The organism is Variovorax sp. LjRoot175, from assembly GCF_964253805.1.
GTDB lineage: Bacteria > Pseudomonadota > Gammaproteobacteria > Burkholderiales > Burkholderiaceae_C > Variovorax.
The window spans coordinates 4,847,716-5,070,684 of the sequence record NZ_CAXURY020000001.1 but is presented as its reverse complement, the minus strand read 5'-3'; the positions used below and the strand labels follow the sequence as shown (position 1 = coordinate 5,070,684).

The following is a 222,969-nucleotide window of genomic DNA, read 5'->3' as shown; positions in this document are numbered from 1 at the left end:
GCGTTCGAGCGTGCCCGCGTAGTGGCGGTTGAAAGCCTCGAAACCCGCTTCGGAGAACGGCGCGGGCGAACGCAGCTCGCAGGCGCACAGGGCCGCGAGCGGGCGTCCCAGCGCGGCCAGGTGGGCTGCGATCGCCTCGAAGCCCTCGGCCAGCGGCAGCGCCTCGGGAAACACCATGCGCTCGATCGCGTAGCCGGGCAGCGCAGCCACGCCGCCCGAGTACTGGAACACGCCCTTCAAATAGCGATAGCCCCCTTCGGGGAAGTCCACCAGCTCAGCTGCTGCTGCCATTCGGTTCCTCCAGATCAGCAGCCACTCTAGGCAAGGGCTGCGCCGGAGAGAAGGCCGATTCGGGCATGCGCATGTTGCCGAAATCAGAACGCCCGCCGGCCTTGCCGCCGTAGCGGCCCATGGCGGTGGCCAGCAGTTCCAGCAGCGAGCGTGCGGCCGGCGAGAGGCGCTGCGTCGGCAGGGTGACGAGGCTGGTCGCGGTCTGCGCGAAGTCGCGCTCCTTGAGCGGCACGGCGCAGAGGTCGCCGTTCGACACCTCGTGCAGCGCGGCATAGCGCGGCATCAGCGTGACCAGGTCGCCGTTGCGCACCACGCCGCGCGCCATCTCGAGCGTGTTGGTCTCGACCGCGAGCTCGAGTTCCACGCCCAGCTTGGCCGCGATGCGATCGACCAGGTGGCGGATCTGGAAGCTGCGGTCGGGCAGGGCCACGCGCTGCCCGGCGAGTTCGAGAAAAGACACCGAGCGCCGCTGCGCCAGCGGATGCGTGGGCGCGACCAGCGCGCAGAGCGGTTGTTCCAGCCGCGCATGCTCGCGAAACGGATGGCGCTCGGCCAGGTTGAAGGCCAGCGCCATGTCGATGCGGCATTCCTGCAGCGCTTCGAGCACCGCCCGCGAGCCCACCACCGAGACCTGTACTTTCACTTCCGGGTGGCGCTTCTGGTAGCGCGCCAGGTTGCAGGACAGGAAGTGCCCGACCATGCCCTCGATGCTGCCGATGCGCACCGTGCCCGAGGGCTTGCCGACCAACTCCTGCAAGGTGGCGCGCAGGGCCGTGCTTTCCTGCAGGGCCGATTCGGCATGCGCGAGCACCAGTTCGCCGGCCGGCGTCAGGGTCGTGCGGTTGGCGCGCCGGTCGAGCAGCAGGATCTTGAGCTCGGTCTCGAGGTTGGCGATCCGCCGGCTGACCGCGCTGGGTGCGATGCCGAGGATTTCGGCCGCGCGGCGCAACGATCCGGCGCGCGCCGTTTCGCGAAAGTAGAGCATCGAAGTGGACAGCATCGTGGGGGGCTTCCTGTGGGTCCTCGCGGGCAAGCAATTGGCATGCCCTCGGGCCTGCGGCGCAATGGGACAATCCTGCCATGACAAGACCTGCAGACACCCTCACCATCACTCGCCCGGACGACTGGCATCTGCACGTGCGCGACGGCGCCGCGCTCGGGGCCGTCGTGCCGCATTCGGCGCGCCAGTTCGGCCGCGCGCTGATCATGCCCAACCTGCGCCCGCCGGTGACGAGCGCCGACCAGGCCATCGCCTACCGCGATCGCATCCGCGCTGCCGTGCCCGAGGGCTTGAGCTTCGAGCCGGTCATGTCGCTCTATCTCACCGACAAGCTGCCGCCCGAGGAAATCGCACGCGCCGCCGCGGCCAGCGTGTGCGCCCTCAAACTCTACCCTGCCGGCGCCACCACCAACAGCGATGCCGGCGTGACCGACATCCGCAAGACCTACAAGACGCTGGAAGCGATGCAGAAGCACGGCCTGCTGCTGCTGGTGCACGGCGAGGTGACGGACCCCGCTGTCGACCTCTTCGACCGCGAGGCCGTGTTCATCGATCGCGTGATGATCCCGCTGCGCCGAGACTTCCCCGAGCTCAAGGTGGTGTTCGAGCACCTGACGACGAAGGAGGGCGCCCACTACGTGCGCGATGCCGGCCGCTTCACCGCCGCCACCATCACCGCCCACCATCTGCTCTACAACCGCAACGCCATCTTCACCGGCGGCATCCGGCCGCACTACTACTGCCTGCCGGTGCTCAAGCGCGAGACGCACCGCGTGGCGCTGGTCGAGGCCGCCACCAGCGGCAGCGACCGCTTCTTCCTAGGCACCGACAGCGCGCCGCATCCGGCGCACCTCAAGGAGCATGCACTGGGCTGCGCAGGCTGCTACACCGCGCTGACCGCGCTCGAGCTCTACGCCGAAGCCTTCGACAATGCCGGCGCGCTCGACAAGCTCGAAGGCTTTGCGAGCTTCCACGGCGCCGACTTCTATGGCCTGCCGCGCAACACCGACACCGTGACCCTGAAGCGCGAAAGCTGGACCGTGCCGGAAACGGTGCCTTACGGCGATGCAACCTTGAAACCCTTGCGCGGCGGCGAAACCGTGGCGTGGAGACTGACATGATCCCCACCCCGTGTGTGATGCTGCTGATCGACGCCGACAACGTCTCGTCCGACGTGATCGAGCAGGCCGTGCAGCGCACGATGGCCGAGCACGGCGCGATCCACGTGCGGCGCGCGTATTGCAATGCCGAGACCGCGTTCAAGCAGCAGGCGCTCTTCAAGCGGCTCTCGGTGCGGCCCATGGTCAACCTGTCGGCCGGCAAGAACAGCACCGACATCGCGCTCGCAGTCGATGCCATGGATCTCGCGGTGGCCGAGCGTCCCGACATCGTGGTGCTGGTGTCCTCCGATTCCGACTTCGCGCCGCTGGTGATCCGGCTGCGCGAAAAAGGCTGTCGCGTCTGCGGCATCGGGCAGCAGGGCAAGACCGGCGACGAGACCGTCGCGGTCTACGACAGCTTCATCGACCTCCAGCACCATCAATCCGAGCGGCCGGCCGTCGCCAAGCCGGCGGCCAAGCGGGCGGCGCGCGCACCGCGCCGCACCAAGGCCCCGGCACCCCCGGTGGCGCGCATGCCGGCGCTGCCCGAGGACGTGCTGCGCATCCTCGACGCCGTTCCCGAACTGGGTGCGGGCGGCAAGATCGAGCTCAACCACGCGGCCGAGCGGCTGCGCGGCGCCAAGCTGCTGGGCAAGAGCGCGAGCTCGCCCAAGCTGTTCAAGAAATACCCCGAGCTGTTCGCGCTGACGCCGGAGAAGACGCCCAACAAGGTGCAGTACGTCGGCCCGCTGCCGTCGTGAACCCCGCTTGGCCCGTCGATACGGCGCGGCCATGGCTGGCGCCCTATGCGCCGCGGGCGGCCGCCGCGGGTGCGGCGCTTGTCCAAGGCCTCGGCGTGGCAGAGGCGCTGTCGAACCAACCCGTGCCCATCGCGCTGCCGGCCGGCCCCTTGCGCTTCGTGCCCGCGCACACGGCGCCGGCCGATGAGGCCTACGAAGCCTTCATTTTCCGGACCGCGCAGGTGCCCACGCGCGACAACCTGCACGACTTCTTCAACGACCTCGTGTGGCTGCATTTCCCCCAGGCCAAGCGGCGCCTCAACGAACTGCAGGCGGGCGAGATCGCGCGCGCCGGCATCGGCGCCGAGCGCGGGCCGCTGCGCGATGCGCTCACGCTCTTCGACGAGAACGGCGCCGTGCTCGATGCGCCGCCTGCCTTGTGGGAAGCCTTGCTCGCGCGCGACTGGCAGCGGCTGTTCGTGGCCGAGCGGGCCTTGTGGCGGCAGGCGCGTCTCCTGGTCTTCGGCCATGCGCTGCTCGAAAAGCTTAGTTCGCCACGCAAGCCGATGACCGCGCATGTGCTCTGTGCGCCGGGCGCCAGCCGATCGGTCGCGATCGACGATGCGGCGATCGCAGCAGCGCTGGACGCTGCCCATCTCGCGAGCAAACCCTTCGCCCCACTGCCCGTGCTCGGCGTGCCCGGCTGGTGGGCGCCGAACGAGGCACCCGGTTTCTATGACGATACCGAAGTCTTCAGGCCACCGCGGCCGGCGGGCCGGCTTTACCCGGAGTGAGCGTGGTGGCGTGCGCTTGACGCAGAACTTTTGCTCCTATCATCACTCTGTACGCCTGAGCCACGCGGGGCTCCACAACCAAGAACAACTGCCTGCCCCGACCGTCCACCGCTTGAAACCAGGGTGGCGGCCCTCATTTGCTCGCCACGGCGAGCCATCGTCTGTACCCACGGAGAAATCAACTTGAAACGCATCCTTCTGTTCGTCCTGACCAACGTCCTGGTGGTCGCGGTGCTCGGCGTCGTCGCCAGCCTGCTTGGCGTCAACCGCTACCTCACGGCCAATGGTCTCAACCTCACAGCGTTGTTGGGCTTTGCGCTGGTCATGGGCTTCGGCGGCGCGATCATCTCGCTGCTGATCAGCAAGCCGATGGCCAAGTGGAGCGCCGGCGTGCGCATCATCAACGAGCCGCAGTCGCCCGACGAGGCCTGGATCGTGCAGACCGTGCGCAAGTTCGCCGACAAGGCCGGCATCGGCATGCCCGAGGTTGGCATCTTCGAGGGCGACCCCAATGCCTTCGCCACCGGCGCGTTCAAGAACTCCTCGCTGGTCGCGGTGTCGACGGGCCTCTTGGCCAACATGACGCGCGAAGAAGTCGAGGCCGTAATCGGCCACGAAGTGGCGCACGTGGCCAACGGCGACATGGTTACCATGACGCTGATCCAGGGCGTGATGAACACCTTCGTCGTGTTCCTTTCGCGCGTGATCGGCTATGTGGTCGACGGCTTCCTGCGCCGCGGCAGCGACAGCACCGGCCCGGGGATCGGCTACATGATCACCACGCTGGTGCTCGACATCGTGCTCGGCTTCGCCGCCGCGATCGTGGTGGCCTGGTTCTCGCGCCAGCGCGAGTTCCGCGCCGACGCCGGCGCGGCCCAGCTGATGGGCCGCAAGCAGCCGATGATGAATGCGCTCGCGCGCCTGGGCGGCCTGCAGCCCGGCGAACTGCCGAAGGCGGTCGAGGCCATGGGCATCACGGGCAGCATGGGCAAGCTCTTTGCAACGCACCCGCCGATCGAGGAGCGCATTGCTGCGCTCCAAAACGCACCGGCCTGAGCTTCAGTGCCTGCATCAAAGCCGCCTTCGGGCGGTTTTTTTTGAGCCGATCAAACACCCCGTTCGCCCTGAGCTTGTCGAAGGGCCGGCCCCGGCTTCGACAAGCTCAGCCCGAACGGTGGTGAGGGGGCTCAGGCCCGCGCAAGCACGCTGCGCGCGACCGCTTCCGCCACCTTGATCCCGTCGACGCCGGCCGAAAGAATGCCGCCCGCATAGCTCGCGCCCTCGCCGGCCGGGTAGAGGCCGCGTACGTTGAGGCTCTGGAAATCGTCGCCGCGCGTGATCCTGATCGGCGAGGAGGTGCGCGTCTCGACGCCGGTCAGCACTGCGTCGTGCAGATCGAAGCCCTGAATCTTTCGGCCGAAAGCGGGGAAGGCCTCGCGCATCGCCTCGATCGCGTAGCCGGGCAGGGCGGCGTGCAGGTCGGTCGGCGTCACGCCCGGCTTGTACGAAGGCTCGACGCTGCCGAGCGCGGTCGAGGGCTTGCCGGCGACGAAATCGCCGACCAGCTGGCCGGGCGCGCGGTAGTCGCCGCCGCCGAGCACGAAGGCATTGGATTCGAGTTCGCGCTGCAGGGCGATGCCGGCGAGCGCGTCACCGGGGAAGTCGCGCGGATCGATGCCCACCACGATGCCCGCGTTCGCATTGCGCTCGTTGCGCGAATACTGGCTCATGCCGTTGGTCACCACGCGGCCCGGCTCGCTGGTGGCGGCCACCACCGTGCCGCCCGGGCACATGCAGAAGCTGTAGACCGAGCGGCCGTTGCTCGCGTGGTGCACCAGCTTGTAGTCGGCCGCGCCCAGCAGCGGATGGCCGGCATGCCGGCCCCAGCGCGCGCGGTCGATCAGACCCTGCGGATGCTCGACGCGAAAGCCGATCGAGAAGGGCTTGGCTTCGATGTGCACGCCGCGCGCATGCAGCATCTCGAAGGTGTCGCGCGAGCTGTGGCCGAGCGCCATCACCACGTGGTCGGCGCGCAGCTCGCTGCTCTCGCCTGTGCGCTGGTCGAGCACGGTCAGTCCGCGCAGCTGCCCGTCCTCGATCAGCACATCGGTCACGCGCTGCTCGAAGCGGATCTCGCCGCCCAACGCAGTGATCTGCTCGCGCATGTTCTCGACCACCTTCACCAGCTTGAAGGTGCCGATGTGCGGATGCGCGACGTAGAGAATCTCGGGCGGCGCGCCGGCCTTGACGAACTCCTCCATCACCTTGCGGCCGAGGAAGCGCGGGTCCTTGATCTGGCTGTAGAGCTTGCCGTCCGAAAAAGTGCCGGCGCCGCCCTCGCCGAACTGCACGTTCGACTCGGGGTTCAGCACGCTCTTGCGCCACAGGCCCCAGGTGTCCTTGGTGCGCTGGCGCACGGTCTTGCCGCGCTCCAGCACGATCGGCTTGAAGCCCATCTGCGCAAGCATCAGCGCGCAGAAGATGCCGCAGGGGCCGAAGCCGACCACCACGGGGCGCAGCGGCAACCCGGCCGGCGCCTGGACCGGGGCGCGCCACACCATGTCGGGCGCAGCGCCGATGTGCGGATGTCCGGCGAACTTCGCGAGCAGCGCGGCTTCGAGCGCCGGGTCGGCGATCGTCGCGTCGACGATGTAGACCTGCAGGAGCTGCGGCTTGCGCGCATCGAAACTGCGCTTGAAGACCTTGAAGTCGGCGATCGCCGCGGCAGGCGTGCCGAGAGCGGTGGCGATGGCTTCAGGGAGTGCCGCATCGCCGTGGTCGAGCGGCAGCTTGATTTCGGAGATTCGGAGCATGGCTTTGAGGCCCGTGTCGATCGGGCAAAGGCTGTGGCCGGAACCTTGGAGTGTAATACAATCCTGTATTACAGGAGCCTGATCATGACACTGTCGATTCGATTGCCTGCGGAAGACGAGACCCTGCTGGAGCGCGCGGCGGCTGCGTTGCACATCAGCAAGTCGGAGTTCATCCGCCGCAGCATCGCTGCCTACGCGGGCAAAGTGATGCCGGTCGAGCGCGCGGCGGCAGAGATCGATGCGCTCTATATCGGCAAGGGTGGTGGCCTGCGCCGTCCTGAAAGCGTTGCCAACCTGGCCAGGCGAGCGATCCTGGAGCGGCTGCGTGAAAAGCACGGATACGCTCGCTGACACGGGTTTCCTGGTCGCGCTGTTCAACGACGGCGATACGCACCACGCGGGCGCCGTCGGCATGTTGCAGCAACTCGCCGGCCAGCGTCTCTACACGGTCTGGGAGGTGCTCACCGAGGCCGGCCACCTGCTCGACGACACGGCTTGGCTCAATCTGCTGCGCTGGGCTGCCGCCGGTCGGCTGACGGTGCTGTCGAGCGACCCTGCCGATCTTTCGGAGATCGCCGACTTCACCGAGCGCTATGCCGACGGCGGTGCGGACCTCGCCGATGTCGCGCTGGTCTTCGCGGCCGATCGCACCGGCATCTACAACGTGCTGACTGTGGATCGCAAAGACGTCGATCGCTATCGCAGCCCGCGCGGAAAGCGGCTCAAGCGGCTCTGGCTGAAGGACTGAATCAGACTTCGACATCCCGCGAATTTCGGCGACCTTCCTGTGAACGATTGCACAAGTTGCGGAACCGACTACCGATAGCCGACCAGACATTCGCGTCGCTTCAACAAAGGGAGGATGGCATGCGCCATCGACGCACGGCGCTTTGCGCCACCTTGATCCTGGCCCATGCGATGGTGTTCGCGCAACCGGCCGACACCCTGCCGGCCGATGCAAGCTCGGCGATGCCCGAGGTCGTGGCGCCATTGCCGGCAGCCGGCGAAGGCGCCTCCGCTCCGAGCGCCGACCCCATTCAGGCGACACTCCCGAAGGTCGAGTTCTCGCGCGGCAGCTACCGCGAGGGCATCGAAACGCTGCGCATCGTGCGCCGCGAAGACACGAGCCGGAACATCGCGGTGCAGGTCGGACTGAATGTGGCGCTCATCGCGCTGACCGTTGGGGCGGCGTTGAGCGCCAGGGGTTTCTCGAAGGACGACCTCGCAGGCACCGCCGTCGAAGGGCTCGACGACGAGCGCCTGCGCGACAACCCGGCGCGTGCCGAACTGCCGCAGGCGATCGGCCTGCGCCTGGCGCAGCTCTACAGGGAGCGCGCGGCCGCGGGCGAGCCTGTTCCGGAGGACGAGCAAGCGCCGGTGCGGGTGACGCCGGGCCCATGGCACCTGGTGTACGAGTCGCTGATGAACGACGACCAGCTCTTTCGCCTCAAGTGGGGTGCCGCCATCGTGCCCCGCGCCCCGCGCATGTTCCGCATGCCCAAGCGGCCCGTGCAGTGCGCCTACGAGTCTGAGCCGGCGACCCTGGCAGATTGGCAGGCCGACGATTGGAGACGCTTGCGCGACGAGCGCGTCAAGGCGCTCGATGCCTGCGATCGGCCGCTCGACGAGGGATTGAAAGACATGCTCTGAGGCTTCAAGCCGGCAGGAAGCCGTCGACCGACAGATAGCGCTCGCCGGTGTCGTAGTTGAAGCCCAGCACCACCGCGTTGGGTGCCAGTTCGGGCAGCTTCTGCGCAATCGCGGTGAGCGTGGCGCCCGAGGAAATGCCCACCAGCATGCCTTCTTCAGCCGCGCAGCGGCGCGCCATCTCGCGCGCCGGTTCGGCATCGACCTGGATCACGCCGTCGAGCAGCCCGGTGTCGAGATTCTTCGGAATGAAGCCGGCGCCGATGCCCTGGATCGGGTGCGGCGACGGCGCGCCGCCCGAGATCACGGGCGAGGCGACCGGCTCCACCGCGAACACCTTGAGCTTCGGCCATTTCTTCTTGAGCACCCGCGCGCAGCCCGTGATGTGACCGCCGGTACCCACTCCGGTGATGAGCACGTCCAGCCCATCGGGAAAGTCGGCCGCAATCTCCTCGGCAGTGGTGCGCACATGCACCTCGACGTTGGCGGGATTGTTGAACTGCTGCGGCATCCAGGCGCCGGGCGTGCCGGCGACGATCTCCTCGGCGCGCGCGATAGAGCCCTTCATGCCCTTCTCGCGCGGCGTGAGGTCGAAGCTTGCGCCGTAGGCGAGCATGAGGCGGCGGCGTTCGACCGACATGCTGTCGGGCATCACGAGGATCAGCTTGTAGCCCTTGACGGCCGCGACCATCGCGAGCCCGATGCCGGTGTTGCCCGAGGTGGGCTCGACGATGGTGCCGCCGGGCTTCAGCGCGCCGGACTTCTCGGCGTCCTCGACCATCGAGAGCGCAATGCGGTCCTTGATCGAGCCGCCGGGATTGGCGCGCTCGGACTTGATCCACACCTGCTGCGTCGCTCGGCCGAACAGGCGCTGGATGCGGATATGCGGCGTGTTGCCGATGGTCTGCAGGATGCTCTGAGCTTTCATGGGTGATTCTTTCGTGGCGCGCGAAGCGGGCTGCCATTGTCGCGATAATCCATGGTGTGAAGCGCGCCAGACCGCCGCTGGTGCAAGTCTCGAAAGAGCGCACTGGAGGAAGGTCCGGACTGCTCAGGACAGCGCAGGAGCTAACGGCTCTCCACCGCGAGGTGAGGATCAGAGCAACAGAGACGAGTCGGCCGGGGGTAACCCCGGTCGGGTGAAACGGGCAATCTCTGCGCGCAGCAACACCAAGTAGGCCAGCGTCGATGTGGTTCCGCAGAGCTGGCGGGTAGGTGGCACCGAGCCGTTTGGCGACAAACGGCCCAGAGTAATGGCGGTCACGTTGGGGGCAACCTCAACGCACAGAATCCGGCCTACAGGCGCGCTTCACACTTTTTTCGGGGTCGGCTTCTTGCGGCCGATCGCCACCAGCAGCGCGGCGACCAGCGAGAAGCCGATCAGCACGCCCACCGCATTGAGCGCGGTGCGGCCATAGCCCAGCGCACCCACGTCGATGAAGGGGTACGGATAGACCCCGGCGATCGCGCCGCGCACCAGTGCATAGACAAGATAGCCCAGCGGATAGGTCCACCAGTGCGGGATGTCGCGCCCGCGCAGGCCGTGCGCGGGCACCGCGATCCACCAGTAGACGAGAAAGAGCACCGGCATCAGGTAGTGCAGCAGCACGTCGGCCAGCCACAGCAGGCCCTGCGGATTCCAGATGTGGCGCAGCACGAAAAAGTAGACCAGGCCCACCACCGCGATGTTGGCGCCGATCGCGCTCGCCACGCCGGGCCTTCGGAAGAAGCGCCACAACGCGCCTTGCGCAACGGTTGCCGCGGCCGTCAGTGCCAGCGCGGCGAGCAGGTTGGTCAGGATGGTGAAGTAACCGAGGTACATGAAGACGCCCCAGCCGGCCGGCCTCCCGCCGGCCGTGGCCAGCCCGATCGACAGCACCAGCTGCAGCGCGAGTGCGGCCCAGCCGATGAGCGCGGCTGCGGCGGCGAACCGGCGCACGGGCGTGGGCATCAGAAGCGCTCGTTCGGCAGCAGATAGCGCCACTGGCCGGGCAGCAGGCCCGCGAGCGGCACGCGGCCGATGCGGATGCGCTTCATCGCGAGGATGCGCAGGCCCGCCTCGTCGCACAGGTGAGCGATCTGCCCCGGCCGCGGACCTTTGATCGCAAAGCGCAGGCCGGTGTGGCCTTCGGCCTGCTGGCCGATGCTGACGCGCGCCGCAGAGGCGCGTTCGAGCCGCGCCAGCACATCGGGCCCGACCGGCCCGGCCACGTCGACCATCACTTCGTTCTCGAGGATGCCCGCGTCTTCCTGCAGCTTGCGCTCGATGCGCCACTCCTGCGTGAAGACCACGAGCCCGCTGGCGCCGGTTTCGAGCGGCGTCATGCAGCGCTGGGCCGCCACGTGGCGCGGCAGGAAGCGCAGGCCCGCGCGTTCGGGCTCGTGGTGGTTGGCGGGCACCAGCAGACGGTGCGCGTTGTCGGTCGGCGTGCCGGCCGGCTTGTGCAGCAGCAGCGTGACCGGCACCACCGGCTCGGGCCGCGCGCCGGCTTCGATCTCGACCTGCTGGTGCGCGTGCACGCGCGTCTGCGGCAGCAGTGCCGGTTCGCCGTCGATGCGCACCGCGCCGTTCTCGATCAGCAGCTCTGCTTCGCGCCGCGAGCAACCGGCCATCGCGGCCACGCGCTTGGCCAGGCGGATGCCTTCGTCGCTATCGGTCATCGAGCTTGCGGCAGTTGCCGGATGCGTTCCACATGCGCGGCCAGGGAGCGCGCGGCCACCGGCCACATGCGTTCGGGCACGTCGTCGTAGGCGAGCGGCAGCCAGTCCTCGGGTGTGCCCTGCGGCAGGCGCTGCATCGCGGCGGCGATCTTGGCCTCGCGCTTCAGGCGGTGCGCCTTCAGATACGCGATGGCGGCACGCGCCTCGCCGAGCACGTAGCCGTGCGCCGGCAGGATGAAGCGCACCTCGCCCTCCGCGCAGAGCGCGTCCAGCCTGTCGAGCGAATCGAGGTACGCGTTCATGTTGCCGTCCGGCGGGTCGACCACCGTGGTGCTGCCGTTGAGCACGTGGTCGCCGGAGAACAGGAGTCCGTCCTCCTCCAGCACCAGGCACAGGTGGTTGGCCGCGTGGCCGGGCGTGTGGACGGCGCGCAGCGTGTGCGTGGTGCCGTCCGGGCCGTGCAGCACCAGGCGTTCCTGGTCCTGCAGCGTGCGGTCCGGTGCGAAGCGCGCCGAGGCGCGTGCCGTCGGCGCCGAGGGCAGGCCGAGGATGGCCGGCTTCGATGCTGCGCACAACGCCTGCAGCGGCGCCGCGCCCGGCGAGTGGTCGGCATGCGAATGGGTGCAGACGATCATGCGGATGTCGCCGCCGGTCGCGCGGTGCAGCCGCTCGATGTGGCCCGCGTCGTTCGGTCCCGGGTCGATCACGATGTAGCCGCTGGCCGCATCGCCCACGATGTAGCTGTTGGTGCCGGGCCCGGTCATCGCGCCGGGGTTCGGCGCGGTCAGGCGCTGCACGTTCTTCAAGAGCGGCACCGGCGCCTCGCTTTGCCAGTCGAGCGCATGCACGATCTGGCCGTCGGGGCAGACCAGCGCCAGTTCCCCGTAGGGCGAGTCGTGCTCCATGTAGCGCGCCTCCTGGCCGCGCAGCAGGCCGGCGCGCGGACAGCTGGTGAACAGCGGGCCTTCGCCGTCTGCACGGTGGGCGCAGGCGTCGAGCAGGGCGTCGACCGAGTCGTAGGCGGCCATGCGCTCCAGCGTGCGCACGGTCGGGAAGATCATGAGGAAGCCGCCCGCCTTGTGGCGCGCGAGCGCATCGGCCGGCCGCACCCAGCAGGGCTCGAACTGCTCGGTCTCGTCGGCCGTCGGCGTCTGGCCCTCGGGCATGCGCGCCACCAGGAAGGGCACGTCGAAGCGCTTGGGCAGGTCGCGGTCGGTGATCCAGTGCGCGAAGGTGAAGAGCTCGTCGGTCGCCAGCCGCAGTCCGCGCGCCGTGCACTGGTCGGCCAGGGCGATGGCGCTCGCGGCCGTGCTGCGGTCCATCGCCGCCACCTCTTCGGTACTCACGGGGCGGCCATCCTCGTGGCGCGCGAGCAGCACGCCGAGCTCCTCAAAGCTCTCGCGGACCGCGGCCACGGCCTGCGTGAGCTGCTGTTCGCTTTGCGTGGGCCGGCGCAAAGCGATGCGGTGCGCGGCGCGGTCGCCTTCGTCGATGCGGCCGCCGGGGAACACATAGGCGCCGGGCGCGAAGCTCGCGCTGGCGGAACGCCGCGTCATCAGGACCTCGATGCCTTCGGGCGTGTCGCGCAGGAGCAGCACGGTGGCGGCGGCGAGCGGCGGCGCCGGTTCGCGCGGGGGATGGAGTTGTTGGGTGGGGCGGACCATGGGGCGCAATTATCGAGAGGCGATCAGAGAGCTGTGCTGCATAAGCTTCGACACGGTTTCGCATGAGCCTCGCGCCACAATCGACGCTTGCTCCATCCGCTTCGAAGGACAGTCATGCCCCATTCTCTCTCCAGCCGTTCGCGCCGTCTGTTCGCTGCCGCCGGCCTCGCCCTCGGCGCCTGCGCCGCGCCCGTTGCTTTTGCCCAGGCCGACTGGCCGCAGCAACCCGTCACGCTGATCATGGGCTTCCCGGCCGGCTCGGGCGTCGACGTGGTGGCGCGCACGATCCAGGAGCCCTTGCAACAGAAGCTCGGCCAGCCGGTGGTGATCGACTACAAGTCCGGCGCCGCCGGCAACATCGCGAGCGAGTACGTGGCGCGCGCCAGGCCCGACGGCTACACGCTCGCCTTCGGCACCGCCGCCACGCACGGCAGCAATGCGGCGCTCTACAAGAAGCTGCCCTTCGACGTCGAGGCCGACTTCGTGCCCGTGGCGCCGGTGCTCGACGTCTCCAACGTGCTCACGATCAATCCCGAGGTGATCAACGTCAAGACGCTCAAGGAGTTCGTCGAACTCGTGAAGGCCAACCCCGGCAAGTACAACTATGCCTCCACCGGCAACGGCGCCGGCACCCACATGGCTTTTGCCGAACTCAACTCGCGCCTCGGCCTGCAGATGGTGCACGTGCCCTACAAGGGCGGGCCGGAGGCCATCGCTTCGGTGGTGCGCGGCGAGACCTGCTGCATCATGAACCAGGTGCAGACCGTGCTGCCGCAGTACAAGGCGGGCAAGGTGCGGCTGCTGGGCGTCACCACCGCCAAGCCGGTGGCGGCGGTGAAGGAAGTGCCGACCATTGCCGCGAGCGGCATCGCCGGCACCCAGGGCTTCGACAGCTCGATCTGGTTCGGCGTCTTCGCGCCCAAGGGCACGGATGCGCGCATCGTCGACAAGCTCAATGCCGCGATCAAGTCCGTGCTCGAACAGCCCGAGATCCGCGAGAAGTTCGAGGGCCAGGGCAACACGGTGCGCATCGAAACGCCCGCGCAGTTCAAGGCCACCGTTCACGCCAACCGCGTGAAGTGGGCCGAGGTGGCGAAGGCGGCGAACGTGAGTATCGACTGAGGAGGCGCCAGCCCCTTAGACGCATGCCGGGCTTCGGGGGGTGGATGCGACCCAGGCTCCTCCACGGCTGCGGGCGGTGTGCCCTGGGCCGACCGTTGAGGCACCGCCGAGCGGCACAGCGGCAGGCGGAAAAAGGGCCGCGCGTGTTTGAGCGAAGCGAGTTTGCGCGGACCCCGCCTGTCGCGAGCAGCGCAGGGAAGCCCGAAGGGCCGGTGACGTCGGCCGGCACAGGGCACACTGCCCGCCTCCGCGCCCCCACATCGTCAACAGAACCTATTCGCCGGCGCGCGAGCGCTTGAACTTCGCGATTTTCTCCTTCAGCTCCGTGTACTGCTCGCAGGGGAACCAGCAGAGCTTGTCGAGCGCCTTCAGGTGCTTCTCCGCGCCTTCGAGCTGGCCGACCTGCAGATAGGCCTCGCCCACGTACTCGTGCGCGTCGCGGTGGCCGGGGTTGAGCTGCAGGGCGCGCTCGTAATGCTTGAAGGAGTTGTCCATGTCGCCCAGGTGGCGATAGGCGAAGCCCAGCAGGTTCCATGCGTCGGCATTTCTGGGATCGGTCCGGAGGGCCGCCTCGAGCGGGGGCAGGGCTTCGGCCCATTGCTCGGCCTTGACGGCGGCCTGGCCGGCGCGGTAGTCGGGGTCCAGCTCCTGCTGCGACGGGCCGCCACCACCGCCACCACCGCCACCACCGCCGCCCGCGGGCCATGCGGGCAGGCTTAAACCAACAAGACAAGCCATCGTCGCCAAGATCTTCTTGCGCATGATGTGCTCCTGATGAGTGCTCCGCCGCTCTCTCTCCCGATCGAATTCGAGTCCTGCCGGCCCTGCGTGTCAAGCGAGATACGCGCGATTGACCGGCTGCGCCGGAGCCTGAAATTCGCTAGGCTTTGCTGGCGAGCGATCCCATCGAGCGCGGAGACAACGCGATGAGCCAGGGCGCACCTCTTCGTCTGCATGTGCCGGAGCCCACCGGGCGGCCGGGCCATGAGACCGATTTTTCCTACCTGCATATTTCGCGCGCCGGCCAGGTGCGGCGGCCGCCGCTGGACGCATCGCCGGCCGACACCAGCGACCTCGCCTACACGCTGGTGCGCGTGCTCGACGACGAGGGCCGTGCCGTCGGCCCGTGGGTGCCGGAGGCGGATGCAGCCTTGCTGCGCCGCGGCCTCGTCTCGATGCTGAAGACGCGCATCTTCGACGCCCGCATGCTGATCGCGCAGCGCCAGAAGAAGATCTCCTTCTACATGCAGTGCCTCGGCGAAGAGGCCATCGCCATTGGCCATGCGCTGGCGCTGCAGCAGGGCGACATGTGCTTTCCCACCTACCGCCAGCAGGGCCTGCTGCTGGCGCGCGAGGACGTGTCGATAGTGGACATGATCTGCGAACTGATGTCCAACGAGCGCGACCCGCTCAAGGGGCGGCAGTTGCCGGTGTGCTATTCGATGAAGCGCGTCGGCTTCTTCTCGATCTCGGGCAACCTGGCCACGCAGTTCATCCAGGCGGTGGGCTGGGGCATGGCCTCGGCGATCAAGGGCGACACCCAGATCGCCTCGGGATGGATCGGCGACGGCGCCACCGCCGAGTCCGACTTCCACACGGCGCTGACCTTCGCCCACGTCTACCGAGCGCCGGTGATCCTCAACGTGGTCAACAACCAGTGGGCGATCTCGACCTTCCAGGCCATCGCCGGCGGCGAGGCCACCACCTTCGCGGCGCGCGGCGTGGGTTGCGGCATCGCCTCGCTGCGCGTCGACGGCAACGACTTCCTCGCCGTGCTGGCCGCCTCGCGCTGGGCCGCGCAGCGCGCCCGCAGCAACCTCGGGCCGACGCTGATCGAGTGGGTCACCTACCGCGCCGGGGCGCATTCGACCTCGGACGATCCCTCGCGCTACCGGCCGGCCGACGACTGGGCGCACTTCCCGCTCGGCGATCCGATCGCGCGGCTGGCGCAGCACCTGACGGGCATCGGCGCCTGGTCGCAGCAGGAGCACGAGGAGACGCAGGCGAAACTGGAGGCCGAGGTCAACGCCGCGCTGAAGGAAGCCGAGCGCTACGGCTCGCTGGCCGATGGGCACCTGTTCAGCGCCGCGGCGATGTTCGAGGATGTCTACAAGGACATGCCGGAGCACCTGAAGCGGCAGCGCGAGCAGATGCAGTCCGGAGCAGCGTCATGAGCGCCATGACCATGATCCAGGCCTTGCGTTCGGCCATGGACGTGATGCTCGAGCGCGACGACAACGTCGTCATCTATGGCCAGGACGTGGGCTACTTCGGCGGCGTTTTCCGCTGCACCGAGGGCCTGCAGGCCAAGTACGGCCGCTCGCGCGTGTTCGATGCGCCGATCTCCGAAGGCGGCATCGTCGGCTCGGCCATCGGCATGGGCGCCTACGGCTTGCGCCCGGTGGTCGAGGTGCAGTTCGCCGACTACTTCTATCCGGCCTACGACCAGATCGTTTCCGAAGCGGCGCGGCTGCGCTACCGCTCGGCCGGCGACTTCAGCGCGCCGATCACCATCCGCATGCCCTGCGGCGGCGGCATCTACGGCGGCCAGACGCACAGCCAGAGCCCGGAGGCGCTGTTCACGCACGTCTGCGGCGTGCGCACGGTGATGCCCTCGAATCCGCGCGATGCCAAGGGCCTGCTGATCGCCTCGATCGAGAACGACGACCCGGTGATCTTCCTGGAGCCCAAGCGCCTCTACAACGGCCCCTTCGACGGCCACCACGACCGGCCGCTGGTGTCCTGGTCGGCCCATCCGCTGGGCGAGGTGCCCGAGGGCTACTACACGGTGCCGCTCGAATCGGCCACCGTGTTTCGCCCCGGCGCCGACCTGACGGTGATCAGCTACGGCACCATGGTCTTCGTCTCGGAGGCGGCCGCGCGCGAAGCCGGCATCGATGCCGAGATCATCGACCTGCGCAGCCTGTGGCCGCTGGACCTGGAGACCCTCGTCGCCTCGGTCAAGAAGACCGGCCGTTGCGTGATCGTGCACGAGGCCACGCGCACCAGCGGCTTCGGCGCCGAGCTGACGGCGCTGGTGCAGGAGCACTGCTTTCATCACCTCGAGGCGCCGATCGAGCGCGTGACCGGCTGGGACACGCCCTATCCGCATGCGCAGGAGTGGGCCTACTTCCCGGGCCCGGCACGCGTGGGCGCGGCCTTCCGGCGCGTCATGGAGAACTGAATGGGCACGCATGCGATCAAGGTGCCGGACATCGGCGAAGGCATCGCCGAAGTGGAACTGGTGGCATGGCGGGTCCAGCCCGGCGACACGGTGGCCGAAGACCAGGTGCTGGCCGACGTGATGACCGACAAGGCGACCGTCGAGATCCCGTCGCCGGTCGCGGGCAAGGTGCTTGCGCTCGGCGGCGAAGTGGGGCAGCAGATGGCGGTGGGTGCGGAGCTGATCCGCATCGATGTGGAGGGTGGCGACAACATCGGCGCGGCGCCGCCCACGCCCACGCCCGCGGCCACGCCTGCACCAGCACCAGCACCAGCACCAGCACCAGCACCAGCACCTGAGACCGCGCCAGCCGAACGCACGAGCCTGCCATCCACCGGCAAGCCGACTGCCTCGCCCGCGGTGCGCCATCGGGCCGCGGCGCTCGGCATCGATCTGCAGCAGGTGCCGGGCAGCGGCGTGGACGGCCGCATCCTGCACGAGGACCTCGACGCCTGGCTGGTCCGGCGGCCCGGTCCGCAGGCGGCGAGTGCGGCGCGCTACGCGCAGCAGGACGACGAGGAAGCCGTGCCCGTGACCGGCGTGCGCCGCCGCATCGCCCAGCGCATGCAGGATGCGATGCGCCGCATCCCGCACTTCACCTACGTCGAGGAGATCGACGTGACCGAACTGGAGTTGCTGCGCGCGCGGCTCAACGAACACTGGGGCCGCGAGCGGGCCCACCTGACGCTGCTGCCGCTGCTCGTGCGTGCCGTCGTGCTGGCGGTGCCGCGCTTCCCGCAGATCAATGCCCGCTTCGACGACGAGGCGGGCGTGCTCACGCGTCACGGCGCAGTGCACGTCGGCATCGCGACCCAGACCGCGGCCGGCCTCATGGTGCCGGTGCTGCGCCACGCGGAAGCGCGCGACCTGTGGTCCAGCGCGGCCGAGATCGCGCGCCTGGCCGAGGCCGCGCGCGCGGGCCGGGCCACGCGCGACGAACTGAGCGGCTCGACCATCAGCATCACCAGCCTCGGCGCCCTGGGTGGCATCGCCTCCACGCCGATCATCAACGCGCCCGAGGTGGCGATCGTCGGCGTCAACCGCATCGCGCTGCGCCCGGTGATGCAGGACGGCGCGGTGGTCGCGCGCCGGATGATGAACCTGTCTTCCTCCTTCGACCACCGCGTGGTCGACGGCCAGCTTGCGGCCGAGTTCGTGCAGGCCGTGCGGGCCTTGCTCGAATGCCCCGCCTTGCTCTTTGTCGACTAGATGCTATGAAGGACTGCCTCAGGCCAGTCCCGTTGAGCTAGAACGGGAACCCCCAGGCAGCGAACCAAAGGAGCACGGCCATGTCTGCACCCAAGACAGTCCTTCAAGGCAAGGATAGGACGAATGCGCACGATCTGTATATGAGTTTGGAGCTGAGTGACAAGCGTTGGAACCTGACCTTCGGCGACGGCATCCGCAACCCCAGTCGCAGCGCTGTGGCCGCTGGCGATTGCGCGGCCGTGCTGGAACGTATTGGCAAGGCCCGAGTGCGCTTTGGGATACCAGCCGAGGCGGCGGTTCACGCGTGCTACGAAGCAGGCCGCGATGGCTGGTGGCTGCACCGCTGGCTGCTCGAGCAAGGCATCGACAACATCGTGGTCGACTCGGCCAGCATCGAGGTCAACCGGCACGCCAAGCGCGCCAAGACCGATCGACTCGATGGTGACAAGCTGTTGGCGATGCTGCAGCGCTACCGCGCAGGCGAGACGCGCGTATGGTCGGTGCTGCGCGAACCCACGCCCCAGCAGGAAGACGAGCGCCGGCTGCACCGCGAGCTGCAGCGACTGTCGCACGAACACACCGCCCACACCAACCGCATCGGCTCGTTGCTGGTGCTGCACAACCTGCGAGTGCATTCCATCGGTGGACGGAACTGGCAGGCGTGGTGGGACAGCCACGGCGCGCAGGTACCGCCGGCGCTGCGCGGCGAGATCGAGCGCGAGTGTGTGCGGCTGATGCTGGTCAAGCAGCAGATGCGCACGCTCCAGGCGACGCAGCGCAAGGAAGTGGACGACCGTGCGCAGCCGCAGGTAGCGCAACTGGCCAAGCTGCGCTCGATCGGGGTCGCCAGCGCCTGGTTGCTGGTCAAGGAGTTGTTCGGCTGGCGACGCTTTGCGAACCGGCGCGAACTGGCAGGCTGTCTGGGGCTCGCACCCACGCCCTATGCCAGCGGCGACAGCCAGATCGAGCAAGGCATCAACAAGGCCGGCAACAAACGAGCGCGCACCTTGCTGGTGGAACTGGCGTGGAGCTGGTTGCGCTATCAGCCCGACAGCGTCTTGAGCCAGTGGTTCGCGCGTCGCTTCGGTGCAGGCGCCAAGCGTATGCGCCGCATCGGCATCGTGGCGCTGGCGCGCCGACTGGCGGTGGCGTTGTGGCGCTACCTCGAGCATGGCGAGATCCCGGCCGGCGCCACTCTCAAGCCGGTCGCGTAGAAACCGTCCGGCCCTGGCTTGGTATGACGAAGGCATCTTCATGATCACAGGTCGACGCGCCCGAAACAGGCCCGGGTCACCGCATAGGGACCGTCCTACTAGATGGGGCGCGCCGGTAACAGGGGTAAGCCCAAGCGCATTGCGCGCATGCTGCATGTGGTGCCGGATGCGCACATTCGGCACGGATAGAAGGTTGTCCGAGCCTTGGCTCGAACGCTTGTCACTCCCCCGACCTCGGATCTCGATGCACCTCCTTCCAGCGGCCACCGCACACAGGCACTTATCGCAATCAACGCCACTGATCGATGTCTGCAGCGAAAAGCCCTTGACAATTCAGTCCTCATAGAAGGGCCTGTTGCAGTGTGTGACAGCGGCGCCTGCGACTCCTAGAATGCAGCTATGAGGTCCGCCAGAACATGGTTGATGGGACTGGTCCTCCTGGCCCAAGCTGCGGCTGTGGCCAGCGCCGAAGCTGTGTCTGCCGCGGCTCCCGAGGCGCCCCGCATCGTGGTCCTGATGCAGGTCGAGGGCGCCATCGGGCCCGCTTCCGCAGACTATGTGCGCCGCGGCCTCGCGCTGGCTGCCAAGGAACAGGCGCAGCTCGCCGTGCTGCAGCTCGACACGCCGGGCGGGCTCGACGCCTCGATGCGCAACATCATCAAGGACATCCTCGCTTCGCCCGTGCCGGTGGCGACCTTCGTGGCGCCCAGCGGCGCCCGCGCCGCGAGTGCCGGCACCTACATCCTCTACGCGAGCCACATCGCAGCCATGGCACCGGCCTCCAACCTCGGCGCGGCGACGCCGGTGGCCATCGGCATGCCGACGCCGGGCCGGCCGGAGCCGAAGCCGCCGTCCTCTTCCGAGAAGGGTGCCGAGCCCGCTCCCGATGCGATGAGCGCCAAGCGGCTGGCCGATGCCTCGGCCTACATCCGCAGCCTGGCGCAGCTGCGCGGGCGCAATGCCGACTGGGCCGAGCAGGCGGTGCGCGAGTCGGTGAGCCTGTCGGCGCAGGAGGCGCTGGAGAAAAAGGTCATCACCCTGGTCGCGCGCGACGTGGCCGACCTGCTGATGCAGGTGCATGGGCGCGAAGTGAGCCTGGCGCATGGCACCGTGCGGCTGGCCACCCAGCGCGCGCAGCTGCTCGCCTTCGACGCCGATTGGCGCAGCCGGCTGCTGTCGGTGATCACCGAGCCCAGCCTGGCGCTGATCCTGCTGATGATCGGCATCTACGGCCTCCTGTTCGAGTTCTCCAACCCCGGCTTCGTGCTGCCCGGCGTGGTGGGCGCCATCTGCCTGACGCTGGCGCTGTTCGGCCTGCAGATGCTGCCGGTCAACTACGCGGGACTGGCGCTGATCCTGCTGGGTGTGGCCTTCCTCATCGCCGAGGCCTTTCTGCCGAGCTTCGGCGTGCTGGGGCTGGGCGGCATCGCGGCCTTCGCGATCGGCGCCGTGCTCCTGATCGACAGCGACGCGCCGGGCTTCGGCGTGCCGCTGTGGGTGGTGGCGGTGATCAGCGCGGTCTCGGCCCTGTTCATCCTCGCGGTCGCCGGCATGGCCGCGAAGGCGCGCCGGCGGCCGGTGAAGAGCGGCATCTCGGCCCTCGTGGGCACCACCGGCGAACTGGTCGAGTTCTCGGACGGCGAGGGCTGGGCGCAGATCCAGGGCGACTACTGGCGCGTGACCGGCGCGGGTGACCTGCATACCGGCGGACGAGTCCGGGTCAGCGGCGTGCAAGGCGTCGTGCTGCAGGTGGCCCCGGACGGCCAATGACCATGTTCTTCAATTTCAGCGTCGCGCTCATCGCGCTGCTCCTGGTGCTGGCGGTGATGCTCGCCGCGGCGTCGCTGCGCATCCTGCGCGAGTACGAGCGAGGCGTGGTGTTCCAGCTCGGCCGCTTCTGGAAGGTCAAGGGGCCGGGCCTGGTGATCCTGATCCCCGGCATCCAGCAGATGGTGCGCGTGGGCCTGCGCGTGATGGTGCTCGACATCCCGAGCCAGGACGTGATCACGCGCGACAACGTGTCGGTGAAGGTGAACGCGGTGCTCTACTTCCGCGTGATCGATGCGGAGAAAGCGATCATCCAGGTTGAGAAGTACCTCGAGGCCACCAGCCAGCTGGCGCAGACCACGCTGCGCGCCGTGCTCGGCAAGCACGAGCTCGACGACTTGCTGTCCGAGCGCGAGCGCCTCAATCTCGATATCCAGAAGATCCTCGAGGCGCAGACCGACATCTGGGGCATCAAGGTGACCAACGTCGAGATCAAGCACGTCGACCTCAACGAGAACATGGTGCGCGCCATTGCGCGGCAGGCCGAGGCCGAGCGCGAACGGCGCGCCAAGGTGATCCATGCAGAGGGCGAACTGCAGGCCTCGGTCAAGCTGGCCGAAGCGGCCGAGATTCTGGGGCGCCAGCCGCAGGCGCTGCAGTTGCGCTATCTGGAAACCCTGACCGTGATCGCCGCCGACAAGAATTCGACCATCGTGTTTCCCTTGCCGCTGGAGGTCATCGGACCCTTGCTGCAATGGATCAAGAAGAAGGCCGACGCGCCGTAGCGCCGGCGCACGGGCGACCTACAGCGTCTTGGTCAGCGTGACGATCAGTGGTTGCGCGTAAAGACTTGCGCACCCTTGCGACGCCGCTCGCGCGTGGCAAGATGCCTCGTCTTCCCTATTGCCCCGGCGCCCCGCATGCTCATCAACTGCGTTGTCTACGAAGACGGCACCAAGCTGGCCGACATTCCCGTTTCCGAAATCAGCGAGTACGCGTCGCTGCCGCGTTGCTTCGTCTGGGTGGCGCTGCGCGACGCCACGCCCGAAGAGCTGGCCGAAGTGCAGGCCGAGTTCGGTCTTCATCCGCTGTCCGTGGAAGATGCCCACAACGGCCACCAGCGGCCGAAGGTGGAGGAGTACGCCGATTCGCTCTTCGTCGTCATGCACCTGCTCGAAGCGGGTGCCGGCGAGCCCGCCACGCTCACGGTCGGCGAGCTCGACGTCTTCGTCGGGCGCAACTACGTGGTGTCGGTGCGCAACCGCAGCGATCACGGCTTCACCGAAGTGCGCGAGCGCTGCGAGCGCGAGCCCGAGCTGCTCAAGAACGGCCCGGGCTTCGTGCTCTACGCGCTGATGGATGCCGTGGTCGACCGCTACTTCCCCATCATCGATGCCTTCGAGGACGAACTCGACACCATCGAGCAGCGCATCTTCACCAAGGGCGCCGCGCGCGACAGCATCAAGCGCCTCTACGAACTGAAGCAGCGGCTGACGCTGCTCAAGCACGCGGTCGCGCCGCTGCTTGAAGGCACCGGCAAGCTGCACGGCGGCCGCGTGCCGCAGATCTGCGTTAGCACGCAGGAGTACTTCCGCGACGTGGTCGACCACCTGAGCCGCATCAACAACACCATCGACTCGATCCGCGACACCATCGGCACCGCGATCCACGTCAACCTCTCGATGGTCACCATCGAGGACGGCGAAGTGACCAAGCGCCTCGCGGCCTGGGCCGCCATCTTCGCCGTTTGCACCGCCTTCGCCGGCCTCTGGGGCATGAACTTCGAGCACATGCCCGAGCTGAAATGGCGCTACGGCTATGCGGCCGCGCTGGCGCTCATCGCGAGCCTTTGCGCCTACGTGTACTACCGCTTTCGGCGTGCGGGCTGGGTGTGAGCATGCTTCTGATCCGCCATGTGCGCCCCATGGGCGCCGCCCCTGCCGACGTGCTGGTGCAGGACGGCCGCATCGCGGCCCTCGGCCCGGCCTTGCACGCCGCAGCCGGCTGCGCGGTGGAGGAGGGCGGCGGCGCGCTCCTGCTGCCCGGCCTGGTCGAAGGCCACACGCACCTGGACAAGACGCTGTGGGGCATGGACTGGTACCACAACGAGGTCGGCACCCGGCTCATCGACAGGATCGACAACGAGCGCGCCTTTCGCCAGGCCAGCGGCCACGACGCGGCCGCGCAGTCGCTGGCATTGGCCCGGGCCTTCCTGGCGCGCGGCACGACGCGGCTGCGCACCCACGTGGACATCGACACCCAGGCAGGGCTGCGCCATCTCGAAGGCGTGCTGCAGACGCGCGACACGATGCAGGCGCTGCAGCAGATCCAGATCGTCGCCTTCCCGCAATCGGGCCTCCTGGGCCGGCCCGGCACGGCCGAGCTGCTGGACCAGGCCATCGCCCGCGGCGCCGACGTGCTTGGCGGCCTGGACCCGTGCGCGATCGACGGCGATCCGGTGCGCTCGCTCGACGCGCTCTTCGCCATCGCCGAGCGCCGCGGCTGCCCGCTCGACATCCATCTGCACGAGCCCGGTGCCATGGGCGCCTTCTCGCTCGACCTGATCCTCGCGCGCACGGCAGCGCTCGGCATGCAAGGCAAGGTCGCGATCAGCCACGGCTTCTGCCTGGGCGACCTGCCCGAGCGCGAATGCGAGGCGCTGCTGGCGCGCATGGCCGCGCTCGGCGTGGTGCTGGTCACCAGTGCGCCGCCTTCGCGCAGCGTGCCGCCGCTCATGGCCTGCCGCCGCGCCGGCGTCACCGTGCTCGGCGGCAACGACGGCATCCGCGACACCTGGACGCCCTACGGCAGCCCCGACATGCTGGAGCGCGCGATGCTGATCGGCCTGCGCTACAACCTGCGGCGCGACGACGAGATCGAGGTCGCGCTCGACTGCGTCACCCATGCGGGCGCGCGCGGCTTGCGCTTCGAAGCCTATGGCCTGGCGCCGGACTGCCGGGCCGACCTGGTGCTGGTCGATGCGCAGACCGTCGCCGAGGCGGTGGTGGCGCGGCCGGTGCGGCGGCTCGTGGTGGCGGGCGGCCGCATCGTGGCGCGCGATGGGGCGCTGCTGTCGGATGCGGTTCCCGTGTGAAGGAGCAGACGACGATGTACCAGGAAGAATTCATGCGGCGCGCCATCGCGCTCTCGGCGCAGGCGCTGCACACACCGGGCACCGAACCCTTCGGCGCCGTCGTCGTGCACGACGGCCGCGTGGTGGGTGAGGGCTTCAACCACTCGGTGGCCCATTTCGACCCGACCTCGCACGGCGAGGTGGAGGCCATCCGCGATGCCTGCCGCAATCTGCAGCGCGTGGACCTGAGCGGCTGCGAACTCTACACCTCGTGCGAGCCCTGCGCCCTGTGCGTGGCCGCCATGCGCATCGCGGGCATCGCCAGGCTCTACTACGCGGCCTCGCTTGCGCAGTCGGGCCAGGCCTTCGCCGGGCTGCCGACAGAGGCGCGCCACCCGATCGACATCGAAGACCTGCGTGCCGAGGCCGGTGCGCCGATCGAGCGGCGGACGCTGCCCGCGCAGCAGAAGATGGATCGCGAAGCGGTGCAGATCCTGGCGACCTGGGCCGCGTCGAAAAAGGCTTGAGCACCGGTGGGCGTGCGGGCCCGACGAAGCATTTGGTTGTCTTGCGCCGGAAGACGGTGTCGCGTAACGTCGTGTTACTTATTTTTGCAACATCCGCCGCTTCATGATCTCCAAACGCCGCTTGCTCCAAAGCCTCGCTGCCTCGGCCTGTGCCCCGGCCGCGTGGGCCCAACAGGCAACGTCTTCCACCGCGCCGCGCGCCGCGCGCCCCGCCGGTGCTGCTGCCCCCGGCGCCTGGCCGACCCAGCCGGTGCGCATCCTGGTCGGCTTTCCGGCCGGCGCCTCGCCCGACCTCGCGGCGCGTGCCATCGCCGAGCCGCTTTCCAAGCTGCTGGGCCAACCGGTGACGGTGGAGAACAAGCCCGGCGCCAGCGGCAACCTCGCGGCCGACCTGGTGGCCAAGGCGCAGGACGATCACACCATCGGCGCACTGATCAATGGCAACCTGACGATCGCCAAGCTGCTGAATCCCGCCACGCCCTTCGACCCCGAGAAAGACTTCGCGCCCGTGGGCCTGATCGGCACCGCGCCACTGGTGCTCGCGGTCTCGGGCGACGCCGTGGGCAAGAACGCCGCCGAGCTGCTGCTGTGGGCGCGCAACCTCGGCGACAAGGGCAAGTACGGCACGCCCGGCGTCGGCACCGTGGGCCACCTGGGCATGGAACTGCTGAAGACCCGCACCAGCATCTCGCCGCAGCACGCGCCCTTCAACGGCAATCCGCAGGTCATCGCCGCCATGCTGGCGGGACAGATCCAGATGGCGCTGCTGCCGCCGGGCCTCGCGAAGCCTCATGTGGCCTCGGGCAAGTTCAAGGCCCTCGGCGTCACTTCTCCCCTGCGCAGCCCGCTGTTCAGCGAGCTGCCCACGCTGCGCGAAGCCGACGTGCGCGGCGCCGACCTCGAGATCTGGACCGCGCTCGCGGCGCCGGCCAGCCTGCCCAAGCCGGCGGTGGCCAGGCTCAACGCGGCGCTGGGCGAGGTGCTTCGCTCCGCCGAAGTGCAGCAGCAACTGCTGAAGGCGGGCTGGCAGGCGCAGGCCGGCACGCCACAAGCGCTGGCCTACCGGATGCGCTCCGACACCTCGCAGTTGGGCGGCGTGATCCTGATGCGGGGCATTCGCTCGGAGACTTGAACTCCCCAGGCTTCGCGCACTTCGTGTCGCTACGTCAACCCCCTCACCGGGGGCAACACCGACGGCCCGGCAAAGCCGGTTCCGTGGTGTTTCTGGAACGGGCTTCGATTAAGAGCCGCTCCACTGCCCCTCAGACACTGGCGGCCTCCTCCTGTGCGGCTTACGCAGACGGCGCTCGGGCACTGACCATCCAGCAGGCGGCGGCGAAGCGAACCTCGGTTGCGTGCACATAGGGATCGAAGGCGGCGCGGACGGTGTCGATGACTTGCGCGCGCGTCCGCTCGTCCACCTCCTGAAGGATCAGGCCGACGGGACCGAGCCGGGTGAAGTAGCCGACCAACTCCTTCTCGGGCAGGGTGCAGTCGACATCGATCGGCCGGATGTCGATCTCGGCCCAGCCGCTCTCTTCCAGGATGGCTGCGACCCGATGCCGGTCTGCGAAGGAGAACTGTCCCGGCGCGCCCGGCTGGCGGGCGGGCATGTTCGGCAGCAGCGGTGCCGCCGCGCGCTCGGCCGTCGTCATGAACGGGTTCTCCGCGGCACTCCGCCAGACGATGAAGCGGAGCCTGGCGTCGTCCCGTGCGGCGCGCCGCAGGTTCGAGAAGGCCAGTACCGGGTGGTCGAAGAACATGACGCCGAAGCGCGACATGATCAGGTCGAAGCTCGCGGGCTCGAAGGCGTGGGTCTGCGCGTCGGCACGGATGAAGCTTGCCGGCGTGTCTTCCCGTTCGGCGCGTGCCCGGGCGGCGGCGATCAGTAGGTCCGAAATGTCGACGCCGATGCAGTGGCCCGTCGCGCCGAGCAGCCGCGCAACGGCGAGCGTCGTGCTGCCGGTACCGCAGCCGACGTCGAGCACCCGCTGCCCGGATCCGGCGCGGACCACTTCGACGAGCAGGTCTTCGAAGGGCTCGAGCACCTGGTCGATCACCTCCTGTGCCTCGACCCAGGCACGCCCTGCGCGGCCGTTCCAAAGCGCCGTCTGCTCGTTGTTGTCGGTCTGTTGCGTGACTTCCATGGTCGTTTTCCTTTGCTTGCCCTCGAGAGGCGGAAGCTAGACTGTGCAACTTCAAGTCGACTTGAGGTCAAGAGAATGATGCACCTGGACATCGCCGAGGTGGCGCAGCGATCCGGCGTTCCCGCGTCGACGCTGCGCTTCTATGACGAAAAGGGGCTGATCGCCTCCACCGGCAGGCGCGGCCTGCGCCGCCTGTTCGATCCCGGCGTGCTGGAGCGGCTGGCGCTGATCGCGCTGGGGCGCGCGGCCGGCTTCTCGCTCGACGAGATCGCGCTCCTGTTCACGCGCGAGGCGCAGCCGCGCATCGACCGCCAGATGCTCGCGGCCAAGGCGCAGGAGCTGGACAAGACGATCCGCAAACTGAGCGCCATGCGCGACGGCCTGCTGCACGCCGCTGCCTGCCCCGCGCCGAGCCACATGGAATGCCCCACCTTCCGTCGCATCCTGCAGGCCGCCGCGACCGGCGCTGTCGGAGCGCGAAAGAAGAGGGCTCCGCAGCCACCGGCACGCATCGCCTGATCCTGCGCAGCGCCGCGCGCCCATAAGCCGCGCTTATGTAAAAGCAACGCAAAACGGCGTTCCCTTCAGTACGGTGCGTGTCGATACTTGCCGCCAGCCACGCTGCAGCATCCCTCACAACACGTACCTGGAGACATCGCCATGCATCTTTGTTCCCGACTCGTCCTGCTCGCCGGCCTGGCAGCCGCGCTGGCCTGCGGGACTGTGTCCGCCCAGACCTGGCCCGCCAAGCCGATCCGACTGGTCGTGCCCTTCGCGGCCGGCGGCGCCAACGACCTGATGGCGCGCGCTGCGGCCGAAGGCGCATCGAAGGCGCTGGGCCAGCCCATCGTGGTCGACAACAAGCCCGGCGCCGGCGCCACGCTGGGCGCGGACATCGTCGCCAAGAGCGCGCCCGACGGCTACACCTTCCTGGTGAGCGCGGCCGGCGTGATCTCCAACAGCATGATCAAGAAGCACCTGCCCTACAAGGACAGCGACCTGGTGCCGGTCGGCATGATCGGCCTCGCGCCCTCGGTGATCCTGGTGCCGGCCGACGCGCCCTACAAGGACCTGAAGGAATTCATCGCGGCCTCCAAGACGGGCGCCGGCTTCCACTGGGCGACCGCGGGCACCGGCAGCACGCCGCATTTCGTCGAGGGCATGCTGGAGACGAAGTACGGCGCCAAGCTCGACGTGGTGCCCTACAAGAGCGGCTCGGAGTCGATCACCGCGGTGCTCGGCAAGCAGGTCGAGGCGACGTCGGAGGCCAGCATCGTCGCGCTGCCCTACCTCAAGAGCGGCAAGCTGAAGGCGCTGGCCAACACCTGGACCACGCGCATCTCGGCCTATCCGGAGCTCTCCACGGCCTCGGAGCAAGGCTTCCCGGACGTGCGCATCGCCCACTGGGCCGGCGTGCATGCGCCGCACGGCACGCCCGAGGCGGTGCTCGACAAGATGAGCGCCGCCATCGACGCGGCCATGAAGACCCCGGCCATCGCCGACAAGCTCAAGGGGATGGGCATCGAGCCGATCGGCGGCACGCGCGCCTCCTTCGTGCAGTTCGTGGATGCCGAGCGCGCGCGCCTGGGCGCGGTGGTCAAGGCCACGGGCATGAAGGACGAATGACGATGACGAAGGCCATCCATCCCGGCACGCTGTTGCGGCAAAAGGTCGAAGCCAAGCGCGGCCTGCTGGTGCCGGGCGCGGCCAACGCGCTGGCCGCGCGCGTCATCGAGGAGCTCGGTTTCGAGGCCGTGTACCTGAGCGGCGCCGGGCTCACCAACACCTTCTACGGCATCCCCGACCTGGGCTTCGTCCACCTGGGCGATCTCGCGCAGCACACGGCCGCGCTGCACGATGCGGTGAAGCTGCCCATCATCGTCGACGCCGACACCGGCTTCGGCAATGCGCTCAACGTGCAGCACACGGTGCGCACGCTGGAGCGCGCCGGCGCCAACGCGATCCAGCTGGAAGATCAGGTGAGCCCCAAGAAGTGCGGGCACTTCGAGGGCAAGGCGGTGATCGCGCAGGGCGAGATGCTCGGCAAGGTGAAGGCGGCGGTCGATGCCCGGGTGCATGCCGACTTCCTGGTGATCGCGCGCACCGACGCGGCCGCGGTCGAAGGCATCGACGCTGCGATCGCGCGCGCCGCGGCCTATGCCGAGGCCGGGGCCGACATCACCTTCGTGGAGGCGCCCGAGTCACTGGAAGCGCTGCGCCGCATTCCGCGCGAGCTGGCCTGCCCGCAGGTGGTCAACGTGGTGATCGGCGGCAAGACGCCGACGCTGGACGCGGCCGAGTTCGGCGCCATGGGCTTCGGCCTGGTGCTCTATGCCAACGCCGCGCTGCAGGGCGCGGTGCGCGGCATGACGCTGGCGCTGCAAGGCCTGCGCGAGCGCGGCCGGCTGGACGAGGCGAGCGGCCTGGTCGCCACCTTCGCCGAGCGCCAGGCGCTGGTGCGCAAGAAGGAATTCGATGAGCTCGATGCGCGCTACGCCTGAGGCGATCGCCGCGGTCGACAGCCACGCCCACGTGTTCCGGTGCGGCCTGCCGCTGGCGCCGGTGCATCGCCACGCGCCCGACTACGACGCGCTCTTGCCCGACTACCTCGCGCTGCTCGACGCGCATGCGGTCTCGCATGCGGTGCTGGTGCAGCCGAGCTTCCTGGGCACCGACAACAGCTTCCTGCTCGATGCGCTGCGCGCCTGTCCAGAGCGGCTGCGCGGCGTCGTGATCGTCGAGCCGAGCATCGGCGAGAGCGAATTGGCGGCGCTGGACCGGCAAGGCGTCTGCGGCATCCGGCTCAACCTCGTCGGGCTGCCCATTCCCGACTTCGCGCTTGCCGAATGGCAGCGCCTGTTCGAGCGTGTGCGTGCGCTCGACTGGCATGTGGAGCTGCATCGCGAATCGCACGACCTGCCGCTGGTCGGGCAGTCCATCCTCGATGCCGGCTGCAAGCTGGTGGTGGACCACTTCGGCCGGCCCGGCCCGGCGCCCGGCGACGACGAAGGCTTCGCCTGGCTGCTGCGCAGCGCTTCGACCGGGCGCGTGTGGGTCAAGCTCTCCGCGGCCTACCGCAACTGGCCCGACCAGCGCGGCAGCGCGGCACGCGCCGCTGCACAGGCCCTGCTGCAGGCGCTGGGTGCCGGCCGCCTGCTGTGGGGCAGCGACTGGCCGCACACGCAACACCAGGATCTGGCCGATTACGGATCCACCCAGGCGGCGCTGGCCGACTGGGTGCCGGATGCCGAGGCGCGCCGGCGCATCCTGGTCGACACACCCGCCGCGCTGTTCCGTTTCGCCTGAGTCATCAACAGAAAAAGGGGTGCCGGCATCGGCGCCCGAAGGAGACAACGATGTTCCATCCCTCACGCTTCGCGCGCGCCTTCATCCGTGCCGCGGGCGGCGCGACCCTGCTGCTCGCAGCCCTCGGCGCACAGGCGCAAGCCTGGCCGGCCAAGCCTGTGCGCCTGGTCGTGACCTATCCGCCGGGCGGCACGGTCGATGCGGTGGCGCGCATCATCGGACCCAAGCTCTCGGCCCGGCTCGGCCAGCCGGTGGTGATCGACAACCGCGGCGGCGCCGGCGGCGCGATCGGCGGCGACATCGTCGCCAAGAGCCCGGCCGACGGCTACACCGTGATGCTCGATGCCTCCAACCATGCGCAGAACCCGGCGCTGCGCAGCAAGATGCCCTTTGACACGCTGCGCGACTTCGCGCCGGTCTCGCTCTTGGTCAAGGTGCCCAACATCCTCGTGGTGCATCCCGGTGCGCCGATCGCGAGCATCAAGGACCTGATCGCCCAAGCCAAGGCGCGGCCGGGGGAGATCAACTACGCCTCCTCGGGCAACGGCTCCTCGCCGCACCTGGCGGCCGAGCTCTTCGATTCGATGGCCAAGACGCGCATGACGCACGTGGCCTACAAGGGCGGCGGCCCGGCGCTCACCGACGTCATGGCGGGCCAGGTGCCGGTGTTCTTCGCCAGCCTGGGTTCGGGCATGCCCTACATCCAGAGCGGCAAGCTGCGGCCGCTCGCAATCGGCGGCAAGACGCGCTCGCCGGTGCTGCCCGAGGTGCCGACCCTCGTGGAGTCGGGCCTGCCGGGCTACGAGATGTACGAGTGGAATGCGGTCTTCGTGCCGGCGGGCACGCCGGCTGCGGTGATCGCGCGGCTCTCGAAGGAGATCGCCGCCACCGTCAAGGACCCGGAGGTGCGCCAGCGGCTGGAGGCCATGGGCGCCGAGGTGATCGGCTCCGATCCGTCAGAGCTCGATGCGTTCCGCCGCGCCGAGCTCGCGAAGTGGAGCCGGCTCGCCAAGGAGAACAAGCTTCAGCTCGATTGAGGCCCCAGCATCTGCGCGAACGCATCGGCAAAGGTGGGCCGCGAGCGCGCCAGCCACATCGCCGACAGCTCGAAGGCGGGCAGGTCCGCGCCGTCGCGCACTTCGGCATAGCGCACGCCTTCATGGCGCAGCGCATGCACCGAGCGCGGCAGCAGCGACCAGCCGAGGCCTGCGGCCACGCAGGCCAGCACGGTCAGCGTGCGGTTGGCATCCTGCACCACCTGCACTTGGTGGCCGGCGCGGCGGATCGCGCCCAGCAGCTGGCTGCGCAGGGCCGGAATCTGCTGCTCGGGAAACCAGACCAGCCCATGCTGCGCGATCTCGGCCAGGGACACGCAGCCGTCGGCGGCCACCTCGTAGGCGGCGGGCAGTGCGGCCACCATCGGATCCTCGCCCAGGCGCAGCTCGTTCACCTTGGCATTGAAGGACACGGGCGGATGCAGCAGCGCGATGTCGATGCGGCCGCCCGCCAGCGCGTCGACCTGCTCGGCATTGCTCATCTCGCGCAGCACCACGTCGAGCTGCGGATGGGCGGCGCGCAGCAGGCGCAGCGCGCGCGGCAACACCTCGTAGATGGCATGGGTCACGAAGCCGACGGTGAGCCGGCCTGCGCGGCCCGCCGCCATGGCCCGGGCGCGATCGGCCGCCGCGTCGGCGTGGGCCAGGCTGGCGCGAACGTCCTCCACGATCGCGAGGCCGGCCTCGGTCAGCGTGGCGCCGCGCCGCGTGCGCGTGAAGAGCGGCGTGCCGATCTCGCGCTCGAGCCGGTTCAGCGTCTGCGTGAGCGCCGGCTGCGCGAGGCCCAATTGCTCGGCCGCGCGCGTGAGGCTGCCGGCCTCGCTGACCGCGAGGATGCAGCGCATCTGGCGGGTGTCCATCAGCTTCGCTTGTCCGGCGCGTACCAGCGGGTCGCGATCAGTTCCGGCTCATCGTGTGCCAGCAGGCGCGCCCAGTGGCGGTCGGCGTCCTCGACGAACAGGTCGCGCGCGATCGCGTGGGCCAGGCGCGTGGCACCGATCGCGAGGCCGGGGATGTCACCCGCCAGCGCGCCGTGGCTCATGGTGGCGCCCCAGTTGAACAGGCGCATGCGCGAGAGCGCCTCGGCCTCGGTGCTGCCGGCGACGCCCGTGCGGCCGCGCAGTTCGAAGCCCGCACCCAGGTAGGGGAAGCGCGCCGGCTCGGGATAGCGCTGCGCCTCCTCGGGCAGCACGTGCTGGGCCCAGGTGTCGACCAGCGGCGTGTAGCGCGCGATCTCGGGGCGGTCGAGCAGGTCGACGTCGAAGCCGGTGCCGAAGATCACGGCGTCGAAGCGTTCGCTGCCGCCGTTCGGCGTGCTGACCTCCACGCCTTCCGCATCGGGCGCCACGTCCAGCCAGGGCGTGCCGAGCAGCAGCGTGAAGGCCGCGTGCGCATCGCAGCGGCGCACGGTTTCCCAGGGCGGCGGCACCTGCTCGTCGAAGATGTAGGTGTAGACGCGCCACTTGCGCGCATCGTCCAGGCCTTCGAAGCCGCGCAGGAAGCCGTGGCTCGATGCGGCCTTGCTCTTGTTGACCTGCGGCAATTGCGGCCGGCGCGCAAACAGCACGACCTCCGCGGCGCCGGCCTCCAGCGCGCAGGCCGCGTTGTCGAAGGCCGAGGCGCCGGCGCCCAGCACGCCGATGCGCTTGCCGGCCAGCGCGGCGAAGTCGATCGCGTCGGCCGAATGGAACACCCGGCCGGCCGCGTGCGGGTCGTCGTGCCGCAAGGACGGAAAAGACGGCCAGCGCGGCGCGCCGCTGCCGTCGCGGCCCAGCGCCAGCACCAGCTGCCGCGTGCGCACGGTTTCGCGCCGGCCCTGCGGGTCCGTGAGTTCGACCGCGAGCAGCCGCCCATCGTCGCTGTGCGACACGGAGCGCAGCGCGACGCCGTTGTCCACCGGCAGGCCGACGGTGTCGCGCACCCACAGCAGGTAGTCGCGCCAGTCGATGCGGCCGATCTTGTGCAGCGCAGCCCAGCCTTCGATGCCGTGCTGCGCCTCGTACCAGGCGCGGAAAGAAAGCGATGGCAGGCCGAGCTCGGGGCCGCCGACCTGCTTGGGGCTGCGCAGCGTGAGCATGCGCGCATAGGTGCCCCATGGGCCTTCGTCGCCGCGCGCGGCGCGGTCGATCACGCGGATGTGGGTCACGCCTTCCTTGCGCAATGCGAAGGCGGCGGTCTGGCCGCACATGCCGGCGCCGGCCACCAGCACGTCGAGCACCGGCGTGTCGGCATCGGCCGATTCGGCCGGCAGCACCCAGGCGGGCGGCGGCAGGTTGATGCGCTCGAGATCGGCGCGCACTTGCGCGGCCAGCTTTTCGAGCGCCGCCGCATCGCGCGGGCTCGCGGTGAATTGCACAGGCACCGGCGGCAGGGCGTCGGAAGAGAGGTCGTCAGGCATCGCCTGAAGATAATCCAGAACATGATCGAACTCGACTGCTACTACAGCCTCTCTTCGCCCTGGGCGTATCTCGGCGGTCCGCAACTGCAGGACATCGTGCGCCGCCACCACGTGCGGCTCGTGCTCAAGCCCTACGATTTCCAGGCCGTGGTGCCGCAGACCGGCGGCATTCCGCTCAAGACGCGGCCCGAGCCGCGCCGCACCTACCATGCGCTCGAACTCGCGCGCTGGCGCGAGTACCTGGGCATGCCGCTCAACCTGGAGCCGAAGCACTATCCCAAGGGCCCGCCGGCCGATCCGAACTGGAACAAGTACCCGGGCTGGATGGTGATCGCCGCCCAGCTGCAGGGGCTCGATGCGCAGCCGCTCTCGCATGCGCTCTTGCGCGCGCTGTGGGCCGAGGAACGCGACACCTCGGATGCCGCGGTGCGCATCGCGGTCGCCGACGAGAACGGCTACGACGGCGCCGCGCTGCAGGCGCTGGAGCAGGGGCCCGAAACCCAGGCCCGCTACCGTGCCAACAGCGCCGAGGCGGTGGAGAAGGGCGTGTTCGGCGCGCCGACCTTCATCCTCGAGGGCGAGCGCTTCTGGGGGCAGGACCGGTTGGCCTTCCTCGACCGGGCGCTCGACCGGATCAGGGCTGGCCGCGGCGGATAATCCCCCGATGCGAATCCGCTTCACCAAGATGCAGGGCGCCGGCAACGACTTCGTCGTGCTGGACGAAACCCGTGGCGCGCTGGGCCTGAGTGCGGCGCAGTACCGCTTCCTGGCCGACCGCCACTTCGGCGTCGGCGCCGACCAGATCCTCACCGTGCGGCCTTCGCCGGCGGCGGGCATCGATTTCCAATACGTGATCCACAACGCCGACGGCGGCGAGGTCGAGCAGTGCGGCAACGGCGCGCGCTGCTTCATGCGCTTCGTGCGCGAGCACGGCCTCACGCCGAAGGACACGGTGCGCGTGCAGACGCTCTCGGGCGTGATCGAGCCGCACATGGGCGCCGACGGCCGCGTGACGGTCGACATGGGCGCGCCGATCTTCGAGCCCGCACGCGTGCCCTTCGACACCGCCGGCCTCGACCCGCAGCACGACGGCGCCTGGCACACCTGGCACCTGACCCTGGGCACGCACGCCGAAAGCGCCAAGGTGTCGGTGGCCGTGCTGTCGATGGGCAACCCGCATGCGGTGCAGATCGTGCCGGACGTCGAGACGGCGCCGGTGGCCACCCAGGGTCCGGCGATCGAGCACCATCCGCGCTTCCCGCAGCGCGTCAACGCCGGCTTCATGCAGGTCGTCGACCGCACGCACGTGCGCCTGCGCGTGTTCGAGCGCGGCGCCGGCGAAACGCTGGCTTGCGGCACCGGCGCCTGCGCCGCGGTGGTCGCGGGCATCCGTCTCGGCCGCCTCGACACCGGGGTCGACGTCCAGACCCGCGGCGGACTGCTCACCATCGAATGGGCCGGCGACGGCGCTCCGGTGCTGATGACCGGGCCCGCCGACACCGTGTTCGAAGGCGAAATCGAAGTGCCATGAACAAATTCAACTCCAACGCCATGAACCCGATCACCGAAGACGACATCGCCAACTACCTCTCGAACACGCCGGACTTCTTCGAACGCCATGCGCAGCTGCTGGGCCAGGTGCAGCTCACCAGCCCGCACGGCAACCGCGCGGTGAGCCTGCAGGAACGGCAGGCCGAGATGCTGCGCGAGAAGATCAAGGCGCTGGAGCACCGGGTGATGGACATGGTGCGCCATGGCACCGAGAACGTGGTCACGGCCGACCGGCTGCAGCGCTGGACGCGCGGCCTGCTGACCACGCGCGACCCGCGCGGGCTGCCGACCCAGATCGCCGAGCAGCTGCAGACGCTGTTCCTGGTGCCGCAGACCGCGATCAAGATCTGGGACTGCGACAGCAGCTACCTCAACGAGCCGTACGCGCAGTGGGTCAGCGACGACGTGAAGGCGCTGGCCACCTCGCTGACGGCGCCGTACTGCGGCCTGAACGCCGGCTTCGAAGCCGCCAACTGGCTGGCCGAGCCGCGTGCCGCGGTGTCGATCGCGCTGATTCCGCTGCGGCCCGACGCCGAAGCGCCGGCCTTCGGCCTGCTGGTGCTGGCGTCGCCCGACGCGCAGCGCTTCAATGCCGAGATGGGCACCGACTTCCTGGAGCGCATCGCCGAGCTGGCCTCGGGCGCGCTCTCGCGGCTGCGGCCTTGATCCGCGGCTTCAGGCGCGCGGTACTCGGCGCGCTGGGGGTCCTGCTGCTGGGCTATGCAGCCATCGCGATCACGATCTGGCTGCATGCGCTCGACCTGCTGGGCCATCCGCCCCAGCGCGCGGCCGATGCGGCACTGATCCTCGGCAACCGCGCGTATCGCGACGGCAAGCCCAACCCCTGCCTCACCGGCCGTGTCGACACCGGCATCGCGCTGGCGCGGGAGGGACGCGTGCGCCAGCTCGTGCTGTCCGGCGGCATCGACCGCGAGGACGGGCGCGTCGAGGCCGAGGTGATGCAGCAGCATGCGCGCGACGCCGGGTACACGGGCACGCTGCTGTTGGAGCCCGTGTCGTCGACGACGCGCGAGAACCTCTCGATGTCGCGCGCCGTGCTGCAGGCAGCCGGCGTGAAGAGCGTGATCATCGTGTCCGAGCCCTACCACCTGTGGCGCGTGGAGCGCCTGGCGCGCGCGGCCGGCTTCGACCGGATGTTCGAGCTGCAATACGCCGCGGCGCCGACCTCCTGCTGGCGCCGTTGGGGCATGCTCTTCAAGGGCGCGTTGCGCGAGCCGCTTGCCATCGTGAACAATGCCGCCAATGGATACCTCCACTGAGTCGCAGATCGCGACCCCGGCACTGGTCGAGAAGTACCTCGAGCACGTGCGCGTGGAGCGCCGGCTCGCGGCGCGTACCGTCGAGCTCTACGCCATCCATCTGAAGACGCTGGCCGAGAAGACCCAGGCGGGCGGTCTGGCGCTCGACAAGGTTCAGACCGTCCACGTGCGGCGCTGGATGGCGCAACTGCACAGCGCCGGCCGCGAAGCGCGCGGCATCGCGCTGGTGCTCTCGTGCTGGCGCGGCTTCTACCGATGGCTCGGCAACGAGGGGTTGGTGGGCGCGAACCCGGTGCAGGACGTTCATGCGCCCAAGGCAGCTCGGCCCTTGCCGAAGGCGCTGGCGGTCGACGAGGCCGTGCAGCTGGCCGACCTGCACGACGCCGATGCCGACCCCTGGGCCGAGGCGCGCGATCGCGCGATCGTCGAACTGCTCTACGGCTGCGGCCTGCGCGTCGGCGAACTGACCGGATTGGACGTGCGCGCCAGCAACATCGCGCGCGGCTGGGTCGATCTCGATGCGCAGGAAGCCAGCGTGCTCGGCAAGGGCAGCAAGCGCCGCATCGTGCCGGTGGGCGCCAAGGCGGCCGAGGCGCTTGCGGCCTGGCTCGCGGTGCGCGACGAATGCAGCGCGCTCGAGGCCGCCCGACTGCGCGATCCGGCGAACGCCGCCGCGCTATTCATCGGCCGCAACGGCCTGCGTTTCTCCCCCCATTCGGTCTGGAAGCAGCTGCGCCAGCGCAGCCTCAAGGCCGGCCTGGCCGCGCCGGTGCATCCGCACATGCTGCGCCATTCCTTTGCCAGCCACGTGCTGCAGTCCAGCAGCGACCTGCGCGCGGTGCAGGAGCTGCTGGGCCACGCCAACATCGCAACCACGCAGGTCTACACGCGGCTGGATTTCCAGCACCTGGCCAAGGCCTACGACGCGGCGCATCCGCGGGCGCACGCGCGCGACGAGGGCGCATCGGTGCGCGCCCCAAAAAGCAAGAACAAGCCATGAAACTTCTGCGTCTTCGGCCCGGCAAGGAGCGCTCGCTGCAGCGCCGCCATCCATGGGTCTTCGAATCGGCGATCGCCAAAGGCGGCGGCGATGCGGGCGAGACGGTGCGCATCGAATCGGACGAGGGCAAGTTCCTCGCCTGGGCGGCCTTCAGCCCGCATTCGAAGATTCGCGCCCGCGCCTGGAGCTTCGACGAGAAGCAGCGCATCGACGCGGCCTTTTTTGGGGCGCGTGTCGCGAGTGCGGTCGCAGCCCGGCAGCTCTTCGACCTGCAGAGCGACGGCGTGCGGCTGGTCCACGGCGAGGCCGACGGCCTGCCGGGCCTGATCGTCGACCGCTATGGCGACACGCTGGTGGCGCAGTTCCTGTCGGCCGGCGTGGAGCGCTGGAAGGAGGTGCTGGCCGATGCTTTGCTGGCTGCCACCGGTCTTGCAAAACTTTACGAACGCTCCGACGCGAGCGGCCGCGAGCGCGAGGGCCTCGCGCCGCTGACCGGCTGGCTGCGCGGCAGCGGTCCCACAGAGCTCACGATCCGCGAGCACGACTGGCAGCTCACGCTCGACATCGCGACCGGCCACAAGACCGGCTTCTACCTGGACCAGCGCGACAGCCGCCGGCGCTTTGCCGAACTGGCCCGGCATCGCCGCTTTCGCCGCGTGCTCAACTGCTTCTGCTACACCGGCGGCTTCACGGTCGCGGCGCTCGCGGGCTTGAAGGCGGCCGGCGCGGTCGAGGGCGCCGAGCTGGTGTCCATCGATTCCTCGCTGCCAGCGCTGGAGCGCGCGCGTGCGCATGTCGCCTTGAACGGCTTCGAAGGCGCGCGCACCGAGTTCCTCGATGCCGACGTCAATGCCGCGCTGCGCCGCTTCATCGAGGAGGGCCGGGTGTTCGACGCCATCGTGCTCGATCCGCCCAAGTTCGCGCCCACCGTCGCCCACGCCGAGCGCGCCGCGCGGGCCTACAAGGACATCAACCGGCTGGCGCTCAAGCTGCTGGCGCCGGGCGGCGTGCTCTTGACTTTTTCGTGCTCGGGCGGCATCGGCGCCGACCTGTTCCACAAGATCGTGGCCGGCGCCGGCATCGATGCCGGCGTCGACGGCTACATCAGCGAGCGCCTGGGCGCCGCGCCGGACCACCCGATGACCATCGAGTTCCCCGAGGGCGAGTACCTGAAGGGCCTGGTGGTGGTGCGCAAATAGCTTTTGCCCTTGCCGGAGCGCGGCCGGACCGCCGTCGCTAAACTTTCCGCCTTTCCCCGATTCCACCCCCGGAGCACTTCATGGCCCTCATTCCCGCCACCATCCTGACCGGCTTCCTCGGCGCCGGCAAGACGACCTTGCTGAAGCGCATCCTGAACGAGGCGCACGGACAGAAGATCGCGGTGATCGAGAACGAATTCGGCGAAGAGAACATCGACACCGACATCCTGGTCGCCGAGTCGAAGGAGCAGATCGTGCAGATGAGCAACGGCTGCATCTGCTGCACCATCCGCGAGGACCTGCGCGAGGCGCTGCAACTGCTGGCGGCCAAGAAGCGCAAGGGCTTGCTCGATTTCGACCGCGTGGTGATCGAGACCACCGGCCTGGCCGACCCCGGCCCGGTGGCCCAGACCTTCTTCATGGACGACGAGATCGCCGAGAGCTACCTGCTCGACTCGATCCTCACGCTGGTGGACGCCAAGCATGCGCCGCAGCAGCTCAACGACCGCCAGGAGGCGCGCCGCCAGGTCGGCTTTGCCGACCAGATCTTCATCAGCAAAAGTGACCTGGTCGCCGCCGACGAGACCGAGGCGCTGATCCACCGGCTCAAGCACATGAACCCGCGCGCGCCGCAGCAGAAGGTGCATTTCGGCGAGGTGCCGCTGAAAGACGTGTTCGATCTGCGCGGCTTCAACCTCAACGCCAAGCTGGACATCGACCCGGACTTTCTCAAGGAAGACGAGCACGAGCACCACGACCACGAACACGGCGAGGATTGCGACCACCCTTCGCATGCGAACGAGGGCCACGGCCACCACCATCACCATGACGACGACGTGAAAAGCTTCGTCTACCGCGCCGACCGGCCCTTCGACCCGGCGCGGCTGGAGGATTTCCTGGGCGCCATCGTCAACATCTACGGCCCGCGCATGCTGCGCTACAAGGGCGTGCTCCACATGCAGGGCACCGAGCGCAAGGTGATCTTCCAGGGCGTGCACCAGCTGATGGGCAGCGACCTCGGCCCGGCCTGGGGCGCGGACGAAAAACGCAACAGCCGCATGGTCTTCATCGGCATCGACCTGCCGCGCGAAATCCTGGAGCAGGGCCTGGAGCAGTGCCTGGTCTGATGATCGAGTGCGAGGCGGCCGCCGCCGGGCCGCCCCAAGGCGAGCTGCGCCTCCCCCTCGGGGGGTGGAGTTACACGCAGCGTAGCGAAGTGAAAAGCCGGGGGCCAACATTCTTTGTCTATACAATCGCGCGCCTGTTCCGGGAGCGCACCTGTCCTGTCTTTATGGGGATGTGTGACTTTCGGCATAGGACTGCGCACGTTTCTGGCCTGCTTTCGGGGGTATAACCCCGGGGTTCGCCACCGGCGAGCACCCTGACAACGTTCGTCGAAGGAGCCAGTCACCGTGAAGAAACCCGTCGCCAAAGCCAAGCCCGTGACCAAGCCGGCGGTCAAGAAGACACCGGCTGCCAAGAAGGCTGTGCCCGCGGCGAAGAAGGTTTCTCCGGTCAAGCCAGTCAAGTCTGCCGCGCCGTCGAAGGCCCCTGCCAAGAGCAAGACCACGACGGCGAGTGCAGGCGCTTCGTCAACCAAGGCGGCCGGCCCTCGTGCCACCGCACATGCTGCATCACCGACTCCCGTGAAAAAAGCGGCTGCCGCCTCCACTCCCGCCACGGCGACACCTTCCATGACCACTCCGACCACCCCCACCAATACCCCCGCCGCCACGCCTGCCCCCGCACGCGGCGGACGCGTTTCGCGGCTGTCGCAGCTGACCGTGCCCTCCATGCCCCAGTCGGTGGCCTCCACCGCGGCCAAATCGAGCTTCGTCCAGATCACGACGAACCCGCTGGTGCCGCCGCCGCCCATCGCCGTCAAGAAGGACCCGAAGCTGGCCAACAACTGGAAGAGCAAGCCGGCCCACGAACTCACCGATGCCGAGGTGATCGCGATGCCGGATTCGGAGTACATGAACGAGAAGCAGATGGCCTTCTTCCGCCTCAAGCTGCAGGAGCTCAAGCGCGGCATCCTCGAGAACGCCGGCGAGACCACCGAGCATCTGCGCGAAGACACGGTGGTCGTGCCGGACCCGGCCGACCGCGCCACCATCGAGGAAGAGCATGCGCTCGAACTGCGCACGCGCGACCGCGAGCGCAAGCTGCTCAAGAAGATCGAGCAGTCGATCCAGCGCATCGACGCCGGCGACTACGGCTACTGCGACGAAACCGGCGAGCCGATCGGTGTCGGCCGCCTGCTGGCCCGGCCGACCGCCACACTGTCTCTGGAGGCGCAACAGCGTCGTGAACTGAAGCAGAAGATGTTCGGCGACTGATCTTTCACGAAGCCGAAGGGGAGACGCTGCGCATGGCCAAGGAAGATTCCGGTCGCTTGTTGTCGAAGGTTGCGAAGTTCGTTCGCAATCCGCTCAAGGATTGGTCCGAGCTCGACGCCGAGGAGTCGTCGCAGCTCGAGAACGGCTACAGCCGCGAGATGCTCAAGGAAATGATCGAGCGGCGGCAGCGCAACGACTTCGTGCGCCGCCGTGAGTTCGACATGCTGCGCAAGTTGCGCCAGCGCGAGGCGGCCGGCGGCCGGGATGCCGCGGCCACGCCGTCCTCCTTCAACGTCAGCAGCACCTCGGGCAAGACCGAGGGCCGGGCGCTCACGCTCAAGAAGATCGACGAGATCGAAGAGCAGATGTCGCAGCAATGGTGGAAGAACCGCGGGCCTGGAGGCGCAGCCGGCCCTGACGGCGCGGCTTCCCGGAACTCCGACATGGCCGCTCAGCATGCGCGCGCCTATGCCGACACCGTACCCGGCGTGCCGCCGCCCCCCGGGGCGACCGGGCAGCAGGGCGCACGCTCCGTCTACGACGGCAGCATCGAGGAAGCCGCCATCCGCTTCGCCCACGGCGACGATGCCGGCGCCGAAGCCATCCTGTTGCAGACGCTGGCACCGGACAGCCCGAGCGCCGATCACGACGACACCTGGCTCGCCTTGCTCGACCTTTACCGGGCCACCGGCGATGCCGAGAAGTTCGCGGCCGCCGGCGTTCGCTATGCGCAGCACATGAAGCGGGCTGCGCCCGAATGGATTTCGCTGCGCGCGCTGGCGCGCAATGTCCAGGCCTCGGCGGCTGCCGATAGCGAATCGGCGCCGAGGGCGGCACCGGTCGGCGGCGCCGACTGGGCGAGCCCCGCGCGGCTGACGCGCGAAAGCCTGCTCGGCCTCACCCGTGCGCTCGCCGCGGCCGGCGCGTCGTGGAAGCTCGACTGGAATGCGCTCGACGCCATCGAAGCCGATGCCGCCGGGCCGCTGCGCGCCTTGTTTAACCACTGGGCCGATTCGGCGGTGCAACTGCGCTTTGCCGGCAGCGATCGCCTGCTGATCGTGCTCACCGAGGCCACGCCCGTCAACAACCGCCAGGTCGATGCGGTCTGGTGGCAGCTGCACATGGCCGCCTTGCGCGTCATGCACCGGGCCGACGAATTCGAACTGCTGGCGCTCAACTACTGCATCACCTACGAGGTGTCGCCGCCGCCCTGGGAAGACCCGAAGGGCGATTTCGGCGAGCTCGAAGCACAGCCGCAGGGGCCCGCACCGGAGCCGGCGTCCGGATTCGCGATCTCGGCCATCGACGACGAGCCCGGCGACGACCTGGCGCCGGCCGGACCCATCGGCCACAGCACGCTGGCGGGGGAGCTCGTGGGCGAGTCGCTCTCGACCTGGGAGCGACTCGATGCGGAGCTGGTCGGCGCACCGAACTTGTCGGTGTCGTGCGCGGCGCTGGTGCGCATCGATTTCGTGGCGGCCGGCACGCTCCTGAACTGGGTCACGGCCCGCGATGCGCGCGAACAGCGCGTGGCCTTCGTGGACGCGCACCGGCTGATCGCGGCCTTCTTCGGCGTGATCGGCATTGCCGACCACGCCGAGGTCGCAGTCAGAACGAACTAGGCCCCCGGCTTTTCACTTCGCTTCGCTGCGTGTAATTCTCCACCCCCCGAGGGGGAGGCTCGGCCGCCTTGGGGCGGCCCGGCGGCGGCCGATATAGTCTCTCAAGCTCACGAGGGCACTACGCTTATTCGGCTTGCATTCGCGCCAGCCGTCGCCATATTGCTTCGATGGAACAATTTCACGGAACCACGATCATCAGCGTGCGGCGCAAGACCCCGAACGGCGACCAGGTCGCAATCGGCGGCGACGGCCAGGTCACCCTCGGCAACATCGTCATCAAGGGCAGCGCACGCAAGGTGCGCCGGCTCTATCACGGCAAGGTGCTCGCCGGTTTTGCCGGCGCGACCGCCGATGCCTTCACCCTCTTCGAGCGTTTCGAGGCCAAGCTCGAAAAGCATCAGGGCCACCTGGCGCGCGCCGCCATCGAGCTCACCAAGGACTGGCGTACCGATCGCGTGCTGCGCCGGCTCGAGGCGATGCTGGCGGTGGCCGACGCCACCACCTCGCTGATCATCACCGGCAGCGGCGATGTGCTGGAGCCCGAGAACGGCATCATCGCGATCGGCTCCGGCGGCGCCTACGCGCAGGCCGCGGCCAAGGCGCTGGTCGACCACACCGAGATGAGCGCCGCCGACATCGTCAAGAAATCGCTCGAGATCGCGGGCGAACTCTGCATTTACACCAATATGCATCACACGGTAGAGACCCTGTGAGGCCGCTCCGAGTCCATCCATGTCCATGACCCCCCAGGAAATCGTTTCCGAACTCGACCACCACATCGTCGGCCAGCCCGACGCCAAGCGCGCGGTGGCGATCGCGCTGCGCAATCGCTGGCGCCGCCAGCAGGTCGAGGAAAAGCTGCGCGCCGAGATCACGCCCAAGAACATCCTCATGATCGGCCCCACCGGCGTGGGCAAGACCGAGATCGCGCGCCGGCTTGCGCGCCTGGCCGATGCGCCCTTCATCAAGGTCGAGGCGACCAAGTTCACCGAGGTCGGCTACGTCGGCAAGGACGTCGATTCGATCATCCGCGACTTGGCCGAAATCGCCGTCAAGCAGACGCGCGAAAGCGAGAGCGCCAAGGTGCGCATGCGCGCCGAGGACGGGGCGGAAGAGCGCATCCTCGACGTGCTGCTGCCGCCGGCGCGTTTGGCCGATGGCGCCGCCACAGACGGCAGCGGCAATGCCACGCGGCAGGCCTTCCGCAAGAAGCTGCGCGAACACCAGCTCGACGACAAGGAGATCGAGATCGACCTGGCCGAAGCGCGCGCGCCGCTCGAGATCATGGGCCCCGCCGGCATGGAGGACATGACCGAACAGCTGCGCGGCATGTTCGGCCAGCTGAGTCAGGGCCGGCGCAAGACGCGCAAGCTCAAGATCGGCGAGGCGATGCATTTGCTGATCGACGAGGAGGCCGCCAAGCTGGTCAACGAGGACGAGATCCGCACCCAGGCGATCCACAACGCCGAGCAGAACGGCATCGTCTTCATCGACGAGATCGACAAGGTCGCCACGCGCACCGAGGCGCAGGGCGCCGACGTGTCGCGCCAGGGCGTGCAGCGCGACCTGCTGCCGCTGGTCGAAGGCACGTCCGTGACCACCAAGTACGGCGTGGTGCGCACCGACCACATCCTTTTCATCGCGAGCGGTGCCTTTCACCTGAGCAAGCCGAGCGACCTGATCCCCGAATTGCAGGGCCGCTTCCCGATCCGCGTCGAGTTGCAGTCGCTCTCGGTGGCGGATTTCGAGAGCATCCTGACCCAGACCCAGGCCTCGCTGGTGAAGCAGTACCAGGCGCTGTTGGCGACCGAGGGCGTGACGCTGGAATTCGCGCCCGACAGCATCACGCGGCTGGCGAGCATCGCCTACGATGTCAACGAGCGCACCGAGAACATCGGCGCGCGGCGCCTGTCGACCGTCATGGAGCGGCTGCTCGACGAAGTGAGCTTCGACGCCACTAAGCTCGAAGGCCAGGCGATCCGCATCGATGCCGCCTACGTGGACGCACGCCTCTCGGCACTAAGTCACGACGAAGACCTCTCTCGATTCATCCTCTGATCGGCGCTTTTCACTTGTACGGTTCACGCATCACATTCATTGCGTGAGCTAAGTGCTTCATCTGCAACGAAATTCGGTGTTCTTGGAATTGCAAAAACACCGCTAAGTCGTTGATTCCATTACAAAAAATACCTGCGACGGCCCGTTGCGCGCTAAGTGTTTCCTGCTACAGTGCAAAAAAGTGCAGTTAAGTGGGAAAAAGTGTCGAGCGGTGCCTCTTTTGGGTGCGCGACGCCTCCCACCACAGGGGTTCGTGGTCGTGTTTCAAGGCGCTTCATCGCTCAGTCTGGATGCCAAGGGGCGGCTCTCCGTGCCGACCCGGCATCGTGACGTCCTGAGCGCCACCGCGGCCGGTCAGCTCACGATCACCAAGCATCCGCACGGATGCCTGATGCTGTTCCCTCGTCCCGAGTGGGAGAAATTCCGCGAGCGCATCGCCGCGCTGCCGATGTCGGCACAGTGGTGGAAGCGCGTTTTCCTGGGCAATGCGATGGACGTCGAAATGGACGGCACCGGCCGTGTGCTGATCTCGCCCGAGCTGCGCTCGGCGGCGGGGATCACGCGCGACGTTCTGTTGCTGGGCATGGGCAACAACTTCGAGCTCTGGGACAAGGCCACCTACGACGCCAAGGAGGCCGAAGCCACGCAGGGCGAGATGCCCGATGTTTTCCAGGACTTTTCGTTCTGAGGCCGGCAGTGGAACAGGCATGGACCCATACGACGGTTTTGTTGAAGGAAGCGGTGGAAGCCCTCCTTCCCGATGCGTCGCGGGCCTCCGGCACCTACGTGGATGCCACCTTCGGCCGCGGCGGCCATTCGCGCGCCATCCTCGAGAGGCTGGCGCCGGCCGGCCGGCTGATCGCGTACGACAAGGACGCGGAAGCGGTGGCCGAAGCAGCGCGCATCGAGGATGCGCGTTTTTCCATCCGGCACCAGGGTTTCAAGGACGTGGGGGAACTGCCGCCGGCGAGTGTGGCCGGCCTGCTGATGGACCTCGGCATCAGCTCCCCCCAGATCGACAACCCCGCACGGGGTTTTTCTTTTCGTTTCGACGGCCCGCTCGACATGCGCATGGACACCACGCGCGGCGAGAGCGTGGCCGAATGGCTGGCAACGGCCGAACCACAGCAGATTGCGGAGGTGATTCGTGACTATGGCGAGGAACGGTTTGCTGTTCAGATTGCAAAGGCGATTGCAGCTCGCCGACAAGAACGGGGCGCAATTTCAACCACCGCCGAGCTGGCCGAGCTCGTGGCTGGCGCGGTCAAAACCCGCGAGCCGGGCCAGAACCCTGCAACGCGCACATTTCAGGCTCTTCGGATTTTCATCAACGCCGAGCTTGAAGAGCTGCAACAGGCGCTAGAAGCGAGCCTTACCGTGCTGCAACCCCAAGGCCGGCTCGCGGTGATCAGCTTCCACTCGCTGGAAGACCGCATCGTGAAGCAGTTCATCGCCAAGCATTCGCGCGAGGTCTACGACCGCCGCGCGCCTTTTGCTGCACCGAAGGCGATGAAGCTGAAGGCTTTGGGACGCGTCAAGCCGTCGAAGGCCGAGGTGGACGGCAACCCCCGCGCGCGCAGCGCGATCCTGCGCGTCGCCGAGCGCACGGAAGCCTGAACATGGCCCGCCTCAACCTGCTCCTGCTCATGGCCGTGCTGGCCTCGGCGATCTACCTGGTGCACACGCAGTATCTGTCGCGCCAGCTGTTCACCGAGCTGCACCGCGTGCAGAACGAGGCGCGCCGGCTCGAGCTCGACCATGACCGGCTGCAGGTCGAGAAGCGCGCGCAGGCAACGCCGCTGCGCGTGGAGAAGCTGGCCAAGGAGCAGCTCAGGATGCGCACGACCACGCCGGCCATCACCCAGTACGTGCGGCAGGACGGCACCGTGATCCCGGCGGTTGCAGCGGTGCCCGCGGCTGCAGCCGCGCCAACGCCGGCCTCGCCGGCGCGTGCGGCGACGACGCGGAGGGCCACGCCATGAGTCGCCGCAGCAGCCGCAGCGTGCAATACACGACCAGCCCCTTGCTCGCGAGCAAGACGCCGGTTTGGCGCAGTAAGTTCATCGTGGCCGGCATCGCCTTCGGCTTCCTGGTGCTGGCCGGCCGCGCGGCCTACGTGCAGGTGATCGGCAACGATTTCTTCCAGCGCCAGGGCGAGGTGCGCTTCACGCGCACGCTGGAGCTGCCGGCCAACCGCGGCCGCATCCTCGATCGCAACGGGCTCTTGCTCGCCTCCAGCGTGGTGGCGCCCAGCATCTGGGCGATTCCGGAGGACATCGAGCGCGACGACCCCGAGGTCAAGGCCAAGCTCAAACAGGTCGCCAGGCTGCTGGAGATGACGCAGAAGGACTTCGACAAGAAGCTGGAGGACGAGGACAAGACCTTCGTCTGGATCAAGCGGCAGGTCGACGAGCCCATCGCCAAGCGCATCGCCGAGCTCAACATCAAGGGCATCTACCAGCGCAAGGAATACAAGCGCCAGTACCCCGAGGGCGAGGCGGCCGCGCACGTGGTGGGCTTCACCAACGTCGAGGACAACGGCCAGGAAGGCATCGAGCTCGCGTTCAACAAGGAGCTGGCCGGCAAGGCGGGCGCGCGCCGCGTCATCAAGGACCGGCTCGGCCGCGTGGTCGAGGGCGTGGGCGAGCAGATCCCGCCGGTCGACGGCCGCGACATCCAGTTGAGCGTCGACAGCAAGGTGCAGTTCTTCGCCTACCAGAAGCTGCGCGATGCGGTGACGGCCAACAAGGCCAAGGCCGGCAGCGTGGTGGTGCTCGACGCCGTCACCGGCGAGGTGCTGGCGCTGGCCAACTACCCGAGCTACGTGCCCGACAAGCGGCAGAACCTCACTGGCGAGCAGCTGCGCAACCGCGCGCTCACCGACACCTTCGAGCCCGGCTCGACGATGAAGCCGATCACGGTCGCGATGGCGCTCGAAGCCGGCCGCATCAAGCCGCAGACGCTGATCGAAACCGGCCCCGGCCGATTCAGCATCGGTGGCTTCACCATCAGCGACACCCACAACTACGGCACGCTGACGGTCGAGGGCGTGATCCAGAAGTCGAGCAACGTCGGCGCGCTCAAGATCGCGCAGAAGATGAGCCCGCACGAGATGTGGGACACCTACACGGCGCTCGGCTACGGCCAGAAGCCCCAGCTGCAGTTCCCCGGTGCGGTGACGGGGCGGCTGCGGCCCTGGAAGAGCTGGCGCCCGGTCGAGCAGGCCACCATGGCCTACGGCTACGGCCTGTCGGCCTCGCTGTTCCAGATGGCGCATTCCTACACCTCCTTCGCGCACGACGGGCAGCTCATTCCCGCGACCATCCTCAAGAGTCCCGACCCGGCGGTGGGCGTGAAGGTGTTCTCGCCGCAGAACGCGCTCGCGGTGCGCAAGATGCTGCAGATGGCGGCCGGTCCCGGCGGCACCGGCCAGCGCGCGCAGACCATCGGCTACTCGGTGGGCGGCAAGTCCGGCACCGCGCACAAGCAGGTCGGCAAGGGCTACGCGAGCAACAAGTACCGTTCTTGGTTCACCGGCATGGCACCGATCGAGAAACCGCGCATCATCGTGGCGGTGATGATCGACGAGCCGAGCGCCGGCCAGTATTTCGGCGGCCTGGTGGCAGCGCCCGTGTTCAGCGAGGTCGTGCAGCAGACGCTGCGCATGATGAACGTCCCGCCCGACATGGCAGTCAAACCGCTGGTCGTGACCAACGGCGTGGAAGAGAGCTTCTGATGCTGACGCTGCACAGTCCCCTCGAGGCCGCCGGCTGGCTCAAGGCCCGCGTGCGCGGCGTGCTGCATGCCGACAGCCGGCCGGTGGGCGCGGGCGACGGTTTCGTCGCCTGGCCCGGCGCGGCCACCGACGGCCGGCGCCATGTCGCGGCCGCGCTGGCGCAGGGCGCCGCGGCCTGCCTGGTCGAAGCCGAGGGCGTCGAGGCCTTCGGCTTCGAAGGCGAGACCATTGCGCGCTACGTCGGCCTCAAGGCCGCGACCGGGCCGATCGCGGCGGCCTATCACGACGATCCTTCGACCCGGCTCGACGTGCTTGCTGTCACCGGCACCAACGGCAAGACCTCCACCGCCTGGTGGCTGGCGCAGGCGCTCGCGGGGCGCTCGCCCTGTGCCGTGATGGGCACGCTGGGCATCGGCGTGCCGCCGGACCTGAGCTATACCGGCCTGACCACGCCCGACCCGGTGATGCTGCAGCGCGAGCTGCGCAACTACGCGGGCCGCGGCTTCGGCGCCTGCGCGATCGAGGCCTCCTCGATCGGCATCGCGGAGCGCCGGCTCGACGGCACGCGGATCGCGGTCGCGGTGTTCACCAATTTCACGCAGGACCATCTCGACTACCACGGCAGCATGGATGCCTACTGGCAGGCCAAGGCCGAGCTGTTCGGCTGGCCGGGCCTGCGCGCCGCGGTGGTCAACATCGACGACGTGCACGGCGCCAGCCTGGTCGCGAACCTGATCGAGCGCGGCGTCGGCGCACTCGACGTCTGGACCGTGTCGGCCGCCGGCGCGCCGGCCCGCCTCCGGGCGACGGAGATCGGCTACGACGCGCAGGGCCTGCAGTTCTCGGTGGTCGAGCAGGGCGTGCCGGCCGAACACCTGAAGACGCAGCTGATCGGCCAGTACAACGTCGCGAACCTGCTGGGCGTGCTGGGCACGCTGCGCGCGCTCGGGCTGTCGCTGAAGGAAGCGGTGGCGGCCTGCGCGCGGCTCGACAGCGTGCCGGGCCGCATGGAGCGCGTCGCCATCGCGGGCCAGCCGCTGGCGGTGGTCGACTACGCGCACACGCCCGACGCGCTCGACAAGGCGCTGGCTGGCCTGCGTCCGCTGGCGCGGCTGCGCGGCGGGCAGCTCTGGTGCATGTTCGGCTGCGGCGGCGACCGCGACACCGCCAAGCGGCCCATGATGGCCGCGGTGGCCGAAAAGCAGGCCGACCGCGTGGTCCTGACCAGCGACAACCCGCGCAGCGAGAAGCCCAACGCCATCATCAGCCAGATCCTCCTCGGGCTCGCGCGTCCCGAGGCAGCCCAGGTCGAGCCCGACCGCGCGAAGGCGATCCGCGAGACGCTGGCCCAGGCCGCGCCCGAAGACGTGGTGCTGCTGGCCGGGCGCGGCCACGAGGCCTGGCAGGAAATCGCCGGCGAGCGCATCGCGTTTTCCGATCGAACGCATGCGATCGAAGCCTTGACGCTAAGGAGTGGCGCATGAGCGTTCATCAGCCAGGAACACCCATGATGACGCTCGGCCAGGCACAGGCCTGGATTCCGGGCGCGCGCCTGGTCGGCGATCCCGCCACGCCCATCTCGCGCGTGCACACCGACACGCGCACGCTGGCCGCCGGCGACCTGTTCGTCGCCCTCAAGGGCGAACGCTTCGACGCCAACGACTTCCTGGCCGATGCGCGCGCGCGCGGCGCGGTCGCTGCGATCGCGCACCGCGGACTGGCGGCCGCCGGGCTGCCGGGGCTCGAGGTGCCGGACACGCTGGCTGCGCTCGGCGCCCTGGCTGCGGGCTGGCGCGCGCAGTTCGAGCTGCCGCTGGTCGCGGTCACCGGCAGCAACGGCAAGACCACCGTCACGCAGATGATTGCGTCGATCCTGCGCGCCGCCGGTGCCGAGCGCGCGCTCGCGACGGCCGGCAACTACAACAACGAGATCGGCGTGCCGCTGACGCTGCTGCGCCTGCGCGAACAGCACCAGCTCGCGGTGGTCGAGCTCGGCATGAACCACCCGGGCGAGATCGCGCGGCTGGCGGCGATCGCGCGTCCCACCATCGCGCTGGTCAACAACGCGCAGCGCGAGCACCTGGAGTTCATGGCGAGCGTCGACGCGGTGGCGCGCGAGAACGGCGCCGCGATCAGCGCGCTGCCGGACAGCGGCACCGCCGTGTTTCCCTACGGCGACGCCTTCACCTCGCTGTGGAACGAAATGGCGCACGAGGGTGCATCGCGCCGCTGCCTGACCTTCGGCGAGCGGCCCGACGCGGACATCGCGCTGGCCGGCGCCGAATGGCGGGGCGACGCCTGGCGCTTCGAGGCGCGCACGCCGCTCGGCGACATCAAGTCCACCCTGCGGATCGCCGGCCGGCACAACGTGGTCAATGCGCTCGCCGCCGTGGCCTGCTCGCTTGCCAGCGGCGTGTCGCTCGAGAAGATCGCCGAGGGGCTGGCTGCGTTCGAGCCGGTCAAGGGGCGCTCGAAGGCCACCGAGCTGCGTTTCGCGGGTCGGCACACGATCACGCTAGTCGACGACAGCTACAACGCCAACCCCGACTCGGTGCGCGCCGCGATCGATGTGTTGAGCGGCCTGCCGGGCCCGCGCCTCCTGGTGCTGGGCGACATGGGCGAGGTCGGCGACCAGGGACCGCAATTCCACGCCGAGGTCGGTGCATGGGCGAGCCAGCGCGGCATCGAAACACTTTTCGCGCTCGGCCGCGAATCGGCGCACGGCATCGCGGCCTTCAAGGCCGCCGGCGGCGCCGAGGCCCGGCATTTCGACGACATCGCGGCACTCAACGCGGCGGTCCTGGCGCAGGTGCCGCGCACGGCCAGCATGCTGGTCAAGGGCTCGCGCTTCATGCAGATGGAGCGTGTGGTGCAGGCCGTCGCGGCGGCTGCCAAAGAACAACAAGACAAGGAGGGCAGCCAATGAACCCGGCCTGCGCATCATGCTAGTGAGCCTCGCCCTGTGGCTGCAGACGCTCTCGCCGGAGTTCGGCTTCCTGCGCGTCTTCCAGTATCTGACCTTCCGCGCGCTGATGGCCGCGCTGACCGCGCTGCTGGTCGGCCTCCTGGCCGGGCCCTACGTGATCCGCCGCCTTGCCGCGCTCAAGATCGGCCAGCCGATACGCGGCTACGGCATGGAGACGCACCTGACCAAGAGCGGCACGCCAACTATGGGCGGCGTGCTGGTGCTGTTCTCGATCGCCTTCGCGACGCTGCTGTGGTTCGACCCGTCCAACCGCTTCGTCTGGATCGTGCTGTGGGTCACGCTGGGCTTCGGCGCCATCGGCTGGGTCGACGACTGGCGCAAGGTGGTGCGCAAAGATCCGGAAGGCATGCGTTCGCGCGAGAAGTACTTCTGGCAATCGGTGGTCGGGCTGGTGGCGGGCTTCTACCTGCTGTTCAGCATCTCCGAAAGCTCCAACTGGCGCGTGCTCGAGCTGTTCTACAGCTGGGTCGGCTCGGGCTTCGACCTCGACTTTCCGCCCAAGATCAACCTCCTGGTGCCCTTCTTCAAGGAAGTGAGCTACCCGCTCGGCGGCATCGGCTTCGTGATCCTGACCTATCTCGTGATCGTCGGCGCCAGCAACGCGGTGAACCTGACCGACGGGCTCGACGGCCTGGCGATCATGCCGGTGGTGATGGTCGGCTCCGCCCTGGGCGTGTTCGCCTACGTGACCGGCAGCGCGGTCTATTCCAAGTACCTGCTGTTCCCGCACATCCCGGGCTCGGGCGAACTACTGGTGTTCTGCTCGGCCATGGCCGGCGCCGGGCTCGCATTCCTCTGGTTCAACACCCATCCGGCGCAGGTCTTCATGGGCGACGTGGGCGCGCTCGCGCTGGGCGGCGCGCTCGGCACCATCGCGGTGATCGTGCGCCAGGAAATCGTGTTCTTCGTCATGGGCGGCATCTTCGTGGTCGAGGCGATCTCGGTGATGGCGCAGGTGACCTACTTCAAGTACACCAAGAAGCGCTTCGGCGAAGGCCGCCGCGTGCTCAAGATGGCGCCCTTGCACCACCACTTCGAGAAGAGCGGCTGGCGCGAGACGCAGGTCGTGGTGCGTTTCTGGATCATCACCATGCTGTTGTGCCTGGTGGGTCTTTCCACCTTGAAGCTGCGGTAGGACACATGCGGCATCTTCAAGACCAACACGTGCTGATCCTGGGCCTGGGCGCCTCGGGACTGGCGATGGCGCGCTGGTGCGCGCGCCATGGCGCCAGGCTGACCGTGGCCGACACGCGCGAGGCGCCGCCGCAGCGCGATGCGCTGCTTGCCGAGCTGCCCGAAGCGGTTTTTGTCGGCGGGCCGTTCTCGGCCGCACTGGTCGAAGGCACGTCGGTGCGCGCCGTCTATCGCTCGCCGGGCCTGTCGCCGGCTTCGATCGCGGTGGTGGTCGATGCGGCGCGCGCCATGGGCCTTCCCGTGGGCGGCGAGCTCGATCTGTTCGCGCAGGCGCTGGCGGACCTGCGCACCGTGGAAGCTGCCGACGCAGTTGATGCGCCGGTGGAAGAGGCCGAGCCGGCGCCGGTGTCGCCGCCGCAGGAGCAGGAAGCCGAATCCGCCGCTATCGAGGACGACGACGACGCCGAAGCGCCGACCCCGATCCTCGTGCCCGTCCCGCCGGCGCCCCAGGGCTACACGCCGGCGGTGCTGGCCGTGACCGGCACCAATGGCAAGACGACGGTCACCGCGCTCGCCGGCCAACTGGTGGAACGCGCCGGCAAGACGGTCGCGGTGGCCGGCAACATCGGCCCCACCTTGCTCGACACGCTGGCCGCGCACCTCGACGCCGGCACGCTGCCCGAGGTGTGGGTGCTCGAGCTCTCGAGCTTCCAGCTCGACGGCGTGCAGGGCTTCGAGCCGACCGCGGCCGCGGTGCTCAACCTGACGCAGGACCACCTCGACTGGCATGGCGACATGGCTTCTTACGCAGCGGCCAAGGCGCGTATCTTCGGCGCCAAGGGCACCATGGTGCTCAATCGCGAGGACGAGGCGGTGATGGCGATGCGGCCCGCGCCGGTGAAGCTGGCGAAGGGCCACTCGCCGCGCAGCATCGTCACGTTCGGCGCCGGCATGCCGCTGCGTCCCGGCGACTACGGGCTCGAACGGCTGAATGGAATGCCCTGGCTGGTGCGCGCGCTGGAAGCCGACGAGACGCAGAAGCGCAAGCGCGGCGCCGCGGCCGAAGAGGAAGAGATCCACATCCAGCGCCTGATGCCGGCCGATGCGCTGCGCATCCGCGGCCGGCACAACGCCCTCAACGCCCTGGCGGCGCTCGCGCTCGCCGCCGCGGCCGGCTGCCAGCTCGCGCCCATGCTCTACGGCCTGCGCGAATACCGTGGCGAGCCGCATCGGGTCGAGCCGGTCATGATCGTCGACGAGGTCGAGTATTTCGACGACAGCAAGGGCACCAACGTGGGCGCGACGGTCGCGGCCCTGATCGGGCTGGGCGAAGAGCGCCGCCTGGTCGTGATCCTCGGCGGCGAGGGCAAGGGCCAGGACTTCGCGCCGCTCGCGGAACCGGTGCGCCAGTACGTGCGCGCCGTGGTGCTGATCGGCCGCGACGCGCCGCTGATCGAGGCGGCGCTGGCATCGACCGGCGTGCCGCTGCTGCCCGCCGCCTCGCTGCCCGAGGCCGTGACGCTGGCCGCCGGCCGCGCGCATCCCGGCGATGCCGTGCTGCTGTCGCCGGCCTGCGCGAGCCTCGACATGTTCAAGGACTACGAACACCGCGCGACGGTGTTCTGCGAGGCGGTGCAGGAACTCGCCGAGGCACCGCGGGGCACCGGCGGGGAGGAGCTCGCATGAGCACGACCGCCGCAGCCACCCCCAACAAGACGAGCCGCTTCGCCGGCTGGTTCAGCCGCGCCACGAGCGGCATCGACGCGCTGCCCATGCACCTGCCGGTGCGTCTCGGCAATGCCGGGATGACGCAGACCAAGGCGGCGCCGGTGCGCGTGCTGGGCTTCGACCAGGCGCTGGTCTGGGTCACGGTCGCCTTGCTCGCCTGGGGCCTGGTGATGGTCTATTCGGCCTCCATCGCATTGCCGGACAACCCGCGCTTCGCGCGCCAGGGCTACGGCCCGGCCTTCTTCCTCACGCGCCATGCGGCCTCGGTGGTGATCGCCTTCATCGCCGCGCTCTTGGCCTTCCAGATACCGATGGCGATCTGGGAGCGCGCGGCGCCCTGGCTCTTCGTCGCCTCGCTGCTGCTGCTGGTCGCGGTGCTGATTCCGCACATTGGCATCAACGTCAACGGCGCGCGTCGCTGGCTGCCGATGGGCTTCATGCGCTTCCAGCCTTCCGAGCTGGCCAAGCTCGCGATGATCCTCTACGCCGCCAGCTACATGGTGCGCAAGATGGAAATCAAGGAGCGCTTCTTCCGCGCCGTGTTGCCGATGGGCATCGCGGTGGTGGTGGTCGGCATGCTGGTGATGGCGGAGCCCGACATGGGCGCCTTCATGGTGATCGCGGTTATCGCGATGGGCATCCTGTTCCTCGGCGGCGTCAACGCGCGCATGTTCTTCGTGATCGCCGCGCTGGTGGTCGTCGCGTTCGGCACCATCGTGGCCACCAGTCCGTGGCGGCGCGAGCGCATCTTCGCCTACCTCGATCCGTGGAGCGAAGAGCATGCGCTGGGCAAGGGCTATCAGCTGTCGCATTCGCTGATCGCGATCGGCCGCGGCGAGATCTTCGGCGTCGGCCTCGGTGGCAGCGTCGAGAAGCTGCACTGGCTGCCCGAGGCGCACACCGACTTCCTGCTCGCGGTGATCGGCGAGGAGTTCGGCCTGGTCGGCGTGCTGCTCGCGATCGGCCTCTTCCTCTGGCTCACGCGCCGCATCATGCACATCGGCCGCCAGGCGATCGCGCTCGACCGCGTGTTCTCCGGCCTCGTGGCGCAGGGCGTCGGCATCTGGATCGGCTTCCAGGCCTTCATCAACATGGGCGTGAACCTGGGGGCGCTGCCGACCAAGGGGCTGACCTTGCCGCTGATGAGCTTCGGGGGCTCGGCCATCCTGATGAACGTGGTCGCGCTCGCGATCGTGCTGCGCATCGACTATGAGAACCGGGTGCTCATGCGCGGAGGCCGCGTATGAGCAGGACGGCACTGGTCATGGCGGGCGGCACGGGCGGGCATATCTTCCCGGGACTGGCCGTGGCCGAGGCCCTGCGCGAGCGCGGCTGGCGCGTGCACTGGCTGGGCGCGCCCGGCAGCATGGAAGAAAAGCTGGTGCCGCCGCGCGGCTTCGCCTTCGAGCCGGTGCATTTCGGCGGCGTGCGCGGAAAGGGGCCGATCACGCTGTTCCTGCTGCCGATGCGCCTCTTGCGTGCGTTTTTGCAGAGCATCGCCGTCGTTCGCCGCGTCAAGCCCGATGTGGTGGTTGGCCTCGGCGGCTACATCACCTTTCCGGGCGGCATGATGAGCGTGCTGCTCAACAAGCCGCTGGTACTGCACGAGCAGAACTCGGTCGCCGGGCTCGCCAACAAGGTGCTTGCCAGCGTCGCGGACCGCGTCTTCACCGCGTTCCCGAACGTGATGAAGAAAGCCCAGTGGGTCGGCAACCCGCTGCGCGCGGCCTTCACTTCGCAGCCCGACCCGGCCACGCGCTTCGCGGGCCGCAGCGGTCCGCTCAAGCTGCTGGTCGTCGGCGGCAGCCTGGGCGCGAAGGCGCTCAACGCCGTCGTGCCGAAGGCGCTCGCGCGCATCGCACCCGAGCAGCGTCCGACGGTCACGCACCAGAGCGGCGCCAAGCAGATCGACGAGCTGCGCGCCAACTATGCGGCTGCCGGCGTCGAAGGCGAGCTCACCCCTTTCATCGAAGACACCGCAAGCGCCTATGCCGACGCCGACCTGATCGTCGCGCGCGCCGGCGCGAGCACCGTCACCGAAATCGCGGCCGTCGGCGCAGCAGCGCTGTTCGTGCCATTTCCATCCGCCGTGGACGACCACCAGACCACCAATGCGCGCTTTCTTGTCGACGCAGGCGGCGGCTGGCTCGTTCAGCAAACCGAATTGACTCCCGAATTGTTGGCCGACTTGCTACAGAAAACCGGGCGCCCTGCGCTCATGGAACGCGCCGTGAAGGCCAAGACGATGCAGAAAACCGAGGCGGTCAACGTGCTCGTGCAGGCCTGTGAGGAGCTTGTCAAATGAAGCACGCAATTCGTCATATCCACTTCGTCGGTATCGGCGGCTCCGGCATGAGCGGCATCGCCGAGGTGTTGTTCAACCTGGGCTACAAGATCACCGGCTCCGACCTGGCCGACAGCGCGACGCTCAAGCGGCTCGCGGGGCTGGGCATCACCACCTTCGTGGGCCACGACGCGGCGAACATCGCGGGCGCCGACGCGGTCGTGACTTCCACCGCCGTGAATGCCGACAACCCCGAGGTGGTCGCCGCGCGCGAGAAGCGCATCCCTGTCGTGCCGCGGGCGCTGATGCTGGCCGAGCTGATGCGGCTCAAGCAGGGCATCGCGATCGCCGGCACGCACGGCAAGACCACGACGACCAGCCTGGTCGCGAGCGTGCTCGCGGCGGCAGGGCTCGATCCGACCTTCGTCATCGGCGGCCGGCTCAACAGCGCGGGCGCCAATGCGCAGCTCGGCAGCGGCGACTACATCGTGGTCGAGGCCGACGAGTCGGACGCTTCTTTCCTGAACCTGCTGCCGGTGATGGCGGTGGTCACGAACATCGATGCCGACCACATGGAGACCTACGGGCACGATTTCGCGAAGCTCAAGAAGGCCTTCGTCGATTTCCTGCATCGCATGCCTTTCTATGGCACGGCGATCCTCTGCACCGACGATCCGGCGGTGCGCGAGATCGTGACCGAGGTGTCCTGCCCGGTGACCAGCTACGGCTTCAGCGAGGACGCGCAGGTGCGTGCGGTCAACGTGCGCGCGGTCGGCGCGCAGATGCACTTCACCGCGCAGCGGCGCAACGGCGTTACGCTGCCGGACCTGGACATCGTGCTGAACCTGCCCGGCGAGCACAACGTGCGCAATGCGCTGTCAGTGATCGCGGTGGCGGTCGAGCTCAACGTGCCCGACGAGGCGGTGCAGCGCGGCCTGGCCGACTTCAAGGGCGTGGGCCGGCGCTTCCAGCGCTACGGCGAGGTCAAGCTGCCGCGCGCACACGGGCCCGGCAGCTTCACGCTGATCGACGATTACGGCCACCACCCGGTCGAGATGGCGGCCACCATCGCCGCCGCGCGCGGCGCTTTCCCGGGGCGGCGCCTGGTGCTGGCTTTCCAGCCGCACCGCTTCACGCGCACGCGCGACTGCTTCGAGGATTTCGTCAAGGTCATCGGCGCGGCCGACGCGGTGCTGCTGGGCGAGGTCTATGCGGCCGGTGAAGCGCCGATCGTGGCCGCCGACGGCCGCTCGCTGGCACGCGCGCTGCGCGTGGCGGGCAAAGTGGAGCCGGTGTTCGTCGACGAGATCGCGGACATGCCGCAGGCCATCCTCGACAACGCGCGCGAGGGCGACGTGGTGATCTGCATGGGTGCGGGCTCGATCGGCGCCGTGCCCGCCAAGGTGGTCGAGCTCGGGGGCGCGGCCTCTTCCAAGAAATCGGAGCGCTTCACGCGCGAAGGGAGAGCACTGTGAACCCGCAGGACTTCGGCAAGGTGGCCGTGCTTTTCGGCGGCACGTCGGCCGAACGCGAGATTTCCATCATGTCGGGCACCGGCGTGCTGGAGGCACTGCGCTCGCGCGGCGTCGACGCCCACGCCTTCGATCCGGCCGAGCGCGAGCTGGTCGAGCTCAAGCACGAAGGCTTCGCACGCTGCTTCGTCGTGCTGCATGGCCGACACGGCGAGGACGGCACGGTGCAGGGCGCGCTGGAACTGCTCGGCATTCCCTATACCGGCTCCGGCGTGATGGCCTCGAGCGTGGCGATGGACAAGGTCATGACCAAGCGCATCTGGCAGGCCGACGGCCTGCCGACGCCGCGCTATGTGCGCCTGGCCTTCGACCAGCAGAGCCGCGAGCAGGTGCTGGCCGTGCCCGACGTGCTGGGGCTGCCGCTGATCGTGAAGCCGCCGCGCGAGGGTTCCTCCATCGGCGTGACCAAGGTCGAGGGCTACTCGCAGATGCAGGACGCCGTGACGCTGGCCGTGGGCTACGACACCGACGTGCTCTGCGAGGAGTTCATCGAGGGCGAAGAAGTCACCTGCGCCGTGCTCGGCGGCGGCCTCGGCGCCGAGGCGCTGCCGGTGGTGCGCATCGCCGCGCCCGAGGGCGCCTACGACTACCAGAACAAGTACTTCACCGACGACGTGAAGTACCACTGCCCGAGCGGCCTGTCCGAAGCGGAGGAGCAGGAGATCCGGCGCATCACGCTGGCGGCCTACCACCAGCTCGGCTGCCGCGGCTGGGGTCGCGCCGACCTGATGATCCGCGCCAGCGACCGCAAGCCCTTCCTGCTGGAGATGAACACCTCGCCCGGCATGACCACCCATTCGCTGGTGCCCATGTCGGCGCGCGCGGCCGGCATCTCCTACGAGGACCTGTGCCTGCGCGTGCTGGCATCGGCCACCCTGGACTCGAAAGCGGAGGTCTGATGGCTGCCAGCATCCCCGTGCCCTTCGACGTCAAGCTCATGAACGTGACCGCGACCCTGGTGTACGCGTTGTTCGCGCTCGTGTTGCTGGCGGCGGGCGCATGGTGGGTGCTGCGCCAGCCCTTCTTCCCGCTGGCCGGCATCAAGGTCGACGGCGAGGTCACGCACAACAACGCGGTCACGTTGCGCGCCAACGTCGCGCCGCAGCTGGCGGGCAACTTCTTCACGGTCGACCTGGCGCGCGCGCGTGTCGCCTTCGAGGCCGTACCCTGGGTGCGCAAGGCGGTGGTGCGGCGCGAGTTCCCGAACAAGCTGCGCGCCATCCTCACCGAGCATGTGCCGGTGGCGCACTGGGGCGATGAGGCGCAATCGCGCCTCATCAACGGCTTCGGCGAAGTGTTCGAGGCCAACGTGGCCGAGGTCGACGACAGCCTGCCGCGGCTGGACGGGCCGACCGAGCAGTCCGGCCAGGTGCTGGGCATGTACCGCGTGCTGCAGCCGCTGTTTGCGCCCTACGAGCTGTCGCTCGACGCGCTCACGCTGTCGAGCCGCGGCAGCTGGCGCGCGGTGCTGGACACCGGCGCCGCGATCGAACTCGGCCGCGGGCAGAGCGAGGAAGTGGCGGCGCGCACGCAGCGTTTTCTGGTCACGGTGGCGCCGGTCGCGCGGCAGTACGGGCGCACGGTCGCTTCGGTCGAGGGCGCCGACCTGCGGCACAACGAAGGCTACGCGCTGCGCTTGCGCGGTGTCACCACGGTCGTCACCGACCCCAAGAAGAAATAGGAACTGAGGAAGCTTCATGTCCAAGGAATACAAAGACCTGGTTGTCGGACTCGACATCGGCACCGCCAAGGTGATGGCGGTGGTGGCCGAAGTGCTGCCCAACGGCGAGCTCAAGCTGGCCGGGCTCGGCATTGCGCCCAGCAACGGGCTCAAGCGCGGCGTGGTGGTGAACATCGACGCCACCGTGCAGAGCATCCAGCAGGCGCTCAAGGAAGCCGAGCTGATGGCCGACTGCAAGATCAGCCGCGTCTACACCGGCATCACCGGCAGCCACATCCGCGGCATCAACTCGAGCGGCATGGTCGCGGTCAAGGACAAGGAAGTCACGCAGGCGGACGTGGCCCGCGTGGTGGAGACGGCGCGCGCGATCAACATCTCGAGCGACCAGCGCCTGCTCTTGGTGGAGCCGCAGGAGTTCGTGATCGACGGCCAGGACGTGAAGGAGCCGATCGGCATGAGCGGCATGCGTCTCGAGGCCAAGGTGCACATCGTCACCGGCGCCCAGAGCGCGGCCGAGAACATCATCAAGTGCGTGCGCCGCTGCGGCCTGGAGGTCGACCAGCTGATGCTGAACCCGCTGGCCTCCAGCCTGGCGGTGCTGACCGAGGACGAGCGCGAGCTGGGCGTGGTGCTGGTCGATATCGGCGCCGGCACCACCGACGTCGCGATCTTCACCAACGGTGCGATCCGCCACACGGCGGTGATCCCGATCGCCGGCGACCTGATCACCAGCGACATCGCGATGGCGCTGCGCACGCCGACCAAGGACGCCGAGGACATCAAGGTCGAGAACGGCTATGCCAAGCAGCTATTGGCCGATCCGGACACGCAGGTCGAGGTGCCCGGCCTGGGCGACCGCGGGCCGCGCATGCTGAGCAAGCAGGCGCTGGCCGGCGTGATCGAGCCGCGGGTGGAAGAGATCTTCTCGCTGGTGCAGCAGGTGGTGCGCGAGTCGGGCTACGAAGAGGTGCTCTCCTCGGGCGTGGTTCTGACCGGCGGCAGCGCCGTGATGCCCGGTATGGTCGAGCTCGGCGAAGACATCTTCCTGAAGCCGGTGCGGCGCGGCATCCCGAAGTATTCGAGCGCGTTGTCGGACATGGTGGCGCAGCCGCGCGCCGCGACCGTGATGGGCCTGCTCGAGGAGGCGCGCTATGCGCGGCTGCGCGGCTTCAAGGTGGCGCAGAAGAACGGCTCTGTCAAGACGGCCTTCGGACGCTTCAAGGACTTCATCGTGGGGAACTTCTGATCATGAACTTCTACCCACTTTGGTTGGCACGCGGAAGTCCTCAACGTCATTTCAACGAGCGATGGCGACGAACCGGCCCACCGCTCGATCGTTGACGGTTCCCTAGAAAAAATTCACTCATACATACACGGCAACTGCAAATATTCAAGGAGTCAGAAATGGCCATCGAAATGATCGAAATCGAAGAGTTCAACCTAGGCACGCAGATCAAGGTGATCGGCGTCGGAGGCGGCGGCGGCAATGCGGTCGCGCACATGATGGAGCGCGGCGTGCAGGGCGTTCAGTTCGTCTGCGCCAACACCGACGCGCAGGCGCTCTCGCGCAGCAACGCGCACAAGACCATCCAGCTCGGTACCAACGGGCTGGGCGCCGGCAGCAAGCCCGAGAAGGGGCGCGATGCTGCGGAAGCCGCGATCGACGACATCCGCGAAGCCATCGCTGGCGCGCACATGCTGTTCATCACGGCCGGCATGGGCGGCGGCACCGGCACCGGCGCGGCGCCGGTGATCGCGCGCGTGGCCAAGGAGATGGGCATTCTCACCGTGGGCGTGGTGACCAAGCCCTTCGACTGGGAAGGCGGCCGCCGCATGACCAACGCCGATGCCGGCCTGGCCGAGCTCGAGGCGAATGTCGATTCGCTGATCGTGGTGCTCAATGAGAAGCTGCTCGACGTGCTGGGCGAGGACGTCACGCAGGACGAGGCCTTTGCGCATGCCAACGACGTGCTCAAGAACGCGGTCGGCGGCATCTCGGAAATCATCAACGAGTACGGTGGCGTGAACGTCGACTTCGAAGACGTGCGCACCGTGATGGGCGAGCCCGGCAAGGCCATGATGGGCACCGCCGCGGCCGCCGGCCCGGACCGCGCGCGCATCGCCGCCGAACAGGCCGTGGCCTGCCCGCTGCTCGAAGGCATCGACCTCTCGGGCGCCAAGGGCGTGCTGGTGCTGGTGACGGCGTCGAAGTCCTCGTTGAAGCTCAGCGAATCGAAGCTCGCGATGAACACCATCCGTGCCTACGCTTCGCCGGACGCGCACGTGATCTACGGCGCTGCCTACGACGACAACCTGGGCGACGAGATGCGCGTGACCGTGGTCGCGACCGGCCTCTCGCGCGTGGATGCGCGCCGCCAGGCGCCGACGCTGGAAGTGATCCGCACCGGCACCGACAACATCCCGTTCAACGTGCCGACGCTCGGCGGCGCGGGCCACGGGCATGCGGGCGGCCAGCCCAACTACGACGGCATGGCGGTGCCCAGCGTGTGGCGCACCAACCGCACCATGGCCGCTGCCAAAGTGGATGCGCTGTCCTCGGGTGGGATGGATGATTTCGAGATCCCGGCCTTTCTCCGCCGCCAGGCCGATTGACCGTCCCAGATGGCAGCTATCACGGACATAGCGAGGCGCACGGCACGCCGGGCGCCTCGCCCTCCTAAAATCGCTGCCGTGCTCCAACAACGTACCCTCAAATCCATCACCCGCGCGGTCGGCGTGGGGCTGCACAGCGGGCAGCGCGTGGAACTCACGCTCAGGCCGGCGCCCATCGATGCCGGCATCGTGTTCCGCCGCGTCGACCTGCCGGAACCGGTCGAGATCGCGATGACGGCCGAGGCCGTCACCGACACGCGGCTCGCGTCCACCGTGTCGTCCAAGGGTGCCAAGGTCCAGACCGTCGAGCACCTGATGTCGGCCTGCGCGGGCCTCGGCATCGACAACCTCCTGATCGACATCACGGCCGACGAGGTGCCGATCCTCGACGGCTCGGCATCGTCCTTCGTGTTCCTGCTGCAAAGCGCGGGCATCGAGCTGCAGAAGGCGCCGCGCCGCTTCATCCGCGTCACCAAGCCGGTCGAGGTGCGCGAAGGCGAGGGGGCCGATACCAAGTGGGCGCGGCTTTCGCCCTACCACGGCTACAAGCTCAGCTTCGAGATCGACTTCGATCATCGCGTGGTCAATTCGACCGGCCAGCGCGTCGAGTTCGACCTGGGGTCGGGCTCGTACAGCCGCGACATCGCGCGCGCGCGCACCTTCGGCTTCACCAAGGAGGTCGAGTACATGCGCTCCAAGGGCCTGGCGCTCGGCGGCGGGCTCGACAACGCGATCGTGATGGACGACACCAAGGTGCTGAATGCGGGCGGACTGCGCTACGACGACGAGTTCGTCAAGCACAAGATTCTGGACGCCATGGGCGACCTCTACGTCATCGGCCGGCCGCTGCTCGCGGCCTACAGCGCGTTCCGCTCGGGCCACGCGCTCAACAACAAGCTGCTGCGCGAACTGCTCGCGCACGAAGACGCCTACGAGATCGTCACTTTCGACGACCAGAGTCGCGCGCCGGCTGGCTTCGCCGAAGTCGCGCGCGCCTGGTAGCGCGGGGCCTTCCAGGCGATGCTGCTGTTTCGCTGGGCCATCCTGCTGCTTCTGCTGGTGGCCGGCATCTCTTTCGCCTTCTTCGCCGGCACCGGGCAGCCCAAGTACAAGCGCTTCGGCTGGATCGTGCTCAAGTGGACGCTGTTCGCGGCCTTCGGCTTCTTCGCGGTGCTGATCGCGGAGCGCGTGGTTTGACGTGATATCCTTACCTTTTGGTAAGGAAGGTTAGTATGCAAACCACCCTGACATCAAAGGGCCAGATGACGCTGCCAAGTGCCGCCAGGGCGCGGCTAGGCCTGGAGGCAGGCGATCGGCTTCTGGTGACGGTGGTGGACGACGACACCATCGTTCTGAAAAGGCCGACACCAACGCCTGTCAAGGCGCTGCGGGGTCTGCTGGCGCGGCCCAAGCGGGCGCTGACCGTCGAAGAGATGGACGTTGGGGTTGCGGCCCACCTGGGCGAGAAACATCGCCCCGGCACGGCGAAGTGATCGCGCTCGATACCAACCTGTTGGTGAGGCTCCTCACCAACGACGATGCGCGGCAGGCGGCCAAAGCCGAAGCTTGGCTTCGCGATAACGCCAGCGCGCGTTCACCGGCTTACGTCGATCACGTCGTACTTTGCGAGCTGAGTTGGGTCTTGGAGCGCAGCTATGGCTACGCGCGTGATGCTGTTCACCAAGCCATGAGCGCATTGCTGAACCATGATCAACTCAAGGTCGAATCACCGGGCCTGGTTCGGCAGGCGCTTGGCCTGTACGAAGCTGGTCCGGCCGACTTTTCGGACTACCTGCTGGCCGTGCGTGCGCAGGCCGCCGGCTACGCGCCGGTGCTGACCTTCGATAAGAAGGCGGCCAAAACACCAACGCATCGGTTGCTGCGCTGACGCGCCCGAATCAGCGCGTCCGCCCCTGCCTGTACATCCCGCTGGTGCTGCGTGCGAGCACCGCGGCCTGGCCGAGCCGGGCTATCGAGCTGCCGACATGGGCGTGCGTGATCGCGATGCCGAGCGCATCGGCCGCGTCGCTGCCGGGCAGGCCGGGTAGTTGCAGCAAGCGCTTGACCATCTCCTGCACCTGCGCCTTCGCGGCCTTGCCGTGGCCCGCGACGGCCTGCTTCATCTGCAGCGCGGTGTATTCGGCGACCGACAGGTTGCTCGTCACCAGCGCCGTGAGGCAGGCGCCGCGCGCCTGCCCGAGCAGCAGGGTCGATTGCGGATTGACGTTGACGAACACGATCTCCACCGCTGCTGCATCGGGCTTGTAGCGCTCGACGACTTCGCAGATGCCGTCGAACAGCACCTTCAGCCGGGCCGGCAGCTCGCCCTGCGCGACGCGCTTGGTGCTGATGGTGCCGCTCGCGACATAGCGCAGCGTGTGGCCGTCCATGTCCACCACGCCGAAGCCGGTGGTCTGCAAGCCGGGGTCGATGCCGAGGATGCGCATGCGAGCCTTATGCGCCGAAATACCAGCGCACCGAATGGAAGAACACGGGTGCCGCGAAGCAGAGCGCATCGACGCGGTCCAGCAGGCCGTTGGCGCCCGTCACGCCGACGCCGCGTTGCCCCCAGTTGGGAATGCCGCGGTCACGCTTGAGCGCCTTCATCACGAGGTGGCCCATCGAGCCGGCGACGCAGGCGATCAGCGACACCGCGAGCGCCTGGCCGAACTTGAAGGGCGTGATGAAGGAGAACAGCGCGCCGACCAGGCTCGCGATGCCCATGCCGATCGCCCAGCTGGTCCAGTTGAAGCTGCGGCTCACGTGGGGTGCGACGGGTTCCTGCCGGAACAGCCAGTGCCCGAGCTTGCCGAGCCGGGCCTTGGCCTGTTCCTCGGGCGCCGGTGCGGAAGCATCCCCGGGCATGGTGCTGCGCCGCGAGATCAGATGCTGCGTCAGCACGCAGGTCTGGACCACGAACACCAGGAAGAACACGAGGAAGGCGCTCTTGCCCTCGTAGCCCGGAAAGGACAGCAGGAGCAGCGCCGGCACATGGCTCATGCCGTAGACGCAGACCATGATGCCCCACTGCAGCTTGGCGTTGCGTTCCAGGAAGTGGTTGGGGTCGTCGGCCAGCGCGCTCACCACGGGAATCGCGATGAACACATAGACCGGGATGAACACGGTGAAGAGGTCGAAGTGCGCGGTTGCGACCAGCCAGAACTGGATTGGCAGTACGACGAAGAAGGCCAGGATCAGGCTGCGATGGTCGCCGCGCCGCGTCGGCGACAGCGTGATGAACTCGCGCAGCGCGAAGAAAGAGATCAGCGCGAACAGCACGGTGGCGACCGTTTCGCCCAGCGCCCAGCCGATCCAGAAGATCACCACCATGACCCAGGTGGTGCGCAGCAGGGTGAGGAAGTGCAGCAGTTCGCGTTGCCAAGTCTCGTCGTGCACCGGGTTGCGGCGCTCCCTGAAGGTCAGCAGGAAGGCCACGGTGCTGACGATGACGAGCAGGCCGAAGACGATCAGGAACAGGGCCGCGACCTGGTGGTTCGGTGCGAGATGGCGCAGGTATTCGTTCATACGTAGCGCAGCGCGACGACCGCCTCGCGCGCCCGATCGAGGAATGGCCGGCGCTCTTCGCCTTCTTCGAGGCGAACCGGCTCGCCGAAAGTGACCGAACACAGAATGGGCACCGGCACGACCTCGCCCTTGGGCATCACGCGCTGCACGTTGTCGATCCAGGCCGGCACCAGCACCGCCTCTGGGAACATCTGGGCCAGCGTGAAGAGGCCCGACTTGAACTTCTGCGGCTCGCCCGTGTGGCCGCGCGTGCCCTCGGGAAAGATGATGATCGAGTCGCCGCTCTGCAGCGCCTCGATCAGGGGCTGCAGCGGCGCGAGGGCTTCGGCGCTGCCGGGCACTACCGCAGCCGCCGGTTCCGCGATCTCGGCCGCCGGCGGCGCGAGCGGCAGTTCCGTTTGCACCACCCCGTCGAACGAGGGCTCGATGCGCTCCGCGGGCCCTGGCGCCGCGGTGGGTGGCGGAACCGGCGCGCTGCCGCCGCGTTCCACGTAGATCGCGTTGAACACTTCGGTCGTGATCCAGCGCTTGAAGGGCGTCGTGGCCCAGTAGTCGCGCGCCGCGATCGGCCGCGTGATGCTGCGCAGTTCCTCGGGCAGCGCGGCCCAGATCATCACGAGGTCGAGATGGCTCTGGTGGTTGGCGAAATAGATGCGCTGCTCGGCCTTGGGCGGGCAGCCCCACCAGCGCGCCTGGGCGCCGGTGAGAAGCCGGATCGCGACCAGCAGGGCCCACCCCGTGAACTTTGCAAGCATGGCGGCGATGATACGGGCCCGAACCCCTTCACCCTGAGCTTGGCCTGTCCTGAGCTTGTCGAAGGGTCGAAGGGCTGCGCAAGGCTTCGACAGGCTCAGCCCGAACGGTTTGGGGAACTCAGGGCAGTTCCGCAGACGGCATGCGCGCCGCGATCGTGGCTGCGCGGCCCGAGAGATAGGCCGAGCCGGACCGGCGTTCGTAGAACTTGGGGCTCGGCAGCATCACCGCGAGCCGCGCCGCTTCGCCGGCGCTAAGCCGCGCGGCCGGCTTCCTGAAGTAGTGCTGTGCGGCCGCTTCGGCGCCGAACACGCCTTCGCCCCATTCCACGCTGTTGAGGTAGATCTCGAGGATGCGTTCCTTGTCGAGCAGAAGCTCCAGTGCCGTGGCCAGCACCAGCTCCTGGCCCTTGCGCAGCAGCGTGCGCTCGCCCGAGAGCAGCAGGTTCTTCGCGAGCTGCTGGGTGATGGTCGAACCGCCGCGCAGCTGGGGCGGGCGCGGTTCCTTGCCGCGTGCCCGCATCTTGGCAGCACGCCGCGCGGCGATCTGCTCGGCCTTGGCATTGCGCTGGCGTGCACGTTCGATCGCTTCCCACTCGACACCCTGGTGGTAGATGAACTGGTCGTCTTCGCTGGCGATCACCGCGCGCTTGAGCGTGTCGGAGATCTGCGTGTAGGGGACCCAGCGCTGCTTCCAGTCCCGTTCCCCATTGCTGCGCCCCTCGGAGGCGAGTTGCCAGGCCTCGGAGCGCTGGAAGGCGGTGGACTGCGGATCGATCGCCGCCATCGCGGCGATGCGCGCGATGAAAAAGACTTCGAGCGCGAAGCCCGCGACGATCAGGCACAGCGCCCAGCGAAGAAGCGCTTTCACGTCCGATCAACAATGGCGCGCAGCTCGGCCAGCACCTGCGCCGCGGGCGGCCGCACGCCGCGCCAGAGCGCAAAGGCCTCGGCCGCCTGCTCGACCAGCATGCCGAGGCCGTCGCGCGGCACGGCGCCGTGGTCGCGCGCCCAGCTCATGAAACCCGCGGCGGCCGGGCCGTACATCATGTCGACCGCCAGCGCGCCGCGCTTCAGCACGCTCGCCGCGACCGGCACTTCGCCGCCCGCCAGGCTCGAGGCCGTGGCGTTCACCACGATGTCGAAGTTGCCGGGCACCGCGTGCAGTTCCTGTGCTTCCAGCGTGACGTGGTGCGCAAGCGCGAGCGCCGCATGGCGCTGCACCAGCGTGATGGCCTTGGCCAGCGTGCGGTTGGCGACCACCACGCGGCGCGGGCCGGCTTCCAGCAGCGGGCCCAGCACGCCGGCCGCGGCACCGCCGGCGCCGAGCAGCAGCAGCTCGCTGCCGGCGAGCGACACCCCTGCATGGACCGTGATGTCGTTGACGAGGCCGGCGCCGTCGCTGTTGTCGCCGTGAATGCCGTCTTCCTCGAAGCTCAGCACATTGACGGCGCGCGCCAGCGCGGCGCGCGGACTCAGGTGCTGGGCCAGCGCCGCCGCGTCGAACTTGAAGGGCACGGTGATGTTGCAGCCGCGCGCGGTGCCGGCCGCGTCGGCGCGGAAGGCCGCTACCGCTTCATCGAAGCCGTCGATCGGCACCAGCCGGCGGCCGTAGTCCAGCGTCTGGCCGGTCAGTTCGGCAAAGCGCGCATGGATCCATGGCGATCGGCTGTGCTCGACCGGATTGCCCATCACGCAGTACAGGTCCATGCTCATTGCCTCGATGAGGAAGACACCTGGGTTTCGAGCGTCTCGTCGCGGGTGAACTTGAAGCGCGAGGGCAGCACGATCTGGTCGGTCTGCCGGCGCATCGCGTCGGTGAACTTGCCGAAATTGCCGATGCTGCGCACGATCGCCTGGGCGCGCCGGTCCAAGGCCTGGTTGCCCGAACCTTCGATGACCTCGGTGCCGAGGATCGAGCCGTCGAAGTTGACGGTCACCATCATCGTGAGCTCGCCGTACAGTTTTTTGCCGGCGAGCTCGGGGAAGTTCTCGGTGCCGCGTTGCTCGATGCGCCTGCGCAGCGCGTCGACGTAGACGGCATACGTGGCTTCGCGGGTCGCCGGGCTCAGATAGCGCTTCTTGGGCCGCGCGTTCTCTTCGTTCACGCGGCGTTCGATCTCGGCCAGCATCTTGATCAGCTGGCGGCGCTTTTCCTCGCGCGCCGCGTTCTCGCTCGGGCTGCCCTGGTTGCGCGGGTCGGGCATCGGCATGGCGGCGAGCTGCTGCTTGATCTGCGCCAAAAGCAGCATCTGCTGCGCCTGCATCGCCTCCACCTGGCGCTGCGCGTCTTCCATCGAGTCGCCGACGGCGGTGAAGGTGGAGGGCGGCAGCGGGCTGGTGGCGCGGCCGCGTTCGAGATCGCCGCCGCCGGCCAGCGAGGTCTGGGCGATGGCACGGGCCTTGTCAGGGCGCTCGTTGGTCTTGGCGTTGACCAGGATGACTTCGAGCGGCGTTTCGGTGAACACGCGGTTGAAAGTCTCCGGGTCGGCAAAGCGCAGCCCGAGCAGCAGCGCGTGCGCCGCGACCGACAGGCCGAGCGCGATCTGCAGGCTGCTCAGGTCGCGCAGGTTCATGCTGTTGCCTTCTCCGGGGCAGCCTCGTCGCTGTCGGCGAGGTCGACCGCAATGGCGATCGGCCCGGCCACTTCTTCCTCGTCCTCGCCGCTCTCGTCTTCCGCGGCAGCCTCGGCCGGCGCCGCATCGAGGCGCTCGATGACGGTGCCGTGCACGTCGAGCGCGATCTCGTCGATCTCACCGAGCCTGACGCGCACGCGAGCGCCGCGCATCAAGCCTTGCGTGCCGGTGACCTGGAACACCAGCGGCAGCGTGTCGGCGCGCACCAGGGCGCCGTTGCCCACGTCCTTGATCAGGGTCGCGTCGAGTTCGGCGATGCCCCGCTGCTGGAGGTACTTGAGCGTCCAGAAGCGCTCCATGCCGCCCTGGTGGGCGTTGTAGGCGGCGTAGGCCGCGTCGAAACCCGAGAGGATCGAGAACAGGTCGGCGTCCTTGGGCTTGAAAGGCGCAGCCAACGCCGCGGTCTTGCCGTGGCGCGCGGCCGCGATGATCTGCCACTGGTTCACGAGGTCGGTGTAGCGGCGCAGCGGCGAGGTGCTCCAGGCGTAGCTCTTCACGCCGAGGCCGGCATGCGGCAGGGCCCGCGTGCCCATGCGCACCTTGATGCCGGGCGCCAGGCTGGCCTGGCTGCGGTAGAGGCCGGGCACGCCGAGTTCGCCGAGCCAGCCGCCCCAGCTGCTGTTGGCCAGGATCATGGCCTCGGAAACGATCAGGTCGAGCGGTGCGCCGCGCTGGCGGGTGCTGATCTGCACCTGCTCGTTGCCGGTGGGTTCGCTGTCGTTGCCGATCAGTCGGAAGTTGTAGTCGGGCCGGTTGAAGCTCTCGGGCTTGCCGCGCACCACTTCGCGCTGCGCCTTCAGCTGCTTCGCGAGGCGGAACAGGAAGGACAGCGGGGCGCGCGCGCGTTTCGCGACCTCGGGCGTGTTCTCGCCGTCCACCGAGGCTTCTTCGAGCCAGCCCTGCGTGACGACGCCATCGAGCTGGTCATGACGCAGGTTGGCCACGATCGGCACGCGCTCGAGCTGGGTCTCTGCGCCTTTCAGTTCCAGCGTCGCTTCGTCGAAGCTGGCGTAGAGCGAGACGGCCGGGCAGTCGCGCCCTTCCTGCAGGGTGTAGGCCTCCACCACGTCGTCGGGCAGCATGGTGATCTTGTGGCCCGGCATGTAGACCGTCGACATGCGCGCGCGCGCCACTTGGTCGATCGGGCTGCCCGGCGCCAGCGCCAGGCCGGGCGCCGCGATGTGGATGCCGACGCGCACCGTGCCGCTGCCGAGGCCCGTGACCGAGAGCGCATCGTCGATCTCGGTGGTCTGCGAATCGTCGATCGAGAAGGCCTGCACCTCGGCGAGCGGCAGTTCGTCGGTGATGGCTGGCGCTTGCAGGGCCGGGAAGCCGGTGCCCTTGGGGAAGTTCTCGAACAGGAAGCGGCGCCAGTGGAACTGGTAGGGCGAATCGATCGCGCCCGCCTGCTTGAGCAACTCGAGCGGCGGCCGCTGCGTCGCACGCGCGGCTTCGACCACGGCCTTGTACTCGGGCGCGTTCTTGTCGGGCCGGAAGAGGATCTTGAAGAGCTGCTCGCGCACCGGCGCCGGGCAAACGCCTTCCGCCAGCTGCGCGGACCATTCGGCGATCTGCGCCTGTACCGCTTTTTTCTTCTCGATAGCGGCCAACGCCTGCTGCACGATCTCGGCCGGCGCCTTCTTGAAGCGGCCCTTGCCCGCGCGGCGGAAATAGTGCGGCGCCTCGAACAGCGCCAGCAGCGCGGCGGCCTGCTGCGCCAGCGTCGGATGAGCCTGAAAGTAGTCAACCGCGAGCTCGGCAAAGGCGAACTCGCCTTCGGGCGCGAATTCCCAGGCCAGGTCGAGATCCATGCCGGCGGCCAGGGTGCGCGCTTCGGCCAGCAATTCGGCCGGAACCGGCTTCTCGAAGCGCAGCACGATGTTGGCGCCCTTGACCTTGACGCGTTTGCCGGACTCGAGCTCGACCTGCGCCGAGGCCTCGGCCTCCGACAACACGCGGCCGCCGAGGTACTTGCCGGCTTCTTCGAACAAAACAAACATGGCGCGGATTGTCCCATGCGCGGCGATGAACGTCGGCCGCGGACCGCGTTCAGGCCGGGTCGATGAAGGCCATCACATCGTCCAGGTGATGGCGCTCGAAATCGGACAGCGCATGGTCGCTGCCCTCGAGCAGCTTGATGCGGCTTCCGGGGTAGCGGGCCGACATCTCGCGCCAGTCCAGGAGCTCGTCGCCCTTGGCGATGACGGCGAAGACCTGCTCGGGCTGTGCCAGCGGCCCGAGTTCGAGCGCACGCAGTTGATCGATGTACTCGGGCCGGAAAAAAAAGTGCTCGGCCGGGTCGTGCCAGGAGCTCTGCTCGCCGATGTAGTTCGCCAGGTCGCGCGCCGGATGAACCGCGGGGTTCAGCAGCACGGCGCGGCAGCCTGTCATGCCGGTCACATGGGTGGCGTAGAAGCCGCCGAGCGAGGAACCCACGACCGCCATCGAGCTGCGCGGCCATTGCGCGATGCCGTTCATCACGAGTTCGATGGCCTCGCGGGGGGAGGGCGGCAGTTGCGGGCACCACCACTGCAGTTGCGGGTGCCGTTCGGCCACGCGCTGCGCCATCTGCCGCGCCTTGGTCGACAGCGGCGAGGAGCGAAAGCCATGGAGATACAACAAATGGGTGGCGGGCAACGGGTTCATGCTGCTGGATTGTTACGGAAGCGCGCCGGGACGCGGATAATCCGCGCCCATGTCAGCCGTGTTCAACCAGCCGTCGCTCGCGCGTCGCATCGTCCCCGTGTTCCAGGGCTTCGACGGCTTTCTCGCTTTCGCCGTGCTGCTGCTGGCCTGCGCCGGCATGCTGACCATGTATTCGTCGGGTTTCGACCACGGCTCGCGCTTCGCGGACCACGGCCGCAACATGCTCCTGGCCGGCTTCATCATGTTCGTGGTGGCGCAGGTGCCGCCACAGCGCCTGATGTTCTTTGCCGTGCCGCTCTACGCCCTGGGCGTGGGGCTGCTGATCGCGGTGGCGCTGTTCGGCATCACCAAGAAGGGCGCCACGCGCTGGATCAATGTCGGCATGGTGATCCAGCCGAGCGAAATCCTGAAGATCGCGATGCCCCTGATGCTGGCCTGGTGGTTCCAGCGCCGCGAGGGCCAGTTGCGCACGCTCGACTTCGTGGTCGCCACCGTGCTCTTGGCGGTGCCGGTCGGCCTGATCATGAAGCAGCCCGACCTGGGCACCTCGCTGCTGGTGCTGGCGGCCGGCCTGTCGGTGATCTTCTTCGCCGGGCTCTCGTGGAAACTGATCGTGCCGCCGGTGGTGATCGGGCTGGTCGCGGTGGCGCTGATCGTCGGCTTCGAGTCGCAGCTGTGCGCCGACGGCGTCGACTGGCGCGTGCTGCACGACTACCAGAAGCAGCGCATCTGCACGCTGCTCGACCCGACCAAAGACCCGCTGGGCAAGGGCTTCCACATCATCCAGGGCATGATCGCCATCGGCTCCGGCGGCGTCGGCGGCAAGGGTTTCATGCAGGGCACGCAGACCCACCTGGAGTTCATTCCCGAGCGCACCACCGACTTCATCTTCGCGGCTTATTCCGAGGAATTCGGTCTCATCGGCAATCTGGCGCTGATCGCGGCCTTCGTCTTCCTGATCTTTCGCGGCCTCGCGATCGCGCTGGATGCGCCGACGCTGTTCTCCCGCCTGCTGGCCGGCGCGATGACGATGATCTTCTTCACCTACGCCTTCGTGAACATGGGCATGGTGAGCGGCATCCTGCCCGTGGTCGGCGTGCCTTTGCCCTTCATCAGCTATGGCGGCACCGCGATGGTGACGCTCGGCCTGGGGCTCGGCATCCTGATGTCCATTTCGCGCGCCAAGCGGCTGATGCAGTCCTGAGCGCCATTCGGGGTGCGAGCCTAGAATCCTTCGATGATTTCACGCGAACCCACCATCGAGCGCCTCGCCACGGCGCAGCAGCTCCTGCTCACGCCCTTCGGCCTCGACGAGTCGCACCTGTCGCGCGCCCTGGCCGAAATCACCGCCCACAAGGTGGACGACGCCGACCTCTACTTCCAGTACACGCGCAGCGAGGGCTGGAGCCTGGAGGAGGGCATCGTCAAGACCGGCAGCTTCAGCATCGACCAGGGCGTCGGCGTTCGCGCGGTCAGCGGCGAGAAGACGGCCTTCGCCTATTCGGACGACATCTCCGAGGCCTCGCTGCTCGATGCGGCGCGCACCGTGCGCACCATTTCCGCTGCCGGGCGCAACGGGCGGGTGAAGGCTCCGGCGCGCAAGGTCGCGACGAGCCGTTCGCTCTATGGCGGCGTGGACCCGATCTCGACGCTGGACAGCACCGCCAAGGTCGAGTTGCTCGGCAAGGTCGAGAAGCTCGCGCGTTCCAGGGATCCGCGCGTCGCGCAGGTGATGGCCGGCCTCGCGAGCGAATACGACGTGGTGCTGGTCGCGCGCGCCGACGGCACGCTGGCGGCCGACGTGCGGCCGCTGGTGCGGCTGTCGGTCACGGTGATCGCCGAGCAGAACGGCCGCCGCGAGATGGGCTCGGGCGGCGGCGGCGGCCGCTTCGGCCTCGCCTATTTCGACGATGCGCAGATTGCCGAGTACGTCGACCAGGCCGTCCAGCAGGCGCTCACCAACCTGGAATCGCGTCCCGCGCCCGCGGGCGAGATGACCGTGGTGCTCGGCCCGGGCTGGCCCGGCATCCTGCTGCACGAGGCCATCGGCCACGGGCTGGAAGGCGACTTCAACCGCAAGGGGTCGAGCGCCTTCTCGGGCCGCATCGGCGAGCGCGTGGCGGCCAAGGGTGTGACCGTGCTGGACGACGGCACCATCGCCGACCGCCGCGGCTCGCTCAACGTCGACGACGAAGGCAACGCGACGCAGCGCAATGTGCTGATCGAGGACGGCATCCTGAAGGGCTACATCCAGGATTCGCTCAATGCGCGCCTGATGAAGGTCCCGCCCACCGGCAACGGCCGCCGCGAGAGCTACGCGCACGTACCGATGCCGCGCATGACCAACACCTACATGCTGGGCGGCGACAGGGTGCCGGAAGAAATCGTCGCCAGCATCAAGAAAGGCCTCTACGCCACCAACTTCGGCGGCGGCCAGGTCGACATCACGAGCGGCAAGTTCGTGTTCTCGGCCAGCGAAGCCTACTGGGTGGAGAACGGCAAGATCCAGTATCCGGTGAAGGGCGCCACCCTGGTCGGCAACGGTCCCGATGCGCTGACGCGCGTGACGATGATCGGCAACGACATGGCGCTCGATACGGGCGTCGGCACCTGCGGCAAGGAAGGCCAGAGCGTGCCGGTCGGCGTCGGCCAGCCCACGCTGCGCATCGACGGCCTGACCGTCGGCGGCACCGCCTGACGCCCGCAAACAACAGCCGAGCCCAAAACCCTGTGCTACATTCGGCCCCTATGTCTTCGCGCGTCGCGTTTTTCTTTTCGTACTTTTGGTTCCCGGTTTCCGGCGGACGAGAGGCGAGCGCGTAAAGCACACTGACACACCCTCCCAGAACCGCCGGCGCCTCGAGCCCCGGCGGTTTTTTTATGCCCCGATGATTTTCAAAGTGAAGGAAGAAGCGATGAGCACGAACACTGCCCCGGCCACCGAGAACTGGTATGCGAGCGTCGAGAAAACCAGCCGAACCGACGACGAACGCATCAAGGACATCACCGTGCTGCCCCCTCCCGAACATCTGATCCGCTTCTTCCCGATCCGCGGTACGCTGGTCGAATCGCTGATCACCGGCACCCGCCGCGCCATCCACAACATCATGGCCGGCAAGGACGACCGGCTGCTGGTCGTGATGGGCCCGTGCTCGATCCACGACCCGGCCGCCGCGCTCGAATACGCAAGGCGCCTGAAGGCCGAGCGCGAGAAGTACGCCGGCACGCTGGAGATCGTGATGCGGGTCTACTTCGAAAAGCCGCGCACGACGGTGGGCTGGAAGGGGCTCATCAACGACCCCTACCTCGACGAGAGCTTCCGCATCGACGAGGGCCTGCGCATCGCGCGCCAACTGCTCATCGACATCAACCGGCTGGGGCTGCCGGCCGGCAGCGAGTTCCTCGACGTGATCTCGCCGCAGTACATCGGCGACCTGATCTCCTGGGGCGCGATCGGCGCCCGCACCACCGAGAGCCAGGTGCACCGCGAACTGGCTTCTGGCCTGTCGGCGCCGATCGGCTTCAAGAACGGCACCGACGGCAACATCCGCATCGCGACCGACGCCATCCAGGCGGCGGCGCGCGGGCACCACTTCCTCTCGGTGCACAAGAACGGACAGGTGGCGATCGTGCAGACCAACGGCAACAAGGACTGCCACGTGATCCTGCGCGGCGGCAAGGCGCCCAACTACGACGCCGCGAGCGTGGCCGCCGCCTGCGAGGACCTCGAAGCCGCCAAGCTGCCGCCGACGCTGATGGTCGACTGCAGCCACGCCAACAGCAGCAAGCAGCACCAGAAGCAGATCGACGTGGCGAAGGACATCGCCGCGCAGATTGCGGGCGGCAGCAAGAGCGTGTTCGGCCTGATGGTCGAGAGCCACCTGAGCGCGGGCGCCCAGAAGTTCAGCGCCGGCAAGGACCGCGTGGCCGATCTGGAATACGGCAAGAGCATCACCGATGCCTGCCTGGGCTGGGACGATTCGGCCCAGGTGCTGGAGCTGCTGTCGCAAGCGGTGAAACAGCGCCGCGGCTGAATCGGTGCGACGGCGCTCAGATCAGCGCCGCCAGCTCCGGCCAGTGGTGGCGCAGCAGCGCCGCCTCGTCGCCGTCGGGCTGCATGAACGAGAAATCGCTGAAGTCGAAACCGGGTCCCACGGTGCAACTGACCAGCGTGTAGTCGTCGGTGGCCTGCGACACGATGGGCCGGGCTGCTTGCCACTGGCCTGCCGGAACGGTGTGCTGCGGTCGCGTGCCGTGGACATCGACCGGGCCCAGCCGCAGGTGGACCGGCGGCGTGCGCAGCGCCCCATCGCTGGTCCAGAGCGCGAGCGGAACCCCTTCGAGATGGATCCACACTTCGTCGGACGCCACACGGTGCCAGCGCGAATGCTGGTGGGCTTCCAGCAGGAAATAGATGGTAGTGAGCGCCTGGCGGGCCGGCCGCCCATCGGCGGGGATGACCTGCGCTGTCGAGCGGAACACCTCGCGGAACCAGCCGCCCTCGGGATGAGGCTGCAGATTCAGGGTATCGATGAGCTCCTGTGCGCGCATGAGCCTATTCTGCCGCGCCTGTCGCGCGCAAGGCGGAAAGAAGCTTCTCGTGCACGCCTCCGAAACCGCCGTTGCTCATGCAGACGATGTGATCGCCGGGCCGCGCGACCGCGACGATCTGCGCCACCAGGGGCTCGATCGCGCCGGCCACCTGCGCCCGGTCGCCCATCGGCGCGAGCGCTGCGGCAGCGTCCCATTCCAGTCCGCCGCTATGGCAGAAAGCGAGGTCGGCCGCTTCGAGGCTCCAGGGCAACTGGGCCGCCATGGTGCCCAGCTTCATGGTGTTGCTGCGCGGTTCGAAGGCGGCCAGGATGCGCTCGCCTTGGTGGCCGTCGGCGTCGAGCTTCTTTCGCAGGCCGTCGAGCGTGGTGCGGATCGCCGTCGGGTGGTGCGCGAAGTCGTCGTAGACCGTGATCGCTGCGCCCGCGCGCGCGACCGTGCCGCGCAGCTCCATGCGGCGGCGCACGTTGCGGAAGCTGGCCAGAAAGCCGGCCGCTTCGGCCGGCGCCACGCCCACGTGCTCCGCGGCGGCGATCGCGGCGAGCGCATTCATCTGGTTGTGCAGGCCGGACAGCGCCCATTCGACGCGGCCGACCTGCTCGCCTTGGCGCAGCACCTCGAACGCGTCGTGCGGCCCATGGGCCTGCCATTCGCCGCCGGCGCCGAAGCGGGCCAGTTCGCTCCAGCAGCCCTGGGCCAGCACGCGCTGCAGACTTTCCTCGGTGGCGTTGACGACCACGCGGCCCGTCCCCGGCACGATGCGGACGAGGTGGTGGAATTGCCGTTCGATCGCCCCCAGGTCGTCGAAGATGTCGGCGTGGTCGAACTCCAGGTTGTTCAGGATCGCGGTGCGCGGGCGGTAATGGACGAACTTGCTGCGCTTGTCGAAGAAGGCCGTGTCATATTCGTCGGCTTCGATCACGAACTTGTTCTTGCCGAGCCGGGCCGAGACGCCGAAGTCGAGCGGCACACCGCCCACCAGAAAACCCGGCGCCAGGCCGGCGCGTTCGAGGATCCAGGCCAGCATCGAGGTGGTGGTGGTCTTGCCGTGCGTGCCGGCGACGGCCATCACGTGGCGGCCCTGCAGCACGTGTTCTGCCAGCCATTGCGGGCCGCTGGTGTAGCTGGCGCCGGCGTCGAGGATGGCTTCCATCAGCGGGAACTTGGGCGTGCCGTCGGCGAGCCGGGCGCGGGACACCACGTTGCCGATGACGAAGACATCGGGCCGCAGCGCCATCTGGTCGGCGTCGTAGCCTTCGATCAGCTCGATGCCGAGCGAGCGCAGTTGGTCGCTCATCGGCGGATAGACGCCGGCATCGCAACCGGTCACCCGGTGGCCGGCTTCGCGCGCCAACGCGGCGACACCGCCCATGAAGGTGCCGCAGATGCCGAGGATGTGAATATGCATCGGTCGATTCTAGGGACGCAGGGCGGCCGGTCTTCTGCCGGTGCCTTACTGCGGGCAAAATGGGCCGATGGACACGTCCAAGCAGGAAATTGCCGCCGCTGCGGCCCGCCTCGTCGTCGAGGAAGGGCTGGAGTACGGCCCCGCCAAGCGCCGCGCGCTGCGCGACCTGGGTCTGCCTGTGCGTACGCCGCTGCCGAACAACGACGAGATCGAGGCCGAGGTGCGGGATTACATCCAGCTCTATTGCGCGGACACCCAGCCCAAGGAATTGCACGCGCTGCGCCAGCTGGCGCTCGAATGGATGGAGCGGATGGCGCAGTTCCGGCCTCACATCGGCGGCGCCGTGTGGCACGGCACGGCGACGCGCCTGTCGGACATCTACATCCAGCTCTTCTGCGACGACCCGAAGTCCGCCGAGATCGCGCTCATCGACCACCATGTCGACTACGAGCCGCGCATGGTCACCGGCTTCCATGGCGAGCAGGTCGAAGCCCTCAGCGTTCATGTGGCGAGTCGGGCACTCGGCGAGGAGATTGGCGTGCACCTGCTGGTGTACGACCTCGACGATCTGCGAGGCGCGCTCAAGCCTGACGCGCAGGGCCGCATCCCGCGCGGCAACCTGGCCGCGCTCAGGCGGCTGATAGAAAAGGACAGTGGATGACTTCGAGCCCCACGCGCCGGGCCTGGCTCTATGGCGGCGTCGCCGCGGTGGCGGCCGTTGCCGGTCTGGGCGGTGCTCTGTGGCACCGCCGGGGCGGCGCGGCCGGCGGCGAGCAGCTGGACGCCGCATTCTGGGCGCAGCGCTTCGATCGGCCCGAAGGTGGCGAACTGGTGTTCGAGAGTCTGCGGGGCAAGCCGCTGTTGCTCAACTTCTGGGCCACCTGGTGTCCTCCTTGCGTCGAGGAGATGCCCATGCTCGATGCGTTCTTTCGCGAAAATGCGGCCAACGGCTGGCAAGTTGTCGGTCTGGCGATCGATCAGCCCACCGCGGTTCGCAAGTTCCTGACCAAGACGCCGGTCAGCTACCCCATCGGTCTGGCGGGGCTGCAAGGCACGGAACTGGTCAAGAATCTGGGCAACACGGCCGGCGGTCTGCCCTTCACCTTGGTGCTCGATGCCGGTGGCGCAGTGGCGGCGCGTAAAATGGGCAAGCTCGAGCCGGGTGATCTCCAGGCATGGCGACGGGCCTAGTTCACGGCTAGAATCGCTCGCCCGTTCGGGCAGTTGATGGCGAAACGCCGAAATACGCCGAAAAACACCGATTTTTAGGCGAGTTAAATCCTAATAGCCGGCAAAGCCGGCGCTGGAGTCCCATGGATCTGCGCAAGCTCAAGACACTGATCGATCTGGTGTCCGAATCGAATATTTCCGAACTGGAAATCACTGAAACCGAAGGCAAGGTCCGCATCGTCAAGGGCGGCGTCGCCGCACCGGTTCAATACATTCAAACCGTCGCCGCGCCGGCTCCGGCCATCGGCGCTGCAGCACCGGCCGGTGCCATCGCCGCGCCAGTCGCGGCGGCGCCGGCCGCAGAGGCGGCGCCCGTCGGCCATGCCATCAAGTCGCCGATGGTCGGCACCTTCTACCGCTCCTCCAGCCCCGGTGCACCCGCATTCGTCGAGATCGGCAGCCAGGTCAAGGAAGGCGACACGGTCTGCATCATCGAGGCGATGAAGATCCTCAACGAGATCGAGGCCGACAAGGCCGGCACCATCACACAGATCCTCGGCGAAAACGGTCAGGCGGTCGAATACGGCCAGCCGCTGTTCATCATCGAGTGACCATGTTCAAGAAGATACTGGTCGCCAACCGCGGCGAAATCGCGCTGCGCATCCAGCGCGCCTGCAGCGAGTTGGGTATCAAGGCCGTGATGGTCTATTCCGAGGCCGATCGCGATGCCAAATACGTGAAGCTGGCCGAGGAAGCGGTATGCATCGGCCCGGCCCCTTCCTCGCAAAGCTATCTGAACATGCCGGCGATCATCTCGGCGGCCGAAGTGACGGACTCCGAGGCGATCCACCCGGGTTACGGCTTTCTGAGCGAGAACGCCAACTTCGCCGAACGCGTGGAGCAGAGCGGTTTTCAATTCATCGGCCCCACGCCCGAATCGATCCGCATCATGGGCGACAAGGTGTCGGCCAAGCAGGCCATGATCAAGGCTGGCGTCCCCTGCGTGCCCGGCTCGGAGGGCGAACTGTCCGACGATTCCTCCACCAACAAGCGCATCGCCCGGGCGATCGGCTATCCGGTCATCATCAAGGCGGCGGGCGGCGGCGGCGGGCGCGGCATGCGCGTGGTGCACACCGAGGCGGCGCTGGTCAATGCGATCCAGATGACCAAGGCGGAGGCCGGCGCGGCCTTCAACAATCCATCGGTCTACATGGAGAAGTTTCTCCAGAACCCGCGCCACATCGAGATCCAGATCCTCGCCGACAAGCACAAGAACGCGGTTTACCTGGGCGAGCGCGACTGCTCGATGCAGCGGCGCCACCAGAAGGTGATCGAGGAATCGCCCGCACCGGGCATCCCGCGCAAGTTGATCGAGAAGATCGGCGAGCGCTGCGCGGCCGCCTGCAAGAAGATCGGCTACCGCGGCGCCGGAACCTTCGAGTTTCTCTACGAAAACGGCGAGTTCTACTTCATCGAGATGAACACGCGCGTGCAGGTGGAGCACCCGGTCACCGAATTCACGACCGGCATCGACATCGTGAAGACGCAGATCATGGTCGCCGCCGGCGAGAAGCTGCCGTTCACGCAGCGCCAGATCGAGATGCGCGGCCACTCGATCGAGTGCCGCATCAATGCCGAAGACGCCTACAAGTTCACGCCCTCGCCGGGCCGCATCACGATGTGGCATCCGCCGGGCGGGCCGGGGGTGCGCGTGGATTCGCACGTCTACACCAACTACTTCGTGCCGCCGAACTACGACTCGATGGTCGGCAAGATCATCGTGCACGGCGATACCCGCGACCAGGCCTTGGCGCGCATGCGCACGGCGTTGAGCGAAACGGTGATCGAGGGTATCCAGACCAACATCCCGCTGCACCGCGAGTTGATGGTCGACGCCAAGTTCATGAGCGGCGGCACCAACATCCACTACCTCGAAGAGTGGCTCGCGGCCCACAAGCGCTGAGCGGGACCGCGGCACCGTGTTCGAACTCCGCCTGCTCGCGCCGGAAGATCGCGTCGAAACCGTCAGCGATGCGCTCGAGGCGCTCGACGCGCTGAGCGTTTCGGTCGAGGACGCGGATGCCCAGACCGATGCCGAGCAGGCCCTGTTCGGCGAGCCGGGCATGCCGCCGCCCAAGGGAGGCTGGCAGCGCTCCCGGGTGATCGCCTTGTTTGCCGCCGAGGCGCAGGCGCGGGAGGCTGCTGCGGTGCTGGCCGCGCAGGACTTCTTTGTGGATTGCGAGGTGCTTGGATTGACCGAGGTGCCCGAGCAGGACTGGGTGCGGCTGACACAGTCCCAGTTCGCACCGGTCGAAATCACCCCCGAGTTCTGGATCGTGCCCACCTGGCACGAACCGCCGGCGCAAGCGCAGCAGGTCATCCGGCTGGACCCGGGTCTTGCCTTCGGCACGGGCACGCACCCGACCACGCGCATGTGCCTGCGCTGGATCGCAACGCGCGGGGAGCTCCGTGGGAAGCGCGTGCTCGACTACGGTTGCGGCTCCGGCATCCTGGCGATCGGCGCGGCCAAGTTCGGCGCGACCGACATCGACGCCGTCGACATCGACGAAGCCGCCGTGGATTCGACGCGGCTCAACGCTGAGGCGAACGAGGTGCAACTGAAGGCCGGCCTGTCCGACTTGGCAACTGGCCGCTACGACATCGTGCTCGCCAACATCCTCGCCACGCCGCTGAAGGTGCTTGCGCCTTTGCTGTGCGAGCACGTCGCAGCGGGCGGTTCGCTGGTGCTGGCGGGCATCCTCGAGCGCCAGGCCGACGAACTGAAGCTCGCCTATGCGCCCTATGCAGCGCTGGAAGTGAGCGACAGCGAGGACGGCTGGATTCTGATGACCGCGGCCCTCTAGATCGTCCTCGACGCTGGAGGTCGACCCTACAATCGGCGCCTCATGAGCCTGGTCACTCGCTGCCCCGCCTGCGCCACCACTTTCAAGGTGGTGAGGGACCAGCTTCGCATCTCCGACGGGTGGGTGCGCTGCGGCCGGTGCAGCGAGGTGTTCGACGCGACCGTCGATCTGCGTGAAGCGCCCGATTCGGCGCCTGGACCCGCGGCAGTCGCACCGACGTCAGCGCCCGACGAAGGCACCAGCAGCGTGCCGCCCGACGCCGATCCGCCGATCGAAACTGAGCTGGACGAAGTGGCAGAGTGGCCCGCGCACGAGGAACCCGTGCGCAACCTCGAGGAGGCGGACTTCCTCGACGACGAACAAGAGATCGAACCACCGGTCGCCGAGCCGCCCGTCGCCGTGCCGCCGCCGCCGCCTGCGTCCAAGACCTCGGCGCCATCCGATCCGCTGTCGTTCGCTGTCGGCGTCGTTGCGGACGAGCCCTGGCCCCAGCGCTCGCAGCCGATGCGTGCAGCCGAAGCGCAAGTGATTCCGCCTTATCCCTCGCTTCCGCCATTCCCGAACATCGATCTGAACCTGCCGGCCGCCCCGCCCATCGGCCGCGAGCCGCCACCGCCACGGCCGTCGCCGCCACCTCCGCCGGCGGCTGAAGAAGACACCGGCAACGCGCAACTGCAGAAGGCGCTGCGCCGTGCGCGTGCCAAGTCCGCCAAGATCGCCAGGGCGAAGGCGCGCGGAGAAGAGCGGGCGGCGCGCGAATCGGCGCCCGTGGTGCTGGCCGCCAGCGAGCCTGAGCCTGCTATCGAGCTCGCTCGGCGCAGCCCTCGGTTTTTGGGCGCCGCCGCCGAGGGATCGGCATTCTGGCAGCGGCCAGCGGTGCGGCGCTCCCTGATCGTCGTGGCCGTGCTGGCTGCGCTTCTTCTGCTCATGCAGGTATTGCATCAGGAGCGCGACCTCATCGCCGCTCGCCAGCCGGGGCTGCGTCCCGCGCTCGCGGCGCTGTGCAGCCTGACGGGCTGCGAGCTCTCGGCGCTGCGCCAGATCGGCGACATCACGATCGATGGCGCCTCCTTCGCGCGCGAGAAAAGCGGCGATGCCTACCGCCTCAGCTTCACCTTGCGCAATGCCGCCACCGTGCCGCTCGCGATGCCCGCGGTCGAGTTGTCCTTGCTCGACATGCAGGAGCGTGCCGTGATCCGGCGCGTGCTCATGCCGGCCGAGTTCGGCGCGCCGCCCGTCCTGCCGGCCCGTGCCGAGCGCGCGGCGTCGTTGCCGCTGGCGCTGACCGGGCCCGAGGCCGCGGCACTGGCGCCGATCGCAGGCTACCGGGTGCTGGCCTTCTATCCTTGAGTCGCGCGCTCTTTTCTTTTTTCAATCAACCAACGGTTCATCCATGGCAGCAGTGATTTGCGGTTCCCTCGCGTTCGACACCATCATGACTTTCGAGGGACGGTTCGCCGATCAGATCCTTCCGGACCAGTTGCACATCCTCAACGTGTCCTTTCTCGTGCCCGGCCTCAGGCGCGACTTCGGTGGTTGTGCGGGCAACATCGCCTACAGCCTCAACGCGCTAGGTGGCACCGCACTGCCGATGGCGACGGTCGGCAGCGACGGCGTCGACTACCTGGAGCGGCTGCGAACGCTGGGCATCAGCACCGAGTTCGTGCGGCAGGTGGACGACAGCTTCACCGCGCAGGCCATGATCATGAACGACCGCGACAACAACCAGATCACGGCCTTCCACCCGGGCGCGATGCAGCAGGCGCACATCACGCGCATCGCGGCGCGCGAGGACATCCGGCTCGGCATCATCGCGCCCGACGGCCGCGAGGCGATGCTGCAGCATGCCGAGCAGCTCAAGGCTGCGGACATCCCTTTCGTGTTCGATCCCGGCCAGGGCCTGCCGATGTTCGACGGCAAGGAACTCGCGCATTTCGTCGACTTGGCCAGCTGGGTGGTGGTCAACGACTACGAGGGAAAGATGCTCTCGCAGCGCACGGGCTGGAGCCTTGCTGAGATCTCGAAGCGTGTGCGCGGACTGGTCGTGACGCTGGCCGCCGAAGGCTGCGAAGTGTGGACCGAAGGCGAGCGCGAGCACGTGCCCGGCGTGAAGCCGACGGCCGTGGTCGAGCCGACGGGTTGCGGCGATGCATGGCGCGGCGCGCTGCTGTTCGGGCTGGAGCAGGGCTGGCCGCTCGCGCGTTGCGCTGCGTTGGGCAACCGCATCGGCGCGCTCAAGATCGCGCAACGCGGGCCGCAGAATTACCAGGTGGATCGGAAGGCGCTCGGCCTCTGAGCCCATAAAAAAGCCCAGCACCTGTCTTCGGTGCCGGGCCAACCATAAAAAAGCCCAGCACCTTGCGGTGCCGGGCTTTGTGCCTTCAAGGCCGCTGAACGACTCAGGGCTTGCTGGCCGTCGGAAACGGCCAGGCTGCCTGGGGGTTCAGCGTCGTTTGCGCTGCAGGAGCAGGCGCTACGGCTGCCTTGGCGGGCGCTTTCGCGGCCTTCTTGGCAGCAGGCTTTTTCGCTGCTTTCTTGGCAGCAGGCTTCTTGGCTGCAGCCTTTTTCGCAGGCGCTTTCTTGGCAGGCGCCTTTTTCGCGGCGGCCTTCTTCGCCGGCGCCTTCTTGGCTGCTGCCTTCTTCGCAGGAGCCTTCTTCGCGGCGGCCTTCTTCGCCGGCGCCTTCTTCGCTGCTACCTTCTTGGCAGGAGCCTTCTTCGCAGCGGCCTTCTTCGCCGGTGCCTTCTTGGCTGCTACCTTCTTCGCAGGAGCCTTCTTCGCTACGACCTTCTTGGCCGGTGCCTTCTTGGCGGCGACCTTCTTAGCCGGAGCCTTCTTTGCAGCGGCTTTCTTGGCCGGCGCTTTCTTTGCAGTTGCCATTTCTATTTTCTCCTTGATCAAGTTGAAAAAATCAACCTTTTGAAGCACTCCACGCATGTTGGTAGCGTGAAGCGATTCATGGCGTTGGAGCAAGCCCCAGCACCATGAACACCTGAGCTTTTCACCGCCGCACTCTTCGGTGCGTGTAGCCGGCGAAAGCAATTCTTGAACTCACTTTATTTGTCGGAACGATTCAATCCCAGGAGAGCGCACCACCCGACTGATACTCGATCACGCGGGTTTCGAAGAAGTTGCGCTCCTTCTTCAGGTCAATCATTTCGCTCATCCAGGGGAACGGGTTTTCCTCGTTCGGGAAGAGCGTTTCCAGGCCGATCTGCTGCGCGCGCCGGTTGGCGATGTAGCGCAGGTAGCCCTTGAACATGGAGGCATTCATGCCGAGCACGCCGCGAGGCATGGTGTCTTCGGCGTATCGGTACTCGAGCTCGACGGCCTTCAGGAAGAGGGCCTTGATCTCGGCCTTGAACTCTGCGGTCCAGAGGTGTGGGTTCTCGAGTTTCAGCTGGTTGATCAGGTCGATGCCGAAGTTGCAGTGCATCGACTCGTCGCGCAGGATGTACTGGTACTGCTCCGCGGCGCCGGTCATCTTGTTCTGGCGGCCCAGCGCGAGGATCTGGGTGAAGCCGACGTAGAAGAACAGCCCCTCCATCAGGCAGGCGAAGACGATCAGCGACTTGAGCAGGGTCTGGTCGTTCTCGTGCGTGCCGGTGTGGAAGTGCGGGTCGCTGATGGCTTCGATGAAGGGGATCAGGAACTGGTCCTTCTCGCGGATCGACGGCACCTCGTTGTAGGCATTGAAGATCTCGCTCTCATCCAGGCCGAGCGACTCGACGATGTACTGGTAGGCGTGCGTGTGGATCGCTTCCTCGAAGGCCTGGCGCAGCAGGAACTGGCGGCACTCGGGGGCCGTGATGTGGCGGTAGGTGCCCAGCACGATGTTGTTGGCGGCCAGCGAATCGGCGGTCACGAAGAAGCCGAGGTTGCGCTTGACGATGCGGCGCTCGTCTTCGGTCAGGCCGTTCGGGTCTTTCCAGAGCGCGATGTCGCGCGTCATGTTCACTTCCTGCGGCATCCAGTGATTGGCGCAGGTGGCGAGGTACTTCTCCCAGGCCCACTTGTACTTGAACGGAACCAACTGGTTGACGTCGGTCTGGCCGTTGATGATGCGCTTGTCGGCGGCCTTCACGCGGCGCGCGGCCTGCGCTTGCGGCATGGAAGCCGGAGCAGGCCGCAGTGCGGCGCCATCATCGAGTGCGCGGAAAGTCGGGGCGATAGGCGCAATTTGCGAAGTCGGGAACTCCGACGAGCGACCGACGGTCGCGTCGTTGTTTGATGAGTGCCGCAATCCTTGTTGCAGATCCTTTGGCAAGGAGGGCTTGACTTCTTCGTCCCAGGTCAACATAGAAAAATCCAATGCTCAAATTATGTGAGCAACGATGTGAGTTGCAAAGTGCTGCTTCACATCGCGCTCCAATTATGTTGCCGTTATGTTGTTCGCATGCATCGCCATTTGTCAGGCGATGCCGCGAATCACGGCAACTTCACGCTGACATCACTGGCACGCTTCGCACGTCGGATCGTCGACGCCGCAGAACGCGATATCGGTCGCCGGCATCGCACTCAGCTGCGCTTGCGCTGCGAGCGCAGCCGCTTCGAGCGCACTCATGCCCGACGAAGATGCGTCGCCACTGCCATTGCTTCCCGAGGACACCGCGTTGAGCCGGCCCGATTGCACCGTCGATTTCTCGGCGTGCGTCGCGCTCTGCGTGCGCAGGTAGTAAGTGGTCTTCAGGCCGCGCAGCCACGCGAGCTTGTAGGTGTCGTCGAGCTTCTTGCCCGACGCGCCGGCCATGTAGATGTTGAGCGACTGCGCCTGGTCGATCCACTTCTGGCGACGCGCGGCGGCTTCCACCAGCCAGGTGGTTTCGACCTCGAACGCGGTGGCATAGAGCGCCTTGACGTCCTGCGGTACGCGGTCGATCGGGCGCAGCGAGCCGTCGAAGTGTTTGAGGTCCATCACCATCACGTCGTCCCACAGGCCCAGGCGCTTGAGGTCTCGCACCAGGTAGTGGTTGATGACGGTGAACTCGCCGGAGAGGTTCGACTTGACCGACAGGTTGCCGAAGCAGGGCTCGATCGAGGCGTCGACGCCGATGATGTTCGAGATGGTCGCCGTCGGCGCGATGGCGACGCAGTTGGAGTTGCGCATGCCGTCGGCCTTGATCTTCTGGCGCAGCGCATTCCAGTCGAGCGTGGACGAGCGGTCGACGTCGACGTAGCCGCCGCGCGCCTTCTCCAGCAGGTCGAGCGTGTCCGGCGGAAGCACTCCCTTGTCCCACAGCGAGCCCTTGTAGCTCGAATACTTGCCGCGCTCGCGCGCCAGTTCGGTCGAGGCCCAGTAGGCGTGGTAGCAGATCGCTTCCATCGACTCGTCGGCGAACTGCACCGCTTCCTGCGAGGCGTAGGGAATGCGCAGCTCGTACAGCGCGTCCTGGAAACCCATCACGCCGAGGCCGACCGGGCGATGGCGCAGGTTGGAGTCGCGCGCCTTCTTGACCGCGTAGTAGTTGATGTCGATCACGTTGTCGAGCATGCGCATCGCGGTCGAGATCGTGCGCTGGAGCTTTTCCTGGTCGACCTTGCCGTCCTTCAGATGCTGCAGCAGGTTGACCGAGCCGAGGTTGCAGACCGCGGTTTCGGTGTCGCTGGTGTTGAGCGTGATCTCGGTGCACAGGTTGGACGAATGGACCACGCCGGCATGCTGCTGGGGCGAGCGCACGTTGCAGGCATCCTTGAAGGTGATCCACGGATGCCCGGTCTCGAACAGCATCGTGAGCATCTTGCGCCAGAGATCGGTGGCCTGGACCGTGCGGCTCGGCTTGATCTCGCCGCGCGCGGCCTTCTCTTCGTAGGCGACGTAGGCGGTCTCGAAGTCGGTGCCGAACTTGTCGTGCAGGTCGGGCACGTTGGAGGGCGAGAACAGCGTCCAGCTGCCCTTTTCCATCACGCGGCGCATGAACAGGTCGGGAATCCAGTTCGCCGTGTTCATGTCGTGCGTGCGGCGGCGGTCGTCGCCGGTGTTCTTGCGCAGTTCGAGGAACTCCTCGATGTCGAGGTGCCAGCTTTCCAGGTAGGTGCAGACCGCGCCCTTGCGCTTGCCGCCCTGGTTGACCGCCACCGCGGTGTCGTTCACCACCTTGAGGAAGGGCACCACGCCCTGCGACTCGCCGTTGGTGCCCTTGATGTGGCTGCCGAGCGCGCGCACACGGGTCCAGTCGTTGCCCAGGCCGCCCGCGAACTTGGACAGCAGGGCGTTTTCCTTGATCGACTCGTAGATGCCGTCGAGGTCGTCGGGCACCGTGGTCAGGTAGCAGCTCGAGAGCTGCGAGCGCAGCGTGCCGCTGTTGAACAGGGTGGGCGTGCTCGACATGAAGTCGAAGGAGGACAGCACTTCGTAGAACTCGATCGCGCGGGCTTCGCGGTCGATTTCGTTGAGGGCCAGCCCCATCGCCACGCGCATGAAGAAAGCCTGCGGCAGTTCGATGCGGGTCTTGCGCACGTGCAGGAAGTAGCGGTCGTAGAGGGTCTGCAGGCCGAGGTAGTCGAACTGCAGGTCGCGCTGGGGCTTGAGCGCGGCGCCGAGGCGGTTCAGGTCGTACTGCAGCAGCTTCTCGTCGAGCAGCTCGTTGTCGACGCCCTTCTTGACGAACTGCGGGAAGTAGTCGGCGTAGGCCTGGGCACGTTCGGCCGGCATCACCTCGCGGCCGATGATCTCCTTGAAGATCGTGTGCAGCAGCAGGCGCGCGGTGGCGAAGGTGTAGTCGGGGTCCTTCTCGATCAGCGTGCGAGCCGCCAGGATCGACGCCTTGTAGACCTCGTCGAGCGGCACGCCGTCGTAGAGGTTGCGCATCGTTTCGGCCACGATCGGGCCGGCCGTGATGCTGTCGCCCAGGCCTTCGCAGGCGGATTCGATCAGGCCCTTGAGTTCGTTGAGGTCGAGCGCGACGCGCTCGCCGCGGTCGAGCACGTGCAGCGTCGAAACGGCGATCTGCGCGTCCTGTTCGCCCGACTTCGAGCGTTCCTGCGAGCGGCGCTCGCGGTACAGCACGTAGGCGCGCGCGATCTCGTGGTGGCCGCCGCGCATCAGGCCGAGTTCGACCTGGTCCTGCACGTCTTCGATGTGGAAGGTGCCGCCGCCCGGACGCGAGCGCACCATAGCGCGGACCACGCCCTGGGTCAGGTTGTCGACCGTCTCGCGCACGCTGGCGGAAGCCGCGCCCTGGGTGCCGTGCACCGCGAGGAAGGCCTTCATCATCGCGATCGCGATCTTGTTGGGCTCGAAGGGCACGACCGCGCCGTTGCGGCGAATGATCTGGTAGTGGGCGAGCGCGTTGCCGGCGGGCGAGCCTGCAACATCGTTTTTTTGCGGCGTCGAGGGTACGGCGCGAGGTGTGGCGGGGGTGTTCAGGGCAGTTTGCATTCGTTCCTCTGTTGGCAATTCTTGTTGGGGCGGTGGTGCCGCTTGTGGCCGGTTGCTCGGTATGAAGCACGGGGCAGGGCACACTATATCTAGGGTCTCGCGGGTCCACAACCCACTAGATGTAGTGTTTTCCCAATGGTTCAAGGAACAAGTTCACAGCGAAGAGCTCTCAGATGAAGAGCTATGCCGCGCCGTTGCTGACCCACCTTAGCGCCTGCCGCTGTCCATGGGCCTTGCAGGCGTTTTTGGGCCTGAAAGGCGCATGGTTGCTGCGCCGCCGGGGTTGCGCGATCGGCGTTGTTGCGCTGCATCCGCTGCGCATCGCGGGATGCATCGCGATTGAAAAATTTCAGCGCACCGCGACGACGTCGGGGAACATCGCGCGGTCCCAGCCCAGTTGCTCCTGCAGCAGGCGCCAGTCGAAGCCGCTGCCTGGGTCCGCCTTGCGCCCCGGCGCAATATGTTCATGGCCCGCGATGAACGCGATCGCATGGCGCTGCGCGAGCGCCGGGCAAAGGCTCGCGAGGGTCTCGTACTGGGCGGGCTCGAAGCCTTCGCCCTCCAGGCCTTCGAGCTCGATGCCGATCGAGTCGTCGTTGCAGTTGGCGCGGCCGCGCCACGATGAAGGACCGGCATGCCAGGCGCGGTCGTCGCAACTCACGAACTGCCACAGCTCGCCGCTGCGGCGCACATAGAAATGGGCCGAGACCTCGATGCCGCGGATGGTCTGGAAGTAGGGATGCGCATCCCAGTCCAGCTGGTTCGTGAAAAGCTGCTGGACCTCGTCGCCGCCATAACGTCCCGGCGGCAGGCTGATCGAATGCAGCACGATCAGATCGATCTGCGCGCCCTCGGGGCGCGGCCCGAAATTCGGCGAGCGCAGTTGCCGGGCGAAGCGGTACCAGCCGGCCTGCCAGAGGCCTGCGTTGTCTTCAGTCGTCGGCACCGTTGCCATTCGCCTCGTCGCCGCTGGGGGTCGCGATGCCCAGGCGCGCGATCCGGTAGCGAATCTGCCTGAGGCTCAGGCCGAGCCGCGCCGCGGCAGCGGTCCGGTTGAAGCCGCTCTCCTGCAGCGCACGCACGAGGATCTCGCGCTCCTGCTGGTCGAGATAACTCTGCAGGTCGCTCGGTACCGTGGGTGCCGGCTTTGCTTCGGAGGGCGCTGCTGTCGTGCTGGCTGCGGGCTGCTGTTCCGGAGTTGCCGGCGCCGGGGCCACAGGCAGTGCCATGCTGGCGCTGCCCACGAAATCGAGATGGAGCACGTCGCCATCGCTCAAGGCCACGGCGCGATGCAAAAGGTTTTCGAGCTCACGCACGTTGCCGTGCAGCGGATGCTCCGCGAGGCGCTGCAGCACATCGGGCGAAAGAACGGGCACCGGCATGCCGGCATCGCGCGCGATGCGTGCGAGCAGGGCCTCGCAGAGTGCGGGCAGGTCTTCGCGCCGCTCGCGCAAGGCCGGCACCGCGATCTCGATCACGTTGAGGCGATAGAACAGGTCCTGGCGGAAGCGGCCGGCTTGCACCTCGGCCTGCAGATCCTTGTGGGTGGCGCTCACGATGCGCACGTCGACCGCGTCTTCCTGTGTCGAACCGATCGGGCGCACGTTGCGCTCCTGGATCGCGCGCAGCAGTTTGGATTGCATCGGAAGCGGCAGGTCGCCGATCTCGTCCAGGAACAGCGTACCGCCGCGTGCGGCCTGGAAGTAGCCGTCGCGGTCCTGCGAGGAGCCGGTGTAGGAGCCTTTTCTCGCACCGAAGAATTCGGCCTCGAGCAGATTCTCGGGAATCGCGCCGCAGTTGACGGCGACGAAAGGGCCGTCGCTGCGCTGGCTGCAGGCATGCACCGCGCGCGCCACCAGTTCCTTGCCGGTGCCGGACTCGCCGCGCACCAGCACCGGCGCCATGCCGCGCGCCACCTTGGCGATGCGGGACTTGACGAGGCGCATCGGCTCGGACGCGCCAACCAGCCGTTCGAGCGCAGCCAAGCCGGCGTTGCTGGTCGTCGCCGCGACCTTGCTGCTGCCCTCGTCGGCCTGGCGCATGGGCCGTGCAGGCGTCGCCTGGGCCTGCACGGCAGAGGCGACGACGGCGCGGAACTGCTTGAGGTCCACCGGCTTGGTGAGGTAGTCGAAGGCGCCGGCCTTGAGGGCCTCGACCGCGTTCTCGGCCGAGCCGTAGGCCGTCATCACCACGCAGCGCTCGCTGCGCTGGTCCTGCTGGATGCGCTGCAGGATCTCCATGCCGAGCCCGTCGGGCAGGCGCATGTCGGTGATCACGGCATCGAAGCGGCCCGCGTCCAGGTGCTCGCGGGCTTCCGACACGCTGCCGGCCGCCTCGACCCGGTAGCCCTCGCGCAGCAGCGTGAGTTCATAGAGCGTGCGCAGGTCGGGCTCGTCGTCGACGACCAGGATCTGGGCAGGGGGCCGAGGTGCTGAGGAGGTGGGGGTGCTCACGGCGCTATTGTGTCAGCCGGGTCTCGCCCGCAGCGAAGGAGACGAAGAATTCGTTGCCTTCCGGCCCCGCTGCGTAAAGGGCGCGGCGCTCGTAGCCGATCGTCGCGCCGTGCCGCTCGCACAGCTCGCGGCAGAGGAAGAGGCCGAGGCCGCTGGAGCGGCTTTCGGAGGAGAAGAAGGGCTCGAACAGATGGCGCTGCACCGCAGGTTCGAGCGGTGCGCCGTCGCTCCACACCTGTAGGCTGGCGCGGCCGGCCGCGTTCTGGCGCGTCGTCACCTGGATCGAGCCTTCGCGATCGCCGGCATAGCGCGCGGCGTTGTCGAGCAGGTTCACGAGGATGCGCCGCAGATGTTCGATGTCGAAGCGCACCACGCTGCCGGCCGCTTCGAGAACCAGCAGCACGCCCTGGCGCTGCGAGTGCCGCACCCACTCCTCGGCGAGCGTGCGCACGGTCGAATCGAGGGCCAGCTGTTCGCCCAGCGGCAGCACCCGCTGCTGGCGGGCCCGCGCGACATCGAGCACTTCGTCGACGATGCGCGAGAGCCGCTGTGCGTTCTGCTGCACCATCGTCGTCAATTGGCGGTGCGCCGGGTCGACCAGGTCCTCGCCCAGCAGCGCGCTGGCCTGGGTGATGGCGGCCAGCGGGTTGCGGATCTCGTGCGCGACGGCCGCCGACATGCGGCCCATGGCCGCCAGCTTCTCGGTGCGGATGCGCGCCTGGAGCTCGCGCAGGTCCTGCAGGAACATCACGCACAGGCTCTCGGTGTGGCGGTCGGTGCCCGGCGTGAGCCGCGTGCGGACCCGCACTTCGCGCGGCGCGCCCTGCGCCTGCGCGACCGGAATTTCCTTCGATTGCGGCGTGCGCCGCGCGAAGGTCTGGCGCGCAATCGCGGCCAGGGCGGCCCAGGCCGGATAGGTGCTCAGCGCGAAGGGCAGTGCGAGTTCTGCCAGCCCTTGCCCGAGAATCGCGTTGGCGGCGGGGTTGGCGGCATGCACCTGCCCTCGCTCGTCGATCACGAGCACGCCTTCGCTGAGGGTCTCGATCACGAGGTCGTTCACCAGCGCGTGCATCTGGGCGGTGCTTCGATTGCGCTGCGCCAGCGCTTCTTCGCGCGTGAGCCGCCGCGCCAGCTCGTGCGCGAGCAGCGCCACCACGAACAGGCCGGTGCCGGTCAGCGCCGCCTGCACGAAACGCGGCGATGCGTCGCCCGGCTGCTGCAGCCAGTACCAGCCCGCATGCACCAGCAGCAGCAGCGTGACGGCCGCGGTGGTGCCCAGGCCCACCATGCCCGAGCCCAGCACCGCGCCCATCAGCACCGGCAAGGCAAAGAGCGGCGTGTAGTTGATGCTGCCGATCTGCAGCAGTTGCAGCGCGGTGAAGGTGATCAGGTCGATGCCGATGGTCGAAAGCCAGGCGGCGCCGAAGCCGCGCACCGGCAGCTGGAAGAGCGCATAGCGTGCCGCCAGCAAGGCCGCCCCCAGGTAGCCGACGGACAGCGCGATCGCCGCCGGCTCCAGCGGCTGCCCGAGCGCGAAGGTCACCGCCTGCAACAGCAGCAGCACGACGGCGACGAAGCAGCGCGCGGTCATGAAACCGCGCCACAGGCGCAGCAGCGCCGAGCTTTCGCGGCCGAACTGATCGAGCAGGCTCCAGTCCGTCGCCGGCTCGCCACGCGACCAGAGGAAAGTGCTCATCGGCAATGCGCCTCAGTGCGCAGCCGCCTGGCGGTGCGCAGCGCTGCAATACACCGCGCCGTCGGGTCCGCTGATGGCATCCGCTGCCGGCAGATGCAGCCCGCAATGGGCGCAACGCACCATGGCCTGCGGCGCCCCGACGGCCGGCGTGGCGGGCGGCGGCGGCGGCGGGCGCGAGCGCATCTCGTCGCGCCGATTCTTGCGCCAGAGCCAGATCGCCACGAAGACCACGGCGAGGACGAGCAGGTATTTCATGGTGTCGCGCGCGCCAGCACCACTTCGAGCACGAAGCGCGATCCGACGTAGGCCAGGAGCAGCAGGGCGGAGCCCGCGTAGAGCACGCGCCGGGCCGTGCGGCCGCGCCAGCCGAAGCGAGCGCGCCCGATCAGCAGCACCGCGAAACTGAGCCAGGCCAGCACCGAGAACACGGTCTTGTGGTCCCATTTCCAGGCCCGCGCACTGGCGCCGTACAGCGTCTCGCTGAACAGCAGGCCGGCGAGCAGCGTGGCCGACAGCAGCACGAAGCCGGCGGTGACGAAGCGGAAGGTGAGGCGCTCCATCGTCAGGAGCGGCACACCGCCCTGCGGCTCGGCCGCGAGCCGGATCTGCTTTTCGGCACGGGTCATGAGCCAGGCATGCACCACCGCCGCGGCGAACAGGCCGTATGAGGCGATGCCGAGCGCCAGGTGCAGAGGCAGCCAGGGCGAGGCCGACACATGCAGCGGCGTGCCGGGGAACAGCACGGCGAGCAGCACCGCCGCCGCGCCCAGCGCCGCAAGCACGCGCCGCACCTTGAGCTGCGGGTACATGCGGCTTTCGATCGCGTAGACCGTCAGCACCAGCCAGGCCGTGACCGACAGCGCCGGCGCGAAGCCGAAGCGCGGATCGCCGCCGACCAGCCCGACGCCCAGTGCGCAGGCGTGCAGCAGCCAGGCCAGCCCGAGCAGCCATTGCATGGAGGGGCGGCCCAGCCAGGAAGAGGCAGCGGCGGTCGTGCCATAGGCGGCGGCGGTGGCGATGCCCAGCGCCACGCCGAGTGGGGAGGGGATCGCTAAAATCATCGGTCGGAGTTTAGCGTCTCGCCTTGGCGAGACGCCTCTCGCTCCCGTCTATATACCGGTCCCGCCGAGCGGGAAGCACCATGGCCACCGCCCTCACCGAAAAATTCTCCCGCCTCGTCAAGCAGGTCAGCGGCCAGGCCCGCATCACCGAAAGCAATGTGCAGGACATGCTGCGTGAAGTGCGAATGGCCTTGCTCGAAGCCGACGTCGCCCTGCCCGTGGTGCGCGATTTCGTCGCCCGCGTGAAAGAAAAAGCGCTTGGCCAGGAGGTGCTCGGCTCGCTGAAACCCGGCCAGGCGCTGGTCGGCATCGTCAACCGCGAACTCGCCGCGACCATGGGCGAAGGCGTGGCCGACATCAACCTGGTGGCCCAGCCGCCGGCCGTGATCCTGATGGCTGGCCTGCAGGGCGCCGGCAAGACCACCACCACCGCCAAACTGGCCAAGCACCTGATCGAAAAGCGCAAGAAGAAGGTGCTGACCGTGTCGGGCGACGTCTACCGTCCGGCGGCCATCGAGCAGCTCAAGACGGTCACGAAGCAGGCCGGGGCCGAATGGTTCCCGAGCACGCCCGACCAGAAGCCGCTCGACATCGCACGCGCCGCGCTCGACCATGCCAAGCGCCATTTCTTCGACGTGCTGCTGGTCGACACGGCCGGCCGTCTCGCGATCGACGAGGTGCTGATGACCGAGATCCAGCAGCTGCACACCGCACTGAACCCGGTCGAAACCCTGTTCGTGGTCGATGCGATGCAAGGCCAGGATGCGATCAATACGGCCAAGGCCTTCAAGGAAGCGCTGCCGCTGACCGGCATCATCCTGACCAAGACCGACGGCGATTCGCGCGGCGGCGCGGCGCTGTCGGTGCGGCAGGTGACGGGCGTGCCGATCAAGTTCGCCGGTGTCAGCGAGAAGATCGACGGGCTGGAGGTGTTCGATGCCGAGCGCCATGCCGGACGCATCCTCGGCATGGGCGACATCGTCGCGCTGGTCGAGCAGGTCACGGCCGGCGTCGACGTCGCGGCCGCGCAGAAGCTGGCGGCCAAGGTCAAGAGCGGCGCCGGCTTCGATCTCAACGACTTCCTCGGCCAGCTGCAGCAGATGAAGCAGATGGGTGGCCTCTCCAGCATCATGGACAAGCTGCCCGCGCAGATGGCGGCCAAGGCCACCGAGGCCGACATGACGCGCGCCGAGCGCGACATCCGGCGCAAGGAAGGGATCATCAACAGCATGACGCCGCTGGAACGGCGCAAACCCGAGCTGCTCAAGGCCACGCGCAAGCGCCGCATCGCGGCCGGCGCCGGTGTGCAGGTTCAGGAAGTGAACCGGCTGCTCAACGAGTTCGAGCAGATGCAAGGGATGATGAAGAAGATGAAGGGCGGCGGCCTCATGAAGATGATGAAGCGTATGGGCGGCATGAAGGGGATGCCCGGAATGGGCGGAGGCGGGATGCCGCGCTTCTGACCGCAATAAAAAAGCCCGCTGACAGCGGGCTTTTTTATGGCGAGATCAGCGCGTCACACGCGTGCCAGCCTCACTGCATGCATCCACGCCCTGCGCAACACGGCCGGCGAGCGCGACTCTTCGGGAATCAGCAGGAAGCCCCGATCGCGCAGCGAGTTGCCCAGTGCAATCTGGCTGGTCAGCACGGTCAGCGGGATCGCCAGCAGCAGCGGCAGGCCGACCGGCATCAGCCAGGCCAGCGCACCGGCGTCGATCAGCGCGATACCGACCGCCAGCGCCGCGATCACCAGGGTCATTGGCGCCAGCTGGGCGGCGGCGATGCGCCACGGCACAGCGGCCGCTTCGCGCGGAGGCGACTTCCAGTCCAGCTTGAGGCCGGTGAGCGCCACGATCACGAACAGCGAGTGGGCCAGCATGCGGACCGGCGCTTGCACGATGGCCAGCGCGCTTTCGAGCGCGGCGCTCTTGAGCAAGCTGCCGATGCCGCCGTACTGGCGCTGCTCACCGCGCATCAGCACGGCCGCGATGCCCAGGATGCGGGGCAGGAACAAGAGGCACAGCGTCCACAGCCAGAGGCCGGCCAGTTCCATCGGCATCACCAGCCAGTGGGCGACCACGCTGGAGCCGGTGAGCCACAGGGCCGTGCCCAGCGTCAGGAAGGCGAGCCACAGCGGTGCCGAGACATAGGCCATGGTGCCGGTGACGAACATCGCGCGGTGCACGGAATGCAGGCCCGGTTCGGCCATCAGGCGCGCGTTCTGCAGGTTGCCCTGGCACCAGCGGCGGTCGCGCTGCAGTTCGGCCAGGAGGTCCGGCGGCTGCTGCTCGTAGCTGCCGACCAGGTCGGCCACCAGCCACACGTGGTAGCCGGCGCGGCGCATCAGCGCGGCCTCGACGAAGTCGTGCGACATGATGCCGCCCGACATGCCGCCGGTGCCCTTGATCGGTGCCAGCGCGCAGTGTTCCATGAAGGGTTCGACGCGGATGATCGCGTTGTGGCCCCAGTAGTGCGATTCGCCGAGCTGCCAGAACTGCATGCCGAGCGTGAACAGCCGGCCCGTCATGCGCGATGCGAACTGCTGGGCGCGGGCATGCAGCGTGACGTGGCCGATGGCCTGCGTCGCGGTCTGGATGATGCCGGCCGTCGGGTTGGCTTCCATCAGCTTGACCATCGAGGTCAGGCAGTCGCCGCTCATCACGCTGTCGGCATCGAGGACCACCATGTAGCGGTAGTCCTTGCCCCAGCGGCGGCAGAAGTCGGCCACGTTGCCGGCCTTGCGATGGGTGCGGCGCTTGCGCAGGCGGTAGTAGACCTCGACCTGCGGCTGGTTCGGGCTCTCGGCCAGCGCGGCGCGCAGCTCTTCCCAGGCGGCGCGTTCGGCGGCGGCAACCTCGGGCGTGTAGCTGTCGGACAGCACGAACACGTCGAACTGCCGCGCATGGCCGGTCGCGGCCACCGATTCGCAGGTCGCGCGCAGGCCGGCGAACACCGTGGCCACGTCCTCGTTGCAGATCGGCATGATGATCGCCGTGCGCGCTTCCGGATTCATCGGGTGGTCGGCCACCTGCTTGGCCGAGAGCGCGTGCTTGTCGCCGCGCACAGAGACGTAGAAGCCCATCAGCGCGGTCACGAAACCGGTCACGACCCAGCCCGAGAGCAGGCCGTAGAGGGCGATCTGGCTGTACTCGAGCCAGAGATTGTCGTAGTCGGGCTGCACGCGGGCGAACAGCGTCGAGGCGATCAGCGTGCTGAAGACGGTGAGCGCCATGAAGGCCAGGCGCCGCTGCGTGGCGGCACGCTGCCAGGGCTGCTTGGCCGCCCGGGCCGGCGCCGCGCCGCGCGCCGCCTGGGCTGCGCTGCCGGCGCCGAGCTTGACCAGGAGGGCCGTGCCGATGCTGTTCCAGAAGCCGCGCCAGGGGCGGGGCGCCATCGAACCGCGGTTGATCGGGGGCGCCGTCACCGAATTGGGATGGCGCTCTTCGCGGATCGGGCTGCGGTGCGAAAAATCCGCGGCCGTCAGCACTTTCAGTTGGGAGAAATCGTTGGGCTTCATATGCGACTCACCACCGTTGCTTCTGGACGGATGGCGTGTCGCCAATTGCCGGAAAGCGCTTGAACACGCAGTCCGGTGCGGCACCGCCGGCGTTTGCCAGCGCGGCCGCTGAATGACCCGCGGCACGGGGCCGCGAGAGGGAAAACTGCTTTTGACGCAGGCCGTCGCGCTGCGGACGCAGTGCGAAAGATGGGCTGTTGTGTGCTGTCATGCCTCTACAGGGGCAAACCCTGTGCCAGCATGGAAAAACGCTTTCAGATCAAGCGCTTAGATCGCTTCGGTGGCCTTTCGACTGACCGTGAACCCCGCGAGGGCTCCAAAACCCCCGAATTTGTCGCCGAATCCCGACAAGCTCTGGAGTCGCACTGAGGATGTTCAATCGAATCAACGACTTAGCTGCGTCGCTCGTCGGCGACAGGATCGCTGCCCGGCGACGCCGCGTCGGCCTTGAAGTGGCCGGGCGTGAGTTCGTGCTTCTGCAGCAGCCGGTAGAACTCGGTCCGGTTGCGGTCGGCCAGGCGCGCCGCGTCGGCCACGTTGCCATCGGTCAGCTTGAGCAGCCCGACCAGGTAATCGCGCTCGAAGCGCTGCTTGGCTTCGGCGTAGGTCTGGACCTCGACGCTCGGCACGCGCAGTGCGCGCTGCACCAGCGCCAGCGGGATCAGCGGCGAACTCGAAAGCGCGCAGACCTGCTCGACCACGTTGAACAGCTGCCGCACATTGCCCGGCCACGAGGCGGTGGTCAACGCCTTCAGCGCCTCGGGCGCGAAGCCGGAGAGGCGCTTGCCGTACTTGGTCGAGAGCCGCTGGAGGAAATGGTTGGCCAGAAGCGGAATGTCTTCGCGCCGCGCCGCGAGCGTCGGCAGGTTCAGCGTGACCACGTTGAGCCGGTAATAGAGATCTTCCCGGAACTGTCCGGCTTCCATGGCCGCATCGAGGTCGCGGTGGGTGGCGGAGATGATCCGCACATCGACCGTGATCGACTGGGTTGCGCCCACCGGCCGCACCGCGCGCTCCTGCAGCACCCGCAGCAGCTTGACCTGCAGGGCCGGCGGCATGTCGCCGATCTCGTCGAGCAGCAGCGTACCGCCGTCGGCCTGCTGGAACAGGCCCTTGTGGTTGGCGACCGCGTCGGTGAAGGCGCCCTTCATGTGGCCGAAGAGCTCCGACTCCAGCAGCGCCTCGGGGATGGCGCCGCAATTGACCGCCACGAAGGGCTTGTCGGCGCGCGCACTGGCGCGGTGGATGGCACGCGCCAGAAGCTCCTTGCCGGCGCCGCTGTCGCCGCGCAGCAGCACGCTGGCGTCCGACTTGGCCACCATGCGCGCCTCGGCCAGCAGCTCGGACATGCGGTTGCTCCGGCTCACGATCTCCGAGCGCCAGCTCTCGTCGCCGCCCTTGCCGCTGCCGGTCGTCGGCGCGCCGAGCGCCAGCGCCTGGGCGATCTTGTCGAGCAGCTCGCGCGCGTCGTAGGGCTTGGTCAGGTAGGTGAAGACGCCGCGCGCCGTGGCCTCGACCGCGTCGGGAATGGTGCCGTGCGCGGTCAGCAGGATCACCGGCAGCGTCGGATGGCGCTTGCGGATCTCGTCGAACAGCGCCAGGCCGTCGCGGCCCGGCAGCCGCACGTCGCTCAGGACCAGCTGCGGATGCTCGATCTCGAGCTGCGTCAGCGCCGATTCCGCCGAGGTCACGGCCGTGACCTGGTAGCCGGCCCCGGTGAGCCGCATCGACAGCAGGCGCAGCATGTCCGCGTCGTCGTCGACGACGAGGAGGCGGGCGCCGCTGCTGCTGTTGCTCATGGTGCGGGCTTGGGCGTGCTCGGCACCGGGGCCGCCGGTGGCGGGCTGTTGGGCCGCGAAAAGCTGCGCTCGATCGCGCGCAGCGCCTCGATGCGGTCGTTCAACTGGTCGATGCGCCGCTGGCTGTCGCGCAGCTGTTGGGCCTGCCGTTCGCGGTCGTCCTCGACCCGGCGCTGCTCCTGGTAGCGGGCAGCGAGCGCGCGGGCCAGCGGCTGCAAGGGCTGGGCATCGGCCGAGGGGTTGGCGGCCACGCGTTGCATCAGGCCGATGGCGCGTACGAGGTCGGCCGGAACGCGGGTCTGCGCCAGAACCAGCGCGACCTGCATCTGCGTCAGGGGGGCATCGCCGGGCTCGCCGAGGCGCGTGAGTTCGGCCGCGAGTTCGTTGCCGCCGAGCGGCCGCACCCTGTCGGCGTAGGCGAGCAGGGCGGCCACCGGGCCTTGCGTGAGCTGCGTGAACACCAGGGCCGGCTGCGTGGCCGGAGCCATCGGCTCGGCTTCGACCGGCATGACGGGCGGGGGCGGCGGCGGCGCGGGCACCACGGCGACGGCTTCGGCCGGCGGCTTGGGAGGTGCGCTGCACGCGGCGAGCAGCATCGGCACGACGAGCGTCATGACGAAAGCGGATCTGCGAACGATCGGAGAAAAAAGCATGGGTCGGAAGTAGCGCGTGGAGCGGCGGAGTTCAGGCGGAGCGAGGCAGTTCGATGCGGAAGCGTGCGCCGGGCCCCTCCGGCAGCAGCGTGATGCGGCCGCCATGAGCCGCAATGTACTCCTGCACGATCGACAGCCCGATCCCGGTGCCCTTGACCGAATGCTGGGGTTGCCGCTCGCCGCGGAAGAAAGGTTCGAAGATGCGGTCGCGATCGCCCTCGGCGATGCCGGGGCCGGCGTCCTCGATGTCGATGCGCGCGGTGTCGGCCGTGCTCGAGACGGCGATCGCGATGGTGCCTCCGCGAGTCGAAAAACGGATCGCGTTCGACAGCAGGTTGGCCAGCGCGGTGCCCAGCTTCACCGGGTCCACCACCACTGCGATCGGCTCGCCTTCCGCCCGCACCGTGAGGCCGTTGGCCTGCCACTGCAGGCGCTGGGCCTCGATCTGTTCCTCGATCAGCGGCAACAGCGGCGTGCGCTGGCGGCGCAGCTCGCGCGCCTCGAAGGCCGCCGCGTTGAAGCGCAGCAAGGCCTCGATCTGTCCCTGCAGCGCGATGGTGTTCTGCTGCAGGATCTGCGCGACCTCGCGCTGCGCCGGGTTCAAGGCGCCGGTCACGCCGTCTTCCAGCAGCGAGACGCCTTCGCGCAGCGCGGCCAGCGGTGTCTTGAGTTCATGCGACACGTGACGCAGGAAGCGTGCCTTGTCGGCGTCCAGCTCGGTGAGGCGCAGCCGCAGCCATTCGAGTTGCTGCGATACGCGGCGCACGTCGGCCGGGCCGCGGATGTCGATCGGCTCGTCGAGCCGGTTTTCCCCGAGCCCGACGATGGCGTGCTCCAACCGCTTGAAGGGCCGCGCCAGCCAGATGCCGAAGGCGAGCGCAAGCGATACGGCCAGCGCGCTGGCGGCCAGTACCTCGCGCATCAGCCGCCGGCGCGCGTTCTCGATGCGCTGCGCGAGCGCGTTGTTCTGCGTCTCGATCAGGAACTGGACCTGCTGTGCGATGTTGGTGTTCAGCGCGTCGAGGTCTCGGAATTGCATCGCCATCGAGCTCTCGCGCGCGAGCGCGGTCTCGGGAGCGCCGCCCATCAGGCCCTCGATCACGCTCATCTGGGCCCGCCACTGGTCGGGGCCGGCGGACGGCAGGCCGTTGACGCCGAGGCGATCGAGCACGTGGCGGGCGTCGCGCGCGGCCTCGTCGAAACGGCGGCGCAGCACCGCATCGTTGAGCACCAGCGACTGGCGCCCCGCGCGCTCCATCGCGGCGCTGCGCTCGGCCAGCGACTGCGCCGCGCCCGACAGCGTGAGGGCGCGCGCGGCCGCGTCGCGGCTCTGCGTCACCAGCGCGTCGTACTGGAACACCGAACGCAGCGCGACGCCCACGAGCAGCGCCGTGATCAGCAGGAACGCGAACAGCAGCAGCTGCCGGAACGAGCCGCGCGCCGACTTCAGTTTCGCCATCAGGCCGCCGGCACCGCGGCTTCGCGGGCCGATGCCTGGGGCGATTCGGCGGTCGGGACCTCGCCGCGCAGCGTGTAGGCCAGCGAGCGGGTGATGCGCACGTCGATCATGCGGCCGATCAGCCGCGCATCGCCTTCGAAATTGACCACCCGGTTGCACTCGGTGCGGCCCATCAGCTCGTGCGCATCCTTGCGCGAAGGTCCTTCGACCAGCACGCGCTGCAGCGTGCCGACGCGGCTTTCGCCGAAGCGCTTGACGTTGCCGTCGATCACGGCCTGCAGCCGCTGCAGCCGCGCGAGCTTGACCGCATGCGGCGTGTCGTCGGGCAGGGCGGCCGCCGGCGTGCCGGGGCGCGGGCTGAAGATGAAGCTGAAGCTGTTGTCGAACTCGAGATCGTCGATCAGCTTCATCATCTTGTCGAAGTCGGCATCGGTCTCGCCCGGGAAGCCGACGATGAAGTCGCTGCTGAGCGAAAGGCCGGGGCGGATGGCGCGCAGCTTGCGCACCGTGCTCTTGTATTCCATCGCCGTGTAGCCGCGCTTCATCGCCATCAGGATGCGGTCGCTGCCGTGCTGCACCGGCAGGTGCAGGTGGCTCACGAGCTGCGGCACGCGGGCATAGGCCTCGATCAGCCGCGGCGTGAACTCGTTCGGGTGGCTGGTGGTGTAGCGGATGCGCTCGATGCCGGGAATCTCGGCGATGTATTCGATGAGCAGGGCGAAGTCGGCGATCTCCGCTGTGTCGCCCATCCTGCCGCGGTAGGCATTGACGTTCTGGCCCAGCAGCGTGACTTCGCGCACGCCCTGGTCGGCCAGGCCCGCGACCTCGACCAGCACGTCGTCGAGCGGGCGGTTCACTTCCTCGCCGCGCGTGTAGGGCACCACGCAGTAGCTGCAGTACTTGGAGCAGCCTTCCATGATCGAGACGAAGGCGGTCACGCCCTCGACCCGCGCCGGCGGCAGGTGGTCGAACTTCTCGATCTCGGGGAAGCTGATGTCGACCTGCGGCCGGCCTTCGCGCTCGCGCTGGTTCAGCATCTCGGGCAGGCGGTGCAGGGTCTGCGGGCCGAAGACCACGTCGACGTAGGGCGCACGCGCGATGATGGCCGCGCCCTCCTGGCTCGCCACGCAGCCGCCGACGCCGATCTTCACGCCGCGGGCCTTTAGATGCTTGACGCGGCCCAGGTCGGAGAACACCTTCTCCTGCGCCTTCTCGCGCACCGAGCAGGTGTTGAAGAGGATCAGGTCGGCCTCGTCCACGTTGGTGGTCGGCTCGTAGCCCTGGGCGGCGTGCAGCACGTCGGCCATCTTGTCCGAGTCGTACTCGTTCATCTGGCAGCCGAAGGTCTTGATGAAAACTTTGGGGGTCATGGGGTGCTCCCGGTGAGGTCCGGTTGGCCTTGCTCTTTCGTCATGGCGCGCCTGGCCGGCGGCAAGGCGGCCGGGCCCTGGCGTCGAAGGCGGGCGCTTTTACTACTGCCCGTAGCGGGGCAGCTGGTCGAACGGCGTCTTGCCGTCGTCGCGCGGGCCGGTGTCGGCCACGAAGGGCCAGAAGTTCAGAAGCGGCTTCTCTGCCGATTCGCGCTTGGCCTGCGCCTCCTCGGGCGTGAGGATCCAGACTTCGCGCACCAGGCCGGCGGCATCGCGCGTGTAGTTGACCAGCAGGTTTTGGCCGGTGATGGAGGCCGGCATCACCAGCATGTGCTGGGCGCTGCGGATGCGCGCGCCCGGCGAGAGCCGCTCGGGCTGGCCGTCGAGCTGGATCTCGGGGGGGTTCAGCACCATGAATTTGCCGCGCAGCGTGCCGACGGGGAAATTGCGGCCGCCTGCGGCGGCTTCGTTCTGGGTTTGCGGCACGGGCGCGTCCTGGGCCCAGGCGGGCGCCATTACTGCGCCGAGCGCTACTAAAATGAGAGCATTCCAGGGGGTGATGCAGCGGTTCATGGTGTTCATCCAGAGGCTGTGGGAGCGGGGATTCTAGCGGCCCGTTCCCTGTCGGCCCACGCCGGAGCCGCGTCCATGGCGTGCGGTCCCTCATGGTCGCTTTACTTATCTTTACGGGGGTGATGGACTCTTGCAGTCTGCCGCTGCTCCAATGGTCGCTGTCAGGTAAAAGTGCACCCACTGCGCCTGCGATCCGCCCACGATCCAACGTACACGCCCCATGAAGAAGAACCTCGTCCTCGCCTTTGCGGGCGTGTTGATCGTCGCCGCCTCAGCCGGCACCTGGTGGTGGTCCGGCGCCAAGACGCGCAGCGCGCCAGAAGCCGGCGCGCCGACCGCGGGCAAGGGTGCGGCGCCCAACGGGGGCGCGGTGGCGCTGGTCACGCTGGCCGCCGCGCAGCGGCAGGACGTGCCGGTCACGGTGCAGGTCAACGGCAGCGTGGTTTCTCTCAACAGTGTGGACCTGCGCCCGCAGGTGACCAACACGGTGCGCGAGGTGCATGTGAAGGAAGGGCAGTTCGTGAAGGAGGGCCAATTGCTCTTCACGCTCGACGACCGTCCCGACCAGGCCAACCTCGCCAAGGCGCGGGCGCAGCAACAGAGGGACGAGGCCACGATGGCCGATCTCGAGCGCCAGCACAAGCGCAGCCAGGAGCTCGTGGCGCAGAACTTCATCGCCAAGGCTGCGGCCGACGCGACGCTGTCGCAGCTCGAGGCGCAGCGCGCCGCGGTGGCGGCCGATCGCGCGGCGGTGCAATCGGCGCAGGTGGCGCTGGGCTATGCGACGCTGCGCGCCCCGATCGCCGGGCGCATCGGCGCCGTCAACATCTATCCGGGCACGCTGGTGCAGCCCAGCCTGTCGCTGGTCACGATCACGCAGCTCGACCCGATCGCGGTGAGCTTCCCGGTGCCCGAAGGAAAGCTGCAGGACCTGCTGGCTGCGGCCCGTTCTCACACGCCGGTCGAGGCGCTCGTGACCGGGCGTAAGGCGCCGATGAAGGGCGCGCTGAATTTCGTCGACAACACGGTCGACCCGCTGATCGGTACGGTGCGCGCCAAGGCGGTGTTCGACAACGCCGACCAGGGCCTCTGGCCCGGCCAGTTCGTCGAGACCCGCGTCACCGTGCGCACCATCGAGGGCGCGACGGTGGTGCCGGCGGCCGCGATCATGATGCTGACCGAGGGCAGCTCGGTCTACGTAGTCGATGCCAACAAGACGGCCGCGCGCCGCAAGGTCGAGACGCTCCACAGCTTCGGCACGCAGGTCGCGGTGCGCGGCGTCGAGCCGGGCGAGCAGGTGGTCATCGAGGGCAAGCAGAACGTGCGTCCCGGCGGCAAGGTGCGCCTCGACGCAGCGGCCACGCCACAGCAACAGCAGCGGCCCGGCGGCACGACGCCCGAGGCCACGCCCGGCAGCGCGGCCTCGGTCGCGCCCTCCAACGCCAGCCTGGTCGCGGAGCGGGAGCGCTCATGAACATCTCCGAGCTTTGCATCCGTCGTCCGGCGATGACGGTGCTGCTCTCTGCCGCCGCGGTGGTGGCCGGCATCTTTGCCTATTTCCAGATCCCGGTCGCGGCGCTGCCGAGCTACAACACGCCGATCATCAACGTCAACGCGCAGCTGCCGGGCGCCAGTCCGGACACCATGGCTTCCTCGGTCGCGCTGCCGCTCGAAAAACAGTTCTCCACCATCCCCGGGCTTCAGACCATCAGCTCGGTCAATACCCAGGGCGTGACCTCGATCACGCTCGAGTTCGTGAGCAGCCGCGACATCGATGCGGCCGCGGTCGACGTCCAGGCTGCGCTGCTGCGCGCGCAGCGGCAGCTGCCGATCGAACTCACCCAGCTGCCGTCCTATCGCAAGGTCAACCCGGCGGACGCGCCGGTGCTGTTCATCGCGATGGTGTCGCAGTCGATGAGCCCGGCCGAGCTCAACGACTATGCCGAGAACCTGATCTCGCCGACGCTGTCGACCATCGACGGCGTGGCCCAGGTCGTGGTCTACGGGCGCAAGGCCTTCGCGGTGCGCGTCAAGGCCGACGCCGACCTGCTCAACGCGCGCAACATCACGCTCGACGAGCTGGCCGACGCGGTGCGCTCGGCCAATGCCAATACCCCGGTCGGCGTGCTCGACGGCCCGCGCCAGACGCTCACGATCCAGGCCAACGAGCAACTGATGAAGGCCGCCGACTTCGCCAAGCTGATCGTCGGCCAGCGCAATGGGGCGCCGGTGCGTCTGGACGAGGTCGCAACCGTCGAGGACAGCTTCGAGTCGGTCAAGACCGGGAGCAGCTTCAACGGCCAGAACTCGATCTCGCTGGCGGTGCAGCGGCAGCCCAACGCCAACACGGTGCAGGTGGTGGACGCTGTGCGCGCGCTGATGCCGCGCTTCAAGGAAGAGCTGCCGCAGTCGGTCGAGATCAACATGGTCAACGACCGGTCGATCTCGATCCGCCAGGCCGTGCACGACGTGCAGTTGACGCTGCTCGGCACCGTGCTGCTGGTGGTGCTGGTGATCTTCCTGTTCCTGCACCGCGTGGTGGCCACGCTGATTCCGGCCGCCACGATCCCGATCTCGCTGATCGGCGCGGTGGCGCTGCTCGCCGCCTTCGGCTACAGCCTGGACAACGTGTCGCTGCTGGGCATCACGCTGGCGGTCGGGCTGGTGGTGGACGACGCGATCGTGGTGCTCGAGAACATCATGCGCTACGTCGAGAAGGGCATGGAGCCGATGGCCGCCGCGCTGCGCGGCGCGCGCGAGGTGGGCTTCACCATCATCTCGATCTCGATCTCGCTGGTGGCGGTGTTCATCCCGATCTTCTTCATGCCGGGCGTGATCGGCCTGCTGTTCCACGAGTTCGCGGTGGTGGTGGGCCTCGCGGTCATGGTCTCGGCCGTGGTGTCGCTCACGCTGGTGCCGATGCTCGCGAGCCGGCTGCTGCGGCATACGCCGCGTGCCCACGGCGCCCTGGACCATGAGGAAGGCCACCCGGAGCCGGGCACTGCAATCGGGCGCGGCTTCGAGCGGGGCTACCGCTGGGTCCACGGCAGCTACCTGCACTCGCTCGACTGGACGCTGCATCATCGCAAGCTCATGCTGGTCGTCGCCGCATCGACCTTCGCGCTGACGGCGTGGCTGTTCATCGTCATCCCGAAGGGCTTCTTCCCGGAGGAAGACATCGGGCAGATCTTCATCACGACCGAAGCCGCCGAGGACATCTCGTTCCCGGCGATGAAGGGCTTGCAGGATCGCGTGGCCGAGGCCGTACAGGCCGATCCGAACGTGGCCTATGTCAACTCCTTCGTCGGCGTCGGCGGTTCGAGCTCCACGCAGAATGCCGGCCGATTGTTCGTGGTGCTCAAGCCGCGCAAAGAACGCGCCGCCATGGCGCAGGTGATGGAGTCCCTGCGCACGCGCTTTCGCGAGATCGCGGGCATCACCGCCTACATGCAGCCGCTGCAGAACCTGCGCCTGGGCGGCCGGCAGAGCAAGGCGCGCTTCCAGTACACGCTGCAAAGCGTGAGCGCCGGCACCATGAACGTCTGGGCCGACCGGCTGATGGAGCGCATGCGCGCCGACCCGGCCTTCCGCGACGTGACCAGCGATTCGCAGAACCGCGGCCTGCAGGCCACCATCGACATCGACCGCGACAAGGCCGGCGTGCTCGGCGTCGAGGTCGGCGACCTGCGCACCGCGCTCTACAACGCCTATGGCGACCGGCAGATCGGCAGCATCTACGGCCCCAGCAACACCTACCAGGTGATCCTCTCGGCGGCCGACGACGACCGCCAGTTCGAGGAGGACATGGCACGCCTCTCGGTGCGCAACAAGGCCGGGCAGCTGGTGCCGCTGTCGGCCTTTTCGACCGTCAAGCGCACCGTCGGCCCGACCTCGGTCAACCACCAGGGGCAGCTGCAGGCCGTGACGGTGTCCTTCAACCTCGCGCCCGACGTGCCGCTGGGTAATGCGACCGCCAAGGTCGACCAGTTCAAGGCCGAGCTCAAGATGCCGGCCTCGATCATCACGAGCTACGGCGGCGACGCCGCGGTGTTCCAGAGCTCGCAGGCCAGCCAGGCGGTGCTGCTGATCCTGGCCGTGCTGGTGATCTACGTGCTCCTGGGCGTGCTCTACGAGAGCTACATCCATCCGCTGACCATCCTGGCCGGCCTGCCTTCGGCGGCAGTGGGCGCGCTGCTGTCGCTCAAGCTCTTCGGCTTTGACCTGACGCTGATCGCGACCATTGGCATCCTGCTTCTGATCGGCATCGTCAAGAAGAACGCGATCATGATGATCGACTTCGCGCTCGATGCGCAGCGCACCCAGGGCATGCAGCCGGTCGATGCGATCCGCGAGGCCTGCCGGCTGCGCTTTCGCCCGATCATGATGACCACGCTGGCGGCCATGATGGGCGCGCTGCCGCTCGCGCTGGGCCTGGGCGCCGGCGCCGAGCTGCGCCAGCCGCTCGGCGTGGCGGTGGTCGGCGGCCTGATCTTCTCGCAGGTGATCACGCTCTACATCACGCCGGCGATCTACCTCGCGCTGGACCGCTACAGTGGCAGCGGGCCGATGCAGGAGCTGCCTGAGGAAAAGCTGGCGCACGACGTGGCGCCGGGGGCGGCTGGATAGCGCCGCTGGGAGCCATCCGCCCTGGCCGGCCCGGTCCCGTAGCCGCCATCTAAGTTGTTGATTTATATCGATTCACCGCATAAATTCAGATTTCTGTATTTTTGCGGTGATGGAGGATGACCCTCACCCTTTCCGGTTCTCTGCCGACGAAGGCGACCTGTGGCCGGTCCAGGCTGTCCGCGCCTCGGTACTCACGAGGGCACCGCGCTTCGAGCACGTGGTCATATCGCCCACTGGCCGCATGGCGCTCATGAGCACTATCGCGCCGGCGACCTTCGTGGAGTTCAAGCGCTGGCTGGCAGAAGCGGCTCTGCAGCGCGAGGTCGCCAAGCGCCGCCGCGACCGATTGCAGGCGGACATCGTGCAGGACTTGCTGGACCAAGGCCTGCTGGTGGTCTGAGCACCGGAAACGGACGAGGAAGGGGGCGTTCAATGCACCGGATCGCGCTGCCAGGCCGCGGCGCTGCGCGCTCCGCCCGCATGCGTGCCGGCGCGACCCGTTGCAGCGGAATGGGCCGAGGCCGTACCGCCATGCGTCACGCGCAGCGCCCAATCGCACACCACCTTCATGAAGATCTGCTGCGAGGCCATCGAGGTGAGGCTGTGGTCGATTTCGCCGATGAACTCGTATTCGAACTGCTGCATGAAGGGCTCGTCGGCAAAGGGCCCCAACTGGTCGCGGTGGCGATCCGTCACGTGCATGGTGCCGGTGTAGAAAAGCAGTACCGCCACGTTGCGCTCCGCCAGCTGCGTCATCGAGCGGCGGAACAGCGCGGCCGTGACCTCCGGCGGTTCGGGCTCGAAGATGCTGGGCGAGGCGGCGGCCGCGGCGCTGGCCGAGAACTTGCGCTGCAGCCAGCGCACCGTCTTGCCGATCACGGCCGGATTGGTCGGCACCGCCAGCGCGCGGTGCAAGGTACGCTCCCAGCGCGCGCGGCGGCCGGGGAAGGCGTAACCGTCGAACATCAGGAGCCCGATCACGCGCGCATCGGCAACGGCGAGCGAAAGCCCGTTGGTGGCGCCCGAGCACAGGCCGATCGCAATGAAGCGTCGAATGCCCAGCATGGTCTGGATCAGGTTCATCGCCGCCTGCAGATCGAACACCGCCTGCGTGAGGAAATGCTCGGAGCCGCCGGCCGGGCCGCTGTCGCCCAGGCCCGCGAGGTCGAAGCGGATGCTGCTGATACCGCGTGCGGCCATCTGCCGCGCCAGCTTCACGTTGATGCGCCGAGGCCCGATCCGGTGGTTCGCGCCCATGTTGAGCATGAGGCAGGCGACGGGCGCCAGCGAGCCCTCTGAGGGCGTCGTGATGATGCCGATCAGCGAGCCTTCGGGCCCGAACTGGACGGGGATTTCCTTGTAGTCATTCATGAACTTCTGCCAGCAAGCGTTGCAGGGCCTCGGTGGGCACCATCGCGTTATTGGGATGCGGATCGGAGGTCCAGATCAGGGGATGCTGGAACGCCGTGACGCGCAGCGGCATGTGGCGGGCCGTCTCCTTGCCCGCCCATTGATGGGCAACATGGTCATCGGCATCGGCGAGCACCACCGTTTCGTGCAGCGCCGTGAGCTGCAGGGCTTCCGGGCCGAGCGCACGCAATTGCTGGCGCAGGATCGGCGACACGCCGAAGCCGAAGATCTCGTCGGTGAAGGCATCGCCGTCCTTCGCCAGCCGGCGCCGCCATGCCGGGTCCGGCACGCAGAAGGAACGTTCGAGCGCATCCACGTGGCCGGCGCGCAGCTCCTCGACGTAGCGCGCACCGTCGACGATCGGGTCCCACAGGATCAGCCGGGCCGGATCGCAGCGCCCGCTCTTTGCCGCCAGCACCGCCAGCGCGGCGCCCAGGCGCGCGCCGAGCCAGACGATGCGCCGGCTGCCGGCGCGGCGCCGCAGCTCCTCGTGCGCGGTGCAGACGTCGCGCCGCCAGCCTTCGAGATCGCCGTCGGTGTCCTCGCCGGGCGAATCGCCGCTGCCGTGGTAGTCGAAGCGCAGCACCGCCACGCCGGAACGCGCGAGCCGGTCGGACAGCACGCGGAACAGGCGATGCGCGCGGACTGCCTCCTGCCCGAGGGGCGGGCAGATCAGCACCGCGATGCCGCTCTCGCGCTCAGGCGAATGGAAGAGCCCGAAGAGCTGCCGCGAGGCCGGGCCGAAGAGCATCGGAGTCATGCGTAAGTCTCGCTTTCGACGGCGGGCAGGCGCTGTACGACAACCGCCTCTTCGCATATCAGCACCCGTGCCACTGCACACAGGGCGCCCTGGACATCATGGAGGGAAGACAGCGCCAGGCGCACCACGCCATCGGCGGAGGTGATCTTCACTTCGCACGAATCGGGCACCACGCCCACGTCGAAGCTGCGCGTGTCGACCGAGAGGCCCATGCCGGTGGCCTTCAGGCAGGCCTCCTTGCGGGTCCAGCAGGCGAGGAAGGCGCGGTCGCGCGCGCTGGGTTCGAGCTGGGCCAGCGCATGCCGCTCGGCCTCGGTGAAGTAGCTGGCGGCCAGCGCCGCTGCGTCCGGCATCGGGCGCAGCAGTTCGACATCGACGCCCACTTCGGCCTCGTCGCAGACCGCGATCAAGGCCACCGACTGGCTGTGGCTCAGGTTGAAGCGCAGCTGCGCATGCTCGACCAGCGTGGGCTTGCCGAAGGCGCCGTGGTCGAACTCCAGCAGGCTCGCGGGAATGCCGCATTGCGCGGACAGCGTCTCGCGCAGGGCTGCATGGGCGGCGACGAAACGGTTGCGGTCACGCCGGAAGACGAAGCGCCGGGCGCGCTCCCACTCGGCCTCCGACAAGGAAGCCACCGCCTGCGGCGCCGGCGTGGCGTCCAGGTCGACCTGCCAGAGGCGGCAATGTGCCGAGGAGGGGAGTTGTGTGATCGTCATGGCGGCCTCGTCAGCTCTTGCGGCTCCAGCCGGAGAACACGCGGCCGAGCAGGCCGCCGCGCCGCGACTCGCCCTCCGCCGGCGCCGCGGCCAAGGCGTCGAGCGCGATGCCGGCAGCGGCCGACGCCAGCTGCCCCAGGCCTTCGAACACATAGCGGCGCGGTTCCACGCGAAAGCCCATCACCTGTTCGGCCTGCTGGATCACGCGCATCGCGAGCAGCGAGTCGCCGCCCAGGTCGAAGAAGTTGTCGTGGGCATGGATGTCGTTGACGTCGATGCTGAGCGCGCTGGCCCAGATCTGGGCCAGCTTCGCCTGTTCGGGCAACAGCAGCACCTGCGGCTGCGCCTGCCGCGGTCGCGCGGCCACGGTTTGCGCCGCGGTGGGCGCTGGCGCCGCGTCGGCCGCGAGCCGCTGCAGGTAGCTCGCGCTGTCCGAGCCGGCCGGCGCCGCGATGGCTTCCAGCGTGGCGTCCGGCTGCTGCGCGACCAGGCGCAGCAGCTCGAGGTAGCGCTCCTTGAAGGCGGCGCCGGTCTCGCGCTTGTAGATGTCGGCGTTGTAGACCACTGCGCCTTCGAGGCCGTCGGGCTTGTCCATCAGCCAGATGCCGAGATCGTCGGTCGCGCCGCGCTGCGGCAGGTGCATCTGGCGGTGCTGGAGGCCGCCGATGTCGCGCGGCCGCTCGCGCGCATCCTGGAACGAGAACAGAGCCTGGTAGAGCCCCACGCCCTGCGCGCGCTCCACGAACTCCGGCTCGCTGACCAGGCGCTCGAAGGGGATCTGCTGGTGGCTCATCACCGCGATCAGCTCCTGCTTGACGTAGCGCATGAACTCGCCGAAGCGCAGCGAGCGGTCGACCTGGAAGGACAGCGGCAGCACGTTGTTGAAGAAGCCCATTACCGGCTCGAGCTCGGGCGCCTCGCGGCCGCGCACCGGCGTGGCGATGACGATCGAGCGGCTGTCGATGATGCTGCTCATCATGAGAATATAGACGCCCAGGGTCAGCATGTTGAGCGTGACGTCGTGGCGCTGGCCGGTCTCGCGCAGCCGCTCGGTGAGCGCCTTGTCGACATTGATCCAGTGCGCGCCGCCCTGACCGCTCATGCCGGCGCGGCGCGGCATGTCGGTGCGCGGCGCCTTCGGCGTCGGCGAGTTCGCGAAGCGGTCCTTCCAGTAGCGCAGCTGGAGTTCGGCCTCGGGCTCGGTGAGCCAGCGCGCATACCAGTCGGCATAGTCGCCGTGGGTCACGGCCAGTTCGGGCAGGCCGTGCGCCTCGCCGCGCACCAGCGCGCCGTAGATGGCCGACAGCTCGCTCTGCAGGATATCGAAGGACCAGCCGTCCCAGATCAGGTGGTGCGGCACGAACACGAAGGCATGATCGTCGGCCGCGATCCTGTAGAGCGCCGCGTGGAACATCGGTGCGCGATGGATGTCGATCGGCTGGTCGGCCATTTCGTGCATGCGCTCGATCAGCTCGGCTTCGCGCTGGTCTTCGGGCAGGTGGCCGAGGTCGATCACCGGCAGCTCGTAGGCCAGCTCCTTCGCGATCAGCGCGGCCGGTGCGCCGGTGGCCGGATCGGCACCGATAGCGGTGCGCAGCGACGGTTGCCGCTCGATCATCACGCGCAGCGCCGCCTTGAACTTCTCGATGTCCAGCGGCCCGCCGAGCCGGTGCGCGGACGGGGCGTTGTAGGTCGAACGCCCGGGATGCAGCTCCTCCACGAAGCGGATGCGCTCCTGCATCGGCGTGAGCGGTGCGCTCCTGCGGTCCGCGACATGCGCGATGGGTGCGCTGCGCGACGCGTTGCTGCCGTCGAGGCCTTCGATCGCCGCGGCCAGCCGTTCGGCCGTCGGCGCCTCGAACAGCATGCGCAGCGGCACCGTGAGCTCGAACTCGCGGCTCAGCAGGGTCGCCAGGCGCGCCGCCAGCAGCGAATGGCCGCCCAGCGAGAAGAAGTCGTCGCGGATGCCGAGGCCTGGCAGGTTGAGCACGCGCTCCATCGTTTCCATCACGATGCGTTCGCGCTCGTTGCGCGGCGCCAGCCGCTCGCTCGTCTCCTGCCGCGTCGCGCTGGGCTTGGGCAGCGCCTTGCGGTCCACCTTGCCGTTGGGCAAGAGCGGAATGGCGTCGAGGCCGACCACATGCTGCGGCACCATGTACTGCGGCAGGCGGCTGCGCAGATGGCGGTCGAGCGCGGCCAGGTCGACCGTGGCGCCCGACGAGGCCGCGAGGTAGGCCACCAGGCGCACGTCGCCCGGCTGGTCTTCGCGCGTGACGACCACGCTGCGCGCCACGCCCGGCGCCTCGTTGCAGCGCGCCTCGATCTCGCCGAGCTCGATGCGGTAGCCGCGCACCTTGACCTGGAAGTCGAAGCGGCCCAAGTGTTCCAAGAGGCCGTCGTTGCGCCAGCGGCCGCGGTCGCCGCTGCGGTAGATCAGCGTGTCAACGCCGTCGATGGCGGTCGTCACGAAGCGCTCGGCCGTGAGCTCGGGCCGGTCGAGGTAACCCAGTGTCACGCCCATGCCGCTGATGCAGATCTCGCCCGGCACGCCGATCGGGCAGGGCTGCAGGTTGCTGTCGAGGATCCAGACGCCGGTGTTCGCCATCGGGCGGCCGATCGAGACGCCGCGCGCCGCGACGATCGGGCGCTCCATGCGCCAGACGGTCGACCACACGGTGGTTTCCGTCGGTCCGTAGAGGTTCCAGAGCTCGCTCGTGCGGCCCATCAATTCGAGCGAGAGATCCGCCGGCACCGGCTCCGCGCCGATCCAGGCGCGGAAGCCGCGCGGACCCGACCACTCTGCATCGAGCAGCAACCGCCACATGCCGGGCGTGGCCTGCAGGATGGTGATGGCTTCGGACTCGAGCAGCGCGCGCAGCCGGTTGCCGTCCATCGCGACCTCGCGCTGCACGATCACGATCTCGGCGCCCGCTGCCAGCGGCAGCATCACCTCGGGCACCGCCATGTCGAAGGACAGCGTGGTCACTGCGGCCATGCGATCGCTCGCGCCGATGCCCGGCTCGCGCTGCATGGTCTGCATCAGGTTCGCCGCCGCGCGGTGCGGCACGCAAACGCCCTTGGGCTTGCCGGTCGAGCCGGAGGTGTAGATCACATAGGCCGTGTCTTCGCCCTGCGCATCCTGCGCTCCGGGCACGAGCGGCGTGGGCGCTTCGTTCTGCCAGCTGGTGTCCAGGTCGAGCAGCAGCACGCGGTCGGCCGCGTCTTCGCGCCACATCTTCGGCGCCGCGGCGATCGAGGAGCTGGTCAGCAGCAGCCCGAGCTTCGCGTCTTCGGCGTAGTAGTCCAGCCGCGCCTGTGGGAAGGCGGGGTCGAGCGGCACATAGGCGGCGCCGCTCTTGAGCACCGCGAGCAGGGCTACGAACATGTCGAAGCCGCGGTCCAGGCACAGGCCGACACGTTCGCCGCGGCCCATGCCGCGCGCACGCAGCGCATGGGCCAATTGATTCGAGCGTTCGTCGAGTTCGCGGTAGCTCATGCGCTGGGCGCCATCGCGCAAGGCCGGCTGTGCGGGCTGTGTCGCTGCATGCGTCATGAAGCCCGCATGCATCAGCGGCGCGCCTTCCAGCGGCGTCGGCGCTGGCTGCAAGGCCGCGAGAGCATGCGCTTCGGCGGGCGACAGGAGCTCGAGCCGGCCGACCGGCCGCGTCGGATCGCGCACCACGGCGCGCAGCAGGGATTCGTACATGCCGAGCCAGCGGCGCACGGTCGCGTCGTCGTAGAGGTCGGCGTTGTACTGCGCCTCCATCTGCATGCCGCCCACCACGGGCGTCACGTTGAGGAAGAGCTCGAAGTTCTCGTAGCGGCGCGCGATGGTGCTCTGCTCGACCTGCAGGTCGGGAAAGTTGCCTTCGTTGGGCGCGGCATCGCGGTCCACGTTGAACAGCACGTTCACCAGCGGCAGCCGGCTGGGGTCGCGCGGCACGGGCAGCTTCTTGAGCAGCGCGCCGTAGGTCAGGGTCTGGTGTTCGAAGGCGTCGAGCAGGGCGCTGCCCGACTGGCGCGCCAGCGCATCGAAGCGAGCCTGGGCGTCGACGGCCACGCGGATCGGCAGCAGGTTGACGCAGTGGCCCACCAGCGAGGGCATGTCGCTGGGCATCTGGCCCGCGGCCGCGATGCCGATCACCAGGTCGTCCTGCGCCGTGAGGCGGTGCAGGGTCGCGGCGAAGGCGCCGAACATGGTCGCGAACAGGCTGGTGCCCGAGACGGCGCCGACCTTGCGCAGGCCGTCGATCAGGTCCTGGCTCAAGACGTGGTCGATGCGGTAGGCATTGAAGGTGCGCACGGCAGGCCGCGGGCGGTCCAGCGGCAGCTCCAGCACCGGCAGGCTGCCGCCGGCGAAGCGCGAGAGCCAGTAGCCGACGTGGGCATCCATCTCGGGGCTGTTCGCCTCTTGCGCCTCCCAGGCGGCGTAGTCGGAGTACTGGGCCGCCGGCTCCAATGCCGGACCGGCGCCGATCTGTTCGGCATAGAGACTGCCGAGGTCCTGGCTGATCACGCCCCAGGACCAGCCGTCGCAGACCGCGTGGTGCGCGCTCATCACGAGCACATGGTCGATCGTCGACAGCCGGTAGAGCGCGGCCCTGAAGAGCGGACCCTGTTCGAGCTGGAAGGGCTCGAGCACGGCGGCCACGCCGTCTTCCTCGAGCCTGCGCTTCTGCGCCGCCGCATCGAGCGCGCCGAGGTCGTGTTCGGCCATGTGGACCGGAGCGGCCTCGCCGATCAGCAACTGCGTGCCATCGGGCGAGATGGTGGCGCGCAGCGATTCGTGGCGCCCGACCAGCCGGTCGAGTGCGCTGGCGAGCGCACGCGTGTCCAGCGTGCCCTTGAGCCGCAGCCGGAGCGTCTCGTTGTAGGCCAGCGAGGCTTCCGGACTCAGGCGATCGCCGAGCCAGACTTCGCGTTGCGCCTCGGTGGTCGAGACGACCCGCTCGATCAGGCCCGAGGCGAAGGGATCGAAATCCTCGGCGGCGTCCTCGGCGGACAGGGTGGCGACTGCTTCGATCATGCTTTGTACTTCGTGAATTTGCCTTGGGCGTTCGGATCGGGCACGAACCAGGCGGGTTGGCCATCCTTGTCGCGGCCCAGCCGCGCGTCAGGTGCGGGCGGATGCGAGGGGTCGAGCACCGTCTTGGGCGCGGCGCGGCGCGGCAGCAGCTCGGCTTCCTGCATCTCGGCGATCGATTCCTTGAAGGCGGACTTGATGGTCGCGATGTCCTGCTGCGAATGCGCGGCCGTCATGAAGCAGGGGAAGTTGTCGAGGATGTGCACGCCGCGGCTGCGCATCATCGCGAACAGCAGGTCCTGCAGCGGATGGTCTTCCAGCCAGCTCACGCGCCACAGCGAGGAGAAGTAGCGGATCTCGACCGGCGCGCCGACCTCGCGGCAGAAGGCCGAGAGCTCGTCGGCCATGGCCGCGGTGTGCAGGTTGAGCTGGGTCTGCAGCTTGTTGTTGTCTGCCTTCAAGTGCTCGAGTGCGGCCTTGGCCGCGGCCAGCGCAAGCGGATGCCGCACGAAGGTGCCGGCGAAGTAGGTCACGCCCACGGTGGGCACCGAATCGTCGCCGTACTGCCAGGGGCCGCCGTCGAGCGCATCCATGTACTGCCGCCTGCCGGCGATCACGCCGACGGGGAAGCCGCCGCCCAGCACCTTGCCGTAGGTGGCGAGATCGGCGCGGATGCCGAACAGCGCCTGCGCACCGCCCAGGTCGCAGCGAAAGCCGGTGATGACCTCGTCGAAGATCAGGCAGGTATCGGATTTTTCGGTGATCGCGCGCACCTCGCGCAGGAACTCGCGCGGCTGGAAGTCGGGCCGGCGGCTCTGCACCGGCTCGACCAGCACGGCGGCCAGGTCCTCGGCGTTGGCGCGGATGAATTCGAGCGCCTCGGGCGTGCCGTAGTCCAGCACGCGCACGTCGCCGAACATGCCTTGCAGCACGCCGGGCGCGGCCGACATGCCCTTGGCGTTGCGGCCCGCGCGCACCAGCACTTCGTCGAAGGTGCCGTGGTAGGAGCCGGTGAAGAGCACCACGGTGCTGCGGCCGGTGACGGTGCGCGCGATGCGCAGCGCCGCCATCACCGCCTCGGAACCGGTGTTGCACAGGCCCGCGCGGTCGAAGCCGGTGAGCTCGCACAGCAGCCGGGTGACTTCGGCGGCCAGCGGATGCTGCGGGCCGATCTCGTAGCCGAGCTCGAGCTGCTTCTTCACCGCCTCGTTGATGAAGTCGGGCGTCCAGCCGAAGAGGTTCATGCCGAAGCCGTTGAGCGTGTCGACGTACTCGTTGCCGTCGATGTCCCACATGCGCGAGCCCTTGGAGCGCTCGATCACGATCTGGTAGGTGATCTCCTTGGTCGCGGGCCGGAAGCCGTTGACCACGCGCGGGTCGGCCATGTGCGGGCGATTGCGCTCGGTGAAGGCCTTGCTCTTCTGCGTGCGCTCGACGTAGCGGCGCATGAAGGCCGCGAGCCGTGCCTTCTGGCGCTCGGTCGGCTCCTTGCTCTGCGTGTGGATGCGCGCGATGGCGCCGAAAGCCTTCTTGACGTCGTACTTCGGCGCGACGGGCGGCTCCTCGGCAGCCGGCTCGGGGGTGTTGGACGCCGTGGCCGCGGCGGTGGCCATGGGCGTGGGTTGCTCCACCGCCGGGGCCGGCAGCACGGGGCTGGCCGGAACCGTCGGCGCCGCCGACAGCAATGCGAGTTGCTGTTGCATCAACTGCATCTGTTGCGCGATGACCTGCTGCACCAGGCTGCCGTTGCCGCCCGCCATGGCCGCCGCGGGCTGCACGGCCGGCAGCGCCGCAAGCACCGGCTGCTGCGGCACGGCGGCGGGCATCGCCGGCGCGGCCTGCGGCGCCACCGCTGCTGCAGCATCCGGCGGCAACGTGGCGTCGAGGAACTCGGCCAGCGCGTCGAAGCTGCGATAGCTCTCCATCAGCTGCCGGAAAGTCAGGTTGACCTTGAAGGTCTTCTTGACCTGCAGCGCGGCCTGCGTGAGCGTGAGCGAGTCGAGGCCGATCTCGACGAAGGGCGCGGCGCCGTCGACGTCGGCCATGTCGGCGCCCGAGAGGTTCTCGAACAGCTCGCGCAGGCGCGTGACGAGGGAGGCGCGGCGCGCGGGTGGCACGGAAGTGGCGACGGTCATTGTCAACTCCGGAATCGATGGGGTCAGGGGCACGGATGGGGCAGGAATTTCGGCGGGCAGTGCAACGGCGGCCGGCGCCGACGCGATGTCGACCCAGAAGCGCTTGCGTTCGAAGGGATAGGTGGGCAGGCGCACGCGCTGCTTGCGTGCGCGTGTATCGAGGGCGGCCAGGTCTATCTCCACGCCCTGGGCCCAGAGCCGGCCGGCGCCGAGCCGCCAGGCGGCGCTCTCGCTGCTCGTCTGGTCGGCAAGCAGCGAGGCCGCCGGCGCGGGCAAGGCCTTGCTCGCGTGCTGGCGCACCAGCGTCGCCAGCGTGTTGCGCGGGCCGATCTCGACGAAGAGCGGATGCGCGAGCTGGGCCAGCACTTCGCGCACGGCGGGCGAGAAGCGCACCGTCTCGCGCAGGTGGCGCGCCCAATAGTGCGGGTCGGTCGCTTCCTGGGCGCTCAGGAGGCGGCCGGTGAGGGTCGAGTAGATCGGGAGGCGGGGCAGGGCGAGCGGCGTCTCGCGCACCAGCGCCTCGAAGGGCGCGACCGCCGCGTCCATCATCGCCGAGTGGAAGGCATGCGAGGTCTGCAGCGTCTTGGCGACGATGCCCCTGGCCTCGAGCTCGGCGCGCAGCTTCTCGATGGCGTCGCTCGGGCCCGCGGCCACGCAGACCGCCGGGCCGTTGTCGGCCGCGAGCGAAATCCCTTCGGGCAGGAGCGGCTGCAGCTCGGCGGCCGGCAGGCGCACCGAGAGCATGGTGCCGGCGGGCAATGCCTGCATCAGCGCGCCGCGCCGCGCGACCAGGTGGGCCGCGTCCTCGAGCCGCATCACGCCGGCCAGCACGGCGGCGGCGAACTCGCCGACGCTGTGGCCGATCATCGCGGCCGGCTTCACATCGAGCGCCATGAGCTGGCGCGCCAGCGCGTATTCGAGCGCGAAGGTCGCGGGCTGCGTGACCGAGGTCGGCGCCAGCGCGGCTGCATCGTCCGAGAACATGCGCTCGCGCAGGTCGAAGCCGAGCACGCCCTCGAAGGCCTGCAGGCATTCGTCGAAGGCGGCGCGGAAGACGGCATCGCCGGCATACAGCGTGCGACCCATGCCGGCGTATTGCGCACCTTGGCCGGGGAACATGAAGACCGGCTGCGGCACCCAGGCATTGACCGCGGCGCCGGCGCGGGCGGCCGAATCGGCGCTGCGCAAGGCCGTCACGGCTTCGTCGATGGATTCGGCGACCACGCAGGCGCGCTGCGCGAACTGCTTGCGTCCCACGCGCAGCGTGTGGGCGACGTCGGCCAGGGACAGTTCGCGGTGCGCGTCGAGGTGGTCGGCCAGCCGGGTGGCGGCGGCCGCGAGCGCCGCGGGCGTCCGCGCGGAGAGCGTGAGCAGTAGCGGGCCGCTCGCCGGATCGGAGGGCGCGGCGAGCGGCGCTTCCTCGACGATCACGTGCGCATTCGTGCCGCCGACGCCGAAGCTGCTGACGCCGGCACGCCGCGGCGCGGCCTCGCGCGGCCAGGGGCGAAGCTGGCTGTTCACGCGGAAGGGCGTGGCCTCGAAATCGATGACCGGGTTCGGCGCGTCGTAGTGCAGGCTGGCCGGGATCGCCTCGCAGTGCAGCGCGAGGGCGGTCTTGATGAGGCCGGCCGCACCCGCAGCGGTGACCATGTGGCCGACATTGCTCTTCAGCGAGCCGATGGTGCAGAAGTCGATGTCGGCGGTGTGCGCGGCAAAGGCGCGCGTCAAGCCTTCGACCTCGATCGGGTCGCCCATCGGCGTCGCCGTGCCGTGCGTCTCGACATAGGAGATGCTGCGCGCCTCGACGCCGGCCGAGGCGAGCGCCGCTTCGATCACCGCGGCCTGGCCGTCCACGCTGGGCGCGGTGAAGCTGGCCTTGGCGCCGCCGTCGTTGTTGATGCCGGCGCCGCGCAGCACCGCGTAGATGGTGTCGCCGTCGGCGATCGCATCGGAGAGCCGCTTGAGCAGCACGACGGTCGCGCCATCGCTGAACACCGTGCCTTTGGCCCGGGCGTCGAAGCTGCGCGTATGGCCGTCGGGCGACAGCATCGAGCCTTCGTTGTAGAGATAGCCGCTCTTCGGCGGGCAGGTAACGGAGGCGCCGCCCGCCAGCGCCATGCGGCACTGGCCGGTGCGCAGCGCGAAGAAGGCCTGGGCGATCGCCACCAGCGAGGTCGAGCAGGCGGTGTGCACGCTCACGGCCGGGCCGGTCAGGTTGAGCTTGTTCGCCACGCGCGTGGTGATGTAGTCCTTCTCGTTGGCCAGCATCACCTGGAACTCGCCGACCATCTCGACCAGGTCGGGCCGCGTCGACACGTGGCGCTGGAAGTAGCTGGCGTTGGACATGCCGCCGTACACGCCGACCGGGCCGGGCGCCTGATCGGGCACGTAGCCGCCGCGTTCCAGGCATTCCCAGCAGATCTCGAGGAACACGCGCTGCTGCGGGTCCATCAGCTCCGCTTCCTTCGGGTTGATGCCGAAGAAGGCGGCGTCGAACTGATCGATGTCGTCGATCACGCCGCGGGCGCGCACGTAGAGCGGGTCGGCGCGCAGCGCTGCGCTGACGCCGGCGTCGAGCGTCGCATCGTCGAAGAAGCTGATCGACTCGCGCCCGGCTATCAGGTTGTCCCAGAACTGTTCGACATCGGCGGCGCCCGGGAAGCGGCCGGCCATGGCGATCAGCGCCACCGGCTCCATGTCGCTGCCGGTGGCAGGCTTTGCTGCCGGTGTGCGCTCGCGCTGCGGCGGTGCGGGCTCGTCGTCCTGCGCCTGCATGTCGGCGGCCAGCGCCGCGGGCGTCGGTTGGCGGAAGAACAGGTTGCTCGAGAGGCGGCGTTCGCTGCCCTGCTGCAGATCGCGCAACACCCTGAGCACCAAGAGCGAATCGCCGCCGAGGTCGAAGAAGTTGTCGCTGCGGCCGACCTGGTCGAGGCCCAGGGCGCGCGCGAAGGCGGCGCAGACGCGGCGCTCCGTGTCGCTGCGCGCTTCCTCGAAGGGCTGTGCGAGCTCGGGCCGTTGCCGCGGCGGCTCGGGCAGTGCGCGGCGGTCCAGCTTGCCGTTGGTCGTGACCGGCAGCTGTTCGAGCCAGACCTGGGCCGCGGGCAGCATGGCTTCGGGCAGGCGATCGGCGAGATGCTGGCGCAGCGTGGTCCAGGGCAGCTCGGCGCCGCGCGCCACGAGGTAGGCCACGAGGCGCAGCCGGCCTGCAGCGTCCGCGCGCGGCACGACCGCACAGGACTTGATGCCGGGATGGGCGAGCAGCGCGGCCTCGACCTCGCCGATCTCGATGCGATGGCCGCGGATCTTCACCTGGCCGTCGATGCGGCCGATATATTCGATGCTGCCGTCGGGCAGCCAGCGCGCCTGGTCGCCGGTGCGGTAGAGGCGCTCGCCGGGCCCGCCGAAGGGATCGGCCACGAAGCGTTCGGCGCTCAGGTCGGGGCGCTGCAGGTAGCCGCGCGCCAGGCCGCGCCCGCCGATGCAGAGCTCGCCGACCAGGCCGGCGGGCAACATCGCCATCGAGGGGCTCAGCACGCGCAGCACGGTGTCGTTGATCGGGCGGCCGATGGGCACCGAGCGCGCGTCGGCCGCGAGGTCCTGCGGAATCCGGTGCGTGGCCGCGAAGGTGGTGCACTCGGTCGGTCCGTAACCGTTGATCAGCGTGAGCCCGGGCAACGCCGCGAGCGCGCGCCGCACGTGCGGCACCGACAGCGCCTCGCCGCCGGTGAGCAGCTGGCGCAGGCCTGCGAGTTGCGCGGGATCGTCGTCGACCACCGCATTGAACAGGCCGGCGGTGAGCCAGGCGGTCTTCACCGAGTGTTGGGCGATGGCGCGTGCGAGGCCGGCGCCCGTGGGCACCTTCTCGTCATGCACCACGCAGATGCCACCATTGAGCAACGGGCCCCAGATCTCCAGCGTCGAGGCATCGAAGCCCAGCGGCGCCGCATGCAGCATGGCCTCGCCCGCACGGAGTTCGACATAGTGCGCGTCGACCACGAGGCGCAGGATCGAGCGATGGCAGATCTCGATGCCCTTGGGCGTGCCGGTCGAGCCGGAGGTGTACATCACGTAGGCCACCGATTCGCCGTCGGCCGCGGCCGGTGCGAGCGGCGGCAGCGCGGCATCTTGGCCGGCATCGTCGTCGATGGACAGCAGCGCCCGCTCGCTCGGCACCAGCTGCCGGTACGCGGCCTGCGTCACGACCAGGCCGACGTCGGAATGCGAGAACATGAAGGCGATGCGCTCGACCGGGAAATCCGGCTGGACCGGCACATAGACGGCGCCGGCCTTCAGGATGCCGAGCATCACGATCACGGCCGCGCTCGAGCGGTCGAGCATCACGCCCACGGTGTCGCCGGCACGGATGCCGTGCGCCTGCAGGCGGCGCGCCATCCGTTCGGCGCGCTCAGCCAGCTCGCGGTAGCTCAGCGTACCTGCGTCGCCGACGAGCGCGATCGCATCGGGCCGGCGGGCGACCTGGCGGTCGAACATGGCTTGGACGGTCAGCGCCGCGTCATAGGCCGAGGCGGCGCTGTTCCATGTTTCCAGTTGGCGCTGGCTGTCGAGGGCCGGCAGCGTGCGGATCTCGCGCAGGCTCGCGGCGGGGCGATCGAGCAGATCCGAGGCGGTGTCGGCGATGGCCAGCAGCAGGCCGACTTCGATCGCGCTGTCCATCAGCGAAGCGGTGGCGGCCAGCCGGAGCGTCGCCGGCCGGCCGGCGGGCGCATGGAATTCCAGCTGAAGCGAAGGCGCGTCGGCCTGGCCGGCGCTCGCGCCATCACGGAGCCAGAGCGCAAAAGGGGGCGGCGATCCGGCCGTCGATGCGACGACGCTGTTGCGACGTGCGCCGTCGATCGCGGCCAGCCATTGCTGCGCTGTCGTGGTGTCGTCGCAGTTCACCGCGACGCCGGCACCCGGTGCCTCGTGAAACTCCACCGCCGCCAGGCCCAGCCAGCGGGATTGAAGCAGGATCCATGAAGCGGCGAAGAGCGTGTCCGGCAGAAAGCCGGACGCCTGGGCCTGCGCGGCCCACCGGGTCGCGAGTGCCGGCGGGATATCGAGGCTGGAGACTTGCACCGTGGCTTGCCCCGCTGCGTCGGCACGGGGTATGAACAGGTCCCCCAGCGAAAGCGCCGTCGCGTCGGTCGAGGAATTGGGTTGAGGTCCTTGTTCCATGAATTGGTGGCTCCGCTGTTAGCGCTGTTGCTTCCTTGCCTCGTACGCCGGCCTACATGTATCTATTAAGAGTAACTACAAAGCATTCACTCCATGTGCCGGATATTGCCCCTTGACGATGCGTCGCGCCACCGTACAAAAGGCTATGTGCCCAGCCTATGTCGTTTGGATGCTCTGCAACATTCGACGCATTTGGTTGCGACTGCGGTAGGACGGTGCGGACACGATTCTGCCTCCCTTTTTACATTTTGAATACAAAGGAAGTACAAGAGACGCCGCATGGACGGCGAGAACTCATAGAAAAGTTCTATTTTTAACGGATCAGGCCTGGTTCAGGCCGCGGCTTCGTCGAGCGACCCCTCGCTCAGGTGTCCGGTATCGCCCCAGCCCACGAGCGTGAAGCCCTGGGGCGTCCAGAGCAGGCGGTTGATGGCGGCATTGCCCAGGTGCCAGGTGCGCGGAGCCTGCAGTTCCTGCCCGGTGGCCGCGCGGTAGAGAACGTCCATCACGCCGCCGTGCGCCACCATCACCACCAGTTCGCCCGGGTGCCTCGCTGCGAGCCCCGCCGCCACGCCGGTCACGCGCTCCCTGAAGGTCAGCAGTGATTCACCGCCATTCGGCGCGAAGGCCGGATCGCGAGTGCGCCAGAGCCGGGCCTGGTCGGGGAGGGTGGCATCGATGTCGGCGAAGGTGCGGCCTTCGAAGTGACCGAAGGCCCGCTCGCGCAGCCCCGGCTCCGCCTTCACCTCGATGCCGCGCGGCGCTGCGATTTCGAGCGCGGTTTGCCATGCGCGCGCGAGGTCGCTGGCATAGATGGCGGCGATGGGTTCTTCCGCGAGCGCCTGCCCGACGCGCCGGGCCTGCCAAAGGCCCGTGTCGTTGAGGGCGATGTCGAGCTGCCCCTGGATGCGGGTGTCGACATTCCATGCGGTTTCGCCGTGGCGCACGGCAATCAGGCGGGTGACCTCCATCCGAGGCGATTCTAGGGGTGAACCCTAGGGCCTGCTAACAGACTCTAGTTCTTGGCGGTCGAGACCTCGATGTCCACCCGGCGTTCGCCCTTCGGCGGATTCGGAAAGCCCTGCAAGGCAGCCTGGAACATCACCGGCAGCACCGTCGCGCTGGCCGTGTAGGGGCCGTCGTTGCGCGCATGGGTTTCGTACACCACGCGGTTGGACGGCAGTTCGCGCAGCACGATGCTGACCTCGCGCGCATACCAGGGGTTCGAGGCGGGCGGGAAGGCCGGTCCGTACCAGCCGCCGCCATACCAGCCCCGGCCGTACCAGGGCGAGCCGTAGCGGCCGTAGCGGTAGGGCCCCCATGGCCCGCCGCCGTAGAACCAGGGGTCGGCCCAGGGCGAGAGCTCGGCTGTCACGCGGGCGCCGATCTGTGCCGTGTAGCGGGGGTTGGCGTCGTCGCGGCGCAGGCCGACGCGTTCGAGCGCGGCGCCCGCCATCGTTTCGAGCTGTTGCTGCGAAGCCTCGCTGGCCTGCTGCGAGGGCAGGCGCTCGAAGCGGTAGGTGGCACCGGCCGGAACCGCGCTGATGTTGGAGAAACTTTTCACCTCGCTGTCGACCACCCAGCGGGTGGCGCAGCCGGTGAGGCCGACGGTCAGCACCAGGGCGGTGAGCGCAAGTTTCATGCGGATCTCCTCGTGGAAGCGCCGTCCCTCAAAGTTGCACGATGCGCAGCGCGGACGGCTCCGGGAACTCGGGTGCGTCGAATGCCTTGTCGCCTTCGGCATCGGCCACGCCGGTGGCCTTGAGACCCTTGAAATCGAAGGACGTTCCGTCCAGCAGATGCGAAGGCACCACGTTCTGCAGCGCATTGAACATGTTCTCGACGCGCCCCGGGTGCTTGCGGTCCCATTCGCGCAGCATCTCGCCCACCTGCTTGCGCTGCAGGTTCTCCTGGCTGCCGCAGAGCGTGCACGGAATGATCGGGAACTCGCGGTGCTGGGCCCAGCGAACCAGGTCCTTCTCGGCCACGTAGGCCAGCGGCCGGATCACGATGTGGCGGCCGTCGTCGCTCATCAGCTTGGGCGGCATCGACTTGAGCTTGCCTGCGAAGAACATGTTGAGAAAGAAGGTCTGCAGCATGTCGTCGCGGTGGTGGCCCAGCGCGACCTTGGTGGCGCCGAGCTCGTCGGCCACGCGGTACAGGATGCCGCGGCGCAGACGGCTGCACAAGCCGCAGGTGGTCTTGCCCTCGGGGATCACGCGCTTCACGATCGAGTACGTGTCCTGCTCCTCGATGTGGAAGGGCACGCCGAGCGCAGTGAGGTAGCCCGGCAGCACATCTTCGGGAAAGCCGGGCTGCTTCTGGTCGAGGTTGACCGCGACGATGTCGAAGTGGATCGGCGCGCGGGCCCGCAACTTGAGCAGGATGTCGAGCAGCGCGTAGCTGTCCTTGCCGCCCGAGACGCAGACCATGACCTTGTCACCTTCCTCGATCATGTTGTAGTCGACGATCGCGCGGCCGACCTCGCGGCACAGGCGCTTTTCGAGCTTGTGGGTCTCGCGCTCGATCTTCACGTTGTTGTTGGTGGACGAAGGGGCTTCGTCGATCCATACCGCACTCATCATTTGCTCCTGAAAACTTCAACGCCGACGGCCTCGCAGTCGGGGTACACATCCGGCTTGGCCGTCGACACCCGCGCGGCCTGCACCTTGGGATGCGCGAGCACCTGCGTCAGGATGTCGTCGCACAGCGTTTCCTGCAAGTGGATGTGGCCCTTGGAGAGGCGCGTGGCGACGGTGCGGCGGATGAAGTCGTAGTCGACCACTTCGTCGAGATCGTCCGACTTCGGCGTCGAGACGTCCAGCGGCACGTAGAGATCGACATTGATGATGACGCGCTGTTCGGCGCGCTTCTCGAACTCGTGCACGCCGATGTTGATCCAGACCTCGTAGTTGCGCAGGAAGACGCGCCGGCACGAGAGCAGAAGAGGGTCGAGGGCGGCAGTGGTCATGGTGTGGAATCTTTTTTCAGCAGCTCGTCGACGACGAACATGATGTCGCGTGCCAGCGGCACCAGGTGCTGGCCGTTGTCGACGCAAAGGGTGGTGCCGGTCACGCTGGGCGTGCCGGCGAGGAAGACGCAGGCGCGGGCGACGTCGGCCGCATCGATGGGCCGGCGCAGCAGGTTGGCGCGCGAGGCCTTTTCGAAGTTGGCCTGGTTCTGCGGCCCGCTGGTGTAGAGGATGCCGGGCGCCACGCCGCACACCCGCACCGCGGGCGCCAGCGACTGGGCCTGCAACGCCACGGCGCGCTCCAGCGCCAGCTTGGACACCGTGTAGGAGAAGTAATCGGGGTTCAGGTTGTAGACCTTCTGGTCCAGGATGTGGATGGCCGAACGGTCGATGCCGTCGCCGGGCGCGGCGCTCTTCGCGAGCAGCCGTGCCAGGGACAGCGGCGCGACCAGGTTCACGCCGAGCTGGCGCAGCGCGGCATCGGCGTCGAAATCCAGGCCGGTGTCGGGCTCGAAGGCCGAGGCGTTGTTGACGATGCAGCCCAGCGGGCCGTCGGCCGTGACCTTGGCGATCAGCGCGCGCCGTCCCTCTTCGCTCGCGATGTCGGCTTCGATGGCCGTGGTACGGTGTCCCTCGTCGCGCAGGCGCGCGCACAGTGCCTCGGCCTGCGCGCGCGAGGCGCGGTACTGGCACCACACCGTCCAGCCCGCGCGCGCGAAGGCGTCGCAGACCGCGGCGCCGAGCCGCTGGCCGCCGCCGGTCACGAGCACGCCGGGGCGTGGGGTCGATTCAGCCATCCTGATAGATTTCCCGTATGAACCAGGAGCACAGCGCGGAACGCGCCACCCCCTTGACCCGGATTATCGATGCCACCCTGCAGCGCGCCGGAGGCTGGCTGCCATTTGACCGTTTCATGGCCCTGGCTCTTTATGCGCCGGGCCTGGGCTACTACGCCAACGCGAGCCGCAAGTTCGGCCAGATGCCCGCCTCGGGCAGCGACTTCGTGACCGCGCCCGAGCTCACGCCGCTGTTCGGCCGCGCCCTGGCCGTGCAGGTGGCCGAGGCGCTGGCGAAGACCGGCACCGACGAGCTCTGGGAGTTCGGTGCCGGCTCGGGCGCGCTCGCGCTGCAGCTGCTCGACGCTTTGGGCGATCGCGTCGAGCGCTATCGCATCGTCGACCTGTCCGGCACGCTGCGCGAGCGCCAGCAGCAGGCGCTCGCGCGCCACGTCGGCAAGGTCGAGTGGCTGGCCGAGCTGCCGGAGACGATGCGCGGCGTGGTGGTCGGCAACGAGGTGCTCGATGCGATGCCGGTGCAGCTGCTGGCGCGCAGCGGCGGTGCGTGGTTCGAACGCGGCGTGGTGCGCCGGGGCGAGGGCTTCGCCTGGGAAGACCGTCCGACCGAACTGCGGCCGCCGGTGGAGGTGGAGGGCGCGCACGACTACCTGACCGAAATCCATCCGCAGGCCCAGGCCTTCATTGCCACGCTGGCCGACAGGCTGAAAGAGGGCGCGGCCTTCTTCATCGACTATGGCTTTCCCGAAGCCGAGTACTACCATCCGCAGCGCCACATGGGCACCGTGATGTGCCACCGCGGCCACCAGGCGGACGGCGATCCGCTGGCGGAGGTGGGGGAGAAGGACATCACGGCCCACGTCGACTTCACCGGTGTGGCGCTCGCGGGCCAGGAGGCCGGCCTCGAGGTGCTGGGCTACACGAGCCAGGCGAGGTTTCTGCTCAACGCGGGCATCCTGCCGATGATGGAGCAGGCGTCCCTGGCGGAGCGCACGCTGGCCGCGCGCCTGATCCACGAGCACGAGATGGGCGAGCTGTTCAAGGTGATCGGCTTCGCGGCCGGCGAGCCCTGGGACGCCCTGGGCTTTGCCGAGGGCGACCGCAGCCACACGCTCTGAAGCGGTTGGACAATTCGTCGAGAATGGGCCGCATGACTGCCGCCCCGACCGCAGATACCGCGCCGCATCAGGACTTCGAGGTGCGCCCCTTCGATGCACCGGTCGGCGCCGAGATCGTCGGCCTCGACATCGGAAGGCCGATCAACGAAGCCGATTTCAGGCGCATCCACCGCGCGCACCTGGACCACCACGTGCTCGTGTTCCGCGACCAGCAGATCACGCCGGACCAGCACATCGCCTTCAGCCGCCGCTTCGGCCCGCTCGAGATCCATGTGCTGCACCAGTTTCATCTCGAGGGCCATCCCGAGATCCTGATTGTCTCCAACATCAAGAAGGCCGACGGCGAGCCGCTCGGCCTCGGCGACGCAGGCGCCTATTGGCATTCCGACATTTCCTACAAGCCCCATCCCAGCCTCGGCTCGCTGCTGCACGCGCAGGAACTGCCGAGCGAAGGCGGCGACACGCTCTTCGCCGACCAGCATCTCGCCTGGGAGGGCCTGAGCCCCGGGATGCAGCAACGCATCCTGCCGTTGAAGGCCGAGCACAGCTACCTCGCCAAGTACGAGGAACTGCGCGCCAAGAATCCGTGGCGCCCCAAGCTCTCGCAGGCCCAGATCGACAAGGTCGCGCCCGCGGTTCAGCCCGTGGTGCGCACCCATCCCGAAACCGGCCGCAAGGCGCTGTTCGTCAGCGAACATTTCACGACCCGCATCGTCGGCTTGCCGCAGGAGGAAAGCGATGCGTTGCTGGCCGAGCTGTTCGCGCACAGCGTGAAGCCCGAGTACGTGTACCGCCACCGCTGGGCGCCGCACGACCTGGTGTTCTGGGACAACCGCTCGCTGATGCACCTGGCTGCGGGCACGCCCGACGAACTGCGACGCAAGCTCTACCGAACGACCATCGAGGGCGATCTGCCGTTCTGAAGCCTGGCCGCGACGAAGCGCTTCAGGCCTTGGCCTGACGTCTCACCAGGCGAAGCTCGTCCTTCAGGAAATCGCTCGAGTTGCGCGTGCGCTTGTCCGCCGTGCGGACCTTGTAGGGCACCTTCGTCACTTCGGAGCGTGTGCCGCACAGCCGGATGAAATCCTCGGCGGTCACGATCTTGTCCTTGAAGTGGTCGTACTTGGCGCGCAGGTGCTGCGCCGCTTCCGTGGCATCGTGCTCCTCGCCATTGCGCATGAACTTCATCGATTTTTGGCTGGCAACGCGCTGGATCAGGGTCTCGATCACCCTCTGCTCGGAGGCCGAGGGGGTGGCGTGGGCCGGGCTGGCCGCACACAGCCCAAAAGCCATCGCGGCCAGCAGGGCTTGCAGGAATCGAAGTGTGTTCATTGGCATCGGACTCCAAAGAGCGGGTCACGCAAGTCCAGCCGATGCTAGCGGCGCTGGGCGTGGGGCGTCAAAGCAGCCTGCTGTCAGGTTTAATCTATTTTTTTGCCTTCTCGCGCCATGAGCTCCCACCTCCCTTCGCAAGACGATCTGCGCATCGCCAACGCGCTGGCCGACGCCGCGGCCGCGCATTCGCTGCGCCTGTTCCGCACGCCGCTCGACATCATTGCCAAGGCCGACGAGAGTCCGGTCACCCAGGCCGACCGCGCGGCCGAGACCGCGATGCGCGAGATCCTCGGCCGGGAGCGCCCGGCCGACGGCATCTTCGGCGAGGAGCACGGCCTGGAGCGCGTGGACGCCGCGAGCGTCTGGGTGCTGGACCCGATCGACGGCACGCGCAGCTTCATCACCGGTTCGCCGCTCTGGGGCACGCTGATCGCGCTGGTGCGCGGCGGCCGCGTCGAGCTCGGCATGATCGACATGCCGGTGCTCGGCGAGCGCTGGGTCGGCCTGCACAGCCTCGGTGCCGAGCGCAATGGGCAGGCGGTGCGCGCGAGCAGCTGCAGCGCTGTTGCCGAGGCGCGCATCGTCACCACCTCGCCCGACATCTTCAATGCGGCCGACTGGCAGGCCTTCGACACGCTGAGCCGCCGCTGCGCGATGCGCCGCTTCGGCGGCGACTGCTACGGCTACGCGCAGCTCGCGGGCGGCACCATCGACCTGGTGGTCGAGACCGGCCTGCAGCCCTACGACTACCTGGGCCCCGCCGGGCTGATCGAGGCGGCCGGCGGCGTGATCACCGACTGGCAGGGCCAGCCGCTGGGCCTGCAGTCCGACGGCCGCGTGATCGCCGCGGCCACGCCGGCGCTGCACCGGGAGGCGCTCGCGGTGCTGGGCGCGGCAGGCGGCCGCTGAAGAAAGCAGTCGACGCGGGACCTTTGTCCCGCCCGATCACCCGTCCGGCGCACCCGCAGCGCTCGAACCGGGACAGTCGCCTCACGACAACCCGCGCCGTGATCCGAACAATCGATGCTCCCCTCACTGTCTCGCGGGAGTTCTTTCGATGTCAGTTCACGCCATCCACGCGGCGATCCCGCCCTCGCGGCATCCGGCCTTGCTGGGCCTGATTGCGCTGATCGATGCGACGTCCGGCGAGGAGCGCGGTGCGGTCCTCGGACGCTGGCTCGAAACCCGCTTTGGCGAACGCCGCCCGCTGGGCTGGCAGGTCGAGCGCGCGGCCGCCGCGGCGATGTCGCTGCTCGACGCGGCCGACACGCCGATCGACGAGCTGGCGCGCCGGCACCGCGTGAGCCGGCGCCAGCTCGAGCGCGATTTCCGGCGTTGTCTCGGCGTGGCGCCACGCACCTACGCGCGCCTGGTGCGCTTCCAGCGCGCGGCCTGCGCGATCGCCGATGGCATGCCGCTGGCGCAGGTGGCCGCGGAACACGGCTTTGCGGACCAGGCGCACATGACGCGCGTTTTCGGCGAAACCGCCGGCGTGACGCCGCGCCATCTGCGCGACGGCGACGGGGCTGCGGCCGCGCTGCGTTCGGCGTTCGCGCATCGCACGGTCATGCCGCCGGCCTTGCGGCTGGCGGCCTGAGAAGCCGGCTGCGGCCACCGCGCCTTCCTCACAGATCGTTGACAGGGCCACCCGCGCCTTCGGTCCGCGCGGCGGATGTGCGTTCGCGCGGCTCCTCCATGCCCTGCCAGACGATGACCTTGCCGTGGTCGCTCCAGGCCTCGGTGGCCTGGGCTGCCGAATGAATGGTGCCCCGCGCATCGCAACCGCCGATGCCGGCGGCCAGCACGCACAGCAGGCCGGCCAGCCCGGCGCGGGGGGTGGGGTCGAACATGATGTGCTCCTCGAATTGGAAAGAGCTTCGATGATCCGCAGACGCGGCCCCGCGGTCTTGGAGTTTTGCGTCATGCGTTCGGGCGGCCTGTCGCTGGCAGAGCTAGACTCTTCGCATGATTCGCTGGCTGATCGTCGTCGTGCTTGCACTGGTCCTCATGAGCGGGCTCACCGAGTGGCTGCGGCGCTACGGCTTCGGGCGCCTGCCCGGCGACTTCGAGTTCCGCGCCTTCGGGCGCGAATGGCAGCTGCCGATCGGAAGCACGGTGGTGCTCAGCACGATCGCAGCCTTGATCGCAAAGTGGATTTGATTCGATGAGAGCTTGTGTCGATATCGGCGGCACCAAGGTGGCCGTGAGCCTGTCGGCCGACAGCGCATCCCCGCTGATCGGCCGGCGCAGCGAACCGACCGCCAAGACCGGCGACAACGATGCGGTGGCGCTGCAGATCCTGCGGCTCATCGACGAGATCTGCGCCGAGCAGGGCATCGCCGCCGATTCGATCGCCCGCGTGGGCGTGTCCTCGGCCGGACCCTTCGTGCTGCGCGACGGCATGGTCGAACTCGCCACGCCCAATATCTGCGGCGGCATCGCGGGCCCGGCGCGCGGCCTGCCCAACAACTGGATGACGGCGATCGTCGAGGCGCCGCTCAAGCGGCGTTTCGCTCATGTGCGGGTCGAGAACGACGCGGTGGCCGCGCTCGAGGCCGAGCGCCGCTGGGGCGCGCTGCAGGGCGCCGATCATTGCGCCTATGTCACCTGGAGCACCGGCGTCGGCGTCGGCCTGTGCGTCGACGGCCGCATCCTGCACGGCAAGAACGGCAACGCGGGCCATGCGGGCCACAGCTTCGTGGTCGACGACGACAGCAACGCGCTGTGCGGCTGCGGCAATGTCGGCGACGTCGAGGGCCTGGCCGCCGGCAACTCGATCGCGCGCCGCTTCGGGCATTCGGCCGCGGATCTCTTCGCCGCGGCGGCCGCGGGCGATCCGCAGGCGCTGGCCACCACCGATGCGCTGTGCCGCGTGATGGGCCGCATGCTCTACAACCTGGTCGCCACGCTCGATCTGCAGCGCATCAGCCTGGGCGGCAGCGTGTTCTGGAACAACCGCGATTTCCTGCTGCCGCGCCTGCAGGCGCAGGTCGACGGCAAGCTGGTCGCTTTGACGCGCGGTGCAGTGCTGGTGCCCGCGGGGCTGGGCGACAAGGTGGGTGATTACGCGGCGCTGGCGCTGCTCGACTGAAGCCGGCGCGCCTCAGGCGACCAGGCGGGTGCAGGCGATGGCCGAGTCGTCTGTGCCTTCCCTGCGCCCCGGCTCAACGTCTCGACGATCTGGCCCAGGCGGCGCAGGCCGGCATCGACCGTCTCGCCGTAGGGCCAACCGCAGTTGATGCGCATGTAGTGGTCGAAGCGCGAGGAGTTCGAGAACAGCGTGCCGGGCGCCACCACGATCCGCTCGGCCAGCGCCGCATCGAAGACCCGCGACGAGGAGAGGCGCTCGGGCAGCTCGACCCACAGCTGCAGCCCGCCGGGTGGCAGGTTGATGCGGGTCCCTGCAGGAAAGTAGCCCGCGATCGCATCGGCGGTCTGCTCGCGCTGCGTCTTCAGGCAGTTGCGCAGATGGCGCAGGTGGCGATCGTAGGCGCCGGTGGCCATGAACAGGCCGGCCGCGCCTTGCGAGAGTCCCTCGTTGTTGCGCGTCTGCGCGAACTTGAGCATCTCCACGCGCGCCTGCCAGCGCCCGGCCGCGATCCAGCCCAGCCGCAGGCCGGGCGCGAGGATCTTGTGCAGCGAGGCGCAATGGATCACGTTGCCGCTGGCATCCCAGGACTTGAGCGCGCGCGGCGGCATCTGCGCATCGATGAGCTCGCTGTAGGTGTCGTCCTCGATCAAGGGAATCGCGTGCTGCTCGCACAGCTGCGCGAGCCGCGCCTTGTGGGCATCGGGCATCACGCTGCCCAGCGGGTTCTGCAGGTGAGGCACCACCACCACGGCCTTGATGTTGTCGTAGGTGCGGACCGCGAGTTCCAGCGCCTCGATCGAGATGCCGGTCTGCGGGCTGGTCGGGATCTCCAACGCGCGCATGCCCAGGCTCTCGAGCACCTGCAGCAGGCCGTAGAAGGTGGGCGACTCCACGGCCACCGTGTCGCCCGGCTGCGCCACGGCACGCAGCGCGAGGTTGAGCGCCTCGATGCAGCCGTTGGTCACCAGGATGTCCTCCGGCGAGATCGTCATGCCCACGCGCAGGCTGCGCTGGGCGAGCACCTCCCGGAACTGGCGATGGCCCTTCAGCGGCGCGGCGACCGCCAGCATGCCGGGGTGCTGGCGCAGCATGCGCGTCATGGCGCTGCGCAGCGCCTCGGCCGGATAGAGCTCCGGCGCGCCGCGCGCGATGGAGAGGTTGAGCTTCTCGGGGATCTGCCGGCGGCGCGCCACGAAGTCCGACACCTTGGCGTGGATGCCGACGTACTGCGCCGGGTCGGGCGCCCGGTCGGCCGCGGGCTCGTCCATGGCCGCGATCGACAGGCGCCGCGGGCGCCGCACGAAGTAGCCCGAGCGCTCGCGCGCCTCGACCCAGCCTTCGCTCTCCATCGCGCGGCACAGCTGCAGCGCGGTCGAGAGGCTGATGTCGTGCTGGCGCATCAGGCGCCGCAGCGAGGGCAGCTTGTCGCCGGGCTTGAGCGAGCCGGCGCGGATCGCGTCGAGGTAGTGCGTGGCCAGCTGCCGGTAGAGCGGGGGTGAGTCCATGGCTTCGATGCTCCGGCAATGAGGGCAGGGAAAACAGATGCAGATGCGGGGGAAAACGACCATAACAGATGGGTTCGGAGCGCCACTGTTGCGCTTCCGATTGCCCTTGGCTGTGCCTGTTTTTGCGGCAGCCCGCTGCCTACGATTCAGCCATCCCCACTCTGCATCGAAAGAGGCCAGCCATGACCAGCGATCTTTCCGAAACCACGCGGCTCGAGCCCGACCAATCGCTGCGCTTGGCGGTCGATGCGGGCGCCTCGCTGCTGGTCATGGAAGGCCGCGTGCGCATCGTGTCGCCGCCGTCCTGGTTCGGCGACACCGTGTTCAGCGTGGAGAACAGCTTCGACGAAGGCGAGGCCTACCTTGCCGGGCGCGGCGGCTGGATCGAGGTCACGGCGCTGGCGCCGGTGCGCCTCAGGGGCGTGCCGCAAGCGGCGCCCGCGGTGCCGGCCGTGAGTTCGCGCGTCGCGCGGCTGGTGCATTTGCTCTTCGCGAGCTAGCGCACGCTCTCGGCCGCGCGTAGCGCCTCGAGAAAGCTGCGCCGCCACCAGTGCACGTCCTGCTCGCGGATGCGCGCCAGCAGCTTCTGGTGGCGTTCGCGGCGCTCTTCCAGCGGCATCTGCAGCGCCTGTTGCACGGTCTCGGCGGTGCCGTGCGTGTCGTAGGGGTTCACCAGCAGCGCTTCCTTCAACTGTTCGGCCGCACCGGCGAAGCGCGAGAGCACCAGCACGCCCGGATCGGCCGGGTCCTGCGCGGCGATGTATTCCTTGGCCACCAGGTTCATGCCGTCGCGCAGCGGCGTCACCAGTCCAACCGCGGCCGCACGGCACAGCCCCGGCACGCGCTTGCGCGCCACCATGCGGTGGATGTAGCGCACCGGCATCCAGTCGAGCTCGCCGTAGTCGCCGTTGATGGCGCCGCACAGCGATTCGAGCTCGCGCCGGATGTCGGCGTAGGCGTCGACCGTCTCGCGCGTGGGCGAGGCGATCTGGATCAGGGTCGCGCTGCGGCGGTTCTCGGGGTAGTTGGCCAGCAGTTCGCGGAAGGAGCGCACGCGGTTCGGGATGCCCTTGGAATAGTCGAGCCGGTCGATGCCCAGCAGCAGGCGCCGGCTCGAGTACTCGCGCTTCATGGTCTCGTACATGTCGCGCGATTCCTTGGCATGCGTGAGCGCGGCGAACTCGTCGACGTCGATGCCGATCGGGAAGGCGCCGCAGCGCACGGTCTGGCCGTACGCACGGTAGATGCTGTTGCCCATGAAGGCGCCGTTGGCCTCGTTGCGCACGTACTGCTCGAAATGCTGCACGTCCTGCTGGGCCTGGAAGCCGATCAGGTCGTAGGCGAAGAGCGAGCGCATGAGCCATTCGTGCTGCGGGACCGCCGCCATGATGATGTGCGGCGGCAGCGGGATGTGCAGGAAGAAGCCGATGCGCTGCCTGCACCCCATCGCGCGCAGCTCGGCCGCGAGCGGGATCAGGTGATAGTCGTGCACCCAGATGATGTCGTCGTCCTGCAGCAGCGGCAGCAGCTTGCGCGCGAACAGCTGGTTCACGCGCCGGTAGCCGCCGATGAAGCTGGCCTCGAAGTTGGCCAGGTCCAGCCGGTCGTGGAACACCGGCCACAGCACGTCGTTGCTGTAGCCGAGGTAGTAGCTGTCGTGGTCTTCGCGGCCGAGGTCGAGGGTGGCGAGCGTGACCTTGCCGGCCTGCTGCCGGTGCATATCGCCTTCGCCGGTCGGGCCGTTCTCGACGATGGTGCCGCTCCAGCCGAACCACAGGCCGCCGGTCAGCTGCAGGCTTTCGCCGAGCGCCACGGCCAGCCCGCCGGCCGCGGGCTTGCGCGGATCGGCAACGCGATTGGAAATGACGACGAGACGGCTCATGGGCTCCTTGTGATCGCGGCCGGTTTCAAATGCACGAATCCCAGGGAGCCGACAGCCGCACCGCCGCATTGATGATGCCGACCATCGAATAGGTCTGCGGGAAGTTGCCCCACATCTCGCCCGTGACCGGGTGCGTGTCTTCCGACAGCAGGCCCAGTGGATTGCGTGCCGCCAGCATGGTCTCGAAGATCTGCCGCGCCTCGGCCTTGCGGCCGATCTTGGCCAGGGCGTCGATGCGCCAGAAAGTGCAGATGTTGAAGGCCGTCTCGGGCTTGCCGAAATCGTCGGCCGCCTCGTAGCGGCGCATGTAGGGGCCGTCGCAGAGCGATTTTTCCATCGCCTCGACGGTCGAGATGAAGCGCGGGTCGCGCGCATCGATCAGGCCGACCTCGGCCATCAGCAGGATGCTCGCATCGAGCTCGTGGCCGCCGAAGCTCTCGGCGAAGGCCTGGCGCTCCTCGCACCAGGACTTGGTGAGGATCTCCTCGTGCATGCGCGAGGAGTGGCCGTGCCAGTAGGCCGCGCGCTCCGGCAGGCCGAGCGCGCGCGCCACCTTCGCGAGCCGGTCGCAGGCGGCCCAGCTCATCAGCGCCGAGCTGGTGTGCACGCGCGCGCGCGTGCGCAGCTCCCACATGCCGGCATCGGGCGTACCGTAGACGCGGATGGCCTGCTCGCCCACGGCTTCGAGGTGCGGGAACTCGGCCACGCCGGCGCGGCTAAGCAGCCGGTGGTCGTGGAAGGCCTGCGAGGCGCCGAGCACGATGTTGCCGTAGACGTCGTGCTGGAAGTGCTCCTGCGCCTGGTTGCCCACGCGCACCGGCCCCATGCCGCGGTAGCCGGCCAGCCCTTCGACGAAGGACTCGGGCAGTTCGCGCTCCAGGCCGATGCCGTAGAGCGGCTGGATGTGCTGGCCGTGCGAGCCGATCACGACGTTGCTGAGCCAGCGCAGGTAGTCCTCCATGGTGCCGACCTCGGACAGGCTGTTGAGCGCGCGCACCACGAAGAAGGCGTCGCGCAGCCAGCAGAAGCGGTAGTCCCAGTTGCGCTGGCTGCCCGGCGCCTCCGGAATGCTGGTGGTCATGGCGGCGACGATGGCGCCGGTGTCCTCGTAGAGCGAGAGCTTGAGCGTGATCGCGGCGCGGATCACCGCTTCCTGCCACTCGAAGGGGATCGCGAGCCGCTTGCTCCAGGTGCGCCAGTAGGCGATGGTTTCCTGCTCGAAATGGCGCGCCGTGTCGGCGATGCCGTCGGTCAGCGTCTCGTCGGCGCCGAACACGAAGTTGTGCTCGCGCGACAGCACGAAGGGCTGGCGCGAAAGCACGTGCGAGACCGGGGCGTCGGTGTTGAGACGCAACGCGAAGTCGGGCCCCACATAGCGGATGTGGTTGCTGCCGCGCGTGATGGTCGGCGCCGTCGCGCCCCACTGGAAGCGAGGGGCCAGCGAGACGCGGATGCGCGGTGTGCCCTGGATCGGCCTGACGCGGCGAACGATTGTGAGCGGCCTGAAATAACGCGAGCGGCTGTGAAAGCGCGGCGCCAGGTCGGTGATCTCGAGGCCCTGGCCCGCACTGTCGAAGAGCTGGGTGCGCAGCACGGCGGTGTTCGGCTCGTACCACTGCTTGGCCGATGCGAAGTCCTCGATTTCGATGGCCCATGCGCTCGCATCCTCGGCCGGATGCAGCAGCGCGTTGAACACCGGCTCGCCGTCGAAACGCGGCAGGCAGCACCAGACGATGCGGCCGCGCTCGTCGACCAGCGCGCTGAAGGCGCAGTTGCCGATCACGCCCAGCTTCAGCGAGGGGTTGGCCGGCGCAACGAAGCCGCGGCGGGCAGCGGGTGCGTCCAGCACCTCGGGATGCGGCGCTGCCTTGTCGCTAGCGCCGGCGGCGCCGGCAATCGACTCGCCGGCGCGGTCTTCGGGCGCGGCGACCTCTTTCAGATTCGTCGTCATGCAGGTTTTCCTTCCGTGTCGGATTCCGGTCCAGCGAGCAGATCGCGTGCCTGGACCAGCCATTCGAACACGGCGCGCGGGGAATCCAGCCGATGCAGCGCCAGGCTGGGGCCCGATCCGACCTTGATCGCCACGCCGCCGCGCGGCTGCACGATGGCGAAGCCGCTTTCGTCGGTGGTGTCGTCGCCGGCGAAGACCGGCATGCGGCCGGCGAAGGGCGCTTCGCGCAGGAAGGCGTCGATCGCGACGCCCTTGTTGATGCCCGCGGGCTTGACCTCGAACACGAACTTGCCGTGCAGCAGCTCCAGCTGCGGCTGGCCGTCGATCGCGCGCAGCAGCGCGTCGCGGCAGACGGCTTCGAGCTGGGGCGCGAGCCGGTAGTGCAGGGCGATCGCGGCATGCTTGCGTTCCACCAGCAGGCCTTCGTAGACGCGCGCGAGCTCGTTGACGACGTCCAGCACCATCCTGAGGTCGGGTGCGCGCTGCTCCTGCATCCGGCCCTCGGCATCGCGGCGCTGCACGCCGTGCTCGCCGGCGGCCGGCAGGCGCAGCGGTGCAAGGAAGCGGTCGAGCACGTCGATCTGCCGGCCGGACACGACCGCCAGCGCGCCGCCCAGCAGGTCGTGCAGGTCGTCGAGCAGAGCGACCAGGGAAGTCGGCACCTCGATCGCTTCGGGCGTCTCGGCAATGGCCACGAGCGTGCCGTCGAAATCGAGGAACAGGGCAGCGTCTGGCGTGAGGCGGGGGGGCGTCTGCATTTAGGGGAAAACCATAGCAGACTCGGGCAGTGGGGGGCGTCGGCCAAGACCGCAAATCGGTTTTCTAGGCGCGCGGCGGAAGCGCAGCTGCAACGGCGGCAACCCGCGCACGGGCGATTGCCTCGCCGATTTTCGGGCCCGCTGCACCCGCCAGCTGTGCGTCGCGTGCAATGGGCTCCGTTTCGACCGATTGCGCCGCGCCGAGTGCCGCCAGCAGACGCTCGCGCTGCGGGTAGGCGCTGTCCTCGAGCCCGAGCCGCCCGCGCGCGTCGCATTCGCAGGCCAGCAACGCCTGTTCGAAGCGCTCCGGCTTGCGAAATGCATCGCAGCGTTCGAGCAGCCGCACCAGCGCCGTCGCATTGAGTTCGCCGCTGCGATGGATGTTGCCGTGCTCGCGCGCCACCACCTCGGCCAGTTCGCGCAGCTCGACCGGCACGCGCCAGCGCTCGCACACAGCCTGCAGCAGCTTCGCGCTGCGCTGCTCGTGGCCGATGTGGCGCGGCAGTACCTCGGGCGGCGTGCTGCCCTTGCCGAGGTCGTGCACCAGGCAGGCGAAGCGCACCGCCAGCGGCGCCTCGAGCCGCGCCGCCATGTCGAGCACCATCATCAGGTGCAGGCCGGTGTCGACCTCGGGGTGATGGGCTTCGGGCTGCGGCACGCCCCACAGCCGGTCGAGCTCGGGCAGCAGCACGGCCAATGCCCCGCAATCGCGCAACAGCTCGAACATGCGCGAGGGCCTGGCTTCCATCAGCCCGCGCGCGAGCTCCTGCCAGACGCGCTCGGGCACCAGCGCATCGACTTCGCCGGCCGCGACCATCTCGCGCATCAGCGCCATGGTTTCGGGGGCGACCTCGAAGTCGGTGAAGCGGGCCGCGAAGCGTGCGACGCGCAGGATGCGCACCGGGTCCTCGCGGAAGGCATCGGTCACGTGGCGCAGCAGCTTCTGCGCAAGGTCGTGCCGGCCGTGGAAGGGGTCGATCAGGTGCGCTGTGTCGATGGCGCTGGCGGCCTTGTTTGCCGGCAGCGCGATCGCGTTGACCGTCAGGTCGCGCCGGGCCAGGTCCTGTTCGAGCGTGACGTCGGGCGCGGCATGGATGGTGAAGCCGCGATAGCCGGGCGCGCTCTTGCGTTCGGTGCGCGCCAGCGCGTATTCCTCGCGCGTCTTGGGGTGCAGGAACACCGGGAAGTCGCGGCCCACCGGCAGAAAGCCCTTGGCCACCATCTCTTCGGGCGTGGCGCCGACCACGACCCAGTCGCGATCGCTGCCGGGCCGGCCCAGCAGCGCATCGCGGATCGCGCCGCCGACGAGATAGGTTTGCATGGGACGCAGTTTAGGTGCTGGCCCCTCATGCCGGATCTCGCTCAGCGCTCGATTCGGTAGGGTTCGTCGATGACGACGAAGCGCTTCTCGACCAGCGCCTCATCGATCCAGGCCTTCACGCCGGGAAGCTGCTGTACGCGCTCGATATAGGCTGTGATCGCGGCAGGCACCGGCAGGCCGAAGGTCCTGATGCGCACGCCGACCGGCGCGAAGTACGCATCCGCGATGCCGAACTCGCCGAACAGCATCGGCCCGCCATGGGTTTCCAGGAGGCCGCTCCACATCTGCACGATGCGCGCGAGGTCGGCACCCACCTCCGGCTTGTCGCGCAGGATGATCCGGCCCTGCTCACGCAGGTCCGCCTCGATGTTCATTCCGCAGTGGGTGCGCAGTGCGCCGAAACCTGCGTGCATCTCGGCGCAGATGCTGCGCGCATGCGCGCGCTGGGCCATGTCGCGCGGCCAGAGGGCCTTGTCGGGATGGCTCTCGGCGAGGTATTCGCAGATCGCCAGCGTGTCGTAGACGATGGTGGCGCCGTCCACGAGCACTGGCACGCGGCCGGTCGGGTTGATCGCGTGGATGGTCTTCTTGAAGTGCGAGTCGGCATCCAAGTCATCGAAGGGCACCATGACTTCCTCGAACGCGATGCCGGCCTGCTTCATGAGCACCCATGGCCGCATCGACCAGGACGAGTAGTTCTTGTTGCCGATGTAGAGTTTGGGCATCGCGGTCCTCCAGATTGCTGCAAAGCCCTCGATGCTAGCGGCTGGGCAGCGCGCGATTGATGCCGAAGGCGTGCGCCATTGATGCTCAGCGCCTGGTTTCGTCGTCGGGCGAGGCGATCACGCGGGGTTTCCCGTTCGCACCGCCGCCGGGAGGCGGGCCGATCATCCGCTCGATCAGCTCCACCAGTCGCGGCACCAGCGCAAGCACGGCCAGCGCCAGCAGGGCGCTGAGTATCGCGGTCACCTCGCGTCCGAGTCCGCAGGCCATGCCGATGGCGGCCGTCATCCAGAGGCCGGCCGCGGTGGTGAGGCCCTCCACGTGCCGTTCGTCCCGGCCCTGCTTGAGAATGGTCCCGGCGCAGAGAAAACCCACGCCCGCCACCAGGCCCTGGATCACGCGGCTCATGTCGGCCGGCACGATGCCGGTCTGCTGAGGCACGAGCACGAAGAGCGCGGAGCCGATCGCCACCAGCATGTGGGTGCGCACCCCGGCGGCCTTGCCGTGCTGTTCGCGCTCGAAACCGAGCGCGAAGCCCAGCACCGCCGCGAGAAAGAGGCGCACCAGGATGCGCGTGAACTGGGCGACGTCGCCGACGTCCGAGAACTCGGCCGCGATGGTGCTTGCGGCTTCGTCCCACCAGGCCATCAGGGCAGGTCCTTGTTGGGCTCGGGCTCGGCGGCGTCGCGCGGGCCTACGTTGCCGAGGCGGTCCTTGATCGATTGCGGCCGGCCGGTGATCAGGGCCGCGTAGTTGGTGGCGTTGGCGAGCACCTTCTTGACGTAGTCGCGGGTCTCGTTGAAGGGCACGTTCTCGGCCCAGATGGCCGCTTCCATCACCGGCCCGTTGCGCCAGTTGCGCGGCCGGCCCGGGCCGGCGTTGTAGGCCGCGGCGGCCAGCGCCATCGAGCCGTCGAAGTCGTCGAGCGCGAGCTTGAGGTAGTTGGTGCCGATGGTGATGTTGGTGTCTCGGTCGTTGATCTGGCCGGGCGTGAAGCCCGCGAGGCCGATCTTGTTGGCAGTCCAGCGCGCAGTGGCGGGCATCACCTGCATCAGGCCCGAGGCGCCGACGCCCGAGCGCGCGTCCATGATGAAGCGGCTTTCCTGCCGGATCAGGCCGTAGACGTAGGCCGGGTCGAGGCCGATCTCCTCGCTCTTGCGCACCACGGTGTCGCGAAAGGGCATCGGGTAGCGCTGCTCGACATCGATCATGCCCTTGGTGCGCTCGCTGGTGTTGATGCAGCGGTCCCACACTTCGCGCCGGCAGGCGAGGTCGGCCGCGGCCAGCAGTTCGCGGTCGCCCATGCCGCCCTTGTCGTGCAGGTTGGTCGCGTAGTTCCACTCGCGCGTGCCCTCGGGGCGCAGGCCGATCGCGATCGCGTTGAGAGCGCGGTTGAGCGCCGGGTTGTTGCGTGCCGCGTCCTTTTCTTCGGCCGTGAGCGGCGCCGGGCGGGTCGGCACCGTGGCGCGCTCGCCCAGCTCTTCGAGCGCCAGCAGTTCGTAGAAGCCGCGCGTGCCGGCAATGCTTTCGAACAGCGCGCGCGCCTGGGCGCGGCGCTCGTCACCGCCCTGGGCGTGGAGGGCGCGTGCCTTCCAGTAGATCCAGGTCGGATCCTGCTGCGTCGATTCGCTCATGGCATCGATCGCGGCCTGCACGTTCTTCCAGTGGCCGCTGCGCAGCGCGGCGCGCGTCTTCCAGGCCAGCATGTCGTCGGAGAGATCGCCGTTCTTCGTGACGTTCGCGAAGGCGCCGCCCGCCGCCGGCGAGAGCTTGACGGCGTACTGGCGGCCGATCGCGCCCCAGAGCCAGTTGCGCTCCTCCGACGTCAGCATCGGGCCCCACTTGCTCTCGAGCTGGGAGGCCGCCATGTCCGGGTCGGCGATGGTCATCTTGATCAGCGCGAGCACCACCAGCTCCTTGCGCGCCTTGGTGGCGACGAAGGCGCGGCCGGTTAGGAACTTGGCCATGCTGGCATTCAGCTCGTCGAACTGCGCGACGGCATCGGGCGCGGCAAGGAGGACCGCGGCGCGGGCCGCCTGCGGCCGGTTGGCCTCGATGGAAAGGCGCGCCTTTTTCCATGCGTCGTTGGGCGACATCTGGCCGGCCGCGATCATGCGGTCGGCCGCGGTCAGGCAGCCGTCGTCGAGCTCGCGCTGGCCCAGCCAGTTGCGGCGGACTTCGTCGGCCTGCGCCTTGGTGGCGTTGCCGCCGCGCAGCGTTTCGACAAGGATGGCGTAGCAGCGCACCTGGGCATCGTCGTTCATGCGGTAGGCCGGGTGCAGCGTGGCGAAGCCGTCCCAGTCGCGGCGCTGGCCGAGCAGCATCAGCCAGTCGTTGCGCAGGCGGTCTTCCTGGTAGGTGCCGGCGTAGCGCGAGAAGAAGTCCTGCACCTCGGAGGCGCTCGCTTCCTGAAGGCGCGCCTTGAGCTCCCAGTAGGCGGCCCAGGGTTCCAGCGCGTGGCCTCTTGCCTGCGGCAGCAGGGCCGTCAGACGCGCCTTGTCGCCGCGCTGGAAGGCCTGCTTCATTTGCACCAGCACGTCGTCGTCGTGGTTTTGCGCGCAGGCCGGCTGCAGCAGTGCCGCGGTGGCGAGGACGAGCGAAAGAACGAGGGTGGAGAAGGGTGCGCGGGGCCGGCGGGGCGCGGGTGCCAAAATGCTTGCAAACTGCATCGGGCGATTATGGACAAGTCAAAGGGTGCCGACACCTCGGCAACTGCCAACTTTCTCAAGCAACAGCTGCGAAAAGCGCTGGTCGAGCAGCGCCTCGCCATGCCCGACCGCCTCGCGCGCGCCGACCTGCTGCAGCGCGTGATGCGGATCTGGCTGGTCGGCCGGCCCGACACCGTGATCGGCGCCTACTGGCCGATCAAGGGCGAGTTCGATCCCTTGCCCGCGCTGCATCGCTGGAAGGAAGACGGGGAATTGCTGGACGAGCCGCACCGCCGGCGCATCGGCCTGCCGGTGGTCGACCGCGTCCACAAGATCCTGACCTTTCGCGCGTGGTATCCGGGCTGTCCGATGGAGAACGACGCCTTCAACATTCCGAAGCCGAAGGACACCGAGCTGATCGTGCCCACGCTGCTGTTCGTGCCCTGTCTGGGCTACAGCGCCGGCGGCTACCGCCTGGGCTACGGCGGCGGCTTCTACGACCGCACGCTGGCGGCGCTGGAGCCGCGGCCTTTCACCGTGGGGCTCGGCTTCACGAACGGCTACATCGAGGAGTTCGAGCCTGAGGCGCACGATCTGCCGCTCGACGCCATCCTCAACGACAACGGCGTAGTCTGGCCGGCGGGCTGATTCAGTCCAGCTGATCGACGGTGTCGGGGTCCGGCACCTCGCCGATGGTCTCGCGCGTGACCGCGGCCTGCGACTGCAGCCAGTCGCAGAAGTCCCTGATCTCGGGCCGCTGCGCGTTGCGCGGACCGACGATCAGCCAGTAGGCCATCGGTGAATCCATGCGGTGCTGCGGCAGCACCTCGACCAGGTCGCCGTTGGCCAGGCTCTCGGCGATCAGCGAGCTGCGTGCCAGCACCAGGCCCTGGCCGGTGAGCGCGGCCTGCACCATCTGGTAGGCGTAGTTGAAATAGAGCCAGCGCTTAGGCTGCGCCCGATGCAGGTCGTTGACTTCGAACCAGCGGCGCCAGGTGAGCCATTCGAGGTGCGTGCGGTGCGCATCGCCGGCCTCGATCAGCGCGAAACGCGCGATGTCGGCCGGCTCCTTGATCGCGGGGTTGCTCTTGATCAGCCAGGGGCTCGCCACCGGCGTCAGCGTTTCGCCGAAGAGCCGCACCGCGCCGGCCGGCATGCTCTCGCCGGGGCCGTAGCGCAGCGCGATGTCGATGTCCGCGAGGTCCATGTCCAGCGCCGTGTCGGTGGCGTCGATGCGGATGTCGATCTCGGGGTTGTCGCGCTGGAAGGCCTCGAGCCGCGGGATCAGCCACATCGAGGCGAAGGAGGCAAAAGTCGTGAGCGACACGCTCTTGCGGCCCGCGCTCTGTCGGATCTGGCGCACCGCGCCGTCGATGCGCGGCAGCGACTGCTGCACCGCCAGCAGCAACTGGGCGCCGGCGCTCGTGAGCTCGACCGCGCGCGTATGGCGCAGGAACAGGCTCACGCCCACCTCTTCTTCCAGCGACTGGATCTGCCGGCTCACGGCCGACTGGGTCAGCGCCATTTCTTCCGCCGCGGCGCGGAAGTTCAGGTGCCGCGCCACGGCCTCGAAGGCGCGCAGGTGACCGGCCGAGATCGGGCGGGAGCGCAGATGGGTCTGGGAATGCTGCATGGGGTGGAAGTCGGATTGATGCGAAAGCGGAATCAGTAGGCTACCGCGTTTTCATTGGACCGCCAACGGGGAAGCGCCGATCATTCATTCCCGAAGCGCGCAATTGCGTTTCGGAGAAAACCCTCTACAGGAGTCTCACATGTCCGCCGCTTGCACCACCACCTCTACGTTCCCGTCCCCGGCCCTGGCACGTCCGGCTGCCGTACCGCCGGCCGTGCGCCGGGGTGCATGGCAGCTGTCCGCGGGCGAGGCGACCAGTCTGAGAGCCTCCAGCGCGAGCATCCTGCGCATCCGGCAAGGCCGGGTGTGGGTCACGCGCGATGCCACCGATGTCTGGGGCAGCGAAGACCTGGTGCTCGCACCGGGCGAAACGCTGGCCGTCGCCGCCGGCGAGCGCATCGTGATGGAGCCCTGGGACAGCCACGGCGCCACTTACAGCTGGGATGTCGCGACGGCCTAGCCCGTCGGGGCTTGCCGGCTATCCAGCAATGTCGAGGCGGGGGCGCAGCGCCAGAAAGCGCTCCAGCGCCTCGGCCCCGTCGAGTTGCTGAAGGATGGCGATGTCTTCGCCTTCCTCGCCGTCCTCGGTCTGGGCCAGGCCCATCTCGAAGCGCTGGTAGCGGCGTTTCGAGAGTCCGCCTTCATAGACCACGCGCATCTCGATGTGCCGCGGGTCGGCCTCCAGGCGGTTCAGCAGGCCCAGCACCTGCTTTCGCGGGCCTTCGAAATGCTGGCAGAAGCGCATGCCGTCGAACACCAGCAGTCCCGTGATTCCCTCCGTTGCATTGCGGGCTCGCGCCCGAGTCACGATTTGGCCCACGACTTCGGTGGGTTGGCCGGGTGCCAGCAGGCTGCAATAGAGGATCTCGTGGAGTTCGGTCATTCGGTCGCGGGTTGGAAGCGAGCGCAGTGTAGGTGCGCCGAACAGCGCGCGAAATGTGAAAAGACATAGGCGCAAGGCCTATAGTGGGTCGGTGAAATTCGAGGACTATCCGGCCCTTGTCCATCCGCCGCGCTGCGCCCATCCGTGCGAGGAGTGCGGCCTGCGCCGGAACCCCGCTTTCCTGCCCGTATCACCCGAGGAACTGCATGCCATCCAGTCCTTCCGCACGGGCACGCGCGTCGTCGATGCCGGCCGGCCGGTGGTCGAGGAAGACCGCCCCAGTGCGCAGCTGTTCACGCTCTATTCCGGTTGGGCCTTTCGCTTCAAGACGCTCAGCGACGGCCGGCGGCAGATCCTGAGCTTCCTGCTGCCGGGCGACTTCATCGGGCTGCAGGACGAGTTTGCCGAGAGTCACACGCACGGCGTCGAGGCGGTGACCGCTGTCACGCTGTGCGTCTTTGCGCGCGACCAGCTCTGGGACCTGTTTCACAGCCAGCCCAAGCTGGGTTACGACATCACGTGGCTGGCGGCGCGCGAGGAAAAGATGGTGGACGACAACCTCGTGACCGCCGGCCGGCGCAACGCGGCCGAGCGGGTCGCGATGCTGCTGATGCATCTCTACCGCCGCGCCGAACGCGTCGGCATGGCCCGCGAGGGCTGGGTCGTGTTTCCGTTCAACCAGCAGCACATCGCCGATGCACTGGGCCTGTCGCTGGTGCACACCAACAAGACTTTGCGGCGGCTGCAGCAGCGCGGGCTCTACAAGCTCGACAGCGGATGGCTGCGCATCCTCGAGCCGCATGCGCTCGAGACGCTGGGCGACTATTTCGAGCGGCCGCTGCGGCCCACGCCGCTGATCTAGGGCCTGTCAACAGGCCTTGGTCACGGCCATCGCGTATCGTAGAGGCCCCGCCCGGAAATCCCGGGCACGAGCCCCGACCCGGCAGCCGCCGGCCAACCCCCTGACTGCGCTGCCCCTGTGAAACTCCTGTCCCGTCTGCGCCAGGTCGCCATGGTTGGCGGCGTCGAAACTTTCGGGGTGGCCATCGGCGGCATTGCCGGCCTGCTCATCGTCAACGTGATGCCGAAGGACCAGTACGCGGCCTACACCTTCCTGGTCGCGTGCATGACGCTGATCCTGGGCATCACCGACCTCGGGCTCGCCCATTGCACCCTGCCCATCGTCGGCCAGCGCGCGGGCGAAGTGCCGTGGGTCGTGGGCGTCTGCCACCAGGTGTTCCGCAAGCGCTGGCTGCTGCTGGCGCTGGGCCTGGCCGTGATCGGGCCCTACTGGTTCTATACCTCGCAGCAGCACGCGTGGTCCGGTTGGGCCTATCTCGCGGCCTCGCTGCTCATGGTCGCCGTCGTCCTGCTGTCGCTCAGGGAGCACTACGCCAACACGGTGCTGCTGATCCTCGGCCAGATCCCGACCCTGAACCGGATCGCCTTCTTGTCCCATTGCGTGCGCATCGCTTTCGTCGGCATGGTGCTCCTGCTGCCCGCGACGTCCTGGTCGGTGACCGGCATCGTGGCGGCGACCGCCGCGGCGAGCTTCGTCAGCGTGATGCTGTACCGCAAGGCGTTCAGGACACAGCAGTTGCCGGATGCCCATCTCGATGCGGCCGACACGAAGAAGGTGGACGCCCAGGTGCTGCGGATCGCGAAGCCGCTGGTGCTGCCGGCCATCTTCTACCAGGTGCAGGGCGTGATCACCGTGTTCCTGGTGTCCTTGTTCGGCACCGCCAGCATGATGGCCGAGGTCGGCGCCTTCGGCCGCTTGGCCATGGTGCTGATCGTGGTCGACCGGGTGACCAACACCCTGCTGTTCCCGGCCATCGCGCGGGCGCCGGTGGGCGCGCGCCTCGGCGCGATCGTGGCACAGGCCCATGTGGCCTATTTCGCCATGGGCGCCCTGGTCCTGCTGACTTCCTTCTTCTTCCCGCAGTACTGGATCCTGCTCCTGGGCAAGCAGTACACCAGTATGACGCCGCTGGTGTGGATGGTGTTCCTGGCCTCGATCCTGATGAACGCCTCGGGTTTTGCCTTCCGCACCCTGTCGGTCCGCGGCGCGACCGCGGGCCAGACCTACAGCATCGCGGTGACGCTGATCACCCAGATCCTCTATCTGTGGCTGGTGGGCGTGAGCGATCTGCGCTCGGTGCTCGGCTTCGGCATCGCCACCAGCCTGGCCAATTTCGGCTACCAGTACTTCCTCCTGGCCGTGCGCTGGCTGGAGTGGCGCAAGGATGCCGTCGACGAGGCTCAGGCGCGCTTGTAGACCCGGCCGATGGCGGCGGCGATCTTCAGCGAGAGCTGGCGCTTGGCGAGCTCGCCGTCCGAATACGCCTTGATCGGCGCATTGGCGAAGCGGTAGTACCACTTGCTCGCGGCCGAGGGCGGCATGCCGCGCAGGGCCTGGCGGATGTGGCCGCCATGCCAGGGCTTGACCGAGCCGACCGCGTGCGAGAGGTAGTAGCCGCCGGGCGCGAAATCCATGGCTTCCGGCCCGGCCGTGTTCAGCGGCGCCTCGCAGACGGTGAGGGCGAAGTTCAGCGCGTCCTGGTCGGTCGAATGGAACAGGGCGGCGGAACCGCCGGCCTTGAGCTCCTTGGCATGCTCGTTGTAGGCCACCACCAGGTCGCACAGACGGCGCCACAGGTCCAGGAACTCGAGATGCGCGCGCGAGACCGCGATGAAGCCCGCGTTGTAGTAGCGGTCGAGCCCGCGCCGCGGCGTGGCGCCGTGCGGTTCGAAGAAGCGCGCCCACAGCAGCCGCTTGGGATGCCGCGCAGGGAAGCACCAGTTGACGTCTTCGGCCAGCGAGATCCCGTCTTCGGTGAACCAGCCGGTCAGCGCGGGCCAGTCGCACTTCACGACGATATCCGGATCGATGTAGGCCACGACATCCGATTGCGGCGCATGCTTCTCCAGCATCTCGCGGATGAAGGTCGGCTTGTAGTAGGTGAAGTGCAGCGGGGTGTCGAGCTCCAGCATGCACAGCACCAGCCCGGGCGCTGCCTGCAGGCGGCCGGTGACGCGGTCGAAGGCCGGCGAATCGACGATCCAGCCCGGCAGGGCACCGCGGTAGCCGACCCAGAGCTCGCCGGTGTAGCCCGCGGCGATCAGCGAATTCGCCAGCGCCGCGACGCCGAAGTGGTAGTTCCGTTCGAAAAGCGTGCAGAGCGTGATGTTCATGGAGGGTCGCAGTTGATCGCGCTCGAGTGTAAACAAATGTTCTATGGGTCGATGCGGCAAGACATCACGGCGCGGCCATCAGCTCGACCAGGTCGCGTTCGTAGGCCTTGAGCCGCCGTACCGCCTGCTCGCGCTGGGACGCGCTGGTGCGCTCGTGCAGCGCCGCCATGTTGCGGCAGCCCTCCTGCAGCAGCGCCCGTTGCCGGTCGCGAGCCGGCCCGGGCGGTGGGTCGGCGATGCGCTGCACGTAGGCATGGATGGCCGCGCGCGCTTCGGCCGGCGGCGTCTTCTCGGCCTGGAAGCGGCGCAACAGGGCGAGCGTCTCCTGCTGGCGCTTCCTGCGCTGGCTGTCGATCAAGCGCGGATCGAACGCCGACTGCGCCACCTGCTGCCTCAGCAGCTCGCGCTGGGACGGATCGAGCCGGCCATAGAAGTCCTCGTTGCGATCCAGCAGCAACTCGTAGCGCTTCTCCTGCCAGCGGGCGGGGCTGCGTTCGAGCCAGTCCTTGCCGTAGTCGGCATTGATCTTGGCGTACTTGCGCTCGAGCTGCTGCAACTGCGCTTCGCCCAGGCGCAGGGCGAGATCGGCGCCGGCGGGCTCGGCATGCTCCGCCACCGCCACCATGCGCGCTCGGACCTCATCGCCCATCTCGCAGGCCTGCGCCGGCGTGAAATCGCCGGACGCGAGGGCCTGGGCCTTCTGCAGCAGCGCGACGATCTTCGGCAACTCGTTCTGGCGATGCCAGGCCAGGAGCTGCACGAGCTCGTCGCGCACGCGCGGCGACTGCGCGTTGTCGAAGTCGAGGTAGCCGTCGAGCCACCAGTAGCTGAATGCGGGCAGGTTGTTGTAGGCCAGCTTGATCGCGCTGCAGGCGGCCAGCGCGGAGGCGACGAGCAGCACGCCGATAATTCGCGCCAGCTTTGCGCAACGCATCCGCATTCGGGAAAGAGGCATGAACAAGACTCCGCAGGACAACCAGGAACCGGTCGACGTCGTCATCATGGCGGCCGGAAAAGGCACGCGCATGAAGAGCAGCCTGCCCAAAGTGTTGCATCGATTGGGCGGGCGCGCACTCGTGGCGCACGTGGTCGACACCGCCCAGCGCATCGGCGCGCGCCACGTGGTGGTCGTGACGGGGCATGGCGCGACCGATGTCGAAGCCGCGCTCGAAAGCGGCGCGAGCGGCAGGGTGCCCCTGTTCGCGCGCCAGGTGCCGCAGCTCGGCACCGGCCACGCGATGCAGCAGGCCGCACCGCTCCTGCCCGACGACGGCACGGTGGTGGTGCTGTCGGGCGACGTGCCGCTGATCGGCGAGACCACCCTGCGCGCGCTGGTGGCGCAAAGCGGCGGGCGCCGGCTCGCGCTGCTCACGATCCGCGTCGACGATCCGACCGGCTACGGCCGCATCGTGCGGGCCCCTGCGGCCCAGGACGGCGACGGCGAAGTCCTGGCGATCGTCGAAGAGAAGGACGCGAACGAGGCTCAGCGCGCGATCCGCGAGATCTACAGCGGCGTGATGGCGGTGCCGGCCCAGCTGCTGAAGACCTGGCTCGCACGCCTGGACAACAAGAACGCGCAGGGGGAGTACTACCTCACCGACGTGGTCGGCTTCGCCACCATCGATGGCGTGCCCGTGGTCGCGCACCGTACCGACGACGCGTTGCAGGTGACCGGTGTCAACAGCCCGGCGCAGCTTGCCGCGCTCGAGCGGGCCTATCAGCTTCGCCAGGCCGATGCGCTGATGGCGCAGGGCGTGCGGCTCGCGGACCCGGCGCGCTTCGACCTGCGCGGCACCCTGGCTTGCGAATCGGATGTGGAGATCGACGTCAACTGCGTCTTCGAAGGCGCGGTGTCGCTGGGGGCGGGCGTGCGCGTGGGTGCCAATTGCGTGATCGCCAACGCGCGCATCGAGACCGGCGCGGTGATCCATCCCTTCACCCACATCGACGGCGAGAAGGCCGGCGTGACGGTCGGCGAGGGTTCGCGCATCGGCCCCTTCGCGCGGCTGCGGCCCGGTGCCCGCCTGGGCGCCGAAGTGCACATCGGCAACTTCGTCGAAGTGAAGAACTCGACGCTGGCTGCCGGTGCCAAGGCCAACCACCTGGCCTACCTGGGCGACGCCACGGTCGGCGCGCGCGTCAACTACGGTGCCGGCAGCATCACGGCCAATTACGACGGCGCCAACAAGCACCGCACGGTGATCGGCGACGACGTGCACGTGGGGAGCAACTGCGTGCTGGTGGCGCCGGTCACGATCGGCGCCGGCGGCACGGTGGGCGGCGGCTCGACCGTGACCAAGAGCACCGAGCCGGGCGCCTTGACGGTGGCGCGCGCGCGGCAGGTCAGCTTCGCGAACTGGCAGCGCCCGACGAAGGCGCCAAAGGACTGATCAGCAGAGGCACGCGCGAAGTGAATTTCGCCCGCTTCAAGCTGAAGAAGGCCTTCACGTTGCGCACATTGGCATCGCTGGTGAAGAGGCGCTGCGCGAGCGCCTGGTAGCCGGGCATGTCGCGCACGGTGGCAATCAAGACGAAATCCGGCCCCGGCGAAACCCGGTAGCACTGCTGCACGGCATCGTCCGGCGTCACGCGTGCTTCGAACGCGTCGAGGGCAGCGGCGTCCTGGCGATCCAGCGAGACCTCGATCACGGCGGTGAGCAGTGCGCCGACGCGCTCTGTGCTGAGGATCGCGACCTCGCGCTCGATCCAGCCAGCCTCGCGCAGCCGCCGCACGCGCCGGAGGCAGGTGGGGGCGGAGATGTTGAAGCGCTCGGCCAGCGACTGGTTGCTTTGGGAGGCATCCTGCTGCAGGGCATCCAGAAGCTGCAGGTCGATTTGATCTATGTCGATTGATTTCACATTGACGATAATAATGAAATAATAGTTTGTCCGTGAGTCGTAGTGAAATATTCATTCAAAATCAATTGAATATTGATCTAAAGTTACGCGACAAGACGCCTACGATCCCACCGACTTCAATTCCGTAGGAGCTTCTCCATGTGTGGCATCGTTGGCGCCGTTTCTGCTCGCAACATCGTTCCCGTGCTCGTGCAAGGCTTGCAGCGCCTTGAATACCGCGGCTACGACTCCTGCGGCGTGGCCGTGCATGCGAAGGGCCTGCAGCGCGCCCGCACCACGGCGCGCGTGGCCGACCTGCTGGCCCAGGTGCGCGACGACCGCATCGAGGGCACGACCGGTATCGCCCACACGCGCTGGGCCACGCACGGTGCGCCGGCGGTGCATAACGCGCATCCGCATTTCAGCCATGGGCCCGGCGCCGACGCGGAATCCGCGCGGCCCGGCCGCGTGGCGCTGGTGCACAACGGCATCATCGAGAACCACGAGGCGCTGCGCGCGGCCCTGCAGGCTAAGGGCTATGTGTTCGCAAGCCAGACCGACACCGAGGTCATCGCGCACCTGATCGACAGCCACTACGACGGCGATCTGTTCGAGGCCGTCAAGACCAGCGTGCGGCAACTGCAGGGCGCCTATGCGATCGCGGCGATCTGTCGCGACGAGCCGCATCGCGTGGTCGGCGCGCGCGCCGGTTCGCCGCTGATCCTCGGCGCCGGCAAGGAAGACGGCGAGAACTTCCTCGCCAGCGACGCGATGGCGCTGGCCGGCGTAACCGACCAGATCGTCTATCTCGAGGAGGGCGATGTGGTCGACATCCAGCCGGGCAAGTACTGGATCGTCGACCGTGCCCACAAGCCGGTCACGCGGCCGGTGCGCACCGTGCTCGCGCACAGCGGCGCCGCGGAGCTGGGGCCGTATCGCCACTACATGCAGAAGGAAATCTTCGAGCAGCCGCGCGCAATTTCGGACACGCTCGAAGGCATCGAGGGCATCGTGCCCGAACTCTTCGACGGTGCCGGCATAGACGGCGCGCCGGGTGCCGCCGCCTGGCGCGTGTTCCAGGACATCGACAAGCTGCTGATCCTCGCCTGCGGCACCAGCTATTACAGCGGCTGCACCGCCAAGTACTGGCTCGAAAGCATCGCGAAGATCCCGACCCAGGTCGAGATCGCGAGCGAGTACCGCTACCGAGATTCCGTGCCGGACCCGAAGACGCTGGTGGTGACCATCAGCCAGTCGGGTGAAACCGCCGACACGCTGGCGGCACTGAAGCACGCGCGCTCGCTGGGCATGGAGCAGACCCTCACCATCTGCAACGTCGCGACCAGCGCGATGGTGCGCGAATGCAAGCTGGCCTACATCACGCGCGCCGGCGTCGAGATCGGCGTGGCTTCGACCAAGGCCTTCACGGCGCAACTGGCGGGGCTCTTCCTGCTCACGCTCGCACTGGCGCAAGCCAAGGGTCGTTTGAGCGAAGCGGAGGAAGCGCGCTACCTGAAGGAGATGCGGCACATGCCGGTGGCGCTGCAGTCGGTGCTGGCGCTGGAGCCGCAGATCATCAGCTGGGCCGAAGACTTTGCGCGCAAGGAAAACGCGCTCTTCCTCGGCCGCGGGCTGCACTATCCGATCGCGCTCGAAGGCGCGCTCAAGCTCAAGGAAGTGACCTACATACACGCCGAGGCCTATGCCGCCGGCGAGCTCAAGCACGGCCCGCTCGCGCTGGTCACCAGCGAGATGCCGGTGGTGGCCGTGGCGCCCAACGATGCGCTGCTGGAAAAACTCAAGAGCAACCTGCAGGAAGTGCGCGCGCGCGGCGGCGTGCTCTACGTGCTGGCCGACGGCGACACGCACATCGAGAGCGGCGAAGACTTGCACGTGATCCGCATGCCCGAGCACTACGGTGCGCTGTCACCGATGCTGCACGTGGTGCCGCTGCAGCTGCTGGCCTATCACACGGCCTGCGCGCGCGGGACCGATGTCGACAAGCCGCGGAATCTGGCGAAGAGTGTGACGGTGGAGTAGGGGCGGACGTGGCGCCCGGTAGTAGTAGTAGTAGTAGTAGTCGCCGCGGTTCCTCGATGCCGGCGACTGTCTCCATGGAAACAGCGTTATGGGCGCGCGCTCTGTCCTAGGGCGAGCTCAGGACGCGCGTGCATGCGCCGGCGGCTTTCGTGCGGGCTTCGCCTTCGCTGGCTTTGGCGGTGCCCTTGCCGGGGCAGTCTTGGCAAGGACCTTGGCATCGTCCAGGGTTGGCACTACAATACAGAAATCTGTACTCGCGTCCTGCGACTCGCCAGCCCATGAAGACCACGCTCAACCTCAACGACACATTGCTGACTGAAGCCAAGGCGCTGGCGGTGCAGCAGCGTACGAGTCTGACGCGCCTGATTGAAGAAGGGCTCCAACTGCGCCTGCGCTCATGCCCGCCTCAAAAGAAATCCGTGCGCCTTCCCGTCTACCGAGGAAAGGGCGGCCTGGCCTCAGGGCTCGACGGATTGAGCAACAAGGCAATGTTGGACGCCGCCGACAGTGACGCCTGACGTTAACGTGCTGGTCGCTGCATCGCGTAGCGATCATCCGCACCATGCAGTGGCCCGCAGCTGGTTGGAAGAAGCCGTCGCCAGCGCAACTCAAGGAAGGCCACTGAAGCTGCAGCCGATGGTGATCGCGAGCTTTCTGCGGCTTGTGACGCATCCGAGGATATTCGTGAACCCGACGCCGACGACCGAAGCCTTGCGCTTCGTGGACGTGCTGTTGGCCGCACCGGGTGTCGAGCAATCCGCACTCGGCGCCGAGTGGACTGCGCTCCGCAAGCTGTGCGCTGACAAGGCACTCGGTGCGAACGACATACCGGATGCTTGGCTGGCTGCTGCGGTCATCCATCAAGGCGAGCATTTGGTCACGTTCGACGGCGACTTCAAGCGGCTGCTATCGCGAGCGCAGTTCACACGACTCGCGGCGTAGCGTGGCCGCCAAGCCAATCTTGCTATGTCGGAGGAGCGAGGATGCTTCTATGTGCAGGCTCGAAAATGTCCACAACCTGCTGTTGCTTAGTCAAAAATATCCGCAACCTTAGGAAAATTACGGTAGTAGTACTTGTGTTCCTTGCCATTAGTGTCTGAGACATGCCATTAGTGTCTGAGACATGCCATTAAAGTCTGAGACGCGGCATTAAAGTCTGAGACATCGAGCCGCAGCGAAGGGCCGCTTTGCTGGCGGCATGCTCCGGTTGCCTCTCCGTCAGGCAGGCCCACACACTTCAGGGGAACTCATGTTTGACCACGTCAAATTCGGAGTCAGCGACTATGCCGCGAGCAAAGCGTTCTTCCTCAAGGCACTCGAGCCGCTCGGCGTAGCTGTTGTCTCGGAGGGGCCCCCGACGGACGGTGTCGAGCTTAGCCCAAAGGGTAAGGCTTCATTGTGCCTGTACCAAACCGAGGAGAAGCCGGCGCATCTTCACCTGGCGTTCACGGCCGAGAATCGCCAGCAAGTCGAAGCTTTCTATCGCGCGGCTCTGGAGGCGGGCGGCAAGGACAATGGTGCGCCTGGTCTGCGCCCGCACTACCACGCGAACTACTTTGCAGCTTTCGTCATTGGTCCGGACGGGCACAACATCGAAGTGGTTTGCAACGAACCCGAGGCCTAAAACCCCATCGAGGGGACGTCCACAAGCGGGCTTTGCTCACTTGCGGCCGCCCCTCATGTCAAACGTTGAAAGTCTGCTTCCAGTCCTCATAGAAGCGGACATTCCGCTCTCTGGCTCGGCTTGTCTCAAACTTTGGTGCACACCTCGGCATCCGGGGCGTCGAATGGCAAAGCCTGTCCCAGACTTTCGCGGCGAAACCTGGCCCGGCACTGCCCCGCGTCCGTGTCTCAGACTTCATTGGCGCGGAACAGGAGGGCAGATTTCGACATGAGGCTGAAGTTCGCGGATGAGAACTGGATTCTTTCACAGGAATGTAGTTCGGCCCGCCCCTTCTGTGAGCGCATGGCTCGCTCATCCATGGTCACAGTCCGCGCTTCTGGAATTCTTCGCCCGCAATCCGCGTCGCGCCTTGTACCACCGGAAAGCCGAAGTAGGCCACCATGTTCAGGAGCGTCTCGACGATTTCCTCGCGGCTGGCGCCGACGTTGAGCGCAGCATTGATGTGCACACGCAAGGGCGTTTCCGTCGTCTGGGTCGCGCGACCTGCCAGCGCGGCGCAGGCCGTCAGCTCACGCGTCTTCGGATCGAGTCCGGGACGACAGAAGATGTCGCCATAGGAATGCTCGACGATCATCTGGCCGATCTCGGGCGCCACGTCCTCGAAGCTGCGGACAACGGCTTCGCCCGATCCACCCGAGGTCGCGGCGAGCGCGGCAAGCCCGCGCTCCCTTCTCCGGGCCCCGTTCTCCGCGCTGGGCTTCGGGCCCTGAACGGCAGAATCGACAGCGGGCAGCTCATCACGCTCCTCGAATGCTTGTGCGGCGACACCGAATGCGTTCAGCGCGGCAGGGAAGCCGGCATAGACGCTGACCTGGATCAGCGCTTCGATGATTTCGTCCTTTGTGGTGCCGACCTTGAGGGCGCTCTCGAGATGGAGGCGCAACGCATCCTGGCGGTTGCCGACCGTTGCCAGCATGGTCGCGATGACGAGATGCTTGGTCTTGTTCTCGAGCCCGCCGCGCGCCAGCACATCTCCAAACGCGAACTCGATCGACCATTGCGCCAGTTCGGGCGAGATGGCCTCGAACGATGCAAGATGGTCCGAGGGTGGACCTTGCATGAGCTCGCCGAACGCCTTGAGACCGCGCGCGTACCGGCTGCTGCCAGCATCGGGTTCCGGCAGCATCGGAGAGAACGGGGTGGACCGATCCGCAAGAATCTGGCGAACGATCCCGATCGTGTTGATCGCCGCCGGAAAACCAAGGATCGCCGTGGCGATGAACATGACTTCCACGAGATCCTGAGCGCTGCCTCCGACATTCAGCAGACCTTCCATGTGAAATCGCAGCTGAGGCTGAACGGATCCCTGAGCGATGAGCGAGCCCACGTTGCAGAGCTGTCGAAGCCGAAGATCAAGCCCGGGGCGCGAGAGAACGTCGCCGTAGGGATAATCGACAGTGAAGCGCGCCATGTCCGGCGATACGCGTGCAAGGCGGCCGATCGGGCCGTCGTACTCGGGCCCGCCGATCTGCCGAAGAACGGCCAGGCCCCGCGCGTGGCGCGCCTCTGCATCATCGGAACGCGGCGCATCGTTGTCCGATGCGGTCTTGCCGTTGTCGTTGGTCATCGAGATTCCTTTGTGATCAGCTCGTCACTTGCCTTCGAGCATCCGAACAGATGTCCTACGCAACAATGGCGGAGCAAGTTGAAATGCGGTGGGCGGCCGAGCAAGTTCAATAGGGACTTGCCGTCGGCCGAACGATGATTTCGCTGGTATCGACGTCGTCGGGTTGGTCGATGGCGAAGGCCACGGCTCTCGCGATCGCATAGGGCGAGATCGAGATCTGCCTGTAGCCGCGCATGACTTCGCGCGCGCTCGCGTCCGAGATGCTCTCGGCGAGCTCCGACTCGGTGACGCCAGGGGAGACCACCGTCACGCGGATATCACCGCCAACCTCCTGGCGAAGGCCCTCCGAGATCGCCCGCACGGCGAACTTGGTCGCGCAGTACACCGCGGCCGTCGGAGACACCGTGTGCCCCCCGATCGAAGCCATGTTGATGAACTGTCCGCTGCCTTGCGCCCGCATCCGGGGCAGGCCCGCGGCGATGCCATGCAGGACGCCGCGGATGTTGACGTCGATCATCCGGTCCCATTCGTCGACCTTGGTCTCTTCGAGGGGCGACAGCGGCATGACCCCCGCATTGTTCACGATGACATCGACGCGGCCGAACTCGCGCGTGGCGAATTCAACGAACGAATCGACGTCCTCGCGCTTCGTCACGTCGACTGCGCGAAAGCGGGCCTGTCCGCCTTCGCGGGTGATTGCCCCGGCGATGGATTCCAGCTTTTCGGTTCGGCGAGCGCCCAGCACGACGCGAGCGCCGCGCTCGGACAGCAAACGCGCGGTGGCCTCGCCGATTCCGCTGCTGGCGCCCGTGATGACCACGACTTTTCCTTCAATTCCAGACATGACTGCTCCTAGGGTGGTGGGTTGAATCCATGCGCTGTTGCAGGGATGAGATGAAGTCTAGGAACGAGGGACGGGAGAGCGGTATGCCAATTCCGGCCCATCCTTGCCTAATCCTCGCCAGTGCGAACCTTCTTACCAGGGTTGCGTGGTGGGCAGCACGAAGACCTCCGCCACATTCACGTGCTTCGGCGCCTTCAGCGCGAACAGGATCGTGTCGGCGATGTCCTCGGCCTTGAGGAAGGTCATCTGATCCTTCAACTGCTCCATCTGCGCGCGGTACTTCTCGTCGGAGATGTGCTCGAACAGCTCGGATTCGACAGCGCCCGGTTGAATGCAGGTGACGCGGATGTTGTGCTTGGGTGCAACCTCCAGCCGCAGACCCTCCGAGAACGCGGTCACCGCGTGCTTGCTGGAGCAGTAGACCGCGAGGCCCGGGAACACCTTGCGCCCGGCGATCGAGGAGGTGTTGACGATGTGCCCGCCGCCCTGCTTCTTCATGTACGGCAGGACCTCTGCCGTCGTGTTCAGCAGGCCCTTGACGTTGACGTCCATCATGCGGTGCCATTCGTGCGTCTTCAGGCTCTCGACGTCCGAGATCGGCATCAGGCCGGCGTTGTTGAACGCGATGTCGATCGCGCCGTAGGTGTCGGCCAGCTTCTTGACGCCGGCGGAGACTGCCGCAGGATCGGTGACGTCCATGGCGATCGCCACGGCCTCGCCACCCGCAGCGCGGATCTCGGCAACGAGCTGCTCCAGACGGTCCAGACGGCGGGCGGCAACGCCCACCTTCACGCCGTTGGCCGCCAGCTTGCGCGCGGTCGCGGCGCCGATGCCGCTCGAGGCGCCAGACACGAGTGCGACTTTTCCATTGAGTTCCATGACAGTCCTTTTCCATTCATCAAAGTTGAGGTTTGCGTGCCTCAACGATCAAGCTGTCGAGAAGCGTTGAACTTCGCCGGGCACGGGATGAATGGTCGCGGCGATGCGCTTTTCGAGCGCTCGCTGCCTTGCGGACCCTGTCGGGGTTTTGCTGTCGGAGCAGCGGCGGTCAGGCTTGCCCGCGGTACTCGCTCGGCGCGACGCCGACTTCGCGCTTGAATACCTGTGCGAAGTGGCTCGGACTTGCGTAGCCCACATCGAGTCCCACCTCGATCACCGGCTTGCCGGTCTCGCGAAGAAGGCGGCGCGCCCTGTCGACGCGCAGGCGAATGAAGTATCGGGAGGGGGAGAAACCAGTGGTCTTCTTGAACGCTCTGCAGAAGTGGAACTCGCTCAGGCCTGCGGCGCGTGCCAGGGGCTGCAGGCGGAATTCCTCGCCCAGGCGCTCTTCGAGCATGGCGATGATGCGATGGAGCTTGAATGCGGGCAGCCCGCCGCGTGGGGCGGGCGGGCGCCGGCCGGCGTCGGGATAGGCGCGAACCAGGTGCACGGCCAGGCCCTGCGCCAGGCCCTGGACCATCAGCGTGCTCGGCTGACGGTGGCCCATGAGCTCGCTGCGAATCTGACCGAGAAACATCGAGAGTGTTGGATCGTTCGCCCCGGACACCTCCCTCAGGGCAAGCTCAACCTGGTCTGCGCCGTGGACGTCGCGCACTGCGCGTTTCATGACGTCGAATCCCAGGTAGATGTGCATCACCTGGAAGGGCTCCTTTCCTTCGGTCGTCCATCGCAGTTCGCAAGGCTTGGGCGAGGTGGTCAGGAAGAAGTCTCCGGCGCGCACCCGGCTGGCCATCCACCGCCCCCCGAGTTCGCGCTCCTCGACGACAGCGCTTCCCGACAGCACCCACACGATGAGCGGCTCGGGAACCGCCGGGATGATCAGGCTCTCCTGGACGGGCCGGCGAAGGAAGACCTGCACCAACAGATCTTTCCACGGCCGCCCCTTGCTGCTGGCGAGCAGCTCGCCGGGCACGCGTTCGTCGAGCGCTTCGGCGGAGGATCGTTCCTGCAGGGGCATCGTTCGGTGAAGGGTGAGTGCTGCCAGCGCCCTTCAAATCGGCCAGGCGCGCCGGGAATAGGGCGAATGCTACTTCCGAGCGCCGAATGAGCGGCGCGCTACGGCACCAAAATGGCTGACCCCGAGCGACGACGAGCGGCAATGTCGTCATGCGCATGCGCTGCCTCTGACAGCGAGTAGCGCGTGATGTCGATCTGCCCGAACGTACCGGCTCGAAGCGCGTGGAACGGATACACCTAAGAGCCTGCCGGCCCGATGATGCCGACGCGAATCTTCTTGCTTGCGTCGTTGGTCATGGTGGTCAACCGAGATCACTTCGCGCGCGGCAGAACTGACGAGAAGCTGTAGCGGGCGATCTTCCATTGCCCGCCCGTCTTGCGCAGCAGGAACAGCTCCTGGTTGCTGTCCGGAATCTCGGCGCCGTTGGCAACGATCTTGACGGTACCGCTCGAGGTCGTGCGCAGCATGGCCCACTCCGGCGACAGCAGCTTCGCCTCGGCGATCTGGAACTTCAGCTTCAGCGCGATCGCCTGGAAGACGCCGGCATAGGCCTCGCGCAGCACCTTGGTGCCGATGGCCGTCGGGCTCTCCGGCGCCATGAACACGCCATCGTCCGTGTAGAGCTGCACGGCAGCATTCACATCGCCGGTGTTCAGCGCGTGCTCGTACTTGTTCAGCAACTGCTCGATTTCGGCCCGCTGGCCGGCCTGCGCCGCTCGACGGCTGGGCCTGGGCGCTGGGCGCCACGGCTTGAAGAGCAAGGCAAGCAGCTGCGACAGCCCAAGAGGTCTTCATCATGTTCAATCCTTGTGTTGACGCGGCGATTCGCGCGGAATGAACAATAGGGATCGGGCCTCGGTCGCACTAGCCGGTGCGGGCTCAAATCACTTTCTCGCCACTGAGAAGCTGACAGCTGCGGCGGCCTTCACGGCAAGGGATGGGCTTCGAAGTAGCTCACGCAAAAGTCCTTGAAGGCACGCACCAGCGGCGACAGGTTTCTGTTGCTGGGGAACGCGACGCTCAGCTTGGCGCTGGCGAACCGCCACTCGGGCAGCAGCTCCACCAACCGGCCTTGCTGCAGCGCCGCCTGGCACAGAAAGCTGGGCAACTCCGAGACGCCCCGCCCGCTGACCAGGCCCTGCAGCACGCTCGCATAGTCGTTGAGCACCAGCCGCGGCTCCGGCTCGATGCGCACCGACTCGTGCTCGCGGCTCAGCGTCCACGCGAGCGGTCGCTCCCAGCGGGCGAATGCGAGCTGTACATGCGAAGCCACGTCTTCCGGTCGCGTCACCGACTCGATGCGAGCCAGGTAGTCCGGCGAGGCCAGCAACCGCGGCCGCTGGACGGCGACGGTGCGGGCGACGACGCTGCTGTCGCGATTGCTCGGCTGACCACCGCGAATCGACAGGTCGATGCCGTCGGCGATGTAGTCGATGTAGCGTTCGGTCACCAGGCAGTGCACCGTCACCTGGGGATAGCGCTGCTGGAAGGCGGCTGACCAACGGAACGACCGCCAAGTCGGACATGCTCGGCGGGATCGAGATTCGCAGCCGGCCCGAGATTTCGGCTTGGCGCTGCGTCACCAGGGAATCGGCCGCCTCGAACTCGGTCAGGCCGCGGCGGCAGGACTCGAAGTAGCCCTGGCCGATCTCGGTCATGCGCAGTTGCCGGGTCGAGCGCTCGAGCAAACGAACGCCCAGCGCCTTTTCCAACTCGGCAATCTTGCGACTGACCGTGGACACCGGCACGCCCTCACGCGCAGCCGCTTTGGAGAAGCTCCCCGCTTCGACCACCCGCACGTAGAGGGCCATCGCGTTCTTGTCAGTGTTCATCGGCCTTCTTGCAGTTTCGTACGATCAGCGTACCGGTTTGAGTCGGTCGTCGTCGCTACCATGCCGAGACGCGACGGCGAACTCAACTACGCCAACGCTCGTGAATTCAGTGGCAGGTGTCGCGCCGGCCGCGCATCGGGACGGAGTTTGTCTACCGATGCTGGTCGCTCGGAGAGTCTAGACATACCGGGCCCAGCTTTGCCCCCTGAGTACGCGCTCAATGTCACGCGTCGCTACCGTCAGGCTCTGCATGAGGGTAGTCTGCCGCGCCTTCGTCATACGGGCATTGACGCCTGCCACGCTGATGGCGCCCAGCACGTGGCCAAGACTGTCTCTGAAACTTCGGCCAACCGCCGTGACCCCTGGGGTAATGCGGTTGCGAATCAGGGAGCACCCAGTCTCGCGCGCCGTCTGCAGCGATTCGCGCAGGATGTGCTCGGGGAAGTCCCACTCCTTGGCGATGCGTTCTTGCACCTGCGCCAAGGTGGCCTGCTGCTCGTCATCGTCCAATGCTGCAAGGATGGCCAGTCCGCCGGCCCCTAAGCCGAGCGGACGGCGGCTGCCCACATGCAGCGTGACAACTCTGACCGGCGTAGGCCCTTCGACCAGGTCGATGCAAACGGCCTCGATGCCACTGCGCTGGATCAGATAGACCGTCTCTGCGGTTTCACTCGCCAACTGCTCGATCAAAGGACGGCATAGGCTCCGAATGTCGAACTGGTGGGTAGCCGCAAGCCCCAGTTCATAGGCCAATGGACCCAGCGCGTACCGCTTCGAGTCCTCCATCTTCATTGCCAAACGCTCGGCGATCAGTTGGGCGAGCAGCCGGTGAGCTGTGCTGTTGGAGAGTCCGGTGTCGCGTGCCAATGCGGTCAGCGCCGCACCCCGCCGGCCCGCTGTAGCCAGCACACGCAGCAGTGCGACAGAGCGCTGTAGCAATCCCGCTCCTGCCGCTTCGGCCGCGCCGGCCCTCACATCATGCATTTCCATTGAATGGAAATTTTAGGCGGAAGCGTCGATCAAAGTCCAAGAATTGACGTCAATGCAAACCGCCTTGTTGGCGGCCCTAGGAAAGACATGGAGCGTCAAACATGAAACTCGCCACCCTGAAGCGCGGAGGCCGCGACGGCACCCTGATCGTCGTCAACAAGGCCCTGACCCGAGCCGCGTCGGCGCGGGAGATTGCTCCAACGCTTCAGTACGCCCTTGAGCGTTGGGCGACCGTTGCACCTCAGCTGCAGGAGTTGCATGAGCGCCTTGAGCAGGGGGAGCTCACCGATGTGTTCGATCTGAACATCGACGCGCTGGCCAGCCCACTTCCTCGGAGCTATCAGTTCCTGGACGGATCCGTGTACCTCCATCACATGGAGAAGGCGCGCAAAGCGCGCGGCGCTGACATGCCGCCGAACTACAAGACCGATCCGCTGATGTATCAGGGCCTGTCGGACCGCTTCGACGGCCCGCGCGACCCGATGCGCCTACCCGATGAAAGCCTGGGCATTGACTACGAGGCCGAGGTCGCGGTGGTGGTTGATGACGTGCCCATGGGGACGACCGCTGACGAAGCCGCGTCCCACATCAAGCTGGTGATGCTGCTCAACGACTTCACCCTTCGCACCCTGACACGAAGCGAGTTGCCGAAGCAGTTCGGCTTCGTGCAAGCCAAGCCCACGAGCTCGTTCTCGCCTGTTGCCGTGACGCCGGAGGAGCTGGGCGACGCTTGGGATGGGCGAAAGCTCGGCCTCCCAATCCTGTCCTTCATCAACGGACGCGCGATGGGGCGTGCCAACACCGGGCGAGATATGTTCTTCGACTATCCGCAGCTGATCGCCCATGCGGCGCGCACGCGCTCGCTGAGCGCCGGCACCATCATCGGGGCCGGTGCCGTATCAAACCTCGATCCAGAAGCCGGGTACGCATGCATCGCTGAAGCGCGCGCTGACGAGGAGCTCAAGCACGGGCAGGCCAGCACACCCTGGTTCAGGTTTGGCGACACGGTGCGCATCGAGATGTTGGATGGCGCGGGCCAAACGATCTTCGGCGCCATCGAACAGCGCATCCAGAAGGCCTGACGCGCGCCGCGCCGCGCTGCTTGCAGACCCACAGTTCAAAGCCTACGTACAGAAGATGCAGCCACTGCTCGTGCGCCAAGAGTCGCGACTTCTCATTCCCGCCTCCTTCTTCACCCCCACATGGCAGGACTGAGCCACTGAAGCTCTTCCAGCCTCCGTCATCAGGAGTTCAAACATGCTTTGCAAGAAACTGCACCACGCCGCCTACCGTTGCAAGGACGCGGGCGAGACCACCAAGTTCTACACCGAGATGCTGGGTCTGAAGTTCGCCCATGCCATGGGTGAGGACCATGTGCCGTCCACGGGGAAATACAGCCCCCACGTGCACATCTTCTTCGAGCTCGAGGATGGCAGTTCCATCGCTTTCTTTGAGTGCCCTAAGGACCCGGGTGAGATCAAGGACATGGCTTCCCCAGACTGGATTCAGCACTTCGCCTTCGAGGTAGAGAGTGTGGAGGTCCTGATGCGTGCAAAGGAGGATTTGCAGGCGAAGGGATTGAAGGTCGTGGGGCCGACAAATCATGATGACTTCATCACCTCGATCTACTTCTTCGATCCCTCAGGGCACCGACTAGAGCTGACCGCACGCACGTGCCACGACCCAGCTCGGCTGCAGAGCTTCGCCGACGAGGCACGGGAGGTTCTTGCGCTTTGGTCCGAGACCCATGACTGGTCGCAACGCGTCAAACTGTTCGGCAGCAGTTCCGGCTACCAACGCGCTTGAGCGACCAGCCCCTCACACCGAGGTGTGACGTGACATCCCTTCCGAGGTGTGACGCGACATCCTTTCCAACTACAAGCACGAGACAAACCATGATTCGACGCCAACTATTCGCAGCCATTCTTGCCGCCCCGCTCGTCGCTCAAGCTACGGGCTACCCCGACCGGCCCATCACGCTTGTCCACGGGTTCAACGCCGGCGGCAACGCGGACGTGGTCGCACGCATCATCGCGCTGCCGCTGTCCAAGGAGTTGGGGCAGTCAGTCCTCGTCGACCCCAAGGCCGGTGCGGGCGGCAACCTGGCATCGGGACAGGTCGCCAAGGCCCCCGCCGATGGCTACACGCTCATCCTGCAGACGGGCGGACATGCAGTGTCGGCCGCGATGATGAAGAAGCAGCCTTTTGACCCGTTGGAGAGCTTCGACTGGGTCTCCGTGGTCACCAAGTTCCCATTCGTGCTGGCGGTCAATGCGGAGAGCAGGTTCAAGAACATAAAGGATGTACTTGTTGCTGCGAAGGCCGCGCCTGGCACCATCTCGTTCAGCTCCGTGGGCATCGGCTCGACTCAGCACCTGTCAGGTGAACTGTTCCAGGCCGCCGCAGGCATCGAGCTCATCCACATCCCCTACAAAGGAGGGGCGGCCCCGCTCCAGGATGTATTGGGTGGGCGTGTTGACCTGATGTTCGACTCCGTGACGGTGACCCGGATCCATATCGAGTCGGGCAAGCTCCGTGGCCTCGGCGTGACATCGACTAACCGTGCTCCGCAGCTGCCGAGTGTGCCTCCGATGAAAGACTCGGTGCCAGGTTTCGAAGTGACATCCTGGACCGGTGTTGCCGCACCGAGGGGCCTTCCGCCCGCAGTGGCGCAGCGCCTGCACGAGGCCTTGGTCAAGGTGTTGGCTCAGCCAGATGTCGTCAAGCAGCTCGAGGCGACTGGCGGTGTCGCCAGCCCTTCGTCGAGCGGTGCTGAGATGAAGACTTTTGTTCAGGCGCAAGTCAGTAGGTGGTCCAAGGTGGTGAAGGACGCGAACATTCCCATGCAATAGCCAGCATGAACAACAGCTTCATTGACGTCGTTGGTCTGTGTGGCTGTGGCAGCCTGCGCGCCGCCTCCATCAATCGCATGGCTGTCGGCCTGGCTGGCCAGGTAATGCCTGCGGGGATGGAGGCATGTTCAAGAACATGCTCGACTGGCTGTCGCGCGTTGATGCCCAGCCCTTCGCCTACAAGCCCGTGGCGATGATGTCGGCATCTACCGGAGCCCGGCGCACTGCGCGCCTTGATAAGATTTGGGAGTTGTTGGGCCCTGAAAGCCCCTTGAGCGAGGCTAAGCCTTATGCGCTGCGCAAGCTGCGGGTTCGAGAATCCGGCAGGCGCCAAGTTCTGCGAGGAATGCGGCGCCAAGCTGGTACGCGTCTGCCCGGCCTGCGGGCACGAGGCAAGCGCGAGCGCCAGTTTCTGCAGCGAATGCGGCGCCCCATTGAGCGGGCCGCCCGCGGGCGCGGCGCTTGCAGCCGGCGCCCCCATCGACTACACGCCCCCCTATCTGGCCGAGCGCATCCGCGCGGCGCAGGTGGATATGGAAGCCCGCGGCGCGGCGGACGGCGAGCGCAAGACGATCACCGCGTTGTTCGCCGACATGGCCGGTTCGACCGCGCTGATCCACGACCTCGATCCCGAAGACGCCCGCCGCCTGATCGACCCGGTGCTGGCGTTGATGATGGAGGCCGTGCATCACTACGAAGGCTATGTGGCCAGGTCGATGGGCGATGGCATCCTGGCGCTGTTCGGCGCGCCGATCGCGCACGAAGACCATTCGCAGCGCGCCCTCTATGCTGCACTGCGCATGCAAGACGAGATGCGCCGCTACGCCGACCGTGTGCGTCTGGCACAGGGGATCGCGCTGCAGCTGCGCGTCGGCGTGAACTCCGGCGAAGTCGTGGTGCGCGCGATCCGCACCGAGGACTTGCACACCGACTACGACCCGGTAGGGAACTCTATCCACATCGCCTCGCGCATGGAAGGCATTGCGGTGCCCGGTTCGATCGTCGCAAGCGAACGCACGCGCAAGCTGAGCGAGGGCTATTTCGCATTCAAGGCGCTCGGCGCGACGCCGATCAAGGGGCTGCCCGAGCCGCTCGCCGTCTTCGAAGTGCTCGGCCTCGGCCCGCTGCGCACCCGGTTGCAGGTGGCTGCCAGCCGCGGGGTGGCGCGCTTTGTCGGCCGTGCCCGCGAGCTCGAGCAACTGCGAGAAGCGCGGGCGCAGGCGCAGGCCGGGCATGGGCAGATCGTCGGCGTGGTCGGCGAGCCGGGGGTCGGCAAGTCGCGGCTATGCCACGAGTTCAAGCTCGGCGCGCCGCGCGATGGCCTGGTGCTGGAGACCTTCTCGGTCTCGCACGGCAAGGCCTATCCCTATCTGCCGCTGATCGAGCTGCTGGAGAACTACTGCCAGATCACTGCGCAGGACGATGAGCGCCGGCGGCGCGAGAAGCTCACCGGCAAGGTGCTGACCCTCGACCGCGCGCTGGAAGACAGCCTGCCCTATCTGTTCCACCTGCTGGGGGCGACCGAGCCGAGCTCGGCGCTGGCGCAGACGAACCCTCAGATCCGCCGGCAGCGCACTTTCGAGGCGATCCAGCGACTCCTGGTGCGCGAGAGCCAGGCGCAGCCGCTGGAGCTGATCGTAGAGGATCTGCAATGGCTCGACAGCGAGACCGACGCCTTCCTCGGCGTTCTCGCCGAGAGCGTGGCCGACGCACGCATCCTTCTGCTGGTCAATTACAGGCCCGAGTACCAGCACGACTGGAGTCGCAAGGGCTACTACACCCAGTTGCGGCTGGATCCCCTGGGCGAAGCCGAAGCCCGGGAACTGCTTCGGGGCCTGCTGGGCGACGCCGCCGGGCTCGGCCCGCTCGAGGAGCTGATCCTGGAGCAGACCGAAGGCAACCCATTCTTCATGGAGGAAGTGGTGCAGACGATGGTCGAGGAGCAGGTACTGCGCGGCGAGCGCGGGCACTACCGCCTCGAGCAGGTTCCGACCACGCTGCATATCCCGACCACCGTGCAAGGCGTGCTCGCCGCCCGCATCGACCGCTTGGAGCCGGCCGAGAAGGCGCTGCTGCAGACCCTGGCGGTGATCGGCAAGTCATTTGCATGGAGCCTGCTCGCACGCGTCGTCGATCAGCCCGAAGACATGCTGAAGAGCCTGCTGGCGCGGCTGCAGGCCGGGGAGTTCATTTACCAGCAGCCGGCATTTCCGGAGGTGGAGTACAGCTTCGTGCATGGGCTGACCCAGGAGGTGAGCTACGGCTCGCTGCTGATCGAGCGGCGCCGCGCACTGCATGAGCGCACGGCGCAGGCGATCGAGGCCCTGTTCGCCTCCCATCTCGAGGAGCACTGCAGCGAGCTGGCGCATCATTTCGGCCGCAGCGGCAACGCGCCGAAGGCGGTGGAGTACCTGCACTGCGCCGGGCGCCAGGCGCTGCAGCGCTCCGCAGATGCCGAAGCAGTCGCCCACCTCACCACGGCCCTGGCCTTGCTCGAGACCCTGCCCGATGCGCCCGAGCGCGCACGGCAGGAACTCGCGCTCCAGATCACCCTCGGTCCGGCCTGGATGGCCGCCAAGGGGCTCGCTGCACCGGAAGTGGAGGCGACCTATACCCGCGCGCTGATGCTGTGCCGACAGCTCGGGGAGACGGTCCATCTCTTCCCCGCGCTGATGGGGCTGCGAACCTTCTACATGGTCCGGGGGGAACTGCCGACCGCGCGCGAGCTGGCGGAGCAGCTCGTCACGCTGGCCCAGAAGGCGCAAGACCCGGCCTTGCTCGTGCACGCCCATCGGGCGTTGGGAACTGCCCTGTTCGGTCTCAGCGAGCTCGACCCTGCTCGCGCGCATCTGGAACAGGCCTTGGCCCTTCACGACCCTGCGCGGCACCCGTCGCCGGCCTACTTCTTCGTCTTCGAGCCCGGCGTGCTGGGGCTGGCCTTCGTCGCCATGGACCTGTGGCTTCTGGGCTATCCGGATCAAGCCCTCGCACGCAGCCAGGCGATGCTCGCCCTGGCTCAGACCCTGTCCCATCCTCCGGACTCCGCCAGCGCCTTGACCTTCGCCGCCGAGCTCCATTTGTTCCGCCGCGAGGCGCAGCCCGCCCGCGAGCTGACGGAGGCCGTCCTTGCGCTCGCGACCGAGCACGGCTTCCCGTTCTGGCTGGCTTGGGGAACCATCCTCTCGGGCTGGGCGCTGGTCGAGCAGGGACGTGCAGCAGAAGGGATCGAAAGGATGCAACAGGGCTTGAGCGCCTACCAGGCCACGGGCGCGGGGCTATGGCGCACGCGCTTCCTGGCCTTGCTGGCCGAAGCCTACGCAAGAGCGGGGCAGGCCGAGGCAGGGCTGAGGACACTGGCCGAGGCCTTGGCCTTGGTGGAGCTCACGCAGGAGCGTGTTTACGAGGCGGAGCTTTATCGACTCAAGGGCGAGCTGATGTTGCTGCAGCCGGGCCGCGAGGGCGAGGAGGCCGGCGGCGAGGTCGAGGCCTGCTTCCTGCAGGCGATCACCATCGCTCGCCGGCAGGGCGCCCGATCGCTGGAGCTGCGCGCGGTGATGGCCTTGAGCCGGCTGTGGCGGCAGCAGGGCAAGTCGGCGGAGGCCCGCCAGATGTTGGCCGAGAGCTATGGCTGGTTCACCGAGGGCTTCGACACCGCGGACCTGCAGGAGGCCAGGTCGCTGCTTGCCGAGCTCCACTGAAGCGTGCGTCATGTCAGCGCCATGTTCAGAGCATGACCTTTCTCTTCGAGGGAGGTTGCGGAAGTCAAAATTGATCGCCGAGTCTCAACAATGGCCGATGTCACTAACCGGCGCGCGCCGCCTTTGCGCGCGTCCGAGTTGAGCGGCGCAAGGTCTGCGTACCTGGTATGTGTCTCTTGCCCCATCGCACCAGCGCGAGCAGAACGTCACCCATGGCAGTTCCTTTCTTGCTGAGCGCATAGGCGTAACGAATCGGACGCTCCTGGTACGCGGCGCTCACGACAATCCCAGCGTCTTCGAGGCGCTTCAGGCGATCGGCGAGTGTGTTGGTTGGGATTCCTTCGGGCGAGTCCAGCAGTTCCCCAAAGGTGCGTTTCCCGTGGAGCATGTCCCGAATGACAAGCAACGACCATTTGTCGCCCACCAGGTCGAGCGTATTTGCAATAGGGCAGGCGGATCTTCGAAAACCTTCAGGCTTGTTCATCTTCGCTTCCATCAGTCGCGGGTGTCGATCGCGCGAGAAACTTGCAAAATGCAAGTAAGTATGCTACGGTTATCAGTGACTTGCAAAGTGCAAGCGACTGTGCAAAGGAGACGCCATGTCGAACCCTGTCCTGTCGCAATCTGCTCAGCCGAGGTCGCCAGCCCTTCGGGGCACAAAGCTAGTCACTGCAGTCGTGCTTGCCGTCTGGTTCACGCTCGTCATTCTGCTGGGCGCGAGTGGAGCGTTCGTCACACCGCCCGGGACGCCGCCGCTGCCGATCCTGATCGGGGTCACGGCGCCCATCATCGTGTTTCTCGCCGCTTTCTGGATGTCGCGCCTATTCCGCGAACTTGTTCTGACGGCTGACCTTCGCCTCATGATGGCGATACAGGCATGGAGATTTGCGGGGCTGGGCTTTGTGGCGCTGTACGCCCACGGCATCTTGCCTGGCAGCTTCGCCTGGCCCGCAGGACTTGGCGACATCGCGATCGGAGTGACCGCGCCTTGGCTACTGGTTGCCCTGATACACCGGCCAAGCTTCGCTGCCAGCAAGACCTTCGTGGTGTGGAATGCGCTCGGGGTGTTGGACCTCGTTGTGGCCCTCGGTATCGGGGCACTCAGTTCGGCCCTCGCCGTCGGCGTCGCCGGGGAGATCACGACCGGCCCGATGGCACTGTTGCCGCTTGTGCTCATCCCCGCTTACTTTGTGCCCATTTTCATCATGCTCCATATGGCAGCGCTCTTTCAGGCGCGACATCTTGCGGGATACCTGAGAGAGCAAGCCTGATCAAGTGCGCCGGACCACTCGGACCTGTGCATGGTGTCGGCAAAAACGTAGCCCCGTTGCAATCCGGGCTCAGTGTTTTCCTGAGCGGGGGTGATGAGAAAGCTCGCTACAGTGAACTGCGCCGGTTCAGGTTCGTCCACTTCAAGGAACGCGCATGAGCAAGAAAGTCGCATACGTCACCGGGGGCATGGGAGGCATCGGAACCGCCATTTGCCAGCGCCTGCACAAGGATGGTTTCACGGTCATCGCCGGCTGCGGCCCCACCCGTGACCACGCCAAGTGGCTGGGCGAGCAGAAAGCCGAGGGCTACGAGTTCCACGCGTCGGTCGGCAATGTCGGAGACTGGCAGTCGACGGTCGAGGCCTTCACCAAGGCCAAGGCCGAACACGGCAGCGTCGACGTGCTGGTCAACAACGCCGGCATCACGCGGGACCGCATGTTCCTCAAGATGACGCTCGAAGAGTGGAGCGCGGTGATCGAAACCAACCTCAACAGCATATTCAACGTCACCAAGCAGGTGGTCGCGGACATGGTCGAAAAGGGCTGGGGCCGCATCATCAACATCAGCTCGGTCAACGGCGCCAAGGGTCAGGCCGGCCAGACCAACTACTCGGCCGCCAAGGCCGGCATGCACGGCTTCACGATGGCGCTGGCGCAGGAGCTGGCGGCCAAGGGCGTGACGGTGAACACCGTGAGCCCGGGCTACATCGGCACCGACATGGTCAAGGCGATCCGCCAGGAAGTGCTCGACAAGATCGTGGGCACGATCCCCGTCAAGCGGCTCGGCGAGCCCAGCGAGATCGCCTCGATCGTCGCCTGGCTCGCGAGCGACGAAAGCGGCTACTCCACCGGGGCCGATTTCTCGGTCAACGGCGGCTTGCACATGCGCTGAGGGCGCTCGCGCCCTCGACGTGCGGCGCTCGGGGGTCGAGGCACTCGGACGCGGAGCGACCCTGCGCGACATGAAAACTTTGGACTTCATGCCGCCACGAATCCCTCCAATGCACGAAATCTAGCAATGCCGACTTCGTCAGAAATGCACGTTTCCTTTGTAGGACCGCACCCCACAGTACGGATTCGCCACCGCTCGCAAACGTACGATATCGCCGTGCTCAACGAGGAAGTGAAGGACTTGAACCATGGGCAAACGCAACGATGAAATGGAGACGGTGCCCCATTGCTTGGATGCTTGGCCGTCACGGCCTAGAGCCCAAGCGGACCCCAGGCCGTTCGCAAGCACCGTGGCCAACTTCTTTCGCAGAAATGGCGGCGCGGACGCTCCAGAGTCAATGGTCGCCAAGTTCCAGCCATTTGGGCCGGCATCGGAGGTCGTCCGGCGCGAGCAGACGGGCGCGAAGTCGAATCTCTTCAAGCACTGGGATGCAATCAGGGCCGAAGGCATCACGGCATCGCAGTTCATCGCGTTCTTGCAGCCTCTCGCCGACCTGGACGGCATCACGGTCTCGTACACCTACAGCGATGAAGACGGCACGGAGCACGTCTACAACCACAGGCGCGGTGAGCTCGGGAGTGCGAATCCGCTTTCCCGGGCGATTCAGGAAAAGAAGCTATCCAAAGAGAAGGCACTGACCTTCGCGCTGAATGAAGAGGGCCGCGTCTGGATCGAGAGCAACTTCATCGAGCTCAGCGACCTGAAGTAGGCGTTCGAGATTCCGGCCGGCCAGCTCCCGAGGAGACCCTGCATCGGTGCCGACGTGAAAAGGCTCGTTTTCACTGTCCTCCTGCTGCGGGTCCACGACCGTCCCAGCCTGCGATGAACACCGTGGCTTCTTCCTCAAGCAGGAGGATCGCGGCGGCCTGATCGTATTGCTGGCCAGCCAAGGCGATGCGGCACTTGTGGGCCTCACCCTGGTATAGGTCTGCATGGCCAGCGACGAAGCCGTTTTCTTCAAGCTTGGTCAGGAGGATTCGGACGGACCAACCTTTGTGGTCGAAGCGCTTCACCTCGAAGTCACCATCGGCGTCCACAGCACCTCCCGAGGATTGCGAACGCTGCCGGCCGGCCGCGAATGGTTGAAATTAGGCCCTTCGAATTACTACGCGTCAACAGGGGGCAACCAGTGTGAGCGAAACAATGGCAGCCTCGCTCGTGTGGCTCGCAGGGGCGGGTCGCGCCAGAGATCGGCGGGCAACAAAAGTTTGATGGCTCGCCACGTGCTGGCCTTCAATCTAGAGCGGAAGGTCCATCTGATCAGCCGCAGCTGCTCACTGGGGTGATTGCCCATTCCGCTGCAGTTCTACGCGCACCCTCGGTTCTCTCTGCGGTGAAACCCGCCGCGCAAATGCAGTTTTGCGCGCAGGAGAGTGCGTGATACACCCCAACGACGTAACGACGCGCTGTCACTATTTTGTGCAGTGATCGGCAATTCGCATGCTTGGCGCATGCGCCGTTCGTCCATACACAGGAGGCGACGCCATGACCTCGAGGCAAACAGGAGCGCTGAAGGCGTTGGTATTCGTTCTTGCAACACTTGGGGCGACGTGCCTGCTGGTGGTCGCAGGTCTTTCCGAAGAGCCGCAGCCGGCGGCTGCGAGCGCTTGCGCCGCCTGTTTGCCGGCAACCGCCCGCTGAGGGCCGACCCGAAGACAAAGCCGCGTTTCGCAACGGCGCGGGACCATTTCATCGTGAAAGGCGAATCGACCGAAGTGCAGATTGTCGACGGGTCGAGTCGTTGTTGAGAACAGCTCCGTCATCCTGATCAGTAGGCACCGGGCATCGCGGTCCTAGTCATCGCAGATTGCCTGTAGTTCTACGCGTCCCGCAGTGTTTTTCTGCGGTGAAACCCTCCGGTCGAATGCAGTCTTGCCAGGAGGAGAGTGCGTGCAACGCCCCACTGACGCAGTAACTCGCTCTCACTAATCTTCATTTGGAATTGCGTGCAAGTACGCACGTGAAGTACTGGCTCAACCAAGGAGAGACAACGTGGGAACCTATGCTCTTTCTGATCGATTGAGGCACTCTGTCCTGACGAGATGCCTGGTTGCACTCCTGTGCGAAACGATGGCACTGCTGCCGGCCTCGCCAGTCTTCGCGCAGGTGGGAAGCGTTGCCTCGACACCGGCCGTGCCGATGGAACTGCCGATCGAAGTCGAGATCGAGCTGAGTCCTGCCGGCTCCCTGAAGCAGGCGCCTCTTTGGAAGGAGCTGTACCAACTCCTGAAGAATCCGACCGCTTTCAATTGTCCGGTCGACGATCCCAATACTCTTGAGAATGAGAGCAGTTCTTGCACCGCGACGATCCCCCGCCGCGAGGGTTTCGGTGCAGCCATGCCTCCTCTCAATATCTTTTCGCCTGGCTATAACTTTCTCACGGCACAACCGATGCGCCGCCGCACCTCCGACGGGGAAGTGAGTTGGGATCAGCCTGGCCCGATGTTCGACCCGGCGCAAAACGTTTCGCCTGACGCATTCAACACCCCGACCGTCCTGCGGACCCCGCTCGGGCACATCGTGGCGTGTCCGAACCCCGGAATCACCGGGGCCTACCAGGCAGCGACAGTGCCCGCGGATTTCTGCAATGGCAAGCCAGACGGGAGCCTGGTCGTCTATAACAGCACGGGCAGTGACATCATCCCCCCGAACGGGACTGTCGTGGCGGTCTCGGCCTTCGTTGGCGGGGGACTTGTAGACGAAGACGGAGCGCCGATCACCGAGCTCGAGGCGCCGGTCAACGAAGAGGATTTCTTCCGCAAGCCGACCGATATCACAGGAGTTCCGGCGGCGCTGCGCCCCTACGTCGGTCGACCTGGTGCCGAGGTGCTGGGGAAAGCCCTGTTCTGGGACATGCAGGTCGGCAGCGACGGTGTCCAGGCCTGCGGCTCGTGCCACTTCAACGCGGGGGTCGATAACCGAACCAAGGGTCAGCTCAATCCAAACACCCTGGGCGACGGCAACCCCAACAACTTTTCCCTCACGGTCAAGCCACCCAATACGGATGTGGTGGCCACCGACTTTCCGTTCCACAAGGGGGCGCAGGACAATCTCGCAACCGACTCCGACGATGTCATGTCCTCGATGGGCGTCAGCCGGTTCAAGCTGTTCAACGACATTCCGCCTATTGGCATCGCAAACTTCCTTCCCGCGGTGAATGGAATCAGGGCAGTGGCGCCGGATCTAGGCACTGCCGCCCCCGACCCGGTTGCCGTCAACCAAGACTTGCGCAGAGTGGAGCCGCGCAACACCCCGACGATGCACGGGGCCGCATTCAACCTCGACAACTTCTGGGATGGGCGCGCCCGCTTCAGCTACAACGGCGGCAGCGTGTTCGGCCCGTCGGACCCCACGCCCCATATCTTTATCAACCCGGGGTTGGCCACTGCCGGAGCCGGTGAATTCCGCGGCGCCACCATGGGCGATCTTCGGCCCGATCTCATCGCGGAGGAGCCGGAAGTCGCCGAACAGCCGGTCCGAATCAAGTTCTCCAGCCTGGCATCCCAGGCGGCCGGGCCACCCATCAGCGACTTCGAGATGTCTTTCGCCGGCCGCAACTGGGCCAAGATCGGCAAGAAGTTGCTCCAAGGAGACGCCGGAGCCGTTCAGGACATCGGCAACGGCGCACCGCAGCAGGCGGGAACGAACCGGGTGCAAGCGGTCGCGCCCCTGGCCAACCAGTTGGTTGCAACCAACGACAGCCGGCTGGGACCCTTCTCGAACCAGGGCGGAACCGTGTGCACGACACTCGGCAGACCGGTTGCCGCCGGCAAGCCCGGGCTCTGCATCTCTTACGGAGATCTGATCCGGCTTTCCTTCGAGCCGCAATACTGGAACAGGGGAAATCGCCACCTCAACGGCACCGCGGCAATTTGCACCTCCGCTGTGAATGGTGTGCTGACTCCTGCCGGTTGCGATCCGTTCGACGGGTTTGTCCTCACGCCTGCTCCCGGTGCGGCGAACATCACCAATACCAACCAGTTCAGCCACATGGAGGCGAACTTCACCATGTTCTTTGGGTTGGCGGTGCAGGCCTACGAGACGCTGCTGATTCCGGATCACACGCCGGCCGACCGGTTCTTCGACGCCAATCCGAACGCCGGCCATGGTGTCGGAGAGCCGGGGGACCAGGCCGTTCTGTTCCCGACGCTGATACGCGACATGATGGACGACGGACAGTTGAACGGCTCGCCGGGTGCCTACGTCACCCTGCTTCCGGACGACCCGGCGACGCCGTGGTACGACGCATTCGGTCCGGACGAGGTGTTCGGGTTCGACCTGTTCGCCGGCGCCAACCTGACGGCGGCGCTCGATCCGGCGCAGAGCATAGACCCGATATCCGGGCGGGACAGGAACCCACTCATCACGAACAGTCTTGGACAGCAGATCCGAGTCGGCTCCAATCCCTTCACCCGCAGCGCCAAGTGCATGCTCTGCCATCTTGGCCCCGAACAGACCGACCACAGTATCAACATCTCCCACGGTCTGCTGAAGAACGACGCGGAGTTCGAATATCCCACTCCTCCAACCGTTGCGGACCCCACGTTCCCGGCCACCTTTGCCGACGGGCGCCTTCCGTCGCCGGAGCCCTCTGGGTCCTCCAGAGTCGTCGTCGGTCTGATCCTCGAGGAGGAAGTCGGAGAGGGCGTGGCCCAGGATGCGGTGGAAGTCGAACCTCGCGATTTCCAGGCCTTCGACGATCCCGCCACACCGTGGGACGACAGGATCATCGCGCAGGAGAGCAACTTCGGCTTCGGCGACCAGGGCGTCTACAACATCGGGGTCCGCCCGATTGCTGACGACCTTGGCCGCGGCGGCAGGGACGCCTTCGGCTGGCCGCTCTCGCTCTCGGCGCTGACCCTGAAGAACATCGGCGGTCAGGACTTCGAGCCGTGCCGGGGCGTTGCCGGTGAAACCTGCACGATGCCCAACTTCGACCCCGCGAATATCGGGGCGGAAGGAGCGCCGGCAGAGCAGCAGGGCTTCGAGGAGACCGGAGATGGCGCCGTCTTCCCGGGCACCACGCACACCCTCCAGTCCATCAACCCCGGCTTTGAAAGGGACCCAAGGCTCCCACAGATGCCGGAGTACATGGTTCCCTGGATCCATAGTCTGCCGGCCGGCGAACTGCACCCGCAGATCGACGAGATGGCGGGCATGGTACCCAACACGATCACGGCACCCAATGGAGGTCCCGGAATCGAGTTTCCCGAGATCATGTTCGGCGCCGACTTCCATTGCGCCAGCTTCGATCCGGCTACGTTCGGGATGGGACCGCCCAACTTCGGATGGGGACCTCCCAACTCGACCGCCAGGCTGTGTCCACAGCACCAGTCGGGGGTCGCGGGCAACTTCGCGTTCCCGTCCCAGGGTACGTGGCCTGTTCCGAATCGCGTGATGGGCGATGGCGCGTTCAAGGCGCCGCCCCTGCGCAACGTGGAGATGACCGGTCCATTCTTCCACACGGGCAGCTTCCTGACGCTGCGCCAGGTGGTTGACTTCTACTTCAAGGGCGGCGATTTCCCAGTCACCAACAAGAGGAGCCGGGACCCGCATGTGGTGGATCTCGAGATGCAGGCGTTCGCGTTCGGGCCGAGCAAAGGAGTATTCGGAGGGTTCGACCTGTTGACGCCGTTCGATTGCTCGGCAGACGCACCCAACGATCCGCTGTTGCCTGTCGTCAGCTGCGGCCCGAACTTCAACTACCTGGCCGGCAGCTTCGGCGATGGCCTTCCGGACACGGCGTTCCTGTACAACATGTATCCGGATAGCGCCCACTTGATCACGCCGGAACCGGTGTTTGGGTCACGGGCGGCGGCGCTGGAGGACGCGAAGAACGCGCTGGTGAAGTTCCTTCTCGCTCTGACCGATCCGCGGGTGAAGTTGGAGAAGGCGCCGTTCGACAAGCCCGAGATGTTCGTGCCGATCGACGGTGCAGCGCCCGAGAACGCGGCCGGACGCGGCACGGCGCCCGCGGCTGGAGGGACGACCCTTGTCTCGCTCTCGGGTGTCGCTTGCCCGGTGCCTGGACCTAATTCGGGCGGAGCCTGCTTCCGTCAAATCCCGGCGACGGGCGCGGGCGGCTTGGCGACTCCGCTGCCCGGTTTCCTGGGCGTGACATCCATCCCACCGGGCAATTCGGCCTTCAACTGCAGCATGTCTGCGGGTCCAATAAGCCACTTCTGTTCATCCGTTTCCCCGTAAGGGGCCCGACCTCGCTAGTCCCCTTCCTTCCAAGGAAGGGGACGAGGGCGAGAGAGGTCAACTATCACCAAGGACTTGAGATGTTGATTCGACGGACAACAGTGCTGGCCCTGGCGTTGCTCGCCGTAGTGACCGCCGCGCAGGGGACGACGAAACAGAAGGGTCAGAAATACCTGGCCATGGCTCAGAAGACCAGCGCGACACCAGAAAAGACGAGCGCAATGGCCGAGCGCAATAAGGCGATAGCCGAGAAGAACAGGAAGGACGGAGAGGCCTTTCTGGCGGAAAACAAGGCCAAAGAAGGAGTCGTCACTCTGGAGAGCGGTCTTCAGTACAAGATACTCAAGGCCGGTGTCGGCGACAAGCCCACGCGCAGCGACATTGTCGTCGTCGAGTACCGAGGCAACTTCATCGACGGCACCGAGTTCTCCAACTCCCGCACGCGAGGCCAGCCGGGGATCTTTCCGGTCGGCAAAGCCATCAAGGGCTGGCAGCAGGCCTTGCAGCTCATGCCTGTCGGGTCCAAATGGCAGCTCTTCGTCCCTCCCCACCTCGCGTACGGTGAGCGCGGCGCGGGCGGTCTCATTCGCCCGAACGCCACGCTCATTTTCGAGACGGAACTGGTCGGCATCAAGCAGCCGGATGAAAAGGCTGTCGCCGCGGACGCCGGCCTCAAGGACATCAAGGTTTCTTTCAAAGTGGATTCGCGGCTCACCCGAGGCCTGTACATGGGAGATCGCTGGGTTTCGCCTCCCACCTTCACCCCCGCTCGCCAGGGCAAGACCTCCATCGTGGAGGCCGCGGCCGACGGCCTGAACGCCACGGGCAAGCGCGTCAAGATCCAGTCGGAATGGATCCCGAGCGATCCCGAGATGGTGGAGGTCACGCGCCAGGGCGATGACGTCCAGATCACTGTCAAACGTCCTGGCGAGAGCAAGTTGAAAGTGGTGGCTCAAGGAGTAACCAAGGAACTGGCCATCAAGGCGGTGGACCAGGGTGACTCGATTTCGGTGGTGATTGCTCAGTAGCGTTGCCCGAACCGCAATGCCATGCTTGCCACGACTGAACTGATCCGCAGGAATCCGGTGCGCGGGGGCAGGACGACGGCGGCTCCGCTGTCGTGGTTCGCCGTGATCGCGATGGCGTGCGCCGCGGCTGGCCTCGTCCTTGTACCGCCTGACGCTCGCGCCGCGGAGCCGGAAATCGTCGCTCGGGTGAATGGTGAGCCGCTTACTCAGGCGGAGTTCCAGCGCATGCGAGCCAATCCTCTCACCGTGCGCCAGCTTCAGCAGGAGCTTGGCGTCCAAGACCCGGGCGCAGAAGAGTTGGACCGCTTGGCATTGCGCAAGCTGATCCAGCATCGCCTGGTGCTGCAAGAGGCTCGCCTGAAAAAGATCTCCGTCAAGGAAAAGGAACTCGACGAGGCCGTCGCAGCGCTACGGCGCCGCTTCGGAGATCTCAAGGGCTTCGGCGAATGGATGAAGGAGCAGGGGTTCAACGATCGATCGCTGTTCGAATCCGTGCGGGGGGACGTGCTCGCCGACCGCGTCAGGGCTGCGCTGGTGAAGGATGTCCGCGTCACCGACGAGCAGGTGCAGCAGTACTACGAGACTCACAAGGAACAACTGAAAACCACGGAGGTCCGGCTTCAGATCATCGTTCTCAAGGACAAGGCGGCGGCGGAAGAGGCATTGACAGCCCTGCGCGGGGGCAAGGATTTCGCCACCCTGGCGCGCGAGCGGTCGGTCGGCCGCCGCGCGGCCAAAGGCGGCGATACCGGATGGGTCGCCTATGAAACGCTCTGGCCGCCGCTGCGAAAGTTTGTCAGCAGGATGAAAGTGGGACATGCCGGCGGCCCCCTTCAGAATGGCAATGAGTTTCTCGTTGTCCGGCTCGGTGATCGGCGTTCCGGAAGAACGGTGACCCTTGCCGAGGCGAAGCCGCAAATAGAGCCGTACGTCCTGGCTTTGAAGCGCCAGGAAGTTGTTCGAGATTGGCTGGCGGATAAGGAAAAGAAGGCAAAGATCGAAGTGTTGATGGGGCCTGATGCCAAACCCAAGATGAGCCATCCGCAGTCCGCCACCAGGTAATTGAAATGATTCCGACCGTCATGGAATCGCACGATGCGAAACCGCACCGGGACACGAGCAATTTTTTAAGGAGACGTCATGAAGCTCTTGATCGCCTTACGGCAGGTCGTGCTTGGGGTCGCTACGGCGGTCCTCATGGTCGGTTGTGGCGGCGGTGGTGATGGTGGCACCGGTGTCATTGGCCCCGGTGGCGTCACTGGCCCCGGTGGCGTCACTGACCCCGGTGGCGTCACTGACCCCGGTGGTGGCGCTGGTGGTCGGGGGGAAGCAGGGACGCTCATCGGCCACACGATCTCGACCACGGACTTCCACGGGACGCAACCCGATCAGACTCAAATACTGGGCCCGCGCAACACGGTCGTCGGCGATGGTGTCGAATTGACGAACGAATTCTTCGCGGGGTTTGCGACGATCGATTTTTCCGCCACCAGCATCCGAATCACCGCCGCCACCGATCAGCCGTTCGGCTACTTCGAGCTGCTTCGCTTTGCCGATACCAATGGCACGATCAGCCCCATCGCCAGTGTCACGGTTGATCCTTCAACGGATTACAGCGGCTTCAACGCGTCACGGCTGACTTTCACGGCGGACCGCATTGACGTCAACCTGACGGGCTCGCCCGGGCAGCGCGGCCAGCAGATCGTGCTCAACATCGTATTCGCGGCACCTTGATGCCTGGAGGGCAGGGTTTCTTTGCTCATCAATCCTTCTGGGTTTTGCTACGGTAAAAGCCCGCACGTCGAACTCGCCAATTCGATCGCCAGCGGCGCCTTCCTGCGCACGCGACGCGGCGCACGGCACGCTGCTCGAAGGACCCACCACCGCGTCTTTCACCAGTTCGGTAGCGCCAGTGATGAGTCTCGGCGTCAGCCACAACATCGATGAGCACTGGTCGCTGGGGTTCTCGCTTTCATACACCCGGCTCAGCACCCGAGCGACGCTCGTGACGGGTCCCGTCTAGGTGATGTGATCCGATCGTCATGCTGAACTCCGTATATCCCGACAAGATCGGGTTCGTGGACAGACGACCTGAAGAAGCTGGTGGCCTATCCGAGCCATCCGCGGGCCCCGATGCATATCCGCTGACGAGTTCCTCATCTGTAACGCGGACTTTTATGTCCGGCATCTCGTTCAGGTTTAGCTCGTCCCGGTCTGACCTGTTTCACGTCACTTCACCGACCATTCTGCGGTGTTTGTGAAGACCTTGGTCTATCACGCCTTGGGCACTTTGATGCCGTATCCAGCAGAGGGTCCAACCCGCTTGCGCTGAGCTTGATCTCTGCCCGATCAACGACAGCTCTTGCCGCCTTCGGCGTCATCTCACGCCAGTCTCTGATTCCCCTTCGGGAGGGAGGCATCCATAGCATCTGTTCGATGCCCACACGCGATCTTTTGCAGCGCTTGGGGGGCATTGCGCGCCCGGGCATCTACGATTTTGTTCCCGGGAACAAATCGTAGTTTTGTGGCCCCGCTCGTTATGTTCCGTCACCCCGGGCGGGCCGCGCCACCGGGGGCATGGGAGGCATCGGAACAGCAGTCCCAAGGACGAGCGCGAGAAGGTGTTCGAGCGCTCCTACCGCGCTACGCGACAGTCGGTCGCCGGAGCCCGGCTCGGCCTTTCGATCGTTCGATCGGTGGCCGAGGCGCACGGCGCCTCCGCGTTCCTGACGAGTTCGCTGCTGAGGGGGCTGCACGTGCAGGTAACGTTTCCCGGCGCCGCGATCACGGCTCCGCGCGATCAAGAGCTCGTGCGTCCAGCTTCGCTGGTACCCACGCAGCGTCTACGCAAGCGACGCCGGCCACCGCCTGATGGGGCGCGGCCGCCGCTGCGCCGGCTGGTTCAGGCGGGAGAGCAATGGGGCGAGCAATGGCGCCGGTGATTCGTTCCCAGAGGCTCTTCTTCTCAGGCGGCGCCGCGAAGAACGCATCGGCGCGGACCCGGTCGGCGGCGGCGCCGCGGCGCATTGCCAGCGTCTTGACTGCTTCGACCATCGGCGGCGGACCGGAGACATAGATGTTGGCATCGTCGAGCGAGTCGAAGTCCTCGGCCACGGCCTCGTGAAGATGCGCCTGGCGCGACTGCGGATCGGTGGCCTGCGAATACACCGGGACGAATCTGAACTTGTGCTCTTGCGAGTGCCGCCGCAGCAGATCGCCGGCATACATATCGGCCTCGGTGCGCACGCCGTGATAGAGGTGAATCAGGTTCGACGCCTGCCCATCGCTGAGGGCCGCGGCCAGTACCGAGAGCATCGGCGCGAGCCCGGTGCCGCCGGCCAGCAGCAGCAACGGGCCCTTGGCGGGTCCTGCCCAGTAGGCATCGCCGAAGGGAGCCTGCACCTCGACGCTGTCACCGGGCTTCAGCTTCGTGGCCACGTGCTGGCTGACCCGGCCCTCTGGCAGGACGCGGATGTGGAACATCAGGTGCTCCTCGCGGGGCCTGCTGGCCATCGAGTAGCTGCGCGCCGGCAGCTTGCCGAAGCGAAGCTTGGCGAACTGTCCCGGCCTGAAATCGAGCGTTTTTCCATGCGGCAGCGAAAGCGTCAACACGACCACGTCGTGGGCGACGCGATCAATCGAGAATACGCGCGCGGCGACCGTCACCGCCGCCGTGGCGGCAGCAAGCCAGCGGATGCGAATGTCGCCTACCGGCCGCGCGCGGCACGCCAGGATCAGTCCGTTAGCGCTCTCCTCGTCGGTCAGCGCATCGGGGCTGTAGCCATCCGAGCGGACCTCGCCTTCGAGCAGCTCGCACTTGCAGCTGCCGCATTCGCCGGCGCCACAGCCGTGCGGAAACGGGACGCCGGCGTCCAGCGCGGCCTCCAGGATGCGATGCCGACCGGCATCGATGGGTTGTTGCCAATCGGAGATGTGGATCAGAGTCACGTGCGGGTCGCCTTTGTACGAGGAAGTCACGTCGCCGCGCGCGAGCCCCGAGGCCGCGGGCGGCGACTCCGGGTTACTGCAAGGTCAGTCGCAGCGGCTGCATATGGCGCGTGTGCCGCACCTGGTTGTGGTCGAACACGGCGAACCACATGAACAAGTCGTCGGCGATCGGCAGGTCGAACTTCGAGCCGGTGTTCAGCGCCCGTTTCGCCTCCAGCGTCCACCAGCCGTCCTTCCACTGCGCGTGCGCCGTCACGTCGCCGCGGTCGCCGCCGAGTGGCTTGTCGTAGACCACCGAAGGGACGACCGTGCCGACGGGAATGGCCGCATCGAGGTCGGCGCTCCACGCAGCGACTTCGCTCTGGTGCATGGCATAGACGCCGTCGTCGCCGAGGTTCGGGTTCGGGTCGAATCGGCCCATCCGCTTCTGTTGCGCCGCCAGATCCTTCGGCAGGAACTTCGGCTTGACGAAGGCGCTGTCCTTGATCTTGTCGAAGTTCTGCTCGAAGCCGCCGCCGGTCTTCGGGTCTGTCGTGTAGCCGCCCGTATAGCGGGCGCCCGGCTTGGCCTCCATCGGCGCGCCGAAGTAGTTGTCATCGAACTGATTCGTCGCCCCGCTGCGCACGCTCTTCCAGTGCCAGACGTCGGCCAGACTGCCGTCCGTCGCTGCGTGCAGGCCCAGGCCGTTGGAGGGGGCGGGCTTGTCGGCCAGCGGCTTCGTTCCGAGCCGAACGGTGTCGCCGCCGGCGACCGGCGACCGCGCGAGCATCACGGCGAACTTGTCTTCGTAGTAGTCGTTCTCGTCGTTCTTGTCGTAGTTGGTCTGTAGCAGCTTCCATCCTTGCTCGGTCTTGATGAGGGGGATGTGCTTCTGGCTGCGCGTCTCGTCGGCCCAGCGGAACAGGAAGTAGGCATGTTTGTCGTGGTGCAGTGCGCGCACATGCACATCGACCTCGCCGCCCCTGAGCCCGAAGCCGCGACTCGTGTGCACGACCGCCTCGGTTGTGCGCTTCCAGACTTCATCGGCCGCGTCGCCGTCGAGCGTCGGCGCCGTCGGCGTCTTCGCCAGCACGAGCTGCGGCACGCTGCTGAGGTCGGCCATGTAGCTGACGGCGGCGCCCGCCAGCCCGGCGCTCAGCGCGAGCCCGGCACCGAGCCCGTACGCCAGCCGGGGTGTGACGATCTTGAGCAACTGGCGCAGCCCGCCGAGGATGACCTGCGCGATCACGTGCAGCACAACGTAGGCGACAAACGCCCACGAAAGCCCTTGGTGCACCAGCGCTAACGGCTCGGTTGGCAGCTTGCCGGGGAAGAAGTACAGCAGCATGCCGGTGACCGCCGCACCTGTGAGTAGCGCGAAGACGAACCAATAGACTAGCCGGTTGACGGCTTGCCAGCGCGTCGTGCGATCAGCGCTCCTGAGGCTCGCCAGTCGGAGCTTGAGGCGGCCGCCGAGACGCGCACCCCACAGGAACGCCACATAGCCGACGACGAGCGCGACGAGCGCAGAGGCGCTAACGAAATGCCAGTGCAGTACGTTGCCCTGCAGGAGCAGTACATCGACCCAGCGCAATACCGGGGTGGTTTGCGAAAGGCTTGCGATGCGCCAGCCGGTGGAAACGCTGATCAGGAGCGCCGCGACCAGCCCCCAATGCAGCAGCATGGTGGGCCAGTCAACGCGGGGGCGGGTCTTTGCAATGTGCATGTCGTTTCTCGATGGGATATGGACGATCTGACCCGTGGTAGGGACGAATTTAGCCGCGCACGATGCTTTCGCACCGTGTCTTGAAAGGGGACAGGTGGACCGGTCGCCGGCCTCGACCGTTGGAGCCTCGTCCGCCCAAACGCGGCAAGCGACCGGCGACCGGATCAGGAGTTCGCTATGGATCACAGCAGCGGGGAAGCCGCAGATCGGCCGCCCAACAGCGTGAAAGTAAAGTTTCGCTGCTCAGGCCTGATGACGTGTATGTAATCGTGTAATCGTTAAGTATGCTTAACACACACTTTTTGGCCTCTATCGAGAGGGTTGGGGTCGCCTGCGCCCCGAACGGCTGCTGGCCTGTAACTCAAGCACACTCTTTTTGCTTTTCGCGCCAACTGGCGAAAAGATCTCGAGATTCGGGACCGCGTCTACCTGAGACTCGGCCCATCTCCCAAGCACATCGGGCAGCGTGGCCCATTCGTGAACCTCGGCTCGGTCGAGACCGGCAAAGAGCGCGGCATCGAAGCGCTGGCTGACGCCGCCCCGCGGCAACCTGCGAATGTCGCCCAAGGTGCGGCAGCCGACCTGCGACAGCGTCGTGCGATGCGGGCGCCCGTGGCTCAGCATTTCCATCGGCGGGCCATTGAGCAGTTCGGCGAGCGGCCGCGCGAAGCCGTTGTCGATGCCAGCGCCCGCGAGGGCCACCGCGTCGAGGCTGGTCGGCGCCCAGGCCAGCGCGGCTACGACGGGTCGGCCGACTCCTGCCGGACTCTCTCCCGCAGCGCACGCTTGCCGCCGAACAGCCGGACGCTCGCTGCGAGCTTCATGACGATAGCCCCATCGACGACGGCGACCTGAGGCGTGAACTGAAGTGCCCATGTCGCCAGCCGCCGAGCGCCTCGTCATTGCACGGCGCGCTGTCGTCGGTGGCCGTGAACAACAGGCTGCCCAGAGCGACACGTTCGCGGAAGGCAAGCAGGCGACTGGGCTTGCGCAGCCACGGAGTGAGCACGGCGGACAGCCCGCCTGGGACCGAAGGCAGCACGATGGCGTCGTTGTGTGCCGGGTCGCGCGTTCCGAAGGACTTTCCGCGATAGCTCGCGGCCCGTCGATGGACCTTGCGTCACGTTCGTGGCGAAGCTCCAACCGACCATAAAGCCTTGCAATTCGATTGCGTGCGAGCGTCGACATCGACGCGCGCTGGGCTGATCGGATTGACCCATCGGTTTGCGCCCCAGTCATACGCGAAGTCAACAAGCGGTTGAGCCAGGGCGAGGCCTGATCTTCAAGAACGCTGCTCATCGGACTATTAGGCTACGCATAAGCGAGCTTTGGAAGCTCTGGACGAGCACAGCAGCTCAACAATGGGGTATTTGCCGAGTGCCAGCGGTTTGCGTCCGTGTTTCCGCAGATTCCGAACAGTCGGTCGGTGATCTATTCGCCGTCCAGCAATGACTCGACCAAGCCGACAATTTCCGCTCCAGTCGATTCGCCTTTCACCATGAAATGGTCCGCGCCATTGCGAAATGCAGCTTCGCGATACTCGAGCATGCCGTGGGTGCTGATCACGCAGATCACTGAGTTCGGAAAAGCCGCCTTGATCGCTTTGGTCAGATCGAGCCCCTTGCCCTGCGGCAGCCGGATATCCATGAAGATCAGGCCGAAGCGCATTGAAAACGCTTGGCGAATAGCATCCTCCCCATCGGCCGCCTCGTCGATCTGCATCGCAGGGAAGCGTTCCGCCAACAGCTGATGCAGTGACTGGCGATACGCGGCATTGTCTTCGACAATGAGCACCTTGAACATGATGGATGCCCCCCGAGTCGGACGGCTAAGAGTCGATCTGGAAACGTTTGTAGAGATCCAGCACCAGGGGCACATAGCGCTGCGTTTCGCCATAGGGGGGGATGCGGTTGCCGTGCCTCATCACCGCGTTTTCGCCGGCATTGTAGGCGGCAAGCGCCAGGTTGACGTTGTTGTCGAACATACGCAGCAAGTCCCTCAGGTACTGGGCACCGCCAACCAGGTTTTGCCGCGGGTCGAATGCATCCGAGACACCATAGCGTTTCGCGGTATCCGGCATGAGCTGCATCAGGCCGATCGCCCCCTTCTTGGACACCGCCTTCGGGTTGTAGCGAGATTCGACCGAGATCACGGCATGGAGCAACGCGCTTTCCAACCCGTAGATGCGGGACACCTCATCTACAATCGTGTCGTAGGCGAAGACGCGCGTATTGGCCTTTGCCGAGTCGGAAGTTCCTCGGCGACCGACGGATGGGCGCCCTGGGGCCAAGGTCCGCTCGGGTGCTCCGACCAGCAGGGTAAAGCGTGCATCCGTGGGCACATTGCTGAGTGACACCGAGCCATCCTCAGCGGTGTAAACGTAGATATTCGCCCACCCCGGTCCGCACAGACTACATCCGAGCAGCAATAGGGATGCCGCTATGAGCTTGCGTGAGATCATCCTCCAAGCGTAGGCACCTCACTTCCTCGGGACAATACGCTTGATACTGTAAGTTGGCCATGTGGACGCATGCTTCGCCGTCGCGTACCTGCGATGGTCGAGGCCGTCAAGGTCGTTGCATTGCGGCGCGGTGCCTCGAGAGAGCGGATTCGCGCCGGTCCGCTCTTCTCGGCCCAATCCGAGAAGCGCAGCCTATCGCGGCTCTCTCACGGGCGCTGGGGATCTCGCCTGACCCCATTGCAGCGCTGGTCTGTCATTGGACCACCAGTCCCTTTTCGATGGCATAGCTGGTCAGCATCGAGGCGTTGTGCAGATCGAGTTTTTTCATCAGGTTCGAGCGATGCTTCTCGACGGTCTTGATGCTCAGGCAGAAGTAGTCGGAAATGTATTTATTGGGATGGCCTTCGGCGATGAGTTTGAGCACTTCGCGCTCGCGATGGGTCAGCGTGCTCCAGGGGCTGCTGTCGGCATTGCCCGTCTTGCCGGTGCCCAGATAGCCATTGATCACTTTGCCCGAAATGTCTGGGCTCAGATACGTTTTGCCATTGAGTATGCTGCGCATCGCAACTTTCAACTCGTCGTGCGTTGCGTCCTTCAGCATGTACCCTTCGGCACCGGCTCGCAGGCTCGCGAGAATGTATTCGTCGGCCTTGTGCATGGTGAGCACCAACACGCGCGTGTCGGGGTTCCGCCGCTTGATATCCATGATCGACTCGATGCCGTTCATGCCTCGCATGGAGATATCCATCAGAACCAGATGGGGCGCCAGATTGGCAATGTCGCGGATCGCATCATGTCCGTTGTCGGCTTCGCCGACAACTTCGAAGTCAGGATCCTGCGACAGCAGGGCGCGCAGACCTGCTCTCAGAAGGGTATGGTCGTCCACGATAAAGATGCGTTGCTTCTTGCTCATGATGATCATCCAACCTTGTTCCTTTTCGGACATTTGCACAAAGCGCTGGTCCCGTATACGCCTGCAGACTAGTTTCGAGCCTGCATGAACACCCAGTCCGAATACTTGGCAGCTCCTTCGAAGTTCCTATCGGCGAGAGCGAAATTGCTTTTCTTCAGCGGCTCGTCGCTGGACAGGCTATACACCCCGTAGATCTCGCCGGCCGGCCCCTTGACCAAGCCCCACTCCGTGCTGCCTGTCATCGGGTCCGCATACATCTTTCGCAAGTGGCGCTGAATTCCTGGGTGGCGCGGATCCTGCAGCAACTCTTCCAGACTTAGGGGGGCCCGCCTGGCCTTCCCAGGCGTGTGCTTGGCATATCGGTAGAGAGCAAGCCGGAACTCCTGTCCGATAAAGAGCAGTTCACGCTCCTTTTCCCGTTTATGCGCCGTATGCCAGATTTGTCCCGAGGCAGCGAGGCCAACCCCCATCAGGGCGACGAGCACCAGCACGCCGATATAGGTGAATCCCCGTTCACGCTGAAGAGCACCGGCTACCATTTCTTGTACTCCGTGCCATCCAGCGCGATGCCCTCCGCGCCGCTCCTCACGTCAAACACGCCACCCATTTCTGGCTGAGCCGGCGGTATGCTGATCCAGGTCGCATTGCTCTCCGTGATCGGGTCGAGCGGCATGCTGCGCAAGTATTTGCCGCTGACCAGTTCATCGAGTGCACCGGGATACTTGCCCTTGTCGGCATGATATTTATCGAGGGTTTCGCGCATCAAGGCGAGGTTCTGCTTCAACACCGCCTCGCGTGATCTTTCCAGGCTGGAGAAGTAGCGCGGCAAGGCGATGGTCAGCAGCATCGCAATCACCGCCAGCACGATCAGCAGTTCGATCAGGGTGAAGCCGGACTTTTTCCTCTCTTGTGTCATGTGTCCGTCCCTTCCTACCATCTGCTGTATGGAATTCCGTTCAGACCGGTCCCGGACGCTCGCGTATAGACATCGAATACGTCTGCGCCCTCCTGCGGCGCGTCCGCGCTGCTTTCATAGCTGCGCTTGCCCCAGCTCTCTTCAGCCGTCCGAGTCGGGTCCGCAGAAAACGGATCGCGTGGAATGCGCCGAAGGAAATGAACTCGCTTTTTCTTCGCGGGATTGCTCGCATCATCCACCCCGTCAACCAGCACTTGCAGGGACGCGGGATAACCCGACTCGGTCCTGGCGCTCAGGGTCCGACCGTCTTCGACGGCTTTCTTGTAGGCGTCAAGGGCTGTGCGAATCTCTCGCAGTGCATGGCGCAGTTCCTGCTCCTTGCCGCGTTGCACGGCAATTTCTGCGAATGGAACGGCGATCGACGCCAGCACGCCGACGATCGCCACCGTCACCATCATCTCGATCAGGGTGAATCCATGACGTGTCGAGGCAAGGCGTGCGCTCATGGGATCACCCTGACGACGTAAGGTTCGGGTGCTGTCGCCGTCAGCGCCGCACCGCCAGGGCCAGTGGGGGCCAAGCGGCCGACGATGATCTGCGAATTGGGAGTGGTCGCAATGGCCTCGAACACCAGCGTGACCAGCGTGCCTGTCCCGCTGGCGCCATCCGGACTGCTGCCCGTGACGCCCAGCTGAATCTGGCCGCTCGCCTGATCGACGGCTTTTGACAAGATCAATGGCGCGTTGGTCTGCCGCAAGAAGGCTCCTTCCACAACGTCGACCGACCTGAACACCTCCGGGTTGAAAGTGACCAGCAGATCGAGCCGGTTCAGTGCCTGCTCGGAGTTGACATTGAGCGTCAGATTGACCTTGTCGCCCGGCTTCACTTGTGCGGGCCCTTGCCAGGTCAGCGCGACCGGGGCGGCCCGTGCGGGGGCGGGCGGTGCGGTGACGGCCGGTGGGGGGGCGGCCGTGTCGGTCGAGGCAGCCGGTGCTTGGATGGCCGGCGCAGATGCGGCCGGTGCGGGGCTCTGCGCACCCCGGCGAGTGGAGCGCCCAGGCAGCGGTGCCACTGCCGCTATTGGGGGCGCTGTCGACCCGCTGGCGAGGGACACGGTGCCCATAGGGTTCATGCTGAGCGTCCCGTTGCGCAGGCTGGACTCGGTGCCGCTCCAATACTCCACTTCACTGATGTCGGGCAGGCGATCCCTTGCGACGATGCGCGGGGTGATGGACAGCACGATCTCGGTTTTCGACCCGTTGTCCCTATGGCTCGAGAACAGCCGGCCAATGACCGGCAGTTGGCCAAGCCCGGGCACCTTGGTGGCAGTCTTGCGTTCTTCATCGTTGATCAGGCCTGCCAGGATCTGCGTTTCACCATCTTTCAGGCGCAGCACCGTGGTGGCGTTGCGGGTGCCGATCTCATACGCAAGCGAGCCCGATTGCGCGTTGAGCACTTCCTTGATGATCGAGCTGACATCCAGTGCCACTTTGATCACCACCTCGTTGTCCAGATTGATGTCGGGCTCCACATCCAGCTTCAGGCCAACGTCCAGGTACTGCACGCTGCCGGTGATGACCGGTGTGCCGGTGGAGAGCGGCGTTACCGCATTGGTGATCACCGGCACCCGGCTGCCGATCATGATCTTTGCCTTCTCCCGGTTGCGAACCCGGATGCGCGGGCTGGCAAGCACGTTGGTATCGCCATCTTCCAGCGCGAGGTTAAGCGTGGCGCTCAGAGGGGTGGCCAGCAGATCGTTGCGACCCAGTGCTCGCAATTGCCCCAGCGTAGAGGCCTCAGGCGGCGTGGCCAGGCCGAAGCTGCTCGGCCATCTGATCCCCAATTCGCTCAGTCGTGAGGTGCTCACTTCCAGCACTTCCACTTCCAGCATGACTTCGGGCTGATCGATGTCCTGATCGGCGATCATCTTTTCCGCAAGCCGGATCGCGTCGGGCGTGTCGCGCATCACGATCGAGTTGGTCTTCTCGTGAATGAAAACGTCCTTGGTCTTCAGCAGCGTCTTGACCATGGTAAGCATCTGCTTGGGATCGGCATTGGCCAGGTGAAAGCTCCTGATCTTCAGGTCTTGATATTCCTTGAGCTTTGCCGCTGTGGCCGGATAGATGAACACCGTGTTGTCGCTAATGACCTTCTTCTCCATCTGGTTCTGCAGCAGGATCAAGTTGATGGTGTCCTCCACCGACACATCCCTCACGAAGATCGAAGTTTTCAGATCGGCCTTGACGTCACGGTCCAGCAGCACATTGATGCCGCTGGTGCGCGACAGAGCCTCGAACACCATGTTGAGATTCGCGTCGCGGAATTGCAGGGTGACCGGTTTGGTGAACTTTGCCTTGAGAGAAGGTTCGGGCAACGCTTCCTTGGCCACCTGCTCGTTGATCTTCCGTTGCAGCAGCAGGGCTTTGCCGTTCCTAGGGCTTTCAAGCAAGACCGGTGCGAGGGCCGCCCGCGCAGCGTCGGTATCCCGCTTTTTGAGCAGGGCGTCCGCACTTGTCAGCGCCGCCTCGTGACGGGCGTCCATGTCCAGCATCTCGAGGCCGAACACCGCCCGGCTGTTGCCCGGATGGATGGCAAGAATGCGTTCATAGATGGCCCGCGCAGCCGCTGGCCGATCCGCTGCCCGTTCACTGTCGGCCGCTGCCAGCAGGCGACTCACCGCCAGGTTCCGGCTGCGCAAGAAGTCCGTTTGATAGGACACGTTGTCCGGATCTGCGCTGCTGGCTTGCGCCAGCTTCGCCAGGCCTTCCTCGGCCCGCCCCTGCGCGATCAGCGCCATGCCCTCCCGGTGCAACTGATGACCGGCGCATCCGGTCAGCAACGCCAGCAACAGGCTGATGACAATCCCGCTCATGGACGTGGCGATGGCAGCATGCATCAGGTCCCCCCAGCACTGACAGTTTGCTTGATGCCCAGCGGCAAGTAGATCAGCTCCAGCTGCCCGCCTGCCAGGCGCTCCACGCGGTAGGTCCGGTCGATCACGTCGCCCTCGGAAACCGTGTAGATCCGGTCCCCTTTGACCAGCATGATGATCCGCACCCCCTCATCCTCATAACGTCCCAGAAAGGTGAAGGGCATCGGAGGGGCTGTCGGCGGTGGCGGCGGCGTGGGTTTGGCAACGGGCTTCGGCGGTGGTGGCGGCGGCGGCACATGCCAGGTCATCGCCCCGAAAGTATTGCCGGCCAACTTCGCAGAGTCCGCGGGAGCATCGCGCCGCTGCAAACGCTCGAGCGCGATCGACGGCAGAGATTGCGCCGGCGCACGCGACACCTGCGGCGGGCGCGATGGCGATGGCGCCACCATCGGCTCTCCCGCGATATTCCAGCCTTTTCCTGAAACGGCCGACAAGACCAGCACCAAGGCCAGCGTGCCGAACAGCGCGTAGCGTCGCCACGTCCGCGAGCTCATGACGCGGTCCCCAGATGAATGACCAGCCGGACTTTGGCGTCCACCAGCGGATCGCCCACTTTTTGACGCTCGAACTGCACTTGTTCGAGAGAGACGGTCTCCATTTCCGCGTTCACGTCAGCGAGAAACCGGCGGATGATCTGGTACTCCCCCTTGAGCGGCAGGTTCATCTGAAGGCGGGTCAGCCTGCCGGTCTTGTCGCGTTGCGCCTTGTACTCGGCCTGTTGCAGAACCAGGCCGTGGCGCTTCGCGATGGCGGCGATCTTGCCGATCGAATCGGTCGAGTCCTGCTCGCTGGGGAAAAGCCGATAGAAGGCGGCGAGCTGTTCGCCCAGCGGCACCACTTGATTCGAGTCTGGGCCGGCCTGTGCAATGCGCTTGTGCAGCGAACTCGCGGCGAGGCGTGCCGCGTCGCGGCGCTGCTGCGCCGGTTGCAGGATCGAGAAGTAGAGACCCAGACACAGCGCGAGCCCGCCCGCACCCAGGGCGCCCGGCAAGCCTAGCTGGTGGCGCTCTCGTCGAATGGCGGAAGTCAGGTGAAGATTCACGGTGCGACTCCCTTCCAGTGGGCAATCAAGGTAAACCGTACCGGCTTCTCCGCGATATCCCGCTGGATCTGGTGGTTCTGCAGCATGACGGTGCCGAACACGTCTCGCGTCGAGAGTTCTTTCACATAGTTCAGCAAGACATCGAAATCCTTCGCTTCGCCGCCGATCTTCACCACGCCGTTGTGCAGGTCGGGTTCCAGCGACAGCAGGGCAACGTCCTTCCCGCCCGAACTCTCCACGGCGTTGAACAGCGCGTTCCACGGTAGGCCAAGCTGGCGCATCACCTGGTTGGCCTGTTTGACTTCCAGCATCTGCGCACGCGCTGCGTGTTCGGTCAGAGGGCGCGACACACTCGCGTGTTGACCTGACAGCCGTGCGGCCTGGTCGGCCTTGCTTTCCGAGAGGCGGGTCTCCTCGTTCAGCGTCTGGTAATAGCCGGTCATCGTGGCGAGCGTGACCAATGCCGCCAGCAGCACGGCGAGCCCGAGCCACGGCACGGGCTTGTAAGCGCGCTGGAAATCGAGCTGCAGGGCACGCATCGCGATCACCCCGGCCTCGTCATGACGAAATGCCCACCTTCCGTCGACGGAGGACTATCCGCCGGCGCAGGGTTGAACGCATGAAACTGCCAGCCATCGAGTTCCGGAAGCACCCTTTCGCCAGGATACAGATGCGCGACGTAAACGTCTTTCGGCACTGGCGGTTCATCGGCCAGGAACGCCTCCCTCTCAAGTATTCTTGGCAGTTCCTCGCTGCTTTCGATGCGCTGGCTGCGCACCCGCGAGAAGTGCCCATTGCGCAGCAGGGCGAGGCATAGATGGCCGGGTTCAAGCAGCGCGAACCACGCACTGCGCTGCCGCAGCCGGCGCCTGACATCGTTGAAGGCCGGCATCAGATGAGGTTGGACGGAGCGCAGGGCGATGCCTGGCCGGACGAACACGCTTCTGAGGCCGTCGAGCAATTCCGCATCGACGCCGCTGGCAAGTCTCGGCCTTTCAGGCGCTTGATGGCTCAGACGCAACTCCCACTGCAGCGCGGCCTTGCCGTATACCTTCGTGAAGCAATGGCGGGTATAGGACAGGTCCTCCTGCGAGTCAGCCAGCCCCGCCTGCCAGGGCACCAGGGTGTAGCCCACAAATTGGTTGGAGAGGACGACCGTGGCGGCCGTCCTTTCCTTCGCGACGGCAGGCAGTGCGGCCTCCAGCGCCAGCAGCGCGGGGCGCCATGGCTGCGCGGCGTTCGTGCCCTCGACGAAAACGAATTGTGGGTCGTCGATGGTGCGGCGAATGCCTCTGAGGGTGAGCGCACGCCGCATAGGCAAGAGTGTTACCCGTTCGGGGCACAAGAAGACCCGTAGTTCCTTATGCAACCAGGGTGACACGGTTGATCTCCTTCAGCGTGGTATGGCCTCGGCCGACCGTTTCCAGAGCGATTTCGCGCAAGAAGCGGGTGCCGTTGCGCCTTGCCGCCTCGCGGATCACGCGGATCGGCTGGCGGGCAATGATGGCTTCGCGGATTTCGTCGTTGAGATGGAGGATCTCGCCGATGGCGCGGCGCCCCTTGAAGCCTGTGCCGCGACAATGACCGCAGCCACGACCGGCGCGGAATGTCATGTTGTGCGCCTGTTCGGCAGAGATGCCGGATTCGGCCAGCAGGAGGGCGTCAGGCTCATCCGCTTCGACGCAATGCGGGCAGTTCATCCGCAGCAGCCGCTGCGCCATGATGCCGTTCATGGCGGAAACGAAGCTGTAGGGGTCCACTCCCATATGGATGAATCGGCCGATCACATCGAACACGTTGTTGGCGTGCACGGTGGTGAACACCAGGTGGCCGGTCAATGCCGACTGCACCGCGATTTGCGCAGTTTCGGAGTCGCGGATCTCGCCGACCATGATCTTGTCCGGATCATGTCGAAGAATGGAGCGCAGACCGCGGGCAAACGTCAGCCCTTTCTTCTCATTGACCGGGATTTGCAGGACGCCGGGCAACTGGTACTCGACCGGGTCCTCGATCGTGACGATCTTGTCCTGGCCGTGATTGATCTCGGTGAGCGCCGCATACAGCGTGGTGGTCTTGCCTGATCCTGTAGGACCGGTCACCAGCAGCATGCCGTAGGCTTCGCTGGCCAGGCGGCGCAGACGAGTCAGGGTGTGCTCGTCGAAGCCGAGATAGTCCAGGCGCAGCCCTTTGATCTGATCGGACAGGGTTTGCTTGTCCAGGATGCGCAGGACTGCATCCTCGCCGAAGATGCTGGGCATGATGGACACGCGGAAATCCACCTCGTGGCCTTGCACCGACACCTTGAAGCGGCCGTCCTGCGGGATCCGGCGCTCCGCAATGTCGAGTTCGGACATGATCTTGATGCGGGAAATGACCTGCTGCGCGAGCTCCATTCCGGCCAGAGACCCGACTGTGGTCAGCACACCATCGATGCGATAGCGAATACTCAGCCCGCCCTGCGTGGTCTCCAGATGAATATCGCTCACGGACGCTTTCAGTGCGTCGTATACCGTCGAGTGAACCAGCTTGACCACGGGGCTGGTGTCTTCACTGATGCTCTTGAATGACAGGTCGGCGGCCGCGTTCTGCGCGCTGGTGTCACGGGCGCCACTGGGCAGCAGGCCATCCATGGCATGCAGGGTTTCCTCGTGGCGTGTCAGATACGCCGCCACGTCGGCGTGGTGCGCAAGGCACCAGCTGAAACGGGCGGCCACGCGCTGCTCGGCCCACGCCTGGAGGTCGTCGTCGAAAGGATCGCCCATGACCAACACCAGCGCCTGGCTCTGGTCACGCAGGGCCAGGCACTGGCGTTCCACCGCCTCGGCAAACGGCAGCACGTCGAACGCGGGAGTCATGCGGCGCAGATCCTCCATCGTCGCGGCGGGATAGTGCAGCGTCGTTGCCAGCTCCTGCACAAAGCGCTGCGGATCGAATCCCGACTGTTCCTCCAGCACCTCGACGCCGGCGCGCCGCGCCTGACGCGCCGCGCTGCGCGCCGAGTGCACCTGCGCCGGCGAAAACCCCTGGCCGAGGTCGAGATCGAGGGGCTCTGACATGTTCATTGAATGCTCGCCGCAAGTTCAAAAATCGGGAAATACATGAGCACTACGATGCCGCCGATGACCAGGCCGATGAACACCATCAGCAAGGGCTCGAAGAGCTTGGTGAAGCGTTCGACCCAGCGCGCCGTTTCTTCCTCGTAAAACGTGGCGATGCGCTCCATCATCTCGCCCATGCGCCCGGTACGCTCGCCGACGCGCAGCATGCGCGACGCCACGGGCGTCGTGAGGCCGTATTGCTCCATGGCACTGGAAAGCGCATGGCCTTCACGGATGCGCGCCAAGGCCAGCCCGAGTTGGCCGCGCAGTGAAGACTCCAGCAGGTCGGACACCATCTGCAAGGAGCTCAGCACCGGCATACCGCCGCGCAACAACATGCCGAGCGAACGGTAGAAGCGGGCGAGCTGAAAAACGTGCAACCGTCTTCCAAGGCTGGGTAGCTGCCACAGTGCGCGCATCAGCCAGTGCTTGCTGGCTGGGCGGGTGGCCGCGTAGATCACTCCGAGCAGAGTGAGCAAAGCGGCTGCCAGAATGGCCGCGCCGTGGGCATCCAGCAGCTGGCCCCAGCGCATCAGCAGCCGCGACATCAGCGGCAACTCACCGCCGATTTCGGCATAGATATGGCTGAATCGCGGTACCACGTACACCATGAGAAACAGCGTCACCAAAGCGCCGACACCGATCAGCAGGAGTGGGTAGATTGAGGCACTGACCACCTGTCGCCTGACGGCATCCATTTGCGTCTGGTAAGCCACGTAGCGCGACAGTGCTTCCGGCAAGCCCCCGGTTTTCTCGCTTGCGCGCACGGTTGCCACGTACAACAGCGGAAAATTCGCTGGCGAATGTTGCAGCGCATGGGACAAGGTATGCCCTTCGTACAGGGTGGCGATAATTTGCACGAGCGTCTTTCGGACCTCGGCCTGCTGCTCCTTTTCGGCCAGGGCTTCCAGCGACTCCACGAGCGACAGTCCTGCTTCCAGAAGGGCCAGCAATTCCTGGCTGAACAGGACCAGGGGAAATCTGCCGGTGCCCGCCTTGTGCCAGCGCGGCCAAGCCGCTTTGGGACTGATCGCGATCACCGTATATCCCCGGTCTCGTGCCTGGTTTGCCGCATCGCCTGCGTCTACGGCATCGAAAGCGAAAGCCGTCAGCTCTTCATCGCCGCGCAATGCCTTGACCTGGTAGCGCATGGTGTTCGTTCCTACTACCAGTTCGTGATTTCGGCGGCTTCGCCCTCGCCGCCGGGCTTGCCATCCTTGCCGTACGACAGCAGGTCGTACTCTCCATGCTCGCCCGGCATGATGAAGACGTAGGGGTTGCCCCAGGGATCGGGCGGAACGGCTTTGGTGAGGTACGGGCCGGCCCACTTCGGCTCATCGGGAGGACGTTGGACGAGCGTCACCAGTCCCTGCTCCGTGGTGGGGTAGTGGCCGGTGTCGAGCCGGAACTGGTCCAGTGCCTTACCCAGCGCGTCGAGCTGGGCTCGTGTCGCCTTGACCTCCGACTTGCCGATCTGCGAAAAGTACTTGGGCCCGACGTAGCCGGCCAGCAGACCGATGATCATCATGACAACCAGCAGTTCGAGCAGGGTGAAACCCCGGCCGCTGCCGCCTGCGGAGTTCTTGGCATTCCCTGTGTGCTGCATTTCGATAGTCTCCGGTGTCTGTTTGAGCCGATCGACAAAACGCAAATGACTCAGCGCCGTACTTACCTTAGCGGCGCAAGTGCACTCTGGCTGTGGGTGGACCACCGTATACGTTCATACGCGGTGCACTGTATTTTTCTGATCGCGATCCTGTGCGGCCCTGATCTCTGGACACGACACTTGCGGTCCGATGCATTCGGATGCCCGACAGCAATCGATGGTGGTCGGGCAAATGCCTGACGGCCACAACACTTGAATGCAGGTGCCTTGCCCTGGCGCGGAAATCAGGTGATAGGTTCCTCCCGACAACGAGGCGCGCTCCTTCATGCTGAGCAGGCCCAGTCCCCTCGACTGGCCTTCCACCCACTTGACGGTGGTCGGATCGAATCCGCGGCCGTTGTCCTCGATCACCAGATGCAACGCACCATCGATACGAGCCAGGCGGACCCGCACCCGGTCGGCCACCGCGTGTTTGACGATGTTGTGGAACGCTTCCTGAAGAATGCGATAGAGGGTGATATGCAGCGCCACCGGTACCTCGTGCTCGGCGACATCGACCGTCCTCTCGAGCACGACGCCACTGCATACGGCGTCGAATTCACGGAAGAACCATGACAGCGTGGGCAGAATGCCGAGGTCATCGAGCATCGAGGGCCGCAATTCCGTGGATACGCGGCGCAACTCCACCAGTGCCTCCTCGACCCGGGGGGTCAGCTGTCGCAGCGACTCGCTGGCCTTGGTTGTCGCGCCCTTGTCAAGCAACTTGGCGGACTGCTCGATCGCGAGCTTGATAAGACTCAGGGACTGTCCCAGCCCATCGTGCAAGTCCAGCGCAATCCGCCTGCGCTCGTCCTCCTGTATCGATACCAACAGGCCGGAGAGTCGTCGCAGTTCTTTCCGGGCCTCACGCAATGCCTGCGCTGTCTCTTGGCCAACAGGGTCCGCGATTAGCTTAGGAAGCTGACCATCGGCCTGGGTATGCGTGATGCTGAAGATAGCGCTCGCTGCTTTCAAGCCGAGGGGTGCGCTGCCCGCCCGGCCCAGATCGATACTGCCTGCCGCTGCATCGATCCCGTACGTGGCCGCGGCGCCTGCGCTCTCGCTGCTGGCGAGGGCGTCATTGACTAACGTCTCATTCAGAAACGCCACGCCCGTCGAACCGGCGAATCTCATTGCACCAGCAGCCATGAGGGGACCATCCGCAGCTGCCCTGCGTCCGTGCCTGGAAGCCATCCTCGACCCCCTCTCTTGTGCAATGCATAGAAACAAACGTATTATTCCTTGAAAGGAACGGCTCGTGTAGGGAGGACTGTCCTGATCGAAGGGGGAGATTTGTCCCGGTACGTCCGTGAAGACGTCCATCGACAAGCGAAATACAGACGCTGACAATTCATACAATGTTGAATGTCACCGACCTATCCTGCGTGCACGGAGAACGTTCCGTCTTCACCGGCATCGACTTCAAGGTCGAGCCCGGCGAGTGGCTGCACGTGCGCGGTGCCAACGGCTGCGGCAAGACCAGCCTGCTCAGGCTTCTCGCCGGGCTGTCGCAGCCGGTGCAGGGCGAGATTCGTTGGTGCGGCAAGCCGACTGGCCAGGACGCGCAGGCGTACCGCGCCGACCTGCTGTTCCTCGGTCACCATGCGGCGGTGAAGGAAGAACTCACTGCGCTTGAGAATCTCCAACTTGCGTCGGAGCTCGACGGTATGGGTCTGCAACGGCCAGAAGCGTTTGCTGCGCTGCAACGCCTCGGCCTCAAGGGGCGTGAGGACCAACCTGTGCGTTTTCTCTCGGCCGGCCAAAAGCGGCGCGTGCTGCTCGCACGCCTCGTCACCCGAAAAGCGAAGCTGTGGCTGCTGGACGAGCCTTTCACCGCACTCGACACCCGCGCCGTGGAGATGCTGGGAACGCTCATCGGTGAGCACCTTGACCATGGCGGTATGGCCGTGGTCACAAGCCACCAGGCGGTGCAGATCGCCGGCGGCAAGGCGATCGACCTGTGAAGGCGGTGCTGGCCGTGATACGCCGTGACCTGCTCCTCGCGATGCGCCGCAAGACGGAGGTGCTCACGGCACTCTTCTTCTTCGTCATCGTCACCAGCCTGTTCCCGCTGGGCATCGGTCCGGAGACGGCGCTGCTGCGCAAGATCGCGCCGGGCGTGCTGTGGGTCGGCGCGCTGCTGGCCACCATGCTGGGGCTGCAGCGCATGTTCGCGGCCGACCATGCGGATGGCACGCTCGAGCAGATGCTGCTGTCGCCCACACCCCTGGCGCTGCTCGTGAGCGGCAAGAACATGGCGCATTGGCTGGTGTCGGGCCTGCCACTGGTGTTCCTCGCTCCCTTGCTCGGCATGCAGTTCGACCTCGACCGCGGCGCGTTGGGCGTGCTGACGCTGGGGCTGCTGCTGGGCACGCCGGTGCTGTCGCTGGTGGGTGGCATCGGTGCCGCTCTCACCCTTGGAGTGCGCGGCGGCGGCGTCCTGCTGAGCCTGCTGGTGCTGCCGCTCTACATCCCGACGCTGATTTTCGGCGCGGGCGCGGTCCACGCCCACACTGCGGGGCTTGGCGCCACCGGCCATCTGTCGCTGCTCGCCGCAATGCTGGCGATGGCCGTGTTCTTCGCGCCCTGGGCGACCACGGCGGCGTTGAGGATTGCACTGGAATGAGCAATCAAATCATCAACTGGTTCAAGCTCACCAGTCCCTACAGCTTCTATCCTCTGGCGGGAAAGATGATTCCCTGGTTCTGGCTGCTGGCGGCCATGTTCGGTATTGCCGGGCTCTGGGTCGGCTTGTTCGTCGCCCCGAGCGACGCCACGCAGGGCGAGGGTTACCGCATTATCTTTGTCCACGTACCGGCATCGTGGATGTCGATGTTCATCTATGTGGTGATGGCGAGCTGGGCCGGAATCGGGCTGGCGCTCAACGCGCGGCTCTCGGGAATGATGGCGCAGGCGCTTGCTCCCACCGGGGCGCTGATGGCTTTCCTGTCGCTGTGCACCGGGGCCTTCTGGGGCAAGCCCATGTGGGGAACCTGGTGGGTGTGGGATGCGCGTCTGACCTCCGAGCTGATCCTGTTCTTCCTGTACCTGGGCTTCATAGCGCTGCAGGCCGCCATCGACGACCCCCGGCGCGCCGACAAGGCCGGCGCGATCCTCGCGCTGGTGGGCGTGGTGAACGTGCCGATCATTTATTTCTCGGTGAAATGGTGGAACACGCTGCACCAGGGCGCGTCGGTATCGCTGACCAGGTCGCCCTCGATGGCCCAGACCATGTTGTGGGGCATGCTTCTGATGGTGCTGTGCTTCTGGATGTACTCGGTGGCGATGGCGCTCAGTCGCCTTCGCACCATCATCCTCGAGCGCGAAGCTCACACGGATTGGGTGCGCAGCCTGGCGGAGGTTGCGCCATGAACTGGCATTCCGCGGCCGACTTCTTCGCCATGGGTGGCTATGGGCTGTATGTCTGGGGCAGCTTCGGCGTGTGTGTCGCGGCCCTTGCCCTCGAGCCTTTCCTTCTGAGCAGGCGCCACCAGGCGATCGTGCGCAGCCTGCGCCGCCATGCACTGGCCGAACAGATGGACCAGGAGGCCTGATGAAAAAATGGAAAAAGCGTGCTGCGATCGTTGCCGGGGGCGTGCTGGCCGTCGGCGTTGCGGCTGCTCTGGTGCTCAACGCGCTCAACAGCAATATCGCCTTGTATGTGACGCCCAGCGAGGTCGCGGCCGGCAAGTCGCCTCAGGGCCAGGTGTTTCGCATCGGGGGCATGGTCAAGGACCACTCGCTTAAGCGCGACAACCTGACAGTCCATTTCGTGTTGACCGATCTGGCGAAAGATATTCCTGTCTCGTATACCGGCATCCTGCCCGACCTGTTCAAGGAGGGTAAAGGCGCCGTGGTGCAAGGCAGACTGGGCGCGGACGGCAACTTCACCGCGTCCGAGGTGCTGGCCAAGCATGACGAGAACTACATGCCGCCGGCCGCGCAACACGCGCTCGAGCAGGCCAAACGCGCTGAAGAAGCGCCTAAGCCATGATCCCCGAACTTGGCAATTTCGCCCTGATCCTCGCCCTTTGCGTGGCTGGCCTGCTCGGCACGCTGCCGCTGCTCGGGGCGCACTATGGCCGCCGCGAATGGCTGCTGCTGGCGCGCCCGGCCGCACAAGTGCTCTTCCTGCTGGTGACGGCGTCGTTCGTCGCGCTGGCCTGGAGCTTCTACCTCAACGATTTCTCGGTGGCCTATGTCGTCGGTCATTCCAACTCGCTGTTGCCCACGCCTTACCGGCTGGCCGCGGTGTGGGGCGGGCATGAAGGCTCCCTGCTGCTGTGGCTCTTGATGCTTGCGGGCTGGACCATGGCGGTCGCGCAGCTGTCGCGCGCGCTCGACGAAACCATGGTCGCGCGGGTGCTGGGCGTGCTCGGCCTCGTCGCTTGCGGCCTGCTCCTGTTCGTGCTGCTGACCTCGAATCCTTTCGAGCGGCTGGTGCCGGCGGCCGTGGAAGGACGCGACCTCAACCCGTTGCTGCAGGACCCCGGCCTCATCTTCCATCCGCCGATGCTCTACATGGGATACGTCGGATTCTCAGTCGCGTTCGCATTCGCGATCGCCGCGCTACTCGCAGGCCGCCTAGACGCCGCGTGGGCGCGCTGGTCGCGGCCCTGGACCACCACCGCCTGGATCTTCCTCACGCTGGGCATCGCTCTGGGGTCCTGGTGGGCTTACTATGAACTGGGCTGGGGCGGCTGGTGGTTCTGGGATCCGGTGGAGAACGCCTCCTTCATGCCCTGGCTGATCGGCACGGCGCTCATCCATTCGCTGGCCGTCACGGAAAAGCGCGGCAGCTTCAAGAGCTGGACGGTGCTGCTGGCCATCGGGGCGTTTTCGCTGTCGCTGCTGGGCACCTTCCTCGTACGCTCCGGCGTACTCACCTCGGTGCACGCTTTTGCCACCGACCCGAAGCGCGGCGTCTTTATCCTGGTGCTGCTCACGCTGGTGATCGGCTCGTCGCTGGCGCTGTTCGCCTGGCGCGCGCCCAAGGTGGCCCTGGGCGGGAGCTTCGCGCTGATGTCGCGTGAAACGCTGCTGCTGGTGGGAAACGTGCTGCTCGTGGTCGCGACCGGCTCGGTGCTGCTCGGCACGCTGTATCCGCTGATCGTGGATGCACTCAACCTGGGCAAGATTTCGGTCGGGCCGCCTTACTTCAACACGGTCTTCGTCCCCGTGATGGCCCCGGTGCTGTTCCTGATGGCCGCCGTCCCATTGGCGCGCTGGAAGCATGCGGATATCAAGGACATGGCACGGCGGCTGTGGATTGCCGCTGTCCTGGCGGTGCTGGGTGCCGTCGCCATTCCTCTGCTGATGGGCGGCTGGACGGTTCTGACCGGCCTGGGCACGCTGCTGTCCGTGTGGGTCGCAACGTCCATGGCCATGCAGATCGCCACGCGCCTGAAAGAAGGCATGCCGCCGCTGTCGTTCTGGGGCATGCAGTTCGGGCACCTTGGCATCGCCGTCTTCGTGATGGGCGTGACCCTGGTCGGCGGCTTCCAGCAGGAAAAGGATGTCCGCATGGAGCCGGGCGACAGCGTCACCGTCGGCGGCCATGAGTTCAAGTTCCTGGGGGTCACTCGCGTGGCGGGCCCGAACTACAGCGCAGCGCGCGGCCAGTTCGAGGTCAGCCAGGGCGCTCGCGCGAGCCGCACCCTCCATCCGGAAAAACGCATCTACGCGTCCTCATCGATGCCGATGACCGAAGCGGCCATCGACGCGGGCTTCACGCGCGACGTCTATGTCTCGCTCGGCGAGCCGCTCGAGGGCAACGCCTGGGCCGTGCGCGTCTACTTCAAGCCGTTCGTGGACTGGATCTGGGGCGGGTGCCTGCTGATGGCCCTGGGCGGCCTCTGCGCGGTGTCCGACCGGCGCTACCGTCTGCGAATCCGCGCTCGGGCCCAGGAGGCCATAACGGCACTGCGAGGTGCATCCCCATGAAGGCCAAGTTTCTGATCCCGCTCGCGCTGTTCGGGGTGCTGATCGGCTTTCTTGCCGTCGGACTGAAGAGAGACCCGCACGAGATTCCTTCCCCCCTGGTCAGCAAGGCGGCGCCCGTATTCAAGGTCCCGCAGCTGATCGTTCCGGAGAAGACCTTCTCGCCGGCCGACTTGAAAGGCCAGGTCTGGATGCTGAACGTCTGGGCGTCGTGGTGCGTGGCCTGCCGGCTGGAGCACCCGCTGCTGGTGGAGCTCTCGCGCTCGCAAGTGCTGCCCCTGATCGGCCTGAACTACAAGGACAAGCGCGAGGACGCGCTGAGATTCCTCGGTCAGCACGGCAATCCGTACAACCTCTCTGCGCTCGACGTCGATGGCCGCGTCGGCATCGACTATGGGGTCTACGGTGTGCCGGAGACCTACATCATCGACAAGAAAGGCGTCATCCGCCACAAGCAGATCGGACCGATCACGCCCGAGGCGCTGCAAAAAACCATCCTGCCCCTCATCAACCAGCTGAAGAATTCGTGAAGCGCCTGTTTGCATTGCTGATGGTTGCGCTCGCCCTCGGAACGGGATGGACCAAGGAGGCCATGCCGTTGGCCGAAGACCCGGTCGTTGAGCAGCGCATGATCGCCATTTCCGAGGAACTGCGTTGCCTGGTGTGCCAGAACGAATCGCTTGCCGTATCGCGTGCCGAGCTGGCGCAGGATCTGCGCCGCGAAGTGCGTACGCTGATCAGGCAGGGACGAAGCGACGACCAAATCAGGGACTTCCTGGTGGCGCGCTACGGGGACTACGTGCTGTACCGGCCACGGGTCAAACCCGAGACGTGGCTGCTGTGGGCCGGCCCCTTTTTGCTGATGATCATCGGTGTCGCAATCCTGCTGGTCTATCTGCGCCGGCGCAACCGCTTGATCGATGAAACCCCACTGACCAAAGATGAAGCGAGGCGCATCGATGCACTGCTGAAGGAGGGCGAAAAATGATGGGATTCCTCATCGGCGCCGCGCTGGCCATCGCGCTTGTTCTGGCGCTGCTGCTACGGCCCTTCGTGCACAAGACCGACCGGGCGCAGTCGTCGCGGCGCGAGCTCAATGCAGCGATCCTCCGCGAGCAGCTCGCCAAGTTGGAGCAGGACCTGGCCGATGGCACGCTCGGCAAGGAAGACTACGCGCAGGCGCGCGCCGAGCTCCAGCGGCGCGCGCTCGAAGATACGCGTGAAAAGGACGCGACCAGCACGCTGCGCGCCCCCACGAAAACCATCGTGGGCGTGAGCCTGCTTCTGCCAATTGCCGCCGGCGTTCTTTACCTGCTGATCGGAAACCCCGCCAGCTTGGCCCCGCGCGGTGCTCATCAGGAAACGGCCAAGGCCCAGGAGCTCGAGCGAATGGTGGCGACCCTGACGCGAAAGCTAGAGAAGGAACCGGGCAACCTCAAGGGATGGGCCATGCTGGCGCAATCGTACAAGGCGATGGGTCGCATGGTGGAGGCCGAAAAAGCGTTCGAGCGGGCCGGCTCCTTCATCGACAACGACGCGCAGATGCTCGCCATCTACGCGGGAGTCGCAGCGATCAACAATCGCGGCCGGCTTGCCGGCAAGCCGGCGATGCTGATCCAGAAGGCCTTGAAGGCCGACCCCGACAACGCGACGGCGCTGTGGTTGTCGGGCGCAGCAGATCTCGAAGCCGGGGAGTACACCCAGGCCTTGCGGGCCTGGGAAGGGCTGGCGGCGCGGCTGCCGTCCGGGTCCGACGATGCGCGCAAGCTGCAGCGCGCGATCCAGGATGTCAGAGCCAAGGCTGCCCTGGCCGCCAAAGCACCCGCCGTCGCGGAGGCCGCCGCAGCCGGCCGCGATGTGAGCGGGACGGTGGAGCTGGATCCTTCGCTAAAGGACAAAGCCGGCCCCGACGACACGGTGATGGTCATTGCCCGGTTGCCCGGTACCCGCATGCCGGTCGCGGCGGTGCGGCTTCGCGCTGCGGAGTTGCCGGTGAAATTCGTGCTCAACGACTCCCAATCGATGAACCCACAGTCGCCTATTTCTGCAGCCACAGAGGTGGAGGTCGAAGCACGTATTTCCAAGACTGGCCTTGCAAAGGCCGAACCGGGCGACCTGATCTCGGCCGTGCAGACGGTCAAGGTCGGTGCGGGTGGCGTTCTGCTGCAGGTGGCGCAGGTACGACCCTAGGGAGAAGCTGTGCCGCTGCCTTTGTCGCCCTCGCTTCGCGCGCGTCGCCGTTGTTCCTAGTGCGTTCGCCTCTGACCGGACGAACGAAAAGCCCCGACCGTTTCCAGTCGGGGCAAGAGGTCGGTGGTCGACCTTGGAGAAAGGGAGAAGTCTTAGGGTTTTCTACCGAGCCTTGGTTCCCGATTTTTTCAAGCTCCTGGTCAAGACGCGCTTCAGCCCGCGTCCGACTGCTGGTCTCCCACCATCTCGATCAGCGCCCTCGCCGCAGCCGAGAGTGTTGCCGCCGGGCGGCGCTTGGTTCGGCGCGGCTGTAGGTCCAAAATGAGACTGGCGTCCCCGCCGCGGTCATGACCCTTGTTCCGAGTTATGGTGAACTTGGCCGATTTGGACTCGTCGTTTTCAGTGCCCTGCAAGCATTGTGCTGCGCTGTTGCAGAAGCGGGAACGGTTTTGTCCATTCTGCGGTGAGGATCAGTTCGACACGGATGGCGCTGTTGATGCAAGGTCGACCGTCGAGCCTGAGCGCAGTACTTCCGCTGGAGGTGGCAACCTCGTCCCGACGAGCGCGGCCAAGGAGGAAGCGAGCTCCGAGATCGGCCTTGCCCGCCCCGGCGCCTTGTGGCAGCAGGAAGTGCTGGGAGGCGGCGGCTCAGGGCACCGGGCGGGCAGCTCCGCTATCCCGAATCGCTGGGTGATCGGCATCGTGGCGGCGCTGGTTTTGCTTGTTCTCGCCCTGGTGCATGACATCTATCTCGACAAGCAGAGCGAGGCCGGCAAGCTGCGACAGTTCAAGGCGAATGTGGAGCAAGTGCAGAGCGCCTTGAGCCGTGGCGACCTGAGTGCCGCGAAGCGTGTGCTCGACGCCTTGGACGCCGACCATGCGGATGACCCTGGCGTGAAGGAGTTATGGCAGGCGTTCGATCGGCGAGCGCAAGAACAAGCCGCCAAGCGGGAACAGCTTCGAGACGCCACCCTGAAGGCGTCCCAGGCGCTTGGACTCGGTGAGCCCGCCGCGCCTCCGGCCCAAGCCCCTTTGCCTCCCGAAGCGCCGATGGTTGCCATCCCTGCACCAGGGATCGGCGTGGCGGATCCGAAGGTAAAAGAGTGCGATGAAGCGCTTGCGGCACTGGCTCTCTGTTCGAAGAGATGAACTGGAAAGCCCTCCTGGCCGTCAGGGCCTAGAGCCCAAGCGGACCCCAGGCCGTTCGCAAGCACCGTGGCCAACTTCTTTCGCAGAAATGGCAGCGCGGACGCTCCAGAGTCGATGGTCGCCAAGTTCCAGCCATTCGGGCCGGCATCGGAGGTCGTCTGGCGCGAGCAGACGGGCGCGAAGTCGAATCTCTTCAAGCACTGGGATGCAATCAGGGCCGAAGGCATCACGGCATCGCAGTTCATCGCGTTCTTGCAGCCTCTCGCCGACCTGGACGGCATCACGGTCTCGTACACCTACAGCGATGAAGACGGCACGGAGCACGTCTACAACCACAGGCGCGGTGAGATCGGGAGTGCGAATCCGCTTTCCCGAGCAATTCAGGAAAAGAAGCTATCCAAAGAGAAGGCACTGACCTTCGCGCTGAATGAAGAGGGCCGCGTCTGGATCGAGAGCAACTTCATCGAGCTCAGCGACCTGAAGTAGGCGTTCGAGATTCCGGCCGGCCAGCTCCGAGGAGTCAGCCACCGGCTCATGTGAACGAGGCGACCCAGTCCCAAACCCGCGCGGGTGCCTCGACCATCACATTGTGACCATGCGGCCCAAGGTCTGAGGCATTGGGATCGAGCGCACGGATCTGCTCCATAGTCACCAGCGCGTCATCGCGCCCGCGGCCGAGATGGACGGGGCAGCGAGCCAGAGCCGCCAATTCGGACAGCGGCGGCTTGCCGACGGCATTGGCTCGAGGATCCATCGCGAGACGCCACCCATCGGCGCCGCGCTGGATGCCTCGCGTGACGACAGGTGTCGCTGCGTTGGCGATCCCGCCAAGGCCGGAGACCTTCAGGTACCGCTCCCACGCGTCTTCTTCCGTGGAAAACGTTTTGGCGGGCTGGGAAGCCAGCGTGTCCATGCGGCGGAGTTCATCGTCACTCCACGCGATCTTGATGCCGGCCCCGAAGACCTGATGCGGTGTGACACCGAACCAACCCGTGGCCAGGGCGAGACCGATCACCCCGCCCAGCGAGTGTCCGAGAACCACGAGCCGGCCTGCGGGATTGACGTGCGGCAGCGCGGCGCGTCCAACGGTTGCGGCGTACTGACCGATGGCATAGGAGTCTTGTCGGCCGGATTGGCCGTGGCCGGGCAAGTCCAGGACGACCCAGCGGCCGGCCCAGCGAATGCCGGCCCCTGCGCACATGGGCGACCACACGGCCCCCGTCGCGCCCATCCCATGCAGCATGAGGAGCAGGTCCGGGCCTTCGCCGCCTTGTTCCATGTACATGTCCACTGCCTCCATCGCACCTTCGATGGCGCAAGATTACTCGACAGCGCCCCTGCAGCGGGGGCTGCGAACATCTTCAGACATGTGCATCAGGCCGGGGCAAAGTAGCGTTAAGCGGATCTCTCGAACTCCTCGAGCGCAACCTCGATGGGATCGCGACGAGCGTTGGTGGGGTAGAGCTCAATTGCCCGGTCTGCAAGCAACTCAAGTGTGATCTCGCCTTTCACAAGGCTGGAGAACTCCTGTGTGAAGCAACGCAGCCAAGCTTCCGCTGGCGTGAGGGTGTAGCCCGCGATGACGACGGGTTGTTCAGGTTTCCAAATAGCAGTCATTCCAAAGCCAGTTCGTCAAAGGGGTGCCGGCGATCGCACGATCTCCACGGGCCCGATCCCGCTGTAGACGGTATCGCCAGTCTTCAACGATGTCACAGTACAGCGCTCACCCGGTGTCACTTTGTAGTTACCAGGCGCCAGAGGTAACTCGCGTGGTCCTCGCTCTGCAATTCGCGCCTCGCGCTTCGACTGTCCCATCCGTGACCGAGCGGACACCGTGCCGGGCCTAGAGTGCGTTGCATAAACCATCGAGCGGAGACATCCATGCACAGGTCCGGATTCTTGCGCGCCGCCCGCGCATCCCTTTGCGTTAGCGCCCTCGCGGCCGGTCTCGCGACCCACGCTGCGGAGACGGTGAAGATCGCATTCATCGATGTGTTGTCGGGACCCTTCGCGCTCAGTGGCCAAGGCTCGCTCAACCAACTGCGCGAGGTGGTGAGCCAGCTCAATTCCACGGCGGGCGCGGCTGATCCGAAGTTCGAGGTCGTCCCGTTCGACGGCAAGGGCACGCCGCAGGAGAGCACAAACGTGCTGAAGGCGGCGTTCGACCAGAACATTCGCTACGTGACGCAGGGCGGCGGCTCGGGAGTCGCCTTCGCCCTGGTCGACGCCATCAACAAGCAGGCCCAGCGCGATGTGAACGGAGCAATGGTCTACCTGAACTATTCGGCGATGGACCCGGGCCTCACGAACGACCGTTGCAGCTTCTGGCACTTCCGGTTCTATCCGTCGAGCGAGATGAAGATCGAAGCCCTGACGACCTACCTGAAGACGAAGCCGGATGTGAAGAAGGTGTTCCTGTTCAACCAGAACTACACGCATGGCCAGCAGGTGGCCAAGGCCTCACGCGCCTATCTCGCGAAGAAGCGTCCGGATATCGAGGTGGTCGGCGAGGACTACATACCGATCGCCTCGACGCGTGACTTCGCGCCCTACGTGGCGAAGATCGCGTCGTCGGGCGCGGACACGGTCATTACCTCGAACTGGGGCAGCGATCTCGGGCTGTTCCTGAAGGCGGCGCGCGATTTCGGCCTGAACATCAACTTCTACACGATGAACGCCAACAACCCGGGCGTGCCGGCGCAGATGGGCTCCTGGGGCGCCGACAAAGTGAGCGTGATCTGGAACTGGGGCAGCAATGCGCCGACACCGGCGCTGGAGAAGATCGCGGTCGCCTACAAGCAGAAGTCGGGCGAGGACTTCATCTTCGCCGCGCACTGGAACACGATGAACATGCTGCGTGCGGCGATGCAGAAGGCGAAGTCGACCGACCCCAAGAAGGTCGCCTACGCGCTCGAAGGCATGAAGTACCAGAGCCCGTTGGGCGAGGTCGAGATGCGCTCGACCGACCACCAGTTGCAAGCGCCGATCTACCTTGGCGTATGGGCCAAGAAGGGCAGCCCAGGCGTCAAATATGACGCTGAGAACACCGGCTACGGCTTTCGCTCCGAGGTGGTGTGGAGCCCGGCCGAGAGCACGCAGCCCACGACTTGCCAGATGAATCGGCCTCCGGCTTGAGCGCTTGGTCTCGTCTTGCGGCTTAGCGTCCAACCGAAGCGACGATCAAGAGGGCCAGCGCCAAGAAAACGCCCCCGACGAATCCGGCTTCTATCAAGAGCTCGCGCAAGGGAGCGTTCGTCCCGGGTGTACTAGCCGGTTCAGGCCGAACATCGTTCTGAGCTGCGTCCTCGCTCCCTAACCCCTGTCCGATCATTTGCATGGTTGGCGCTCCTCAGCCAGTGGCTTGTTCTCAAAGGTGCGGTCACTATAAAAACAATAGTACAAAAAATGTGAATTTTTCACATTTTGTGACTCCGCGATGCGTTACAAGAGGTACCAAAGTACTACATGTGACCGAAGATTTCGGTCATGAGAGACACACAAGACATAAATATCGGCTGGCGGACCGCGTATCACGTGAGGGCAGACGATCCTGCGAGCTTCTCCACGCACAGGATCACCGCCCTGCATCACAACTTTCACGAGCATCCGCTCTTCCAGGTGCCTGAACTCGTGAAGCTCGGCAAGGAGCTCGCTCCCCTGGGGCAGTGTCGATTCATGAGGCCTGGCCTCACAGTCGCTTCCACCATCGCGCACGACAGCCGGCATCCGGACGGGCGCAGCATCGACGAACACTTCGAGCGCATGGAGGAGCCGGGTTCGTCGGTGGCCCTCTACAACATCGAAGCCATTCCGCGCTACCAGGCCTTGCTGTTCGACATCGTCGACACCATGCGCTTCTATGTGGAACGCGAGCAGCCGGACATCTTTCGGGTGAACGGTTTCGTCTTCATCTCGGCACCGCCTTCGGTGACGCCCTTCCACATCGATCGCGAGAACAACTTCTGGCTGCAGCTGCACGGGCGCAAGATCCTGAGCGTCTGGGACCATGCGGATCGCAGCATCGTGCCGGCCGAGGCGGTGGAGGATTTCATCGTCACCCATTCGCTCAGGAAGGTGCGTTTCAGCGAAGAGTTCCGGTCTCGCGGCCAGGAGTTCCACGCGCGCCCTGGCGACGGCGTGTACTTCCCGAGCACCTCGCCGCACATGACGCGTTCCGAGCCTGATTGGACGGCCCCCGGCGATCGCGTGTCGATCTCGATCGGAGTGACCTTCTACACCTCGGTCACGCGCAAGACCGCTCGCGTCTACCAGGTGAACCGGGTCTTGCGCAAATGTGGGTTGTCGCCCACCTACCCCGGCGAGTCACCCGCGGCGGACGCACTCAAGGCGTCGGTGGGCGGGCTGGTCGGCGCGACGCGATCCTGCCTCGTCGACATGACCGCATCGGCGCGGCGCTTCAAGCCGGTGACGACACCGCCGCCGGGCTCCTATTGAACATTGAAGCCCCAGGCAGCGCCTGAACTCAGCTGACGGAAGAGAGCGCATGCTGGCCTTGGGGCCCGCGCTTCTCGCGACCGCCGAAGAGGTGGCCTATGCGAGCGGGGCATCGGCGATGTTCAAGCGGAGAGCTTGATCGGTGGGCGCGAGCTTCGGGACAATGAGCGGGATGAAATTCGCCCTCGCCCTGATCGCTTCCCTGGTGCTGCTTTCCGGCAAGAGCCCTGCCGCCGCGGCGGTCCAGGCGCAGGAGGGCGAGGACTTCGTCGTCCCCGCGTCGGCGCGGGTTCGCTACGGCGCCGGCGATCGCTGGGTAGAGAAGATCGTTCGCGGTCCGGCAAGCTGCACCAACGAGTTCTTCGGCACCGACCCGGCACCGCATGTGCGCAAGTCATGCACCATCATCGGTCCCGCCCCTGCGGCGGCGGCCAGGTCGATGGAGGCTTCGTCGAAGCCCGCGGCGAGCGGCATCGCCGACGTGGTGGATCGCGCAGGCAAGATCGTTCCAGCGGCCTACCGGGCCGTGGCTGCGGCCATGAGCGAGGCCGAGGGCATCGCCTACCGCTACGGCCCGGACGCCGCGCACTACGGCAGCGCCAACGCGAAGCTTCCCACCCTGTACGAGCGCGAGGACCATCTCGCGCGTTGCAACGAAAAGGGCGTCTGCATCACCTCATGGCAGGTCGGCGGTCCGCGCAAGGAGGTTGATTTTTCCTACTCGACCAACCAGTCCAGCGTCGTCTTCCTGGCCGATGATCCGGTCCAGCGCGCCGGTGTCGGCGACCTGCAGGCATCGGCCTTCGAGGTCAACACCTATGCACAGAAGCCGCAATTGCCCTGGCAGCTTGGGGGCGGCGGCCTCGACAGCGTGAATGTCGTGCAGTACCGCTCCGCCGGCCTGCTGCCGAACGACGGCAGCGCCCGCCCCGTCGCGGCCGGGCGCTGCAGCGGCCCGGCGGGCAACTGCCCGACCTCCGTCATCGCTTTCCAGAACGGCCTGCTCGCCACCACCGGCAGCAACACCGCCCACAACCTCGCCACCGCGCGGCTGGCGCCGAACAAGGTGCCGACCGCCGTCGCCATGACCAGCAACAGCGAGTTCGCCTTCGTGACCGTCTGGGACACGGCCGAGCTGAAGGGCCAGGTGGCGGTGGTCGCGCTGGCCGGCTTGTGCGACGGCTGCAAGCTCGAAGGGCCGTACTACGAGTGGTGGTCCGAATGGCAGGGCGTCTACCCGGGCTTGCCGAACATGGGCAACATCGCCTTCATGAAGGTGCTGGGCTACGTGGACCTGCCGGCCGACATGAAGGCGCCGACCGAGATCGCGGTCACCACCGGCATGCATCCTTTCAACACGGTGCTGGGCGGCGGCCTCTTCATGGGCCAAACCCACTCGCCGCTCAGCAGGCACTGGCAGTCCTTCACCCCGTCGGGCAGCAATTACAAGCGCTATGCCAAGGGCGGCGTGGCGGTGGTCGTGTCCAAGTCCGAGCAGAAGGCGGCCTTCATCGATCTGAAGCCGCTCTTCGGCTACATCAACGGCGTCTACTTCAGCGAGGCCGTCGGCAGCATCGGCCCGGTGGGGCAGGACGAGCGCCAGTGGCCGCATGCCTTCAGCTTCAAGCCGCAGGCGCGGCCGGTGGTGGTGAAGACGATCGCGCTCGATGCGCGGCCCACGGCCGTCAAGACGACCGTCACCCGCACGAAGGATGCCCACGCCTGGATCGCGACGCAGGAGGGCAGCCTGCGCATCTTCAGCCTGGGCGGCTACGCGCCGGGTGCCGAGCTCCGGTCGGGATCGCCGAACGGGATCGCGGCAGAGGGCAGGGTCGCCGTCGGCCGCAACCCGAGTTCGCTCGCGCATTCGAAGGACGACCCCGACCGGCGGCTGGATGCGCTCAACAGCCAGGTGATCGTGACTTCGCGCGGCGATCGCAAGATCCAGTGGGTCCGTTTCTCGGAAGACGGGAAGAGCGGCCGCGTGGTGCGCACGCTGCAGGACAGCCGCATCGTCGACCCGGTCGCGACCGAGGACATCGACAACTTCGCCAACCTCGGCCTGACGCTCAGCGTGGCGGACTACGGCGGCCGTGCGGTGCTCAACTACCGCTACGGCCCGGTGGTGTTCGCCGACCGCGGCGCGGAATGGGCCTGCCAGCCGCCGCGCGGCTGCCCGGTGAAGCCCACGGGCGATGTGGCCATCGAATTCGGAGGCGGCTTCAAGATGCAGGGGCGGCCTTACCAGATCAACACCTCGAACGTGCCCTGAGCGCCGCTGACTTCGAGGGCGATGGCCGCCAGCGGCGGGCAACCCATGTGCCCCGATGACGAAAGCGGAGCACGTGAAATGCACAGGGGCGTTCGTTAGAACTAGGTTATCTTCCGCCGCTACAAGCCCCTATCTTTTTTGCAGACGGCACTTCCGACCATGTTTCGAACCCTGCTCAAGTCCAAGATCCACCGCGCAACCGTCACCGATTGCGAATTGCACTACGAAGGCTCATGTGCCATCGATGAAGACCTGCTGGAAGCCGCCAATCTGGGCGAGAACGAACAGGTTCACATCTGGAACATCAACAACGGCGAACGCTTCGTGACCTATGCGATCCGAGGCCAGCGCGGCACCGGCATCATCTCGGTCAACGGTTCTGCCGCGCGTCGGGCGTCGGTGGGCGACCTGATCATCATCGCCGCCTTCGGCCTCATCCCCGAGGATCGGGTCAGCAGCTTTCGGCCGAAGCTGGTGTTCGTGGACGACGCCAATCGCATCAAGGAAGAGCGCGCCCACATCCCCGTACAGCCCGCTGCGGCCTGAGCGCTGGCGGTTCCTGCACTGGCCCGCTTCGGGCAGGCCGACCGATCGGGGCGCCACGCGCAGCACTCTCTACATCCATCGCATGCACACATCCGTCGGCGCCAACCATTCCTGGCAGCAGCGCAGCCTGCGAAGCGTCTGGCACCCCTGCACGCAGATGCAGCGCGCAGCCGCGGTGCCGCCGCTGCCGATCGCGCGGGGCGTTGGCCCGTGGCTTTTCGACCATGAAGGACAGCGCTACTTCGACGCCACCAGCTCCTGGTGGGTCAACCTGTTCGGCCATGCCGATGCGCGCATCAACGCGGCGCTCAAAGACCAGCTCGACCGCCTGCCGCACGTGATGCTGGCAGGCTGCACGCACGCACCGGCGGTGGAACTGGCCGAACGCCTGTCGGCCTTGACCGGCGGCGTGCTCGGCCATTGCTTCTTCGCCAGTGACGGCGCCTCGGCGGTCGAGATCGCGCTGAAGATGAGCTTCCATCATTGGCGCAACCGCGGCCGCCCGAACAAGCGCGAGTTCGTCTGCCTGCGCCAGGGCTACCACGGCGAGACGCTGGGCGCCCTGGCGGTCACCGATGTGGCGGTGTTCCGCGACGCGTACGACCCGCTGCTGATGCGCGCGCACCAGGTGATGTCGCCCGACGCGCGCCAGGCAGCCGCCGGGGAGACCGCGGCGGACGTCGCTGCGCGGGCTGCGGCCGAGCTGCAGGCGCTGTTCGAATCGCGCCATGAGCACATCGCTGCGTTGATCGTCGAGCCGCTGGTGCAGGGCGCCGCCGGCATGGCGATGCACGACGCAGCCTACCTGCGCACGGTGCGCGCGCTGTGCGAGCGCTACGAGGTGAGCCTGATCGCCGACGAGATCGCAGTCGGCTGCGGGCGCACCGGCACCTTCTTCGCCTGCGAGCAGGCCGGCATATGGCCGGACTTCGTCTGCCTCTCCAAGGGCATCAGCGGCGGCACGCTGCCGCTGTCGCTGGTGATGACGCGCGACGCGATCTACGAGGCTTTTCTCGACGACGACGTCGCACGCGGCTTCCTGCATTCGCATTCCTACACCGGCAACGCGCTGGCCTGCCGCGCGGCGCTGGCGGTGCTGGACCGCTTCGAAGAGGACGACGTGCTGCAGCGCAATCTTCAGCGTGCCGCCGCGCTGAGCGCGGCGCTCGCGCCATTGCAGTCCGACCCACGCATCGAGCATTTCCGCCAGCGCGGGATGATCTGGGCCTTCGACGTGCGCGAGGCCTTCGTCGGCGAGCGCTTCGCCGAACGCTTTCATCTCGCCGGCCGCGAGCGCGAATTGCTCATTCGCCCGATCGGCCGCACCGTCTACCTGATGCCGCCCTACGTGCTGGACGACGGGCTCGCAGCCTGGCTCGCGCAGCGCGTGATGCAAACGCTGGATGCCGTGGCCTCTGCAGGGAACGCCCATGCTGATCGAACACCTGAACCACCGACTGCGTGAGCTCGAGGCCCAGGCGCTGCGCCGGCAGCGGCGCACCGCCGAGTCGCCCTGCGCGCCGCACCAGCAGGTGTCCGGGCGCGAGATGCTGGCCTTCTGCAGCAACGACTACCTGGGGCTCGCGAACCATCCGGCGCTCGTCGAGGCGCTGGCCGAAGGCGCACGCCTCCATGGCGCCGGCAGCGGCGCATCGCATCTGATCAGCGGCCACTCGCGTGCCCATGCGCTGCTCGAGGACGAGCTCGCGCGATGGATGTCGCCCTCCATCCCCGATGCGCGCGTGCTGAGCTTCTGCACCGGCTACATGGCCAACCTGGCGCTGCTCACAGCGCTGGGCGATGCGAGCGCGACGATCTTTGCCGACAAGCTCAACCATGCCTCGCTGGTCGATGGCGCGCTGCTGGCCAAGGCACCGCTGCAGCGCTACCCGCACGGCCGGCTCGACCTGCTGGCGAGCCAGCTCGGGCGTTGCAGCACGCCAGTCAAGCTGATCGTGAGCGATGCGGTCTTCAGCATGGACGGTGACCTGGCCGATTTGCCGGCCCTCCTGGCGCTCGCCGAAGCGCACGACGCCTGGCTGGTGGTCGACGACGCCCATGGCTTCGGCGTGCTCGGCGAAGGCGGCAGCGGCAGCCTGTCGCACTTCGGCCTGCGCAGCGAGCGCCTGATCTACATGGGCACGCTCGGCAAGGCCGCAGGCCTGGGCGGCGCCTTCGTGGCCGCGCACCCCAGCGTCATCGAGTGGCTGGTGCAGTCGGCGCGCAGCTACATCTACACCACCGCGGCGCCGCCGGCGATCGCGCATGCGCTGTGCGCGAGCCTGCGCCTGATCGGCGGCGACGAGGGCGATGCGCGGCGTGCGCGACTGCGGCAGCTGATCGGCATGCTGCGCGATCGGCTGGGTGCGCTGATGCAGCACAACCCCCGGCTCGGCTGGTGCCTGGCCGATTCCGCCACCGCGATCCAGCCCTTGATCGTCGGCGACAACGCGGCGGCGCTGGCCTTGTCCGCCGCGCTCGATGCACAAGGCCTGTGGGTGCCGGCGATCCGACCGCCGACCGTGCCTGCGGGCACCGCGCGGCTGCGCATCACGCTGAGCGCAGCGCACACGCCGCAGGACGTGCAGACCCTGATCGATGGCCTGGCACGGGCCGCCGGGAACTTGCGATGAGGGCCGCAGCGATGCACGGCTGCTTCGTCACCGGCACCGACACCGAGGTCGGCAAGACGCGCGTCAGCGCCGCCTTGCTGCACTGGCTCGGCGAGCGGGGTGTGCGTTGCGCCGGCTACAAGCCGGTGGCCGCCGGCATCGAGACGATCGATGGCGAGGACGTCAACGAGGATGTGCGCGCACTGCGCGACGCGAGCTCGGTGGTGATGACCGATGCCGAGGTCGGCCCCTGTCAGTTCGAAGCTGCCTGCGCCCCGCACATCGCGGCAGCGCTCGAAGGCCGCAGCATCGAGCGTGCCGTCCTGCTGCAAGGAGCCAGGACGCTCGCGGCGCGCGCCGAGTACCTGATCGTCGAAGGCGTCGGCGGGTTCTGCGTGCCGCTCGGCGCGGACTTCGACAGCGCCGACTTCGCCGTGGACCTGCAGTTGCCGGTGGTGCTGGTGGTCGGGCTGCGCCTGGGCTGCATCAACCACGCGCTGCTGAGTGCCGAGGCGATCTGCGCGCGCGGCCTGCGGCTGGCGGGCTGGATCGCGAACACCGTCGACACGGGAATGCCGCACCGCGATGCCAATCTCGCCACCCTGCGCGATGAACTGGGCGGGCGCCACCAAGCGCCTTGCCTGGGCGTGGTTCCCCGCATGAGCAGCCCTGACCCGGCGGCTGTCGCAGCCTGCTTCGACGATGCGGCGTTGCGCGCGCTGTTCGGGCTGGCATAAGGCAAGCTTTCACTCCGATCCCCCGCATGGCGCAATTTGCAACCAGATTGGCTGCCCTTGTGACTGGCTCCTGGCTATCCTGACTCGGATGGCCATCCCACCCGAAGGACGACATGACCACCACAGCCACCGTTTCCCTGTCATCATTGCGCACCAAGACGTCGCGCCCCGAGCCTCGCCCGGAGCGCTGGGGCGTCGCCGACGTCGAAGCCCTGTTCGCGCTTCCGCTCATGGACCTGCTGTTTCGCGCCCAGCAGGTGCACCGCGAGCACTTCGATGCCAACGAGGTCCAGCTGTCCACGCTGCTCTCGATCAAGACCGGCGGCTGCGCGGAGGATTGCGGCTACTGCCCGCAGTCCTCGCATTTCGACACCGGTGTCGAGGCGAGCAAGCTCATGCCGCTGCAAGAGGTGGTCGAAGCGGCCCGGGCCGCGAAGGCCCAGGGCGCCACGCGCTTTTGCATGGGTGCCGCCTGGCGCAGCCCCAAGGCGCGCGACATGGAGCGCGTGACCGACATGGTGCGCGAGGTCCGGGCGCTGGGCCTGGAAACCTGCATGACGCTGGGCATGCTCGAAGCCGAGCAGGCCCAGGCGCTGAAGGACGCGGGGCTGGACTACTACAACCACAACCTCGACAGCGCGCCCGAGTTCTACGGAAGCATCATCAGCACCCGCACCTACCAGGACCGGCTCGACACGCTGGCCCATGTGCGGGACGTGGGCATCAATGTCTGCTGCGGCGGCATTGTCGGCATGGGCGAAAACCGCGCGCAGCGCGCCGGGCTGATCGCGCAGCTGGCCAACCTCGATCCGTACCCCGAGTCGGTGCCGATCAACAACCTGGTGCAGGTCGCGGGCACGCCGCTGGCCGGCACCGAGCCGATCGACCCCTTCGAGTTCGTGCGCACCATCGCGGTCGCGCGCATCACGATGCCGACGACCATGGTGCGGCTGTCGGCCGGGCGCGAGCAGATGGATGAGGCGCTGCAGGCGCTGTGCTTCGCGGCCGGCGCCAATTCGATCTTCTACGGCGACAAGCTGCTGACCACGAGCAACCCGCAGGCCGAGCGCGACCGCGCGCTGTTCGAGCGCCTGGGGCTGAAAGCGCAGCGCAGGCAATGAGTGCGCTGCCGATGCCGGCGGCGGTGCCGAGCCCGCTCGGCCGCCCGATCATCGACGCGGCGTTCCGCGCCGATCCCTATCCGACCTACGCTGCGCTGCGCGAGGCCGGGCCGATCCACTGGAGCGAGGAGTTCTTCGGCGGCGCGTGGCTCCTGACCCGCCATGCCGACGTGGAGGCCGTGCTTCGCGACGCCGCGCGTTTCTCGGCGCAGCGCACCGGCGGCTGGGTGATGCGAAGTCGGGCCGCGCGCAGCGAACTGATGGACTTCCAGCAGCTCTTCGCGCGCGCGATGCTGTTCGTCGATGCGCCGGACCACACGCGCATTCGGGGCGTTCTCAATGCGGGTTTTCGCAACGACGTTCTGCAGCAGTTCGTGCCGGCCATCGCGCAGCGCGTCGATGCCTTGCTCGATGCGGTGGACGCCGACGCGGGCTTCGACTTCATGCAGGCGCTGGCGCGGCCGCTGCCGGCCGAGGTGATGGCGATGCTGATGGACATCCCCGCGGCCGATCGCGGCGACTTCATCGCCTGGTCGGACGATCTGGCGGCTTTCATCGGTGCGCCCATGCCCTCGCTCGATCAGGTACGGCGCGCGCGCACCAGCCTGCTGGCGATGTGCGGCTACTTCGAGCAGCTCGTGCCGCAGCGCCGGTGCGCCCCGGGCGACGACCTCGTGAGCCGGCTGCTGCGCGCCGAGGCGGCGGGCGATATCCGCGCCGGCGCCGAACTGCTCGCCCAATGCGCGATGCTGCTGTTCGCCGGCCACGAGACCACGCGCAACCTGCTGGGCAACGGGCTGCAGGCGCTGCTTGCCGATCCGGCGTCGTGGCAGCGCCTGCAGCGCGAGCCCGCGCTGCTGCCGGGCGCGGTGCGCGAGCTGCTTCGCTTCGACAGCCCTGTGCAGTACACCGGTCGCCGCGTCGCGGCCGATCTCGTGTTGCATGGCCAGCCACTGCGCCGCGGCGACCTGGTCGTTGCGCTCATCGCCTCTGCCAACCGGGACCCGGGGCGCCACGCAGAACCCGATCGGCTGGACATCGCACGCCGCCCCGGTGGCCTGCTGTCCTTCGGCGCCGGTCCGCATGTATGTATCGGCGCGAGCTTGACGCTGATGGAGGCCGAGATCGTCTTCGGCCGGCTGCTGCGCCGATTCCCGGGCCTGCAGCGGCTCGATGCGCAACCGCGCTGGAGCGGCAATGCGGTGTACCGCGGCCTGAGCGCACTGCCGGTGCGAGCCCGCAGCCGAGTGGGGGGAGACGGTGGCCAAAGGGGTTCGCATGATCGAGACTTTGAGCAGAGGGTGCAAGGTGCGCCCGGCAAGTGTCGATGGCCTTGACGGTTGATGGCGTCATACTGCCGGCCATCGATCTTCTCAGGAGCTTTCAGATGCAGGCCGTTTCCATCCACGTCGTCGATGTAGCCCATGGCGTTGTCGCTCAAGGCATGCGGGTCGACATCGCCCGGTTCGAGGGCGAAGACTGGACGGATGTGGCCTCGGGCAAGGTCGGCAGCAATGGCGTGGTCGACGGCATCGAAAGCCGCGAGTCCTTGTTCGAGATCGGCTTCTACGAGCTGCGCCTGCACGTGGCCGAGTACTACCGCGCAAGAGGCGTCAAGCTGCCCGAGCCCGCGTTCATGGGCGTGCAGGTCTTTCGCTTCGGCCTGGCCGATATGTCGCAGCACTACCACCTGCCCGTGAAGCTGACGCCGTGGGGCCTGTCCTGCTTCCGCGGCGGCGCCTAGGATTCACGCCGGCGCGCGCAAGGCCCGCGTTTCGTCGCGAAACTGCCGCGGCGTCATGCCGGTCCATTGCCGGAACCGGCGGCTGAAGTAGACCGCATCGCCGAAGCCGCATTGGTGCGCGACGTCGCCGATGCGAATGCCGGAGCTGAGCAGCAGTTCCTTGGCGTGTTCGAGGCGCCGCTCGGTCACGAGCTCGGTGAATGTGCGGTCGGTCTGCTTCTTCAGCAGGTGCGCGAGGTAGTTCGGCGACAACATGGCCGCGGCGGCCGCATCGTTGAGCGACATCTCCTCGTGCAGGTGTTCGCGCACGTAGCGCATCACGCGCTGCAGCGCATCGTGCCGCGAGCTGCCGCCGCTGCTGTGCCGCGCCGCCTGCTCCTGCAGCTGTGCCTCGTGCCGCTGGCAGGCCAGCCCCAGCAGTTGCAGCAGGATGCCGCGGATCGCGCTTCGCGTTGCGAGGCGCCGCGCCCCGTTCAGCGCCGACAGCTCGTCCAGCCAGCCGAGGATGCGGGTGAAATCCGCATCGTCGAAGTGGAAGTCGACGTACTCCTGAAAGAGAAACGGAGCCAGCTCGGGCTGGCGGGCGATCGAGACTTCTTCCAGGTCGAGTGGCTCCACATCGAGCTCCGGCCAGAGAAAGCCCTGGTCGAAATTGACGATGGCATAGCGCGCGCCGACGGGATGGGGAACCACGTGCACGCGGTAGGGCAGCACGAAGCTCAGGTACCCGGCGCCGAACGGCCGCACCGCGCCGCCGATGAGCTGCTGCGAGCCGCCTTCGATGCCCACCTGGATCTGGAAGTACTCGTGCCGATGGGGCTGCGCGAGGACATCGCGCGCACCCTCGAAGCGGATGTCGAAGTCGAGGTGGTCGGCGCGCTCCTGCATGCCGTAGAGGCGGAGGCTGGAAGGGCGGGGCGAGGTGGTCGGCATCGCGCCATCGTAGACGCGTCCTCGTTCTGCGTAGATGCGTGCGGAATCGCGGCGGCATCCCGGCCAAGAATGGCTCGCACTCAAACTATGAAGGAGAACAAGCCATGTCCAGTTCACGTCGCAACCTGTTGGCAAGCTCCGCCGCCATGGCCAGCGGGGCCATCGCCGGCTGTGCCCTGCCGGCCGGCGCCGCGCGCTCCCCGAGCACGCCATTCGATGTCTCTTCGTCGACGGTTCCGATCGTCGGCAGCGAACAGGTGTTCCCGGTGCGGCGCATCTATTGCATCGGCCGCAACTATGCCGCCCATGCGCGCGAGATGGGATCCGATCCGACCCGCGAGCCGCCCTTCTTCTTCCAGAAGCCGGCCGACGCGATCCAGGTCGTCATGCCCGGCGCCGTGGCCGACCATCCCTATCCGAGCCTGACGAAGAACTACCACTACGAAGTGGAGCTGGTCGTCGCCTTGTCCAGGGGCGGCAGCAACATCGCGATCGACCAGGCGCTGGCTCACGTGTACGGCTATTCACTCGGCCTGGACATGACGCGGCGCGACCTGCAGCGCGAGATGGGCGACCAGAAGAAGCCGTGGGAGATCGGCAAAAGCTTCGATCACTCCGCGCCGGTCGGCCCGATCCATCCCGTCGCGAAAGTCGGCCACTTCGCCGATGGGGCGATCTGGCTCAAGGTCAACGGCCAGACCAAGCAGAGCGCGACGCTCAAGCACATGATCTGGTCGGTCGCGGAGCAGATCAGCCGCCTGTCGCAGGCCTTCGAGCTGATGCCCGGCGACATCATCTATTCGGGCACGCCGGAAAACGTCGGTCCCGTGGTGCGCGGCGACCTGATCGAGATCCATATCGACGGCTTGCCCAACCTCTCGGTGCGCGTGGTCTGAGCGACTTCGCTCACGCTGCCGTCTGCCCGGCGGTGTAGCGTTCGGCCGGCCGCGCGCGCGAGAGCTTCGGCACCATTTCGCGCCGCGCCGCCTCGAGGCGCTGCCAGTCGCCGGCATCCGGCAGCGAGGGGATCGTCACCAGCTCGCGCGCATCGAGGCCGGCCAGTGCCGCATCGACCAGGTCGTCGGCCGACATCACCATCTCCTGCGGCAGGTTCGACACCGGCATGCCCGCCACGTCCCAGAACTCGGTGCGGATCGCGCCGGGCAGGACGGCCTGCACCTGCACGCCCTTGTCGC

Annotated in this window: 207 protein-coding genes, 1 other RNA gene and 4 pseudogenes (2 of these 212 cut by a window edge); 120 read left to right on the top strand and 92 right to left on the bottom strand. The window is 67.0% G+C overall.

All coding sequences use genetic code 11. From position 1 onward, the window contains the following. Positions 1-291, bottom strand: the 5' portion of a protein-coding gene (cnbZ, locus tag ACSQ89_RS25155) for a 2-amino-5-chloromuconate deaminase CnbZ (protein ID WP_093103944.1). Its footprint begins 483 nt before the window's first position; the window shows 291 of its 774 coding nt (coding positions 1-291); the start codon lies at positions 289-291; the stop codon falls past the left edge of the window. Then, entirely contained in the window at positions 275-1,291 is a 1,017-nt protein-coding gene (locus ACSQ89_RS25150; RefSeq protein WP_436293665.1) for a LysR family transcriptional regulator, read from the bottom strand. The genes cnbZ and ACSQ89_RS25150 overlap by 17 nt, the downstream gene beginning before the upstream one ends. 80 nt (positions 1,292-1,371) lie before the next feature. On the opposite strand from ACSQ89_RS25150, the gene pyrC reads away from it, so the two are divergent. The 4 genes from pyrC (at position 1,372) to htpX (ending at position 4,981) form a co-directional block, all read left to right on the top strand. Next, on the top strand, positions 1,372-2,412 hold the full coding sequence (pyrC, locus tag ACSQ89_RS25145; RefSeq protein ID WP_436293664.1) for a dihydroorotase: 1,041 nt from the start codon (positions 1,372-1,374) through the stop codon (positions 2,410-2,412). Beyond that, complete coding sequence (locus tag ACSQ89_RS25140; RefSeq protein WP_436293663.1) at positions 2,409-3,152, top strand: NYN domain-containing protein; 744 nt, start codon at positions 2,409-2,411, stop codon at positions 3,150-3,152. Before pyrC ends, ACSQ89_RS25140 begins: the two co-directional genes overlap by 4 nt. Next, entirely contained in the window at positions 3,149-3,925 is a 777-nt protein-coding gene (locus ACSQ89_RS25135; protein ID WP_436293662.1) for a DUF3025 domain-containing protein, read from the top strand. Before ACSQ89_RS25140 ends, ACSQ89_RS25135 begins: the two co-directional genes overlap by 4 nt. 183 nt (positions 3,926-4,108) lie before the next feature. Beyond that, positions 4,109-4,981 (top strand): protease HtpX, encoded by an 873-nt coding sequence (gene htpX, locus ACSQ89_RS25130; protein ID WP_436293661.1) that lies wholly within the window; start codon positions 4,109-4,111, stop codon positions 4,979-4,981. Positions 4,982-5,112: 131 nt separating this feature from the next. Here htpX and ACSQ89_RS25125 read toward each other — a convergent pair whose 3' ends face one another. Further along, entirely contained in the window at positions 5,113-6,738 is a 1,626-nt protein-coding gene (locus ACSQ89_RS25125; protein ID WP_436293660.1) for an NAD(P)/FAD-dependent oxidoreductase, read from the bottom strand. On the opposite strand from ACSQ89_RS25125, the gene ACSQ89_RS25120 reads away from it, so the two are divergent. The 3 genes from ACSQ89_RS25120 (at position 6,700) to ACSQ89_RS25110 (ending at position 8,388) form a co-directional block, all read left to right on the top strand. Further along, complete coding sequence (locus tag ACSQ89_RS25120) at positions 6,700-7,089, top strand: ribbon-helix-helix protein, CopG family (RefSeq protein ID WP_436296553.1); 390 nt, start codon at positions 6,700-6,702, stop codon at positions 7,087-7,089. The two genes, ACSQ89_RS25125 and ACSQ89_RS25120, sit on opposite strands and share 39 nt — an antisense overlap. After that, the gene (locus ACSQ89_RS25115; RefSeq protein ID WP_093103956.1) at positions 7,064-7,486 is read left to right on the top strand and encodes a type II toxin-antitoxin system VapC family toxin; all 423 of its coding nucleotides are present in this window, start codon (positions 7,064-7,066) and stop codon (positions 7,484-7,486) included. The genes ACSQ89_RS25120 and ACSQ89_RS25115 overlap by 26 nt, the downstream gene beginning before the upstream one ends. Before the next feature lie 119 nt (positions 7,487-7,605). Further along, the gene (locus tag ACSQ89_RS25110; protein ID WP_436293658.1) at positions 7,606-8,388 is read left to right on the top strand and encodes a hypothetical protein; all 783 of its coding nucleotides are present in this window, start codon (positions 7,606-7,608) and stop codon (positions 8,386-8,388) included. A 4-nt stretch (positions 8,389-8,392) separates the two neighbouring features. Here ACSQ89_RS25110 and cysK read toward each other — a convergent pair whose 3' ends face one another. Then, on the bottom strand, positions 8,393-9,313 hold the full coding sequence (gene cysK / locus ACSQ89_RS25105; protein WP_436293657.1) for a cysteine synthase A: 921 nt from the start codon (positions 9,311-9,313) through the stop codon (positions 8,393-8,395). A 58-nt stretch (positions 9,314-9,371) separates the two neighbouring features. Here cysK and rnpB point away from each other — a divergent pair. Further along, positions 9,372-9,700, top strand: an RNA gene (gene rnpB / locus ACSQ89_RS25100) — RNase P RNA component class A. On the opposite strand, the gene ACSQ89_RS25095 is transcribed toward rnpB, so the two are convergent. The 3 genes from ACSQ89_RS25095 to ACSQ89_RS25085 are packed head-to-tail and all read right to left on the bottom strand — an operon-like array spanning position 9,695 to position 12,710. Continuing rightward, positions 9,695-10,336: a Pr6Pr family membrane protein gene (locus ACSQ89_RS25095; RefSeq protein WP_436293656.1), complete on the bottom strand. Its 642-nt coding sequence runs from the start codon at positions 10,334-10,336 to the stop codon at positions 9,695-9,697. The genes rnpB and ACSQ89_RS25095 overlap by 6 nt on opposite strands. Further along, complete coding sequence (locus tag ACSQ89_RS25090) at positions 10,336-11,046, bottom strand: RNA pseudouridine synthase (protein ID WP_436293655.1); 711 nt, start codon at positions 11,044-11,046, stop codon at positions 10,336-10,338. Before ACSQ89_RS25090 ends, ACSQ89_RS25095 begins: the two co-directional genes overlap by 1 nt. Next, the gene (locus tag ACSQ89_RS25085) at positions 11,043-12,710 is read right to left on the bottom strand and encodes an MBL fold metallo-hydrolase (protein ID WP_436293654.1); all 1,668 of its coding nucleotides are present in this window, start codon (positions 12,708-12,710) and stop codon (positions 11,043-11,045) included. Before ACSQ89_RS25085 ends, ACSQ89_RS25090 begins: the two co-directional genes overlap by 4 nt. Before the next feature lie 114 nt (positions 12,711-12,824). On the opposite strand from ACSQ89_RS25085, the gene ACSQ89_RS25080 reads away from it, so the two are divergent. After that, complete coding sequence (locus ACSQ89_RS25080; RefSeq protein ID WP_436293653.1) at positions 12,825-13,832, top strand: Bug family tripartite tricarboxylate transporter substrate binding protein; 1,008 nt, start codon at positions 12,825-12,827, stop codon at positions 13,830-13,832. 273 nt (positions 13,833-14,105) lie between these two features. Here ACSQ89_RS25080 and ACSQ89_RS25075 read toward each other — a convergent pair whose 3' ends face one another. After that, a complete protein-coding gene (locus tag ACSQ89_RS25075; RefSeq protein WP_436293652.1) occupies positions 14,106-14,594 on the bottom strand; it encodes a tetratricopeptide repeat protein in 489 nt (162 codons plus the stop codon). A 164-nt stretch (positions 14,595-14,758) separates the two neighbouring features. On the opposite strand from ACSQ89_RS25075, the gene ACSQ89_RS25070 reads away from it, so the two are divergent. The 10 genes from ACSQ89_RS25070 (at position 14,759) to ACSQ89_RS25025 (ending at position 25,977) form a co-directional block, all read left to right on the top strand. Further along, entirely contained in the window at positions 14,759-16,006 is a 1,248-nt protein-coding gene (locus tag ACSQ89_RS25070) for a 3-methyl-2-oxobutanoate dehydrogenase (2-methylpropanoyl-transferring) subunit alpha (protein ID WP_436293651.1), read from the top strand. Beyond that, a complete protein-coding gene (locus tag ACSQ89_RS25065) occupies positions 16,003-17,016 on the top strand; it encodes an alpha-ketoacid dehydrogenase subunit beta (RefSeq protein WP_093103968.1) in 1,014 nt (337 codons plus the stop codon). The genes ACSQ89_RS25070 and ACSQ89_RS25065 overlap by 4 nt, the downstream gene beginning before the upstream one ends. Then, a complete protein-coding gene (locus tag ACSQ89_RS25060) occupies positions 17,017-18,264 on the top strand; it encodes a dihydrolipoamide acetyltransferase family protein (RefSeq protein ID WP_436293650.1) in 1,248 nt (415 codons plus the stop codon). It begins immediately after the preceding gene. Between the two features lie 80 nt (positions 18,265-18,344). After that, positions 18,345-19,478, top strand: a complete 1,134-nt coding sequence (locus ACSQ89_RS25055) for an IS110 family transposase (RefSeq protein ID WP_436296016.1) — start codon at positions 18,345-18,347, stop codon at positions 19,476-19,478. 423 nt (positions 19,479-19,901) lie between these two features. Continuing rightward, positions 19,902-21,248 carry an NfeD family protein gene (locus ACSQ89_RS25050; protein ID WP_436293649.1) on the top strand — a complete coding sequence of 449 codons (1,347 nt, stop codon included), beginning with the start codon at positions 19,902-19,904 and terminating at the stop codon, positions 21,246-21,248. Between the two features lie 2 nt (positions 21,249-21,250). Further along, on the top strand, positions 21,251-22,030 hold the full coding sequence (locus ACSQ89_RS25045; RefSeq protein ID WP_093104171.1) for a slipin family protein: 780 nt from the start codon (positions 21,251-21,253) through the stop codon (positions 22,028-22,030). 135 nt (positions 22,031-22,165) lie between these two features. Further along, the gene (gene corA, locus ACSQ89_RS25040; RefSeq protein WP_093103973.1) at positions 22,166-23,140 is read left to right on the top strand and encodes a magnesium/cobalt transporter CorA; all 975 of its coding nucleotides are present in this window, start codon (positions 22,166-22,168) and stop codon (positions 23,138-23,140) included. Next, positions 23,137-24,339, top strand: a complete 1,203-nt coding sequence (locus ACSQ89_RS25035; protein ID WP_436296552.1) for an amidohydrolase family protein — start codon at positions 23,137-23,139, stop codon at positions 24,337-24,339. Before corA ends, ACSQ89_RS25035 begins: the two co-directional genes overlap by 4 nt. A 14-nt stretch (positions 24,340-24,353) precedes the next feature. Continuing rightward, on the top strand, positions 24,354-24,845 hold the full coding sequence (locus ACSQ89_RS25030) for a nucleoside deaminase (protein WP_436293647.1): 492 nt from the start codon (positions 24,354-24,356) through the stop codon (positions 24,843-24,845). A 103-nt stretch (positions 24,846-24,948) separates the two neighbouring features. Beyond that, positions 24,949-25,977 (top strand): Bug family tripartite tricarboxylate transporter substrate binding protein, encoded by a 1,029-nt coding sequence (locus tag ACSQ89_RS25025; protein WP_436293646.1) that lies wholly within the window; start codon positions 24,949-24,951, stop codon positions 25,975-25,977. A gap of 160 nt (positions 25,978-26,137) precedes the next feature. Here the strand turns inward: ACSQ89_RS25025 and ACSQ89_RS25020 are convergent, their stop codons facing one another. Further along, entirely contained in the window at positions 26,138-26,992 is an 855-nt protein-coding gene (locus ACSQ89_RS25020; RefSeq protein WP_436293645.1) for a class I SAM-dependent methyltransferase, read from the bottom strand. Between the two features lie 75 nt (positions 26,993-27,067). On the opposite strand from ACSQ89_RS25020, the gene ACSQ89_RS25015 reads away from it, so the two are divergent. The 5 genes from ACSQ89_RS25015 to ACSQ89_RS24995 all read left to right on the top strand — a co-directional run bounded on the left by ACSQ89_RS25015 (position 27,068) and on the right by ACSQ89_RS24995 (position 31,335). Then, positions 27,068-27,511: a helix-turn-helix domain-containing protein gene (locus tag ACSQ89_RS25015; protein ID WP_093103981.1), complete on the top strand. Its 444-nt coding sequence runs from the start codon at positions 27,068-27,070 to the stop codon at positions 27,509-27,511. A gap of 141 nt (positions 27,512-27,652) precedes the next feature. Further along, positions 27,653-28,618: a tripartite tricarboxylate transporter substrate binding protein gene (locus ACSQ89_RS25010; RefSeq protein ID WP_436293643.1), complete on the top strand. Its 966-nt coding sequence runs from the start codon at positions 27,653-27,655 to the stop codon at positions 28,616-28,618. 2 nt (positions 28,619-28,620) lie between these two features. Beyond that, complete coding sequence (locus ACSQ89_RS25005) at positions 28,621-29,493, top strand: isocitrate lyase/PEP mutase family protein (protein ID WP_436293642.1); 873 nt, start codon at positions 28,621-28,623, stop codon at positions 29,491-29,493. Continuing rightward, positions 29,468-30,298, top strand: a complete 831-nt coding sequence (locus ACSQ89_RS25000; RefSeq protein WP_436293641.1) for an amidohydrolase family protein — start codon at positions 29,468-29,470, stop codon at positions 30,296-30,298. The genes ACSQ89_RS25005 and ACSQ89_RS25000 overlap by 26 nt, the downstream gene beginning before the upstream one ends. 50 nt (positions 30,299-30,348) lie before the next feature. Continuing rightward, the gene (locus ACSQ89_RS24995; protein WP_436293640.1) at positions 30,349-31,335 is read left to right on the top strand and encodes a tripartite tricarboxylate transporter substrate binding protein; all 987 of its coding nucleotides are present in this window, start codon (positions 30,349-30,351) and stop codon (positions 31,333-31,335) included. Here ACSQ89_RS24995 and ACSQ89_RS24990 read toward each other — a convergent pair. Then, positions 31,323-32,213, bottom strand: a complete 891-nt coding sequence (locus ACSQ89_RS24990; RefSeq protein WP_436293639.1) for a LysR family transcriptional regulator — start codon at positions 32,211-32,213, stop codon at positions 31,323-31,325. The two genes, ACSQ89_RS24995 and ACSQ89_RS24990, sit on opposite strands and share 13 nt — an antisense overlap. Then, positions 32,213-33,751 carry a SidA/IucD/PvdA family monooxygenase gene (locus tag ACSQ89_RS24985; protein WP_436293638.1) on the bottom strand — a complete coding sequence of 513 codons (1,539 nt, stop codon included), beginning with the start codon at positions 33,749-33,751 and terminating at the stop codon, positions 32,213-32,215. Before ACSQ89_RS24985 ends, ACSQ89_RS24990 begins: the two co-directional genes overlap by 1 nt. 21 nt (positions 33,752-33,772) lie before the next feature. Here ACSQ89_RS24985 and ACSQ89_RS24980 point away from each other — a divergent pair, with 21 nt between their 5' ends. From ACSQ89_RS24980 to ACSQ89_RS24835, 30 genes are all read left to right on the top strand, one after another. Next, on the top strand, positions 33,773-34,408 hold the full coding sequence (locus ACSQ89_RS24980; protein ID WP_436293637.1) for a 2-hydroxychromene-2-carboxylate isomerase: 636 nt from the start codon (positions 33,773-33,775) through the stop codon (positions 34,406-34,408). Between the two features lie 7 nt (positions 34,409-34,415). Then, positions 34,416-35,282 carry a diaminopimelate epimerase gene (dapF, locus tag ACSQ89_RS24975; protein WP_093103990.1) on the top strand — a complete coding sequence of 289 codons (867 nt, stop codon included), beginning with the start codon at positions 34,416-34,418 and terminating at the stop codon, positions 35,280-35,282. Continuing rightward, positions 35,279-35,968 carry a DUF484 family protein gene (locus tag ACSQ89_RS24970; RefSeq protein WP_093103992.1) on the top strand — a complete coding sequence of 230 codons (690 nt, stop codon included), beginning with the start codon at positions 35,279-35,281 and terminating at the stop codon, positions 35,966-35,968. The genes dapF and ACSQ89_RS24970 overlap by 4 nt, the downstream gene beginning before the upstream one ends. Then, entirely contained in the window at positions 35,965-36,582 is a 618-nt protein-coding gene (locus ACSQ89_RS24965; protein WP_170855527.1) for a YdcF family protein, read from the top strand. Before ACSQ89_RS24970 ends, ACSQ89_RS24965 begins: the two co-directional genes overlap by 4 nt. Beyond that, the gene (locus ACSQ89_RS24960) at positions 36,566-37,582 is read left to right on the top strand and encodes a tyrosine recombinase XerC (RefSeq protein ID WP_436293635.1); all 1,017 of its coding nucleotides are present in this window, start codon (positions 36,566-36,568) and stop codon (positions 37,580-37,582) included. The genes ACSQ89_RS24965 and ACSQ89_RS24960 overlap by 17 nt, the downstream gene beginning before the upstream one ends. Continuing rightward, positions 37,579-38,781 (top strand): class I SAM-dependent rRNA methyltransferase, encoded by a 1,203-nt coding sequence (locus ACSQ89_RS24955; protein ID WP_093103995.1) that lies wholly within the window; start codon positions 37,579-37,581, stop codon positions 38,779-38,781. The genes ACSQ89_RS24960 and ACSQ89_RS24955 overlap by 4 nt, the downstream gene beginning before the upstream one ends. Positions 38,782-38,861: 80 nt before the next feature. Next, a complete protein-coding gene (locus ACSQ89_RS24950) occupies positions 38,862-39,908 on the top strand; it encodes a CobW family GTP-binding protein (RefSeq protein WP_436293634.1) in 1,047 nt (348 codons plus the stop codon). 567 nt (positions 39,909-40,475) lie between these two features. Continuing rightward, positions 40,476-41,120 (top strand): RNA polymerase-binding protein DksA, encoded by a 645-nt coding sequence (dksA, locus tag ACSQ89_RS24945; protein WP_093104176.1) that lies wholly within the window; start codon positions 40,476-40,478, stop codon positions 41,118-41,120. A gap of 32 nt (positions 41,121-41,152) precedes the next feature. Further along, complete coding sequence (locus ACSQ89_RS24940) at positions 41,153-42,742, top strand: STAS domain-containing protein (protein ID WP_436293633.1); 1,590 nt, start codon at positions 41,153-41,155, stop codon at positions 42,740-42,742. Positions 42,743-42,909: 167 nt separating this feature from the next. After that, entirely contained in the window at positions 42,910-43,455 is a 546-nt protein-coding gene (hslV, locus tag ACSQ89_RS24935; protein WP_436293632.1) for an ATP-dependent protease subunit HslV, read from the top strand. 19 nt (positions 43,456-43,474) lie between these two features. After that, entirely contained in the window at positions 43,475-44,800 is a 1,326-nt protein-coding gene (gene hslU / locus ACSQ89_RS24930) for an ATP-dependent protease ATPase subunit HslU (RefSeq protein ID WP_093104003.1), read from the top strand. Positions 44,801-45,059: 259 nt separating this feature from the next. Beyond that, positions 45,060-45,488 carry a division/cell wall cluster transcriptional repressor MraZ gene (gene mraZ / locus ACSQ89_RS24925; protein ID WP_093104177.1) on the top strand — a complete coding sequence of 143 codons (429 nt, stop codon included), beginning with the start codon at positions 45,060-45,062 and terminating at the stop codon, positions 45,486-45,488. An 8-nt stretch (positions 45,489-45,496) separates the two neighbouring features. Next, on the top strand, positions 45,497-46,417 hold the full coding sequence (rsmH, locus tag ACSQ89_RS24920) for a 16S rRNA (cytosine(1402)-N(4))-methyltransferase RsmH (RefSeq protein ID WP_093104004.1): 921 nt from the start codon (positions 45,497-45,499) through the stop codon (positions 46,415-46,417). Positions 46,418-46,419: 2 nt separating this feature from the next. Beyond that, positions 46,420-46,782 (top strand): cell division protein FtsL, encoded by a 363-nt coding sequence (gene ftsL, locus ACSQ89_RS24915; RefSeq protein ID WP_093104006.1) that lies wholly within the window; start codon positions 46,420-46,422, stop codon positions 46,780-46,782. After that, positions 46,779-48,536, top strand: a complete 1,758-nt coding sequence (locus tag ACSQ89_RS24910; RefSeq protein ID WP_436293630.1) for a peptidoglycan D,D-transpeptidase FtsI family protein — start codon at positions 46,779-46,781, stop codon at positions 48,534-48,536. Before ftsL ends, ACSQ89_RS24910 begins: the two co-directional genes overlap by 4 nt. After that, complete coding sequence (locus tag ACSQ89_RS24905) at positions 48,536-50,020, top strand: UDP-N-acetylmuramoyl-L-alanyl-D-glutamate--2,6-diaminopimelate ligase (protein WP_436293629.1); 1,485 nt, start codon at positions 48,536-48,538, stop codon at positions 50,018-50,020. Before ACSQ89_RS24910 ends, ACSQ89_RS24905 begins: the two co-directional genes overlap by 1 nt. Then, positions 50,017-51,462: a UDP-N-acetylmuramoyl-tripeptide--D-alanyl-D-alanine ligase gene (locus tag ACSQ89_RS24900; protein ID WP_436293628.1), complete on the top strand. Its 1,446-nt coding sequence runs from the start codon at positions 50,017-50,019 to the stop codon at positions 51,460-51,462. Before ACSQ89_RS24905 ends, ACSQ89_RS24900 begins: the two co-directional genes overlap by 4 nt. Before the next feature lie 16 nt (positions 51,463-51,478). Further along, a complete protein-coding gene (mraY, locus tag ACSQ89_RS24895; RefSeq protein WP_093104012.1) occupies positions 51,479-52,657 on the top strand; it encodes a phospho-N-acetylmuramoyl-pentapeptide-transferase in 1,179 nt (392 codons plus the stop codon). Positions 52,658-52,662: 5 nt separating this feature from the next. Continuing rightward, positions 52,663-54,342, top strand: a complete 1,680-nt coding sequence (gene murD / locus ACSQ89_RS24890) for a UDP-N-acetylmuramoyl-L-alanine--D-glutamate ligase (protein ID WP_436293627.1) — start codon at positions 52,663-52,665, stop codon at positions 54,340-54,342. After that, a complete protein-coding gene (gene ftsW / locus ACSQ89_RS24885) occupies positions 54,339-55,631 on the top strand; it encodes a putative lipid II flippase FtsW (RefSeq protein ID WP_093104016.1) in 1,293 nt (430 codons plus the stop codon). Before murD ends, ftsW begins: the two co-directional genes overlap by 4 nt. Further along, entirely contained in the window at positions 55,628-56,689 is a 1,062-nt protein-coding gene (gene murG, locus ACSQ89_RS24880; protein ID WP_093104017.1) for an undecaprenyldiphospho-muramoylpentapeptide beta-N-acetylglucosaminyltransferase, read from the top strand. Before ftsW ends, murG begins: the two co-directional genes overlap by 4 nt. Then, entirely contained in the window at positions 56,686-58,143 is a 1,458-nt protein-coding gene (gene murC, locus ACSQ89_RS24875; protein WP_093104019.1) for a UDP-N-acetylmuramate--L-alanine ligase, read from the top strand. The genes murG and murC overlap by 4 nt, the downstream gene beginning before the upstream one ends. Next, on the top strand, positions 58,140-59,099 hold the full coding sequence (locus ACSQ89_RS24870; protein WP_436293626.1) for a D-alanine--D-alanine ligase: 960 nt from the start codon (positions 58,140-58,142) through the stop codon (positions 59,097-59,099). Before murC ends, ACSQ89_RS24870 begins: the two co-directional genes overlap by 4 nt. Beyond that, positions 59,099-59,881 carry a cell division protein FtsQ/DivIB gene (locus tag ACSQ89_RS24865; RefSeq protein ID WP_436293625.1) on the top strand — a complete coding sequence of 261 codons (783 nt, stop codon included), beginning with the start codon at positions 59,099-59,101 and terminating at the stop codon, positions 59,879-59,881. The genes ACSQ89_RS24870 and ACSQ89_RS24865 overlap by 1 nt, the downstream gene beginning before the upstream one ends. A 16-nt stretch (positions 59,882-59,897) precedes the next feature. Next, entirely contained in the window at positions 59,898-61,127 is a 1,230-nt protein-coding gene (ftsA, locus tag ACSQ89_RS24860) for a cell division protein FtsA (RefSeq protein ID WP_093104023.1), read from the top strand. A gap of 158 nt (positions 61,128-61,285) precedes the next feature. Continuing rightward, positions 61,286-62,494 carry a cell division protein FtsZ gene (gene ftsZ, locus ACSQ89_RS24855; RefSeq protein WP_436293624.1) on the top strand — a complete coding sequence of 403 codons (1,209 nt, stop codon included), beginning with the start codon at positions 61,286-61,288 and terminating at the stop codon, positions 62,492-62,494. 78 nt (positions 62,495-62,572) lie between these two features. Then, positions 62,573-63,496: a UDP-3-O-acyl-N-acetylglucosamine deacetylase gene (gene lpxC, locus ACSQ89_RS24850; protein ID WP_093104026.1), complete on the top strand. Its 924-nt coding sequence runs from the start codon at positions 62,573-62,575 to the stop codon at positions 63,494-63,496. An 18-nt stretch (positions 63,497-63,514) separates the two neighbouring features. Beyond that, positions 63,515-63,691: a hypothetical protein gene (locus ACSQ89_RS24845; RefSeq protein ID WP_170855528.1), complete on the top strand. Its 177-nt coding sequence runs from the start codon at positions 63,515-63,517 to the stop codon at positions 63,689-63,691. Between the two features lie 35 nt (positions 63,692-63,726). After that, the gene (locus ACSQ89_RS24840) at positions 63,727-63,987 is read left to right on the top strand and encodes an AbrB/MazE/SpoVT family DNA-binding domain-containing protein (RefSeq protein ID WP_170855529.1); all 261 of its coding nucleotides are present in this window, start codon (positions 63,727-63,729) and stop codon (positions 63,985-63,987) included. Next, positions 63,984-64,382 (top strand): PIN domain-containing protein, encoded by a 399-nt coding sequence (locus ACSQ89_RS24835; protein ID WP_170855530.1) that lies wholly within the window; start codon positions 63,984-63,986, stop codon positions 64,380-64,382. Before ACSQ89_RS24840 ends, ACSQ89_RS24835 begins: the two co-directional genes overlap by 4 nt. A gap of 10 nt (positions 64,383-64,392) precedes the next feature. Here ACSQ89_RS24835 and ruvC read toward each other — a convergent pair whose 3' ends face one another. The 8 genes from ruvC to ACSQ89_RS24795 form a co-directional block, all read right to left on the bottom strand. Beyond that, positions 64,393-64,941: a crossover junction endodeoxyribonuclease RuvC gene (gene ruvC / locus ACSQ89_RS24830; protein WP_436293623.1), complete on the bottom strand. Its 549-nt coding sequence runs from the start codon at positions 64,939-64,941 to the stop codon at positions 64,393-64,395. A 7-nt stretch (positions 64,942-64,948) separates the two neighbouring features. Then, positions 64,949-66,019: a phosphatidate cytidylyltransferase gene (locus ACSQ89_RS24825; RefSeq protein ID WP_436293622.1), complete on the bottom strand. Its 1,071-nt coding sequence runs from the start codon at positions 66,017-66,019 to the stop codon at positions 64,949-64,951. Beyond that, positions 66,016-66,774, bottom strand: a complete 759-nt coding sequence (locus tag ACSQ89_RS24820) for a lysophospholipid acyltransferase family protein (RefSeq protein WP_436293621.1) — start codon at positions 66,772-66,774, stop codon at positions 66,016-66,018. Before ACSQ89_RS24820 ends, ACSQ89_RS24825 begins: the two co-directional genes overlap by 4 nt. 118 nt (positions 66,775-66,892) lie before the next feature. Next, positions 66,893-67,642, bottom strand: a complete 750-nt coding sequence (locus ACSQ89_RS24815) for a transglycosylase domain-containing protein (RefSeq protein ID WP_436293620.1) — start codon at positions 67,640-67,642, stop codon at positions 66,893-66,895. Beyond that, positions 67,639-68,481 carry a shikimate dehydrogenase gene (aroE, locus tag ACSQ89_RS24810; RefSeq protein ID WP_436293619.1) on the bottom strand — a complete coding sequence of 281 codons (843 nt, stop codon included), beginning with the start codon at positions 68,479-68,481 and terminating at the stop codon, positions 67,639-67,641. The genes ACSQ89_RS24815 and aroE overlap by 4 nt, the downstream gene beginning before the upstream one ends. 2 nt (positions 68,482-68,483) lie before the next feature. Next, the gene (locus tag ACSQ89_RS24805) at positions 68,484-69,347 is read right to left on the bottom strand and encodes an energy transducer TonB (protein ID WP_093104036.1); all 864 of its coding nucleotides are present in this window, start codon (positions 69,345-69,347) and stop codon (positions 68,484-68,486) included. Next, on the bottom strand, positions 69,344-71,407 hold the full coding sequence (locus ACSQ89_RS24800; RefSeq protein ID WP_436293618.1) for a ribonuclease catalytic domain-containing protein: 2,064 nt from the start codon (positions 71,405-71,407) through the stop codon (positions 69,344-69,346). The genes ACSQ89_RS24805 and ACSQ89_RS24800 overlap by 4 nt, the downstream gene beginning before the upstream one ends. Positions 71,408-71,456: 49 nt before the next feature. Then, positions 71,457-72,053: a YqiA/YcfP family alpha/beta fold hydrolase gene (locus ACSQ89_RS24795; RefSeq protein ID WP_436293617.1), complete on the bottom strand. Its 597-nt coding sequence runs from the start codon at positions 72,051-72,053 to the stop codon at positions 71,457-71,459. A gap of 49 nt (positions 72,054-72,102) precedes the next feature. Between ACSQ89_RS24795 and rodA the strand changes: the two genes are divergently transcribed. The 3 genes from rodA (at position 72,103) to ACSQ89_RS24780 (ending at position 76,087) form a co-directional block, all read left to right on the top strand. Beyond that, positions 72,103-73,257, top strand: coding sequence for a rod shape-determining protein RodA (rodA, locus tag ACSQ89_RS24790; RefSeq protein WP_093104041.1), 1,155 nt, complete (start codon positions 72,103-72,105; stop codon positions 73,255-73,257). A 33-nt stretch (positions 73,258-73,290) separates the two neighbouring features. Beyond that, positions 73,291-74,751 (top strand): metalloprotease TldD, encoded by a 1,461-nt coding sequence (tldD, locus tag ACSQ89_RS24785; RefSeq protein ID WP_093104042.1) that lies wholly within the window; start codon positions 73,291-73,293, stop codon positions 74,749-74,751. A gap of 217 nt (positions 74,752-74,968) precedes the next feature. After that, on the top strand, positions 74,969-76,087 hold the full coding sequence (locus ACSQ89_RS24780) for a 3-deoxy-7-phosphoheptulonate synthase (RefSeq protein ID WP_436293616.1): 1,119 nt from the start codon (positions 74,969-74,971) through the stop codon (positions 76,085-76,087). 16 nt (positions 76,088-76,103) lie between these two features. On the opposite strand, the gene ACSQ89_RS24775 is transcribed toward ACSQ89_RS24780, so the two are convergent. Together ACSQ89_RS24775 and mpl are read right to left on the bottom strand one after the other, a co-directional pair. Beyond that, entirely contained in the window at positions 76,104-76,604 is a 501-nt protein-coding gene (locus ACSQ89_RS24775; protein ID WP_436293615.1) for a cupin domain-containing protein, read from the bottom strand. 4 nt (positions 76,605-76,608) lie between these two features. Further along, the gene (gene mpl / locus ACSQ89_RS24770) at positions 76,609-78,012 is read right to left on the bottom strand and encodes a UDP-N-acetylmuramate:L-alanyl-gamma-D-glutamyl-meso-diaminopimelate ligase (RefSeq protein WP_093104045.1); all 1,404 of its coding nucleotides are present in this window, start codon (positions 78,010-78,012) and stop codon (positions 76,609-76,611) included. Between the two features lie 67 nt (positions 78,013-78,079). On the opposite strand from mpl, the gene ACSQ89_RS24765 reads away from it, so the two are divergent. The 7 genes from ACSQ89_RS24765 (at position 78,080) to ACSQ89_RS24735 (ending at position 84,342) form a co-directional block, all read left to right on the top strand. Beyond that, complete coding sequence (locus ACSQ89_RS24765) at positions 78,080-78,673, top strand: hypothetical protein (RefSeq protein ID WP_093104047.1); 594 nt, start codon at positions 78,080-78,082, stop codon at positions 78,671-78,673. Next, positions 78,670-79,203: a TlpA family protein disulfide reductase gene (locus ACSQ89_RS24760; RefSeq protein WP_093104048.1), complete on the top strand. Its 534-nt coding sequence runs from the start codon at positions 78,670-78,672 to the stop codon at positions 79,201-79,203. The genes ACSQ89_RS24765 and ACSQ89_RS24760 overlap by 4 nt, the downstream gene beginning before the upstream one ends. Positions 79,204-79,325: 122 nt before the next feature. Beyond that, positions 79,326-79,793: an acetyl-CoA carboxylase biotin carboxyl carrier protein gene (accB, locus tag ACSQ89_RS24755; protein ID WP_093104050.1), complete on the top strand. Its 468-nt coding sequence runs from the start codon at positions 79,326-79,328 to the stop codon at positions 79,791-79,793. A 2-nt stretch (positions 79,794-79,795) separates the two neighbouring features. After that, the gene (gene accC / locus ACSQ89_RS24750) at positions 79,796-81,145 is read left to right on the top strand and encodes an acetyl-CoA carboxylase biotin carboxylase subunit (RefSeq protein ID WP_436293614.1); all 1,350 of its coding nucleotides are present in this window, start codon (positions 79,796-79,798) and stop codon (positions 81,143-81,145) included. Between the two features lie 16 nt (positions 81,146-81,161). Then, the gene (gene prmA, locus ACSQ89_RS24745; RefSeq protein ID WP_093104053.1) at positions 81,162-82,046 is read left to right on the top strand and encodes a 50S ribosomal protein L11 methyltransferase; all 885 of its coding nucleotides are present in this window, start codon (positions 81,162-81,164) and stop codon (positions 82,044-82,046) included. A 42-nt stretch (positions 82,047-82,088) separates the two neighbouring features. Further along, positions 82,089-83,396: a zinc-ribbon and DUF3426 domain-containing protein gene (locus ACSQ89_RS24740; protein WP_436293613.1), complete on the top strand. Its 1,308-nt coding sequence runs from the start codon at positions 82,089-82,091 to the stop codon at positions 83,394-83,396. 43 nt (positions 83,397-83,439) lie between these two features. Then, positions 83,440-84,342, top strand: a complete 903-nt coding sequence (locus ACSQ89_RS24735; RefSeq protein ID WP_093104056.1) for a carbohydrate kinase family protein — start codon at positions 83,440-83,442, stop codon at positions 84,340-84,342. A 103-nt stretch (positions 84,343-84,445) separates the two neighbouring features. Here ACSQ89_RS24735 and ACSQ89_RS24730 read toward each other — a convergent pair whose 3' ends face one another. The 8 genes from ACSQ89_RS24730 to ACSQ89_RS24695 all read right to left on the bottom strand — a co-directional run bounded on the left by ACSQ89_RS24730 (position 84,446) and on the right by ACSQ89_RS24695 (position 94,633). Beyond that, complete coding sequence (locus ACSQ89_RS24730) at positions 84,446-84,925, bottom strand: histone H1-like DNA-binding protein (protein ID WP_093104058.1); 480 nt, start codon at positions 84,923-84,925, stop codon at positions 84,446-84,448. Between the two features lie 193 nt (positions 84,926-85,118). Further along, entirely contained in the window at positions 85,119-86,345 is a 1,227-nt protein-coding gene (locus ACSQ89_RS24725; RefSeq protein WP_436293612.1) for a ribonucleotide-diphosphate reductase subunit beta, read from the bottom strand. A gap of 150 nt (positions 86,346-86,495) precedes the next feature. After that, entirely contained in the window at positions 86,496-89,423 is a 2,928-nt protein-coding gene (locus ACSQ89_RS24720) for a ribonucleoside-diphosphate reductase subunit alpha (RefSeq protein WP_093104061.1), read from the bottom strand. Between the two features lie 349 nt (positions 89,424-89,772). Continuing rightward, a complete protein-coding gene (ampD, locus tag ACSQ89_RS24715) occupies positions 89,773-90,369 on the bottom strand; it encodes a 1,6-anhydro-N-acetylmuramyl-L-alanine amidase AmpD (RefSeq protein WP_093104180.1) in 597 nt (198 codons plus the stop codon). After that, entirely contained in the window at positions 90,356-91,876 is a 1,521-nt protein-coding gene (locus ACSQ89_RS24710) for a sigma-54-dependent transcriptional regulator (RefSeq protein WP_436293611.1), read from the bottom strand. The genes ampD and ACSQ89_RS24710 overlap by 14 nt, the downstream gene beginning before the upstream one ends. 4 nt (positions 91,877-91,880) lie before the next feature. Then, positions 91,881-93,572 (bottom strand): two-component system sensor histidine kinase NtrB, encoded by a 1,692-nt coding sequence (locus ACSQ89_RS24705; RefSeq protein ID WP_436293610.1) that lies wholly within the window; start codon positions 93,570-93,572, stop codon positions 91,881-91,883. 12 nt (positions 93,573-93,584) lie between these two features. After that, the gene (locus tag ACSQ89_RS24700; protein ID WP_436293608.1) at positions 93,585-93,827 is read right to left on the bottom strand and encodes a PP0621 family protein; all 243 of its coding nucleotides are present in this window, start codon (positions 93,825-93,827) and stop codon (positions 93,585-93,587) included. Beyond that, entirely contained in the window at positions 93,824-94,633 is an 810-nt protein-coding gene (locus ACSQ89_RS24695) for a cytochrome C assembly family protein (RefSeq protein ID WP_436293607.1), read from the bottom strand. The genes ACSQ89_RS24700 and ACSQ89_RS24695 overlap by 4 nt, the downstream gene beginning before the upstream one ends. A gap of 80 nt (positions 94,634-94,713) precedes the next feature. Between ACSQ89_RS24695 and ffh the strand changes: the two genes are divergently transcribed. Then, complete coding sequence (gene ffh, locus ACSQ89_RS24690; protein WP_093104068.1) at positions 94,714-96,096, top strand: signal recognition particle protein; 1,383 nt, start codon at positions 94,714-94,716, stop codon at positions 96,094-96,096. A 53-nt stretch (positions 96,097-96,149) separates the two neighbouring features. Here the strand turns inward: ffh and mdoH are convergent, their stop codons facing one another. The 6 genes from mdoH to ACSQ89_RS24660 form a co-directional block, all read right to left on the bottom strand. Beyond that, on the bottom strand, positions 96,150-98,150 hold the full coding sequence (mdoH, locus tag ACSQ89_RS24685; protein WP_436293606.1) for a glucans biosynthesis glucosyltransferase MdoH: 2,001 nt from the start codon (positions 98,148-98,150) through the stop codon (positions 96,150-96,152). A gap of 392 nt (positions 98,151-98,542) precedes the next feature. Next, positions 98,543-99,949: a sigma 54-interacting transcriptional regulator gene (locus tag ACSQ89_RS24680; RefSeq protein ID WP_436293605.1), complete on the bottom strand. Its 1,407-nt coding sequence runs from the start codon at positions 99,947-99,949 to the stop codon at positions 98,543-98,545. Next, positions 99,946-100,602 carry a hypothetical protein gene (locus tag ACSQ89_RS24675; RefSeq protein WP_436296551.1) on the bottom strand — a complete coding sequence of 219 codons (657 nt, stop codon included), beginning with the start codon at positions 100,600-100,602 and terminating at the stop codon, positions 99,946-99,948. Before ACSQ89_RS24675 ends, ACSQ89_RS24680 begins: the two co-directional genes overlap by 4 nt. A gap of 31 nt (positions 100,603-100,633) precedes the next feature. Further along, on the bottom strand, positions 100,634-102,061 hold the full coding sequence (locus tag ACSQ89_RS24670) for a sensor histidine kinase (protein ID WP_436293603.1): 1,428 nt from the start codon (positions 102,059-102,061) through the stop codon (positions 100,634-100,636). Next, complete coding sequence (miaB, locus tag ACSQ89_RS24665; RefSeq protein ID WP_436293602.1) at positions 102,061-103,431, bottom strand: tRNA (N6-isopentenyl adenosine(37)-C2)-methylthiotransferase MiaB; 1,371 nt, start codon at positions 103,429-103,431, stop codon at positions 102,061-102,063. The genes ACSQ89_RS24670 and miaB overlap by 1 nt, the downstream gene beginning before the upstream one ends. A 102-nt stretch (positions 103,432-103,533) precedes the next feature. Then, positions 103,534-104,004, bottom strand: coding sequence for a hypothetical protein (locus tag ACSQ89_RS24660; RefSeq protein ID WP_436293601.1), 471 nt, complete (start codon positions 104,002-104,004; stop codon positions 103,534-103,536). A 220-nt stretch (positions 104,005-104,224) separates the two neighbouring features. Between ACSQ89_RS24660 and ACSQ89_RS24655 the strand changes: the two genes are divergently transcribed. The 3 genes from ACSQ89_RS24655 to ACSQ89_RS24645 all read left to right on the top strand — a co-directional run bounded on the left by ACSQ89_RS24655 (position 104,225) and on the right by ACSQ89_RS24645 (position 109,030). Then, on the top strand, positions 104,225-105,478 hold the full coding sequence (locus ACSQ89_RS24655; RefSeq protein WP_436293600.1) for an efflux RND transporter periplasmic adaptor subunit: 1,254 nt from the start codon (positions 104,225-104,227) through the stop codon (positions 105,476-105,478). Next, positions 105,475-108,630, top strand: a complete 3,156-nt coding sequence (locus tag ACSQ89_RS24650) for an efflux RND transporter permease subunit (RefSeq protein WP_436293599.1) — start codon at positions 105,475-105,477, stop codon at positions 108,628-108,630. The genes ACSQ89_RS24655 and ACSQ89_RS24650 overlap by 4 nt, the downstream gene beginning before the upstream one ends. A 109-nt stretch (positions 108,631-108,739) precedes the next feature. Beyond that, positions 108,740-109,030 carry a GSU2403 family nucleotidyltransferase fold protein gene (locus ACSQ89_RS24645; RefSeq protein WP_436293598.1) on the top strand — a complete coding sequence of 97 codons (291 nt, stop codon included), beginning with the start codon at positions 108,740-108,742 and terminating at the stop codon, positions 109,028-109,030. A 29-nt stretch (positions 109,031-109,059) separates the two neighbouring features. Here the strand turns inward: ACSQ89_RS24645 and ACSQ89_RS24640 are convergent, their stop codons facing one another. The 10 genes from ACSQ89_RS24640 to ACSQ89_RS24595 all read right to left on the bottom strand — a co-directional run bounded on the left by ACSQ89_RS24640 (position 109,060) and on the right by ACSQ89_RS24595 (position 127,617). Beyond that, positions 109,060-110,001, bottom strand: coding sequence for an alpha/beta hydrolase family protein (locus tag ACSQ89_RS24640; protein ID WP_436293597.1), 942 nt, complete (start codon positions 109,999-110,001; stop codon positions 109,060-109,062). Beyond that, positions 109,994-110,800 carry a serine aminopeptidase domain-containing protein gene (locus tag ACSQ89_RS24635; protein ID WP_436293596.1) on the bottom strand — a complete coding sequence of 269 codons (807 nt, stop codon included), beginning with the start codon at positions 110,798-110,800 and terminating at the stop codon, positions 109,994-109,996. The genes ACSQ89_RS24640 and ACSQ89_RS24635 overlap by 8 nt, the downstream gene beginning before the upstream one ends. After that, the gene (locus ACSQ89_RS24630) at positions 110,797-111,516 is read right to left on the bottom strand and encodes a 4'-phosphopantetheinyl transferase family protein (protein WP_436293595.1); all 720 of its coding nucleotides are present in this window, start codon (positions 111,514-111,516) and stop codon (positions 110,797-110,799) included. The genes ACSQ89_RS24635 and ACSQ89_RS24630 overlap by 4 nt, the downstream gene beginning before the upstream one ends. 10 nt (positions 111,517-111,526) lie before the next feature. Next, positions 111,527-116,542 (bottom strand): amino acid adenylation domain-containing protein, encoded by a 5,016-nt coding sequence (locus ACSQ89_RS24625; RefSeq protein WP_436293594.1) that lies wholly within the window; start codon positions 116,540-116,542, stop codon positions 111,527-111,529. Beyond that, on the bottom strand, positions 116,539-123,849 hold the full coding sequence (locus tag ACSQ89_RS24620) for an amino acid adenylation domain-containing protein (protein ID WP_436293593.1): 7,311 nt from the start codon (positions 123,847-123,849) through the stop codon (positions 116,539-116,541). The genes ACSQ89_RS24625 and ACSQ89_RS24620 overlap by 4 nt, the downstream gene beginning before the upstream one ends. 332 nt (positions 123,850-124,181) lie before the next feature. After that, positions 124,182-124,820, bottom strand: coding sequence for a histidine phosphatase family protein (locus tag ACSQ89_RS24615; protein WP_436293592.1), 639 nt, complete (start codon positions 124,818-124,820; stop codon positions 124,182-124,184). Positions 124,821-124,864: 44 nt separating this feature from the next. After that, a complete protein-coding gene (locus tag ACSQ89_RS24610; RefSeq protein ID WP_093104091.1) occupies positions 124,865-125,491 on the bottom strand; it encodes a DUF4136 domain-containing protein in 627 nt (208 codons plus the stop codon). A 28-nt stretch (positions 125,492-125,519) separates the two neighbouring features. Next, complete coding sequence (ttcA, locus tag ACSQ89_RS24605; protein ID WP_436293591.1) at positions 125,520-126,431, bottom strand: tRNA 2-thiocytidine(32) synthetase TtcA; 912 nt, start codon at positions 126,429-126,431, stop codon at positions 125,520-125,522. After that, positions 126,431-126,820 (bottom strand): dihydroneopterin aldolase, encoded by a 390-nt coding sequence (locus ACSQ89_RS24600; RefSeq protein WP_436293590.1) that lies wholly within the window; start codon positions 126,818-126,820, stop codon positions 126,431-126,433. The genes ttcA and ACSQ89_RS24600 overlap by 1 nt, the downstream gene beginning before the upstream one ends. Beyond that, positions 126,817-127,617, bottom strand: a complete 801-nt coding sequence (locus ACSQ89_RS24595; RefSeq protein WP_093104096.1) for an SDR family oxidoreductase — start codon at positions 127,615-127,617, stop codon at positions 126,817-126,819. The genes ACSQ89_RS24600 and ACSQ89_RS24595 overlap by 4 nt, the downstream gene beginning before the upstream one ends. Positions 127,618-127,634: 17 nt before the next feature. Between ACSQ89_RS24595 and ACSQ89_RS24590 the strand changes: the two genes are divergently transcribed. Next, positions 127,635-128,732: a class I SAM-dependent methyltransferase gene (locus ACSQ89_RS24590; protein ID WP_436293589.1), complete on the top strand. Its 1,098-nt coding sequence runs from the start codon at positions 127,635-127,637 to the stop codon at positions 128,730-128,732. A gap of 32 nt (positions 128,733-128,764) precedes the next feature. Further along, entirely contained in the window at positions 128,765-129,655 is an 891-nt protein-coding gene (locus ACSQ89_RS24585) for a TauD/TfdA dioxygenase family protein (RefSeq protein ID WP_436293588.1), read from the top strand. Positions 129,656-129,677: 22 nt separating this feature from the next. Here the strand turns inward: ACSQ89_RS24585 and ACSQ89_RS24580 are convergent, their stop codons facing one another. Then, positions 129,678-130,064, bottom strand: coding sequence for a DUF5329 family protein (locus ACSQ89_RS24580; protein WP_093104098.1), 387 nt, complete (start codon positions 130,062-130,064; stop codon positions 129,678-129,680). Positions 130,065-130,181: 117 nt separating this feature from the next. On the opposite strand from ACSQ89_RS24580, the gene hisN reads away from it, so the two are divergent. Together hisN and ACSQ89_RS24570 are read left to right on the top strand one after the other, a co-directional pair. Then, on the top strand, positions 130,182-130,976 hold the full coding sequence (gene hisN / locus ACSQ89_RS24575; protein WP_436293587.1) for a histidinol-phosphatase: 795 nt from the start codon (positions 130,182-130,184) through the stop codon (positions 130,974-130,976). Positions 130,977-131,124: 148 nt separating this feature from the next. Continuing rightward, positions 131,125-131,664, top strand: a complete 540-nt coding sequence (locus ACSQ89_RS24570; RefSeq protein ID WP_436293586.1) for a helix-turn-helix transcriptional regulator — start codon at positions 131,125-131,127, stop codon at positions 131,662-131,664. Between the two features lie 28 nt (positions 131,665-131,692). On the opposite strand, the gene ACSQ89_RS24565 is transcribed toward ACSQ89_RS24570, so the two are convergent. Continuing rightward, positions 131,693-131,917, bottom strand: coding sequence for a hypothetical protein (locus tag ACSQ89_RS24565; protein ID WP_436293585.1), 225 nt, complete (start codon positions 131,915-131,917; stop codon positions 131,693-131,695). Positions 131,918-132,032: 115 nt separating this feature from the next. On the opposite strand from ACSQ89_RS24565, the gene ACSQ89_RS24560 reads away from it, so the two are divergent. Both ACSQ89_RS24560 and ACSQ89_RS24555 read left to right on the top strand, forming a co-directional pair. Further along, positions 132,033-132,227: a DUF2905 domain-containing protein gene (locus tag ACSQ89_RS24560; RefSeq protein ID WP_093104104.1), complete on the top strand. Its 195-nt coding sequence runs from the start codon at positions 132,033-132,035 to the stop codon at positions 132,225-132,227. Positions 132,228-132,231: 4 nt separating this feature from the next. Continuing rightward, positions 132,232-133,158 carry an ROK family protein gene (locus tag ACSQ89_RS24555; RefSeq protein ID WP_436295720.1) on the top strand — a complete coding sequence of 309 codons (927 nt, stop codon included), beginning with the start codon at positions 132,232-132,234 and terminating at the stop codon, positions 133,156-133,158. Here ACSQ89_RS24555 and ACSQ89_RS24550 read toward each other — a convergent pair. After that, on the bottom strand, positions 133,131-134,663 hold the full coding sequence (locus ACSQ89_RS24550; RefSeq protein ID WP_436296550.1) for a PLP-dependent aminotransferase family protein: 1,533 nt from the start codon (positions 134,661-134,663) through the stop codon (positions 133,131-133,133). The two genes, ACSQ89_RS24555 and ACSQ89_RS24550, sit on opposite strands and share 28 nt — an antisense overlap. Before the next feature lie 182 nt (positions 134,664-134,845). Here ACSQ89_RS24550 and ACSQ89_RS24545 point away from each other — a divergent pair, with 182 nt between their 5' ends. Further along, positions 134,846-135,163 (top strand): hypothetical protein, encoded by a 318-nt coding sequence (locus tag ACSQ89_RS24545; protein ID WP_436295718.1) that lies wholly within the window; start codon positions 134,846-134,848, stop codon positions 135,161-135,163. Here ACSQ89_RS24545 and otsA read toward each other — a convergent pair. The 7 genes from otsA to ACSQ89_RS24510 all read right to left on the bottom strand — a co-directional run bounded on the left by otsA (position 135,160) and on the right by ACSQ89_RS24510 (position 143,967). Continuing rightward, positions 135,160-136,545 (bottom strand): alpha,alpha-trehalose-phosphate synthase (UDP-forming), encoded by a 1,386-nt coding sequence (gene otsA / locus ACSQ89_RS24540; RefSeq protein ID WP_093104110.1) that lies wholly within the window; start codon positions 136,543-136,545, stop codon positions 135,160-135,162. The two genes, ACSQ89_RS24545 and otsA, sit on opposite strands and share 4 nt — an antisense overlap. Positions 136,546-136,570: 25 nt before the next feature. After that, positions 136,571-138,496 (bottom strand): glycoside hydrolase family 15 protein, encoded by a 1,926-nt coding sequence (locus ACSQ89_RS24535; protein WP_436295717.1) that lies wholly within the window; start codon positions 138,494-138,496, stop codon positions 136,571-136,573. Further along, positions 138,493-139,254 (bottom strand): trehalose-phosphatase, encoded by a 762-nt coding sequence (gene otsB / locus ACSQ89_RS24530; protein WP_093104113.1) that lies wholly within the window; start codon positions 139,252-139,254, stop codon positions 138,493-138,495. The genes ACSQ89_RS24535 and otsB overlap by 4 nt, the downstream gene beginning before the upstream one ends. Positions 139,255-139,318: 64 nt before the next feature. Beyond that, positions 139,319-140,575, bottom strand: a complete 1,257-nt coding sequence (locus ACSQ89_RS24525; protein WP_436295716.1) for a multifunctional CCA addition/repair protein — start codon at positions 140,573-140,575, stop codon at positions 139,319-139,321. Positions 140,576-140,616: 41 nt separating this feature from the next. Further along, positions 140,617-141,300 (bottom strand): glutathione S-transferase family protein, encoded by a 684-nt coding sequence (locus tag ACSQ89_RS24520; protein ID WP_093104116.1) that lies wholly within the window; start codon positions 141,298-141,300, stop codon positions 140,617-140,619. Between the two features lie 85 nt (positions 141,301-141,385). Continuing rightward, positions 141,386-141,946 (bottom strand): MgtC/SapB family protein, encoded by a 561-nt coding sequence (locus tag ACSQ89_RS24515; RefSeq protein WP_436295715.1) that lies wholly within the window; start codon positions 141,944-141,946, stop codon positions 141,386-141,388. Continuing rightward, positions 141,946-143,967 (bottom strand): transglycosylase SLT domain-containing protein, encoded by a 2,022-nt coding sequence (locus tag ACSQ89_RS24510; RefSeq protein WP_436296549.1) that lies wholly within the window; start codon positions 143,965-143,967, stop codon positions 141,946-141,948. The genes ACSQ89_RS24515 and ACSQ89_RS24510 overlap by 1 nt, the downstream gene beginning before the upstream one ends. A 9-nt stretch (positions 143,968-143,976) precedes the next feature. Here ACSQ89_RS24510 and ACSQ89_RS24505 point away from each other — a divergent pair, with 9 nt between their 5' ends. Then, positions 143,977-144,594 (top strand): 5-formyltetrahydrofolate cyclo-ligase, encoded by a 618-nt coding sequence (locus tag ACSQ89_RS24505; RefSeq protein ID WP_436295713.1) that lies wholly within the window; start codon positions 143,977-143,979, stop codon positions 144,592-144,594. A 1-nt stretch (position 144,595) separates the two neighbouring features. On the opposite strand, the gene ACSQ89_RS24500 is transcribed toward ACSQ89_RS24505, so the two are convergent. Continuing rightward, positions 144,596-145,579: a LysR substrate-binding domain-containing protein gene (locus ACSQ89_RS24500; protein ID WP_093104124.1), complete on the bottom strand. Its 984-nt coding sequence runs from the start codon at positions 145,577-145,579 to the stop codon at positions 144,596-144,598. A 139-nt stretch (positions 145,580-145,718) separates the two neighbouring features. Here ACSQ89_RS24500 and ACSQ89_RS24495 point away from each other — a divergent pair, with 139 nt between their 5' ends. Further along, positions 145,719-146,039 (top strand): DUF2917 domain-containing protein, encoded by a 321-nt coding sequence (locus ACSQ89_RS24495; protein ID WP_093104125.1) that lies wholly within the window; start codon positions 145,719-145,721, stop codon positions 146,037-146,039. Positions 146,040-146,057: 18 nt separating this feature from the next. Here ACSQ89_RS24495 and ACSQ89_RS24490 read toward each other — a convergent pair whose 3' ends face one another. Continuing rightward, positions 146,058-146,462 (bottom strand): BLUF domain-containing protein, encoded by a 405-nt coding sequence (locus ACSQ89_RS24490; protein ID WP_093104127.1) that lies wholly within the window; start codon positions 146,460-146,462, stop codon positions 146,058-146,060. A 91-nt stretch (positions 146,463-146,553) separates the two neighbouring features. Between ACSQ89_RS24490 and ACSQ89_RS24485 the strand changes: the two genes are divergently transcribed. Together ACSQ89_RS24485 and ACSQ89_RS24480 are read left to right on the top strand one after the other, a co-directional pair. Next, on the top strand, positions 146,554-147,324 hold the full coding sequence (locus tag ACSQ89_RS24485) for a Crp/Fnr family transcriptional regulator (RefSeq protein ID WP_436295712.1): 771 nt from the start codon (positions 146,554-146,556) through the stop codon (positions 147,322-147,324). Between the two features lie 117 nt (positions 147,325-147,441). After that, the gene (locus ACSQ89_RS24480) at positions 147,442-148,740 is read left to right on the top strand and encodes a hypothetical protein (protein WP_436295711.1); all 1,299 of its coding nucleotides are present in this window, start codon (positions 147,442-147,444) and stop codon (positions 148,738-148,740) included. On the opposite strand, the gene ACSQ89_RS24475 is transcribed toward ACSQ89_RS24480, so the two are convergent. Further along, entirely contained in the window at positions 148,725-149,657 is a 933-nt protein-coding gene (locus ACSQ89_RS24475; RefSeq protein ID WP_436295710.1) for a hypothetical protein, read from the bottom strand. The genes ACSQ89_RS24480 and ACSQ89_RS24475 overlap by 16 nt on opposite strands. A gap of 64 nt (positions 149,658-149,721) precedes the next feature. Further along, positions 149,722-150,612 carry a DUF6279 family lipoprotein gene (locus tag ACSQ89_RS24470; RefSeq protein ID WP_436295709.1) on the bottom strand — a complete coding sequence of 297 codons (891 nt, stop codon included), beginning with the start codon at positions 150,610-150,612 and terminating at the stop codon, positions 149,722-149,724. On the opposite strand from ACSQ89_RS24470, the gene glmU reads away from it, so the two are divergent. Then, positions 150,611-152,047: a bifunctional UDP-N-acetylglucosamine diphosphorylase/glucosamine-1-phosphate N-acetyltransferase GlmU gene (gene glmU, locus ACSQ89_RS24465; protein ID WP_436295708.1), complete on the top strand. Its 1,437-nt coding sequence runs from the start codon at positions 150,611-150,613 to the stop codon at positions 152,045-152,047. The genes ACSQ89_RS24470 and glmU overlap by 2 nt on opposite strands. Here glmU and ACSQ89_RS24460 read toward each other — a convergent pair. Continuing rightward, on the bottom strand, positions 152,001-152,516 hold the full coding sequence (locus ACSQ89_RS24460; RefSeq protein ID WP_436295707.1) for an Lrp/AsnC family transcriptional regulator: 516 nt from the start codon (positions 152,514-152,516) through the stop codon (positions 152,001-152,003). The genes glmU and ACSQ89_RS24460 overlap by 47 nt on opposite strands. Before the next feature lie 138 nt (positions 152,517-152,654). On the opposite strand from ACSQ89_RS24460, the gene glmS reads away from it, so the two are divergent. The 4 genes from glmS to ACSQ89_RS24440 all read left to right on the top strand — a co-directional run bounded on the left by glmS (position 152,655) and on the right by ACSQ89_RS24440 (position 156,159). Then, the gene (gene glmS / locus ACSQ89_RS24455; RefSeq protein WP_436295706.1) at positions 152,655-154,535 is read left to right on the top strand and encodes a glutamine--fructose-6-phosphate transaminase (isomerizing); all 1,881 of its coding nucleotides are present in this window, start codon (positions 152,655-152,657) and stop codon (positions 154,533-154,535) included. Positions 154,536-154,813: 278 nt separating this feature from the next. Then, positions 154,814-155,053, top strand: a complete 240-nt coding sequence (locus tag ACSQ89_RS24450; RefSeq protein WP_436295705.1) for a DUF6364 family protein — start codon at positions 154,814-154,816, stop codon at positions 155,051-155,053. 7 nt (positions 155,054-155,060) lie between these two features. Beyond that, positions 155,061-155,477: a TA system VapC family ribonuclease toxin gene (locus tag ACSQ89_RS24445; RefSeq protein ID WP_436295704.1), complete on the top strand. Its 417-nt coding sequence runs from the start codon at positions 155,061-155,063 to the stop codon at positions 155,475-155,477. A 307-nt stretch (positions 155,478-155,784) separates the two neighbouring features. Next, on the top strand, positions 155,785-156,159 hold the full coding sequence (locus tag ACSQ89_RS24440; protein ID WP_436295703.1) for a VOC family protein: 375 nt from the start codon (positions 155,785-155,787) through the stop codon (positions 156,157-156,159). 361 nt (positions 156,160-156,520) lie between these two features. Here the strand turns inward: ACSQ89_RS24440 and ACSQ89_RS24435 are convergent, their stop codons facing one another. The 8 genes and pseudogenes from ACSQ89_RS24435 to ACSQ89_RS24400 form a co-directional block, all read right to left on the bottom strand. Continuing rightward, on the bottom strand, positions 156,521-157,786 hold the full coding sequence (locus ACSQ89_RS24435) for a carboxymuconolactone decarboxylase family protein (RefSeq protein ID WP_436295702.1): 1,266 nt from the start codon (positions 157,784-157,786) through the stop codon (positions 156,521-156,523). Between the two features lie 106 nt (positions 157,787-157,892). Further along, positions 157,893-158,630, bottom strand: coding sequence for an SDR family oxidoreductase (locus tag ACSQ89_RS24430; RefSeq protein WP_436295722.1), 738 nt, complete (start codon positions 158,628-158,630; stop codon positions 157,893-157,895). 132 nt (positions 158,631-158,762) lie between these two features. Then, positions 158,763-159,509, bottom strand: coding sequence for an SDR family oxidoreductase (locus ACSQ89_RS24425; RefSeq protein WP_436293405.1), 747 nt, complete (start codon positions 159,507-159,509; stop codon positions 158,763-158,765). Between the two features lie 169 nt (positions 159,510-159,678). After that, positions 159,679-160,587 carry a helix-turn-helix domain-containing protein gene (locus ACSQ89_RS24420; protein WP_436293406.1) on the bottom strand — a complete coding sequence of 303 codons (909 nt, stop codon included), beginning with the start codon at positions 160,585-160,587 and terminating at the stop codon, positions 159,679-159,681. Positions 160,588-160,898: 311 nt separating this feature from the next. Then, on the bottom strand, positions 160,899-161,348 hold the full coding sequence (locus ACSQ89_RS24415) for a YybH family protein (RefSeq protein ID WP_436293407.1): 450 nt from the start codon (positions 161,346-161,348) through the stop codon (positions 160,899-160,901). Positions 161,349-161,512: 164 nt separating this feature from the next. Further along, a pseudogene (locus ACSQ89_RS24410) lies at positions 161,513-162,076 on the bottom strand (substrate binding domain-containing protein); the annotation flags it as partial. Positions 162,077-162,239: 163 nt separating this feature from the next. Beyond that, positions 162,240-162,398: pseudogene (locus tag ACSQ89_RS24405) on the bottom strand (helix-turn-helix domain-containing protein); the annotation flags it as partial. 198 nt (positions 162,399-162,596) lie between these two features. Then, positions 162,597-163,409, bottom strand: a complete 813-nt coding sequence (locus ACSQ89_RS24400; protein ID WP_436293408.1) for an IclR family transcriptional regulator — start codon at positions 163,407-163,409, stop codon at positions 162,597-162,599. Between the two features lie 101 nt (positions 163,410-163,510). On the opposite strand from ACSQ89_RS24400, the gene ACSQ89_RS24395 reads away from it, so the two are divergent. The 6 genes and pseudogenes from ACSQ89_RS24395 (at position 163,511) to ACSQ89_RS24370 (ending at position 169,959) form a co-directional block, all read left to right on the top strand. Next, positions 163,511-164,491, top strand: coding sequence for a fumarylacetoacetate hydrolase family protein (locus ACSQ89_RS24395; protein WP_093104146.1), 981 nt, complete (start codon positions 163,511-163,513; stop codon positions 164,489-164,491). Further along, on the top strand, positions 164,436-164,624 hold the full coding sequence (locus tag ACSQ89_RS24390) for an NIPSNAP family protein (protein WP_436293409.1): 189 nt from the start codon (positions 164,436-164,438) through the stop codon (positions 164,622-164,624). The genes ACSQ89_RS24395 and ACSQ89_RS24390 overlap by 56 nt, the downstream gene beginning before the upstream one ends. Positions 164,625-164,666: 42 nt before the next feature. After that, positions 164,667-165,215 (top strand): VOC family protein, encoded by a 549-nt coding sequence (locus tag ACSQ89_RS24385; protein WP_436293410.1) that lies wholly within the window; start codon positions 164,667-164,669, stop codon positions 165,213-165,215. Between the two features lie 89 nt (positions 165,216-165,304). Then, positions 165,305-166,261 (top strand): Bug family tripartite tricarboxylate transporter substrate binding protein, encoded by a 957-nt coding sequence (locus ACSQ89_RS24380; protein WP_436293411.1) that lies wholly within the window; start codon positions 165,305-165,307, stop codon positions 166,259-166,261. Positions 166,262-166,385: 124 nt separating this feature from the next. After that, positions 166,386-166,484: pseudogene (locus ACSQ89_RS24375) on the top strand (NAD(P)H-dependent oxidoreductase); the annotation flags it as partial. Positions 166,485-166,551: 67 nt separating this feature from the next. After that, positions 166,552-169,959, top strand: a complete 3,408-nt coding sequence (locus tag ACSQ89_RS24370; RefSeq protein WP_436293412.1) for an AAA family ATPase — start codon at positions 166,552-166,554, stop codon at positions 169,957-169,959. A gap of 103 nt (positions 169,960-170,062) precedes the next feature. Here ACSQ89_RS24370 and ACSQ89_RS24365 read toward each other — a convergent pair whose 3' ends face one another. Then, a complete protein-coding gene (locus tag ACSQ89_RS24365; protein ID WP_436293413.1) occupies positions 170,063-170,443 on the bottom strand; it encodes a winged helix-turn-helix transcriptional regulator in 381 nt (126 codons plus the stop codon). Between the two features lie 115 nt (positions 170,444-170,558). On the opposite strand from ACSQ89_RS24365, the gene ACSQ89_RS24360 reads away from it, so the two are divergent. The 3 genes from ACSQ89_RS24360 (at position 170,559) to ACSQ89_RS24350 (ending at position 172,891) form a co-directional block, all read left to right on the top strand. Next, positions 170,559-171,230 carry a hypothetical protein gene (locus ACSQ89_RS24360; RefSeq protein ID WP_436293414.1) on the top strand — a complete coding sequence of 224 codons (672 nt, stop codon included), beginning with the start codon at positions 170,559-170,561 and terminating at the stop codon, positions 171,228-171,230. Between the two features lie 154 nt (positions 171,231-171,384). Continuing rightward, on the top strand, positions 171,385-172,122 hold the full coding sequence (phbB, locus tag ACSQ89_RS24355; protein ID WP_436293415.1) for an acetoacetyl-CoA reductase: 738 nt from the start codon (positions 171,385-171,387) through the stop codon (positions 172,120-172,122). Positions 172,123-172,369: 247 nt separating this feature from the next. Beyond that, entirely contained in the window at positions 172,370-172,891 is a 522-nt protein-coding gene (locus tag ACSQ89_RS24350; RefSeq protein ID WP_436293416.1) for a hypothetical protein, read from the top strand. 70 nt (positions 172,892-172,961) lie between these two features. Here the strand turns inward: ACSQ89_RS24350 and ACSQ89_RS24345 are convergent, their stop codons facing one another. After that, positions 172,962-173,219 carry a hypothetical protein gene (locus tag ACSQ89_RS24345; RefSeq protein ID WP_436293417.1) on the bottom strand — a complete coding sequence of 86 codons (258 nt, stop codon included), beginning with the start codon at positions 173,217-173,219 and terminating at the stop codon, positions 172,962-172,964. A gap of 1,033 nt (positions 173,220-174,252) precedes the next feature. On the opposite strand from ACSQ89_RS24345, the gene ACSQ89_RS24340 reads away from it, so the two are divergent. The 5 genes and pseudogenes from ACSQ89_RS24340 to ACSQ89_RS24320 all read left to right on the top strand — a co-directional run. After that, complete coding sequence (locus tag ACSQ89_RS24340; RefSeq protein WP_436293419.1) at positions 174,253-178,386, top strand: hypothetical protein; 4,134 nt, start codon at positions 174,253-174,255, stop codon at positions 178,384-178,386. An 80-nt stretch (positions 178,387-178,466) separates the two neighbouring features. Continuing rightward, positions 178,467-179,414, top strand: coding sequence for an FKBP-type peptidyl-prolyl cis-trans isomerase (locus tag ACSQ89_RS24335; protein ID WP_436293420.1), 948 nt, complete (start codon positions 178,467-178,469; stop codon positions 179,412-179,414). Between the two features lie 21 nt (positions 179,415-179,435). Next, positions 179,436-180,476 carry a peptidyl-prolyl cis-trans isomerase gene (locus tag ACSQ89_RS24330; RefSeq protein WP_436296548.1) on the top strand — a complete coding sequence of 347 codons (1,041 nt, stop codon included), beginning with the start codon at positions 179,436-179,438 and terminating at the stop codon, positions 180,474-180,476. A 78-nt stretch (positions 180,477-180,554) separates the two neighbouring features. Then, positions 180,555-181,148 carry a hypothetical protein gene (locus ACSQ89_RS24325; protein WP_436293422.1) on the top strand — a complete coding sequence of 198 codons (594 nt, stop codon included), beginning with the start codon at positions 180,555-180,557 and terminating at the stop codon, positions 181,146-181,148. 788 nt (positions 181,149-181,936) lie between these two features. Continuing rightward, positions 181,937-182,176 (top strand): annotated as a pseudogene (locus ACSQ89_RS24320) (ATP-binding protein); the annotation flags it as partial. 22 nt (positions 182,177-182,198) lie between these two features. On the opposite strand, the gene ACSQ89_RS24315 reads toward ACSQ89_RS24320, so the two are convergent. From ACSQ89_RS24315 to ACSQ89_RS24230, 18 genes are all read right to left on the bottom strand, one after another. Further along, positions 182,199-183,362, bottom strand: coding sequence for a 2Fe-2S iron-sulfur cluster-binding protein (locus tag ACSQ89_RS24315; RefSeq protein WP_436293423.1), 1,164 nt, complete (start codon positions 183,360-183,362; stop codon positions 182,199-182,201). A 73-nt stretch (positions 183,363-183,435) separates the two neighbouring features. Continuing rightward, positions 183,436-185,067, bottom strand: coding sequence for an ethylbenzene dehydrogenase-related protein (locus ACSQ89_RS24310; RefSeq protein ID WP_436293424.1), 1,632 nt, complete (start codon positions 185,065-185,067; stop codon positions 183,436-183,438). Between the two features lie 309 nt (positions 185,068-185,376). Beyond that, entirely contained in the window at positions 185,377-185,769 is a 393-nt protein-coding gene (locus ACSQ89_RS24305; protein ID WP_436293425.1) for a hypothetical protein, read from the bottom strand. A gap of 729 nt (positions 185,770-186,498) precedes the next feature. Next, complete coding sequence (locus tag ACSQ89_RS24300; RefSeq protein WP_436293426.1) at positions 186,499-186,870, bottom strand: response regulator transcription factor; 372 nt, start codon at positions 186,868-186,870, stop codon at positions 186,499-186,501. 25 nt (positions 186,871-186,895) lie between these two features. Next, entirely contained in the window at positions 186,896-187,423 is a 528-nt protein-coding gene (locus ACSQ89_RS24295) for a lytic transglycosylase domain-containing protein (protein WP_436293427.1), read from the bottom strand. 358 nt (positions 187,424-187,781) lie between these two features. Then, positions 187,782-188,441 carry a response regulator gene (locus ACSQ89_RS24290; RefSeq protein WP_436293428.1) on the bottom strand — a complete coding sequence of 220 codons (660 nt, stop codon included), beginning with the start codon at positions 188,439-188,441 and terminating at the stop codon, positions 187,782-187,784. Between the two features lie 68 nt (positions 188,442-188,509). Continuing rightward, complete coding sequence (locus tag ACSQ89_RS24285; protein ID WP_436293429.1) at positions 188,510-188,980, bottom strand: type II secretion system protein; 471 nt, start codon at positions 188,978-188,980, stop codon at positions 188,510-188,512. After that, a complete protein-coding gene (locus tag ACSQ89_RS24280) occupies positions 188,974-189,357 on the bottom strand; it encodes a type II secretion system protein (protein ID WP_436293430.1) in 384 nt (127 codons plus the stop codon). Before ACSQ89_RS24280 ends, ACSQ89_RS24285 begins: the two co-directional genes overlap by 7 nt. A 14-nt stretch (positions 189,358-189,371) precedes the next feature. Next, positions 189,372-189,863, bottom strand: a complete 492-nt coding sequence (locus tag ACSQ89_RS24275; RefSeq protein WP_436293431.1) for a type II secretion system protein — start codon at positions 189,861-189,863, stop codon at positions 189,372-189,374. Then, entirely contained in the window at positions 189,860-192,253 is a 2,394-nt protein-coding gene (locus ACSQ89_RS24270) for a secretin N-terminal domain-containing protein (protein ID WP_436296547.1), read from the bottom strand. Before ACSQ89_RS24270 ends, ACSQ89_RS24275 begins: the two co-directional genes overlap by 4 nt. Beyond that, complete coding sequence (locus ACSQ89_RS24265) at positions 192,253-192,783, bottom strand: hypothetical protein (RefSeq protein WP_436293433.1); 531 nt, start codon at positions 192,781-192,783, stop codon at positions 192,253-192,255. Before ACSQ89_RS24265 ends, ACSQ89_RS24270 begins: the two co-directional genes overlap by 1 nt. Beyond that, positions 192,780-193,331, bottom strand: coding sequence for a type 4a pilus biogenesis protein PilO (gene pilO, locus ACSQ89_RS24260; RefSeq protein ID WP_436293434.1), 552 nt, complete (start codon positions 193,329-193,331; stop codon positions 192,780-192,782). The genes ACSQ89_RS24265 and pilO overlap by 4 nt, the downstream gene beginning before the upstream one ends. Beyond that, on the bottom strand, positions 193,328-193,879 hold the full coding sequence (locus tag ACSQ89_RS24255; protein WP_436293435.1) for a hypothetical protein: 552 nt from the start codon (positions 193,877-193,879) through the stop codon (positions 193,328-193,330). Before ACSQ89_RS24255 ends, pilO begins: the two co-directional genes overlap by 4 nt. Beyond that, positions 193,876-194,646 (bottom strand): hypothetical protein, encoded by a 771-nt coding sequence (locus tag ACSQ89_RS24250; RefSeq protein ID WP_436293436.1) that lies wholly within the window; start codon positions 194,644-194,646, stop codon positions 193,876-193,878. The genes ACSQ89_RS24255 and ACSQ89_RS24250 overlap by 4 nt, the downstream gene beginning before the upstream one ends. 46 nt (positions 194,647-194,692) lie before the next feature. Then, complete coding sequence (locus ACSQ89_RS24245; protein ID WP_436293580.1) at positions 194,693-196,387, bottom strand: GspE/PulE family protein; 1,695 nt, start codon at positions 196,385-196,387, stop codon at positions 194,693-194,695. A 2-nt stretch (positions 196,388-196,389) separates the two neighbouring features. Continuing rightward, on the bottom strand, positions 196,390-197,580 hold the full coding sequence (locus tag ACSQ89_RS24240) for a type II secretion system F family protein (protein WP_436293437.1): 1,191 nt from the start codon (positions 197,578-197,580) through the stop codon (positions 196,390-196,392). A gap of 14 nt (positions 197,581-197,594) precedes the next feature. Then, a complete protein-coding gene (gene gspG, locus ACSQ89_RS24235; protein ID WP_436293438.1) occupies positions 197,595-198,035 on the bottom strand; it encodes a type II secretion system major pseudopilin GspG in 441 nt (146 codons plus the stop codon). Positions 198,036-198,149: 114 nt separating this feature from the next. Continuing rightward, positions 198,150-199,208 (bottom strand): sensor histidine kinase, encoded by a 1,059-nt coding sequence (locus ACSQ89_RS24230; protein ID WP_436296546.1) that lies wholly within the window; start codon positions 199,206-199,208, stop codon positions 198,150-198,152. 224 nt (positions 199,209-199,432) lie between these two features. Between ACSQ89_RS24230 and ccmA the strand changes: the two genes are divergently transcribed. The 11 genes from ccmA to ACSQ89_RS24175 all read left to right on the top strand — a co-directional run bounded on the left by ccmA (position 199,433) and on the right by ACSQ89_RS24175 (position 207,839). After that, positions 199,433-200,038: a cytochrome c biogenesis heme-transporting ATPase CcmA gene (ccmA, locus tag ACSQ89_RS24225; protein WP_436293440.1), complete on the top strand. Its 606-nt coding sequence runs from the start codon at positions 199,433-199,435 to the stop codon at positions 200,036-200,038. Then, positions 200,035-200,700 carry a heme exporter protein CcmB gene (ccmB, locus tag ACSQ89_RS24220; RefSeq protein WP_436293441.1) on the top strand — a complete coding sequence of 222 codons (666 nt, stop codon included), beginning with the start codon at positions 200,035-200,037 and terminating at the stop codon, positions 200,698-200,700. Before ccmA ends, ccmB begins: the two co-directional genes overlap by 4 nt. Continuing rightward, complete coding sequence (gene ccmC / locus ACSQ89_RS24215; protein ID WP_436293442.1) at positions 200,697-201,446, top strand: heme ABC transporter permease CcmC; 750 nt, start codon at positions 200,697-200,699, stop codon at positions 201,444-201,446. Before ccmB ends, ccmC begins: the two co-directional genes overlap by 4 nt. Next, positions 201,443-201,628, top strand: coding sequence for a heme exporter protein CcmD (ccmD, locus tag ACSQ89_RS24210; RefSeq protein ID WP_436293443.1), 186 nt, complete (start codon positions 201,443-201,445; stop codon positions 201,626-201,628). Before ccmC ends, ccmD begins: the two co-directional genes overlap by 4 nt. Continuing rightward, positions 201,628-202,068: a cytochrome c maturation protein CcmE gene (ccmE, locus tag ACSQ89_RS24205; protein ID WP_436293444.1), complete on the top strand. Its 441-nt coding sequence runs from the start codon at positions 201,628-201,630 to the stop codon at positions 202,066-202,068. The genes ccmD and ccmE overlap by 1 nt, the downstream gene beginning before the upstream one ends. After that, positions 202,065-204,017, top strand: coding sequence for a heme lyase CcmF/NrfE family subunit (locus ACSQ89_RS24200; RefSeq protein ID WP_436293445.1), 1,953 nt, complete (start codon positions 202,065-202,067; stop codon positions 204,015-204,017). The genes ccmE and ACSQ89_RS24200 overlap by 4 nt, the downstream gene beginning before the upstream one ends. Further along, on the top strand, positions 204,014-204,544 hold the full coding sequence (locus tag ACSQ89_RS24195) for a DsbE family thiol:disulfide interchange protein (protein ID WP_436293446.1): 531 nt from the start codon (positions 204,014-204,016) through the stop codon (positions 204,542-204,544). The genes ACSQ89_RS24200 and ACSQ89_RS24195 overlap by 4 nt, the downstream gene beginning before the upstream one ends. Continuing rightward, the gene (locus ACSQ89_RS24190) at positions 204,541-205,002 is read left to right on the top strand and encodes a cytochrome c-type biogenesis protein (RefSeq protein WP_436293447.1); all 462 of its coding nucleotides are present in this window, start codon (positions 204,541-204,543) and stop codon (positions 205,000-205,002) included. The genes ACSQ89_RS24195 and ACSQ89_RS24190 overlap by 4 nt, the downstream gene beginning before the upstream one ends. Next, positions 204,999-206,204 carry a c-type cytochrome biogenesis protein CcmI gene (gene ccmI / locus ACSQ89_RS24185; protein ID WP_436293448.1) on the top strand — a complete coding sequence of 402 codons (1,206 nt, stop codon included), beginning with the start codon at positions 204,999-205,001 and terminating at the stop codon, positions 206,202-206,204. The genes ACSQ89_RS24190 and ccmI overlap by 4 nt, the downstream gene beginning before the upstream one ends. 366 nt (positions 206,205-206,570) lie before the next feature. Then, positions 206,571-207,353, top strand: a complete 783-nt coding sequence (locus ACSQ89_RS24180; protein WP_436296545.1) for a hypothetical protein — start codon at positions 206,571-206,573, stop codon at positions 207,351-207,353. Between the two features lie 114 nt (positions 207,354-207,467). Then, on the top strand, positions 207,468-207,839 hold the full coding sequence (locus tag ACSQ89_RS24175; RefSeq protein WP_436293450.1) for a hypothetical protein: 372 nt from the start codon (positions 207,468-207,470) through the stop codon (positions 207,837-207,839). A 46-nt stretch (positions 207,840-207,885) separates the two neighbouring features. Here the strand turns inward: ACSQ89_RS24175 and ACSQ89_RS24170 are convergent, their stop codons facing one another. Together ACSQ89_RS24170 and ACSQ89_RS24165 are read right to left on the bottom strand one after the other, a co-directional pair. Beyond that, on the bottom strand, positions 207,886-208,638 hold the full coding sequence (locus tag ACSQ89_RS24170; protein WP_436293451.1) for an alpha/beta fold hydrolase: 753 nt from the start codon (positions 208,636-208,638) through the stop codon (positions 207,886-207,888). Positions 208,639-208,748: 110 nt separating this feature from the next. After that, a complete protein-coding gene (locus ACSQ89_RS24165; protein WP_093109738.1) occupies positions 208,749-208,970 on the bottom strand; it encodes a hypothetical protein in 222 nt (73 codons plus the stop codon). Positions 208,971-209,234: 264 nt separating this feature from the next. On the opposite strand from ACSQ89_RS24165, the gene ACSQ89_RS24160 reads away from it, so the two are divergent. From ACSQ89_RS24160 to ACSQ89_RS24115, 10 genes are all read left to right on the top strand, one after another. Beyond that, the gene (locus ACSQ89_RS24160; RefSeq protein WP_436293452.1) at positions 209,235-210,488 is read left to right on the top strand and encodes a branched-chain amino acid ABC transporter substrate-binding protein; all 1,254 of its coding nucleotides are present in this window, start codon (positions 209,235-209,237) and stop codon (positions 210,486-210,488) included. Between the two features lie 399 nt (positions 210,489-210,887). Continuing rightward, positions 210,888-211,808, top strand: coding sequence for a JmjC domain-containing protein (locus ACSQ89_RS24155; RefSeq protein ID WP_436296544.1), 921 nt, complete (start codon positions 210,888-210,890; stop codon positions 211,806-211,808). A gap of 172 nt (positions 211,809-211,980) precedes the next feature. Next, the gene (locus tag ACSQ89_RS24150; protein WP_436293454.1) at positions 211,981-214,080 is read left to right on the top strand and encodes a hypothetical protein; all 2,100 of its coding nucleotides are present in this window, start codon (positions 211,981-211,983) and stop codon (positions 214,078-214,080) included. 159 nt (positions 214,081-214,239) lie between these two features. Beyond that, positions 214,240-214,626: an aspartate 1-decarboxylase gene (gene panD, locus ACSQ89_RS24145; protein WP_436293455.1), complete on the top strand. Its 387-nt coding sequence runs from the start codon at positions 214,240-214,242 to the stop codon at positions 214,624-214,626. An 82-nt stretch (positions 214,627-214,708) separates the two neighbouring features. After that, the gene (gene bioA / locus ACSQ89_RS24140; protein WP_436293456.1) at positions 214,709-216,091 is read left to right on the top strand and encodes an adenosylmethionine--8-amino-7-oxononanoate transaminase; all 1,383 of its coding nucleotides are present in this window, start codon (positions 214,709-214,711) and stop codon (positions 216,089-216,091) included. Beyond that, positions 216,057-217,259: an 8-amino-7-oxononanoate synthase gene (gene bioF / locus ACSQ89_RS24135; protein WP_436293457.1), complete on the top strand. Its 1,203-nt coding sequence runs from the start codon at positions 216,057-216,059 to the stop codon at positions 217,257-217,259. The genes bioA and bioF overlap by 35 nt, the downstream gene beginning before the upstream one ends. After that, positions 217,256-217,975, top strand: coding sequence for a dethiobiotin synthase (gene bioD / locus ACSQ89_RS24130; protein WP_436296543.1), 720 nt, complete (start codon positions 217,256-217,258; stop codon positions 217,973-217,975). The genes bioF and bioD overlap by 4 nt, the downstream gene beginning before the upstream one ends. A gap of 113 nt (positions 217,976-218,088) precedes the next feature. Then, positions 218,089-219,096 (top strand): biotin synthase BioB, encoded by a 1,008-nt coding sequence (gene bioB / locus ACSQ89_RS24125; RefSeq protein ID WP_436293459.1) that lies wholly within the window; start codon positions 218,089-218,091, stop codon positions 219,094-219,096. Then, positions 219,093-220,433 (top strand): cytochrome P450, encoded by a 1,341-nt coding sequence (locus tag ACSQ89_RS24120; RefSeq protein ID WP_436293460.1) that lies wholly within the window; start codon positions 219,093-219,095, stop codon positions 220,431-220,433. The genes bioB and ACSQ89_RS24120 overlap by 4 nt, the downstream gene beginning before the upstream one ends. 50 nt (positions 220,434-220,483) lie before the next feature. After that, a complete protein-coding gene (locus tag ACSQ89_RS24115) occupies positions 220,484-220,840 on the top strand; it encodes a hydroxyisourate hydrolase (protein ID WP_436293461.1) in 357 nt (118 codons plus the stop codon). A gap of 3 nt (positions 220,841-220,843) precedes the next feature. On the opposite strand, the gene ACSQ89_RS24110 is transcribed toward ACSQ89_RS24115, so the two are convergent. Continuing rightward, positions 220,844-221,773, bottom strand: coding sequence for an AraC family transcriptional regulator (locus tag ACSQ89_RS24110; protein ID WP_436293462.1), 930 nt, complete (start codon positions 221,771-221,773; stop codon positions 220,844-220,846). A 104-nt stretch (positions 221,774-221,877) separates the two neighbouring features. Here ACSQ89_RS24110 and ACSQ89_RS24105 point away from each other — a divergent pair, with 104 nt between their 5' ends. Beyond that, positions 221,878-222,669, top strand: a complete 792-nt coding sequence (locus ACSQ89_RS24105; RefSeq protein ID WP_436293463.1) for a fumarylacetoacetate hydrolase family protein — start codon at positions 221,878-221,880, stop codon at positions 222,667-222,669. Positions 222,670-222,679: 10 nt separating this feature from the next. Here the strand turns inward: ACSQ89_RS24105 and ACSQ89_RS24100 are convergent, their stop codons facing one another. After that, positions 222,680-222,969: the 3' portion of an SDR family NAD(P)-dependent oxidoreductase gene (locus ACSQ89_RS24100; RefSeq protein ID WP_436293464.1), read on the bottom strand. It continues 523 nt past the right edge of the window; 290 of the gene's 813 nt are visible here — the last part of the coding sequence; its start codon lies off the right edge, out of view — the gene reads right to left on this strand; its stop codon occupies positions 222,680-222,682.

What these genes read in the sequence shown, in the direction of transcription:
- ACSQ89_RS25150 (WP_436293665.1), bottom strand. Translation starts at nt 1,291, where the DNA reads ATGCTGTCCACTTCGATGCTCTACTTTCGCGAAACGGCGCGCGCCGGA.
- pyrC (WP_436293664.1), top strand. Translation starts at nt 1,372, where the DNA reads ATGACAAGACCTGCAGACACCCTCACCATCACTCGCCCGGACGACTGG.
- ACSQ89_RS25140 (WP_436293663.1), top strand. Translation starts at nt 2,409, where the DNA reads ATGATCCCCACCCCGTGTGTGATGCTGCTGATCGACGCCGACAACGTC.
- ACSQ89_RS25125 (WP_436293660.1), bottom strand. Translation starts at nt 6,738, where the DNA reads ATGCTCCGAATCTCCGAAATCAAGCTGCCGCTCGACCACGGCGATGCG.
- ACSQ89_RS25110 (WP_436293658.1), top strand. Translation starts at nt 7,606, where the DNA reads ATGCGCCATCGACGCACGGCGCTTTGCGCCACCTTGATCCTGGCCCAT.
- cysK (WP_436293657.1), bottom strand. Translation starts at nt 9,313, where the DNA reads ATGAAAGCTCAGAGCATCCTGCAGACCATCGGCAACACGCCGCATATC.
- ACSQ89_RS25095 (WP_436293656.1), bottom strand. Translation starts at nt 10,336, where the DNA reads ATGCCCACGCCCGTGCGCCGGTTCGCCGCCGCAGCCGCGCTCATCGGC.
- ACSQ89_RS25090 (WP_436293655.1), bottom strand. Translation starts at nt 11,046, where the DNA reads ATGACCGATAGCGACGAAGGCATCCGCCTGGCCAAGCGCGTGGCCGCG.
- ACSQ89_RS25085 (WP_436293654.1), bottom strand. Translation starts at nt 12,710, where the DNA reads ATGGTCCGCCCCACCCAACAACTCCATCCCCCGCGCGAACCGGCGCCG.
- ACSQ89_RS25080 (WP_436293653.1), top strand. Translation starts at nt 12,825, where the DNA reads ATGCCCCATTCTCTCTCCAGCCGTTCGCGCCGTCTGTTCGCTGCCGCC.
- ACSQ89_RS25075 (WP_436293652.1), bottom strand. Translation starts at nt 14,594, where the DNA reads ATGCGCAAGAAGATCTTGGCGACGATGGCTTGTCTTGTTGGTTTAAGC.
- ACSQ89_RS25070 (WP_436293651.1), top strand. Translation starts at nt 14,759, where the DNA reads ATGAGCCAGGGCGCACCTCTTCGTCTGCATGTGCCGGAGCCCACCGGG.
- ACSQ89_RS25065 (WP_093103968.1), top strand. Translation starts at nt 16,003, where the DNA reads ATGAGCGCCATGACCATGATCCAGGCCTTGCGTTCGGCCATGGACGTG.
- ACSQ89_RS25060 (WP_436293650.1), top strand. Translation starts at nt 17,017, where the DNA reads ATGGGCACGCATGCGATCAAGGTGCCGGACATCGGCGAAGGCATCGCC.
- ACSQ89_RS25055 (WP_436296016.1), top strand. Translation starts at nt 18,345, where the DNA reads ATGTCTGCACCCAAGACAGTCCTTCAAGGCAAGGATAGGACGAATGCG.
- ACSQ89_RS25050 (WP_436293649.1), top strand. Translation starts at nt 19,902, where the DNA reads ATGGGACTGGTCCTCCTGGCCCAAGCTGCGGCTGTGGCCAGCGCCGAA.
- ACSQ89_RS25045 (WP_093104171.1), top strand. Translation starts at nt 21,251, where the DNA reads ATGTTCTTCAATTTCAGCGTCGCGCTCATCGCGCTGCTCCTGGTGCTG.
- corA (WP_093103973.1), top strand. Translation starts at nt 22,166, where the DNA reads ATGCTCATCAACTGCGTTGTCTACGAAGACGGCACCAAGCTGGCCGAC.
- ACSQ89_RS25030 (WP_436293647.1), top strand. Translation starts at nt 24,354, where the DNA reads ATGTACCAGGAAGAATTCATGCGGCGCGCCATCGCGCTCTCGGCGCAG.
- ACSQ89_RS25025 (WP_436293646.1), top strand. Translation starts at nt 24,949, where the DNA reads ATGATCTCCAAACGCCGCTTGCTCCAAAGCCTCGCTGCCTCGGCCTGT.
- ACSQ89_RS25020 (WP_436293645.1), bottom strand. Translation starts at nt 26,992, where the DNA reads ATGGAAGTCACGCAACAGACCGACAACAACGAGCAGACGGCGCTTTGG.
- ACSQ89_RS25015 (WP_093103981.1), top strand. Translation starts at nt 27,068, where the DNA reads ATGATGCACCTGGACATCGCCGAGGTGGCGCAGCGATCCGGCGTTCCC.
- ACSQ89_RS25010 (WP_436293643.1), top strand. Translation starts at nt 27,653, where the DNA reads ATGCATCTTTGTTCCCGACTCGTCCTGCTCGCCGGCCTGGCAGCCGCG.
- ACSQ89_RS25005 (WP_436293642.1), top strand. Translation starts at nt 28,621, where the DNA reads ATGACGAAGGCCATCCATCCCGGCACGCTGTTGCGGCAAAAGGTCGAA.
- ACSQ89_RS25000 (WP_436293641.1), top strand. Translation starts at nt 29,468, where the DNA reads ATGAGCTCGATGCGCGCTACGCCTGAGGCGATCGCCGCGGTCGACAGC.
- ACSQ89_RS24995 (WP_436293640.1), top strand. Translation starts at nt 30,349, where the DNA reads ATGTTCCATCCCTCACGCTTCGCGCGCGCCTTCATCCGTGCCGCGGGC.
- ACSQ89_RS24990 (WP_436293639.1), bottom strand. Translation starts at nt 32,213, where the DNA reads ATGGACACCCGCCAGATGCGCTGCATCCTCGCGGTCAGCGAGGCCGGC.
- ACSQ89_RS24985 (WP_436293638.1), bottom strand. Translation starts at nt 33,751, where the DNA reads ATGCCTGACGACCTCTCTTCCGACGCCCTGCCGCCGGTGCCTGTGCAA.
- ACSQ89_RS24980 (WP_436293637.1), top strand. Translation starts at nt 33,773, where the DNA reads ATGATCGAACTCGACTGCTACTACAGCCTCTCTTCGCCCTGGGCGTAT.
- dapF (WP_093103990.1), top strand. Translation starts at nt 34,416, where the DNA reads ATGCGAATCCGCTTCACCAAGATGCAGGGCGCCGGCAACGACTTCGTC.
- ACSQ89_RS24970 (WP_093103992.1), top strand. Translation starts at nt 35,279, where the DNA reads ATGAACAAATTCAACTCCAACGCCATGAACCCGATCACCGAAGACGAC.
- ACSQ89_RS24960 (WP_436293635.1), top strand. Translation starts at nt 36,566, where the DNA reads ATGGATACCTCCACTGAGTCGCAGATCGCGACCCCGGCACTGGTCGAG.
- ACSQ89_RS24955 (WP_093103995.1), top strand. Translation starts at nt 37,579, where the DNA reads ATGAAACTTCTGCGTCTTCGGCCCGGCAAGGAGCGCTCGCTGCAGCGC.
- ACSQ89_RS24950 (WP_436293634.1), top strand. Translation starts at nt 38,862, where the DNA reads ATGGCCCTCATTCCCGCCACCATCCTGACCGGCTTCCTCGGCGCCGGC.
- dksA (WP_093104176.1), top strand. Translation starts at nt 40,476, where the DNA reads ATGACCACTCCGACCACCCCCACCAATACCCCCGCCGCCACGCCTGCC.
- ACSQ89_RS24940 (WP_436293633.1), top strand. Translation starts at nt 41,153, where the DNA reads ATGGCCAAGGAAGATTCCGGTCGCTTGTTGTCGAAGGTTGCGAAGTTC.
- hslV (WP_436293632.1), top strand. Translation starts at nt 42,910, where the DNA reads ATGGAACAATTTCACGGAACCACGATCATCAGCGTGCGGCGCAAGACC.
- hslU (WP_093104003.1), top strand. Translation starts at nt 43,475, where the DNA reads ATGTCCATGACCCCCCAGGAAATCGTTTCCGAACTCGACCACCACATC.
- ftsL (WP_093104006.1), top strand. Translation starts at nt 46,420, where the DNA reads ATGGCCCGCCTCAACCTGCTCCTGCTCATGGCCGTGCTGGCCTCGGCG.
- ACSQ89_RS24910 (WP_436293630.1), top strand. Translation starts at nt 46,779, where the DNA reads ATGAGTCGCCGCAGCAGCCGCAGCGTGCAATACACGACCAGCCCCTTG.
- ACSQ89_RS24905 (WP_436293629.1), top strand. Translation starts at nt 48,536, where the DNA reads ATGCTGACGCTGCACAGTCCCCTCGAGGCCGCCGGCTGGCTCAAGGCC.
- ACSQ89_RS24900 (WP_436293628.1), top strand. Translation starts at nt 50,017, where the DNA reads ATGAGCGTTCATCAGCCAGGAACACCCATGATGACGCTCGGCCAGGCA.
- mraY (WP_093104012.1), top strand. Translation starts at nt 51,479, where the DNA reads ATGCTAGTGAGCCTCGCCCTGTGGCTGCAGACGCTCTCGCCGGAGTTC.
- murD (WP_436293627.1), top strand. Translation starts at nt 52,663, where the DNA reads ATGCGGCATCTTCAAGACCAACACGTGCTGATCCTGGGCCTGGGCGCC.
- ftsW (WP_093104016.1), top strand. Translation starts at nt 54,339, where the DNA reads ATGAGCACGACCGCCGCAGCCACCCCCAACAAGACGAGCCGCTTCGCC.
- murG (WP_093104017.1), top strand. Translation starts at nt 55,628, where the DNA reads ATGAGCAGGACGGCACTGGTCATGGCGGGCGGCACGGGCGGGCATATC.
- murC (WP_093104019.1), top strand. Translation starts at nt 56,686, where the DNA reads ATGAAGCACGCAATTCGTCATATCCACTTCGTCGGTATCGGCGGCTCC.
- ACSQ89_RS24865 (WP_436293625.1), top strand. Translation starts at nt 59,099, where the DNA reads ATGGCTGCCAGCATCCCCGTGCCCTTCGACGTCAAGCTCATGAACGTG.
- ftsA (WP_093104023.1), top strand. Translation starts at nt 59,898, where the DNA reads ATGTCCAAGGAATACAAAGACCTGGTTGTCGGACTCGACATCGGCACC.
- ftsZ (WP_436293624.1), top strand. Translation starts at nt 61,286, where the DNA reads ATGGCCATCGAAATGATCGAAATCGAAGAGTTCAACCTAGGCACGCAG.
- ACSQ89_RS24845 (WP_170855528.1), top strand. Translation starts at nt 63,515, where the DNA reads ATGCTGCTGTTTCGCTGGGCCATCCTGCTGCTTCTGCTGGTGGCCGGC.
- ACSQ89_RS24840 (WP_170855529.1), top strand. Translation starts at nt 63,727, where the DNA reads ATGCAAACCACCCTGACATCAAAGGGCCAGATGACGCTGCCAAGTGCC.
- ruvC (WP_436293623.1), bottom strand. Translation starts at nt 64,941, where the DNA reads ATGCGCATCCTCGGCATCGACCCCGGCTTGCAGACCACCGGCTTCGGC.
- ACSQ89_RS24825 (WP_436293622.1), bottom strand. Translation starts at nt 66,019, where the DNA reads ATGAACGAATACCTGCGCCATCTCGCACCGAACCACCAGGTCGCGGCC.
- ACSQ89_RS24820 (WP_436293621.1), bottom strand. Translation starts at nt 66,774, where the DNA reads ATGCTTGCAAAGTTCACGGGGTGGGCCCTGCTGGTCGCGATCCGGCTT.
- aroE (WP_436293619.1), bottom strand. Translation starts at nt 68,481, where the DNA reads ATGGACCTGTACTGCGTGATGGGCAATCCGGTCGAGCACAGCCGATCG.
- ACSQ89_RS24805 (WP_093104036.1), bottom strand. Translation starts at nt 69,347, where the DNA reads ATGAACCTGCGCGACCTGAGCAGCCTGCAGATCGCGCTCGGCCTGTCG.
- ACSQ89_RS24800 (WP_436293618.1), bottom strand. Translation starts at nt 71,407, where the DNA reads ATGTTTGTTTTGTTCGAAGAAGCCGGCAAGTACCTCGGCGGCCGCGTG.
- ACSQ89_RS24795 (WP_436293617.1), bottom strand. Translation starts at nt 72,053, where the DNA reads ATGAACCCGTTGCCCGCCACCCATTTGTTGTATCTCCATGGCTTTCGC.
- rodA (WP_093104041.1), top strand. Translation starts at nt 72,103, where the DNA reads ATGTCAGCCGTGTTCAACCAGCCGTCGCTCGCGCGTCGCATCGTCCCC.
- tldD (WP_093104042.1), top strand. Translation starts at nt 73,291, where the DNA reads ATGATTTCACGCGAACCCACCATCGAGCGCCTCGCCACGGCGCAGCAG.
- ACSQ89_RS24780 (WP_436293616.1), top strand. Translation starts at nt 74,969, where the DNA reads ATGAGCACGAACACTGCCCCGGCCACCGAGAACTGGTATGCGAGCGTC.
- ACSQ89_RS24775 (WP_436293615.1), bottom strand. Translation starts at nt 76,604, where the DNA reads ATGCGCGCACAGGAGCTCATCGATACCCTGAATCTGCAGCCTCATCCC.
- mpl (WP_093104045.1), bottom strand. Translation starts at nt 78,012, where the DNA reads ATGCATATTCACATCCTCGGCATCTGCGGCACCTTCATGGGCGGTGTC.
- ACSQ89_RS24765 (WP_093104047.1), top strand. Translation starts at nt 78,080, where the DNA reads ATGGACACGTCCAAGCAGGAAATTGCCGCCGCTGCGGCCCGCCTCGTC.
- ACSQ89_RS24760 (WP_093104048.1), top strand. Translation starts at nt 78,670, where the DNA reads ATGACTTCGAGCCCCACGCGCCGGGCCTGGCTCTATGGCGGCGTCGCC.
- accB (WP_093104050.1), top strand. Translation starts at nt 79,326, where the DNA reads ATGGATCTGCGCAAGCTCAAGACACTGATCGATCTGGTGTCCGAATCG.
- accC (WP_436293614.1), top strand. Translation starts at nt 79,796, where the DNA reads ATGTTCAAGAAGATACTGGTCGCCAACCGCGGCGAAATCGCGCTGCGC.
- ACSQ89_RS24740 (WP_436293613.1), top strand. Translation starts at nt 82,089, where the DNA reads ATGAGCCTGGTCACTCGCTGCCCCGCCTGCGCCACCACTTTCAAGGTG.
- ACSQ89_RS24735 (WP_093104056.1), top strand. Translation starts at nt 83,440, where the DNA reads ATGGCAGCAGTGATTTGCGGTTCCCTCGCGTTCGACACCATCATGACT.
- ACSQ89_RS24730 (WP_093104058.1), bottom strand. Translation starts at nt 84,925, where the DNA reads ATGGCAACTGCAAAGAAAGCGCCGGCCAAGAAAGCCGCTGCAAAGAAG.
- ACSQ89_RS24725 (WP_436293612.1), bottom strand. Translation starts at nt 86,345, where the DNA reads ATGTTGACCTGGGACGAAGAAGTCAAGCCCTCCTTGCCAAAGGATCTG.
- ACSQ89_RS24720 (WP_093104061.1), bottom strand. Translation starts at nt 89,423, where the DNA reads ATGCAAACTGCCCTGAACACCCCCGCCACACCTCGCGCCGTACCCTCG.
- ACSQ89_RS24705 (WP_436293610.1), bottom strand. Translation starts at nt 93,572, where the DNA reads ATGAGCACTTTCCTCTGGTCGCGTGGCGAGCCGGCGACGGACTGGAGC.
- ACSQ89_RS24700 (WP_436293608.1), bottom strand. Translation starts at nt 93,827, where the DNA reads ATGAAATACCTGCTCGTCCTCGCCGTGGTCTTCGTGGCGATCTGGCTC.
- ACSQ89_RS24695 (WP_436293607.1), bottom strand. Translation starts at nt 94,633, where the DNA reads ATGATTTTAGCGATCCCCTCCCCACTCGGCGTGGCGCTGGGCATCGCC.
- ffh (WP_093104068.1), top strand. Translation starts at nt 94,714, where the DNA reads ATGGCCACCGCCCTCACCGAAAAATTCTCCCGCCTCGTCAAGCAGGTC.
- mdoH (WP_436293606.1), bottom strand. Translation starts at nt 98,150, where the DNA reads ATGAAGCCCAACGATTTCTCCCAACTGAAAGTGCTGACGGCCGCGGAT.
- ACSQ89_RS24680 (WP_436293605.1), bottom strand. Translation starts at nt 99,949, where the DNA reads ATGAGCAACAGCAGCAGCGGCGCCCGCCTCCTCGTCGTCGACGACGAC.
- ACSQ89_RS24675 (WP_436296551.1), bottom strand. Translation starts at nt 100,602, where the DNA reads ATGCTTTTTTCTCCGATCGTTCGCAGATCCGCTTTCGTCATGACGCTC.
- ACSQ89_RS24670 (WP_436293603.1), bottom strand. Translation starts at nt 102,061, where the DNA reads ATGGCGAAACTGAAGTCGGCGCGCGGCTCGTTCCGGCAGCTGCTGCTG.
- miaB (WP_436293602.1), bottom strand. Translation starts at nt 103,431, where the DNA reads ATGACCCCCAAAGTTTTCATCAAGACCTTCGGCTGCCAGATGAACGAG.
- ACSQ89_RS24660 (WP_436293601.1), bottom strand. Translation starts at nt 104,004, where the DNA reads ATGAACCGCTGCATCACCCCCTGGAATGCTCTCATTTTAGTAGCGCTC.
- ACSQ89_RS24655 (WP_436293600.1), top strand. Translation starts at nt 104,225, where the DNA reads ATGAAGAAGAACCTCGTCCTCGCCTTTGCGGGCGTGTTGATCGTCGCC.
- ACSQ89_RS24650 (WP_436293599.1), top strand. Translation starts at nt 105,475, where the DNA reads ATGAACATCTCCGAGCTTTGCATCCGTCGTCCGGCGATGACGGTGCTG.
- ACSQ89_RS24645 (WP_436293598.1), top strand. Translation starts at nt 108,740, where the DNA reads ATGGAGGATGACCCTCACCCTTTCCGGTTCTCTGCCGACGAAGGCGAC.
- ACSQ89_RS24640 (WP_436293597.1), bottom strand. Translation starts at nt 110,001, where the DNA reads ATGAATGACTACAAGGAAATCCCCGTCCAGTTCGGGCCCGAAGGCTCG.
- ACSQ89_RS24635 (WP_436293596.1), bottom strand. Translation starts at nt 110,800, where the DNA reads ATGACTCCGATGCTCTTCGGCCCGGCCTCGCGGCAGCTCTTCGGGCTC.
- ACSQ89_RS24630 (WP_436293595.1), bottom strand. Translation starts at nt 111,516, where the DNA reads ATGACGATCACACAACTCCCCTCCTCGGCACATTGCCGCCTCTGGCAG.
- ACSQ89_RS24625 (WP_436293594.1), bottom strand. Translation starts at nt 116,542, where the DNA reads ATGATCGAAGCAGTCGCCACCCTGTCCGCCGAGGACGCCGCCGAGGAT.
- ACSQ89_RS24620 (WP_436293593.1), bottom strand. Translation starts at nt 123,849, where the DNA reads ATGGAACAAGGACCTCAACCCAATTCCTCGACCGACGCGACGGCGCTT.
- ACSQ89_RS24615 (WP_436293592.1), bottom strand. Translation starts at nt 124,820, where the DNA reads ATGGAGGTCACCCGCCTGATTGCCGTGCGCCACGGCGAAACCGCATGG.
- ACSQ89_RS24610 (WP_093104091.1), bottom strand. Translation starts at nt 125,491, where the DNA reads ATGAAACTTGCGCTCACCGCCCTGGTGCTGACCGTCGGCCTCACCGGC.
- ttcA (WP_436293591.1), bottom strand. Translation starts at nt 126,431, where the DNA reads ATGAGTGCGGTATGGATCGACGAAGCCCCTTCGTCCACCAACAACAAC.
- ACSQ89_RS24600 (WP_436293590.1), bottom strand. Translation starts at nt 126,820, where the DNA reads ATGACCACTGCCGCCCTCGACCCTCTTCTGCTCTCGTGCCGGCGCGTC.
- ACSQ89_RS24595 (WP_093104096.1), bottom strand. Translation starts at nt 127,617, where the DNA reads ATGGCTGAATCGACCCCACGCCCCGGCGTGCTCGTGACCGGCGGCGGC.
- ACSQ89_RS24590 (WP_436293589.1), top strand. Translation starts at nt 127,635, where the DNA reads ATGAACCAGGAGCACAGCGCGGAACGCGCCACCCCCTTGACCCGGATT.
- ACSQ89_RS24585 (WP_436293588.1), top strand. Translation starts at nt 128,765, where the DNA reads ATGACTGCCGCCCCGACCGCAGATACCGCGCCGCATCAGGACTTCGAG.
- ACSQ89_RS24580 (WP_093104098.1), bottom strand. Translation starts at nt 130,064, where the DNA reads ATGAACACACTTCGATTCCTGCAAGCCCTGCTGGCCGCGATGGCTTTT.
- hisN (WP_436293587.1), top strand. Translation starts at nt 130,182, where the DNA reads ATGAGCTCCCACCTCCCTTCGCAAGACGATCTGCGCATCGCCAACGCG.
- ACSQ89_RS24570 (WP_436293586.1), top strand. Translation starts at nt 131,125, where the DNA reads ATGTCAGTTCACGCCATCCACGCGGCGATCCCGCCCTCGCGGCATCCG.
- ACSQ89_RS24565 (WP_436293585.1), bottom strand. Translation starts at nt 131,917, where the DNA reads ATGTTCGACCCCACCCCCCGCGCCGGGCTGGCCGGCCTGCTGTGCGTG.
- ACSQ89_RS24560 (WP_093104104.1), top strand. Translation starts at nt 132,033, where the DNA reads ATGATTCGCTGGCTGATCGTCGTCGTGCTTGCACTGGTCCTCATGAGC.
- ACSQ89_RS24555 (WP_436295720.1), top strand. Translation starts at nt 132,232, where the DNA reads ATGAGAGCTTGTGTCGATATCGGCGGCACCAAGGTGGCCGTGAGCCTG.
- ACSQ89_RS24550 (WP_436296550.1), bottom strand. Translation starts at nt 134,663, where the DNA reads ATGGACTCACCCCCGCTCTACCGGCAGCTGGCCACGCACTACCTCGAC.
- ACSQ89_RS24545 (WP_436295718.1), top strand. Translation starts at nt 134,846, where the DNA reads ATGACCAGCGATCTTTCCGAAACCACGCGGCTCGAGCCCGACCAATCG.
- otsA (WP_093104110.1), bottom strand. Translation starts at nt 136,545, where the DNA reads ATGAGCCGTCTCGTCGTCATTTCCAATCGCGTTGCCGATCCGCGCAAG.
- ACSQ89_RS24535 (WP_436295717.1), bottom strand. Translation starts at nt 138,496, where the DNA reads ATGACGACGAATCTGAAAGAGGTCGCCGCGCCCGAAGACCGCGCCGGC.
- otsB (WP_093104113.1), bottom strand. Translation starts at nt 139,254, where the DNA reads ATGCAGACGCCCCCCCGCCTCACGCCAGACGCTGCCCTGTTCCTCGAT.
- ACSQ89_RS24525 (WP_436295716.1), bottom strand. Translation starts at nt 140,575, where the DNA reads ATGCAAACCTATCTCGTCGGCGGCGCGATCCGCGATGCGCTGCTGGGC.
- ACSQ89_RS24520 (WP_093104116.1), bottom strand. Translation starts at nt 141,300, where the DNA reads ATGCCCAAACTCTACATCGGCAACAAGAACTACTCGTCCTGGTCGATG.
- ACSQ89_RS24515 (WP_436295715.1), bottom strand. Translation starts at nt 141,946, where the DNA reads ATGGCCTGGTGGGACGAAGCCGCAAGCACCATCGCGGCCGAGTTCTCG.
- ACSQ89_RS24510 (WP_436296549.1), bottom strand. Translation starts at nt 143,967, where the DNA reads ATGCAGTTTGCAAGCATTTTGGCACCCGCGCCCCGCCGGCCCCGCGCA.
- ACSQ89_RS24505 (WP_436295713.1), top strand. Translation starts at nt 143,977, where the DNA reads ATGGACAAGTCAAAGGGTGCCGACACCTCGGCAACTGCCAACTTTCTC.
- ACSQ89_RS24500 (WP_093104124.1), bottom strand. Translation starts at nt 145,579, where the DNA reads ATGCAGCATTCCCAGACCCATCTGCGCTCCCGCCCGATCTCGGCCGGT.
- ACSQ89_RS24495 (WP_093104125.1), top strand. Translation starts at nt 145,719, where the DNA reads ATGTCCGCCGCTTGCACCACCACCTCTACGTTCCCGTCCCCGGCCCTG.
- ACSQ89_RS24490 (WP_093104127.1), bottom strand. Translation starts at nt 146,462, where the DNA reads ATGACCGAACTCCACGAGATCCTCTATTGCAGCCTGCTGGCACCCGGC.
- ACSQ89_RS24475 (WP_436295710.1), bottom strand. Translation starts at nt 149,657, where the DNA reads ATGAACATCACGCTCTGCACGCTTTTCGAACGGAACTACCACTTCGGC.
- glmU (WP_436295708.1), top strand. Translation starts at nt 150,611, where the DNA reads ATGAACAAGACTCCGCAGGACAACCAGGAACCGGTCGACGTCGTCATC.
- ACSQ89_RS24470 (WP_436295709.1), bottom strand. Translation starts at nt 150,612, where the DNA reads ATGCCTCTTTCCCGAATGCGGATGCGTTGCGCAAAGCTGGCGCGAATT.
- glmS (WP_436295706.1), top strand. Translation starts at nt 152,655, where the DNA reads ATGTGTGGCATCGTTGGCGCCGTTTCTGCTCGCAACATCGTTCCCGTG.
- ACSQ89_RS24450 (WP_436295705.1), top strand. Translation starts at nt 154,814, where the DNA reads ATGAAGACCACGCTCAACCTCAACGACACATTGCTGACTGAAGCCAAG.
- ACSQ89_RS24440 (WP_436295703.1), top strand. Translation starts at nt 155,785, where the DNA reads ATGTTTGACCACGTCAAATTCGGAGTCAGCGACTATGCCGCGAGCAAA.
- ACSQ89_RS24435 (WP_436295702.1), bottom strand. Translation starts at nt 157,786, where the DNA reads ATGACCAACGACAACGGCAAGACCGCATCGGACAACGATGCGCCGCGT.
- ACSQ89_RS24430 (WP_436295722.1), bottom strand. Translation starts at nt 158,630, where the DNA reads ATGTCTGGAATTGAAGGAAAAGTCGTGGTCATCACGGGCGCCAGCAGC.
- ACSQ89_RS24425 (WP_436293405.1), bottom strand. Translation starts at nt 159,509, where the DNA reads ATGGAACTCAATGGAAAAGTCGCACTCGTGTCTGGCGCCTCGAGCGGC.
- ACSQ89_RS24420 (WP_436293406.1), bottom strand. Translation starts at nt 160,587, where the DNA reads ATGCCCCTGCAGGAACGATCCTCCGCCGAAGCGCTCGACGAACGCGTG.
- ACSQ89_RS24400 (WP_436293408.1), bottom strand. Translation starts at nt 163,409, where the DNA reads ATGGAAATGCATGATGTGAGGGCCGGCGCGGCCGAAGCGGCAGGAGCG.
- ACSQ89_RS24395 (WP_093104146.1), top strand. Translation starts at nt 163,511, where the DNA reads ATGAAACTCGCCACCCTGAAGCGCGGAGGCCGCGACGGCACCCTGATC.
- ACSQ89_RS24390 (WP_436293409.1), top strand. Translation starts at nt 164,436, where the DNA reads ATGGCGCGGGCCAAACGATCTTCGGCGCCATCGAACAGCGCATCCAGA.
- ACSQ89_RS24385 (WP_436293410.1), top strand. Translation starts at nt 164,667, where the DNA reads ATGCTTTGCAAGAAACTGCACCACGCCGCCTACCGTTGCAAGGACGCG.
- ACSQ89_RS24380 (WP_436293411.1), top strand. Translation starts at nt 165,305, where the DNA reads ATGATTCGACGCCAACTATTCGCAGCCATTCTTGCCGCCCCGCTCGTC.
- ACSQ89_RS24370 (WP_436293412.1), top strand. Translation starts at nt 166,552, where the DNA reads ATGCGCTGCGCAAGCTGCGGGTTCGAGAATCCGGCAGGCGCCAAGTTC.
- ACSQ89_RS24365 (WP_436293413.1), bottom strand. Translation starts at nt 170,443, where the DNA reads ATGAACAAGCCTGAAGGTTTTCGAAGATCCGCCTGCCCTATTGCAAAT.
- ACSQ89_RS24360 (WP_436293414.1), top strand. Translation starts at nt 170,559, where the DNA reads ATGTCGAACCCTGTCCTGTCGCAATCTGCTCAGCCGAGGTCGCCAGCC.
- phbB (WP_436293415.1), top strand. Translation starts at nt 171,385, where the DNA reads ATGAGCAAGAAAGTCGCATACGTCACCGGGGGCATGGGAGGCATCGGA.
- ACSQ89_RS24350 (WP_436293416.1), top strand. Translation starts at nt 172,370, where the DNA reads ATGGGCAAACGCAACGATGAAATGGAGACGGTGCCCCATTGCTTGGAT.
- ACSQ89_RS24340 (WP_436293419.1), top strand. Translation starts at nt 174,253, where the DNA reads ATGGCACTGCTGCCGGCCTCGCCAGTCTTCGCGCAGGTGGGAAGCGTT.
- ACSQ89_RS24335 (WP_436293420.1), top strand. Translation starts at nt 178,467, where the DNA reads ATGTTGATTCGACGGACAACAGTGCTGGCCCTGGCGTTGCTCGCCGTA.
- ACSQ89_RS24330 (WP_436296548.1), top strand. Translation starts at nt 179,436, where the DNA reads ATGCTTGCCACGACTGAACTGATCCGCAGGAATCCGGTGCGCGGGGGC.
- ACSQ89_RS24325 (WP_436293422.1), top strand. Translation starts at nt 180,555, where the DNA reads ATGAAGCTCTTGATCGCCTTACGGCAGGTCGTGCTTGGGGTCGCTACG.
- ACSQ89_RS24310 (WP_436293424.1), bottom strand. Translation starts at nt 185,067, where the DNA reads ATGCACATTGCAAAGACCCGCCCCCGCGTTGACTGGCCCACCATGCTG.
- ACSQ89_RS24300 (WP_436293426.1), bottom strand. Translation starts at nt 186,870, where the DNA reads ATGTTCAAGGTGCTCATTGTCGAAGACAATGCCGCGTATCGCCAGTCA.
- ACSQ89_RS24290 (WP_436293428.1), bottom strand. Translation starts at nt 188,441, where the DNA reads ATGAGCAAGAAGCAACGCATCTTTATCGTGGACGACCATACCCTTCTG.
- ACSQ89_RS24285 (WP_436293429.1), bottom strand. Translation starts at nt 188,980, where the DNA reads ATGGTAGCCGGTGCTCTTCAGCGTGAACGGGGATTCACCTATATCGGC.
- ACSQ89_RS24280 (WP_436293430.1), bottom strand. Translation starts at nt 189,357, where the DNA reads ATGACACAAGAGAGGAAAAAGTCCGGCTTCACCCTGATCGAACTGCTG.
- ACSQ89_RS24275 (WP_436293431.1), bottom strand. Translation starts at nt 189,863, where the DNA reads ATGAGCGCACGCCTTGCCTCGACACGTCATGGATTCACCCTGATCGAG.
- ACSQ89_RS24270 (WP_436296547.1), bottom strand. Translation starts at nt 192,253, where the DNA reads ATGCATGCTGCCATCGCCACGTCCATGAGCGGGATTGTCATCAGCCTG.
- ACSQ89_RS24265 (WP_436293433.1), bottom strand. Translation starts at nt 192,783, where the DNA reads ATGAGCTCGCGGACGTGGCGACGCTACGCGCTGTTCGGCACGCTGGCC.
- ACSQ89_RS24250 (WP_436293436.1), bottom strand. Translation starts at nt 194,646, where the DNA reads ATGCGGCGTGCGCTCACCCTCAGAGGCATTCGCCGCACCATCGACGAC.
- ACSQ89_RS24245 (WP_436293580.1), bottom strand. Translation starts at nt 196,387, where the DNA reads ATGTCAGAGCCCCTCGATCTCGACCTCGGCCAGGGGTTTTCGCCGGCG.
- ACSQ89_RS24240 (WP_436293437.1), bottom strand. Translation starts at nt 197,580, where the DNA reads ATGCGCTACCAGGTCAAGGCATTGCGCGGCGATGAAGAGCTGACGGCT.
- gspG (WP_436293438.1), bottom strand. Translation starts at nt 198,035, where the DNA reads ATGCAGCACACAGGGAATGCCAAGAACTCCGCAGGCGGCAGCGGCCGG.
- ACSQ89_RS24230 (WP_436296546.1), bottom strand. Translation starts at nt 199,208, where the DNA reads ATGAGATTCGCCGGTTCGACGGGCGTGGCGTTTCTGAATGAGACGTTA.
- ccmA (WP_436293440.1), top strand. Translation starts at nt 199,433, where the DNA reads ATGTTGAATGTCACCGACCTATCCTGCGTGCACGGAGAACGTTCCGTC.
- ccmC (WP_436293442.1), top strand. Translation starts at nt 200,697, where the DNA reads ATGAGCAATCAAATCATCAACTGGTTCAAGCTCACCAGTCCCTACAGC.
- ccmD (WP_436293443.1), top strand. Translation starts at nt 201,443, where the DNA reads ATGAACTGGCATTCCGCGGCCGACTTCTTCGCCATGGGTGGCTATGGG.
- ccmE (WP_436293444.1), top strand. Translation starts at nt 201,628, where the DNA reads ATGAAAAAATGGAAAAAGCGTGCTGCGATCGTTGCCGGGGGCGTGCTG.
- ACSQ89_RS24200 (WP_436293445.1), top strand. Translation starts at nt 202,065, where the DNA reads ATGATCCCCGAACTTGGCAATTTCGCCCTGATCCTCGCCCTTTGCGTG.
- ACSQ89_RS24195 (WP_436293446.1), top strand. Translation starts at nt 204,014, where the DNA reads ATGAAGGCCAAGTTTCTGATCCCGCTCGCGCTGTTCGGGGTGCTGATC.
- ccmI (WP_436293448.1), top strand. Translation starts at nt 204,999, where the DNA reads ATGATGGGATTCCTCATCGGCGCCGCGCTGGCCATCGCGCTTGTTCTG.
- ACSQ89_RS24180 (WP_436296545.1), top strand. Translation starts at nt 206,571, where the DNA reads ATGGTGAACTTGGCCGATTTGGACTCGTCGTTTTCAGTGCCCTGCAAG.
- ACSQ89_RS24175 (WP_436293450.1), top strand. Translation starts at nt 207,468, where the DNA reads ATGGTCGCCAAGTTCCAGCCATTCGGGCCGGCATCGGAGGTCGTCTGG.
- ACSQ89_RS24170 (WP_436293451.1), bottom strand. Translation starts at nt 208,638, where the DNA reads ATGTACATGGAACAAGGCGGCGAAGGCCCGGACCTGCTCCTCATGCTG.
- ACSQ89_RS24165 (WP_093109738.1), bottom strand. Translation starts at nt 208,970, where the DNA reads ATGACTGCTATTTGGAAACCTGAACAACCCGTCGTCATCGCGGGCTAC.
- ACSQ89_RS24160 (WP_436293452.1), top strand. Translation starts at nt 209,235, where the DNA reads ATGCACAGGTCCGGATTCTTGCGCGCCGCCCGCGCATCCCTTTGCGTT.
- ACSQ89_RS24150 (WP_436293454.1), top strand. Translation starts at nt 211,981, where the DNA reads ATGAAATTCGCCCTCGCCCTGATCGCTTCCCTGGTGCTGCTTTCCGGC.
- panD (WP_436293455.1), top strand. Translation starts at nt 214,240, where the DNA reads ATGTTTCGAACCCTGCTCAAGTCCAAGATCCACCGCGCAACCGTCACC.
- bioA (WP_436293456.1), top strand. Translation starts at nt 214,709, where the DNA reads ATGCACACATCCGTCGGCGCCAACCATTCCTGGCAGCAGCGCAGCCTG.
- bioF (WP_436293457.1), top strand. Translation starts at nt 216,057, where the DNA reads ATGCTGATCGAACACCTGAACCACCGACTGCGTGAGCTCGAGGCCCAG.
- bioD (WP_436296543.1), top strand. Translation starts at nt 217,256, where the DNA reads ATGAGGGCCGCAGCGATGCACGGCTGCTTCGTCACCGGCACCGACACC.
- bioB (WP_436293459.1), top strand. Translation starts at nt 218,089, where the DNA reads ATGACCACCACAGCCACCGTTTCCCTGTCATCATTGCGCACCAAGACG.
- ACSQ89_RS24120 (WP_436293460.1), top strand. Translation starts at nt 219,093, where the DNA reads ATGAGTGCGCTGCCGATGCCGGCGGCGGTGCCGAGCCCGCTCGGCCGC.
- ACSQ89_RS24115 (WP_436293461.1), top strand. Translation starts at nt 220,484, where the DNA reads ATGCAGGCCGTTTCCATCCACGTCGTCGATGTAGCCCATGGCGTTGTC.
- ACSQ89_RS24110 (WP_436293462.1), bottom strand. Translation starts at nt 221,773, where the DNA reads ATGCCGACCACCTCGCCCCGCCCTTCCAGCCTCCGCCTCTACGGCATG.
- ACSQ89_RS24105 (WP_436293463.1), top strand. Translation starts at nt 221,878, where the DNA reads ATGTCCAGTTCACGTCGCAACCTGTTGGCAAGCTCCGCCGCCATGGCC.